Here is a 230,686-nt window from a genome sequence, read left to right as displayed (position 1 = left end):
CCGGGAAGACACTCCAACCCCCCCTACTCGAGAACACCATAAACTCAATCTTTTAGAACACGTCATCTCGACCTTTTAGAACACGTCATCTCGACCGAAGCATCGAACAGCTTCACCGTTCGTTGCGCAGTGGAGAGACCCCCGTATTCTCTCCATGCGCCATACACCTCGCGTTGATCTCATACTCAAGCGGCGAAACGCGTCTGTCCTGTCAAGCCCCCAAATCCTCAGACACGACACAAAGCCCGCTAACCACGCACCTTTTCGCGCATCGCCAACTTGGCGTATTACCCCTCCTCAAACGGGTATCATAGAGACAGGACTCAAACTCAACAGAACGTCCCATTAGGAACATTCCTTTTCGGGAGAGGAGCAGCCGAGGTCCAGACTTAACCTTCCTCAATGGAAGACTTTAGCACCAAATCAGTACCCCCCGGGTGGTAGTACGAAGACCGTACCGAACGAAGCCGAAGAGGAGTCAGTAAGACGTGACAGCACAAATCGCTCTACCCGCGACCTTCAACGACTTCCTCGGCAACAGCACCGCCATCGAACACCTCCGCACCGCCATCGCCGCCGGCCGTCTCCCCCACTCCCTCATCCTCGCCGGCCCCAGCGGAGCAGGAAAGTACACCCTCGCCCTCATGCTCGCCATGGCCGTCGAGTGCCAGCGCCAGCCCCGCGATCTCTGGTCCAACGGCCAGTCGCTCGCCAGCTTCTGCGGTGTCTGCCACAACTGCACCCGCATCGCCTCCGCCGCCAACCTCGAACACGAGGTCGACAAAGCCGTAGCTGCCCGTGAAGAGCTCCGCGAAGTCGACAAAAAAGACACCCGCGTCCTCATCCAGCCCCACCCCGACGTCCTCATCGTTCCACCCGACCCCCCGCAGCTCCTCATCAAACTCGGCCAGATCCGCACCGTCATCCAGCGCTCCCACTACCTCCCCAACGAGGCCCCGCGCAAGATCTTCATCCTCACCGCCGCAAACATGATGAAGGAGGCCGCCAACTCCCTGCTCAAAGTGCTCGAGGAGCCGCCCGACACCGTCCACATCATCATCCTCGCCGAGAATCCCGGCGAACTCCTCCCCACCATTCGCTCCCGCTGCGCCACCGTACGCCTCGGTGCTCTACCAGTCGAAGAGATCGAGATGCTCCTCACCGACCGCCGCCCCGACGTGCCGCCAAAGCAGCGCACCCTCATCGCGCGCCTCGCCCAGGGAGCCGCCGGCAAGGCCCTCGGATTCGACCTCGAGGCCTACACCGCCTCCCGCGCCGACGCACTCCTCTTCCTCCGCAACGCCGCCGCCTCCAGCAGTGGTTCCGCCGAACCCGACCACACCGCCCTCTTCAAGATGACCGAAACCTACCGCGCCGGAGCCGAAGGCCAGCAAAAAACCACAGCCCTCCTCCGCAGCCTCTCCCTCCTCCTCGAAGATCTCCTCCTCCTCGGCGCCGGCACACCAGAACTTCTCCGCAACACCGATCTGCGCCCCGAACTCGACCGCCTCAGCTCCACCCTCAACTTCGCCTGGATCGAATCCGCCTCCCGCGGCCTCGACCAGGTACAAAGCGGTATGCGCCGCAACCTCCTCCGCAGCCTTTCCCTCGACGCCTTCGCCGGACAACTCGCCGCAAGATGAACCAACCCGTCCCGACCCGAACAACCGAGCGCCTGACCTCGAGCCCACAGGACATCACCCGCGCAGCCGAGATCCTCCGCAACGGCGGCACCGTAGCCTTTCCCACTGAAACCGTATACGGTCTCGGAGCCAACGCACTAGACGCCGCAGCAGTCGAGCGCATCTTCCTCGCCAAAGACCGCCCCCACTGGGACCCCCTCATCGTCCACGTCAGCAACCGCACCATGCTCGACGAAGTAGCCACCGTATCGGCGCAGGCAGAGCTCCTCATCGAAGCCTTCTGGCCCGGCCCCCTCACCCTCCTCCTCCCGCGCACAGAAAAAATCCCCGACGCCGTCACCGCCAACCGCCCACTCGTAGGCGTTCGCATGCCCGCCCACCCGCTCGCCCATGCGCTCCTCGAAGCCACAGGTCTCCCCCTCGCAGCACCCAGCGCCAACCGCTTCGGCCGCATCAGCCCCACCACCGCAGCTCACGTCCTTCAGGATCTCGACCACCGCATCGACGCAGTGCTCGACGGTGGCGCAACCACGGTCGGCGTCGAATCCACCGTTCTCGATCCCAACCAATCCCCGATGATCCTCTACCGTCCCGGAGCCATCACCCCCGCAATGCTCGAACCCATCGCCGGCCCAGTCACCATCTATCAGCCGCCACACCAGACACCCTCCGAACCTCAAAGCCAACCCTCCCCCGGCGTCGGCATCCGCCACTACGCCCCCCGCGCCCGCCTCATCCTGGTCGACAGCGAAGCCGATCTAAAATCACAACTCGCAGCCACCCACGCAACAACCAAGGACCGCATCGGCGTGATGCTCCCTCAAGGGTGGACCATCACAACCACCTCGTTAGAAGTCTTCCCCTGGAACTCCATCGAAGACCCCACGGCCCTCGCTCAAACTCTCTTCGTCGGCCTGCGCGAACTGGACTCCCGCGGCGTAGCCATCATCCTCTGCCCCATGCCCAAACCCGAAGGCCTCGGCCTCGCCATCCGCGACCGCCTGAAAAAAGCCGCAAGAGCAAAGTAGAGTCCTCGTTTTGCACCGCGTCAGCCGTATACTTCATCCATGCAGAACTCTGAGATCGAACTAAAGTTTCCCGTCCCTGATCCAGAAGCTCTCCAGACCCGCCTCTCCCAACTTGGCTTTCATCTCGTCACCCCACGCACCTTCGAGCACAACACCCTCTACGACACTCCCAACCGCGACCTTCGCGCCCGCAAACAGATCCTCCGCCTCCGCAAGTACGGCACTCTCTGCACCGTCACTCACAAGCGTCTCCCCGACCAGCAGGACCCCGTCGACACCACCCGCTACAAGATTCGCGTCGAGACCGAAACCATCGTGGCCGAATGCGAGGCCATGGCCGAAATCTTCAAGCAGATGGGCTACCTTCCAGCCTTCATCTACGAAAAGTACCGCACCGAGTGGTCGCACTCCGCAGGCCTCGACCCCAACACTCTTGCCCATCTCGTCATCGACGAGACCCCCATCGGCACCTACGCCGAACTCGAGGGCCCCACCGCGTGGATCGACCAGACCCTCGCCGCACTCAACATAGACCCGGCCACCTGCCTCACCGACAGCTACGGCAAGCTCTTCCTCGACTGGAAACAGCGCACCGCCAGCCCCGCCGAACACCTCACCTTCGCCGAAATCACCTCTCCCGTACTCTCCCTCCGCTAAAGCCATTTCCATGTGGGTGTACAGGTGAGCCAATGCATTCATGGCCGTTTTCTATCAAGGAAAACGGCACTGCGGTAAATCCTCCGCCCCACAGCAACAGGGAAATTGCTAAAGCCTCTCCCGTCTCCGCCGATACAACCTCTGTACCCGGAGGTTTTCCTTGGCAATCCCACTTCGCTATTCGCGCCCCCTTCTTCTTGCCGGAAGCGTTGCCCTCTGCGTTGGCACTGCCTTCGCAGGCGATGTTCACCGCGCAATCGTCTCCCGCACATCCCCGGCCTACCCGGAACTGGCGCGCCGTATGCACGTCGGCGGCAAGGTCATCCTTCTCGTCTCCATCAAAGCTGACGGCACTGTTTCAGGCACCAAGGTAGAGTCAGGCCACGCTCTCCTCGCTCCCGCCGCACAAGACGCCGTAACGCACTGGCGCTTTGCTCCGAACCCGGAGGCCTCCGAATCGGAGATTGAAGTGAACTTCAACATCGACGGACAGTAGACCAAAAACTTCATCGCGACCGAAACCACCGTCGGGATTAATCCTGGCGGTGACACTTAACCCTGAAAATAATCCTCCCTTCAACTTTGCTCCGAGGTCCTCATGCAACTGCAGTCGAAGATGTTCCTGATGACTGGCGCTATCGTCGCCACGACCGTTCTCAGCGCATGTATCGCTCACCGTTACATCGACGAGGCCAACGCTCTCTCGAACATGGTCACGGAGAACCGCATCCCCGTCATCATGTCCAGTCGCGACATCCGCTCCCACTTCACAGACACCGTTCGTCTGCTTGAGTCCTACATGCTCTTCGGCATCGACGCGAACGCTTCGGCTACCTACCGCAACGCCCGGCGCAAAGAGTTCGAGCAGGCCGAGGCCTCGCTGGCCCAACTCCACCAGCAGACCTCGCACTTCGACCTGGGCTCCGATGCCCCGCGGCTCATAGCCCTCGACACCGACCTCGCAGCACTCAAGACCCTCGAAGAGAAGGTCGAAACCCTGAACGAATCGAAGACCCCACAGGGCTCGGCCGCAGCCTACGACACCCTGCAGAACCAGATTCTGCCACTCGAAAACACCCTCTTCTCCAACATCACCGAGATCGCCCAGTCGCAAACCCGCCTCGCCAACGAGGAGCAGGCGCACCTCCGCGAAGCCAATCACTTCACCCTCATCATCCTCTGGCTCGGCACCATCATCGCCTCTCTCATCGGCATCTCGGTATCTGTCTATCTGGCTCGCAAGATCACCTACGCCCTGAACATGGTCATGCACCGTGCCGATGCCATCGCCGCCGGCGACCTCAGCGGACAGCCTCTGGTCCTGGACACCACCGACCAGACCGGCGCCCTCGCCAACGCCGTCCAGAAGATGCAGTCCAATCTAGCCGGCATCATCGGCACCCTCGCTCAGACCGTCTCCACCATCACCGGCAGCGCCGCCACCATGGGCTCGGCCAGCGACCAGATCCATCGCCGCATGGACCAGCAGAGTCAGCAAACCCAGCAGGCCGCCACTGCGATGCAGGAGATGTCCGCCTCCATCGCCGAGGTCTCCCGCCACACGCAGTCCGCCGCCGAAACCGCCCGCAGCGCCGCCGAGACCGCCCGCGAAGGCGGCACCATCGTCAAGCAGGTCCTCGGCAGCATGCACTCCATCGCCACCGCCGTCAGCGACACCTCCGCAACCGTCGGCCTCCTCGGCGACGACTCGCGCCGCATCTCGCAGATCGTCACCGTCATCGATGAGATCGCCCGCAAGACCAACCTCCTCGCCCTCAACGCCGCCATCGAGGCCGCGCGTGCAGGCGACCAGGGCCGCGGCTTCGCTGTAGTCGCCGGAGAGGTCCGCCGTCTCGCCGAATCCACCGCGCAGGCCACCGGCGAGATCGCCAGCATGATTCAAGGCATTCAGGACCGCACCCTCACCGCCATCGCCAGCATGGAGAGCGGCACCGGCACGGTTCAGCAGGGTGTCATCACCACCAACCAGGCAGGCGAAGCCCTCGAGCGCATCATCGGCATGGCCGAGCGTGTCGATCGCATGATCGCCCAGATCGCAATAGCCGCCTCCCAGCAGACCGCCGCAGCGGACCAGTCCAGCGCCAGCCTGCACTCCATCCACTCCCTGAGCCACGAAAATCTCACCGAGATGGCCACCACCGCAGCCGGAATCGAATCACTCCGCACCACCGCCGTCACGCTCGAGCAGCAGGTCGAGCGCTTCAGCCTCAGCACAGCCCCCGACTCAAGGTTGGTTCGCGTCGGAAACTCCCCCGAGCGTCACGCCACCTTCCAACACGCATAACCAAACCATCACTCTCCAAACAAAGAGGCCCGCGAACAGCGGGCCTCTCCTTTTGAAAGAACCATCGTTAGAAGATCTGGAAATTAACCTCAACGTTCAGCTCAACCAGAACAGGCCTACCGTTCTCCATCGCCGGCTTGAACTTGTACTGTCTCACCGCTTCCATCGCCTTCTCATCCAGACCCATACCGACACCGCGAATCACGTGGACGTGGCTGGGATTTCCATTCGTATCGACCCACAGGTTGACCAGAACATTCCCGGCAACCTTAGCCTTCCGAGCCTCTTCAGAGAACTCCGGCTCAACCGAGAAGATCAGCACCGGAGCCGAAACACCGCCGCCAATCCGCCTCGGTCCACCACCGGTGTTGCCGCCTGACCCCGGCCCAATCCCCGAGCCATTGCCCGACCCGAGTCCCGTGCCACTCCCATTTCCCATCGACATCCCCACCAGCGGCGAGTTCGCCACACCGATCTGAGGAATGCTGGTCGCCATCTTGATGTCTTTCTGCATCTCCACCGTCGGGTCAATCTTGATCTTCGGCTCCACCAGCGGAGGCTTGCTCGGCGGCACAATCTGCGTATCCGCAGCCTTCGGCGGGGTTCCCTTCGTCACCGGGGTAGGCCCACGCTGTCCGCCGCCTCCACCCATCGCCTGAGCCCTGGGCGGAGCCTGCGGCGGAACCGAAAGCTCAGTCACCTGCAGCGTCCTCACAGGAGCGGCAAACTGAACCTTCTTCGCCAGCAGAAACGCGATCAGCAGAATGATCAGCCCGTAGATCACGACAGCAGACGTAATCGCAATAGGATTCTGCTTCGTCTTCATCCGATCGACAACAGCGATCGGCTTCGATTCCAGAACCAGCGGCGGAAGCTTTACCGGGAAAAACACATCCCGCACGCTGTTCCAGAGAGAGGCAAAGACGCCCTCTTCCTCGATAATCAGATCGTTCTCGGCCGGCCTCGAATCAAGGTGCAACGGCGTTTCGTCCGACCTGCTGAAAGCATCCCGCAGGTTCGCGAAAAACGAGGACCACATAGACCCGTCGGTCTCTTCGTTCAAATTCGGGGCATTTGCCGGACGCAGTGTCGGGCCTTTTTTTTCCGGATCTATCTGCGGTGGTGGTGTCAATAAACTATTCGCCATAAGCTGCTTCGCCTCGGTGCAGTAAGCCGCAGCCTCCGCACACCACTTCCAAAAATCTCGCCCGCCTCAACCTGCTTCTTTTCATACGTGCCAGATGCCAGGTCGGTTCTCTTCCCGGCTCTGGCTAATATCGCCTGGTCATTAAAACATTCTACAAACATTCACCAACCGGCGCTTATTCCCTTGGACGCACGTCACCATGCGAATGTCTCCTTGGCATCCTATGTACCACCCCTCCTCGCCGTCTACAATAGAGGTTTGCCACAAACCGCAACTTTGTTATCAGCAACCAAGAGGACCGAATGTCGGAAGCAACCCAGGCAAAACCCGAGCTCAAAGCGCTGAAGTCCACTTTGAACCAGCCCACTGGCGGGAGAGACAGCGCGTCAGATCCAGCATCCAAAGCGCTGAAGTCCACCTTAAATCTGCCCCAGACGACCTTCCCGATGAAGGCCAATCTGCCCCAGAACGAGCCCGCGCGCCTTCAGGCGTGGCAGCAAAGTGACTTATACGCGCAGATACGTGCCGCGCGCGCCGGCCAGCCCAAGTACATCCTCCACGACGGTCCTCCCTACGCCAACGGAGCCATTCACCTCGGTCACGCGCTCAACAAGTGCATCAAGGACTTCGTCGTCAAAACCAAGACCATGGCCGGCTTCGATGCCCCCTACGTCCCCGGCTGGGACTGCCACGGCCTCCCCATCGAAATCAAAGTCGACGAGCAGCTAGGCCGCAAAAAACTCGAGATGGATCCGATCGCCGTCCGCCGCGCCTGCCGCGAGTACGCACAAAAGTACGTAGACCTTCAGCGCAGTCAGTTCGAGCGCATCGGCGTCTTCGGCCGCTGGAACGATCCCTACCTCACCATGTCGTTCGGCTACGAAGCCAGCATCGTCGAAACCTTCTACGACTTCTTCGAGAAGAAATTCGTCTACAAAGGTCTCAAACCCGTCTACTGGTGCATCCACGACCGCACCGCGCTCGCAGAAGCCGAGGTCGAATACGACCAGCACACCTCGCCCAGCGTCTACGTCCGCTACGCCCTCACCAGCGACCCAGCTGTCATCGCCCCGTCGCTCGTTGGAATAAAAGATCTCTACACGATCATCTGGACCACCACACCCTGGACCCTTCCCGCTTCGCAAGCCGTAGCCTTCAACCCGCATCTCGAATACGTCGCTCTCGCATGCGATGGCGGCACGTACATCATCGCCCAGGCGCTCATGTCCTCGGTCATCACCCACTGCCGTCTGATGAGCGCGAAGAACCCCGCCGAGCCAGCGTCGCAGGCCGACATCGTCGCCGTCTTCACCGGCAACCATCTCGAGCACGCCACCTTCCAACACCCATTCCTCGATCGCAGCATCCTCGGCGTCACCGCCGACTACGTAACTGCCGAGCAAGGCACCGGAGCCGTTCACACCTCACCCTCCCACGGCGTAGACGACTTCTACACCGGCCAGCGCTACCACCTCCCCGAGATCCACTACGTCGACAACGCCGGAAGACAGCGTCACACCGGCACAAACGGCGGAGGCGAAGTTGCCCAACCCTACGAAGACCTCACCGTCTTCAAATCCAATCCCGTCATCATCGAACTCCTCAAAGAAAAAGGCGCCCTCCTTAGCGACACCAGCTTCGAGCACTCCTACCCGCACTGTTGGCGCTGCCACAACCCAGTCATCGTCCGAGCCACCGAGCAGTGGTTCATCGGCATGGAAACGCCAATGATCACCGACGAAGGCACCCTCACTACCTTCCGCCAGCGCGCCCTCGACGAGATCAAGCACGTCGTCTGGGATCCCGCCTGGGGCGAAGAGCGAATCTCCAACATGATCGCCACTCGACCCGACTGGTGCATCTCTCGCCAGCGCATCTGGGGCGTTCCCATCGCCGTCTTCCTGTGCGACAAGTGCGGCGAGCCGCTCAACGAACCCTCCGTCAACAAAAGCATCGTCGACCTCTTCAAAAAAGATGGTGCCGACGCCTGGTACGCTCACGAGGCCGCCAGCCTCCTCCCTGCCGGAACCGCCTGCGCAAGCTGCCACCACCAGGCGTTCCGCAAAGAGATGGATATCCTCGACGTCTGGTTTGAATCCGGCTCCAGCTGGCACGCCGTCCTCGACCTCGAACCCGAGCTCCACTCCCCCGCCGACCTCTACACCGAAGGCGGCGACCAGCACCGCGGCTGGTTCCACTCTTCCCTGCTCACCTCGGTCGCCGTCCGCAATCACGCCCCCTACAAGATGGTTGCAACCTCCGGCTGGACCCTCGACGAACAAGGCCGCGCCTTCTCCAAATCCCTCGGCAACGGCGTCGATCCCGTCGACATCGCCAAGCGTCTCGGCGCGGAAGTCATCCGCCTCTGGGTAGCCTCCGTCGACTTCCGCGAAGACGTAGCCGCCAGCGAAAACCTCATGCAGCGCGTCAGCGACAACTACCGCAAGCTGCGCAACACCCTGCGCTTCCTCCTCGGCAACATCCACGACTTCAACCCGGCGACCGACGCCATCGCCTTTGCCAACCTTCAACCGCTCGACCAATACATCCTCGCCCGCACCGCCGAGCTCGACGCCAAGATCCGCGCCGCCTACGACAGCTTCGAGTTCCATCGCGCTTATCACGCACTCAATGAGTACGTGAACACCGACCTCAGCGCGCTCTACCTCGACGTCCTCAAGGACCGCCTCTACACCTTCGCGCCCAACCACCCCGGACGCCGCAGCGCACAAACCGCTCTCTGGCGCATCGCCGAGACTCTCACCCGCCTCATCGCACCCATCCTCAGCTTCACCGCAGACGAGGTCTGGGCATTGTTGCCCAAAGTAGAAAACCGCGAGTCCAGTGTTCATCTCGCCCTCTTCCCCGCGATGTCTGAGATCATCCCTGGCAGCACCCGCAAACTAGAAGAAGACTTCGACCATCTCCTCACCCTCCGCGACGAAGTCCTCAAGGTCCTCGAAGAGGAACGCACCGCGAAGACCATCAGCAACAAACCCTCCGAGACCCAGATCGTCCTCGGCTGGCTCAACAGCGTCGCCGAGCGGCCCAACCCAGTCTTCGAGCAGTACAAATCCATCCTCCCCGAGCTCTTCGGCGTAGCGCAGGTCCAAATCTCGAACGCCATCGTCACCGAAGGCAACGTAGAAAAAGGAGCCTTCTACGTTCAGGCCAAACCAGCCGCAGGCTCGAAGTGCGAACGCTGCTGGCGCTTCACCGAAGATGTGGGCCATCAACCCAACTACCCGACCGTCTGCCTTCGCTGCGCCGAAGCCCTCGAAGCCATCCACTACCAGCCCTACGAAGCATCGCCAAGCAACGCCACGGAGCAGCAAGCCTGATGTCCTCAACGAACAAGACGACCTACGAAACAACAACCCCGGCCATCGAGACGAGCCGACGCGATCAGCGCGGCCTCACGCTCCTCATCGCCGCTGCGGTCGTCCTCCTCGACCGCATCACCAAGCGCATCGTCGTCCATCAACTCCCCGACGGTCAGGCCCACACCGTCATCCCGGGCATCTTCCGCATCACCGACGTCCACAATACGGGCGCGGCCTTCAGTATGTTTGCCGAATCCGCCTCCCCCTCCACCGTCCGCAACATCCTCATCGCATTCTCCGTCATCGCCGCCATCGTCCTCATCGGAATGCTCTGGCGAGCGGGACGCATCCTCACGCTCAGCTCCGTCGCCCTCGCACTCATCCTCGGCGGAGCTGTCGGCAACCTCTACGATCGCATCCGTTACAGCTACGTCGTCGACTTCCTCGAAGTCCACATCGGCAGTTATCACTGGCCCGACTTCAACGTAGCCGACAGCTGCATCGTCATCGGCGCATGTCTTCTCCTCATCGAAATCTTCCGCCCACAACCATCAGACAACTGAGACCTGCAAACTGAAAACCCTCTCCATGAATGACCAGATCACAATCCGCGGCGCACGAACCCACAACCTCAAGGGCATCGACGTCGACATTCCGCACAACGCCCTCACCGTCGTCAGCGGCGTCAGCGGCTCCGGCAAATCCTCCCTCGCCTTCGACACCGTCTACGCCGAAGGCCAGCGCCGCTACGTCGAATCGCTCTCTGCCTACGCTCGCCAGTTCCTCGAGCGGATCGAAAAACCCGACGTCGACCACATGGACGGCCTCGCCCCCGCCATCGCCATCAAGCAAAAAAACCAGACCCGCAACCCACGCTCCACCGTCGCCACCGCAACGGAAATCTACGACTACCTCCGACTCCTCTACGCCCGCTGCGGCACCGTCACCTGCCTCCACTGCGGCGGCATCGTCAAACACGACACCGTAGACGAAATCGTCACCACCCTCTTCGCTCTCCCCGAAGGCACCCGCACCTACGTCCTCTTCCCCATCGTCCGCGCCGAGGTCAAACTCGAGCCCATGCAGATTGCAACCCCGGAGCCAGAAGCCGAAGTCCCCAAATCAAAGAAGACCGCAACAAAAAAATCTTCAAAAAACACAAAATCCGCAGCACCCGAGACCCTCACTCTCACCGACAGCCTCAAAGAGCGCCTCACCGAACTCCGTCGCCGCGGCTACAACCGCCTCTACCAGTCCGGCAAAATAGTAGAGTTCTCCACCCCCGAATCCCTCCTCGAACTCGACTTCACCCAACCCATCTTCGCTCTCATCGATCGCCTCTCCATCAGCCCCGACAGTCGCGCCCGCATCGTAGACGCCATCGAGACCGGCTACCGCGAATCCGGCGAAGTCCAGTTCCACACCGTTCCTTCCCCTGAAGCCGTCATCTCGACCGAACCCCGAGCGGAGTCGAGGGGGAGTGGAGAGACCCCCGCATTTTCGCTGAGCACCTCACCCAACCTCCGTTTCTCCGCCGCGTTCGAATGCACCACCTGCCACCGCGCCTATCGCGAGCCCGAGCCGCGCCTCTTCTCCTTCAACAATCCCTACGGCGCCTGCCCCCGCTGCCAGGGCTTCGGCAACACCATCGACTTCGACCCCAACCTCATCATCCCCGACAAATCCAAGACCCTCGACGAAGGCGCCATCGCCCCCTGGACCACCACCAAATATCGCCCGCACCACGGCGAGATGAAGCGCGCTGCCAAAGCCGCCGGCATCCCCACCGACGTCCCCTGGTACGACCTCACTCCCGCACAGCAAGCCTTCATCGAAGACGGCAACAGCACCTTCCCCGGGATTCGCGGCTTCTTCGCCGCGCTCGAACGCAAAAAATACAAGCTCCACGTCCGCGTCTTCCTCTCCAAATATCGCGGCTACGCCCTCTGCCCCGACTGCCGCGGCCAACGCCTCCGCGCCGAAGCTCGCGCCGTCCTCATCGCGCCTCAAAATGGTCCAGCCCAGAACATCTGCGAGACCTCCGCCCTCACCATCACCGGCGCCCAGCAGTTCTTCGATAATTTGCAACTCACACCGGCACAATTAGAAGTTGCCGGCAAGATCCTCGAAGAGGTCCGGCAGCGCGTTCACTTCCTCCATCAGGTCGGCCTCGACTACCTCACCCTCGACCGCCTAAGCTCCACCCTCTCCGGCGGCGAAGCACAGCGCATTCAACTCGCAACCTCGCTAGGCTCCCGCCTAGTCGGAGCCCTCTACGTCCTCGACGAGCCCAGCATCGGCCTCCACACCCGAGACACTGCCAAGCTCATCAGCATCATGAAAGACCTTCGCGACCTCGGCAACACCATCCTCGTCGTCGAGCACGACCCCGACGTCATCCGTGCCGCCGATCACCTTCTCGACCTCGGCCCCGGCGCAGGCGAACTCGGCGGCCATCTCCTCGCCGCAGGCACCGTCGCCGAAGTCACCGCTGACCCGAACTCCATCACAGGAAAGTACCTCTCCGGCCGCCTCACCATCCCCATCCCGAAGCACCGCCGCGAACCCGGCCGCGAGCACCTCAAGCTCACCGGAGCCCGCATCCACAACCTCCGCGGCGTCGACATCGACATCCCCCTCGGCCTGCTCTGCTGCGTCACCGGCGTCAGCGGCTCCGGCAAATCCACCATCGTCCATCAAGTCCTGTACCGCGCCCTCATGCAGGCTCTCGGCCAAACCGAAGGCGCCGATCCCGCGCATCTCTACCGCGAACTCTCTGGCACCCAACACCTCAACGACGTCATCCTCGTCGACCAGTCCCCCATCGGTCGCACCCCGCGATCCAATCCGGTTACATATATCAAAGCCTTCGACGACATCCGCGGCCTCTTCAGTGCGCAGCCCGACGCCAAGCGCAAAGGTTTCGGCCCGGGCCACTTCTCCTTCAACGTCCCCGGCGGCCGCTGCGACGTCTGCGAAGGCGACGGCACCGTCACCGTCGAGATGCAGTTCCTTGCCGATATTGAACTCCCCTGCGAAGAATGCAACGGAACTCGTTACAAATCCAGCATCCTCGACATCCGCTACAAAGGCAAAAACATCCACGACGTTCTCAACATGACCGTCAAAGAAGCTCTTGTTTACTTTGCAGGCCATCCAAAGATCGTCGACAAGCTCTACGTCCTCGACGAAGTCGGTCTCGGGTACGTCCGTCTCGGCCAGTCCGCCACCACGCTCTCAGGCGGCGAAGCCCAGCGCGTCAAGCTAGCCTCGCACCTCGCCACCGCTCGCTCCATCACCAATCGCAGCGTCAACGACACCGCCGCCAAAGCACGCAGCCGCACCCTCTACATCCTCGACGAGCCAACCACCGGCCTCCACTTCGACGACGTAGCCAAACTCCTCGCCGCCTTCCGAAAACTCATCGAAGGCGGAGGCTCCCTCCTCGTCATCGAGCACAACCTCGACGTCATCAAATCCGCCGACTGGGTCATCGACATGGGCCCCGAGGGCGGCAGCGGAGGCGGCCAGATCGTCGCCGTAGGCACCCCCGAAGAGATCGCCGCCAACCCCGCCTCCCACACCGGCCACTGGCTCGCCCGCGTCCTCAACCTCGCCGCCCCGAAAGCCGAACCAGAACTCCAGACCACCGCGTAGCCCACAGCATCCCTCGCTTGCTCTTTCGCGTTCCATCGGTCTAGTATCAGATTCCTCTCCTCCCCAGGCTCCGGGCCACGCACCTCAGAAAACCCAGGGGGATATTATGGGTCCGTCCTGTCCGAACCGACGTCGTCATAGCCTTCGAGTAGTCACAGCAACCTTATTTGGCTTGTGCGTTCTATCTGTCGCCGTCGCTCAAACCAACGATCCACTCCTTCCCGGCGTCATCTACGTCTGCAGCGGCGAGCGCATGTTCATTGAAAACTGCAACATCCGCGACACCTCCGACAACGCAACCTGCATGGTCGGCCATCCCGATCACGTCCTCGCAAACGGCATCATGCAATACACCTACGTCACCAAGGGAGCGCTGAAGAAGCTCTTCCCCACCTGCACCCAGCCTTCCGCCAAACAGGTCGCCGCGGCCCAGGCCTTCCAGAAGCGCCAGCAGGACACCTACAACGCCAACGCCCAGAAGGCCAACGACCAGCTCAACGCCATCCAGCAACAACAAGCCCAGTCCGGCGGCGGCTACGGTCAACCCGCTCCCCCCAAAAACGCCGAAGAACGCGCCATGCGCCGCTGTGTATCCTCCGGCAGACTTCCCGCCACCTGCACCGGCAACTCACTCCTCGGAGCCTTCGGCCAGATGCTCTCCCAGGTCCTCCCCGGCGCCAACAAAGAGCCCACCCCCGGCCCCGACATGGCAGGAGTCTTCGAAGGCCCCGGCCACTGGCGTCTCGACTTCATCGACGGCGGCGTCCTCGTCAACTGTTCCTTCCTCTCACCCAATCAAGAGGCCTACTCCCTCGACTTCAAAGGCGGTCACGCTGTCCTCACCATCAACACCAGGCCCAGGCCCCTCGTCCTCACCCTCCACGGTACTGAAACCATCACCGGGCCGCCCGGCCCCGTCACCATCGACGGCGTAGTCGCCGGCGGCTACACCCCAGGTAGCTCCTCCCCCGGCCACACCGAAACCTCCCAGACCACCACCCACGAAATGGTCGATAAGAGCCAGACCGGCAACTACGGCCAATCCCAGCTCACCTACCAGGGCAACGGCCAATACGACGCCGCCACCACTCACACCAACAGCACCTACGTCGCAGGCGCATCCACCCCCGGCTACACCAACTTCGTCCCCAAGCGCGCCACCTGCCCCGCCATCAACCTCTCCTCCAGGGGCGCCGGCACAGGCATCCAGACCATGCAAACCGATCTCCTCAAGACCGCGTTCGGCGGCGAAAAAGGCCCACCCACCCCTCCCGGAATCCGCATGCACGGCATCTTCGCGGCCTCCACCGGCTTCAGTGTTCAGTTCTTCCCCGAGGCCGTCATCCTCGGCTGCGGTCCCGATGCCGCCCGCGCCTATCCCTACACCGTCGAGCCCGGCTCAACCGGCGTAGCCATCAAGATCGCCGCACCCGATCACCCCCTCGCCCTCATCATCAAGCCCGACGGCTCACTCGACCCCGGCGACTCCGGCCCCTACCAGGTCCACGGACGCATCGTCACCGGCCAGGACAACAACGACAACTTCACCTTCGCCCCGCTCGAACAGAGCTGCAACCTCGCCACCCTCACCCCCAGCAAGACCATCCCCTCCTCGGGCGGCGGCGCTTCAACCATGCTCGCATCGGCCGCAAGTCCGGCAGCATCCGCTGGAAATCCAGCAGCAACCCCAGCCAACGGCGGCGGCAACCTCTCCACCTCTGCCGCGCCCCTCGGCAACGCCACTCTGTCCATCGTCTCCGGGCTCCCCCCACAACCCGGCGCTCCCAACCCTCTCGCCGGACATCCCTACACCCTTCTGCGCAACAGCGTCGCCGACATACTCGCCAAGCAAGGCATCGCAGTTCCCCAGGGTTCGAACCCTTATAAAGTTCTCGGCATCGCCTGCGGAAATCACACCCCCGACTGCCAGAAGATTCTAGATGCGGTCAAGGCAAACGCCGCCTCCGCCATCCGCGCCGACGCCAACGGCAGCGGAACCTTCCCCGGCGTCTCTCCCGGAACCTACTATCTGATGATCTCAGCCCGCTACAACAACCAGGCCCTCGTCTGGGATCACCCGATACAACTAAAGCCCGGGCCAAACACACTCTCGCTGGATCAGCGCAACGCAACTCCGGTCAATTGAACAAACCAGACCTCCGCAGGATCATCCCTGCTCAGCAATCAGACAGCTGTTATCGTAGAGCCGATGAAAAAAAAGAGCGCAGCGACCGCCAACGCCATTCAGCAGGCCGAACTCATTCTGAAGCTCTATGAGCTCCGGCGGGAGACGGTCATGCGCGAAGCCCGCTCCTACGTCGGCGGCGATTTTCTACCCAGCGAATTGATCCAGATCGTCAGTGCAGGTAACAGGCAGAGCAGCTTCGTTCTTCAAGTCTACGGATACTGGGAGATGGTCGCCGCCTTTGTAACAAGCGGTGCCCTCGACGCCGAATTGCTCTACAACACCTGCCCCGAGATGTACTTCCAATACGCCAAAATTCAGCCCTATCTGGCGCAGTTTCGCGAAGCGATGAACCTGCCCGAGTTCCTGATAAACGTTGAACATCTCATAGAAGGATCGAGGCCAGGCCGCAAGCGTCTCGAAGCGATGCAGAAGAATCTTGCAGCCATCGCCGAGACACGAAGCCATCCTCCATCAAAGCAACGCGCAAAGAAATAGCTCCAACCCCAAAAAGCACTGTCCAACAACGAAGAACCCTTCCTGAGAACACCAGCAGCAACCTCTAGGCCGAGGCATTAGCAGTTATTGCAAGTAGCCTTTACTAGAGCGCCCCGGAGAAACTTCCGAGTTGCCCGTAATCCGCCCGGAACTTGGAGGATTGAACGGGCCTCGTAAGGCCTGGAGTGCTCGATGAGTGACTCGGCGATAATGCACTCATTGACACCCTGTGGAAGATCGAAGGATCGAACTTGAGCTTTACTTCTTGGGCCGCGACTCCGGCGGCACGAGCCCTGCGAGGCGGTAGTACACAACGAGCTGGCCGTAGTGTTCTCCGCTATGCTCGATGATGCCGTATGCAATGTCGATAACGCGCGCTTTCTGCTGAGGGTAATAAACAACCTCCGTCATCAGGCCTTTTTCGCCTTTCGACTGGATGGCGGTTGCGCCATCGGCGAAGGCTTTCTTGACGAACGCAACGATGTCGGCCTTGGATTTGTATTGGTCGCGCTTCGGATCTTCTGCCGCGGGAGGCTTCTGCCCCATCGCAGGATTCGTGAAGTAGTAGCATGAGCCCGCCGCGTGCAGCAACTGCTCGGCGAAACTCCGCTGCTCAGGTGTCGGCTTGAAGTCATATTTGTCCTCGGGAAAATCTTCAGCCATCGCCGTCAGCTTGCGGCCAATCTCATTCCAGGAATCGAGCACGACTTTCGATTCCGGATCGGCAGGTTTGACGGCTGCATCTTTCTTCATCGTGTCCTGGGCATGGGCGGCAAATGCGAATGCCAGCAGGACGATAGCGAGAAACGGTAGTCTTTTCATTTCTTCCTCCACGATTGAGTTTCGCGAATCAAACCTTCAGCTTCTTATTTCGCCTGCGTCAGCCCCGCAACAACTGCAGCAACTTTATCGAGTATCTCGTTCCAGCCCTCCAGTTGACCGCTATTTTTCGCGCTCTCCATGGGTTCATTTCCAATGTGGGTGAGTCTCGTCCTGCCGTTTCCGAGATCCTCAAAGAGGGTCACGTCGTACGCACCGTCTATGGCCTCATTTTCAAGTCCTAATTCCGCAGGGTCAATCTTGTTTCCCTTCGAGTCGGAAAAGTACATGAGGGAAACGATCTTCTCGTAGGGAACAATCTCGTGGTATTCAACCGCATTCCAGCCCTCCTGCCCATCCGGCGCTCTCATGCAGCAGAGAAGCTTTCCTCCAACGCGAAAATCCATCTTGCAAACAGGCGAAGTAAAACCCTTCGGTCCCCACCACTGCATGATGTACTTCGGGTCTGTCCACGCCTTCCAAACCAACTCGCGTGGGGCATCAAAAACTCTTGTGACAACCATCCGCTCAACTTCGTTAACCGTGTTTTTTGTCATCTCTGACCTCCTCTTTCTTCATCTGATTTACAACTGCTTCCAGCTTGTCGAAACTCTCTTCCCAGAACCGGCGATAGCTGATCGCCCAGTCGCTGACTGTTTTAATCGCCTCGGGCCTAAGCGTGCATACGCTCTCCCGTCCACGCTTGGTCTTGATCACAATCCGCGCCCGCACCAGGTACGCAATATGTTTTGAAATCATCTGCTGCGAGAGCGCAAACGGTTCCGTCAATCCATGCACTGAGGCAGGCCCACGCGAGAGCCGTTCAATCATCGCCCGCCGCGTCGGATCAGACAAAGCTGCAAATGTCGTACCTAACCTATCCACAACCATATGGTAGTGGATTTCCGTTGAATGTCAATTGGTATTGTCGCGAGTCGGATTTCCATTCCCTGGTCTCTGAACCCTTAGACCGACGCTTGATAGATCGCCCATTTACTCACTGAACAAGACGGCTAGCCGTAAGTCGGCCAGTGTCCGGCGACCTTTCCCAGGCGTGATCCTCGGTTGACGCCAACAGGGCGAGTCACTTATTGAAGTGCGATATCAAACATGTTTTCGACTTCCGCTTTGTCGGATTTTGGAGGGTATACCAGCCAGGAGATGAGATACGTCTACACGTAGAGTCGTAGCATTCTCGAGCCGCACCCTCTTGACTCGTCTGTTATTCTTGATTCAGAGAAAGCTGTTGAAGCCCGGCCATCCCAGGCCGGGCTTCCGCACTTAAGGAGTTATACAAAGTCCAGACCTAAACCATCAGGATCGAAGACTTTGCACACTTTTGGGGTGGGAGGGGGAGTACCGGCAATGCAAGACGCACGAAGCAACAAACCGACGCACCTGGCTTTGCTGTATGGCGGCCTCTCTCTCTTGCCGGCCTATATATTTTTGGCCCTCCTGCTCACCTCCCGGCCCATCGCCGCCCAGCTCCCGGCAGGGGCCATCGACACCACCGCCGCACCCAAGACAGCACCCCAAGACCCCCTCCGCACCCAGGCCAACGAAGCCCTCGACAAGCAGGACTACCCCACCGCCCTCAAACTCCTCACCACCCTCTCCGAAAAATCCCCCAACGACGCCCATCTCCTCTACGACCTCGCCTTCACCCAGGACGCCCTCAACCAGACAACCGCCGCCGAGTCCACCTACCGCCGCGCCATCACCGCCGATCCCACCTACTTCGACCCCCATCTCGCGCTCGGCCTCCTCCTGGCCCGAAGCGGCCGCCTCACCGATGCCCACAGCGAACTCCTCAAAGCCACCACCCTCACCACCGACAACCCCGCCCTCAAAGGCCGCGCCTTCCGCGCCCTCGCCCGCATCGACCAGACCGCAAACCCCGCCGCAGCCAGCGACGAACTCCTCTCCGCGATCAAAATCACCCCCGAGACCCCCGAGGACATCCTCCTCTCCGGCGAGCTCGCCGAGGCCTCCGGCGACACTACCTCCGCCGAACTCGCCTACCGCCGCCTCCTCGCCGTCGACCCTCAAAATCAAGACGCCACAGCCGCCCTCACCCATCTCCTCCTGCATCAGCAGCGCCCCGACCAGGCCGAATCCCTCCTCACCGCCGCCCTCGCCAAAGATCCCGAAAACCCGACCCTCAACGCCCAGCTCGCCAGCCTCTACGAGCAGCAGGGCAAGACCACCCAGGCCATCCCCCTCGCCGCCAAACTCCACGCCGCCCACCCCGAAGACGCCGCCATCACCCGCCTCCTGGCCCGGCTTTACAGCCGCAACCAGCAGTACGACCAGGCCGCCCCCCTCTACGCCGCTCTCCTGGTCAAATCCACGCAGGATCCCACCCTCCTCGACGACAGCGCCGATGTCCAGATCCACCTCAAAAACTTCGCCGACGCCGAAGCCCTCCTCAAACGCGCCATCGCCCAGCCTGACAACTTCCCCACCAAAGACGACCTCGCCCAGGCCGCCAGCCATCTGGCCTTCGCAGCGTCCGTAAACAATGACCCGACAACAACCTTGCAAGCATTATCGATTCGTGATAAAGTGCTGCCACAGTCGCCGTCATCCTTGTTCCTTGCGGCAACTGCGCACGACAAACTGCACCACACCAAACAGGCGACCGACCTGTACAAACAGTTCCTCTCCGTGGCAAACGGCCAGTTTCCGGACGAGGAGTGGGAGGCCCGCCACCGTCTCCTCACCCTCGATCACATGAAGTAGGCAAGCGCTCCCTTCGAGGTGCGTTATGAAATCGATCCTTCGTTTCGCTCTCCTTCTCTCTCTGCCGCTTCTATCGCTCCCAACAACCTCCCGAGCCGCCTCCGTCGACGACAATCTTCCCAATGCCCAGGCCCTCATGCAGCTCGAGCTGCGCGCCCAGCAGGCCAATCCCCGCGATCAATGCTTCCTCTACACCGAACTGGTCCACGTCATGACCGAGATCGCGGGCAAACAGATGCTCAACGGCGACGTCGATCAGGCGACCGCGACCCTCAAGAAGGTCAACGCCTACGCGATGCTCATCCACATGGACATGGCCAATAACTCCAAGCGCCTCAAGAACGCCGAAGAGTTGATGCATCACACCTCCTACCGTCTTGGGGAGTATCTCCATAAAGCCTCCAATGAAGATCGTGACACGCTGCAAGCCACCCTCAAGCAGCTCGACCAGGTCCACGACGAACTTCTCGCTCAGGTCTTCAAACACTAGGAACCAAACACCAGGAACCGATGCCCCGCAGACTCTCGTTCGTCCTCCTTCTGCTCTTCCTTGCTCCGCACCTTCGCGCTCAGCGCAACGAGACCGCACTCTCCGAGGGCGAAGTCGAACAGCTCCGAGAGGTCGCCTACTACCCCAGCGACCGCGTTCTCGTCTTCATCAAACTCCTCGACGCTCGTAACAAATCCATCCAGGATCTCTTCGCCCGCCCGCGCAAACCCGGCCGCGAACAAGACACTCACGATCTCCTCGAAGAGTTCACCGCCATCGCCGACGAGCTCAACGACAACCTCGACGACTACGGTCCTCGCCACCGCGACATCCGCAAAGCTCTTCCCAAGCTCGTCGACGCCACCGAGCGCTGGTCTTCTAATCTAAAGTCCCCACCCGATAACGAAACCTACAACGTCTCCCGCCGACTCGCCCTCGAAGCCGTCCGCGACCTCCACGACCAGGCCACTCAACTCATCGAAGAGCAAAAAGCCTGGTTCCTCGCGCATCCTCCGCCCAAAGAAAACAAGAACGCTCCCATCGACCTGCCCCGCTGACAACCAGTGTTGTTCGGCTTCCTCTCCGGTCGTCCGCACCACTTATCCCGCGGGAGCCTCCGCAACTGCACTCAAGCAAGAAATATCGTGTGTGTCGCGTGGTCTTTCTGGCATAATTCACTGACTTTCTTGTCCCCTGCGAGTGCCGAGTCATTCTGGAGTAGCGCTGTAGAAGAGACCGGGCCCATGCATCGAACGAAGACGCCCTCTGCATCGGAGCCCTATGAGCAACATCAACGGCAAAGTCTACGCAATGAACGTCGTCACTCCCATGAAGCCATGGAAGACGTGGATACTGCGCCTGCTCTTCTTCATTCTCTGGAATATCAAATCCCAGCAGAAGGACCTTATCAACCTCTCCTTCATTGAGTTCGCTCGTTGGGTCATCGTCCCGCGCCGTCGATTTCCATTCCTCGGAAACGGACAAGCACAGGAAGATCTTCAATACGACTACCTGCTCTTCTTCAGCAACTTCAACGGCACCTGGAACCAGTACATCGACGCTTTCTCCTCTGTGCTTAGTCGCGGACTAAATCTCATCTGGCGCTGGAGCGAGAAGTTTCCCGGCTCAGTCCCCGTCACACCCTTCAAGGAATACATAGCGCAAGTCCAGTTCGACACCGACTACTACTACACCGCCTATCCCTACGCCACCGCCAACGATCTCAAGGCCGCTCACATCGTCCAATCGTCTCTCGATCAACTAGCCGCCCAGGCACAAACTTCCACCCCACAACAGTTCGCCGACGCCTACCTCCGCTTCGTCCTTCAGGTACAGGCACATCTCGGAAATACGGGCGAAGCGCCGGTCGTCTCATAACAAAACAGCGAGAGCAAGCATCCATGCCCAACCAGAACGGCAAAGTCTACGGACTCACGATCCTTTCGCCCATCATTGACGACGAAAAGGCAACGCCCTCTCACGACCTGCAAATCCGAAACTACCTCGCCAAACTTCCCACCGACGAAAGAAGTCCCTTCGCACTCGCACCCGCAACTCACCTCGCCCGTCTCGTCGTCATGGACGATGTCATCTACGTCGGCATGCCCGCCTGCGAGGAGCACCTCAAGTCGAAGTACCTCATCTTCGAATCTAACTGCGACGGCAACCTCACCAGCTATCTCACCGGCCTCGCCACCAGCATCCCCCAGCACCTCGACGCCATCTGGAGTCACTGCGTCGGCTACCCCGGTGCAGCGAATCTACAAGCCTTCCTCGACTACATGAAGTCCTGCCAGATCGAAACAACTTTTTTCTTCGCCGCAGTCAACGACAAATCAGTTCCCGAAACCCTCCGGGCCTTGCAAACTCAACACGCCGTCGCAGACTTCATCGCGAACCATCAGGGCGCCGAGCCCGCACTCCTCCAATCAGACTTCAATCAACTCCTCGCCGACCTCAAAGCCATGCCCGTTCAAAAGCCAGGCGCAATGGCTCCCGACCGGGACATCAAGACCGGAGGCCGCAATGAGTAAACTCAACGAAACCGATATCCAGGGCTTCGTCCTCCGCGGCTACAACATGCCCTTCGCGCGATATCTCTTCCTGCACTTCGAAGACGCGGGCCGTGCTGCCACCTTCATTCACCGCCTCATGCGCGAAGTCACCACCGGCCAGCGCTGGGACGCCGGCAAACCTCCGAGCACAGTCAACGTCGCCTTCACCCACCGCGGCCTCTCCGCTCTCGAACTACCCGATGCCACCCTCCTCAGCTTTCCCGTCGAGTTCCAGCAAGGCATGAAGAAACGCGCTGCCATCCTCGGAGACACCGGGCGCAACTCTCCCGACTCCTGGGACGAACTCTGGCGCGACGATCGTGTCCACGCATGGCTCGGGGTCAACGCATCGTCCCCCGAAGCCCTCAACGCCCGCTGCGCCGACATGCTCAACGTGATGCGCGAGACCAACGGTGCCATCCTCCTCGACGCGCAGGACGCAGCCTCGCTGGTCGTCAACGGCGTCTCCACCACCAAAGAGCACTTCGGTTACACAGACGGATTCGGCAATCCCGACTATCTCGGCGTCGAGCGCAGCTCCCAGCCCGGCCAGGGCAAGCTGACACAAAATGGCGCATGGGCCCCTCTCGCTACAGGCGAGCTACTCCTTGGCTACGCCGACGAAGCGGGCGAACTCCCCGTAGCACCCGTCCCCCACATCCTCGCCAGCAACGGAACCTTCATGGTCTACCGCAAGCTCCATCAGAACCTCGCGACCTTCCGCGCCTACCTCGATGAGCACGCCGCTCTCTACGCCGGAGGCAAAGAAAAACTCGCAGCAAAATTCATCGGCCGCTGGCGAGACGGCACGCCCATCGAACTCTCTCCGGATACCCAGGACCAATCCATCACTCAGGACCCCGCCCGCAGCACGAACTTCACCTTCGCCGCAGACCCCGCAGGCACCCGCTGCCCAATGGGAGCGCATGTGCGACGTGTCAATCCGCGCGACGCCTTCGGCTTCGACGGCAAGCTCATCAATCGCCGCCGCATCACCCGTCGCGGCCTTCCCTACGGAACATGGACCCCCGAAGATCAGCCCGTCAACGACAACGAAGAACGCGGCGTAATCTTCATCGCCCTCAACGCGAACATCTCGCGACAGTTCGAGTTCGTCCAGCAGCAGTGGATCAACTACGGCAACGACGCCCGCCTCGGCAACGAGAAAGATATGCTCATGGGTAATCACACCGGCCACGGCAGATTTTTCGTGCAGGGAGATACCACCCCAACCAACCCTCCCTTCGTCTGCAGCGACCTACCCAACTTCGTAGAGCTACGCGGCGGCGACTACTTCTTTCTCCCCAGCATCACCGCGCTCGGAATGATCGGCATGGGCCTCGTCGATCCACGCTAGCCCGCACTCCACCGGTTGCGCCGTCATCCTGAGCGAAGTGGCTCACAGCACTGTGTGAGCCACGCAGTCGAAGGATCCCTGTATTTGGTCCGTGCTCTTGCCTTTGTTTGTTCATTAATCCCTCTCATCTGTGCAAATCCAAGTTGAGCGTTTCGTTCTTCGACTGGTGCTTATACAATCGTTCTGTATGGAGTTGCCTGCGCACTCTCTCCACACAAAGGACAAGCCCTGAACCCACCGAAGCATCCCGGCCCCTCACCCCTGCGACAGTTCCTGCAGATCTTCTCTTCGTCCGCAACTCCGTCACTCTTCCCCGCACACGAGATTCACCAATCCCTCGCGACGCCTCTCAAACCCCGCCTCCCCAGAAAACCCCGCACCGCAAAATCGAAGTCCACCGCCCCCACCTCGCTCGTTGCCGTCTTCGAAGAGCAGTACCGCGAACTCCGCCCCCGCGCTCCCATTCCCCCGCTCGATATCCGCTTCCGCCGCTTCACCTCCCTCAACACCACCATCCGTCTGCGCGAAGGCCGTCTCCACGTCCGCCTCTCCGACCTCCTCGAGTCTGCGCCCGACTCTATCCACCACGCCATCGCGCACATCCTCCTCGCCAAGCTCTACAAGAAGCCCATCGCCCCCACCCACGCCGACCGCTACCGTCGCCACGTCTCCTCCGAAGCCATCTCGCGCCAGGCCGAACACATCCGCCAGACTCGCGGCCGCAAGCGCCTCTCCACCCCCTCCGGCCATCACTACGACCTCAACGAGGTCTTCGAGTCCCTCAACACCCGCTTCTTCCACGGCCTTCTTGGCCGCCCAACCCTCACCTGGTCTGCTCACCACGCCCGCCGCATGCTGGGCCACTACGACGCCGCCCACAACACCATCGTCGTCAGTCGCGTCTTCGACCGCCCCGACACACCCCGCTGCGCCATCGAGTACCTCCTCTACCACGAGATGCTCCACCTCAAGCATCCCGTCCGCGTCAAAGCCGGCCGCCGCTGCGTCCACTCCCGCGAGTTCCAGGCCGAAGAGCGCCTCTTCCCCGAGCTCGAAGCCGCCAAAGCCTATCTCAAGCGCCTCTAAATCCTTCCACTGCAATCCCTCCAAGCTAAAATTTCACGCGCAGGGACAAAATCCCGTGCTACGATTCCGCTACGCAAAACACCAGCCTTCCCGCCATCGGAAGAGCATGAATCACCGAATCTTGTCGCACCGCCAGCTCCACCAGTCGCACGGGCCCATCATCCAATTATCTTTTCCGGTCAGCGAAAAATTCAGATCAAGAGAAAGAGCAGGTAACCCCTTATGGATCTCTCGAAACGCGCAGCAGCGGAGTTCTTCGGTACCTTCTGGCTTGTCTTCGGCGGCTGCGGCAGCGCCGTCCTCGCTGCAGCGTTCCCCAACCTGGGAATCGGCTTCGTCGGCGTAGCCCTGGCCTTCGGTCTCACCGTCCTCACCATGGCCTTCGCCATCGGCCACGTCTCCGGCTGCCACCTGAACCCCGCAGTTTCGATCGGCCTGGTCGTCGGCAAACGCTTCGCCCCCTCGGAGCTCCTGCCCTACATCATCGCGCAGGTCCTCGGAGCCATCGCCGGCTCCGGCGTCCTCTACCTCATCGCCAGCGGCAAGGCCGGCTTTTCCTTAGCAGCGGGCTTCGCCTCTAACGGCTACGCCGACCACTCCCCCGGCGGTTACTCCCTCCTAGCCTGCTTCGTAGCCGAGGTCGTCCTCACCGCCTTCTTCCTTCTCGTCATCCTCGGAGCCACCGACGAGCGCGCCCCCAAAGGCTTCGCCCCCATCGCCATCGGCCTCTGCCTCACGCTGATCCACCTTATCAGCATTCCCGTCACCAACACCTCGGTCAATCCCGCCCGCAGCACTGGCCCCGCCATCTTCGTCGGCGGCTGGGCGCTAGGCCAGCTCTGGCTCTTCTGGGTAGCGCCAATCCTGGGAGCGATCCTGGGCGGCCTCATCTCTACCGCCTTCTTCGCCGCCCCCCAACCACCCCTCCGCGAAGAGATGGCCCGCGACAAACCCTAAACACCCTAAGCTGGTCCTCCCGCTCACCCAATCAAAATTCCGACCACCGGGAGGACCAGGCGAAGCGGTATACAAGTCACGAAGTGACCGCCTCGCGCGCAGCGAGCCCGTCCGGCAGGACCCAATCCCCTACGAACTCACCGTCTCGCTCTCTCATCAGGTTCGAGGATCAGCAGCAAGCTCAGGAGCCCACTGCACTTTTTTTGCTTTCGCGACTCCGATGAGCACAAATCCCACCACGACCGATCCCAGCGCCGCCACCTGAGCATTGCTCATACCCCAATACAGTCGAGGGTTCACTCGCACAAACTCCACCAGAAACCGCCCGATTCCGCTGAACACGAGATATTCGCCCGTGATCGTACCCACCGACAGGTTCTTCGTGCCACGCCGCCACAACCACCACGCCAACACCAACGAGAAAATCAGTTCATACACAGGCGTAGGCTGCACCAGCGCATCAGGAGGAGTCGGCAGCACCAGCGCATTCTTCGCCATATGTACTCCCCACGGCAGAGTCGTATTGATTCCGTAGTCCCCATCGCCTGATAGCAGACAGCCGATCCGTCCCACGCCATACCCTATCGCAGCTGCCGGAGCCGCCAAATCGAGCATTCGCAGGGGTCCCACCACCGCGCCTTGAGTGCCTTCCAGAGCCCCCTTGAATCTCGCCATCCTGCCCTGCCACATCAGCATCGCAATCCCGGCTAGCATTCCGCCAAACCACGCAAACCCAGCCTGAAACCAGTGCAGAAAATCCATCGCCACGGCAAATGGCCGATGCCATCCCGGAGCGATAATCTGCCGGTACGCCGCATAAAGATCAGCCGGATTTTGCAGCTCATGCCACGCCTTCGCACCCAGCACTCCAGCGATCACCACCAACGCCACCACGTTCAGCGCATCGGCATCCACACCGTTCCGAACAAAGTTCTTGTGCAGCACCACCGTCGCCGCCACCGCCGCCAGCCACAACAACAACCCAAAGGTACCCAGATGAATCGGGCCAATATCGATATAGGGAAACATAATCCTCGCTCTATAAAGTATAGCGGCCTTTGCCTTAGCCCCCTACTCGGGTTAGCCTATCCTTTATGTCCACCAGCACGCCCGTCTTTCCCCCCGCCGCAGAGATGGAGATTCTCTTCACCAAACAACAGATCGCCGACCGCACCCGCGAAATTGGAGCCCAGATCTCAGCCGACTACAAAGGCCAATCCATCGTCCTCATCGGCGTACTCAAAGGCGCAGCCATCTTCCTCGCCGATCTCGCCCGCGCCATTCAGGTCGACAACACCTTCGACTTCGTCGCCGTCTCCAGCTACGGCCGCGCCCGCGTCTCCTCCGGCGCCGTCAAGCTCATCAAGGACATCGACAATCCCATCGAAGGCAAGCACGTCATTATCGTCGAAGACATCCTCGACACCGGCCTCACCCTCAGCTACCTCCGCGGCCTCATGCTGCAACACAAACCCGCATCCCTAAAAATTGCATCCTGCCTCGACAAACCCGAGCGCCGCCTCGTCCCCATCGAAGCCGACTACGTAGCCTTCAAGATCCCCAACAAATTCGTCATCGGCTACGGCATGGACTACGCCGAGCGCTACCGCGGAGTAGAAGACATCCGCATCTTCCCCGCCGACGTCGCCGGCCACTAGGCACAAATTCTCGAACGGCTGGCGATCCCAGCCCTCTGACCCTCCTCACGCCAATGGCAGCCGTACGTAACTCATCCACTCGCAGCAGAAGCTGCCCTTGCCCGGTCTACTCGAAGTTCAGCGTCCAGATAGTCAACGTCGCAGTATTGTCATCGACCGCCGCAAGGATTGCCTTGTCTTCGGTCGTGCGCACCGCTAAGCCGAACGATCCGCCCTGGGCCGGATCCACGGGGATCTGCTTCACAAACCTCCCGTCCTTCGTAAACTCCACGATCTCGCTCGGCTGATTGGGATCGGGATTGATGCCATCGTTGTTCGTCAACAGCAGGTGTCCATTCGGAGCCATAGCCAGCCCAAGCGCCCCATGCAGATGAACGTTGTCCTGGTAAACAATGGTTCCCAGTCCGCCATCCGTGTGACGATCCGCCGCATCTCGCACCGCGAAGACGGCGTTGTCTCCCGTCGAAGCAACGTACAGCACGTCGCGTCGGTCGTCATACACCAGACCCGTAGGCGACACAAACAGCGTCACCGGATCGCCGCGATGAACATACCCCGAAGCAATCGTCTTCGTACGCTGCAGCGTCAGACCGCTGGAGCTTACTTTGAAGTCCAACCGGACCACGGTCCCGGTCAGGTCATTCGAGACAAATGCAATTGCCGTGTCTCCACAATCCACCAGCGCCATGTCCCAGGGCCCCTGTATCTCCACACTCGTGAACGTCTGTATCAGCTTGCCCTGATTGTTGATCACCAGCAACGACCCCGGCCCTGCTGTCGCCGCGGTACCGTCCACCGTCGGCGCATTCCCGACAACCACGAACCCATACTGCAGCGTTCCCAGCGCCGTAGAAAGCCCCAGCGGTACCTTACCCTGGAAGAACACAGTCGGCGATCCACTCTTCGGAACCCTGACGATAGTCGTTCCCGTACCCTGCAGATTCATGCTGTTGTTGAAGTTCGAGACCAGAATGTCCCCATGCTTCAACGGTCCTGACCCAGTCTGAAAATTGTCTCCGACAAACGCAACTCCGTACGGATTCACATCCCCATTACCCGGTACCGTCGAGACACTTCTCACCGGGCTCGGCAAAAATGCATCGTCACTGTCATGGTGTTGCGCTAGTACCACTCCAGTCCCACAGGCCAGCAGCGTAACGGCTGTAAGAGTTTTGCTCCAACCAGACCTGCTTCCCTGGCGAAGCAGCGGCGCATCAGTTTCACGGTGCGAGAAAGATTCGTAGATTCGCATATCGTTTACCTCGAAGCGAGATAGTTCTGCCTCGAGTGAGACCAAAGCAGCACCCATCTCTCAGCAGCAAACGAACGATAGCCCACCCACATCAGCAATGTCTGTCGAGAGCATAACTAATGACAAACTCTTTACAACTCCGTGACACATGCAACCCTTTGCATCTGGGCAGACGGCTCCTCGGAAATTTACTCATGCAAACCGCGGTCACAGTTCTGCCGCTGACACTCGAGACGAGCGTCGATCATGAGGCTTGGACGCATCCTGGGCGCGGGACTTCAATTGGCAGAGTAAACAAACCTGACAACCCGGTTCTTACTCCAGCACTCATGGTCACGTTCGGCACAAGTTGGATACAACTGTCCCCATGGCACCGCCAGCGCAATCCGATTCTCCGCAATGCCCTTGCGTATCAGCGCTCGTCTCACCCAATCCGCCCGCTGTCTTGAGAGATTCAGATTGTAGCCCTCCTGGCCATCCGAGGAGGCGTACCCATCGATGTAAAAGCGAGCATTCGGATGATCCTTCAACCATTGAACATTCTCGTTCAGTGTGTTCGGGTCCAAAGGACGATCAAAAACATTCACGGGAAACATGATCTCGTGCACGTTCTGATTGAAGGCTTGCTCCTCGGGACCGTAGAGAGCCACTCTCGGCTTTCCCCAGTAGTCAACCCAAAAGGCAACATCAGCGGATGACCCCAGAGTGCCTCTCTGTGCAAACACCGCGATACTGGTCAAAAGGAGCATTGTGACGGAGACGAAAACAAGTCGGCATTTCATGGATAAAACCTCCATTCCGTTAGGATGCGCCTGTCGTTGTGCTACCTGCCAACCGAGGTCAGTGTGTACATCGACGCTCGTTATTGCGAAGCTAATCGATCCGAACGATCGCGTATATTAGCAAAAATAACAGCAGCCTTTCCGAGACAAAATGACAGCGCGGTTTCAGAGACAAGAAATTCTCGCCGACACGAAGTTCCGGCGGATACGCTGAGCACAACTGTTCAACCATCGACCGCCCGGCTCATTCATCCAGAAATCTCGCCCGATCTCGAGAGAGTGGGCTTGAGTGTTGTTTCAGGTTTTTGGGCGCAAAACTTCAGCGCTACTTGGCGCAATGCAGCGTTACTTGGCGCAATACCGAGTCAAGATATACCGAAGCCCTACCGAGATCGCTTATGTACCTTAACGCTGGACCGCTCAAGTACATCAAAGTCAACTTATAGGTGAAGCTTCTCTCAGCTCACGACCCTCAAGTGAGCTCAACCGATCCGCTCCCATCATCCCAAACTCTCCCGCCAACAACTCATAACTACGCAGCCGCTTCGCCTGATCCCAAACAATCGTATTCACAATCAGCTCCCCAATCCCCAACTCTGCAGCCATCGACTCCAGCTGTTCCCGCACCACCGCAGGAGTCCCTACAAAGTACCGCGGCCACTCGCCCTCCTCCTGTGGGATATCGCCTAACAGGTACAACTCCCGCGCCGCATCCTCGGGCGACGCCACTGGCCGCCGATCCCCCTGCCTGATCCGCCGCTGCAGCAGCCGCACACTCGAAAACAGAAACTCAGCCTCATCCTGCGTCTCCGCGCAGATCACACCAACCGCCACCGTAGCCTCCGCCTCCTTGCGATAGATGCTCCCGGTAAAGCTCCGTCGATAAGTCTCAATCGCCGCCCGCGTATTCACCGGGCTGAAGAAGTGCGCAAACGAATAAGGCAGTCCAAACTCCACCGCCGCGGCTGAGCTCCACATACTCGACCCCAGCATCCACACATCCGGAGTTCCCGGCATCTCCGGCGAAACCCGAATCCCCGCAAACGGATGTCCCTCCGGAAACCGACGCCCCAGAAACGCCAGCAGCTCGCTCACCTGGTCTGGAAAATCATCCAGCATCTTCGTCTTCCGATCACGCTTCAGCGCCAGCGCCTCGATTGGCCCGCCGCCAGGCGCACGCCCGATCCCCAAATCCACTCGCCCCGGATACAGCGCATGCAGCAAACGAAAACACTCCGCCACTTTCAGCGGCGTGTAGTGCGGCAGCATGATCCCACCCGACCCAATGCGAATCCGCTTCGTCTCCGCGCCGATCCGCGCCAGCATCACCTCCGGAGCCGTACACGCCAGCGTATCCATCGCATGGTGCTCCGACATCCAGAACCGGCCGTACCCCAACCCATCCACCAGCCGCGCCAGCTCGATCGAGTTTTGCAAAGCCTGTCCCGGCATACTTCCCGCCGGCACCGGAGACTGATCCAAAACCGAAAGTCGAAGCTTTTTTTCTACCTTATCTACGTTCACCTCTGTTGGATGTTGAACCGCTGAAATCGAATCAACTTCATAAACCAATATTCGTCTTTTCTTCGCTACAATAAAGCATCGAACTACCCCGTGACTCACATCTTCGCTCCTGCATGAACACCCAGCAAAAACTCGAGATCCTCGCCGACGCCGCAAAATACGACGCCTCCTGCGCCTCCTCCGGAGCCAGGCGCAGCGGCAACGGCAAGGGCGTGGGTCACTCCGATGGCATGGGAATCTGCCACTCCTACACCCCCGACGGCCGCTGCGTCTCCCTGCTCAAAATCCTCCTCACCAACTTCTGCACCTACGACTGTATCTTCTGCGTCAACCGCATCTCCTCCGACATCCAGCGCGCCCGCTTCACTCCCGAGGAGGTCGTCAAACTCACACTCGACTTCTACAAGCGCAACTACATCGAGGGCCTCTTTCTCTCCTCCGGCATCATCCAGTCCCCCGACTACACCATGGAGCAGCTCATCCACGTCGCCAAAGCCCTCCGCACCGAGCATCACTTTGGCGGCTACATCCACCTCAAAGCAATTCCCGGAGCGAGCGAACTCCTCATCGATCAGGCTGGCCTCTTCGCCGACCGTCTCAGCGCCAACATAGAGCTACCCACCCAGCAGGATCTCGTCCAACTGGCCCCCGAAAAGAAAACCACCGTCATCGAATCCACGATGAACAAGATCGCCCTGCGCAAAGACGAGGCCGACGAAGACCGCCGCAAGCTCCCTTCAGCTCCTAAGTTCGCCACCGCTGGCCAATCCACACAGATGGTCATCGGAGCCACCCCTGCAACCGACCGCGAGATCCTCACCACCGCCACCCACCTCTACGGCCAGTACAAACTCCGCCGCATCTACTACACCGGCTTTAGCCCATACCCCGCCGCCGACGCCCGTCTTCCACTAAAGCCCACACCCAGGATGCGCGAACACCGCCTCTATCAATCCGACTGGCTCATGCGCTTTTACGGCTTCAACGCAGCCGAACTCACCTCCGAAGAGAACCCCTCACTCTCCCTTACCGAAGACCCCAAAACAACCTGGGCCAAACTCCACCCAGAGTTCTTCCCCGTCGACGTCAACGCCGCCCCCCGCGAATCCCTCCTCCGTGTCCCCGGCATCGGCTACCGCAACGTCGAACGCATCCTCAGCATCCGCAAATATCATCTCTTTCTCCTCGACGACCTGAAGAAACTCCGCGTCCGCATCAAAAGCGCCCTACCCTATCTCATCACCATCGATCACGCGCCGCGCCAGCAACCCTCTACCCACGAATCGCAACTCACCACACAGCTTGACCTCTTCGCATCCGTCAGCGCACTCACTGGCTCCATCTAATGAAGCGAATCCCCCTCGAACCCGACTTCAACGCCTGGCGAGAAGCCGCACGCGAAGCCCTTCATCTCGGCTACCGCCCCGAAGAACTCGACCTTCAAGACTCCACCATTCCCTCTACGCTCGACCTCACCCTCGAATCCTCCGACACACCCACCGGCCTTCCAATTCCGACGCCCCACACCTCAAAAGTCTTCCTCGAAGCCGCTGAGTACGCCGCAGTCCATCGCGATCCCCAACGCTGGAATCTCCTCTACCGCATCCTCTATCGCCTCCAGACCAACCGCAACCTCCTCAAAATCTCCGTCGACCCCGACATCGCCGAACTCGAACGCCTCGAATCCCAGGTCCGCCGCGACCTCCACAAGATGCACGCCTTCGTTCGCTTCCGTATGGTCCTCGAACCCGGCGACCCCAGCGGCCGCCCAATCGTCGTAGACGAGTCCCTGCCTAACGAACCCGGCCCCCATCATCTCGTCCTCGCCACCCCCACGCCCTTCGGGCTCAACCACACCGCACTCCCACACTGCGACCCCGATCCTCACGTCACCCCAACCCCCTCCCAGCCCGACACCTGCGAGCACTTCATCGCCTGGTACCAACCCGACCACCGCATCCTCCCTCTCGCCGCGCCCTTCTTCGCCGAACGCTTCAGCGTCATGCGCTGGACCATTCTCACTCCCGACGCCTCCGTCTCCTGGGATCCCACCAGCAAGCAACTCACCTTCGCCCCCGGCCTGCCCCGCGAGTCCGCCCCCGCCGAAGACGAACTCGAAGATCTCTGGCGCTCTTACTACGCGAGCATCTACAACCCCGCGCGCCTCAACCCCGAGATGATGCGCAGCGAAATGCCCGTTCGCTATTGGAAGAACCTTCCCGAAATCTCGCTTCTGCCTGACCTCATCATCAAATCTCAAAGCCGAGTCTCCGACATGGTCACACGTCAGCAGCAACAGCCCTCCGCCCAACCCTTCGTACCGGAAAATCACTCGCTCCCCACTCTTCGCGCAGCGCTCCCAGCGTGTAAAGGCTGCGACCTTTACCAGCACGCCACGCAGGTCGTCCCCGGCGCAGGAGCAGCCCACGCCAAACTCATCCTCGTCGGCGAACAGCCCGGCGACCAGGAAGATCTCCAGGGCGAACCCTTCGTCGGCCCCGCCGGCAAAATCCTCGACCGCGTCATGGCCGAACTCAACATCGACCGCTCCAAAATCTACGTCACCAACGCCGTCAAGCACTTCAAATTCGTTCAGCGCGGCAAGCTCCGTCTCCACCAGAATCCCCGCATGTCCGAGATCAACGCGTGCCGCCCCTGGCTCCTCGCCGAAGTCGACTCCATCCACCCCCGCGTCATCCTCTGCCTCGGAGCCTCAGCGTCCAAGTCTTTGTTTGGAGGAACCTTCGCCCTCATGCGCGACCACGGAAAGATCCTCCAGACTCCCTACGCCAATCAGGTCATCGCCACCATTCACCCCAGCGCAGTCCTCAGAGCCCGCGACAAAGAATCCGGCGAACAACTCTACAACTTCCTCCGCGACGATATGGCCCTCGCCTGGCACACCGCACAGAAAGCCGTCTAATCCCACCCTTAAAAATCGCGCCGTCTCGACCGAAGGCGACGAACTTTGCCGCCGCCATGGAGAGATCCCTATATTTCGCCATAACAATCAGCGAAGCCCAGGCTGCCCCCCTTAAACCAGCCGCAACCCTCGTATGATAGAAAGTAACCCGGCGCGATCACCTCCCCCGCCGAAGGAGCACTTTTTTGAACACGCTGTCCATCACAGATCCCCTTCCCCACGGCCCTGAGCAATTCGATGCCGAAGCCTTCGCCGCCCACACCCTCTCCTCCCCTCACAACCTCGCCGCCGTCCTCGACCATACTCTCCTCAAGCCCGACGCCACCCGCACCCAGGTCCTCCAGCTCTGCAATGAGGCCGCCGAACACCGCTTTGCCTGCGCCATGATCAATCCCACCTGGGTCTCGCTCGCCGCCGCCGCCCTCCAGGGCACCGGCATCCCCGTCGGCGTAGTCATCGGCTTTCCCCTCGGCGCCACCCTCTCCGTCTCCAAGCGCGAAGAGACCGCCCACATGCTCAAACACGGTGCCCACGACATCGACATGGTCCTCAACGTGGGCCTCCTCAAGTCAGCTCAGACCGCAGACTACGAAGCCATCCGCCAGGACATCCACGGCGTCGTAGAGATCGCCCACGCCGCCGGAGCCATCGTCAAGGTCATCCTCGAAACCTGCCTCCTCACCTTTGAAGAAAAGCTCCGCGCCTCCGAGCTGGCCCTCTCCGCCGGTGCCGACTTCCTCAAAACCAGCACCGGCTTCTCCACCGGCGGCGCCACCGCCGACGACATCAGCCTCCTCCGCGGCGTAGCCGGCACCCGCGCAGGCGTCAAAGCCTCCGGCGGAATCCGCTCCCTCGCCGACGCCACCACCATGCTCCGCGCCGGTGCCTCGCGCATAGGAGCCAGCGCCAGCGTCAAGATCCTCAACGAACTCGCCGGACACGCGATCGACCCAGCCGCCGCAGTACCCAGCTACTAAGCCCACCCGCCTTGAGGCAACGAGGCCCTTAAAGACCCGGGCATCTAGCGAAGACGCATCTGCGAAGAGACATCCAGCGAAGAGGCATCTAGCGAAGAGACGACCAGCGAAGAGTGGTCCAGCGAAGAGGCATCTAGCGAAGAGACGACCAGAAAAGAGGCATCTAGCGAAGAGGCATCTAGCGAAGCGACGTCGGGCGAAGAACCGTCTAAGAGAAGCGTCATCTCGACCGGAGCAACGAACAGCCTCATCGTTCGTTGCGCAGTGGAGAGACCCCCGTATTTGCAGTGGCAGTTGCAGTTGCCTTTGCCCTTGCATTTGCCGTTGTCTGCTCTTCGCCGTCATCCTGAACGGAGTGAAGGATCCCGACACATTCCACCCCATGCATACCGTTCGAACCTTCCAGCCCAAACACTCCAACGTTGCCGCTCTCCCCTCAAAGATCCTCATCTCAACGCCTGTTCACCACCTCATCGTGAACAGCCCGCAAACCAACCATCAATTCGCTGTCAAGCCCCAAAACAATCCATCCCACTCAAAATCAATAACATAGCCGTGGCGTATCAGTTCCACACACTCCGCTATAATAACTACAGTGTTCGTTCTTACGACCCCGGCCATCGGGGTCGTCTCGTTTAAGCAAGCCGTCGAAGGAGAATTAGCCCTAACCCTTTTGGAATGAAGATTCTGCAGCTAAACCTTTTGCAATGAAGTTTTTGCGAGTAGCCCGTCTTTGCAAATCAAACAAAAATAAACTACTTCCGCGACAATAATATGGGGGGATATTCCATGACCGGCAGGAGCGAAGGAATAACCCAATACGGAGCCGCTAAAGTTAGCACCCGCACCCGGCAGAAGAACCCACACTCTTCAAGCCGGTCGTCCCCAACGACCCGCAATCCCAATCGCGCACTCCCCAAACCCAACCTCACCCGGTAATATCAACGCAAAGCAGAATGCCTTCCCCCATCAAACCGAACGCTCCGCCAGCCGCCCCCGAAGCGCCCGCACCCCAGCACCCATACGAAGGTGACTACCGCCCCCCGACACCGCAACTCTTCCACTCCCACGCCGCCGACCCCAAAATTCGCGTCGAGCCCCTTCAGGTCGAATTCCTCCACAACCTCGCCGACGCCCTCAACACCACCCTCGACCTCAACACCCTCATGCACCGCGTCGCCGACCTCGTCCGCGCCGTCATCGACTACAAAATATTCGCCATCCTCCTCATCAACGACCGCTCACAGGACCTTCGCATGCGCTTCCAGATCGGTCACTCCACCGAGGTTGAGCGCATGCGCATCAAGCTCGGCCGCGGCGTCTCCGGTCAAGCCGCACTCCACCGAAAATCCCTCCTCGTCGAAGACGTCACCACGCAGGAAAACTACATAGACGCAAACCCCGCCGTCCGCTCCGAGCTCGCAGTCCCACTCGTGGTCAAGAACAAGGTCATCGGCGTCCTCGATCTGCAATCCGAGACCATCGGCTACTTCACCATGGAGCACCAGCGCCTCCTCGAGCTCGTCGCCTCCCGCATGGCCATCGCCATCGAGAACGCCCGCCTCTACACCCGCGTCTCCCGCCAGGCCCAAACCCTCGCCGTGCTCAACGACATCTCCCGCGAGATCACCAGCATCCTCGATCCCGACGACCTCCTCGAGCGCATTGGCCAGCTCCTCAAGCGCGTCATCGACTTCCACATGTTCACCATCCTCCTGTGGAACGACCGCACCCAGCTCTTCGAGCACCGCTTCTCCTCCCGCTTCGGCGAACGCGTCACCCGCGCACGAACCATCGCCCTCGGAGAAGGCCTCATCGGCACCTCCGCCCAGCTACGCGAACCCATCCTCGCTCCTGACGTCCGCAAGGATCCACGCTACGTCGAAGCCAACCCCGAGGTCCGCTCCGAACTCGCCATCCCCCTCGTCTACAAGGGCGAGGTCATTGGCGTCCTCGACCTCGAACACACCCGAGTCAACTACTACAACGACGACCACCTCCGCACCCTCTCCACCCTCGCCTCGCAGGTCGCCATCAGCATCGCCAACGCCCGTCTCTACCAACGCATTCACGAGGAGGAGCAGCGCATGGAGCGCGACCTTGACATGGCCCGTCAGGTCCAGCTCCGCCTCATGCCCTCGCACCCGCCCAAGCTCGAGCGCGCCGAGATCGCCTCCCGCTTCGTCGCCGCCCGCTCCATCGGAGGCGATGTCTTCGACTATCTCGACTATGGCTCTGGCCGCATCGCCATCGCCGTAGGAGACGTAAGCGGCAAAGCAGCCCCCGCCGCCCTTTACGCCGCTCTGGTCAGCGGAATCCTGCGCTCCCTCGCACCACAACACCTCTCGCCCGCAGCGATGCTCGTCGCACTCAACGACCAGCTCCAGGAGCGCAAGCTCGACTCCCAGTACGTCACCATGCTCATGGCCGTCTGGGACGACAGCAACCAGACCCTCCAGATCGCCAACGCCGGCTCCGTCCAGCCTCTCTTCGTTGCTGCCAACTCAGACACCACCAAGCCACCCAGCGTCCGCACCATTCAGGCCGAAGGCTTCCCCCTCGGCCTCTTCCCCAACGCCGAGTACGAAGAGTTCACCCTCTCCACTCGCCCCGGCGACCTCATCGTCTTCTTCTCCGACGGCATCGTCGACGCCATCAACGCGACCGGCGACATGTTTGGTGACGAACGCCTCACTCAACTCCTCGAATCACAACACCATCCCACCGCGCAGTTCACGGTCGACACTGTCCTGCAGGCCGTCACCGACTTCCAGGCCGGCACCGCCCACTTCGACGACGAGACCATCGTTGTCCTCCGCGCCACCGAGCAAAGCACCTAAACCAGAAAAAGGTATACCCGTCACGAAGTGACCGCGCCGCGCGCAGCGGGCCCGTCCGGCAGGACAACAGTATCAACGAAAAAAAGAAAAGAGGCCTGCACCGAGCAGACCTCTTCTCCTCACTTCAATCGCGCTGCACTTTAGGCGAAACTACTGTCGTCTCCACCACCCGATCCATCATCGCCACCATCATCGAACGAAGCGTCATCACTAGAACTATCCGAATCAAAGCTGGCATCATCACCAGAGCCAGAGTCATCAGACCCAGACAGCGAATCCCGATCGTTTGAGGACGTATCCGAAGCACCACGCGATCCGAAGTCCCGATCTTCCTGCTGGCCCAACGATCTCTCATCCGCCGAGACATCGCGTCCGCCACGATCATCGCCGTAGTAGTTATTGACGATCTCCTCGGTCGGACGCTGCCCTCCATCGAAGCCGCCCAATCCCTGGCCGCCGCCATACCCCGCCTCATGCCCAAACCCATGCATCAGCGACTCCACCCCCTCAAACGCCAACGCTCCCGCTGCAACCCCGGCAGCCGTCTGCAGAGCACCCCGCATAAACCCACCTCCGCCCATTCCCTGCGGCGCGCCATACTGAGGCGGAGCCCCATATTGCACCGGAGCAGCGCCATACCCGCCCCCCACGGGAGCATACGGCGGATATACCGGCCCCGCCTGTTGCGGATAAGCCTGTTGTGGCGGAGGCGGTGGCGGGGGAGTAGGCTCATCGTGCCGTCCCAATAAGCTCCCTAAAAAACTCGTCGCATGCTTCGGCTCGGGATGCTGTTGCATCTGCTCGATCTGCGCCTTCGCCTGCGTCAGTTGTGCCTGCGCCTGCTCCAGCGCATACTTCTGCACCAACACAGTCTGCGCCAGAATGTATAGCGCATCTGGATTGCGTCCCAATCCCTGCTGCAGCATCTGCTCCGCGTCCGTATCTTTCTCTGCAAGCTGTGTCTTCTGAATGCGGTCGATCAGACCGCCGATCATGTCCTGTTCCTGAGGAGTCATCTCTCGTCCTTTTCCGTTATCCTACCCAAACTGCCTTCAGCGCTACGAAACCAGCCGCCGCTAACTCTATCGACTGATGGACGCACGAATAACACGAACGTCGCTGCCGCGCATCGCTTCACTCTCACATGGGATGCTCCGCAATCCTCTCAAGTTATCAATACGCAAAACAATTCACCTTGGTTCAACCGCAAGCCCATCGCACATCTCCCTCTCGCACCTCGTTATTGATCGCCTGTTCACTTCTTCCTCTCAGGGATCCCAAAAGCATTTAAGCTAAAGCAAATGTCTTCCTCCTCAACCACACAAACGATCCGCCCCGCCCGCACCCTTCAGGGTTCCCTCACCCTACCCGGCGACAAATCCATCTCGCACCGTTACGCCATGCTGGCCGGCTTTGCAGAAGGCACCACCCGCCTCTCCAACTTCTCCACCGGGGCCGATCCCCACTCCTCTCTCGCATGCATGGAAGCCCTCGGCGCAACCGTCGTTCACAAAGAAGACAAGACCATCGAGATCACCGGCACCGGCGGCCGCTTCCAGGAACCTGCAGCTTCGCTCGACTGCGGCAACTCCGGCTCCACCATGCGTATGCTCGCCGGCCTCATCGCTCCTCATCATCACACCTTCACTCTCATCGGAGACCACTCCCTCACCCTCCGCCCCATGGAACGCATACGCAAACCCCTCAGCCAGATGGGTGCGAAGATCGACCTCGTCGAAGGCCACGCCCCCGTCACCATCCACGGCGGCCCGCTCCGCGCCATCGACTTCGACACCCCCATCCCCAGCGCGCAGGTCAAAACCGCGGTTCTATTCGCCGGCCTCCAGGCCAACGGCACCACCAGCCTCACCGAATCCATCCGCACTCGTGATCACTCCGAACACGCCCTCCGAGCCTTCGGCGCTACCCTCAACCGCACCATCGCCGCGGCGGGAGATGCCGCAAAACTCAGCATCCCCGGCAATCAAACCCTGAAAGCGATCGACGCCACCATCCCCGGCGACATCTCCTCCGCGGCCTTCTTTCTCTGCGCCGCGCTTCTCTTTCCCGACTCCAACCTCATCCTCGATGGAGTCGGCATGAACCCCACTCGCGCTTCCCTGCTCGACGTCATCACCGCCCTCGGCGGCAAGATCAAGGTCCTCAACGTCGAAGAGCACCATGGCGAACTCGTCGGCACCGTTCAGGTCAACGTCTCGCCCAATGGCCTCCGCGGCATGCACATCGGCGGAGCCCTCGCCGCCCAGATCATCGACGAACTTCCGGTCCTCGCCGCCATCGCCCCTTACACCGGCGACGGCATCACCATCCGCGACGCCAAAGAGCTCCGCGTCAAAGAATCCGACCGAATCGCCCTGGTCGCAAAAAATCTCCGCGCCATGGGAGCCGAACTCACCGAGCACGAGGACGGCCTGGTCATCCCCGGCAACCAGCGTCTTCACGGAGCGCAGATCGACTCCGGTACCGATCACCGCATCGCCATGGCCTTCTCCATCGCAGCCCTTCGTGCCACCGGAGACACCGAAATCCACGGAGCCGAATCCGCCGCCATCAGCTTCCCAGAGTTCTTCACCCATCTCGATAATCTCTGCCAACGCTGAGCCGCCTTCGTGAACCTTGCAACTTTGCTAAGCTGACTTCAATCTCCCAACTGGGTCCATGCAAACACCTCCAAGCGGCTCCCGCCCCATCATCATCACCGAGATCGAGCAGTTCGGCGGCTCCGAACGCAGCGTCCTCGCGCTCTCCCGCTGGCTCTATCAACGCAACCTGCCCAATCACGTCGTCACCTATTTCGACCGCTGCAACCTCGCGCAATACGCCACCCACCCCCTGCAGGTCGTCGAGCTCAATCCCGCACCAGGAGCACGCAACAAGATCGCCTACCTACGCACTTACTTCAACCAGCAGTCCCCAAACTCACCCAAACCGCTTGCCTCCGGCTATCAACCTGCCCTTCACGCAACCCTCGCCGGACAGCGCGGATTCCATACCCTCATGCACGACACGCCCTCTCTCTTCGGAGATCAGGACACCCGCCGCCTGCCCACCAAACTGCGCATCGCCGTCTCAAATCGCATCATCGGCTACGGCCTGCGCTCCGGCGGCAACACCATCGTCACCAGCGAGTACCTCCGCAGCGAATGCCGCAAGGACTTCAACATCGACGCAAAGATCGCCCGCATGGGCGGTCTCGGCACCAGCCCCTCAACACCTCCCTCCCACCCGCTAAACGGCCAACTCCAGATGTTCTCCGTCTGCCGCATCGAGCCCAACAAGCGAATCGACTGGATTATCCGAGCCCTCGCAGAGCTGGAGCGCGCCGACAAACCACTCTCCACCATCATCGACTGGAGCCTCGACCTCGCCGGCAAGGGCTCTCTCATCCCCACTCTCCGCGACATGGCCCAAGCACTCGGCATCGGCGATCGCATTCACTTCCACGGCTTCGTTCTCGATGACGATCTCGAACGTCTGTTCTCTCAGACCCACTTGTTCCTCATGCCCGCCGTTCAAGGCTACGGAATCCCCGCCATCGAATCGCTACAGCGAGGCATCCCAGTCCTGCTGCACCGCGAATCAGGCGTCAGCGACATTCTGCTCGACACCCCCTGGGCAACCGTGTTCACCGGCGGCGAAGAGAACATGACCCCCGCCCTGCAATCAGCAATCGAAAGCATCCTCGAGGGCAAGCATCACGCGGTCGCGCAGCCCCACCTTCCCACGGAAGACGAGTGGGCCGAACGCGTCGCTACACTTTGCAATTGGCTGTAACCACCAGAGTTACATTTTGTAGCGGCCCATATCATCGTCATTCAGATTCTCGAGCCACCGCCGCATCTCCTCGGCATTCACATTCGGCGAGCCGCTCGCAGCCTGCTTCGAGTTCTCGAGTACCGAGCGATTGACATAGATCGGGCAATCCCACCGCAGCGCCAGCGCAATCGCGTCCGACGGCCTCGCATCCATCGCAACCGTCTCGCCCGCATGATCCATCCAGATGACCGCAAAAAAAGTATCGTCCCGAAGCTCCGAAACTACAACCTTACGCACTTCAGCATTCAGCCCACGAGCCATGTTCTGCAACAGATCGTGCGTCATCGGCCGGGGCGTCGCCGTCTTCTCCAACTCCAGCGCAATCGCATTGGCCTCGAAGATTCCCACCCAGATCGGCAACACCAGATCGCTCGCCACATCTTTCAGCACAATGATCGGCATATTCGTAATCGGGTCCATCATAAGCCCGCGAATCTGCATCTCCACTTCATCTGGAGCCTGTACGGCCGGTTGAACCGAAGAGGGATTCATCAGTTGAGCACCACAAAATCCGAAACCCGTTGTACAGAAACAAACGGCACAGCATCTACATCGGCAATCGCCTCACCCACCAGGCAATTCGGCAGCGTTTGCGTAATCCGAACAGGCAGATAACTCCCAATCGGAGGCTGAGCAATCCTGGAAACAGTAAAGTTCACCGTCTTGTTCTGCGAGCTGCGCCCAACAACTTGGTTGCGCGAAGGGTTATAGCTCTCCACCATCACCTCCTGCACCTCGCCCAGATGCCGTCCATAGTGCTCTCGCTGAATCTCCCGTTGCCGGTCCATCAAGATCCGCAGTCGCTCCGACTTCACCTCATCCGGGATACTATCCGCCATCGTCACCGCCGGAGTATTCGGCCTCGGCGAAAACTTGAACGCAAACACCGCGTCATACTTCACCTCGCCCACCAGTGTGATGGTCTCCTCAAAGTCCGCATCCGTCTCACCCGGGAAACCCACAATCATATCGCTCGTGATGCTGATGTCGCGCTTCGCCTCCTTGATCCAGCTCATACGCTCGAGATACCACTCCCGCGTATACTCCCGCGACATAGCCTTCAGCACCGCGGTCGACCCCGATTGCACCGGTAGATGAATATGATCACAGAGCGTCGGCGTATCGTCGATCGCCTGCACAATATCCCGCGCAAAGTCCCGCGGATGCGACGTCGTAAACCGCACCCTGCGAATTCCCGGTAACTCTCCGACGGCAACCAGCAGTTCCGCGAACGACATCCTCCCCGAAGGATCGCGATACGAGTTCACATTCTGCCCAAGAAACTGAATCTCCGTGAACCCAAGATCCACCATCTTCTTCGCCTCAACCAGCACCGAAGCCGCAGTCCGGCTGCGCTCCTTGCCACGCGTGTAAGGCACCACGCAGTAAGCGCAAAACTTGTCGCAGCCCTCGATGATCGTGATGTATCCACGATGCGGATTTGACCGCACCGTAAACTCCGTCTCAAACGTCAGATCAGTCTGCCGGTCATCGAGCCCCGTAATCCGCTCTTCCCCCGCCTCCAGCCGCCGCAGCATCTCCGGCAGATTCCTATAGGACGCCGACCCCGCCACCATCGACACATATGGAGCCTTCTCGAATATCTTCTCGCCCTCTTGCTGGGCGACGCAGCCCAGCACAGCGAACTTCTTACCTTCACCCTGCAGCTTCTTGTACTCATTCAGCCGGTGAAACACCTTCTGTTCTGCCTTATCGCGAATAGAGCAGGTGTTATACAGAATCAACCCAGCCGCATCCTCGTCCTGAACCCGGGCATACCCCTGCTGTTCCAGCGTCCCGATGACCTTCTCCGAGTCATGGGCATTCATCTGGCAGCCAAACGTCTCAATATAAAAAGTCTTACTCACCCCTACAGTATAGCCGTTCGCTAAGTCTCGACTGACAAGGGTTTGGTAGGGCGCCAGGTACACCCGAACCTTCAATACCGCTTGCCGCCATGAGATTTGAAGTTTTGTGAAACGGCTCGCCGCTTAAGCGTCAATGGGCACCTCGCCGTGTGCCCATCTCGCCTCTCAGGATCGAATCAATGGAATCAGCTCTCACTACACTTCTTACAACTGTCGCTATGCTGCACCATCGCGTTATAGGTCCACAAAAGGTCTGCACGGCTGCCGCTTGTCCTGCCCTTACCTAAGGTGATCACGCACTCACGGGCGGCCTTCAGAAAACTACCCGCAAGCTCCATGCCTTCATCGCACGCCGACCTCTTCTCAAGGTTTGGCCAGGAGGAGAGAAGTTGACTTTGGTTAAGTGACATCTGCTATAACCTACCCTTTCAATTTGCATTACCATTCTGCCGTTAGCGGAGCCACGACGGCCCTCTACCTATGGTGACTGCGGGTTCAAGAACGTTTCCCCTGTTCTCTTTTTAGACGCAGGCGCTCATCCAATTTCCTAATTTTCAGAGCCCACGATCCTGACTTTTCATGCTGGATTCATTCAACGACGAAGCGTACCTTCGGCTTTGCTCGACAAGCCTGCGCAACCCCAACAGGTGCCAACTACATGCGGAAGCTAGGTCCGCTTTCTACGTCTCAGTTGTTGAAAGTTTGGTAGCGCCAACGGGGATCGAACCCGTACTCTCAGCCTTGAAAGGGCCGCGTGTTAACCAGTTACACCATGGCGCCAAAACACGAAGTTGCAGAAGGAAAGGATTGGTAGCGTCAACGGGGATCGAACCCGTACTCTCCGCCTTGAGAGGGCGGCGTGTTAACCAGTTACACCATGACGCCAGAAACCAGACAGGAGAGGAACTTCTCCACTGCGATAAACAAATTATATCAGCTAACGGCGCTGCCGAGCGACCCGCGCCCCTCTGAAAAAGAAGCCCTTACAGCCCCAGTTTCTTCACCTCATCGTTGTAGTACTTGCGGTACAGAATGTCCCACTCCTGCGACCCTTCCACGATGATTTTTCGCTGTGAAGCGATCTTCTGCCGCGCCGCTGCGTCGATCTTCGTCTCTTCCATCAGCAGCTTCTCCAGAGCCTTCCGAGCCTCCTGCCGAATCGTATTTCGATCCTCCAGAAAGTCGACCTCCGGGATCTCCGCCAAGGTGTCGGCCACCGTATGAGCCAGCTTGTTGAGCTTGTCGCGAGAGATCCTCACAGCACCGCCTTGTACTTGCGGGCGAGCTCGTTCTTCACCTTTTTGAACATCTCGGGATAGCTCGCGCCGGTCTTGCGCATGTCATCCTGGAAGGCCTCAAGGATCACGCGAACCTCATCATTGATCCGATCTTCCAAAGCCAGCTCATCCACCATTCCCGCAGCAACGCGTTCGTTGACCAAAGCCGGTTTGTCGGTGTGAATCATCTTCTCGGCGACTAAATGCTTAATCGTCTGGCGCGCCAGGTATCCAACGTAATCTTTTGAAAAAATCATTTGACTTTCCTTCGAATATACCACGCGAAACGGCGCACTCGCCCTATATCCATCACTTGCGTTTCGATGCTGGCTTATGCGGGCAACTCTCTGTATTCAGACATGTATCCGCCAGCCGCAGCCGCTCCACCGGACGCCCATGCAACAGATGTTGGTTCACAATCTCCTCCACATCTTTCGCATGAACGGACCCATACCAGATCGCGTCCGGATATACCACAACGACCGGGCCGTGCTCGCACTGGTCAAGGCAACCAAGCTCGTTAGCCCGAACCTGCCCCTTCAACCCAGCATCCTTCACCGCTTCCTTGAAGGCCGACTTCAGCTTCCCGCCTCCTTCGTTGCTGCAACTGGGCCGCGAAGCGCTCTGGTCCCGCTCATTGGTACAGATAAAAACGTGGTGCTTGAACTTTGCCAATCCTGATTCCCTTCCAGAAGCCCTTTGCCGAGCGTGCCGCGGAGTCTTTCCCGTGCGATGCACCGGCGTTTCTGAGACAATAACTATCGAATGCAACCTGACAATCTTATCTCGCTCAAAGACGACATGGTGGCCTTCATCGCCGGCCACGGCATGCGTCGCCTCAATGCCTACGTTACAGAAGACGTCCCGACCGTCATCTTCGAAGAAGAAAACCCCGACGGATGGAAGGACTTCGTCGAGCACGCCAAAGCGGCCGGCTCCCCCTTCGTCACCATGAGCGAAGTCATCCTCGAAAAATCCGACGTTGCCATCCTGCTCGAGCAGCTTCGCGATCAAACCTTCCCCGACGACAACTCCGAAGAGCTCGACGACGCTGAGTATCTCGTCAACCACGTCGGCAAAGTCGGCTACCTCCAGCTCGGCTTCGCCCACCAGGGCGTCATGTTCATCTTCGAGGTCGCAACCGACTGGTACGACAGCTTCCAGAACCTCATGGAGACCGTAACCGACCTCGGCGGCATCGTAGTCGACGACAGCGACGAGTAAGCAAAACCAATGTCCACCGCCCACGTTGGGCTGCCAGCCTGGAGTACCCGCTCCGCAGACGAGACTGCCGTTCAGAATCTGGTCGACGCCCTCGGCTGCCCGCACGCAATCGCTCAAATACTCGTCTCGCGCGCCATCTCCGACGCCGCAGCTGCCCAAACTTTCTTCCACCCAACCCTCGACGATCTTCTCGATCCCATGCTCATGCTCGACATGGAGATCGCCGTCGCCCGCATCCAGCACGCCGTCCGCTCCAGCGAACCCATCCTCATCTACGGCGACTACGACGTCGACGGCACCACCGCCACCGTTCTCCTCAAGACCGCCATCGAGCGCATCGCCCCCAAAGAGACCCCCGCCACCGTCACCTATCACGTCCCTCACCGCATCCGCGAGGGCTACGGCATGCAGAACGGCGTTCTCGGCCAGGCCGCAGCCTCCGGCGTTCGCCTCGTCATCAGCGTCGACACCGGCATTCGCGCCTTCGCAGCAGCCGAGGAAGCAACAGCTCTCGGCATGGACCTCATCGTCACCGACCACCACCTCCCCGACGGAGCCATCGGCATCCCGGAAGCAGTTGCCGTCCTAAATCCCGCACAACAAAACTGCCCCTACCCGTTCAAACATCTCTGCGGCGCAGCAGTAGCCTTCAAACTCGCCCATGCTCTCCTGCTGGCCGCAACCGAGACCGAAGAGCAGCGCACAAAGCTGAAACACGGACTGATTCCCTCGTTCCTGAAGCTGGTCGCCATCGCCACCATCGCCGACTCGGTTCCCCTCGAAGGCGAAAACCGAGTCATCGCGACCCTGGGCCTGAGAGAACTTCGCAACCCCGTACAGCCAGGCCTGCGCGCACTCATGCAAGTGGCTCAAATCCCCATCAATCGGCCCCCCACCGCGACCGAAGTAGGTTTTCGACTCGCCCCACGCATCAACGCAGCCGGACGCATGGACATCGCCGGCGATGTCGTCGAGCTCTTCCTCACCAAAGACGCAGCCCGTGCCACCCACCTCGCAGAGAAGCTCAACCGCCTCAACGACGAGCGCCGCGCCACCGAAGCAAAGGCTCTCGAAGCCATCGAAATCCAACTCACCGCCCTGCGCGACACCCTCGGAGACTACCTCGCCGAGTGCATCATCCTCGACGACCCCGAGTGGCATCGCGGCGTCCTCGGCATCCTCGCCTCCCGCGTCGTCGACCGCACCGGCAGACCCGCCATCGTCATGACCCACGAAGACGGCCACTCCCACGGGTCCGGCCGCTCCATCGCCGGCTTTCATCTGCTAGATGCCCTCAGCGCGATTCACGAACCAGTGTCTGAATCAAACACCCCGCTCTTCACAAGATTTGGCGGACACGCCCACGCCGTCGGCTTCTCCATGCCCTCCGACCGCACCAACCTCCTCCGGGAGCGCATGCAGCGTTACGGCGCCCCCAGGCTCACCGCTGAGATCATGACGCCTCCGCTCGAATGCGACGCCGAACTCCTCCTCAGCGACCTCACGCAGAGCTTCTATGATTGGCTCACCCGCTGCGAACCCTTCGGCATCGGCAACCGCGAGCCCATCTTCCTCACCCGCGCACTCACCCTCTGTGCACCAGTGCGGTTCATCAAAGAAAGACACATCTGTCTTCAACTCCAGAGGTCTGGCCAAACCACGCATATCAGCGCCCTGGGCTGGAGCCGCACCACGGATTGGCCTGCCCGCTGCGTGGAAATGGCCCTCGACACAGGCTCTCTGGTAGACGTTGCCTACAGGCTGAAGGCCAAAACCAACCCCCAGTTCCCCGGCCTGGAATTGGAATTAGTCGATCTCAGACTCGCCTGATTCGCTCCATCGCGCCCGTTAACTACCTTATCCTCAAAAGTTTCTGGTCCGATCTGACCCTATGCGACGTCTTATATACTGAACCTTCGACTGATGCCTACTACCGAGACAAGACGCCTGAATCCTGTAATGCTGTGGGGCATCTTCCTCGCCATCATCGTTATCGGTTTCATCATCGTGCGCTCCTCCACCCGCGACTTGATTGGCGTTCGCGTAGCAGTCGTCGATCACCAGAACATCGTCAGCTCTGTATCGACCAACGGAAAAGTCGAGCCCATCGAAGAGTTTCCTGCCTCCGCGGCTGCTCCTGGCGTCGTCGCAAAGGTGTATGTCGACGTTGGGCAAAAAGTTAAAGCAGGCGACCTCCTGATCAAGATGGACGATGCCGATGCCCTGGCCAAAATAGCTACCGCAAACGCCGCCGTGCACTCTGCCGAGGCCACTCTTCACGACATCGGCCAGGGAGGATCTCAGGACGAGCGCATAGGATTCTCCGGCGATCTCAGCCGCGCACAGCAGCAACAACAACAGGCAACAAAAGATCTCGCAGCCCTTCAGGCCCTCCAGCAAAAGGGCGCAGCCTCCGCCAGCGAGGTAGCCTCTGCCGAACAGCGTCTACTCACCGCGGAAAGCTCCGTCAAAGGCCTTCAGGCGCGCACCACTCAACGCTATAGCAACACCGACCGTGCCCGCGCAGAAGCCCAGCTCGCCGATGCGCGCGCCGCTCTCGCCGCTGCAAAAGCCAGCTATGCCAACGACAACATCCGCGCCCCCTTCGCCGGAACTGTCTACTCCATCCCCGTCTCCAACTACGACTTCGTCCCCGCCGGCGAAAATCTCCTCGACGTAGCCGACCTCAACAGAATTCAGGTCCGCGCCTACTTCGACGAGCCTGAGATCGGCAAGCTTGCAGTAGGCCAGGCTGTAAAAATTGTCTGGGATGCAAAGCCCACTCAGACCTGGCACGGACACATCAGCCGCGCACCCTCCACCGTCATCACCTACGGCACACGCAACGTCGGGGAGTGCATCATCACCGTCGACGACGCGCGCGGCGACCTCCTGCCCAACACCAACGTCGTCGTCACCGTTACCACCTCGCAGCGCTTCAACGTCCTTAGCGTCCCCCGCGAGGCCCTCCACACAGAGGGCGGAGATTTTGTCTTTCGCGTAGTTAACAACAGGCTGGTTCGAACCCCCGTTCAGGTAGGAGCAGGAGTCAATCTCACTCGCCTCGAAATCGTCAGCGGCCTCACCGAAAAAGATACGGTTGCCCTCAGCGCTATCAACAACCGTGAACTTACCAATGGGCTTCCCGTCAAAATAGTCGAGTAGCCATGTCCCTTTCGATACACCCGTTTCGCCTTCACCACGCGTTTCTATTTGCTTTCCTATTCGCGACTCCGCTTCTCCTCGCCGACGACACTCAGGCAAACGCGCTCCTACAGCAGGGTCGCGTCGACGAAGCAGCCTCCATCCTCCAGGATCTTCTCGCCTCCCAACCCAACAACGCTCATGCCCACCAGCTCCTCTGTCGCGTCTACTACGCCCAGGACAAGGCCGACTCCGCCATCCATGAGTGCGAACTAGCCGTAGCTAACGCGACCGACAGTAGCGAAGACCACATGTGGCTCGCTCGCGCCTACGGATTCAAAGCCTCGCACGCCAGTCCCTTCTCGGCGCTAAGCCTCGCCATCAAAGTTCACAACGAGTTTGAGCGCGCCGTGCAGCTTGATCCCGAAAACTTTCAGGCCATGAGCGACCTTGGCGAATACTACGTCGCAGCCCCCTCCTTGATCGGTGGTGGCCTCGATAAAGCTCAGGCCCTCGCTGCCAGAATGCAACCCAACTTCCCTGCTCAGGCTCACCGTCTGCTGGCGCTCGTCGCCGAAAAGAAGAAGGACATCCCAGCCGCAGAGGCCGAATTTCAGGCTGCTGTTGCCGCAGGCAAAACAACCGAGGCCTACATCAACCTCGGCGACTTCTACAAACGTCAGAATCAGCCAGACAAGATGCTCCAGGCCATTCAATCGGCCCTGGCGGCTGACCATCGCAAGGGTCCTCCCCTGGTCGATGCCGCCAGCACACTCTCAGAAGCTCACAGCTCGCCCCAACTCGCCATCAGTCTCCTTCGCACCTATCTCGCCTCCTCCGGAAAGACCGATGGTGCCCCCGCATTCAAAGTTCACGTCCAACTAGGCGGCCTTCTTGCTCAAGGTGGAGACGTCGCGGGAGCGCATAACGAATACCTCGCAGCTCTATCCCTCGCATCGAACTATGTACCCGCCCGCAAAGCATTACAGGGATCGTAGAAAAAAGGCGATACCATGATCTCTAATCGGTCCTAAGGAATCTCTCAGCAAGTATGATCCGTCTTCTTCGCCTATTGATCGCGTGCTCTGCTCTGGCCTGTGCGGTGACACCTGCCATCGCGCAGATTTCGTTTACCAGCGCGATAGGTCTCGCATTGAAGAACAACCCAAAAGTCTTGACCGCCCAGGCGGACGTCGATAAAGCACGAGCCACCCTTGAAGAACTCAAAGACGCCTACATCCCGAATGTTGTCGGTGCATCTTCCATCGGTCCTCCCTCCTATGGATTCCCTCTCGGCCAACCGTCCATCTACAACCTCGCGACGCAGTCTCTCGTCTTCAGTTACTCACAACGCGACTACGTTCGCGGCGCCAAGGCCTCGCTCGATGCCGCCACCCTCTCCCTGAAGGACGTTCGCGAGGCTGTCGCCGAGGATGCAGCCGTCACTTACCTCGCACTCAATCGCGACCTTCAGCGGCAGACCGTCCTCCATGATCAACAAGGCTTCGCTGACCATCTCGTAGCCATCGTGCAGGACCGTCTCGCCGCCGGTCAGGACACCCCCATCGATCTCACCTCCGCCCGCCTCACCGCTGCACAGATTCATCTCGCCCGTCTTCGGATGGACGACGATGCCGCTGCAGATCAGGCTCACCTGGCGCGCCTTCTCGGTCTTCCCCCGCAAGGGATTGCCACATCCAGCAGCACCATCCCCGCCCTGGCCGAAGACAAGCCCGCCGACATCACTGCAACGCTGGTGGGAACCAGTCCCGCCGTCGAGTCTGCCTATGCGAATGCACGTGCGAAGCGCGAGATCGCATTCGGCGAAAACCGCTACCTCTGGCGACCGCAGATCGTTCTCGAGGGCCAGTACAGCCGCTACGCCAAGTTCAACAATCTGCAGGATTACTACTTCCGATTCCAGCAGAACAACGCCGCCATCGGCGTCCAGATCACTATTCCCTTCTTCGACGCCGCCCACAAGGCGAAAGCCCGCGAGGCGGACGCTGACGCAGCCCACGCCGAGCACGAAGCCGACTCAATCCGCGATCAATTCTTCGACTCCCGGATCAGAATCCAGCACGCCGTGGCAGAACTCGCCGTTCGTGCAGAGATCGCCACCCTCGATCAGCAGCTCGCCCAGCAGAATCTCGACGCCCTCACCGTTCAACTGAACACAGGCAATGGAAACATGGCTGGCACGCAGATGACCCCCAAAGACGAGCAGACCTCGCGCATCGCCGAACGGGAAAAATTCCTTGCGGTCCTGAACGCCAACTTCGAGCTGCAACAAGCTCAAATCAATCTCATGCGACAGAGCGGCGACCTGGAGAGCTGGATCTCCGCAGCGCTTCAGGCCCAACCCGCCACCCCCGCGAAGCCCTAAGCTAAATTCGCGAATATCTTTTTTGAAATGAATCGTCTGGCCGACCAAAGCATCGGCGTAGATACCTGCAGGAAACGTCAGAAAAGCCCCTCAAGCCCTTAACTGAATGGTAAAATCGAGATATCATTATGCCTCTTAAGACCCTGTTCCTGAACCCGCCCTCCTTCGAAAAGTTTGACGGTGGCGCCAGCTCCCGCTGGCCCGCAACCCGCGAGATCGAGTCCTACTGGTATCCGGTCTGGCTCACCTACCCGGCAGGCATGCTGGAAGGCTCCCGTCTCCTCGATGCTCCACCTCACCACATCAAGTGGCAGGAAGTCGTCGAGATCCTCAAGGACTATGAGTTCCTGGTTCTCTTCACCAGCACCATGGGATGGGACGGCGACCAGAAGATGGCCGAGGTCATCAAGCAGACCTACCCCAGCATCAAGATCTCCTTCGTTGGCCCCCCGGTGACCACCTCCCCCGACAAGGCCCTGAACGAGTGCCCAGCCATCGACTTCATCTGCCGCCGCGAGTTCGACTTCTCCGTCGTCGAGTACGCCAACGGCAAGCCGCTCAACGAGATCCTCGGCATCAGCTACAAGGACAAGGCCACCGGCAAGATCCTCCACAACCCAGACCGCCCTCAGGTCACTCCAGAGGAACTCGACGAGATGCCCTGGGCCACCGAGATCTACCACCGCGATCTCGACGTCACCAAGTACAACGTCCCCTTCCTCCTCCACCCTTACGTCGCGCTCTACTCCACCCGTGGCTGCCCCGCCCAGTGCACCTTCTGCCTCTGGCCCCAGACCCTCTCCGGCCACGCCTGGCGCAAGCGCTCCACCGACGACGTAGCGGCCGAGATGAAGCAGGCCAAAGAGCTCTTCCCCCACGTCAAAGAGTTCTTCTTCGACGACGACACCTTCAACATCCAGAAAGTCCGCACCATCGAGCTCTGCGAAAAGCTGAAGCCCCTCGGCCTCACCTGGTCCTGCACCTCGCGCGTCACCACCGACTACGACACCCTCAAAGCCATGAAGGAAGCAGGCTGCCGCCTCCTCATCGTCGGCTACGAGTCCGGTGACCCCCAGATCCTCAAGAACATCAAGAAGGGTGCCACCGTCCAGCGCGCGCTCGACTTCCAGCGCGACTGCCACAAGCTCGGCCTTGTCGTTCACGGCGACTTCATCCTCGGCCTTCCCGGCGAAACTCGCGAGTCGATCCGCAACACCATTGACTTCGCCAAGCAGCTCGACTGCGAGACCATCCAGGTCTCCATCGCGCACGCCTTCCCCGGCACCGAGTTCTTCGACTACGCCAAAGACAACGGCTTCATCACCAATGAGGCGATGAGCGACGACGGCGGCCACCAGATGGCCCACATCGAGTACCCCGGCCTGCCCGTCGAATACGTCATGGAGATGGTGCACAAGTTCTACGACGAGTACTACTTCCGCCCCAAGGCTGCCTTCCGCGTCGTCTGGCAGGCCATCGTCAACCGCGACGTGCCCCGTCTCTACACTGAAGCCAAGTCCTTTATGGAACTCCGTTCCAAGCGCAACAAAGCCGTCCGCGCCGTCAAGGAAGCCAACGCCGCCAAGGCCCAGGAATCTGTCAGCATGAACGCGTAACTATCCTGTCTTCGCAGCATCTAAAAAGGCGGTCAGCATACAAATGCTGGCCGCTTTCTCTTCGCTGTCACCACTCGAACGGATCGATCACGAAATGCAGCACACCCTCACCCCCCGCCGCTGGCTCGTTCTCATCGCGGTCATGCTGGGCGCCTCCATCGGCGACGCCCTCCTCGGCATCGGCATGAAGCAGCTCGGCCCAGTCTCCCTTCACCACCTTGGCGCGCTCTTCCTGGCCCTCAAAAGCCCCTGGATCATCTCCGGCATCCTCGTCCTGCTCGGCTTCATGGCCTGTTACATGACCGCCCTGAGCTGGGCCGACATCACCTTCGTCCTCCCCGCCACCGCCTTCGGCAACGTCATCGTCACCATCCTCTCCCGCTTCTGGCTTCACGAGCACGTCTCCCGCTCCCGTTGGCTCGGCGTAGCCCTCATCGTCATCGGCGTAGGCTTCGTCGCCAACGGCCCGTCCCGCACCGAATACGCCGCAATAGAAGTGGAGGCCCTACCATGAACCCCACCACCCTCCACACCTGGGCCACCATCGCCGCCGTCGTCTTCACCGCCACCGCGGGCGACATCCTCATCGCGGGCGGCATGCGAAAACTCGGCGACCTCGACGACATCCGAGCAAAGTCCGGCCTCCTTGGCGCTATCAAAGCCGTTCTCTCGAGCGGCATGTTCCTCATCGGCATCACCTGCATGGCGCTAAGCTTCTTCTCACTTCTCTTCGCGCTCTCGGGCGCAGACCTCAGCCTGATCGCTCCCGCAACGGCCTCTCTCACCTTCATCACCACGGCGGCGGCAGCAAAATTCTTCCTCAAAGAAAACGTAGACCGTCGCCGCTGGATCGCCGCACTCTTCGTCTGCGCCGGCGTAGCCTTACTAGCAAAATAGCTTTTGTAAAAGCGCAAAGCAGCATGCCCCTACCGACCAATGGGAGGCCCGCGCCGCTCACTCGCCAAGAAAAGGTATACAAGTCACGAAGTGACCGCGCCACGCGAAGTGGGCCCGTCCGGCAGGATACCTTCCTGAACTCAGTCCCGGCTAAGCCACCGCATCAGCCCACTAGCAGGCGTCTCCGCCGCCATGAATCGCTTCACATCTCCCACCACAGCCCCCGCCGCCAGCCTTCCACTCCGAACCCCACCCTCCATGGTCGAAGGCCACTCCGTCGCAGTCCAATCCCCAGCAAGAAAAAGGCCCGGCCACTCCGTCTCCTGCTTCGGACGAAACTGATCCAGCCCCGTCGTCACCGAAAACGTAGCGCGAGCCTCCTTCAACACCCCACTCTTCACCAGCTTCGCCTTCCGTACCTCAGGAAAAAACATCTCCAACTCCCGCAAAGCAGAAGAAAGAATCTCCTCCCGCGTCATATTCAGCTGCGCCTTCGACCCCGCAATCACCAACTCGACGTAGCTTCCCTTTTCCTTCGGATACCGCCTTATTCGCGACTTGTGAAAGAACCACTCAATCGTGGTATCCAGCAGCCAGGCATGGTCAAGGTCGGTAATCTCACGGTCATACCAAAGCAGAATCGACGTAAACGAAGAGTGCATCTGCCGAGCCATCTTCAGCTCAAGATCGTCCTTGGTCTGCTCAAACCGTCCCGCATACTCCTCGTTCACTCGAACCGCCGGCAGCAGCTTCTGCGTCTGCTCAAACGGAAGCGCCAGAATGACAGCGTCCGCTCTATACCCCGCATCCGCCGTGTAGACGCGCCAACTTCCATCCGGTTCCTGCACCAACCCTTCCACGCTCGCCCGAAGCCGCACCGTTCCCCCATGGGCCTCGATCATCCGTGCCTCAGCCGCATAAAACTCGCTCAGCGGAACCGTAGGTATCCCCAGCCGCCCACCCGTAGACGACTTCACAAACAGCTCATGAAACACCTTACCCGCATATCGCGTCGAGCAATGCGCCGGACGATCATTCAACGTCGCCATTACAATTGGGCGCCAAAAGTGCCGAATCGAAAGCTCTGTCTGCTTCGTTCGCTTCAGCCAATGCTCGACGCTCTCGCTATCGTCAGCCGGATATCCACGAAAGAACTCCATCAGACCACGCGCAATCCCAATCTTGTCCTTCCATCCCAGCATCGACATACTTGCAAAGCTGGGCGCGAAGTGAAACGGTGCTGGCAGATCGCTCGTCACAATCGTGCTTGCGTTCCCATTCGGCTCCAGAAAAGTCTGCTCGTCATACCAACGGATCTTTCCCGCAGTCCCTGCTTGCTCACAAAGCTCAATCAGGTTCGTACAACACCCCAGCAAGACATGCTGCGAGTCCACCACCTCCTCGAGCGCAGGATGTTCGTACGAATAAGCTCTTCCGCCCACGTAAGGCTTACGCTCCAGCACGGTTACAGACTTACCCGCCCGCGCCAGCGCACTCGCCGCCGCTAAGCCCGCCGCCCCGGCTCCAACGACAATCACATCGCTATGTTCCGCGTCCTTCACGAGACCATCCGGTTGCGCACAGCCATCCCCATCCCCTGCGCCAGAATCAGGAGCTTCTTGGAGGTCGGCACACTGACCCGTTCCGAAAACACATCGTAGTTCTTCGCCATAATCCGCTCAAGCAGTCCGCGATAGATCGTCACCAGAACCCAAAGCGCCGCGCGGCTATCCTTATCGATCAGTGGCAGCAACTCCTCCGCCGCCGCATAGTAAACCAGCGCCCGCGCAGCCTCCTGCGCCAGCAGGCTCCGCACCACCTTCGTCTCAGACTCGCGACGAACCACTTGAAGCAGCTGCTTCACCTCAACTCTGCCCGCAGTCAGGTCCTGTAGCGGAAGGTAGATCCGCCCACGCTCCGCATCCTCACTCACGTCCCGCAGGATGTTTGTCAGTTGAAATGCAACGCCGGTCTTCTCCGCCAGCCCTTCGGCTCGAGGATCGCTATATCCAAAGATCCGAATGCAAACCAGCCCCACCACAGAAGCAACGAGATAGCAGTAACGGTACAGTCCCTCGAAATCCTCATACACCTGCAGCGTCTGCGTTTTATCTGCAACCGTATCGGTTACAGTAACCACATCTGCCTGCGACTCCTCGAGGTCCATCGTAGTGCCCCGCACCAGATCCTCCAGCAACGCATCCGGAATCGCAAACCTCTTCTGCGTGTCGATCAACGCTAGAAAAACCGGATCATCGGACGACCCACTCCGCCTCGCCTCACGCCATGCTTCCAGCCACTGCGACATCACCACGCGCCGCTCAACCACCGGCATCGTCTCCTCATCGGAGATATCATCGGCCCTTCGCATGAACGCATAAACCGCGCACATCGCGTTCCTCTTATGCTCCGGCAGCACGCGAAACGAGTAATAAAAGTTCTTCGCTTCCCGTTGCGCGATTCCCGCGCACACGGCATAAGCCTCGACAATCGTCACGAGGCCATCCCCGAGCTCAGCTTGCCAACAAGCGCCTCGATCAGCAAACCCACCTTGCGTGTCTTCGAGACCACCGGCCTTCCCCGAAGGACATCAAAATCCTGCCTCGTGATGCCGTTTAGAATCGCCTCTCCACCCTTGCGAAACAGATCCAGCACCACCTTCAGCTCCTTATCCACATGCAGGCTGATCTCTCCGCCTTCGATCAGCATCGCCCGCGTCCGAACCACCAGGTCCTGCATCATCCCACGAAACTCCGGCGTAAAAACCCGCCCTTCAATCTGCCCCTCCTCCACCCCAAACCGCAGCATCGACTCCGCAGGAATGTACCGCCTCCCCCGCTCCTTATCCTCCACCACATCCTGCCAGAAGTTTGCCAGCTGCAGCGCCGTGCAAACTTTGTCCGACATCAAAGCCCGTGCCTCATCCGTATAGCCGCACACCCAAAGCACCAGCCTTCCCACCGGATTCGCCGAGTAGTGCGAGTACTCCAGCAGTTCCTCCCAGCTCTCATACTCCGTCTTGTTCTGATCCATTCGAAACGCATGCAGCAGATCCAGAAAGAGCTGCCGCGGCGGATCGCACTCGCGAATCGTCTCCCGCAGCGCCACAAAAACAGGATGCATCGACCGCTCCGGCGCGTCGTAACACTCCTCCAACATCGTCCCCCAGGTATTCAGCAGACGAGTCGCCACCTCGCGATCCTCCACCTCATCACCCAGATCATCCGCCACCCGGCAGTACGCGTAGATGCTCTCAAAGTGCGGCCTCACCTTGGCGGGAAGAAAAAATGTCGCCACATGAAAGTTCTCATAGTGCGACGTCGCCAGCTCTCTGCACCAGGCCCGCGCCTCCGCGAGCGTCGGCCTCTCCAGCGGCGTCAGGTACTCGGGTGGAGCCCCCAGCAGCGCGTGCTGTGTCGCAGTCATCTCGCTCACCGCGGCCCCCCTTCCGGAAACACCGCCGTCTTGATATCCCTTGCGCTCCCATTCCGGTGCATCATCCCCGCAAAGACCGCCGGCACCTCTTCCAGCCCCGCCCGCCCGGTAATGTACTCCGCGCACTTGAACCGCCCACTCGTCACCAACTCAAACGCCGTCCTGCAGGTCGCCGGCGTATGGTGAAAACTCGCCTTCAACGTAATGTCCCCGTAGTGCAGCCGATTCGTATCCAGCTTCACCTTGGTCCCGCTCGGCGGACCACCAAAAAAATTCACACCCCCGCCCTTCCTCACCATATCCACGGCCCACTCCCAGGTCGCCGGAACCGCTACCGCCTCGATCACAATATCCGCGCCTCTTCCCGCAGGGGTTAGGGCGCGCGTCGCCGCAACCACATCCTCTACAGCACCCACATGAACCACCTTGCGCGCGCCAAACAGCTTCGCCGCCCCTATCTGGTCCTCGCGCTTCACCACGGCAATCACCTCTAACCCCGCAATCTCTGCCGCGTGCATAAACATCAACCCAATCGGCCCCGCCCCGATCACCACCATCGTGTCCCCGGCCTTCGCGCCGCTCTCCTCCAGCCCGCGCACCACACAAGCCAGAGGCTCCGTCAGCGCCGCAAACTCCAACGGAACCCCCTCCGGCACAATTAGCGTATTCTTTTCGACGATCCGCGCCGGAATCCGCATAAACTCCGCGTAAGCCCCGTTATTGAACAAAAGGTCTTCACACAGATTCTGCTGCCCATGCGTGCAAAAAAAACAGACATCGCACGGAGCCGAGTTCAAAGCCACCACCCGGTCCCCAACCTTGAACGCCCTCACCCCCGCCCCAACCTGCTCCACCACACCCGCCATCTCGTGCCCGAACGGGATCGGCGGCTTCAGCATCTTGGCATGATAGCCTCGCCTGTAGACCTTCAAATCCGTCCCACAGGTCAGCGCCGCGCCCACCCGCACCACCAGTTCTCCCGCGCCGGCCTGCGGTATCGCTACGCGTTCCAGCCGCAGATCTTCCTTGCCGTACAACACCGCCGCCGTCATCTCAGCTTTCACTCTTCTATCTTCTCATTCCCGACCTGATTGGTGCACATTTCGCCATCCCTCAAATCCTTCAAGAACATGCAATCCTCCCCGTAACCTCAGCATCTGATAATCTGAGCCACATAAACATGCCCTTTGTCTCCCCAGAGATCTTCGCCAAGCAAAGACTTGCCTCGATCCAGGACTACTCCATCCTGTCCTGGCGCGCCGTCGTCAATCTCTTCACCCGCCCCCGCTATCTCGCCGACATCTACACCCAGATGGACTACATCGGCGTCGGCTCCATGCCCATCGTCGTTCTCACCGGCTTCTTCACTGGCTGCGTCCTCGCCCTCCAGTCCGCCACCTCGCTCGAGGCCTTCGGCTCCGTCAGCCTCACCGGCAACCTCGTCGCCCTCTCCATGGTCAAGGAGCTCGGCCCCGTCCTCACCGGCCTCATGGTCTCCGGCCGCAACGCCTCCGGTATGGCCTCCGAGATCGGCTCTATGAAGGTCACCGAGCAGATCGACGCCATGCGCGCCCTCGGCACCGACCCCGTCCGAAAACTCGTCACCCCGCGCCTCTACGCCACCATCTTCATGCTCTTCTTCCTCACCATCATGTCGGACGCATGCGGCATCGCCGGAGGCGCTCTCATCAGCATCGCCCTGCTCGGACTCAACGGCTCATCCTATTTTCACAACTCCTACCGTGCTCTCCAATACGGAGACGTCGTACAGGGTCTCGCGAAGCCTCTCTTTTCCGGCTTCATCATCGCAACCGTCGGCTGCTACTTCGGTATGAACACCAAGGGCGGCACCCAGGGCGTCGGCAAGGCCACCACCCAGGCCGTCGTCATCTCCTCGGTCTTCATCATCATCGTCGACCTCCTCGTCACGCGCGCCATGATCGGCGTCTTCGGCAGGTAAAGGCAGGAATCTCACATCATGACGGCAGACCTCGCCCAATCCGGCTCCGCAACCCTCCAGCAGCAGCCTGACTCGCAGGAGCCCATCGTAGTCGTCGACGACGTCTCCATCATCTTCGACGTAAAACCGGTCCTCCAAAACGTCTCCTTCACCGTCCAGCGCGGCGAAACCCGCATCATCCTGGGCCCTGCCGGCGGCGGCAAGTCCGTCCTCATGAAGCTCGTCAACGGCCTCCTCTGTCCCGACACCGGCTCCATCCATGTCTTCGGCGAACCAGTCTCCACCATGCCCGAGCCCGATCTCTTCAAGCTACGCGGCCGCATCGGCATGGTCTTCCAGGAATCAGCCCTCTTCGACTCGCTCTCTGTCGGGGACAACGTCTCCTACCGCCTCCATGAAGATCGCATCCCCGAAGAAGAAGCTCACACCCGCGTTCTCGAGGCCCTCCGCTTCGTAGAACTCGAGAACACCATCGAAAAGTTCCCCTCCGAGCTCTCCGGAGGAATGCGTCGCCGCGTCTCCATCGCCCGCGCCATCATCACCAACCCCGACCTCATCCTCTACGACTCCCCCACCGGCGGCCTCGACCCCATCACCTCCACCACCATCATCGACCTCGTCATCAAGCAGCGCGACGTCACCCAAACCACCTCCCTCGTCATCACCCACCGCATTCAGGACGCCTACCTCCTCGCCAGAAGCCGCTTCAACACCGAGACCGGCAAGGTCGAACAGATCCCCAACAACGGCATCGACGACAGCACAAAATTCCTCGTCCTCAACGAAGGCAAAGTCGTCTTCGACGGCACCACCGAAGAGCTCGTCCACTCCAACGATCCCTGGCTCAAGGAATACCTCTCCTGATCTGACCCTGATCGAGCGGAACCTAGAAGCGACTAACCCTTGTCATGGTGAGCCGCCGTCGGGATCAGCATCTTATTCTCCGTGAAGACCGCATCATGTGCGACCGAGCACGCAATCGCTGCCCGAAACCCACAGTGCACATCGGCAAAGATCGAATGCTCCCCACGCACTGCTTCAATGAATGAGCGAGCCGCCGCCAGCGTTGGATCCTCCGAACTGGCAACCACAACCTTCTCGCCCGGGCCACGATACGGCATCTCGCCCGCGGTGGAATACGACGCGCCGGTCACCACCCCGCGTTCGACCACTGTCTTGCCCTCTGCCTTGTCCGTAGTCGGTTTATTCGATCGATCCTTTTCGTAGTACATCGTGGCGTCTTCGATCGTGATCTGCACGCTTCCTGCCGTGCCATAGATCCAGAACTCACACCCAACCTTCGCATTATCGGTGATCGACGAGAACACCAGCCGCCGCCCTTGGGAGTAGTTGAAAACCGTCTGCACATTGTCGCCAACCGTACGTCCATCGTGGTACCGGCAGATGCTGTTAGTCCCAATCACACTCTCCGGCTGTTCGCCAAAGATCCAGTTCGCCATATCGATGTGATGCGAGCCGAGCTCCGTGCCCAGCCCTCCCGAGCTCTCTCGATACAGACGCCAGTTGATGAGGCGCTCCAGCTTCCCGTCGGGATCAGGCGAAGGAACGCTGCGCCTCCAATCACCGTTGCGATGCCAGTAGGCATATACGTGGGTCGGCGTTCCAATCTCGCCTGCATGAACACGGCGTATCGCCTCCCGCACCCATGATGCATAGCGATACTCGTGACCGATCTGGAAGAGGGTCTTGTTGCGGATCACCGCGTCGAGAATGTTCTGGTTGTCTTCCACCGTGAACCCCAGCGCCTTCTCTCCATAGATCGCCCGACCTGTCTTTGCCGTGGCAATCACATGTTCCGCGTGGCATGCCACCGGCGAGGCGATCATCACGGCGTCGATATCATTCCGCGCCAGTAACTCGTTGAAGTCGGCCGTATGCGACACATCTTTCCCAACCAGCCGATTCACCTGCTCGTAGCGTGGAGGGTAGATGTCGCAGATTGCCTCTACGGAGACTCCGGGCACACGCAGGAACTGGCGAAGATTCTCCTGTCCTCTGCTGCCCGCGCCGATTACGCCAAGTCGAATAGGTTTGACCGCCGGCACCGCGGCGCGGGCGATCGTGGTTGAGGCAAGTGCAACAACGGAGGCGGATTGCAGAAAATCACGACGGTTCATAGTTGGCCTTGGAGCTAGTTCCTTTTGAGCGAGTTCAATTCAGAGCACAATGAGTTCGGTCGACCGAGCTTGTCCATTGAAAGGCGGTGCAACGCGCGGCTTCCGCGCCGCCGGAGACGATCAGTGCGTGAGCATCGGGCGCAAAGGCCTTGAGCGTGGCAACACTCTGCTCCGGTGTTTCAACAAAAACTACGTTCGAGAGCGCGTCGCTCACAGTCGCCGAAGGAGCTACAACACTCACCTGTATCCTGCCCTCAACCGGACGCATCGTGCGCGGATTCATAATGTGGCAGTAACGATGACCAGCCACCGTGAAGTTCTTCTGACTGCAATCGGCACTCGAGAGAGAGGTGTCACGCAGCGTAATCACCGAGAGCGTCTTCTTCGAAGGCAACGGCCCCGGAACCACGACACGCCATCCGGTCTTGTGCGGCGGAGCACCCAACGCGTACACGGTGCTGCTGCCCGCCGAAAGCATCGCCGCCGTAATGTGATCGGCTCGCAGGATGCGAACCGCCGCATCCACAGCAAAACCCTTGCCGATGCCGCCCGGATCGAGCTCAATGCCCGGCGAGGTGAACTGCACCGTCCGGGCAGCCGGATCAAGCTTCACCTTCTCCCAACCCGTTACAGTACGAAGATCTTCAAGCTCTGCGTCCATCGGAATACGTCCATCGTAACGGAAAAACCCCCACGCCTTCATCAGGCGACCCACCGTGATATCGAAAGCCCCATTACTGGCTCGACTCCAGTGTTCGGACTGCTGCAAAAAATCCATCATCTCGGGATCAGTCGTTACCGCACCGGCACCTGCGTTCTGATTGATACGCGACAACTCGCTGGAGTCGCGATAGTTCGAAAGCAACTGCTCAATCCGGTCGATCTCCTCAAAGACCTCCTCGGACGCAGCAGCCGCAGCCGCAGGGTTCGTGCTGTAGAGGTACAACATGAACTCTGTGCCCATCGCGGGATGCGTCGTTGTAAACAACCTGAGCTGCAAGGGCGCAGCCGGAACCGCAAGTGGTGTCAAGCTCAGAGCGATCGCAAGCCAGCCAACTGCCAACCAGCGCCTCATCTCTTCCCTTTCTTCCACTCCTCATAAGGAATCCGCGGAATATTCAAAAACGAATCCCGCGTCTTCACATAAGCCCCCAGCCCATTCATCCGGCCAATCGCATGCAGCTCCTCCGACAGCACATACGGCCCCGCCGGATCGACAAACTTGTCCTCGATGTAAATCGAAACCACCCGCCCCAGCACGATCCGCGACCGCCCAATCTCCATCGTCGTAAACTCTTTGCACTCGAGCGCAGCATGCGCCTGCGCGATCCGCGGCACCTTCACCACCTGCGACGGCGCAGTCGTAAACCCGGCCATCTCCAACTCATCAAACTCCGCCGGAAAATCCGTAGCGCAGATGTTCATCTGCTGCGCGATATCCTCGGTCACTACGTTCACCACAAACTCCCCTGTCCGCCGGATATTCCGCGCCGTATCCTTCGGCACAAAATGCTCCGACGGACGATTCATCACGCCCATCCCGATGATCGGCGGATCGGTACAAAGGTAGTTGTACGAGCTGAAAGGCGCAGCATTCATCCTGCCCTCCTCATTCATGCTCGTAACCAGCGCAATCGGCCGAGGCGCAACCAAACCGATCAGCAGGTTATAGGTCTCACGCGCCTTTATCTTCTCAACATCAAAAATCATCTTTACTCCTAGTACCCTTCAGCAGCCTAGCACCGCCGCCCGTTGTACTCGCAATCCTCTTTGTCTTTGCTGTTGTCTTTGCAGTTGCAGTTGCGGTGTCCTTTGACTTTGTCGTTCTGGTTGTCATCCCCGAAGAGGATCTGCGTTGCCTTTGCTGTTGTTATTGTTGTTGTCGCTGTTGTTGCAGTTGCTCCTTTTTTGCCGCATACCCAAAATAGTCGTCATCCTGAGCGAAGTTGCTCACGGCACTTTGTGAGCAAACGCAGCCGAAGGATCCCCGTATTCGTTTTTGTTTTTGCAGTTGCAGTTGCAGTTGTAGTTGCAGTTGCGGTTGCAAAAAACTCGCTGCTCATCAAAGCCGCTAATCAAAGATAGTCGTCATCCTGAGCGAAGTTGCTCACGGCACCTCGTGAGCATGCAGTCGAAGGATCCCCGTATTCGTCTCTATACTTGCAGTTGTTCTTCCTCTATAAGCCCGTAGAAGACATTGGGCAGGCCTCGCCTCTGGTCGCCATCCACTCTCTAATTTCTCTAAACTGACGGAACCCAAACTGCGTCTTCCGCCGATCCTCAAAAAAACCTGTCAAGCCCCAAAACAACGAAAACCCGCGCCAGACAAGGATAATCGCGTGGCGTATGAGTTACCTCCAACCAGATAAACTAGAAGTAGCGAATAAAAAGATCACGAAGCTTACCCGAGCCGTCGGCTCACCCACAACTCGTTTAGAAACAATATTTTGCAAGTAAGTACTTTCGTTGTAATATTTTGCAGACAGCACCCCCGTCCAAACCATTCCCAACAATAGACTTACGCACAAGATACCTCAGGGGGTAGGGGGAGGGTCAGAGCCTCAGCCAAGGGGGACTTCAGCCCCTAGCCCGAGCCGCCCGAAGCCAGCAAAAGATAGCCACGAAAACACCACCCCGACCACGCTTCACACCACAAATTCACCACAAGCTGCGGTAGTGTCCGATCCATTCATCTCGAAAAAATGCCCGAAAACCAGCCAAGCTGATTCACGGGCGGATCAAAATCTGCGACGAAAAAGATGGAGAGAGCCAAAAGCCGACTCTCTCCCAACGACAACTTAGTAAGGCCGGTAATAACCAGGCCCGTAGTAGTAGCCAGGAGGCGGAGGAGGAGGAGGATACCGCCGACGAAACTGCGGATCTGCTCCCACCGGCACCCCAGCACCCAGCCGGTTCAACTCAGCCTGAGACACAGTCGTAATATCCGCCGGTTGCGTCAGATGGAAGACCAGGATCGCCTCAGGAGGCAAAGAAGCCTCGCCCCGACCCGAAGCTGCCGATACGCCAAGTCCAGCCACGCCGCCAACGCCTGCACCAACCGCAGCTCCCACACCGCCGCCTGCAACCGCACCGATCAGCGCGCCAACCGCGCCCAGCCCAACAGTGTTCCCTACCGTACTGCCGGTCTTATCCACCCCCTGGTGCCACCAGAAATCCGTAGAGATCGGGTACACCCTGCCGCCCAAGGAAACAGAATTGAGCTGCAACTTCAACTCGCCTTTACCCTTCAACTCACCCGCCGTATGCACGGCAACCACTGTTCCCTGAATAGAAGCCCCACGGGGAATCGCAATCGAATTACCAGCCACGACATCGTTCAGAACCACTCCATCAAACGTGGTCCCCACCGTGGTGCTCTTACTGTTCATCCCCTGGTTGATCCGAACCCGAAGGTTGGTTCCAATCGGCACCACCACAGCATCTCCACCCCGCTGCGCGACATACGGTCGGGGCGGAGGATACTGCGGAGGGTAAGGCTGACCATACCCCTGATACTGGCCGGGCTGCTGCCCCTGATAAGGCGGTGGATACTGGCCACCCTGCTGCGGCGAACCATAAGCAGGAGGATACTGACCACCCTGTCCTCCCTGATAAGGGGGAGGGTACTGACCGGCCTGCTGCGAACCCTGCGGCGCAGCAGGTGAATTTGGACTGTTCGGTGCGGGAGGACTCTGCGTCTGCGGAGGAGCAATCGAACCATCAGACTGGAGATTCGGATTCGTGCCTTGGGACGGGTCCTGCTGCTGCGAAGAATTGCTGTTTGCGACCGCCGGAACCGCACCGATGACCAACTGATCCACAACCTTTTGTACCCCGGCTGTGTTCGAAACCAAGTGGTCCGCCAGATCACGCAACGGCTCATCCCGGACAGTGCCACTCAGCGTCACTACACCGTAAACAGTGGTCGAGGTGATCGCCTGATCGGCCAACTCCGGCGCGCCAGCCAAAGCCTTCAAAACACTTGCTTCAATTTGGGCATCGGGCACGGTCGCTGGCTTGTTCTGCGCTGACCCTACACCGCTATACATCGCCAGACTCGCCGCCAGAAATGTAGTCATCGCGACCTTGGAAAAAAACTTGCGCTGAATCCACTGACACATACGCCCTCCGCTCCTCCGGCGCGACACTTATCGCCACGCGAACATCCTATTGATGCAGACTCGGTTTTCAGAAAAAAGTTACGCTGAATCCCCTCGGTGCAGATGTAAGAGGCGTTCGTAGCTTTCACTTCGAGCCTGTTTGACCTTGGCTAAAAGTAACGGTATATTCAAAGAGCGGGGTGGAGCAGCCCGGTAGCTCGTTGGGCTCATAACCCAAAGGTCGTAGGTTCAAATCCTACCCCCGCAACCAATCAAATCAACAATTTACAAAAGTCTGAAACTACCGGCAGACTCCCATAAACTCCCAATAACAAAAATCGGGGTTTAGGCGCTCGCTTTCATCGGCTTGAGCACCATCTCCACGACCTTCCCGTTCGCTTCCCGCTTCGATGACGACATTGCTTGCCCATAGACGTTCATCGTCGTCTGGATGGAAGCATGTCGCATCAGTTCCTGCTGCACCTTCATCGGAGCTCCGGTCTCGTCCAGCCACGAACGATACGTGTGGCGGAACGTGTGCCAGCCGATCGTCCCATACTTGCCGGAGTTTATTACGCGCGTCTCGTGCAAAAGCATTCGAACGCCGTTACCGGTTTTCTGATCCTGGTTACACCAAACACCAGGTGCTGCCCCGCACGTCGGAAATTCCACCACACAGCAACCCGAGGGGCGAAGATGCCGCTTCTGGATTTCGGTGGGATAGTAGGGCCGGTTCGTTCTCGGGTTGGCAAAGACCCAGCCTTCTTCGGTGGGCACAGCTTGCGTGCTCCACTTCAGAACGATCTCGGTCAAGGACGGATGCAGAGGGACGTAGTCCTGGGAGTATTCGGTCTTGACGTCATCCACCCTGCCGTTCACAAAGCTGCGCTGAACGAGAAGCTGGTTTTTGTCGAAATCGAAGTCGTCCCATTGAAGCGCCGCGATCTCGCTCACGCGAAGACCGAGGCATTGGGCTATCTGTACCATCGTGCGCCACGGTTCCTGCAGTGTCGCAACGATGAGTTCGAACTCCTCCACAGTGAGTGAAGTCGGGCGTTGCCGGCGCTTGCTGCCACCTTTCACGCGAACCAAAGCGATCGGATTTCTACGCTCGTTGAAGAGTTCCCACCGCGTAGCGCACTCGAACATCAGGTGCATCACGCTGCGAATGTGGGCCTTCGACTTCGGAGCCATAGAGAGGTTCTTCAACCAATCCTCGACTGCCATCGGCCTGACCTTTTCGAGCAGATAGTCGCCCCATCTAGGCTTGAGGTAGTTCTTGATATTCGAGCGGTAAGACTTCGCCGTCGAATAACGTTCTGGCAGTTCTTCCTCAAGGTAGCGGTCGCATATCGCGCCGAACGTCACCACGGCCATGGACTGCTGTGGAGTTTCAGAGTTGAGTTTAAGGAGAAGAGCTTCGACCGCCCTTTGTGCGAGAGCCTTGGTACCGTACTTCTCGACCGAACCCACGGTAGCAGTTCTCCGCTGCCGTGTGCCGTTCTCGGTCGATTCGTAGTACCGAAACTCCCAGGCGTCTGATCCCTTCGCCCGCTTCTTGCGTGTAAGACTTCCGAACTGGTAACGCGCTCGTGATATCAAGATTCCTCCTCGATTCACGGCACGAATGGCTAACCTAAGGGTAGCCGAGGACGTGCCGTTTTGCCATGCGGAAAACGGAGGTGGACTGTCCTAACCAACGAGCTGGCGCTCGATCCATTGGTCTATCGCCGAAGGCCTGAATCGCCAGAGCTTGCCGACATGCACCCCGGCGATCTCGCCCCTCAGAACCATCCGTTGCAGCGTTCGGGGATGAACGCCAAGCAAGGCAGCAGCGGCATGACTGTCGAGCAATGGCTCTATACCCGGCCTCCCCAGAATGGGGAGCAGGCGCTCTGAAGCCGGTGGCTTCTTCTGGTCCATCATCGGAACCTCCAAATACGTGCCTTGAAGGTGACGTTTTCTTGAAGCGAAGTCCAATGAGTTTCAGAGCGACGGTTATGCGCCAAACGCATAAGCGCCCGGGTTTGCACATATGAACTTCTCGGCAGTCGAGTTGGTTTGCTGGAAATTAGCGTGAGAATCAAGGTTGACACGCCCCGGCATGTCTGTGGATAATCTGATACCGGCGGTGGAGAAACACGCTCTTACCTGCCTGCTGGCGCAGCAATCCCTACTTGAGTAGAGATGAGGGACGGCCATGCAGAGCAAACTAAAGATGCGGCATTTCGAAGCCGTAATTGCCCTCGCAGAAGAGATGCATTACGGTCGGGCAGCCGAACGGGTTGGGCTGTCGCAATCCGGACTGAGCCGGTGCATTCAGAGCGCAGAGCGCGAAGCAAAAACCACGCTTTTCGACCGCGACCGAAACAAGATGGAATTGACGGACGCAGGGAGAACCTACGTCGAACATGCCCGAGTTGCGGTCGCTTATGGCGAACGAGCGATGAAGTCGGCGAAGGCCAGCCGCGTCGGGGCTGACAGCGTTCTGCAAGTCGGAAAAGCCCCTGACGTAGCCCCAATCCTGATCGAAATCCTCTACTCCATTCGCCTTCCTCTGTACCCGCATTTGGAAATTAGCGTCCACAGTGAACCGTCGTCAGATCTAGCTCACGATCTCCTTAGTGCGGATCTCGATCTGGCGATCATCAGCGATCCCGCCAAGAACCCGAAGTTGACCATGAACAAACTGATCGAAACGCCACTCCATATCGTCCTGCCACGCGAACATCCGCTCTCTTCCAAAGCATCGGTAAAACTCTCCGATCTCCGCAATGAGCGTTGGATCGTCTTCCAGAAACGACTGCACCCAATTCTTTACGACAGAATCATGAAGCGGGCTCACGACGCGGGATTTGAGCCGAGACGGCTGGATCATATCCTCTTTGCGGATGAGGCGGAAACTATGCTCACAGCGGCTCCTGGCGTTGCGTTCCTGACGATGGCAAACGCGATGAAACTCAACGGAGGTCGGTTGGTTGCGAGGCCACTAGACGAAGCAGCACTCTGTCTCGACGAATGGCTCGTGGCCCGTTCGGACGACAGCTCGAAGGTTGTGAGCGAGTTCGTCCGAGCGTTCGTCACAAAATCCAAGACTGTTCTGCAGCCGCTACAGATGACTCTTCCGATTGGAGCAAAGGGCTCGCTGACCCAATGCGTACCGAGCTAGCTGGACCAGCTAGGACTCGTCCGGAGCAAAGAAACTTATGGGCTTGCCGTAAAGCTTTCCAATAGCCCAAAGCTCGGCTACGTCGATAGCCCTTTCGCCTGATTCGCACTTATTCATGAAGGAGTGCGCCATCCCCAGCTGGATGGAAACCTCACGCTGGGTAAGACCGGCTTCCTGCCGCGCAGAAATTAGTTTGGACAAGACTCCGGCGTAGTAATCTCTCATCGCGGGACTGCGCCCCTTCCGAGATTTACGAGCCTCCGGTTTCGCTTTTCCTGCCACATTTGAAGTGTGGTGAACGGTTGACCGGATCCCCTAATAAGGGACATCATGGATCGATCGAAGCGAGGCGAGAGGGATGTCAGAATCGAAGCTGGAATTCCCGGAAGTCGTAGGAAAGTCGGTTGCCGAGGTGTCTGTTCTGGACGACCCTGAGGTCGGTAAAGAGGTCCTGGTGAGGTTTTCAGACGGGACGCAATTATCAATTGCAGTCAGCGTTCGTCAGACCGTTGACGCTCGCTACTGCCATGAAGCGACACCGGACATCCCAATTTCTCACAAGATAGCGGACTAACCAACGGGTCGCCTTCTGCGTGCCCGGTAGGACTGCTGTAGAGTGAGTTGTCTTCCTCGGCTGCCCCTTCATAAATCGGCACTATGCGCTGTGGGAACAGGCTTTCGTGTCTTCAGAGAATTCGTGCATCTCTTATCTTGACCGTGCCGCGAAACTGACTTCCTTACGTCCGCAACAACGGACCTGAATTGCTTCAACAGGCAGCAAATGCTTCCGTTGCCCTTGTAACGCGATCCACGACTAAATCGTGACTTGTGAGAGGAAGTTGCACCAAGTGTTGTGCTATAGACTGGGTGCACCTCAAATGATCGGTCCCGAGCACGTTCTATCAGAGAGAGATCCTGGCGACGATATGCAACGCAGATTGCGTTATCAGGCCGCCTACGGGGCACTGCTCTGTCTTGAATGCTTGGACAACGAGACATTCTCCGAAGTATTTTGCGAACATCACGAGGATTTCCTGGTCCGCAAGGCATCTGGAAGCTATGTGGGGGTTCAGGTAAAGACTCGTGCAACGCACCTAGGCGCTTTTCGATCAAACGACGGCCCCGTGACGACCGCGTTGACGCGTTTCGTTGAGCTTGATAAAGAATTTCCAGCGGCATTCGAGGGCTTTGTACTCGTAACAAATTGCGATTTCCTCGATACCGGAGAGCAGGAGACGAACCTTCCCCATGTTCTCAGGAGACTGCGGTCGAGACCTACGGCTCAATTCACTGGCACAATGGGCGGCGTCATAGACGGAATCAAGACGGCGACAGGATCTTCCAAGAAGCACATCCGTGAGGTTCTCGCCAAGGTGGAATTGGACGGAAGCCTTCCCAAATTTGAAGACATTACGATGAATGTCGCCACCAAGATAGCGGGTTTGGAGGCATACCGGTCGTTTTCGCTGGAAAAACTCAACAGTTGTGCCGTCTCTCTTATCAACCACGTACAAATTTCTTCGGGGCTTAGCTGCGATCAACCTCTGCGCCACCATTTTGTATTTAGTTCTTCGCCGGCCGAGGAAAAGTCCATAGCGATCATCGAAACCAAACGAATAGGTCGGAACCTTATCTTAACTTTGCTGGCATCACACTTGGCTGACTTGATCGCACTGCAAACAAGTCAGCCATTGAAGGCAATCGACCTGCCAGCGGGCCATCATGTACTAGAGAAGAAGATGGCGGTAGGTGGGATCTCATTCCCTAGCATTGCTATCGCTAAGGATCATCAGGTTTCGGCTGAATACCTTCTTCAGCGCTGGGTTCATAGTTTGGGCACGGTGACAGCAACTGAACGGTTTCAACACCTAGATGTTCTAGTACGAACTCGCTGCGCCGAAGCCTTCGACGAAGTGAGTGGTTCTGGTGCCCCATTCGGACAGGCAATGCTTAAGTCTGTTCGCGCCAAGCTTGAGGCCTTAGCCAAAGACAAAGACGCCACGTATGGCTTGAGTTATGAGCAGTTGCTCGGATTCGTAAGCGTGGCCACCCAGGAATGCCGCCAATGGTGGTCCGAACCCTTCGACCTGCGGGGAGGGACTGCATAAATGTCACTGTTTTCTGTGACCGCTTCTGTGGAAAATAATGATCTGTTTCACATGAGTAGGCTTCTGCTGTTGATTGACGTTTTCGCCACGCCATCAGGAGACGGCTCAATTGAAGGACTGACCAAGCTAGCGAAGTTGGACTTTCTGCTCCGATATCCCGCTAACCTTGAGCGAGCACTGTCCGCCCGTGGAGCAAAGGCTGAGGAAGCGCAAGTCCTCGATTTTGAAAGAACCAGTGTCGAAGCGAGCATGGTTCGTTTCAAATATGGTCCTTGGGACTTTCGCTATCGCCGATTCATCAATCTCTTGGTTGCCAAGGGCTTGGTTCACGTCTATTTGAGGGGACGAACCGTCCATCTAGGGATCACACCGGCAGGCCGGGAATCTGCCCGACTCCTTGCTGCTGACGAAATATTCACGACTCTCCGTGAGCGATCGACACTACTAAAACGCCACCTTGACCTCGGCGCGACGGCCCTCATGCAGTTTATCTACCGGACCTTCCCAGAACTCATCAATCTCGCTTACGGTGAAACGATCAATGAACTTTAGACTTCAGAAACTGGTTATTCAGTTTGGCAGGTCCCGCGAGGAGATTGGGCTAGATCATCACCTGACGATCTTTCATGGCAAGATTTCTTCTGGCAAAAGCACGATCGCGAAACTCATCGATGCGTGTCTGGGTGGCAGTCTTCCGCAGGTACCTGCAATCAAACAGGAATTTGTTTCGGCTGAATTATCCGCACGGATTGGACGATACGACGTTCTCTTTGAAAGAAATGCAGGCTCGCGGCAGGTGCAAGTTTCCTGGACGAGCGAAAGCGGCGACGGTGCGTCACTTATGGCACCAATTGAGAATGCCCCCTCTCCCATTTGGGGAGACAAGGTCTTTGGCCTGAGCGACCTTATCTTCGAATTGGCGGGTGTTGGTCCAATGCGTGTGCGGCGAAACAAGACTGACCCAGACGCCCCTCTCATTCCTCTCAGCTTTAGAGACGTAATGTGGTATTGCTATTTGGATCAAGACGAACTTGATTCAACGTTCTTCCATCTGGAAGCTGAAGATCCCCGTTCCCCAAAGAGTCGAGATGTAATGCGCTTTGTGCTCGGCTACTATACGGAACGATTGAATGAGCTTGAACAACAGCTTGCGAGGGAAGTCGAAGACAATCGCACTAAAACCGAATCGGCCAGGCGTATGAAGCTATTCCTAACTGAACTCGGGTACGGGAGCGAACTCGAAATGAATGTTCGCCTGTCCGAACTCGAACGATCTCAAGAAAGAAGAGACCGACAGCTTGCAGAGCTTCAAGAGAATCAAGAGGCGGATACTCATTTCTCGGACGATCTGCGTACGGAGTTGCGCGGTCTTGCCGTTCGCATCGAGGCAGAGACTGAAGCGATTGCAAATGGGGAGCGCATTCTTTCCGAAGAAACTGCGTTAAGGGGAGAACTGATCTCAGCCAAATTTAAGCTCCATCGAATGAGCAGTGCAACGGTGATTCTAGGAGCAGTCGAGTACACGGCGTGTCCGAGGTGTGGCACAGAATTAGCGGAATTCGCCAGACACCCCACTGACTGTCATTTATGCGGCGCGCCTGAGAAAGCGCAGAGCAACTATGAGCGGCGTCAAACAAACGTTGAGCAACCTGATCTGGACGCCCGCCTTGCCGATATTGAGCAGTCGATCTCCACACGAAAGAAATCCCTAATCAAACAGCAGCGTGAGCTAGATGTCCTAAAGGAGCAAAAGAGCTTTCGGGACTCTGAACTGACGCGACTCATGCGAAGTTACGATTCAGCGTTCTTGTCACAAGTGCGCAATTTGGAGCGAGAACTGGCGAGCGGTCGTCAAGAGATTATCGGCTTGCGGCGCGATGCGCGGTTACCTCAAGCCCTCTTAGAACTCGAATACGAAGCGGATCAACACCTCACTAACGCACAACGAATTCGCAGAGAACTGAAGTCCGAACGAGACCGAATCGCTGACAGAGACAATCTTGTCGGTCAACTAGAGAGTTACGTCTTCGATGCGCTGATGTCCTCTGGCTTCCCAGCGCTCAGTACCTCCGATAGTTTGTACATCAACAGAAAGAACTGGATGGCTTACATCTTCCCGCATGGTGATGAGAGCCTTTCGTACACCCTCAGTGGCGCGGGTTCGGGAGGCAAGAAGACTCTTTTCAACATCTGCTACGCAGTTGCATTGCACAGATTGGCGGAAGAACTAGATCTTCCTTTGCCGCTCTTCGTCATTATCGATTCCCCGATGAAGAACATTGGCACTGAGGTAAATAAGGACATCTTTATAGCTTTCTACAAACACCTCTATGGTCTCCTTTCTACGACGATGACAAAGACTCAGTTCATCATTATCGACACGGAACTCTCTACGCCGACAATTGACCTGGACTACACAGACCGCCTAATGATCGCTGGGGACGCTGAACATCCTCCGTTGATCCCTTATTACAGCGGACACTAGAACACAGCAAATTTGTCCCGATAGGTAAAACTGAATCATGAAGAATCCAAGGAAGGCTATGAGTCAAGAAGAACCACAGAGAGAAAAAGCCTTGATCGAACTTCCAGAAGTCCGCACCACTGATCCGAAGTGGCTGGAAAAGCTGGCGGAGTTCTACAAAGAACATCGAACGGTGCTTCTTAAGAATGATGCCGGTCTGCCTATCGACCCAACGAAGCAGACATTAGTACAAATGGGGCGCTCAGGAAAACTCAGCAAGACACAATGGCTAGGAGTGACCACATCGCTTGGAATCGGTATGTTCGGGGCTTACCTAATCGTTGCAGCCATCCTCGATCCGGAGCCAACAAGTAAGCTGGGGCTGCTGATTGCGTCAGGAGTAGTGCTCGTTATTGGAGGGGGTGGCACCTCTGTGTGGCTGTTGACAGGCGTGAAACCTCCTAACGTTCGGGTCTCGATCCAAGGATTTGAGATCCGCTGGCAAGATTGATGTCAGACGAGAACTCTCGATAAAGACGTTACTCGTCACAATCGCCGCGGGGATGGTAGGGGAAAGTGCAGAAGGGGGAACGTCTTCTGCCGCGCTGCCGGCGAGCGAGGGGCCGCTAGGAAAGCGGGATGAGAGTCCGGGAGAAGCCGAAAGGGTGTCTCCCGGCGCGATTAAAAAGACAAAGCGGCCCCGGACGAATCCGAGGCCGAAGCGGAAAACGTTCTAAGCAGCTTTCTTTCGCCTCGTCTCCTTCACTGTTGGCACCTTCGCGGCTGTTGGCTTCGGCTTGCTCGAACGGTCGGCGTTGTCTTTGACAGCCTTAGGTTTCTTCGGAGCGAACACTTGCTCGGCTTCAGTGAGCAAGTCCGGTTGGTTCTCGTGCGGGATGCCAATGTGATCTGAGAGGACGAGACGCAAGGCGAGGCTGGTTAGCTTCTCGTCTGCGGTGCCGTCCAACGCTGCCAGCACAATCTCCTCGTCCGACTGTTGCGAGTTCTCATCGTCGTTTGCGAAGTGAGTGACAACGTCTTCAAGAAAGCTATAGTCCAGATGGATGAGCAACCGAAGGAATACGCGCAACTGTGCGGGGTTGAAGGTTGTGGGAGCCTGTTCGATGATGCGCTCCAAGATGGCACCTCGTGCCTTGCGCTGCTTGTCGCGGCGGGCTTGCTCGGCCTCATACTCCTTTTGCTGACGATCGAACTCCGCCTTGCGCTCCTCCGCCTTGCGCTCCTGTTCGGCCCTGTACTCCGCCATCCTCTGTTCGTGCTCGGCTTGGCGTTGCGCTGCCTCCTCTTCTGTTTCGACTTCTGGTGTGGGTGCCATGATCGGGACAGGATGGGCGGCGGCTTCGGCTGCTGCCTGTGGGTCATGCACCGGGCAATGCTTGTCGGTGCAAACCGTAAGTTTTTGGCCCAGCTGTTTGCCATAGACGACGATGGCAGGCTTGGCAGCTTCGCAGGGCATCACCGGTTCGGCGTCCGGATTGTCGATCACGGCGTCAAGCTCCCGAACGTGACCGCGCTGCACCGCTCCGGGTCGTTGCTCCTTGGGATTTCGCCAACCGTTCTCGATCTGGACGAGGCCGGGATGCGCTGCAATCTCCCGGTCAAGGAATGCCTCAACCTTGCTGCGAAAGCAGATAGAGTCAAGGCATTGGTCGCCCTGAATGTCGCAGAAGAGTGACGTGTTGTACCCGCTGCGACGGGGGCAAGTGGTGCAAGCACCGGCAGTGGGGTTGAGGGTGGAGTCTTCGCGCTCGAATGGCGCATCCGCGAGGGACAGGTAAAGGTTCGTCTGTATCCACCCGGTAAGATGCTTGGCGGGTAGGAGGTGAGGTTCTTTGTCCTGCCAGTCCTTGCGCCAGCATTGCTCGAAGGCTTCGGCCTGACTCTCTTGCGGAAGACGGGCGATAAGGTTGGCATGGCTGGCGGTGATGCGTTCCTGGGTGAAGGCCTCAGCCACGGTGGGGATGAGTTGCAAGAGAGACAGACGAGCGTAGACATGGCTTGCGCTCTTGCCGGACTTCTCGACCAAGGCAGCTACGTCGTAGCCGGGGATGTCTAGCAAGCGTTGGAAACCCTGCGCCTCCTCGTATGGGTGAACGTCTACACGCTGGCTGTTCTCGACTAGCTGCCATTCAAGCGCCTTCGCATCGTCGACCTCGACGATACGGGCGGGAACGGAAAGCAGCTCGGTAAGCAGCGTGGCCCGGTAGCGTCTGGCCCCGGCAACGATTTCGAACCCTTTGTTGTTGGGTCGCACGGTGATCGGCTGAATCAGGCCGTTGTGCTTGATGGACTCTGCTAGTTCGTACAGCTTGGCCTCATCGAAGGTGCGGCGGGGGTTGGTGGTGGACTCGTGAATTTGGTCGATGGCGATGAACTGGAATGCGCTGCTATCCTGCATGGCTGCTCTCCTTGGCGGTTTGACTTGCGTTTGCGGTTGTGGAGCGGACTGGGAAGTAGCTCCGTCCCTAGGAAGTGGTGGTTAGCTTAGGTCGCTACTGCTCACGAAGGCATCAACTAGGTCTTGAGCCCTGAGCGCGTCATCCCATTCCTGAGCAAAGCGAGTGTGCCGTTGGTAGGTTTCTGTGTTGACGATGTAACGTCCATCAGCGATTAGACGCGAGTGCTGTTCGGTGCCAACGAAGTCATTACGCCAGTAGAAGGGATTGAGTAAGGACGAGCCGTCATCAGCTATTCCCAGCTCAAAAAGCATTTCTGGACGCCGCATCAGATCGCCGTTTTGTTCGCTGTAGTAGGCTTGCCAACTCGTCGATCACAAACCAGACCGGCTTCTGTCCCGGCTGAGGTGCAGTAAGCAGGCGCATGACGAGCAGATCAATCCACAGCGAGTGCAAGGGACGGAGCGTTTCCCGCTCTGCGGGGCGAGAGGTGATGAACACCCAACCTTTACGTTCTTTTGACCAAGTCCGGGCGTTCCAAGTGCCATTGGTTTGGGCTTTTTCAGGAAGAATGCGGAAGCATTTCGCAACCAAACCAAGCGACGCGAGGACGCCGGCTCGTTGCGGTCCTGCTTTGCGATCAATATAGAAGGACATCTCCGTACCCGCTACCAGAGTCTCCAACGTGTCGCTGTTCGCCATCCACTCGGCAAGCTGATGGGCAGTCGGTCCCTTCTTCAGAAGGTGAGCGAATATCTGGGCAGGCGTCTGGTGAAAGAACTCATCCTTCACATCCGTGGACGGCTGATAGAGCGAAGCCGCAATGGCGTCGGCCTCGGCATTCGAAGCCATCTCCTGCGCTGGTCCCCAATAGGGGCAACGCTCGTCGAGTGGGTTCAGAACGACATCTCCCCGCTTGCTATCGTAGAACCGCTGAAGATATTCGCAGGCGGGATCGTAGAGGATCGCGGAGTCTCCCCGCTCTCGAATCTGACGAAGGATTTGCATGATGAGCTGGGTCTTGCCGACGCCGGTATCACCCATGATCTGGAAGTGCTGTGCTTCTTTCCGCAGCGGAATCCGCATCATCTTTCCGAGTTCAGTCGTTTTCAAGCCGATGCCATCGCCCTTCTGCTGCCTATTGAATTCTTCCGGAGACAACATCTGAGGACCGCGCAAGATGCGCCCATACTTCATCTGTTTGAAGCGTCGTATGTCGCGCGGAATTGCGAACCAAAGCATCACAGCAAGGCAGGCTGTCCCTTCAATCAGGCTGACGGCGAAGAGCCTCAGCAAGCCTTCGTCTTCGTACACGGCGGTACGGAGCCAGCGGTGCATGGACACATCCGCTAGCTTCTCTGCTGGCCCTCGAAAGAACCAGCGATATCCCTGCAACTTGGCTACATCGGAAAGCTCAACCGGGAGTGTTTTCCCGTTAGGGAGAATGGTGGTGCCATCGGTAAAGTCCGCCGGAAGGGCGAGGCGTAGCTTGACCCTGCCATCTCCGAGATAGAGCAAACGATAGCTCTGGTGGGCCTTGAACGTACTCCCAACCTGCGAGCGAAGGTACTCGGTGATGTAGCTTTTCTGCAGAGGCGCGAGCGAGAAGTTGAGCCTTTGCCAGACGAAAAAGCAGGTGCATAGAAGTGCGGTAGCGAGAGCGGTATAGCTCAGAATTGGTACATGGGGAGGCCAGATAATGGTCTCCCTTCGTCCCCATTGGTTTGCCATGTCAAGACTCCTTCGGTGTTGCGGGTAGGTACTGTTGTTGGATCTCCTGAGCCACTTTCCTTTTGTCATTCCGGACAGTCGCGCTGATTCGTGCGAAGTCCTCGGGCGTAACCGGCTGGCCCATAGCCAGCGGCTTCAGCAGATTCAGGAGGATCATGCGCGTGGCAATGAGTTCCGTGAACAGCATGTCGTCCTGCGCGCGCTTGGCTTCGCGCAAGAGAACATCGCGCGACCAAGCCCGAACTGTCTTCCCTGCAGCAGCAGCGGCGTTGCCGAGCGCGGTCACTTCTGATTTGGTAAAACGGGTTGCCAAACTCTGACTTCTGGACTCAGGCCTTTGGTCTGATTGGGCATGACTTGAGATACCGACTGGTGTCTTCATCGCTGCTCCTTTCTGGCCGGTTCCAGTTGCAACCACCTTGGTTGCAACTGGAACCGCCGTGCCTCATAAGCTGTTCGGTTTCTGCATGCTTCCGTATGGAACCATTTCGCTGCTTTGCATGACCCTCCGAGGGATGGAGTGTCAACATTCTTCCGGTGCGCAGCACCGCAGTGGCTTTGCCCCGGAATGAAATGGAGGATCATGCGCTTTTCGCCTGCGATGATGGAGCGGCGACGGATGCTGGAACTGGCTTCTGAGACATAGGCTCAGGAGCCTCCGCAGCCGGGGCCTTGCGGATGCGCAGCGTGGAGACGACCTTCCGGGCTTCCGGAGTCTTCAGGAAGTCCTGGAAGTCACGGTCTTTGCTGAAGACATAGGCGAGGGCCTGTTCGACGACATCATCTGCGCAAGCGCGGATGAACGCGGCATACTGATCGACCTGCGTAGCGGTTGTGTCAGTGAGGCGAATGGATGCGCTGATCTGACGGGTTTGGACGACTTCAAGCAGTGGCATTGTGGTTCTCCTTGGGTTGGTGAATTGAGGCAAACTTGTGGCGGGCAATCATCCGCTGAGCCGTGGTCGCAATCTCACGTGCCCGCGACACGCAAATCAACTCAGGAATCTCATCGGAACGGCGGCGGACAAGCAGGGCGATCACGCTCTCGATAGCAGTTCCATCAAGGAGCGCGATTCGAGCAGATGCAAGGTCAACGGTGCGTTGCGCGTAGTAAAGAGGATTCGGCTTATCGGGACGCCGGTTCGCCAGTTCCAAGGTGAGCGCTATCGCATCATTGCCAAGCGTGAGTTGGCGAAGAGTCCATGCCCAATCCGCCTCGGAATCAGTGTGCTGTCCGCCCGAGGATTGAAGCGAGGTTTGACCGCCCAATGGAATTGCAATGCCTGCGAACTGACCAAGCCTGAAGTCACCCGGCTGCCAGACCGAATCATTGGGGTATTCAACGGTCACTGCATACGCGGGATCGTACTTGCGGTTTTCAAATCCTGGAATACGGAGAACTCTGTTGCGATCGGTGCAAGCGGGATCTCCACCGAAAGCCACTGCCAACAGCTTTAGCGTGGATTCCTGCTGGTCGAAGTCGTAGCCTTCGACGCGCCAAAAGACCTGGTATTTGTCACGCGATGTCGAGATGATGGTGCTCGGGGATGGAATCACTTCGGATGCGCGGAGCGCGGCCAGCCGGTTCTCACCATCCACGTCGATATCCAGATAGAGATGGCGGACTTCCGCGATGCTGTCTTTCGTCCGCTTGCGACTGCCGGGACGTAGCGGATTCACCGCAACGTAAACGTTGGCTCCGTTGACGTTCTCGTGCCGGAGCCAAGCAAGATGACGAGGCGCAAGCACCTGTTCCAGTCGAACAACGCGCTGGGTTGTCGCAAGCGGATTCTCACGTCTGAGTAACAGCGCAATCGTCTCGTCTGGCCGGAAGCATCGAGTTAGGAATTCCTCGGCAATCTTCGTGTTCATGGCGCGTCTCACAGGGCTGGAAGCCCGGCGTCAGCCGAGCTTCCGAGTTGACAGGAGGAAAGCGGCTTATGCGGCCGCTTCCAAAGAAAGCTGAGGTTCGTTCTCCTGCTCTTCCGCGGCAGCCTTCTCGGCCCGGTCCAGCTTGAGAATCGAGTTCACCCGGATCTCCCAGATGGTCTTCTTTTGGGCTGGCTTCTTGCCGACCTTCTTGGTCTCGTACTCCCGGCTGCGCAGTTCGCCTTCCACCTGCAAATGAGCACCCTTCTTCAGCGTGCCGGCGAACTCTGAGAGCTTGCCGAAGTTCACGCAACGGTGCCATTCGGTGTGCGAGATGTACTGACCATCCTTCTTGTAGGAACTGTTGGTTGCCAACGAGAGAGTGGTGAAGCTGCGGTTGTCATTGGTGCGAACTTCTGCGTCGTTGCCAAGGAAGCCGATGAGGGTGACTTTGTTTGAGTACATGGTGGTGGTCTCCGTTTTATTGAATTTCCCGTATCCTGCTCGGGTCACACCTGGCGAAGCCGAGCGAGAGGGCCCGGCTCCCAAGTGCCAAGCTCTGCATTTGCGGAGGGTCCGGCGAAGCTGGAAACCGTAACCCGAAGGGCGACGAAGTCGAAGCAGAAGAGCGCCGAGCCGCAGGGCGCCGGATAGCCCCGAAGCGTGACCCCGAGTAGAGGGCGGGATACGGAACGGCAGACTCCCTCTGTACCGAAGTCACTCTTTCGCTTCTCGGCGGCGAATGTTCGCCCAAACCGCTGCTCATCACTGCTGGCTAGAGTTCCTGGAAAGGACGGCCTTTCGCCACCGCCGTTGCGTTCTTCGCGGCTCTGGGACAGCACGCTGAAGGCATTTAGAGACAGGTGGGGCTGTGCAGCCGGATTGGGAGCATGAGGGTGCATCGGTAAGACCTCGATTCGGGTTTGGTTCTCTAGCTGGTCTAGGCGGCTGCCCGATAGACCTCTTCTGTCTGGAAGCTCTGGTCAGCGTGGCTGTAACCGCTCACGGTAATCAACTCGCGAACGCGACGCCGGCCTGTGTGGTCACGCTCGCAATAGAGCACGAAGTCGATGGCTTCTGCGGTCTCCGACCGCATGAAGGCATGGTTCAGATTTGGTCTGGCACTCAGCGCAAGATTGGATAGGCGATTCAGCGCGTCCCAAGCCGACTTGGCATGGATTGTGGAGAGTGTTCCGCCATGCCCCGTGTTCATCGCCTGCAGGAGGTCATAGCCGCATTCATTGCGGATTTCGCCAATGATGATTCGGTCGGGACGATGGCGTAGAGCAGCGGCCAAGAGTTCGCTTGGAGTGATGGCAACTTGCCCTGGAATCTCTTCTACTGCCTCCCAACGAACGGCGTTTGGATGAGCAACCTTCAGCTCCGCCGGTTGCTCGATGATAAGGAGCCGTTCGTTCTCTGGAATGTGGTCAAGGAACGCCTTCATCAGGGTCGTCTTGCCTGAGCCTGTTCCACCGCTGATGATGCCGTTCATCTTCTTGCCAATCAGCTCAACCACAGTGTCTCGCACATGCTTCGGCATACTGCCTGATCCAACTAGCTCATCGGTCGTATACCAGCGGTTGAATTTGCGGATGGTTAGGGTCGGGCCATTGATCGACGATGGCGCTCCAACGACGGCAACTCGGGAGCCGTCTGGCAGACGGGTATTGAGGATCGGATTCTGGGTCGTGAGGTCCTGGCCGAGGATGCGTGCGACGCGTTCAATCGCCGCTTGGAGTCGTTCGTTCGTATACGGGTTTGATAGAGGAATATGCTGCACGATGCCGCCCCGATCTGCATAAACACCAGTCGTCCCGTTGATCATGAGGTCTGAGATGGACGGGTCTAGCAGAAGCTCGCGAATTTCTTCGGGAAAGAACGGAAGAATCAGCTGGTAGCTCATCTCGGCTCTCCCGTCGCTGCCTGCGGCGCAAGGGGCGAAGCAGCAGCGTTAGCACCCGGCGCAATCGGATCAACGGACATCCGGTTCTCGTGGAACTCCGTGATGGTCAGACCGAGTGGATTGATCGTCTCGAATTGAGGAAAGATCCGGGCCTGATCGCTGACCTGCTTTGGGTTGAGGTAGTACGTCACGCTGAGAAGCCAATGCTCGGTCCTCGGCTCCCGTGAGTTCCGTGAGGCGTAGAGCTTGTCGATGGTCACGAGAGCCGTACCGCGAGCAATCGTTGCACCCTGAACCGTCTCCTCGGACATGGAGGTAATCGTTACGTTCTTGACCTCTACATCGCTCTGCTCAACCTGTCCCCCAATAACCTGCGAAACAAGGTGACTCTGGTTGTCCTGGCTCATCAGTTGCGAGGCGAGAGTCTGCGACAGGAAGTAGTAGTTCAGCGGATACTTCTTGGCAATCGTCTCGCGGGCGATGGTGTAGCGATAGTTCGCCCAATCGGTCAGGTAAGTACGGACCTCACCCTCACGGGGACTGTAGTTTAGGTCGGTGTATTGAATCGCCTGAGCGCGCCCCATCTCGTCAATTCGGATGTACCGAATCGCGATCGGCCGATGAGCCAAAGATAGGATTATGCCGAACGCTCCTAACAGTAGGATCGTCTCCGCTCCGATCACAAATCGGCTTAGCTTCCGCTCGGCATAGTGTGAAGAGTAGACCTCGTTGCCGATCTCGTCAGTCAAGATGGACTGCTGCGGAGTTAGCGGCATTTCAGCGTGTAGAGTGTGGCTGGACATGAGGGGCCCGATTCCTTTCATTGACTGCGTTGAGAACAACTCCGGCGTAGACGAACGCGGCGACTACCAAGCCGACCAAAAGAAGCCACAGGACCGGTCGCAAGATCCGTCCGATGCCTGTTGCCCGGCCAAAGAAATACCCAAACAGAAAATCCCACATAAGCTCACGCTCCTCCGGCCCTTATGGCCACTGTTGCCAGTCCCGCTCCTACGTCCGCCGCTCTTGAAGCCAGCCCAGCTGCTCCTCCAAAGATGGCCTGGGTCATGCTCGGAATGAAGAGCATGTTGATGATGAACGCGATGAATACCATCGTGCAGGGGATGAGGTTTGCAAGCCACATCTCCATCGAATAGTTGCCGTTGAAGGTCTGTTGAATAAAGGCATTCAAGAATCCCGCCCATACGAAGATGAAGGCCGCTGCGACTGCCCGGATCATGGCAAAGCTGATGAGCACATCCAGGAAACTGAAGAATTTAGCTCGGAAAGTTCTTGTCATCAGTAAGGGCACGAAAATCGGTCCGAACAGTGCCGTCACTCCATAAAGGATAAAGGCGCTGCAGTTGATGAGGAATAGGATCGCGGAAGCAAGACCCAGGAGGGCCTGCACAAAGAAATAGCAGAGGATTTGAACGGGTGCCGTAATACTCGGCATTGACGTGTTGTCGCCCGCAGTTTTGAGCAACTGGAGCAACGAATCGAGGGAGCTTTGATCGAACGCGACGACCATCGCCTGGGCGATATAGGAAAAGAAGTGGTTGATGCCAAAGCTCGCGCCGGGGAACGGGGCAACCCAGTAGTTTTCCAGCAGACAGCAGATGATGAGTTGGAGCAGGAACTTCGTTAGGTCGCCCGCACGAACCTGATGATTGTGAAGCCGAAACGTCATGCTGGACGTGTTCCAGTTCACGACCATATTGACGAGGGTGAAAAGCGCGATGCAGCTTAGCTCCGTCATGCCTAGCTGAGTGAGAGCTCCACCATTCTGCGTTGTGAGGTTGGTCAGGTTGTTGGTGAACACATACAGCCAGTCGACGCCAGAGCTTGCGCTGGGAAGGGCCTGTGCTAACAACACAATGGAAGCCATGACAATGTCGCTCTCAGGGGTTCTCGGTTATGGTTTATGGGATGTAGGTCTTCCAGGTCTTACCTTCCTGGGCTGCAGCGGTGTTGTGCCGTTTTTTGTCCGCCTCGACCTGCTGCCGAAATGCTTCGTCTCGTTTCTTTTGCTCCTGAGCGTGGTTGTGTTGTTGCTGAAGAATTGCGGCGGCTTTGGCGGCTGCTTTCTCCGATTGATTGCGGTGATAAAGGACGGCACCCCCAATGACGGTCAGTGCCGCAAGAATTGCAAGGAGAAGCTTCGTATTGATTGCGTTCAGCATTGGGTCTCCAAGTTAGGGCAGGTACGTCCGCCAGGTACTGCCTTCATTCGCCGCACTCGTGTCATTTGCGGCCCGTTCTGCCTGAACCGCCGCCGCCGTGTTCAAGTCCTGTGCGGTGGCATTCCGCTGTTGCATGTTCGCCACGGTCATCTGCGAGGCAAGGCAAACCTGCATGGCCGCCTGGGACTGCATCTCCGACAACTGTTGAGCCTGAGCCGCGTTCAAAAGGTTCAACTGCTGCACCTCACTGTTCGTCGCTGACGTGGCATCGAACTGCTGCTGCGAAAGCGCGCTGTTTGCGGTTGCGTTCTGGCCGCGCGTCGCCCGGTACTGTCCGACTGCCGTTAGGCAGTCCGGCGAGACCGAATCGGACATCTCGACCATGGCAAGCTGGGAAAGTTGTGCGCTGTTCCCGACAGCCTGACCTTGGAGGTAGGTGCTGGTGGTGCTGCTCACCGGGACACTGGCCGTCTTCCAAGCCATCGTCGAGGCACTCGGCTCGTTGGTATTGAGGGCGATGCTCATCCCATTCGTCTCCCCGAACATATTGGCGACGTTTGCGCTCTTGAGAGCATTGAGCGTCGTCTGCCACTGCTGCTTGAAGGAAAAGTGGGTGACGTTGTTCTCGATGGTCTTGAACTGGTTGAGGGCGGTCGTCGCTTGTGAGACGAGGCTGGCGTAGCTCGTCGGATCAAAGACGATATCGCCGATGCCGAAGAGCGCAAAACTCGGCGTAGCCGTCGCAAGCAATAGGCCGCCTGCTATCAGGTACTTCTTCCGATTTTTCAGATTGAACTTCATAACGGCTCCTGAAGGGTTAGGGTTGGTTGCACTCAGAGCAGGTGGGGTCCATCCGCTCCGAAAGCTTGTTGAAACTGGTCGCTACTCGATGCGGGAACCGCGTTACATCACCGACCAACTCAACGAAGCTCGGAACGTCTTTCAGAGTTTCCGAAACGGACGTATGAGCGAGGCCACAGGCGAGGGTGGTTGCAAGCACCGCGACGGCTGGGATGTGGCCCTTCAGGATGCCGCTCTTCATGGTGTTCTCCAGCGACGCCGTCACAGGGTCGGATCGACGCGATGTTCTGCGTAAGACGGGATGAGGATGTCCGTGCCGATGTACACGCGGGCACGGGAGCCTTCCTTGAGCGTGATGACCGGCAAGCGATTGAGGAAGTGATTAAGGATCTGTTCACCCTCGGTGGCGGATTGCGCCGAGATGCCATTCCGTATCTGGGTCGATGGGGATAGGACGCTTCCGTTGTTGCCGATTTGGGCAAGTCCGCCTAAGCCTGCCACCGCCGCCGCCGCCGCGAATGCCTGCAAGTAGCCGTGGTCCACTTTCGTCGCAAGGCCAGTGGTACCTACAGGATCGAGACCGACATACTTGTCTAACTGGATCGAGAACCCATCCGGGCACACGGCACGATGGAACGTGACGAACATCTTCCGCTGCTGGGCGTTGCCGACACTCTGGACTGTCCCAATCAAGCGAGTCCCTTGCGGCATGAGGAGTTGCTGATGGTCGTGGGAATAGTAGTCCGTGGTGAGCATGATGAGAATCGGCCCGGCCAATCCACCGTCAATGTGATTCGTGACGACGCCTTCAAAGACCGTTCCCTCGAAGACCCTGTACAGTCGGCCTTGATAGCCGTCGAAATCATAGGGAGCCATCGGGTCTGTCTTGGCCGCTGATTTGGGTTGCTGCTGTTCGGCAGGCTTCGGCACCTCGGGCGCGGTGGGGGCGATGGCCTCCCCTGACGCCTTAGAGGACGCCTCCTCTCGCTCTCCAAGCACAGCGATAGTCTGCGGCACAGCGGGAGCGGCGACACTGGGGTGACTAAAGTCAATGGCAACGGTATCGCTGTTTAAGGCGTCCTGATGCAGCTTCTCGCGCTCCAGAGTCTTCTGTTTCGCTTCTGCCTGAGCTTGGGAGACATTCGAGGTTTGCTTGGGAGCGTTCGGGCTGTCGCCGTAGATGGCCTCCCGCTGTGCGACGGTCATCCTGGGTGTCCCATCCGCTTCGGGACCGGGCACGGCCTGCTGTTGCTGAAGCTGCTGCATCTCGGCCGCAAGCTCCTGTTGACGCTGCCGGTCGTCGGCATCCTTGCGAGCCTGCATCTGCTGCTGGGTCTCGAAGCTCGTAACCTGCTGCGGGTTAGCGGTCGATGGCCTCATGGGCAACGCACTTTGCGGTGCGGATTTCTTCTTTCCGCTGACGAGGCTGGACACGTTTGCGATACCGATCAGCGCGACGATGGCAATCAGCGCGATGACGACAGGCGTGCTCTTCTTGAGCGGTCCAATAGCCTCACGCTGCACCGGGACGGTAGCGGGCGGATTTTCATTGATTTCGTGCATGGCTAGTTTTTCTCCTCGGTGCGGTGGAAGTCTACACGCTTCTTGCCAATCGTGAGATAGCCGTTGTCGAGCTGCTTGGGCACGGTATACAGGCCGGCGCTGTAGTCGAAGTTGATGAGCGAGCCTTTGCCGTCTTTCAGCTCATAGAGCGCAGGCGTCTCCTGGAACTGGCCTCGCAGATAGGTGAACTTGTCATCACGCCATATTTGCTGCAGGCCGAGTTCTTTGGCCTTCTTCGCGTCCCACGCGTAGTCAAAATGGAGGCTACCGGGATATTGGCTCCGGTACGTCTCGGCCTTAGTCGCTTCCGCCTTCACCTCACCGGTCTGCGCGGCCTTTGCTGCCGCTGCCTCCTGTTTGGCCTTCTCCAACTCGGCGGCAGGCACGAAGACAGGCATGTCCGTCAGTCTGTCCTTCGCAGCCTTGTCGCCGGGAACGATGAAGACCTTCGAATCGAAGTGGCCATCAGCTTCGCTTGAGATCTCTTGAAGCTGCAGGGTGTACTCGTTGCCATGGTCCGAAACAATGTGGATGTCGGTCGTCGCATTCGCGAGCTTCGGCTTGACGCTGATGAACCGACTGGCAACGTGCCCTGCATCGAATACCCAGTCCACGGTGTCACCACCGAACACGGTTGCGATCTTCTCCTCGGTCGGAAGCAGAATGAGGGTCGATTGTAGGAGACCGGCGCGGATCACGGGCGGCGTCTGCGCCTCGGAGACCGTGACCAAGCGCGGAGCGTTCGGCTGGAGGTGGTGTGGATCGGGAGGGGTGGAGGCCCGGACGAGCCCACAGGCCAGCGAGAGAAGAGATGTAACGGCGAGGATCATAGGCGGTTTCATAAGGTCCCTTTGGTCGTGTATTGGATTACTTACATAGCCTCGCCCTGGGCGAAGCGAGCGATGCCCTCAGAGAGTCCGTACTTCTCGATCAGCTTCGACCGGCGTACCCGGTCCTTCGGCTTGGTCGAAAACGTCGCGTAGCTGCGGCTGTCGAGGTTCAGGGTGACGACCTTCGTCAGCCCGTCACGCCGCATGTAGAGCCCTTCGCGGTCCTGCAGGCTCTCAAAAAGAGCGAGTTGCTGCTCATTCATCTTGAAGAGCTCGGCATACCGTTTCCGGTTGAACGTCGCGTCCTTGAGAAACAGAAAGGACGTGCAGGAGTTCACGATGCTATCGGCATTCGCTCCGAGGTCATCCGCTGACTGGCCGATCATCGTCACACCGCCAAGGTTCTTACGAACGGTCTTAATGGACGCGAGCGCGCCGTCGAGCAACTGCTTGTTCCTCATCGAAGAGAAGATCTCTTCGATCAGGATGTGTTTCGGAACTCCCAGATTGGCCGGGTTGTACAGCACGTCATTGATTCGCCGTAGCAACCAGACCATCAGGGGTTCGACCAGGTCGGCATATTGTTCGTTGTTCACACCTTGGAAGTCGAAGCACTGGAGGCGGGAGAGCGAAAGGCTGTCTTCCACATTGTCGAAGACGGCGTTGTAGATGCCCTTGCCAACCCACTTCGACAGGTAGCGGTCAAGCTTCTTGGGGAGAAAGAGATTCGAGAGCCGACGATTGGCTGTGTCGAGCAGGTACATATCCTGCACGGCCTTATGGATTACGTCGTCGTCTTCGGGATCCAGTTCAGCGCCCCCGTTTGTCAGCAGCAACTTGACGAAGGAGTACAGGAACTTGATGTTGGTCTCGGTCGGCTCCAGCGCGAACGGATTGACATGCGGACCGTCCTTCCCGACTCGATCGACCTTGCCGCCATAGAGCTCGACGACGCTCTCGTAGCTGCCGCCGATGTCGAAGATGAAGGTGAAGCCGCCGTACTTCTGTTCAAGAGAAATGATCTGGTTGCCGTGGACGGACTTGCCTGTGCCGGTCGGGCCGATGATGAGCATGACCCGAACGCCGTCCACATATACGTCCTGAAAGAACGGCGTCCGTGTGCGCGTCTCGAAGATGTTCAGGTATTCGCTGTCGAGGTCCTCGGAGTGCGGATGCCCGATGTGCGGCGCGAATACAGAGGAGAGACGCGCATGGTGATCCTCGGCCAGCCACATGGGGAAGACGTTGAACTTGTGATTGCCGGGGAACATCGCGTAGAACGCGGACAGGTTCCCAAGAGTCTCCTCCATGACCTGAGCGTGAGCATCGACGAAGACGCGATGCACAGCGGGAGCGATCCCGCGAAGCTGCTCGGGGCTACGAGCGGCGAGCAACAGCCGAAGTGAGAACTCGCCCTGCGCCTTCTTGTCGAGCGAACGGATGACATCGCTGAGATCGTCTACGTTGTTATTGGCGGCCTTGGCTCCGGCGCCCGTCTCCAGCGAGGCCGTGTCACGCCCACTCATTACGCGCGTTAGCACGCCGACTTTGAAAAACGAGATGAACTTCTCCTGCGCGTCGATCTCACTGCGAGCTGCGGAAGCGGACTTCACCCGCCATGTCGTACACAGAACACTGTCACAGTCGAGCGTGAGCAAATTGGAGAAGAGGTACGGGCGCGATGCCTCCGGCGTCGTCTTCAACGAAAACATCTGGACGTGCCGCCTGCCGATCTGTACGTGGTCGCTGTGCCACGCCACCGGGCTCTTCACGATCTGCCGATCTACGCCAGTATCGCTGCGGAGTCCGTCCTGGCCAGCCCACTCCTCCAGATTGAATAAGTAGCTAAAGAACTGGAAGGTTTCATTCTTCCTAAGCAGTCTCAATCCAAGCGAGTTGCCGAGATGCCCCTCCAGTAAGGTTGCTGCCTTCTCGAGATCTGAGAGCATCCGCGATGTCTCGACGGCATTCTCCTTCGGCTTCCGCTCGAAGGACTTGGCCTGCGCCGGTTCCAGCGTCAAACACCAGTGAAGGTCAATTCGGCGAAAGGCGGCGCTCTTGTTCAAGAACGCGAGACGGTCGCTCACGAAAGTCTCCGTCGCTTCGTTTGTGTACTGCTTCCGCCGAGGAAGATCGAACCCGGACATCACGCGCGTGTACTGATAGAGGCACGAACCTTCAGGAAGTCCGCGCAATGCTCCCTCGATGGAACGGACACGCGATTCCAGCTCCAGGTCAGTCAATCCCTCTTCATCCAAGCCGGTCAGGGAGAAGAGGTAGCCGTAGCCTCCGCCCTTGAGCGCAAAGATGTTCGGCCCAACGAAGCGTGAGATCGGAACGATGCTGGACGCAGCTCCAGCTTTCGCAAACCACGGAGTGTGTTTGAGCTGTTCAGTATTTGCGGGGGTCATAGTAGCTCTTCTGGCTGAGGCTAAGTCCCCAGAGTTGGAACATCTTCGGGTGATTGCGGACCATGAGCCATGCGCCGCCTGCGAGTGTTGGGAAGGCGAGGATCGCCAGCATCCGGAACCCAACGAGGAAAACCGTTACGCAGACGAACACAATCGCCATCCACGCTGAGAGATCGAGTCCGAGCTTGGCTCTCGGCCTGTTCAACGCTTGATTGATCGGTAGCGGTTCTCCCCGCCTGGTCGCATGCATGGCAACCCCTACATCGACTGCCCGGTGAGTGAACCAATCCAGCCCGCGCCCCAGCCGAGAACGCCAGCACCAAACAGCGCGCCGAAGAGACCGGGAATGGCATCCTGAAAGCGACCGCTCATCATCCGGATTCCGGCGAAGATAAGGCCGCCGAAACAGATAACCGCGCCCGCGTAGATCGCAAAGGTCTTGAAGGTGCCCATAAGGGTCTGGGCGCCAGAGAAGTCCATCGTTCCCTGTGCGTGAGCAACAGTCGCGAAGGTGAGAGCAAATAGGGTTGGAGCCAACACGCGAACCGCGTGGGCCAAAGATTGCTTTGAGAATTGTGTAGCCTTGCGGTTGGCGAGATAGTTTTGGCGGGGAACGGCGTGGCTTTCGTGATGCATGGTAACCTCCAGCAACGGTCTATTCAATTGCGATAGCGAGACCTTAGAGGCAGCCGAAGCCGCGCGTCCAATGACTTTCCCGGCTTTACTTATGCGGTTCGCGCATAAGAAGCATGAGGGCACATCTGGACTATGCAGTATTTTGGAGGCTCTTGCGCGCAGGGGAGGACTCTTGGAGTCCTAACTTCTCAAACCTTTCGACGGACGTGAATCAGCCCCGTCGGAATGAAAAGGTGGTTCGATCCATGGAGTGAACAGATACGAATGTTTTGGCTTTGGAGCGCGGACTTTGGAATCAGCCGATGCGGTTTTGCTGCTGGATGACGAGGCAGTGTGCCATCAAGTCTTCAAACGTCTCGGTATCGTCAAGCAGCAGTCCATCGGCAATCGTCCGTTGGTAGTCTTCGCTCATGGCATCGTAAGCTCTTCTTTCCGGAACCAATTTCAAACCCGTTCGGATTGCGTCAAGCTAGTCGATCCGCTGGCCTTCGGAGTCTTTTATCAACGAAGAATGCGTTCTTGTGAACGGCGGCCGCTTCCGCAACATCTGTCAGCCGGATCTTCTCGAAAAAGGGGACCGCAGCTCAGGTGTAGTGTCTGCAGGGTGGACAGGGGTTGAGTGAACGCTTTTCAAGACACTTCCATGACCCTCGCTCGACTGGAGGCTATCTAGCCTCTGCTATAGAAGCCAAAGATTCATGACTCGCGGAGTCGCGCTGGGAAACTCCAGTTCAGGAAGAGACTCTTCGAGGTCGCACCGGACGGGCGGGATGGTGCTTGGCTCGCCGGTGGATCGCGCTCCGAATTCGAGTTTGACTCTCGGCAGAGCATAGCGCGAAACTGCCGTCACAGGAGGGTAGTCGATGAAGATGCAATCTTCGGTGATGCCGCAGGTTCCAAGCCCGACCTTTTCAAGTCCTGCTTGAACGATCAGTTAAGCATGATCCTTGATCCACGTTGGTAGGAGCTCGTCGCATATTTGTGGCGGACGACCGGAAGCCGCCGCTCCGGCAGTCAGGGCGGAGATGTCCCAGATCACGCCGGGGCTTTCTTACCTCCGCGCCAGTATCGAAGACCAAGTCGGCTACGCCAGTGGCCGTGGAATCTTCCCTGTGCCGATTAGGGTTGACTGCAACTGATATCTGCTGTAAATATTCCCTGTTAGGTACAACTTGCAGTCACCTGAAGATTGGGTGGCCGGTCGGCCAGGGATCAGGAGCCATACATGCCCGGAATCAACGATCAGGGATATCTGCAGCGATTCAAATGGGACGTATTTCTGAGTCACGGCTGGGCAGGAAACGAGGATGTCTACGCCGGCGACCGGGCGTTTATGACAGCGTTACAGAAGGAACTCGAACTAATACTCCGAGAGCGCGTACATAAGTCGGTCCAAGTGTTCCTCGACAATCAGCTCCCGTACCATGATATCGCCGAGGATAAGCTCAGGGAAGAAGTCCGGCGGTCGGCAACCCTCGTTGCGATCACTTCTCCCGCATTCTGTTCCTCCGACAGCTATTGTCGGAAAGAGCTGAAGTGGTTCTGCGACGGGCCGCGCCCAATCTCCACAAGAGGTCCTAAGATAGCCCGGCGATTGTTTCGGGTGATCCGGCGACCCGTTCCCGGCGACCCCGTCAGGATCGTGGACCCCCGGAATCAGGATCCGGCCGACATGGTTCCGGACGTGATAGCTGGACATATTCCATATATTTTCTACAAGCCCGACCCGCAGAGTCCTGGGGACACGATTCCTTATAACGCAGGAGGCTTGGATCAAGAAGACGGATTCAGGAAGCTGGTGAGCGATCTGAGCTCTTTCCTTAAAGAGCAAAAGATTACTCAAGTAAATAATCCTGCCCGAACCGTCTTTCTGGCAGAGACGACTGCAGGAATCGCTGAAGGACGCGTGCGTGGGGAGCTTCTTAGGCATGAAATTGTCTCTCTGTTTCCGACGCCGGCTTTACCTGAAAGGGAATGGGTCCGTCAGGTCGAAGAACTGCTTGAGCAATGCGACTGTTCCATCCACCTTGTGGATCCGGACGCGGAGCATACTCCACCACTAGGTTGGACGCGTTCTGTGTTCGAACGACAACTCATCTCGGCAATGTCAATCAGAAGGAAGGGGTTTAGGGTGTTTCTGTGGTGTAGCCCTGCGAAAAAGGTAAGGCATCCCGCGCTGGCATCACTTCTGGAGCGCGCCCGCAAACCGTCCAACGGAGGACCGGTGCGCAACATCAAAACTAGCCTCGAAAAGTTCGCATACGACATCGAACCCCTAGTTTTGGAGGATCCGTCCTCCGAACAAAAACCGATCGCGAAAACTGGGGCAAAACTAGTATTTGTGCAATGTGCCGAGCGCGACGTCGACAAACTGATGCCGCAATTCCTCAGAATGATCGATTGGGGAATCGAAATTCGTACTCCTTGGTTCTTGGCTCCGGGCAACTCGGCTGACGAGAGGTCCCTTGCACAATCCGACAGTACCGTCATCTACTGGGGTAGCTTTGGAGAGCAACTGATTTATCAGTTGTGCGATAAGACCATCCAACAACTGGGGGACGCGTCGGCTACTAAGGGCCGTGTCCTCGGTGTCGATCCTCCCGACGAACCTATTCGCTTGACAAGGGGCCATCCGGACTTCACGAAAATCGCCTTCCCGGCTCCTCCCGGCAGTAAAGATGAGCAGAGGTTGAAAGCTATTCTCCTGCAATAACCGCTCCGAGGCATTTTCGTGAATCCTTATCCCGGACTGCGTTCCTTTGAGCGCGAAGAGAGCTCGATATTCTTTGGGCAGGATCGAACGAGAGACGCCCTCTTGAAGCGCCTTTTGGACGGGCGCTTCGTTGCCGTCCTAGGCGATTCCGGCTGTGGTAAATCATCGCTGGTGCGGGCGGGCCTGCTCCCGTTACTGCTGCCTTTTGAGGACGGCCCCCATGTATCGTGGAAGGCAATTGAACTCCGGCCGGAGCAGAGCCCAATTCGGAACCTGGCTTCGGCACTCGCCCGGTTATCCAACTTAGACCCAGGGCCCCTGCACGCTGATTATGAAGCGAGATTGCGATGCGGTCCAGAGGCTGTTGTCGAGATCATCGAGGATCTGAGAAAAACATCGACATTTCATCGCCCGAGTAAAGGCACAGAAGACACGTCCGTGTACCAGCAAAAATCCTTATTACTCTTTGTCGACCAGTTCGAAGAAATGTTTACTTTTGCGGGGAACCCGGCAGCGGGAAACGCAATTGACCCGTCGGATGAAGCGGCGCTTTTCGTGAAGCTTCTGATCAAAGCGGCTGACGATCCCGATTCGCTATGCTTCGTCCTTATAACTATGCGGTCTGAATATCTGGGTCAGGCGTCACAGTTTTCCGGCTTGGCTGAGAAGATCAGCGATGGATTGTTTCTGCTGCCGCGTATGGGGCGCGTGCAATGCGAGGAGGCCATCGTAAAGCCGGCGATGGCGCGCGGCATCCATTTCTCGCAATTCGTGGTCCAGCGCCTCCTAAACGAGACCGGTGATCGCGAAGATGGACTGCCACTCCTGCAGCATGCGCTGAGACGCATGTGGGACCAGGGTTACGGGCGTGAAGTGGAAACTGATCCGGAAAATGGCGAAGCCGCAGTGAATTCCTCACTCCATGGCGCACCCGAAGAACTACAAGGAGACTTTGTAGAGAGGAGTGCAAACGGAAATCCAGACTCCATCATTCGAAACCTCGACGACGATGAGCGGAACGGCGAGGATTACGGCGGTGAAGTAGAGCCAAATCAGCAGGATCAGGAAGACGAGGTAAATCTATTACCGGATGGCGCACCAGAAGAAGAAGCAGGAGACTTCGTCAAGTGGAGTCTGAACGAGAATCTAGACTCTATTCTTTTAAAGCTTAACGGCGATGAGCAAAGGCTCTCAGCCAAGGTATTCAAATTGCTTGGCGATCGCAACCTGAAAGGACTCCCCATCCGCACGCAAAGGAAGTGGAGCATCGTCTGCCAGGTTGAAGCCGATCGAAACAAGCTCCAACGAGTCGTGGACGCCTTCCGCGACAACGACTGTGGGCGAACGTTCCTCGTTCCCTCGATACAGAAAAAGAGGGTGCTCGATCCCGAGGACGCGCTCGACATCTCACACGAAGTCCTGTTGCGCCAGTGGAAACAGTATCGTGTATGGCTGGACGAGGAAGCCGAGGACGCACGTCAATATATTTGGCTGGCCGATGAGTGTGATGATTTCGCACAAGGGAGAGGTCAGCTGCTGGCCGGGCCAAAGCTGCACGCCCTGAAGGATTGGAAGTCGAAGTTCGGTCCGACTCGGGCGTGGGCTCAACGATACAAGGGGCCTCCAAATATTGTTCTTGAACGTGATCGGCGGGATTTCGCGGCGACGATGGAGTTTCTCCACAAGAGTGTGGTGAACGAGCGACTCCTCAAGATGCGAGACGCCAAGAAAGATCGGCTCGAGAAAGAGCGTATTGCCGAGGAGCAACGGCTAGAGCAGGAGCGCATCGCGACGGAAGAACAGCTAGAGCAGGAGCGCATTGATGAAGCGCGTTTGATAACCATTCGCAAGTGGCGCGCGATCGGGATCGGTGCGGCGGTCGTCCTGCTTGTGGTTGCTGGCTTTTCGTGGCACTCTGCCAAGATGTCACATGTCACCACGGAACTCGTAACTGATATCGAAGCGGCCAACAATCCCCATTCCCTAATTGACGAACGCGCAGACAGAGCGCGCCATGCGCATCTACTGGCGGAAGCGTTGCCCTGGGGCCGCGACTTGGAAGCCCGGATTCCGCTCGACGAGTGGGAACTCTTAAGCGTATCCTCCACGCTTTCCACTGAAACGCCAAGGGTTCCTTCCGAGAGAAAGAACGAGCCTGGAATGTCGCCTAGTGAACACACAAGGGCAAATTCGACGAATGTTGCGCAAAGTAAGGAAAGTGACAAGACCGCAATTGCGTATGACGGGCAGATTGAGATACTTACAGGCGTCGAAAAGAATACGATCATCCCTTTGCCAATGGTCGACCGTGTGCTCTTCGGTCCTCACGACAAATATCTGGTCGTTACTAAAAAGAATACGCAAGTTGACCCAACTCTTTCTCAACTCCTTTCCATCGCTTTGCCGAGCAAAGATATGCGCGGCGAACCTGTTCCGGTGCATCTTGCCGACTTGAAGGGTCCGGTGAAGGCGATGGCGTTCGTTGAGCCGTCGAACCGTTTGGCCGTCGTGACCTCGGAAGGTCTCGCTCTTTATGATGGATCGTCCGTGGATCAAACCCGACGGCTCGAATCCACCTATTGCTCCCTCCAGAAAGCGGAGGTCGACGTAGCTCAGTTCAGCGACAAGGGTGACGAGTTATTTCTTTCTTACCTTAACGGTTGTTTGGAGACTATCAAGCTGTCTCCCAATGGCGAGACCCAAGTGACAAGGAGAGCTAGACTGGTCGACCAGAACTTTCCGGACTATCCAGTTTCGGTGAAGGCCGCCGCGTTCATTTTCAATGAGATTTTGATTCTCGGCGATTCGCATGGTCGAATCCAGGCGGAATGCGTCAATGACGTGGATCCGACTACACCGACACGCACACCGATTGGAGACTCGAATCAACTCTCAACTGCGGTCGCTTCGTTGACCGTTGGAGGAAAAAACATCGCAGCCGGGAGTCGAACTGGGGATGGTTTCGTGTTCAAGGAGCGAAACGTACAAACGAATTTGCCGAAGCCACAAAAAGCGCAGAAACCACGACCCATGCCATGCCTAATACCTGACTACGACACGTATCCAATTCCTCACGACGCGCAGGTTTCGTGGCTGCGATTCTCGAACGAAAATGATTATCTTGTGACCCTTAGCACGGATCAGCATCTCAGGAGATTTAATATCGAAACAGGCCGGGAGGTATACCGCGGTCGATCGAAAGACGTCCCGCTCATCTATGCGGCTCAGTTGCGTCTGAGTGAGGCTCAACTGCCCCCTATCAAGGATCAATTCAAGGACCAATGGCTCTTGGTTAACGAAAAGGGCTCTGCCACGGCGGCTATTGTGGCACCCAGCAATGTGGTCACCCGCCAAGTGATAGGCAATTGCCCCAACAACCAAACCTTGTCACCTGTCGGCCCCTCACCCGTAGGCCCGGATGGCCGTCTCGCCTGGAGCTGCGCCGGAACGGTAAAAGTGAGCCCACCGCCAGATTGCCAGTCCGTCGCGACGAACCAAGGTACGCGACAGACGCCGGTGCCTTGTCCTGCAAAGGGAAACACCAATGAGCCGCTTAAGATCGGTCAAGGCGAGCAACATGACGCAGCACTTCGAGGGCAATCTCTAAACAACTCTACGAAGAAAATCGGCACGGCAAATACTGTTCTGCAATTGGCCGTGGGCAAGGATTCGCTTACCTGGGTTGAATTGATCGGCGCGCCCGGTTCCATCAACTCCATTCAGGTCCATCGTCGACAATTTCGCTCTGGTAAGGAAGATAAGCCCGCGCCATGGACCTTTCCTGAAGAGATCGCGCGGCCGGGTCGGCCGATCATCTCCATGAGCGAAGACGGAAGGTACCTTGCTGCGGCATGGGCCCAAAACAAACAACAATGGCAGATTTGGAGGTTTGATACGGGGACAGCTGGAGACGTGGCATTGGACCGCAAGAAACTTATCGGAAGTTGGGCAGCGACTGGATGTAATACCATTACGGCGCTGGCGGTTGCGCCGGACGGGAAAGTTGCGGCGGGGTCCTGCAAGGGCGAAATCATGGTGTGGGACCCAAAAACAGTCATCAATAAAATAGACGATTATCAAGATTCAACCTCGACCCCCAGTTGGGTCAACTCGTTGGCAGTCCCCGCAGGGAATGAAAATGATCTGACCGGCCGCGAGCAGATCGTCCTGCTGGCATTCACCCGGGCGTACGATTCCGAACACCTGATCACTGTCCAACTCGACGGCCACATCGCAAGGTTCGGGTCGCATGACCTAAAAAAAGGACTTCAGTTGGAGAATCGACAGCAAGTGCCTGCCAATCCGGAACGGATATTTTCAGGCTATCACCCCGAGCCAGCAGATTTAGGGAAGCCAGAGTCGTTTGCCGTTGCTTGGCAGAAACAAGCGATGTTTTTCGCGGAGCCGGAAGAAGCGGCCCTCGGTCCGGGCGTCCTCATGAACGCAGATGGACCCGTCTTCGGTGTGAAGTTCAACGTTGGCGAGAAGCAACTCGGCGGGTTTCCCATCCAGGTAATCACTACTGTCCTGGTACACGGCCGCCTGGAAGAGGCCACATGGAGCCTTATTCCAGATTTCTACGCTGGTAAAATCGAGGCTAGTAAGCAAGATCAAGGTTCAACTTCGCTTCGGCTCCTGCGAGCTTGGAGAACTCTGAATCTGCCTTGAAGCCGCAAGTGTCAGGTATTTTGGACTCCTAAACGTCTTGTGCAGTTCGATCACTTGGATTCAATGGGCTGCGGGATGGTGAAATGTCAGTTTGGCTGGAGGTCACTCAGACGGCTAGCATTCTTGCTGCCAGATCGACTCGTGTCTGCGGCGCGTACAGCGCAGGGATCACTAAGGATGCGCCGCTGAGATCTTCCGAGGTCGAGAGTATCAAATCCTGGATGCTAAACTCTCTCGTTCGCGCGGGCATGGATATGTCGCCCGTGGATCGCACCAAGGTCACTTTGTGCGAGGGCGGATAGAACATCGTCAAGTATGCCACCAGTTGCGCAAGCGAACTGCCGTCTCGCCGCTCACTGTAGTGCGTCCGGAACGAGCCGAACGTGCCCATTTGCAATAATAAGACGGCGGCGGTGAGAACTGGCCTTATTTCGCTAACGAGCATCCAAGAGGCCTCGTAGATTTGGAATGCGGGAGCCATGTCAACCCGCAGGTCGCACAGTATCGTGTCGAGGGACGATATCCCTGGGATGACCTCTAATTTGATTCCGAGACCGGGTGCGTGTTGCACCAACTCCTGCGACACGCTGTCATAACACATGGGATTTCCATAGGTAGCATAGCCGATGCTGGCACCGCTGGAACACGCTCTGAGGATCATTTGAGCTGCTGTTTCGTAATTGTCGCCCCGAGGAACATTTTCTTTGTACAGACGTAGCAGGTTGACGACGCTGATATTGGCATGAGCCGCTGCCGGCAACCAGAGCAACGTCGGTTCCTGCACGATCGAGAATATCTTAGTGCAGGCTGACAGAGCCCGCTGCGCTTGGAGCGTGACGTGATCCGGGACGATGACGCCTAGTCCGACAATGACGACTTTGCCACCTGGGCTGTTGCCACTCATGTGAGCCTCGCGACTGAATGTCTGCGCGAACGCCAGCAATGACTCAGCGCTCGCAATTTGTCAACTCAGTATAGCTATCTCATCCGGTCGATGACTCTGCTGAAAGTCTAATCGAATTTGCCAACAGGCAATTACCAAGGAACGTTTTTCGTACTAAATTCGCTTCTCGTTGACAGTTCCTCGTGCATGAGATAAAGTATTGATCGGACATGTGGCTGTGGCACGCTCAACAAGCTATGGCTGTTGATCGGGACGGGAGCAGCACACCAGATGGTCGAGAATCTCAAGTCGACTGGCAAGTCACCGAACTCGTTCATATCACGAATTAGGGCTGTCCTCGCACTGGCCTTCGGCCTTTTGTGGGGTGCTCCCGCCATGCCGTCGCCAATTGTCCCGGTTCCCCCTGCCACCCATATTCCAACTCTTCAAGAGCGGTTGATCGTCGTCCGCAAGCGAATATCCGAACTCGAACAGTCCACGCCAATCAAGAAGACACTCACAGATGACCTCCGATTTGTGGCGCTGCAGTGGGGGAACTTTAACAACTGGAACAATTGGGCGAATTTCCGTAACTTTAATAACTGGGGCAATTTCGGTAATTGGCGTAACTATTAGAGCGACGAAGTCGTGACGACTTAGAGCGACTGCCGTGGAGGCCAAATTGTATCTTGGGCGCGTGAGTAAGAGCATCAAATTGCTTATAGTGCAGCCCACTCCCTTCTGCAACATCAATTGCGACTATTGCTATCTTGCGGATCGCTCCAATCGATCGCGGATGTCCATCGCCGACGCCATTTCCTTGGTCCGGCATGTCGTCTCTTCGGGGTTGGTGGGCGATTCACTAAGCATCGTTTGGCATGCCGGTGAGCCCCTGACCTTACCCGCTTCATACTATTGGGACATATTTGCGGGCGTGGCTAATGCCCATCCGGAAATACACTTCAAGCATTCTTTTCAAACCAATGGGATGCTCATCAACGATGAGTGGTGCCGTCTGTTCAGACAATGGAATGTCAATGTTGGAGTCAGCATCGACGGACCGGCCTGGATTCATGATTCGCATAGAAAAGATCGCGCAGGACGAGGAACTCATGACCGAGTTATGGCGGGCGCTCGGGTGTTGCGTGCGAATGATATCCCGTTTCATGTCATCAGCGTCTTGAGCGCAAACTCCCTCGATCACGCCGATGAGATCTTCGCCTTCTTTATGGCGATGGATGTGGACCGCATCGGCTTCAACATCGAGGAACTCGAGTCCGCGCATACAGATTCAAGCATTTCTTCGAGACATTTGAGCCAAGTGCAGACATTCTTCGAAGTGCTTGCAAACTGCCGCCAAAAGGAAGGCAAACGGATTCATATTCGCGAATTCGATAATGCTCTGTCGGCGATCGCGGGTTGCGAGCTTAATCCGGAAAATAGTGGGGACTTGATGAACAATCAAACAGAACCACTAGCAATCCTAACGGTTGCGTGGGATGGCTCGTTCACCACGTTTTCCCCGGAACTTATTGATGCGAAGAGTCGCGACCATGCATCTTTTATTTTTGGGAACATCCTACAGGGCGATCTGGAAGACCTGATGGAGAATCCTAAATTTGTCGCGATCGCCGCCGAAGTTGAGGCGGGCCGAAAGCTCTGTTCGAACTCCTGCCAATATTTCCCATTGTGCGGAGGCGGTGCGCCGTCGAACAAATACTTCGAAAATGGACGATTCGATTCGACCGAGACGGTTTACTGCCAAAGTGTGATCCAGATACCGATCCGAGTTGTGCTGGGAGGACTAGAACGCGAACTTGGTATCGTTCATGGCTCTCCCGACCCGCTCTGTGCGGTCAACGGGAGCCTCTGATCTGACTCCCGTTCTGTGCTTCAGGCTGTACTGCCGTTCTCTTCTATGCTCTAGCCTTGGCCCGCTCTTCCTCCCCTCCAGTACGGCAGCAGTTGCCGCAACTTTCGCAACGGTAGCGAACGCCAAATTTTGATTCGGCCAGCTAGCAATCGGCTTGTCAGGTGACGGGCCCTGCAGGAAGTGAAACGAAGCCCCTTCGGCCCTGGAATGATTGAGGGGTACGGAATTACCTCGCTCTCATGGTCGCGATTACGGTCTACCGCTCGTTCCGCTTCCAGGTTGCAATAGTCCTTGGAGATAAAGTTGTCACTCAAAAGAAGGAGCACAGTTCCAGCCTTATCGAGATGATTGATATATTGGCGTTCCAGTCGCCCTTGTTCTGAGCATCGGTAGCAGTGCGCCAAAGATGGCGCTCGATTCGTTTGCGCCACTCGATGTTTTCACTTTGCATACGAGTAAAAACGTTAGTTATCGCTGTGTAGTTAAAGCGTTCCTGCTCGTTGCTCCCAAAATCTTCGCTCAAGAGTTCCGCCACGGCAGGGCGCGGACACCATTTAGAAACCGAGAACGCACAGGCTCAAAGGTGTCCTTGCCCACATCATCGCCTCGCCTCGCAAGCTCATCGATTGCCGCAAAGTTGTCGAGAGGAATTTCCGTTGGAGTCATCCGATTCACCCTAAGGTGACGGGCCCTCGTCAAGAGTCCATCGGCAAGCATTGCTGCGGCGTTCTCTTGTGCCGCAAAGAAAAGATCGGAGGTACTGGCTGCCCAACCAAGCTTGCCCTTTCCAAGTTCCGCCTCAAAGTTCTTCTCGCTGCTCAACGTGCCGACACTCAAGACGTCAATGCGATTCAGCGGAATTGAAAGATGATGGACGGCCTCATAAATTGCCGGAAGAACGGGGTTGTTCGCCCATAGCCCGCCATCGAGATAGCACTGGTCCGCAATCGTGTCGTTAATCCAGGCTTCGTCAAAATAACTGGGCGCTGCGGAAGAAGCTAGGGCAGCGTCCACTGCGGTGATTGTTCGGAAAGCCGTGCGATCGGGGCTGTGCCCCGTGACGATCAACTCTGACTCCCCATGCAAGGCTCGCACGGTTGGAATCACTAGCCGGCACGAAGCATCGCGCAAGAGCACGTTCTCGCCAAAAACTGTCGTAAGGGAGGATCGGAGGGTGCCCGATTGATGCTTAGACTTAATCCAGTGGCGCACGTCTCCGCCGGGAGGGAATATCCTCGTGCCTTCAGTTCGATAGAAGCTGAGAATCTCTTCCGGGGAATGCCGAAGCGAGAGGCCGATGGCCAGAATCGCTCCTGTAGAAGTACCGGCGACCAGGTCGAAATGGTCTACGAGTGCGACCCCACCATCCGGCCCGAGCATCTGATCCCATTTCGCCAAAACCGCCGCGGTAAAGGCGCCCCGAATGCCTCCACCATCCAACGCAAGAATGCGGAAAAGGCCGCCAGTGGCACGAATTTTCCGTGACAGAGGAAGGAGCTTGATTTGCGAAACGATCTTGCCGACCGTAGCATCTATAGCAACTTCTGATGCAAGGCGCCGGTTCTCATTCTCAGACAAGCCATTGTGTAACCGCGCGAAGATTGAAGGATTGTCGGCGAGGTATCCCTGAATAGCGCCCCCGAACGCTGCAACTGCAAAACCTGGAATCCCACGGTTCAAACCCTCGACAAGTTCTAGTGGCACGCCTGAACGCGCTGGATTGTCCTCATACCATTTGCCGCCGATCGCAACAACGACATCACACCGGTCTGATATCCACTCACGCATCGTGATCAGGCTTGCAGCACCATCTCCAACCGGTGCGGGGATCACCTCCACTGCCGCAAACTCGCGCTGGGTTTGCATGGATTTTAGGTTTAAGTCTGTCTTTGTGAACTGATCTGAGCGAACCAGTGTCAGAGCGCCCCGTGCACCGCCCACATCAATGAAACGGCGTGCGGCTCGTTCGAGCGGCTCCAGCAAAGTGGGGTGACTACCGTGAACTAGTGTCCCGCCTTCCCGAAACACTGCGCTCGCAAACCTTTCTACGAACTCAAGGATGCCACTTGAGTTGGCTTGTGACGCTGAGACCGGGATGGATCCAGCAAGTTGAATTCGAATTGATTCCAAGGGAAGCGGCATGGAATTACGGAAGTCTAGCAGACTATACCCTTGGGCTAACAGGAAGAATTTTAGATACAGCCGGTACGCACCCGCCAGTACCTTTGATCGTGCAGTGGCGACCCTAGTACGCAGCCGACCATTGCCGTAGAAAAATCGCAAAAATGCCGAGCCGGTTCGACTGCCAAGATGGGAACTGCCACGGTGCTCATGCGTCCACCTTGCCGCGCAGGTCGATAATCACACCCACCTCGCTTCCCAGACCTGAATGTCCTCTATATACAGAGGCAAGTTCCCTCCGGCGCAGGGCGCAGCCGACCGGGAGGGCCAGAATTACATAATCGCGCTTTCCCTTGGTTGTCGACCGATCAGATACCAGCAGGGGCTCTTTCGCCTGCTCACGGGTAAGCCAGTTGCCCAGTCGAGTTCCCCGCTGCTGGACATTGGAGACGTCGGTCAGGTTGCCGCTTCTTCCGTTCAGATCATGCCGTTGCAACGGGCTTCACCGACCAGCTTTCAAATGGACGACAGCCTGACATTGATGGTCGAGGGGGGCGTAGATGATCCATCGTCGTGCGGTAGTCCATCAACAGAGCATGCGAGAGCGCGCTGGACATCACAAAAGCGAACAGATCGTCGAGGGCGTTGGTGTGAATGCGCTTGGACTGGATGGATAGGACGGAGCCTAAAACCAGCTGACTGAGAATCGTTTGCGCCTCGGTGAGGGTGAGAGGCCGCTCTCCAGACGGCTGTTCGACCTGAGCCAGCGCGCTGGTCATGGGCTGCCCACCTCACCGTCCATCGTCAAAGCCGATTCTGCGGCAGGCCGCTGCATAATTGTCGCCACAGCGTAGCGACAATTCGCTCTCCGGCTAGTGGCGATCTAGTTTCTCATCGGGCTTCCATAGTGTGAAGCCTTCGGGGCACTCAACTCCACTATCGTGTCCAGGCCATCGGCCCGACCCAATACAGGTAGGGCCTCAAGGTTCTACTGCGTTGGGTGGAGAGCTACGAGTCCTACGCTTAAAGGGTGTCATTGGGAAACTGGCCCAACTCAATGTGCGCAATGCTCTGGTTCCGCAAAGAAAAACCGCCAACGCCGACCTGGATTGGCCGATGCCGTGGCCGATCCAATGGCATCCTTGCTCGCCCTTCCAACCTTGAATAGTGCGCAGCGCTATTCAAGGTTCACTCCTAAAGATACCCGCGGGAGCTCCCGGGGCGAATCGCGTCAAAGCCCAGCACTACAGTTGTGTGGCGGACCCAACGTTCGCAAGTAGCAAAGTGATCCCATCCCCAATGAAAATGTACTCTTTGCAGCTCTGGCTAGCGACCACAAACTCCCGATAGCGCTCAATTAAGAATTTGTACTTTTGCTCAAGGTCGCGCGTCACGCGGTTAGAATGCTGCATCCTTGGGAATTCCGCCCAAAGGTCGCCGGACCATTTACGCCTTTTCTTCTCCAAATACTGCACCAGCAAGGTGCAATCAATTACCCTTAACGGCAAAGAAAATACGAAGAGAAGAAACTCCCATCTGACTCCCGGTACCCTGTTTAGTGCGTCCTTTTCGATACTCTTGAGTCGCCATTCGTGCCGTAGAGTCAACAACATAGGTTAGGCGGGGGTCGCTCATAACCCAAAGGTCGTAGGTTCAAATCCTACCCCCGCAACCATTTAGGGGTTTAGGACCCCACAGAACCCCACTTTAGTGTGGGGTTCCCTGTTTAACCTGCTTCTTCGAGCCTTCCTTTCGAGGGCAAAACCATCTGAACAACCTTGGTATTGGCTGATCGTTTGGACAGCATCTGGGCATTTCCATACGTGTTCATGGTCGTGCTTACCTGAGCATGGCGCATCAGCTTTTGCTGCACCCCGACAGGCGCACCAGCGTCATCCAAAAACGATCTGTATGCGTGTCGGAAGGTATGCCAGCCAATGTCCTTCTCAAGCTTCGCCTTTCTGCCAGCAGCACGGATGTAGTCCCGGCCGATAGGTGAAGCATGGTACAGCTTGCCAGTGTTTGGGTTTGGGAAGACCCAGTTCCCTTCACTCTTTGGACAGCGTTGTTGCCAATCGAGCATGACTTCAGCGAAAGCGGAGTCCAACGGGAGTAGATCCTCGCTATATTCCGTCTTCACATCACTAATGCGACCATGAACCACGCCCCGAACAACTTCTAGAGTCAGGCTCCGAAAATCGAAGTCTGACCATTTAAGAGCCAGAACCTCGCTGACTCTCAACCCTAAGCACATGGCAACCCGCACCATCTGTTTATACGGTTCTTCTAGCTGTTCAACCACGGAATGGTATTGCTGCACTGTGAGGATAGGGGAGTTTTCCTGCGCTTGCTGACCCCTCTAATCACGACAAGGCCGATAGGGTTCCTGGCGAGGGGCACCAGTTCCCAGAACATCGCCCTTTCCATTAAGCGATACATCATCGACTTGATGTTTCCTTTGGTCTTAGGAGACAGTGAGACCAGCTGAGTCGTGCTGTTGTCATATGGCTTCGGAAGCTTGGTGAGCGACCTCAACCATTCATCTACAGCAGCGGGCTTGACCTCTGTTAGCAGCGTGTCACTCCATCTTGGACGGATGTACTGGTTGAGGCTCGTTAGGTACCCGACGCGAATGAGATTGAATCGAGCCACGACTCGACGGCTACGGTCAGGGGCGCGTCTATCTTTGGGCCAACTGGGGCAGCAGTCAGGTTGCTAACCGTGGAACGAACTGGGCGTTCTCGTACAGCAGTCCAAACGACGCCACATCGTGGAGTCCGCTCATGCCATTTCCCACACCGGAGATAAGTTTAACGGACCAGGATGGATTCCCTCACAACGTAATCAGCGCAGCGCAACTGCCAACGGGACTGTTGCAGGTGTTCTATCTGGGTGTTTCGGGAACCGTGCACACCTGCTGGCAGCAATCGAGCCAAAACCCCCAACTCGTGGACGTCCTGGCAAAACTTCTAATGTCAAATTTCCGAGCTAATGTAGCCTTCCCTGGTGACAGACAATCGCTCTCCGAACCAATTGGGTCATGATCCGCAGAAGCGGGTTTTGTTGCCAAACCGCCACGGCACTCATCGACGATCAGGCGCCTATGGAAGAGGATGAGGGCGTGGTCCCGGGATGGGTAGGCAAAGGACGGGTCTCAGTCGCTTGTGAGCCACAAGACTGAAGATATCCGTCATTGTTCTTACAGGGCAGGACAGGGTTTTCTCAGTTGCCGTTCTTTTGTACACCAGTCCGGGACATGGAAATGAGCCAGTCTGGACGGATATCCGCAAGCGCAAATCCATCAGCTCTACAGAGGTGTAGTGTCGCTATGCTCTCCACACTTCACTTGGGGCTCGAGCCGGGGCGGCTGCCGCCACCGCTTGAACCTCCAGATGCTGAAGCGGCTCCGCTGTGCGACAGCGGGGTTGTCTGCGACGAAGACCCTGTGTAAGGCCCCGGTCGCGACGCGGAAGGGAAAGACGAATTGTCGCTTGAGACAGGCGATCCGGCCTTCAGAATTACTGGCCCAACGTTCGCCCCATGGTCGGACCCGCCCGTCGATAGAGAAGGCGAAGAAGCATACACTGGCATGCTTGCGGATCCATGCTGCTCAACATGATTCGAAATCTTGCTCAGGTCCCCAAGCGATCCCCTCGGAACCCCCAACCCTGCTGAGTTCTTTTGAAACACAAAGTTTCCTGGCTTGTCTTCTTTGGAAAAAACTATCGGCTTGTCACCAGCGAGCACCAGCGAAGATGGAGATGCGCCGTCTCCAGGCTTTTGCGGAACAGCAGGCCGCAGCGGCGAGCGCACAGGATTTTGAGCGAGTGTACCAGCCGTCTGCCCACTAGTGACCACTATGTTGTTCAACCCGTTCCAAACGCCGCCCGGCTGCCAGCCCCAACCGTACCCCGGGTAGAAGGACCACGTGCCCGAATGATACGGCAGCCATCCCCATGGATAGGGCGAGACCCAGGAGTAGCCCGCCCCGGGATACAGAGCCCACACCCCGTTTTGATAGGGATTCCAGCCTGCGCTGACAAGATAAGGCTGCCAGAAACTACCATACCCCCCACCGTTGATAAAGCTCCCATAGTAGTTGAGGTCGCTTAGACCATACGAGGATCCTGAACCGGCGAATGTATTGGCTCGCGAATATCGTGCGTGGTAGTCGTTCGAATCCTTATCCCAAGCGTCATAGGGACCCTGATCAATCTTCTTGGCGACAGTCACCTGATCGGCGCCTAGCGTCAGCGATTGTTTCTTGTTGACCAGAGTTGTCTCCGAACCGCGCTCCACCGTGACGTTCCCGTTGAAGACTGACAGGACCGTCTTCTCCCCCTCGACTGTCACCCGCAGATGTGTTGCAGGCGCAACCGTCATTTTCCTGCCGCAAGCCCAGAGCAGAAACTCATTGCCCTTGGTGCTTTCGAGATTCACATAGACTGTCCCCCTTACCACGTTAACCGTTGAGGCTTTTGTCCCAGAACTGCGCAGCGCCAGCAGCGGGAACTCGACCAGCGAATTTGGGGCTAAATGCAAAGTGCTGTTGTCTTCGAACTCCACCTCCGCGTAACCCTCGGCCGTTCGGAGTTTCTCGCCTTCGACAATAGGCATATTTGGCATCGTCGCCTCAAAGCCATTGCCAGTCTTGCGATCCAGTTGCAGCGTGCCTTTCACATCGCTCAGTCGGACGATCCTCACATGCGAATCGCCTGGAAGCGCCCCGTTGCTGTCCCTCGCGACTTTCGCCTCCGGCACAGCACGTGAAATGGCAGTTTCACTAGCCTGTGTCCCAACCACTCCACTTTGCGCTCCTGCCGCAACGCAGACCACCATCGGAAACGCCATTGCGAGGAGTAACCGGCATCCGGATCGGATCTTCATAAACTGCCTCCAAACCCACACCATTTGCATCAACAGATGTCGGAAAGTATACGTCCGCACGGCCCGCAATAGCTTCATCATTCTTCAAAGGAAGCTGCACTTTTCAATGCGGGAGCACATGTCGAATTCCCGCATGAGCTAAGCACAGCAAAATCCAACAATGGAGCAAGGGAGGTAATCCCCAGAATGAGCGAAAGATCATGATTGGATTGCATCGATTTAGTGCAGCTTATGGGATCTCGATGATCGCTCGGAAGTTCTCCAATGAAATACGGACGGAGGATTCAGTCGAATAAGCAACTGGGATGGAACCGATCACCAAGAGGGTAGGATTGCTTAATGTCTTTGGAGAAACTCGTTCTATGTGGCTGCGCTTGGTCTCCGCTTTTTTTCTCGTGTTAAGTCTTATGCCTTTTGGCTCGTTCGCGCAATCGTCAAAGCAGCTTCCTTATCTGGATTCCTACCTTTCCAACGATGAGCGAGTCAACGACCTCGTGTCACGCATGACACTCGACGAGAAAGTCGCTCAACTCATCAACACTGCGCCAGCAATCCCACGTCTTAATCTTCCTGCCTATGACTATTGGAGTGAAGGTCTTCATGGCGTTGCCCGTTCCGGATACGCCACACTCTTTCCTCAGGCTATCGGTATGGCCGCCACGTGGGACGCTCCACTCATACACCAGATCTCAACAGCCATATCCATCGAAGCACGCGCTAAATACAACGAAGCCGTACGCCTTAACATTCATTCCATTTACTACGGTCTCACTATCTGGTCGCCGAATATCAATATCTTCCGCGATCCGAGGTGGGGCCGCGGCCAGGAAACTTACGGGGAAGATCCCTTCCTTACCGGGCGTCTGGGCGTAGCGTTCGTCGAAGGTCTACAGGGAGATAATCCAGATTATTTGAGGGCAATCGCTACTCCTAAGCACTACGCCGTACACAGCGGTCCAGAATCCACACGTCACAGCGCCAACGTTGATCCCTCACCTCACGATCTGTGGGATACCTATCTTCCCGCCTTCCGGGCCACCATTACCGAAGCCAAAGCCGCTTCGATCATGTGCGCCTATAACTCGATCAACGACTATCCTGCCTGCGCAAACAAGTACCTCCTCCAAAGCATTCTTCGCGACGACTGGTCCTTCAAAGGCTTCGTCACCTCTGATTGCGGGGCCATCGACGACTTCTATGAAATGACCGCACATCATACCTCGCCGAGCAAGGAGGCAGCAGCTGTCGCAGGCATTGAAGCCGGCACAGACACAAACTGCGGCGATACCTATCTCGCCCTCACCGAAGCTCTGAAAAAACATCTCATTAGCGAATTGCAAATCGATGTTTCCCTCAAGCGGCTGCTCCTTGCGCGCTACCGCCTCGGCCTTTTCGATGACGCTTTCAAGGTTCCTTATGCTGCAATTCCCTTCTCTGAAGTGAACTCCCCCTCCCACAAAGAAGTGGCTAAAACCGCGGCCAGGGAGTCAATGGTGCTACTAAAGAACGACTCTTCTTTTCTACCGCTCAACCTGAACACTCGCACAATTGCCGTTGTAGGACCTAATGCGGCTTCTTTGGCGGCCATAGAAGGCAACTACAACGCAATTGCCGAAGACGCGAAACTTCCGGTGGACGCCATCGCCGCTGAGTTTAGAAACTCAAGGATTCTCTACGCTCAGGGCTCGCCGTACGCAGACCAGGTGCCTCTGCCTATTCCTCGCACCGTCTTTCATCCCAGCAAATCAGCCACAGAAAACGGACTAAAGGGTGAGTACTTTTCCGGGGACATCTTTGAAGGTAACCCTGTAACGACCCGTATTGACAAAGCAATTGACTTCGATTGGAACTCCGCCTCACCGACGCCCGGTGTGCCCTCCAACAGCTTTGCCGTCCGCTGGAGCGGAACCATCACAGCCCCTCAAACGGGGGACCTTTCGCTCACTATGCACTTTGGTGACTGCTATCCCTGCACGGGACATGAGCAATTTAAGATCTTTGTCGATGGAAAACTCATTGCAGGTGACTCTCTGTCAGGGAGTAACTCGAATTCGGATTTGCACTTTCGGTTGAATTTCGTGGACACCGATCCACATGACTTTAAGGTCGAGTACATTCATCATGCTCCCCTCCGTGGCGCAGACCTCTCACTCGAGTGGACCCCACAGTCTTCCTATCTACGAAAAGAAGCCGTCGCTATCGCTCAGAAATCTGAAGTCATTGTTGCGTTTGTAGGTTTATCTCCCAATCTTGAGGGTGAAGAGATGCCTCTCCATGTCGAAGGTTTCTCGGGCGGAGACCGCACCGACATCAAGCTTCCCGCTGCGCAGCAAGAACTTCTGGAAGCCCTCACGGCAACCGGCAAGCCGCTGGTGGTCGTTCTCATGAACGGGTCTGCTCTCTCCGTAAATTGGGCTCATGAGCATGCCAAAGCCATCCTCGAAGCCTGGTACCCCGGTGAAGCCGGATCGGAAGCAATTGCTGAAACACTAAGCGGGCAGAACAACCCCGGTGGGCGTCTTCCCGTGACCTTCTACGCTGGGGTCGAACAACTGCCCGCCTTTGATGACTATTCCATGGCCAACCGAACTTATCGTTACTTCAAGGGCAAACCGCTTTATGGTTTCGGGTATGGCCTTAGCTACACCACTTTTTCTTATCAAAACCTCAGGCTCTCTAGTTCAAACCTCAAGGCCGGTGACTCCCTTACAGCTGAAGCCGATGTAAAGAACACAGGCATTCGAGAGGGGGACGAAGTTGCGGAACTCTATCTGATATCACCTCACTCCTCGGTGTCCCCCAACCTTGCCCTCGCCGGTTTCACGCGCCTACACCTAAAACCCGGCGAGACGATGCATGTCACTTTTACTCTTGATTGTCGCATCCTTTCCCAAGTAGACGATAAGGGCAATCGAGCTGTTGTTCCTGGTAGTTATGTTGTTGCGGTAGGCGGAGCTCAACCTGCTGACAGCCGTCTTGTAAAAACCGCAGCCTTCAGCGTGCAAGGTACGCTAACGCTTCCACGCTAAATATGGATTTAGTAAGAAACCTATTGAGCGATTTGAGGTTACCGCACCTTCGTTTCATCCAGATTCGGAATCATCATCTTAGCAAACCTTGCTCCGAGCCGAACGCTTGTGGAGTTCACCGCCCAACGTGATCCTAACGTTCGCGTGCCTTGAGAGTTCTTGAGCGTCTGATTCCCAAATGAGCTCGTCACATAGACCGAGTCGATGAACGTGACCTTCCGTTGTAGGGTCGGACGTACAGTTTGTTCTCGACGAAACCGACCAGATCCACGTCGGCGTTCCATACGTCACCCCATCCTCTCGAAAAGGCGAGATATGCAGATCGTCCGTGCTAGCGATCCTCTTCAGCTCCTCTTCAGTCTAGGTTCTCATGCTCCTCTCCCCTTGTCGCTCCCTCGCGGTGACTCTTCAGTGAGGATTGTTCGAATGGGCCGGAAAGCCTGACCATGAGTCAAGCCGGCGTCTTGGTCCTAACGCCCCTTAGTTGACCGGATGCAGGTTCGATCCCTGCCGCGTCCACCACTTTGTCTTCTCAAATATCAAGCGATCCAAAGAGACAATAAACCTGATCAGCTGTTTCTTGATAATCTAATCGAACGCTTAATGTTCGGTGTCTGTACTTGCCTCTGCGTGGCGAGGTGCGAAGGTGCTCCAGCGGTACGCCTCTTTTTCGTTAGCGTCCGGCTTCGCCGTCCATAGCGTGGCGCTAATTCCATTTAGGTCGTACACGATCTTTCCATCCTTGATGGTGAGCTCACAGACAAGCTTCTGGTTGCCATCGAGGCGCTTGTCCACCATGTCGGTGAATCCGAACTTTCCCTTTTCCAGACGAAGCACCGCGATGTCCGCAATCGAGCCTTCAGAGAGATTCCCGAGCTCTTCATGGCGAATCTCCCGGGCAGGATGAGAGGTCATTTCCGCAACGACCTCCTTGAGAGGCACGCCCACGGCCATGATCTTATCGGCAACGTTCAGCTCGTCTTTCATAGCCGCGTTCATACTGGTGATGTGTAAATCGGTCGAAATGGAATCGGGGATAAATCCATCCTTGATCATAGGAACTGCGAGCGACCACTTGAAGCTGCCACCTCCTTGGCCAACGTCGAAGTAGATACCACGCTTGCGACCCTCGATGAGAGCTTTGCTCGGACCCAGCGTGACGGGATCCTGCTCATGGCGAAGGCCAGAGTACATGTGGGTGTATATATCGCCAGGACGAAGCTTCTGGGTCATTAGATCGAGAATCGGACGACTTGGGCGATCGACACCGAAGTCAACCATAACGGGAATGTTTGCGCGGATCCCGGCGATAACAGCCTGCTCGACTGGCGTCCATTCTGGGCCTTCAAAGTGTGCGGTCTTGATTCCGACGATCGTGTCGGGATACTTGAGAGCCATCGCCGCGGTTGCCACTCCGTCCATGTCAGCGGTGTTCTGTTCGTACTTACCCCCGCGCATTCCTGAACCGACGATATTGAGCATCGCAAAGACTCTAGTCTTCGAACGATCGATGATGCGGTCCTTGAAGTCTTCGAAGTTACGCCAGCCAGAGCAACCCGCGTCGACCACGGTCGTTACGCCCACACGGAAGGTGAAGCCATCCGGCGGAACGCTGTTGTCGCCGGCATAGGAGTTACGCTCACCCGTGCCCGCGTAGACATGAACGTGAAGGTCAATGAGTCCGGGGGTGACATACAGTCCCTTAACGTCAATGGTCTTTAGCGCATCGGTTCCGGGAATGTGCGCGGCAACCTTTGCAACTCGACCGTCTTTGATTGCGACGTCCATAATGGCGTCGAGGTGGTTCTTGTCATCGAGGACATGACCGTTGCTCAGTAGCAGATCGTAGGCCGGCAAAGCCTTTTGAGCCGATAAGCTGTCGCTTGTCGTGAGGATTAATGCGAGACAGGAAAGCGCTAAAACTTGTTTCCAGAAATACAAATTCATGACTCCCCAATCTATGCGTTGACCACGCAGACAAAGTTGGATGCGTGATACTCATTTGGTTTCTATGCTGGAATATGAAAGCTTTTCATGCTCGACGAGACGAACGTCAGACCCGAGTAGCCTTCCAGCTTGCGTCTCCGTACTCTCCCATACTGACAGTTCCAGAGACTGTATTGCCCTCAACCATTCCACGAAATGCCCACGGAATTGTGTTTCCGCTAACAGTCATATTGCTGTGTAACTCAAGCTGGTTGGCATGAATAGTACCTTTCAGATCGGCTTTGTAGAGTTCACCCTGCTGTCTACCCGTAAGCGTCTCTCCGCTTTGTTCAAGAACGAAGTGTTGCTCCCCGACTCCACGCGAATATTGAATCGCAATGGCCCACTTCCCATTTACTTGTGCAGGGGCTCCAGTCGGAATCACGGGATCTTCATAGTGGCCAGGTTTGGTAAGGCCTTCGTAGATCGCATCCGCGATGATGTGGTCTTCTCCGGGATCCATCATGTACGGCATGATAGTGATCGAACTGGCCATGTGAGCAGGGCGAGTGCCGGTGCCGCCATCGACAAGAATTCTTGGTGTACCCGCATCAAGACGCGTAACAAGCTCAGTACCCGTAATCTTCAAAACGTTTGCGTCCCACTTTATTCGGAGACGCGGTGAGCGGTTAGAGAGATCTTCCGGCTGCAGGTACTCGGTCGTTACCGAAGGAAGCCTCTTCACTCGTCTCTCGATGTACTGAAGCCAGGAGAGCCACTCCTGTTGTTCTGCCGCATGGTCGCGTTTGTACCATTGGCGCACCGCAGCCAGGAGGCCCATCACTTCTTCCTTGCTGCACTTATACGCACGACCGTAATTATGATGTGGCGCTGCCTGAAAGTAAGCCGCCCGGCACAGATCTTTCTGTCCGATAAGCATTCCGGAAGATTGTGGTCCGCGCATACACTTGCCTCCCGAGTAGCCGACTAGCGAAGCACCATGCTGAATATGGATGTTAGGAACAAGCGGCTCCTCAGCGGCGGCATCCACGAAGACGGGAACGCCCTTTTCCATTGCCATTGTGCAGATATTGGGGATACTCAGCGGGCCCTGCTCTGCATCAGGTCCGGATAGGATATAGATCATCGCAGTTCGCTCTGAAAGCTTGCTGCGAAGCTGCTCTGCGGAATTCACTTCAACGATCTCTACTCCCGTCATGCGAACGCCGAAGTCGTAAGGATTTCGGGAATGTTTAGGAATGATGACCTGATCGCGCGCCTTGATGTAAGGAAGTGCCTGAGACTTCTCCGGATCGGTTCCAGCGATACATGCAATCGTAGCGAGTGCAATGGCCGCTTCACATCCTGTCGTAGCAATCCCCCACTCCGCTCCTGTCAGCTGCCCCAGCTCTTTGCCGACAGCATCCATAAGCTCGTCGAGATGAACGAAGTAAAACGATGCATCGTACATCGCCTGTTTCACCTCAGGCATAGATCGTGAGCCACTGATAATGGTGAACGTGCCACGGCCGTTCACGATAGGACGTACGCCGATGCGGGTAAAGAGATTGTCGGTCTCTGTGCCTTCATGCGTAATCGTCTGTTGAGCAGATGCCTTTTGCTGCGCCATTGCAGCCAGAGGTGATATTGAAGTCACAGCTCCAAAAGCAGAGAGCATGCCAGACTGCTTGAGGACTTCCCGCCGTGACCACCGTGTCGTGCGAAAGAGTGACATATGAACCCGTTCCCTTTTTCCTGAAGTAAGACGTGTTTGTGAACGTGCCCTGATGACCTAGATCAAAGTTCAGATGTAGGCAATGAGGTCGATTTCTACAAGCGAATTTCCCGGAATGCCGCCGGCGGGCGCAATCGTAGTACGTACCGGAGGAATCTTGCCCCAGCGGCCCCCATAAACGGTGTTCATCTTTGCCCAGTCGTTGATGTCGTTGAGATACACGTTGACTTTGAGGACCTTCTCCATCGAAGAACCCGCTGCAGTCAGATTCTTATCAAGTTCATCAAGGACATGTTTCGTGTGTTCTTCAATTGTTCCTTGAAAGTGCGCTCCGACTCCCGCAAGAAAGAGAAGGTTGCCGTACGAAACGGCGCTTGAGAACAGCTGAGCTGGTTCTGAAGCTGGTTTGGCTGGATAGGATTTCTTCTCGAGCTTGCCGGTCACCTGTGCCTTCGTCGTCCCCGCAAGAGCCGCGCCTCCTGTTGCAATGACGGCGGCTTTGGCAGCGTTTTTGAGAAGGCCTCTTCTGGACTGCTTTTCCATGGCTGACTCCTTTTCTGTTGTTGGGCTGATCGAATGTAGCGTGTTGTTCAGACGTTTGGGTGAGAGAGGACTACACGAAGCTGGCGGCCAACAATCTCGGCCTCACCAGGCTGCAGCATCCAGGTTCCGACGACGATAGTGTTTTCGTTGGAGTGAGAGCCAAAACGGCCAGATGAACCGGTCGCAGGATTGAGTTCAATCCGAGGACGCTGTGCGCGAAGCCGCTCCTGGACCTGCTTTGGCGTGATGCCAACAACCTGCGGATCGTACGCGAGCATCAGATGCGGCACATGGTTGGCGATTTCAGGCACGAAGACCTCCGTCTTCATTGTGGGAATGTCCTTCACCTCGCGAACGATCACATCGGCACGGCGCGCATACTCGGCCTGGTCCGTCTCGTCGTTCTGCTCAAGCAGCCAGTCCACCGCAGCGACCATGCCGACGATCTGCTCCTTGGCAACCTTCATGCCGCGGCCCACAGCGTCTGAGTTTGGGTTGTTGCTCTCCATTGCCAAATCGATAAGATGCTTTTTGCCGAGTAGCAGCCCAGCATTTTGTGGACCGCGTATTCCCTTCCCGCCGGAGAAACAGACAAGGTCATAGCCCATGCCCGTGTACTTCCACAGATTCTCAATCGGAGGCATATCTGCTGCAGCATCCATATGGCAAGGCACGTTATATTGATGCGCAACCTCAAGCCAGGTCCGGCGATCGATCTCACCCCCTTCGGCTGAATTGAAGAAGTTCGTCATGATCGTCTTTGGAGAGAATGCACGCCTGTACTCGTCCACCGTTGTAACCTCGACGATGCGCACTCCACAGAGCAGCATCGCGTGGTCGTACTCATAGCGATGCGCTTTCTGAACGATCACTTCATTCTTCATGCCGCCGACACTCTCCGGAATCAGGTTAGCTGCAACACCGTTCGCGTTGGCGATGCAGGCTGCAGTTGCAAGCGTGAGTGCCGCAGAAGCCCCGGAACTCACGAGAGCTGCTTCGCATCGAAGCCGCTTGGCAATATATTCTCCCGAGGCTTTTTGCAGATCTTTCAACACAACGGGATGCAGAGCCGCCTGCGCGACAGCGTGCTGCACCTGCGGAGGCATAACTGCAGCAGTGAGATAGGTGTAGGTTCCGGCGGCGTTGATGATCTTCTCGACGCCGAGCTTTGCGTAGTAGTCATCCGCAGATTGCGCCTCAGAAGTGGTTGAGAGAGCGTTGGATTTCGACGGCAGGATTGATGCCGCACCCAGAACTGCCAGTGCGGCCTGTGACCAGCCAAGAAATCGTCTTCGCGTAAAAAGGTGTGAATCCTGTGCAGAGAGCGTCAACAAAGCCTCCAGTAGCAACATCGTTCTGTGAAGGTCGCATTATTAGATTCTGCCAAATTGGCGGACAGCCTCCGTAATGGAGTGAAACTTTTCGATAAAGGGATACATGGAGTGTTCGCTGTTATCCAGCTTCTGTGCGAGAACAAGAATGTCAGCGGCATGCTCACGCGGCACCACCACGACGCCATCCTGATCAGCAACAACGATATCGTTGGCAGCAACCGCGACGCCATCGCAAAGGATGGGAACGTTCACTCCCCCGAAGCGATAATGACTCACCGAGGTGGAGGGCACCGGTCCCGTGGAATAGACTGGAAAGCCGATGCGCTTGAGCTGCGGCAGATCGCGCACCCCTCCATCGACGACCGCGCCGGCGAACCCCCTGGCAAACATAGCGGTACCCATAAGTCCACCCATGCCGGCGATATCTGCCCCGTCTTCTACCTGCATGACATACACGGATCCAGCGCTGCCGGAGTCGATCGCCTGAAGCATCCCGGTCAACGCTGCGGGGTCGTGGTTCTCCTGTTTAGTCAGCTTGACGGTAAGCGCCGCACCGGCAAACTTCGTGGGAAACACTGCCTGCATGCGATGCGACATATACCGCTTTTCATGCAGCAGCTGTTCGATCGCGTCGGAAACAGAAGCAGCTTCGACATGACGATACGCGTCGATCATAGCCGCCGGGTCTGCGGCATATTCTGCTGAGGTCTTCTGCGCGTCGGCGTTCACCTTCTGCATAAGGGTAAGCACCGTACAACAAAGAAAAACGGCCGCAACCGTACCGGTGATGGGACGAATCCAACTGGTCTTGTTCGAGGTCATGATAGAAAACTCTCCTCCTCAAAATAATAGGCTTCGTATCTCAACTGTGATCCGATCTTTCCAGGTTTCCGGCTCTTCCTTCGATGAACTTCGTGCAGCAGACGGCGGCACTACCGGCCGCCGCCCGAAGCGAACAGGCCGCTAAAAGATGAACTTACCTGCTAGTTGCAGCGAACGAGCTCCACTCAACTCACCGGGAAGTGTCTGGACCCCGATAACTTGACCGAATCCACTAGTACTCACGGCAGTACTCGATTGAGACGCAGCGTTGAGCGTCGGATTCCCGCTTCCGTTGGAAGAGTTCGGATTCGCCGCACTCGGGTGGTTGAACACGTTCAGAGCCTCTGCACGAAGCTGAATCTTCATCCGCTCACGCAGCCCGAAATCTTTGAAGAGCGACAGATTGTCATACGAGAAGCCAGGTCCATGAAGGGTATTTCTTGAGGTGTTTCCGAACGCGTAGTTGTAAGCAACGATGGCTCCGGAGGAATTCAGCGTTTGTGGAGCTACAGGAAGCGTGTAAGCTGTTGCATCGATGCACGACGTTTTGTTGCCCGTAATGTAATTGTGCAGACTGCAGTGAGCACTGGCCTGATGGACAAAACTCGGCCGCGTCGTACCTTGATCGAACCCCGCGCTGTTATAGCCCAGCACCACATTGAAGGGCATGCCCGTCTGCAGATTGACGATGTCATTGAGCTGCCAGCCGCCAAGCGTCTCCCGGACCCAGCGGTTTCTTCCTTTGAAGGACGGCAGATCGTAAGTCAATACGCCGACGAAGCGATGACGGATATCCCAGTTGGAGTTGCCATAGTCGGCTTTGATGTTGAATGGCTGCGACGCTGTTCCGCCACCGTTCGAGTCTGAGCCAATGTCCAGGTCGTGAGACCATGTATAGCTCGCCTGTCCCGATAGACCATACAAGAGCCGCTGACGGAAGATTGTGGTCAAACCGTTGTAGTGGGAGTAGGCGATGTTGTTAAGATCGCGTATCGAACCAAAGAGCGGGTTTGGCCGCAAAGAGTTGAGCGTGGGCTTAGTCGCATACGATGCAATCCCGTTTCCACTAGGATTCGTGGGCAGATTTCTGTAGTCGCTGATATCCAAATGCAGAGAGTGAGACCCCAGATACTGAAGCTCAAAAGCCGCCCCCCTCCATAACTCCTGCCCAACGCTGACGTTCCACTGATAACTGCGCTGCGTTTTGTTCTTCGGATCATACTGAACTGCGCTCTGAAAGGTGCCAGGAGTACCGGCAATTGGAGAAGCACTGCCCGCCCCAGGAGTTGGATTTGTGAAGGACAGAAGATTTGCTGCTGTCGTGCTGTATCCAATGAAGGCTCCCAGCGGGTAGTTGCTGCTGAGCAAGGTAAAGCTGTTGAGCTGGTTGGCGTTGTAGTAGAAACCCACTCCCCCTCTAATCACAGTCTTGTCGGTCGCGCGATATGCGATTCCCAGACGCGGTCCCCAGTTGTCGTGGGTTGCGCTTGCGAGTTTGAATCCCGGAGTAGGAGTGAAGGTATTCGGAGTCAGCGCACTCGTTGGCGGAATCAGCGCGGTCTCCGTTGGGTTCAGCAAACGTGCGTAGCCGTTCAGACTGTAAGGGACGGTCGGCAGATCGTAACGCAGGCCATAGTTTATGGTCAGCTTCGAGGTAGCCTGCCAGTTGTCCAGGACGAAAAATCCGTCGCGCCATTCGGCCACCGAACCCTTGATAGTACTTACAGGCGTCTGATCAGTCGCCGCCAGGCCCAGCGCAAAGTCGGCCCGGCTGTCACCCGTCAGTGTTCCATTGAAGGTAAATAAGCCGAGGGATTCGTTGGTTGCAGCGCGGCCTAAGGTCAGCTTCCGAAGTTCTATACCAGCCATAATGTTGTGCTTGCCGCGGGTGTAGCTGACTTGGTCATATCCGTCGAGCGTACGGTCATCCTGAAACCAGTTCGTTCCATTGTTTCCAATGTTCATACCGCTTGCGCTAGTCAGCTGAACATTGGGGATTCCAAGGTTTCCCGTTGTGGTGTCGTAGTTGAATCCGGGGATACCGAGAGAGGTGCCTGCTCCCTTAAGGTTGTTCACGTACCAGTAGTTCAGAGAGTCGGTCAGAAACTTGTTGATGCCGAAGTGAAAGTCGTTGACGAGTCGAGGTGTAATGACGTGGGAGTATCCGACAGCCAGATTTCGGCTATTGCCAGGCCCGTATCCGCCGGCTACTGGAACTTGATTTCCATTGGCATAGGTTAGGTTCTGCCAGTGGTAGCGCACGAAGATCCGCACCCGCTCTCCGATGTTCTCATCGACGCGCTCCAGCGTCTGCGCGATAAACAGGTTGTTCGGGAAGTAGACATTGTTGAGGTTGTTGTTTATCCCAGCGGCGTTCGGCAGCGGCACATAAGCCTCGTATTTTTTTGCGATCAACGCTGCAGGAGTCGACAGTTCGCTGACCGGAATCTGATTGTTCGGGTAGTAAGCATTATTGTTATAGGGGTCTTTAAGACAGATGCCCGTACAACTGCCGTTAGGATTCAGGGTGCCTAAAGCCGAGAAGTCCCCGCCTTCATGGGCTGCTGTCATAACAGTAGAAGTACCAGCGCTCTGTGCTTTTTGATTTAGCTTCTCGTAGGAACCAAAAAAGAAGGTCTTATTGCGGCCGTTGTAAAGCTTCGGAATCCAGACAGGCCCACCCAAGGTAAACCCATATTGGTTGTAGTTCAGAGGCGCCTTCTTCTGCGTAGGAGAATCAAGGAAATTGTGCGCGTTCAGAGCCGTATTTTTAACATAGTCGTAGACCACACCATGAAAGTCGTTAGTACCAACCTTGCTGACGAGATTGATGTGCACGCCGAGGTAGGCGCCATACTGTGCAGGATAGTTTCCGCTCTGCATCTGAACCTCGGAGATCATATCCGTGCCGGGCCGCGCGGGAGTGACGTTCCCCAAGTTGTTCATGATCGAGACGCCATCGAGAGTCAGATCGTTCTGCGTCTCACGTTGTCCCGCTCCAATAAAGTCGACGCCGGGAGGGTTTCCACTGTAGCTGGTCTTCGATCCAATCGTGACGTTCGAGGCGAGCGCAGCCACCTCGAGCGCATTGTGCCCCTGAACCGGAAGATCCTCAACCTGTTTGGTCGAAAACGTCTCTCCGAGGTTTGCGTCGTCGGTGGAGAGCGGAGCCGTACTGGCGGTGATGGTAACGGTCTCCGTTGTGGACCCGATCTTCAGATCAAAGTCCGTACGCACTGCGAGGTCGACCGATACGGGAACACCCACCGTCTGTTCCTTCTTGAATCCACCCTTTTCGACGGACAGATCATAGACGCCGCTCTTGATGAAGGTAATGGAGTAGTAGCCCTGTGAGTTGGTGGTCGCCGTGTACTTCAGCTGCGTGGCCTCTTCTGTGGCGGTAACCTGAGCACCCGCTACTGAGCTTCCGCTCGCATCAACGACCGTCCCCACCAGAGCTGTGTTGTTAGCGATCTGCGCGGATGCGCCCGAAGCACCAAGAAGACACATCAAACAAATTCGTAGAAGAACTTTGTTCACAGCATGACCTCCGAAAGACGTCCGTTGATTTATTCACAGTCCACTCGCCTGGCTTTCAGAGCGACGGCGGTAGCCTACCGTCGGCTGATTCGGCAGGTACAGCGATTCAGATCCCAGGCTGAGGATTAACAGGGATTTGATTACGGGGTCATCTGATTGTCATTAGGCTGTTGCCATGTCTTTAGCTAGGACAAATGTCCTAGGCTAGTCAGTTCAGGTGGACAAGTCCGCGCTGAAAGGCGTAAATCGTCGCCTGAGTCCGGTCGCGTGCACCCATCTTATCGAGCAGTGAGCTGACATGAATTCTCACCGTCTTCTCAGCGATATGAAGATCCTCCGCGATCTCCCGGTTACTAAGTCCTCGCGTAATTCCGGCGAGCACCTCGCTCTCGCGTGGCGTCAACTCCAGAACCGGCGTGCGCTCGGCCAGGCGGTCGAGCGCGAGATGAGGAAGATACCTTAATCCTCGATCCACATTCTGGATAGCGTTCAAAAGCTGCTCTCCACTCGCATCTTTATTCAGATATGCCATCGCGCCGCTTCGCACCGCACGATAGATATCCTCGCTACCCTGATAGTTGGAAAGCACAACAATGCGAGCGGAAGAATACTCTTTGCGAATTTGATCGATCACCTCGAAGCCGCTGAGCCGTGGCAAGCGTAGATCGAGCACCACCACATCCGGACGCAGACTTCGATACATCTCAACACCTGTCTCACCGTCGCTGGCTTCACCAATAATCTGAATCTGTGAATGACCCGAGAGCACCGAGTGCAGCGCCATGCGCGCAAGAAAGTGGTCTTCGATCAGCAACACACGAATCTGTTTCATATCCCTATCCAACGTATAACATGATGCTCCTGCCTTAGCGATTGCTGTGCTGCGTTGAAGGACACCTTCACCGTCACCTCAGTACCGGCCTCGGCTGAGGTCTGCAGCCGGAACGTGCCGCCGATCTTGCGCGCTCGCTCCTCCATCACGGGAATGCCGAAGTGGCCGCGGCGCGAGCTGTTCTCCTCCGAGCCTTGAAAACCGTGTCCGTCATCATAGATAGAGAGGCTTAGCGAATCTGCTTCATACCTCAGCAGAATGAGAATCCGTGAAGGGTTGGCGTGACGAATCGCATTCGAGACCGCCTCCTGACCAATACAAACCAGATGATGGACGCAGCCCGGAGCAAGCGGCTGCTCCTCACCTTCAATCTCAAAAGTCGTCTTGAAGTTCTCCTGTAAGGGATTAGCTTCAAGGACGCGACTGAGCGCTCGTGACAACAGATTGGTCATCTCGTCTGCATCCCGCAGATCCCAGATGATTCGCCGCGCCTCCGCCTGGCAGTGAGAGACCATGCTTCGAGCCAGTTCACACGACTGAGCGGCAGGAGTAGAACTCAAATCGCTGTCCCGAAATAACTTCGACGTGGCCTCCAGCTGCCATGAGATCGCGGCAAACCCAGCCATCAACGTGTCGTGGCACTCGCGGGAGATGCGATTCCGCTCTTCCAGTACGATACCGATCCGCCCTTTCATCAACTGGAGACGACGTCGAAACAATTGCGTCGCAAGAGCAAGAACGACAAGGCAAAGGCCAGCAGCGAAGTACCAGGTCTGGTAGAAATAAGGCCGCTGTTTCACCTCAACCGAGCTCACCCGAGAGGTCCAGTCTTCTCCGCCGGCCCGGGCCTGCACCTCAAACCTATAGGTCCCCGGCGGCAGGCGGCGGTAGCGGGCAGCATGAGCGCGAGTATTCGTCCACTCCGCGTCATACCCAGCGAGACGATAGCGATACTCCACATGCGCCGGATTGGAGAGCAGCTTCGCGTTGAAGAAGAACAGAATGTCGGGCTGCCCCGCTTCCAATTCGATCCGCGAATCGCCCGTCCTCGTATCGGTATCAGCGGCGTCGGGATCGCTCGACAGTGTCCAGCCCGTGATTGTCGCGGCCGGACTTATCGTGCCTAGCCTCTCCGCCACATCCGTTGTATGCACAAAGCTCTTGGTCGTCGCAAACCAGAGAGTACCATCAGGCTGAAGCGTAGAAGACGGCTTCGAAGGCCCACCACACTCTGAGGACCGCATCCCATCGGCCTTCCCCAGTATCACAACTGATAACGGATGCTGTCGTCCCTCGATCACAGCATGCAGCTCAGCTACGGTGAGGCGCACAATTCCTCGATAGGTACCAAGCCACAGGTGGCCGTCCTGATCCTCCGTCGCCGTGCTTACCGGTTGCGTGGGCGCGTTGACGTTGCCAGGCAGCGCAACCGCATGATCCTGTCTAATCGCAACGATTCCGCCCGCCTTGGTGCCCGCCCAGAGATACCCTCCGCTATCGAGCACGAGCGAGAGCACATACGGATGAGGAAGGCCGGAGACCGCCGATACCGTTCCGTCTCGAACACGGTAGAGGCCACTACTCGTCCCAACGAGAATGGAGCCGTCCCGATCCTCGATCAGGCATGTAATCAGCTTCGTCTCGACGAACTGCCTACGATTTTGTCGATCCGGCTGTCCCTGCGGAAAGTACAAAACCCCTGTGTAAGTCCCTACCCACAGCCCTCCGTGACTGTCCGCAAGAATAGAGCTGACAGCATTGCCTGGCGACTCGTTGCCAAGCAGATAGTGACGATACGAGTGGCCGTCGTAGCTGTAAATTCCGTTGAACCACGTTCCTATCCACATTCGCCCCTTCTGGTCTTCGGCAAGCGCTCGGATCGCCGTAGTGATCGGCATGCCTGGAGGAGTAGAAGGAATAAGCTGGCCGTTGTGCCGCCGAAATAAACCATTTCCCCATGTGCCAAACCATAAATCGCCGCGGCTGTCGGCAAACACGTTGGCGGCGTAGGAGGCGTGGAAACCCTCAGGCTCTCCAAACGGCGCGAGTGCTCCTTTGTGCCATCGGCTCAGGCCGCCGGTGAGCATCCCGACCCAAAGGTTCTGTTCGTCATCCATAAACAGAGTTCGGATGGCGTCATCGGATAGTCCATTGCGCGAGCCCCAATGCGAGAGGCCGTCTGCACCAAAACGCCACACACCATCGTGGCGGGTTCCCATCCAGAGATTCCCGGCGGTGGCGTCGCCGAGCAGGGTAGTGATCGGACTTGCGAGGGTTGCACGCACCACGGGATCAAATGCAGGCGCCTCGCCGCATAATGCGCACTTGCGTGGAACAAGTTGCATCAGGTGAGTCATCGTTCCCACCCAGATCCGCTGTGCCGCATCGCGATACACCGCGACCTCAGTATCAGACGCCGACGTTCCAACCCGATAGCGTTGGACCTTACCGCCTTGCCAGTGATAAAGCCCCGAAGACGTAATGAAGAACATCCCTCCATGGCCATCCTCGGCGAAGGGCGTCGTGATATCGCCGGAGATCATTCCGGCACCCGCAACCGCCTCGAGGTGATTGCTAACGAATCGCTCGATCCCGTTCTGAGTAGCGATCCATAGCACCCCTTGTGCATCCCGATAAAACGTTCGAATGCGTTCATTATGAAATCCGGCCTGTTCGCTGATCGCAACAGTTCCGGATGCTGTACGGTGCAGTATCCCGCTGCCGTCCGTTCCAATCCAGAGATCGTCGTTGCCCTCGGGAAGCACCGCATTGATAGCTTCATTGTCGGCGAGGCCACCGACCACGATGGGAAGACTGTGAAAGTGCTGTCCGTCGAAGGTGGCGAGCCCCGATCCGGTAGCAAGCAAGAGTAGTCCATCCGGCCGTTGAGCAATCATTCGGACATTATTGTCAGGTAGTCCATCCTCTATCTGCCAGTCCTGCTTCTGATACTCGGAAAGCCTGAGCGGAGAGGATGTCTGCGCCATTGCCCCGCAAGCAAACATCCCCGCAGCCACATAAAGAAGAACAGACAGAATCAGTCCGCTTCTACGACGAAACTGGCTCGCGACCGAAACCAGACCCACACCCCGCGGAAGACACACTGTCGGCGTGGCGTGAGGGTCACGCTCCACTCGAACGGGATGGAATCGCCTGATCAATATCTAGATAGATCTCAAGGCGAACACATATTTCTGTTCGTTGCAAGGGAATCCGCTCCGAACGGATCCGTCTAGGCGTCGAGCGGACGCTCTGGATGCACCGTCAACCAGCAAAGTGCCCCAATCACGGCCAAAATCGCAGCAAGTGCAAAAGAAGTCGTCCAGCCGAAGCGTTGAGCGATCCACGGAGTCAGTGACGCTGTCACCGCACCCCCGATCTGCCCCCCCATATTCACCATGCTCGAAAACACTCCGGAGCTGCGACCTGCAATATCAATGGAAACAGACCAGAACGAGCTCTGCGACAGATACAGTGCGCCGGCCCCACCCGCGAGGATGACTCCTGCAAGCTGCGGACTATGAACCATCGATCCGACCACCAAAAAACACGCCGTTGCAAGAAGCGCCATCGACGCCAGACCGGCGCGGCCGATACGCAGACCGTACAGGTCCGTGAGTTTGTCACTGATTGCACCCCCCGCGAGACAGCAGATCGTCATCGACAAGAATGGAAGCATGGCGTAGCGCGCACTCGATTTGAGATCGAAGCCTCGCACCTGTGCCATGTAAAGAAAGAACCAGCTAAAGAAGATCCACGCGACGTAGCCGAAGCTGAAGTAGCCGATCATCAGCGCTGGAAGATCACGGCGATGGAAGATCGCACGCCACGAAATCTCAACCGTTTCGGAGCTGAGTGCACGGTGCTCCTGAACGGTTCCGTTGATTCCGGCATGAATTTCGCTTAGCTCTAGCGGTCCAACTTCGGGGTGCTCCTCGGGGGTATCTCGTGAGTACTGCCACCAGATGCTTCCCGCAATCAGACCCACAATCGCACTGAACCAAAAGGCCGCCCGCCATCCGTGATGTGTGATCAACCACGTCAGCAGAGGTGGAGTTAGCCCGCTGCCGGCGCCGACTCCCGCAAAGATAAGCCCGTTGATGAAGCCGCGCTCACGAATCGGAACCCATCGAGCAACAAACTGATTCGCCGCGGGGTAAATTACAGCCTCGCCTGCGCCCAGAGCAAACCGGATCGCAATGAGCAACATCACCGCATGGGATATCCCTGAAGGCAGCATCGCCGTTAGCGCAGTTGCTATGCCCCACCACAAAACTCCAAGGGTAAGAACCCGGCGCGGGCCAAAGCGAGCCGCAAGCCATCCCGCCGGAAGCTGAAAACCCGCATACCCAATAAGAAATGCGCTGAAGATCCAGCCTAAACGCTGATTCCCCAGTCCATACTCTTTACTGATTTGTATCCCGGCGATCGAGATGTTGGTTCGATCGAGAAAGGCGACGCCACTCAGGACGAAGAGCCAGAAGGCAAGCAGAAACCTGACTCGGGTATGGCGTTCGAAATACACTGGTGCTCCTCCTACCGCGACACGTGCCCGGACAGATCTTGGCAATCGATTTCTGACAGAGCGCTTTGACCTTCTATTGAACAATGCCTTGAGCAATTCTCTTTAGGACTTATGACCTATATCACTCGCAGAGACTTCATCGGATAAAGCTCACGCTGCCTCTCTATAGTCAACAAAACTGGAATCTGACGGCTAGGTCATTTAGCCTATCTGGAAATCTGGCGCTCGTCCGATGACAATTTACAGGCATTGTTGTCGAATTCGCTCTAGTTACTAATACATACTCTTCTGCCCGTTGCCTCCTATATGCGGCTGAGACGGAATAAGCACGATGCCCATTATCATCACACGCGACGACCCGCGATATGCGAGCTTGCAAAAAGGCCATAACGCGCGATTCCCGGAGAAAGAGACCGACGCTGCAAAACGGATCTTCCTGTGTGAATCCTCTGCCGACGCTGCTGACGCGCTTCAGCAGATTGTGAGCGCTGGCCTGCGGCCAACCATACGCAGCGGAGGGCACTGCTATGAGGACTTCGTCGCAAATAATCCCAGCGGCGCCATTCTGGATCTGAGCCTTCTTTCCGGCGTCAACGACGGCAGAAGTGCCCCGCCCTATCGGATTGGTCCCGGAGTACAGCTCTGGAACGGGTACCTCGAGTTGTACAAGCGTTACGGTGTAACGCTTCCAGGAGGGACTTGTGGAACCGTCGCGGCAGGTGGCCACATCAGCGGCGGAGGATATGGCCTCTTGTCGCGGCTCCATGGTCTCTCCTCCGACTGGCTGACTGCCGTAGAGATCCTGACGGTCGATGGAAGTGGCAAGGTCATTCCTCGCCGAGTAAATGCGCACCACGACGCAGACCTCTTTCGCGCCTGCCGAGGTGCAGGAGGCGGTAGCCTGGGTGTCATCACCTCCTACGAATTCAACAAACTTCCGCACCCTCCAGCGGAGGTCATCGAGGCTTACATCTCCTTTCCGTGGGAGGGTATGACAGAAGAAAAGTTCGTATCACTCTTGAAGACATTCGGAGAGTACTGGGAGACTCGTGGCCAGGAACCAGACGCCTGGGGTATGTTCGCGGTCCTGGTGGTCTCGCATCAGTCGCGCGGCGGGCACATGGGAATGTCCGTGCAGTTCTGTAACCCCGACGGCACATGTCGCGATCTGGCTGCGCTCAACGATTATCTGGACTGCTTCCTTCAATGCGGTTCCCCAGCATCTCCGGCAGATGGCACTGGCCATGCAGGACTCTCAGCCAGAAAAGACGCAGGCGAATCTCTCTGCTCTGGAGTCCACACCGTCCGACGACGAAACTGGCTCGACGCAACAGGTGGCAACAACGGCTCCGGCAGCAGCGCCCGCGCCAAGTACAAATCTGCCTATATGAAACGCGGCTTCACTGAGGTTGAAGCTCGTTGCATCTACAAACACATGACCCGGACGATCCCGAACGTTGATCTTCGGGGCTCAGTGATCGAGATGGACTCCTACGGCGGAGCGATTAACCGCAAAGAACTCCTCGAAACGACCTCCGTCGCGCAACGGTCCTCGGTGCTCAAACTCCAATTCATGTCCTTCTGGGGAAATCCCGAAGACGACGCCGGAAGACTTCAGTGGATCCGTGACATTTACAAAGATCTCTACTCGGGCCCCGACTCCGACCCCGACCACAAAGAAACTCCCTGGTGGAGCCCCCGCTATGAGGGTTGCTACATCAACTACCCCGATCGGGATATGCTCTCCTACACTTACTGGCCTCAGCTCTACTATGGCCACGGAAAACTATACCCATTCCTCCAGACCGTAAAGCGCAAGTACGACCCCAACAACATCTTTCATCACGCCATGTCGATACGACCCTGAAGAGCCGAACCAACAAGGAACTCCGATGAAGCAACGCTCCTCCCTCAATCGCAGACACTTCCTTCGCATCGTGGGCACCGCCTCCCTTGCGCTGCGAACGAGCATGGCGCGTGGTCTTCCGTCGTCTCCTCATCTTGCATACGTCGGGAGCGGCCACGACGAGATCCACGTCTTCCAGGTTGATGGTCTCAACTGGGCCCTCAAGCAGATCGTAGCCTGCAAAGTTCCCGCCTCCCTCACAGTCCATCCGAATCGCCGTACTCTCTACGCCATCAACCAGGTCGCTGACCACCAACACCTGCCCACAGGCTCAGTCGAAACCTTCACCCTCGCACCCGATGGCACACTTACCGCATTCAGTAAAACTTCCCTCTCGCTCTCCGCTACCCTCCCCCGGCACCTCACTCTATCGCCCGATGGCAAAAGCGCTGTCGTAGCAATCCACGGGGGCGGAGCTTACAACCTCCTTTCCCTCCTCGAGGGCGGCCAGTGCCCACAGGTAGCTGGAATTCTCAAGGAAACTGGCTGCGGACCCGATGCACTACATCAGCTCTCCGCCCATCCCAGCATGGCTCTCTTTGACACGACACATGGCCGCGTCCTCACATCTGACACAGGCAGTGACCAAATCAGCGTCCTGGCAGTCAGCGAAACCAGCCTCACAGTGCACCAGAGATTCGCCACAGACGCAGGCAGCGGACCGGCCCATCTCGTACTGCATCCCAAAGGAGATATTCTCTTCGTTGCCAACCAGCTAAATCGCTCCCTATGCAGTTACAAATACGACCCTGAACATGGAAGAATTCTCCACTGCATCCAACGCATCGCCGAAGACACCGGCGGACCTTTGGCTCTCCATCCATCAGGCCGCGCCCTCTACACCATCGGCGGCAGGGAGGACGATGTCCTTCAGGTCTGGCACATCGATCGCCCCCCCGGCATACTAAATCGATTCCAGAGTTGGCACCTGCACTCCGGAAGATCCGTCGCCATGACAGCAGAGCGCGATACCCTCCATGTCGTAAGCGAGACCTTCGACGGCGTGCTGCGTTTTACAGCAGATCCCGCCGACGGACGTCTCAGTGGTCCCATACTGGCAGCAGAGGTCCCTGAGCCACTCAGCATCGCGACACTCTCCATGTAATTCACGGGTCCTCAGATTCGCGCCACTAAAGAGCAGGATGAGCTCGACGCTACTGCGCAATCTCATCTGGGCTCATCGAGAGCGGCAGCACCCTTCCCTGCTTGGCCGAGTGAAATGTTGTCTCCAGCACAGCCATCACCGCAACCGCATCGATCCCCGGAATCGAAGCCTCCCGCTGCCCTCCGAGAATCGCGTCCCTAATCTGCATGTAGTACATCTGCTGATTGCCTAACGGCGCCGGAATCTCTGTGCGCCTGCCAGTCTCGCCGTCATACAGAAGGCCGGGGTGAGGGTCGTAGCCGAAACCAGGACTGCCAGGTACCATGCCTTCTTTCAGCTGCGCCTCCTGCACATCCGCACCGTACTTCATCCAGCTCGCTCGTGTCCCATGCACGATTGTCCTTGGACCGCCTTTCGATACCAGCAACGACGCATGAAGAATAGTTCGCATGCGCTCATAGTTCAGCTGAACATGAGCCCAGTCGTCTGTCTTTCCGCCTTCGCGCAGAGTGGCAAAGCTTGCACTAATAGATTGTGGGAGGCCGAAGAGATACAGCGTCTGATCGATAAGATGTGGCCCCAGGTCAAACCACAATCCGGCACCTGGGCCCTCATCCTCGCGCCAGCGCTGACGAACGTGAGGCCGGTAGCGGTCCATGTGGCACTCATAATGTGAGACCACACCAAGCGCGCCCGACTGCAGCACCGCGCGTGTAGCCTGAATCTCGCTCTCCCATCGGCGATTGTGAAAGACCGAAATCATTCTTCCCTGCTCCTCCGCGATTTGCAGCAGAGAGCGCGCCTCGGCCAGCGTCACCGTGAACGGCTTGTCGACGACCACATCTTTCCCCGCTCGCAGCGCAGCCGAAGCAAGCGGATAGTGGCTGTCGTTAGGGCTCGCGATCACCACCAGATCGACATCGGGATGTATCGCCACCTCCGCAGGAGAACAAACCGCGATCTCACCCAGGTCCTTCCGCACAACCTCCGGCCTGCTTGAGCCCACCATCGTTAGCGCAAGCCCCGGAACCGCGCGGATAAGTGGCGCATGAAAGATCTTTCCTGCATACCCATAGCCGATTAGACCGACACGAATTCTTCTGGAATTTCCGCTCATCACACCTTCAGAGTTTCCAACGAAATATGAGCGTGGTAACGCCCTGTTCTAACTTGTTGTATAACACGTGCTTCTGGCACGTCAGTGATTTTCAGAAAGCCATTTACGGGCCAGTTCACAAGGAGGGGATTGTTGACGGTGGACTTGACGGTAACTTATTTACGTCTTGGTCCAGTTTGCATTCACCGTAAGCTATCGATCTACCATCTCCAATGTGAAAGCAGCAGCCTGGAAATCTCCACGGAGGTCAACATCAACGCCATGCTGCATCCAGAAAGCCCCGCTGGCAACTGCCGCCAAGCCTGCGGACAGCTTCCCGTCAAGTGCCGCGATCCGATACTTCGCGTCGGTGTTCAATCCGCGGAGATAAATTCTTGGAAAGGGATATAGCATCTGGCTGGAGTGCAGAAAGGCGAAAACGACGGCGTGTCGCTTATCTTCCGACACCGATTCAGTCACAGATTGCTCACTTCCATTCTGTGGTGAGATCAAGCGGTAGAGCGATCCCCGCTGCACGATCTCCCGAATCTGTTTGTACTGGGTCACCATCTTTTTCGCAGTTGCAAAATCCTCCGGCTTCCAATTGTTCAGGTTTGCACCGACGCCGAGTGATCCCTGCATGGAAGAGAGAAAACGGTATTCGAGCGACAGAGTTCGTTGATTGACCCAGGTCGGCAAGTCCGTGACCCACGCCATCATCACACCTGGAGCATACGCATAGGTGAAGCCGTCCTGTATCAATAGACGATCGAACGCATCGGTATTGTCGGACGGCCAAACCTCGTCGGTGTAATGCATGATGCCGAGATCCACCCGACTCCCACCTCCGGAGCAACTTTCAATCTCGACATGTGGATGTTTCGTGCGCAGTTCCTCGAGGATGGAGTAGAGGTTTTGGATATAGGCGATGTAAACCTTCTTCTCGTCCTCGGGCGCTATCGCGGGCCAGCCCGGTTCGGACCAGTTGCGGTTGTAATCCCACTTCAAAAATGCGATGTCGTTTTCCCTGAGCAGCTTATCGAGAAACTCGAAGACATATTCGCGTACATCCGGCCGAGCGAGATTGAGCATCAGCTGATTCCTGCCCTCGGTTCGTGGCCGACCGGTAAAGTTCAACACCCAGTCAGGATGTTTGCGATAGAGATCGCTGTCCGGATTGACCATTTCCGGTTCAACCCATAGTCCAAAATCCATGCCGAGAGAGTGAACCTTGTCGATCAGCGGCCTGAGGCCATGCGGAAACTTCTCCGGATTCACGTACCAGTCTCCGAGACCGGCTCGATCGGTAGAGCGTTGCCCAAACCAACCGTCATCTACGACGAAGCGCTCGACACTGATGCTTGCTGCCTTCTCCGCGAGGGCTTCCTGTCCAGCCTCATCCACCTTGAACTCTGTCGCCTCCCAGGAGTTGTACAGAACGGGACGAAGCTTCGGATTAGGTGCGTGCGGCAAGATGCTCGAGATCTCGAAGCGGTGTAGAAGTCTTGAAGCACCTCCGATGCCGTCATGCGAGTAGCCAGCATAAAAGTCGGGTGACTGCAGGTGCTCTCCTGGGGATAGACGATAGCCAAAATCAAATTGATTGGGGCCACCTGTTACACGAACCTGCTGTGCGGCATCCTGTTCAATGCTGATCTGCCAGGAGCCGCTCCACCCCAGGGCGCCAAACCAAACGTCGCCGTGGTCCTGGTCATTTGAGCCGTTTCGATCGATAGCAAACCACGGATTGTTCTGGGCGCCTGTCGATCCGCGACGGCTCTCGAGAATCGTTTTTCCAGGCTGAATGATTTGCTCGCGGAGGTTCCACTCACCTGCCCAACGACCGGTGAGGTAACGCAAGCGGTAATCAGTACCGCGCGGCAGGTTCCACGTGCCCGAAGCAATCTCCTCAACTGTGAGCGGGGCGGAGGTTCTGTTCTGTACTTGTGCCGATCGCTTCAGAATGCCCGTAGCTGCATCGACGTGATACTGCAATTCGACATAGACCTCTCGCGAGACGTCCTTCAGCAGAATAGTGAGCTGGTTCCCGTCTATGCGATGCGAAACATACTCCAGAACTAGATCCCTATTTCCATCTGGGAAAGTAACCTTCAGGTCAGGTTCAACGTAAAGTCCTCCGCCCCAGCCAACGAACTCTTGTTGCGTCGTGTTGATCGAAGACTCGAAGGAAGATAGGCCAGGATCGGAATGCGGTATCGCGAAGGCATCCGATGTATTCAGACGTTTTCCCCAATAAATTGCTTCTAGTTGTTTTTTTTCGTTAATTCCGAGCACATAGGACATGTCACCCGCGTCAATACGAAAGACTTGCGTCTGACCGTCAAAATGAATCGAAGCTGCGATCGATTGACCTCGCGCAAGCCGAGGACGGAGCAGGCTCATCGACGCAATGCAAAGCAAAAATATAAAGCGAAGCTTCAATTTGACCGTTGACTCCTCACAGAAAGGTCTCGTGTTCGTGCCTCGTTCAATCCTCACCGTTATCCCAGCATTCATTCGTCGCTCCATCCAATGGTTTGATCAGTTGTATTACAAAGACACAATCGGTTCGTGTGTTCCTACACTCTCTTTGCTTCGGAAGGACATCTCCGTCAAGCACACTTTACCGCCCCGCTCTACCCGAATCGATAGCACAGTACTTCTGTAACGAACGTTGCAAGTCCCACCGCGTTTGCTCGAAATCGTCGCAGAGATCAGTCGCTTTGAACGCCAGCGCATGTCGACCTGAAAGCCACCCCGAGCACAAAGTCCGCTTACCCGCCCGTCCGACCATGCTACCGGCAGGGCCGGTAAGAGGTGCAGGAAGTCACCCTGCGATTGCAGCAGCATCTCGGCAAGACCGGCAGCTCCAGCGGTATTGCCATCGACCGCGAAGATATTTTGCGTCGCGCCAGCAACGCCACCGCGTGAGTAAGTTAAGAGATTGTCTTCGGTCGCTTTGCCGATGAGGCCGACCAGGTGACGGTGTGCCGCCTCTCCATCCCAGAGTCTGGCGTAGTAATTCACGAGATTGGCGCGGCTCCACTCTGTATCTTCCCAATCCGGTTGATTGATACGCCGCTTTAGTGTGACGCGCGCAGCGTTGGCGAGCTCAGGAGTCTTTTCTGGGGAGATTTGATTCTCCGGATAGAGGGCGATTAGGTGTGAGGTGTGCCGATGATTCGGCTGAGCTTCTTCGAAGTCCTCCAACCATTCCTGCAACTGGCCGTGACGCCCAATCTGGAATGGGGGAAGCTTCTCTCGCGCCCGTCGAAGCTCGCTGCCGAAGCTAGAGTCGATTGCGAGCCTCCCCTGAATTTCCAGACAGATACTAAAGAGCGCATAAACGAGGACACGGTCACACGTAGGTCCCATCGATTCGCTGCATTCGGCACCAGAGGTAGTGCGAAACCAATTCTCCGGTGAGTCGGATGGCCCAGTGACCAGCCATCCATGTTTCGGATGCTCCACCATATATGCAATGAAGAACTCAGCAGCCTCTTTCAATACTGGATACACGCGTTCGCGAAGGAACTCTATATCCTGCGTAAAACGGAAGTGCTCCCACATCTGGAGCGATATCCAGATGCCAGAGGTGACGAAGATTCCCCATCCCAACCCCCAGCCAGGTGCCGTATAGACCCACGGATTTGTGACCACATGGCTGACCCACCCGCGCACACCGTAGAGACTCCGCGCAGTGCGCCTGCCTGAACCAATCATTTGCTCGATCAGAGTGAAGAGTGGAAGCTGTGAGTCCGTGAGGTTGCCAACCTCGGCTAGCCAATAATTTTGCTCGGTATTGATGTCCAAATGAAAGTCGTCGGTCCAACCCATACTCGAAGCAAGTCCATCGTTCCAGATTCCCTGCAATGCAAGTGGAAGAGGTGAATTCGCTCGCGAACCGGCGATTGTCAGGTAACGACCGTACTGAAAGAAAAGCGCACACAATCCAGGATCACTGACTCCTGCCTCCAACGACCGTCGCCTTTGGTCGGTTGGAATCCTTTTAGCTCCCGCTCGAGATCCGAGATCGATCTGAACACGACGGAACAGGGTTTGATGGTCCGCGATATGGTTTCGACGAAGCTCAGCGTAACTCTTTGAAGTCGTGCCTTGTAATGCCTTAGCGCAGTCCATCTCCGGAACGTGACCACCGTAGCTGGTGGCAATCGTGACAATTAACGTCACCGCATCTGCATTATTGATCTGCAGATGCTCTTCCCCGCTCGTAATCACTCCCCCCACGTGGAATAGACGGGCGCTGCACTCCACTTCAACGCCCTGCTTCCCATCACTGTGCATCGATTCGAATGCATGTCCTCGAAAAATAAGAGTGTCAGATCCGAACCGAACGATCTTTCCTGGTAATTTGATACTCTCGAAGATCATTTTGAGGCTGACATGCCCAGGGGTATCGCTTCGCAGGTTAACGACAAGTACACCATCTGGATTTGAAGAGAACACCTCTCGCGTAAAGCGATTCCCGTCGGCCCGATACTCTACACGAGCAACTCCCTCGTCCAGATCGAGGGTCCGCCGGTACTGGCTTGGGTCACCGCGATGAGTCAATTCTAAAACCAGATCGAGCAGCGGTAGGTTTGTGCCAAATGAAGTTGGGTGACTGAGAAGACATTCTTCACAGAGCTTTCGTGCCTGAACATAATCTCCTTGAAAGAGGAGGGAGCGCATCTTATCGAGATGCGACGCTCCTCCTGGATTGATATCGGATACGCCTGGCGCGCCGGACCAAACCGTTGACTCAGTCAAGGCGATCCGCTCCCTCGTGACGCCCCCGTAGACCATCCCGCCGATCCTTCCATTCCCTATAGGAAGGGCCTCGAGCCAACGCCTCGCTTCGCCGCGGTACCAAAGAACCTGGTCAGCCCCCGCCTCCTCTCCGAGTGCAAGGCGTGCGTTGACCGGAACGGCAGCGAGAGCCAGACCGGCCCGAACAAATTCCCGCCTAGTAGGAGACACAGACACCCTCTGCAGAGCCACTAAAGTCCCTGCCCGCTGGGAGAGGGCAATATCTACGGTCATCTGCTCGATCAAAACCGGCAGATTCGATGCCTCTCATCGTTTGTGGGATTGACTGACCACGTACGTCTCGGCAGCCTCGGCATAAAAGTAAAACAAAAGGCTTGTGCGGCGGATGCGAAACCACCGTAACATGAGTCTTGTGCTTTGTGGCACAACTTCTGACCCGATGAATAGCACACCCAGATCTGCCGGAATCAAAGACATAGCTCGAGCACTCGGGATCTCGATTGGCACGGTCGATCGAGTCCTGCATAACCGTACTGGCGTCAGTTTGAAGACCAAGGCCCGTGTGCTTGAGACGGCGGAGAAGTTGGGCTATAAACCCAATCTTGCCGCGCAGGCGCTGAAGCTCAACCGCACGATCGAAATTGCAGTCGTTCTTCCCAAGCAGATCTCCCATTTCTTCGATCCTTTGCGCGCGGGGATACGCTCCGCTGCAGAAGCCACCGTCGGAATGCGCGTCAAAGTCACCTTTCATGAGTATCCGCGTTTGGGACAGGGAGACGGCGAGTTGCTCGAGACCAAGCTGAAGGAGAAATGCGACGGCATCATCTTTACCCCTGGAAATCCGAGGAAACTTGATTCGATCATCAATCGCTTGACCGCGCATGGCACCGCGATGCTCTGTGTCGCCAGCGATGCACCCTCCAGCGAGCGGATCGGTCTCGTTTCTGCGCACGCCTATACCAGCGGTGCGTTGGCGGCGGAACTTCTGGCTCATAAGCTCGCGCGGAAAGCGCATGTGGCGACCATCACTGGCGAACTCACGACTCTCGATCACGCGGACAAACTTCGCGGCTTCGCGGCTACTCTTGCCATGCTTGCTCCTCATCTCAGCTTGCTTCCGGCGGTCGAGTCGCATGAACGTCCCAAGGAAGCGTATCGCCAAACAATCGCTCTGCTCCGCGGTGAAACGAAGCCGCAAGGCCTGTATATCAGCACAGCGAACAGCATTCCGGTTCTCCAGGCGCTTGAAGAGGAAGGCCTGCTTGGGAAGATTCAAGTCGTCACTACCGATCTGTTCCAAGAGTTGGTCCCTCTGATCGAGACGGGCAAAATTCTCGCAACGCTCTATCAACGTCCTTTCACTCAAGGAAAGGTTGCGTTTGAAAGCCTCGTCGCCTATCTTCTCGAAGAGAAGAAGGCCTCTCCTATGATCCGCCTCGCACCGCATATTATTTTTCGCAGCAACCTTCCTCTCTTCACTGACCGCTTGGACGACCTGACGGACACGTCGCAGTCTTAGGCCCGTGTAAGCCGCCGAATTTCCGCTGGACCAGCCCCTCTATTTCTTGCTCTTGGGAATGAACCGAATCGCGCATCCTCCTCCCGCGGCCAAGTGCAAGGTCAGCTGCTCCGTTCTGTCCACGATCTGTTTTTTGATCGTGACATGCTCGGGATGATCCCCTGCATCGGCCCCATCCTGATAGATCTCGGCGATGTATCGTCCGTTACCGAGAAAGTTTAGGGGCACATGAAGGTCGCGTGGAGTCCAGTTGGTAATGCTGCCGAGATACCATTCGTTCCCGTGATTCCGAGCGATTGTCACGAACTCTCCTGGTTCGCCATTGAGAACGTACATCGAGTCCCATTGCGTCGGAACATCGCGAATAAACTGAAAAGCAGGCTGATCAGCGTAAGCCTGAGGTCGGTCCGACACCATTTGAAATGGAGTCTGGAAGACGACATAAAGCGCAAGCTGCTGCGCTCGAGTGCCCATCACCATAGGGCTCTGATCGCGGGCAACAAAATCGTCTTCTGTGGCATTAGTGAACCCGCCAGGTGTGTAATCCAAGGGACCGGCAACCATGCGGGTAAATGGAAAGACGGTTCGATCTACGGGACTATCGCGTCTGCCGACTTTGTTGTTCTCCGCTCCCAAGACGGCTTCATAGCTAAGCACGTTCGGATAGGTTCTTTCGATGCCCCAGGGCTTGCTGGCTCCATGGAAGTCCACCATGAGGTGATGTTCCGCGGCTTCGCGAGCAACGTCATAGTAGAACTTTATTCCATCCTGATCGTCGCGATTAATGAAATCGATCTTGACGCCAGCGACCCCCCAGCTCTCAAAAAGCGGGAACGCTTCCTTCATTTGATCCATCACCGAGGTGGAGTAGAGCCAGATCCAAACCTTGACTTGCTTGGCCGCGGCGTAGCGCACCAATTCGGGTACATCGACGTTACCGCGCTGCTTGGTGATGTCGCGCCCATCGGCCCAACCTGCGTCGAGCAGCATGTAAGGAAAGCCCGACTGTGCAGCAAAATCTACGTAGTACTCCATGTTTTTCGTAGTATATGCCGACTTTCCATCCGGTCCGATGTCGCCCGCCCACCAATTCCAGGACGCTTTTCCAGGGTGAATCCAGCTCGTATCCTGCACTCGACTCGGTGGGTTCAAGTCCGAGATGACATTAGACTCCATGAGCTTGCCAGGCTTGTCCGCAACCAGCAGAACGCGCCACGCAGAGTGATGTGGCAAGGTCGTTGTGAGCGCTAAGCCTGGATCATCGAACCGCGGTGAGAGTTTTGAGACAAACCAATGGCCTGCCCAATTTCCGGAAGGATTCGTGACGTACATCCCGGGATTGCCTTCAAGATCTGCCTCAGTTAACGTTACCCAGGCCACACCAGGCAGATGCATAAGCAACGGCATGCCGATCAGAAAACTACTTGATACCCCTCCCTGATTACTAAAGGCTGTAGTGGGCAACTTCACGTATTCGCTCTCATAACTACTGCGATAGTTAGGGAGCGCAAGCGCCCAGGTCGTGGCATCGGTACTAACGCGAAACTCGGTGTCCTCCTGTTTCAGACGAAGGTCCTTCATCGCGTCTTGCTCAGGTAGGACATACCGAAAAGCAATTCCATCGTTATAGGCTCGCGCCTCAATCACGAGCGACCTCTTCGGTTCGCTCCTTTCGACGGCACGCAATTGCACACTGTTATATAGATCGTGAACGTTGCTGACCTTTCCTCCGATCAGGTTGTAGTCATCACTCCCCTTTGCGGGAGTGCTTTCGGAGATCTCCATGTTGCTTCCCAGAGTAGGCTGGCCTGACAGTTCCAGAGCAAGTGAGGATGCATCAATTACGTGTTTTCCGTGAAAGTCTACAGAGTAAACGAGCTTGCCACCTGATCCACTTGATTCGTTTTCGGCAACCGTCGCGAACCGAATGATGAGCTGTTGATCGGGAGAAGAAAGAATAACCGGGTCTGGGTCCGCAAATCCTTCAAGATTGCAAATCAACATTAGAGCTGACAAAACGAGAGGCCCGCTCAAGCACCGACGCATAGGGAATAGCCTTTCCAGAAAAGACGAGATCGCTTTAGGTATCGAGCTCAATCGCATTACAGTCGTTGAGGTGAATCAAGGTGAATGAAGCTACAAGTTGTAGCTTCATTCACCGTTTGGAAACTGGATTTACGAGCCACGCCGCAATGAGCCTAGAAGGCGTACTTCAATGACAGCTGGAAGAAGCGGGCGTCCGGTGTATTGTTTTGGAACGATTTTGGACCCGTTATATTGCCTCCATTGGAATTGATGTTGTAGGTAGATGGATTAGCCAACGTAGGGTGATTCAACACGTTGAAACCATCGGCACGGAACTGAAGGTACTGTTCACGCCACGTTGTAAAGTTTTTGAAGAGAGACATATTTACGCCATAGTATCCAGGCCCGTAGATCTGGTTGGACTTCCCCCCTAAATACTCGATCGCAGTCGCAGTATCGGTCACCGGTGTAGTGATCAAGTTACCGGGCAGGGGGTTGGCAAAGGCACATGGGTTGTACCAGTTCGTACGATTTCTCACCGACGTCGGGCAGTCAGCAGGTGTTAGCGAAGTATTCGATGGGTCGGGCGAACCTCCAGTGGAGAATGCATCGCGCACCACGTTCGCTCTCCTGTTGTCGGTCGCTCCAGCAGCTCCTGAGTTGTTCGCGTCAACCGTGAAAGGAGTCCCACTCTGAGACACCCACGTCAGACTCGAGGCCCATCCGCCCGCTATCAGGTCGACCCACTCAGAGTGGTTCAAATAGGTACGCCCTTTACCGAAAGGAAAGATATAGTTGCCGTTCAACGTGAAGCGATTGCGAATGTCGTAGACCGAGTTCGTCAATTCATCAATGAGCGGAATGAGAGCCCTTTGCCGATCGCCGATTCCGGTTGAGAGGCCACCAGCGGAGCCGGTGTCATCCATCGCATGAGCCCAAGTGTATGTGGCGAGAAAGCTCAGGCCATGTGACGTTCGTTTCTCAGCCTTAGCTTGTAGCGAGTTGTACGTACTTACACCACCGTAATGGATGGTGCCTATACCACCCAGATCCGGGAACGGCTGGAATTGCTGAGTGCTGGTCCCCGCAGGATAGAGAGCGCGAACTGCATTCGGGTCGGCGTACGTTCCCAGATGGCGTGAGGAATTGCCGACGTAACTGATCGTCGCCGCGAGATTGGGAGTCAGCTGACGTTGAAACGACAAGTTGTAATTCATCGTATAGGGCGTCTTGATCTGGCTGTCGACAGCGTGGAAACCAGGACTACTGACTGCATTCAAAATGCCATTGCCCAGGTAAGCCGACATTCCAGACTCCAAAGTGATCCCATTCGAGGGGCAATTCCCCAGAGAACAGGATTTTGGGTTGATGTTGATCTGGCCACGGAAGGGAAAGTTATCGCCGATATTTGTACCGCCGTTGCTCTCCAATCCTCCGTAGAAGATCCCGTAAGCGGCTCGAACTACCGTTTGAGGATCCAGTTGGTAAGCTACACCCACACGTGGCGCAAAGTTACTCAGCTGTGCACTTGTGAGGCGTTGGTTATCGACGTATTGGATCCCGATATGATCCTTGGCCAAAATCCCCGGAAAGACGCTACCGAGAGCGACCGTGTCCTGAATCTTCTTCGGGAAAATGACAGTGCCAGAGCCGGTTCCAATTCCGAGCGAGTTGACGTCGGGAATGAAATTTTCCTGACTTCCCGAATTCTCTTTGAATGGCTCGTAATAGTCGTAGCGTACGCCTAAATTAAGTGTAAGCCGCGGTGACACCTTCCAGTCGTCCTGAAAATACACTGAGTCGTACCATTGGGCGTCATTCACATTCGGTGCACTCGAGATCGCGCCGGTATTCATCTGATCCGCGAGAAAGTCTGCGACGCCGGAACCCGTCGTGGCACTCACTGTAGGGTCGCTCGTATATAGCCCCGTGAAGTAATAATTGCCGAGATTGGAAGGCGCATACCGATAGAAGAAGCGGATGGCCTGGAAAGAAACGCCGGCCTTCAATGAGTGATTTCCCAGCGTCTTCGATACGTTATCCAGTATCTGATAGACGTTCTGTGATTCATTTGATGTGCCCTGCGAGCCCCAGTTGGCAATGCCGTAGACTATCCCCAATGGAAGCCCACCTTCATTCGGCGTGAAGGGTATGCCCCCCAGGCCGAGAGTAGGCGACAGGTCGACATTCGCATTGGGCTGCAGGAAAGAGAATCTGCCTGCATTGAAACTGAATCGGAACTCGTTGGTGAGAGTCGAACTGAAGATATGAGTCTCGCTCCCTACAAAGTTCTGGGCTAGGTTAACGTCGTATTCACCGCCGTATCCGCTTCCGTCCAGTGGATCGCCAAGCGGAAGACCGTTCTGAGCGATCTGATGCACATAGCTGTATCGAACATAAGCCTGGTCTTTTGCGCTGATGTTCCAATCTAGCCGCTGGTCCCACTGAAACGTGTTGTTGTGGGTGGGCACATTGACAACGTAATTGTTGAATGTCTTCCCACCGTTAGCATTTGGCAATGGATAAAGCTTAAGAATATTTTGGGCAACCATGTTGATCTGGTTGGTACAAAAAACATTGTTCTCGCCGTTGCACGATAACTTGTTGGATGCGCCCCCGCCTGAATTCGGCTGATAGAGCTGAACACTCTGACCGTTAAGACCCGCGTTGAGCAGTTCAGAAAAATTCCCTTGCCTCATAAGCGCAGTAGGCACACTGTATGTGCCCGGATTGCTGTAGGCGATGCGATTAGCCTCGGTATCGCCGAAGTAGAAGAGTCGGTTTCTTATAATCGGAAAGCCTAGCGTAGCTCCAAATTGATTCTCATGGTACGGAGGGATGGTCAACGCATTCCAGTTCTTCGCATCCAAACTTGTGTTGCGAACGTACTCCCAGACGCTTCCATGAATCTGATTCGTGCCTGACTTAATACTCGCGCTCAGGACCGCGCCGGCCGAATGTCCAAACTCCGCGCTGAAATTACTCGTTTGAAGGCTGAATTCCGACAGAGCATCGGGTGGAGGTCGAATGATGTAGCTCGATCCGTTCAGAAAGTCGACAAGATTGGTGTTGTTATCGACTCCATCAAGGATGAAGTTATTCTGTTCCGCCCGCTGTCCGTTCGCCACGAAGTCACCCGTGCCCGAACCTCGGGTGTTCCCGAGTGGAGGGGCGACGCCAGCAGTCAATTGAGCGATATATACGAAGTTGCGGCCATTCAAAGGGGTATTGTTGATGGTCTCGCTGCTGATGACCTGAGCGACTCCGCTCGTCTGCGTCTCGAGTAGAGGCGGCGCCTCGGTTACCGTCACAACCTCGGAAACCGAGCCAAGCTTGAGGGATAGGACAATGTTCAACCGCTGCTGCGCATCAAGGTGAAGATTCTCCTGCTTAGTCGTCTGAAATCCCTTCGCCGTAGCACTCACAATGTAATTGCCAATCTTCAAGGGAGAGAAGACATAAACACCGCTGCTATTCGCTGACCCCTCCAGCACCAGTCCAGTGTCGACGTTCGTCACCGTGACCCGTGCGCCCGCAACGGCCGCTCCTGAACTATCTTGTACGACCCCCGTAATAGCTCCCTGATCCACCTGACCTATCGCGCTTCGTGCGCAGCAGCATACAAGCGCACAAAAGCTTAGGAGCAGAATCGAATAACGTGCACTCCGTTCAAAAATCCTATGCAGTTCGGTCTTCATATTAGTGTCCTTTCTAGCTATCAATCTCTGTGGTCCTACTTCCATTGGCCCCTCAAAAAGTGGAACGCGCCAGCAATAGATTTTCACCGGAAGGTTCAAATTGAAAATTTATTGTGTACGTTACCGGAAAACACAGTAATCCTCATTTCTAAAGACTGTCAAGAACTTTTTGGAATCTAGACTTTCACTAACGCCTTATCCGCTTAGCCGCGCACCAGATTCGCTTACCTCGATAACGTGTACGTTAGCCTAAATATAAGCACCACTCACCACTCACCAGTGCTCGCACGCGGCCAGGAGCCAGCACCAAATTGGCATCACAACGGTTTGACTCGGAATTCCATACGGAGTGCAGTCACGCAGGCGGGATCAGTTTAGGCCCGCTTCAATTAAGCAGCCGTCTTACTGCTTTGAAGACAGCACACTCGCCTCGATCTCTTCGAGTGTTCGCCCCTTCGTCTCGGGCACGAATGCCAAAACAAAGATCGCCCCCAGCATGCAGATTCCTCCATAGCCCAAGAAAGTGCCAGAGCTCCCGAGTTTTCGATTGATTAGAGGGAAGGTATAGGTTAGCGCAAACGACGCAATCCACAGTGCGCACACAGCGAATGACACTGCTTGTGAACGTATCCGGTTAGGAAAAATTTCGGAGATCAGAACCCAGGTGACGGGAGCCAATGTGAGGGCATAGCACGCGATCGCACTCAGCGTCAGGACAAGAATGGCGCCGCTGTGCCATCTTGCGTGATACGCCATTGCGGATAGCAAGTGTGACAGACCGATCCCGATACAACCGAATAACATCATAGGGCGACGCCCAACGCGATCGACAATCAACATTGCCAAAACCGTGAAGACTAGGTTTATGGCTCCTGTGATCACGATGTTCAGAAGGATGTCGTTGTCACCGTAACCCGCACTGCGATACACCTCGGCAGCGTAGTTGAAGAGGATGTTGATGCCCGTCCACTGCTGGAGTACGGCAAGAGCTGCACCGATGAAAACAACCCTCCGCATTCCAGCCACGCAGAGTTCTTTCCAGGAGGTTTGGATCCCTGTTTCCAACTGCAAGTTTTTCTTGATGGCAGGAAGTTCACTCAACGCATAGGGTAACCCCCCGACACGTTTCAAAACCTTATATGCTTCATCGTCGCGGCTCTTAGTCAGCAGCCAGCGAGGGCTCTCAGGAATAAATAGCGACATGACGGTAAACACAACTGCCGGCACTACAACGGCACAGAACATCCAACGCCAACCGTACTGCACATTCCAGGTCTGCAGAAAGTCGATGCGGGTTATATGCTCAGGAATCGGTCTCGCAATCTGCCAGTTCGCAATTTGCGCTAGCAAAATGCCCACAACGATCGCGAATTGGTTCAAACTGACGAGTCGGCCGCGTACGGACGCCGGACTGATCTCAGCAATATATAGAGGTGAAATATTGGAACTGAGCCCAATTGCAGTGCCGCCGACGATTCGCCAAAGGATAAACATCGAAAAAGAGGATGCCCAGCCAGTCAGCCCTGAAGAGATGGAAAACAGGATCCCAGAGACCAAAAGCAAACGCCTGCGGCCAAAGCGGTCTCCCAGATACCCGGCAGCCAATGATCCTAAAAAACAGCCGACAAGCGCACTGCTGTTAGCCCATCCAACAAGTTGCTCCGACGTAAGTTGAAAATACGCTTCGTAGAACTGACGCGCCCCGCCGATCACTACCCAGTCATATCCGAACAGCAACCCACCCATTGCGGCGACCAGTGTGATCGCCCACAGATATGAAGTTTGTTGCGCCTGCGATCCCGGAGCGGCCGCATCGAGAGGGACATGGGTGGTCTGCATGGCTTAGTTCACTGCCGTTTCGAGTGCTGCCAACAGATCTGCAGCCCCGGCGTGATTCTCGTCGAGTCGGCGCACTTCGTTCAACAAGATCAATCCCTGCTCTGTCTGTTCGAGCCCCAACAACGCCTGAGCACGCAGAAACTTCGCTGAAATTTCCTGCCGTCTGAGCAAGTCCTCTTCAAAAAGCAACATGGTAGGCAATGAGGTAGCGAAGTAGTCAATCTTAGGAACTTTATGTTCAAGGTCGACCGAGTAGTCGTAAATGCCCTTAAGTATCTTCCTCGCCTCTTCGTGTCGCCCGAGACTGACGAGAGCCTGCGCGCTCCAGTAGGTTGTATCCGAGATCGAGTGGACCTGCATCTGTTGAAAGTCCCCGCGGTGGCTCGCAGCGCGCTCCCAATGCAATTTCGCTGTCGTTTCGTCGAGATTTGCCGTATGCGCCACTCCGAGCCAGTAGTCAATCATGCTCAGATTCATCAACAAATGCTTGGCCTCACTGAGGCTAGGTGGAATGTCCCGCGCTGCCTCGAATCTCCGAATCGCAGTGGATGTCTCTCTCTCTGCCAAGGCCTTCTGGCCAAGCAGTAGATTGGCGCGCACATACTGCGTCAGCACTAATCCCTCGCCCCCCTCCCAAGGCTGAAATTTACGCGAGAGCAGAACTTTCAAGGCGTCCTCAGGCCGACCAACCTGGTTATAGAGTGAGGCTAGTTCGACGGACAGATCATCTCGCGATGCCACTAATTCCAGCACTGCTTCGAGAGCAGCGAGCCGATGTCCAGGACTCTCACCGGTTCGCTTCAGCAACTGATCTTGTTCATAGAGGATACGAGCGTCCGCGGGAGCAAATAGCCGTGCCTGAGCAAAGGCGGCACGCGCGTTCTTCTCATCTTTGCGAACGTTGTAATATGCGAACCCAAGATTGCGCCAGACCGTAGGGAAGGTAGGATCAAGTTCCGAGGCCCGCTCCCAATATCTTATGGCGTCTTCATGACGCTTCTTGTCGTAGAGCAAATTCCCTAGATAATATGGCGCTCGCGCGTCCTTCGAATTTCGTGTAACTGCGGCTTCAAGGAGCGCGATCTCCTCCAAACGACTAGGAAAGACATATGCGGCGTCCGCTGTGGCGGCTAACTGATATGTCACGGCGCTATCTTCGTTGAGGCCAAGCAGAGCAAAGGTGCGGGCGAGCGCATAAAGCAAGATAGCGGAGGATCCGTCCTTCGCTTTTGTAGAACCGACGGAAAAAACAGCTAACGCGTCCTCCAGCAAATTGCAGCGCAGCATGTCGAAACCCAGATCCAATTGTTGATGACCATCTAGTGGGACACTACCCGTTGCAAGATACCGGCTCCAGTTATCGAGAGGATCGAGCTCACAAGTCAGCTTGAGGAACGCTTCAGCTTCGGGCTGCCTGCCCAATCGACGTAGTACGACAACTTTCAGATTCCGCGCGTTCAGATTGTCGCCGTCGGCCAGGAGTGATCGCTCGATATGATCCAACGCCTGTGTCCACAGCCGGCGACTGCTGTCGATCTCAGCCAACCGGTGGTAGCCCGGCCCCCGCCAGGCGGCATTCCACGTGGACTTGTAGAAGGCCTCATATGCTTCAGAAATCCTTCCTTGATAGCTCAACGCCAGTCCAAAATTGTAGTGCGGCTCGCCATCATAGGGGTTTGGGTTGCGGGCAGTCAGACGGCTAATCGCAGTGCGGAAGTATTGCTCTGCCGTCGTAAACTCACCACGTCTTAGATGCCAACGCCCCAAAGCATGGTTTGACCGACTGTCTCCGGAGTCGCGCCGGATTGCCTCACGCCAATATCCCTCAGGGCTTCTTGTGGCGTGACGATATTGATCTAGATGCAGCCCCGTCAGGTAAAGTTCGTCGCTTGACTGAATCTCTTCTGGCAGTAGCGGTTCCTCGGCAACAGCGGGCGAAGGAGCCGCAACCATCTCTGAGGGGGCGTATCGCAAAACGACATTCTCGCCCGTTAGATCGTCGACGAGAAGCAAAAGCTCCAGGTCTTGTTGATCGTCCGCGACAGAGAATTCCGTATCCAGCCCAGATGCAGGGTTCAATGTGCCCCGCCAAGCTGAAATCTCCCGTCCATCATTTTTTAGAGAGACCTTAGCATTGGGCAACTCGCGAGTAACAAGAAGATGAATTATCACTCTGCCAGGTTTTCTCTCGAAGCGAACCGCTGCGTCAAGATTCACCAGATCAGGCACTCCAGTTTCACGGAGAGGATACCAATACTGACTGAAGACCTTCGTCTCCCCCGGAGCGAGGAAAGAGAAGTCAGGTTGATTATCGGTGTAGACGCCTGCCATCAACTCAATGTAAGGTCCATCGGAATCTGTAAGGCTGCGATCCCACGCGTAGCCAAACTCATGATTCCCCCAAGTCCACTGCTTCTTTCCGGGAGCGATGTGATGATTGGCCACATGGACCATGCCGGCTTCGGCAGCGTGGTCATATCCCCCTGCAAAATCCCCTTTCGAGTTTGCGACCATATAGCTCGTTGGAACAGGGATATTCGAATACCAACTCAGGTCGTTTGGCGGGTACGATCCATCTGGCACAAAATTCGCTGGCTTTTCGTCTTCCGGAACTCCCTTAACCGAACGCTGCTTATAGTCGATGCCGTAGTAACAACCCTCGCTGAGTGGAAACTCCGTAACTGCCCGCTTGGCATGGTCGGCTACAAATCGCACATCCTTTGGGAAAAAGGATTGATACTTCTCGTGCACTCGTGTGGCAACGTTTGCCCACCACAGGAAGGTCTGAGTATCTTGTGTGCGATTGTAGAGGCGGACGCGGAGTTCGAGGTAGGCTTTGCCTGGTCTCAGGCATACTCCGTGCATCCCTTTCATGCGCGCCATGGGATCATGATCGCTACACCAGATCGTCACAGCCCCATCCGGATCACGCTCAATCATCACTTCAACCGGCATGAACGTCGCGGGCCGATGGTGCTGCGGCCAGTTGAACTCCACCCCTCCCGAGATCCAGGGGCCTGCAAGACCAACCAAGGCTGGCTTAATCACATTCTGACGGTAGAAAAAATCGTAGCCATTCAGCTTGTCTAAACCGACATGAATGCGCCCGCCAATCTCGGGCATAACCATGAGCCGTATAAACTCATTCTCGATGTGAACTGCCTTCCACTCGCGAAGTTGCGGCTCTGTATCAACGCGATCAATGACAGGCAAAGGATATACACGCCCGCTGCTGCCCTGATACACACGCTTTTCGAGAAAGAGCGGATTGAGGTCTGGTGCGGCTGGCATGTAAGACCGAATCATCACCGGTTCTTCCCATGCCTTCACAGCATTTTTTTCAGTCAGCGGCGCGTCTGGTAACTGCAACCGCGCAGAACCTTGCCCTTCGCCAGTGATGTCCCCGTCCACATTACAAGCTTTCTGTTGTGCCATGTCCTATTCCCCGATAACGTGCCGGCTGCGCGACTGGAGTGCGGATTGAGAGCCGGCGAGCGCCTTATGAATCATGCGTTTACATTTACGTTTACGTTACCGCAAATCAAACTCTAGGCGGCTAGTTCAGCGTTGTCAAGAAAAGATGTCACCACTCATTTGTCTCGCCGATATTTCCATCGCTCCTCAGCGATATGAAATCTAGCGTATTCGGATTTTAGAATCAAAGTTCGTCCTTGGAATGCGCCACCAAACCCCGGTTGTCGTGCTCGTACACGCAGAATTAGCAACATCCGTCCCTCAGACGGTTGAGGATGCATTTCTGAATTCTTACCAGGGAGCCGCGCTCCGGCTTGCCGCAGAACCGCCGCGCCGGTTGCCATACTCCCCCGTCGTCACCGCATGTTTCACCATCGAGTTGCAAACCAACACCCTCACCTCCGCCGGCGACCTCAACAACTCAACTTCCAGCGACCGGCAATCCAGCAGTTTCCCACCGCCCAAAGCGCTGCAGATGATTCTGCAGCGCTCCCTTGGCATCTTGCGGCATGCAAACTCCACTTCGGTTGATTGACTTGAGAAACGAAACGCTCGCAGTCGCTATCGCGGCTCCGCAGTTCCCACTAAATCTCCGACATCAGCGCCATTGTCCGAGGAGAAGACAAGGTTCACGTTGAATGTTGCAGATTTGCCGCATTTGGAGAAATCAATCGGAACATCAACAACAGCGTGGCCACCGGGTGCGATTCCGTTCAGTTCAATAGGCAGCTGTTCAATTACCTTTGGATGACAAGCACCGTCGCCACCCGCTTGTGTCACCGAGAAGGTGTTGAGCTGGCTGCCTTGAGCACGGCCACTACCCGAATTGGTCAATGCAATCTTCCAGACGCGCAGATTCTCTCCACCTGTTTTGCTTGCAATCGCTCCCGTCAGCGTCGGCGACTCTACGGCTGGTGCAATAGCAATGCGGTCCAGAGCCGGCGCATAACCAGAATCGTTGCCGAACTGAATCGTATTGGATCCAGCCTGCAACTGGACAGGAATCACCGTGCTGGCTGGCAGATTCCAGCTGCTTCCATTCAAATCCAGCTCCGTGTTGGCACCACCGTTGACCGAGATGAAGAACGAGCGTGGCGCGGCTGTGAGATAGTCAACTTCCATCAGATAGGTCCCAGTCTTGGCGACATTGACTTGCGTGAAGGTCACTGTATTTCCGCTGCCACCGCCAATGTTTCCCGCCTCGTCCGCGCCGGAACAGTACTCGCAATAGGGCGGAGTTACGGTTCCTGCCAGCGTGGCGTTTTCCGCCTCAAAGGTCGTCGAGCTCGGAAGAGGAGGAGTTCCGGAACCATCTCCACTAACGACGATGCGGTCCATGTCCGGCGGATAGCTGGTCGGACTTCCGAATTTAATACTGTTGATACCTTTATTCAGAGCAACTGAGACTGTGGTGCTGGACGGGAGAAAGAAGCTGCCACCGCCTACATTAAGAGTCTGAAGTGGCCCTCCGTTCACTTGGTAGATCAGCGACCGTGGACCCTGGGTCAACGAGTCAATCTGCATCTGATAGACCCCTGTTCTGCTCGTGGCGACGTTGTTGAAAGTGACCGCATTGTTCCAACCCAGTGCAAGACCACCAACCTTTTCTCCGCCGGAGCAGGCTGAGCAAGCGGCAATAACGGCGGTGCCGCTCAATGTCGCCGCCTCGGCCTCATAGCTCTGCGATTCGGTTGGTCTGGGGCGTCCCTCACCTGTAACCTTCAGAAGTCGCACGCCGTGACCCAGGATCGTCGTATCGAATCCGTGGTCTAGGCTTCCCAGCTCAATGTGATTCCACAAGTCGCGAACTCGGCTCGCGTGAGCAAAGCCAAGACTGTTCCAGGGGACGACCACTCGGGATGGGAACGCGTTCAAGTTGAACAACGCCACGTAGTAATTCCCATCTTCCATGTCAGACACCCAGACTGGTGTATCACCACCCAAAGCCTGCTTCGCTGGATGCGCGGACTGATCGATAGCAATTACCTCATCATTTGTCAGAAGCTGTTTCCCAAAAGCATCCAGAGTCGTCAGGTCGCCACCCAGATACATTGGCGCATTGGCCATCGCCCACAGGGTAGCTATTGATCGCCGCTCCTCATAGCTCAAGCCTGAAGTGGTGTTGTTCATGACCTCCAGCGAATCAAGGTCGTTCCAGCCAACCAAAGGACCGGCAGCATTCTGCCAACCCACTAGATCGTAAAAACGCCAGGAGGCCATGGCCCAGTTCGTAATTGTGGAGCAGTTTCCTTCGCAGTCGATGTCGCCTTCAATTCTGCGTGCGTTCGCAAACTGTTGCCAGACACTCAGGTAGTCCTGGTCGAGTGCCCACGAAATAGTGAACCAGATTGGCCGACCGCTCTGTGCAATTGCCTCCGCCCACGCCGCCACATCCGCTCGGTTATCGATCGACAGGTCATCGCTATACGAGCCCGGCGTCACAGCATCGAGTTTGATCGCGTCGATACCCCACGAAGCGAAGAGATTTACAACAGAATTGATATATTCCTGCGCTCCCGGCTTCGTGAAGTCGATCTTGTAGTGATACGGCGAGGTTCCAGGCGCACCGAAGGCATTCCCAGCCGTATAAGGGACGGCCAGAATGTCCTGGATATGGTACGGCGTACCAAGGATTGTCGAGTTCGCAACCACAGCCGGATATTCCACGCCGGGAATCCAATAGATTCCGGCCTTTTGCCCGTTTGTATGGATGTGCGCGACGAGCGCAGTGATATCGGGGAAGATCGTGGAATTCGGAATCGGACGCCCATTAGCATCGAAGCTCCCCTGCCAGCCTGAATCCATGTTGATGTAGTTGAAGCCGTGGCCCTGCAGCCCAGAAGCGAACAATGCGTCCGATTGCGCAGTCATATTTGCCTGAGTCAGAAAGTTACTCGAGATCGTCTGCTGACTAAAGCTGCTCCAACCCTGATAAGGCTTTTCGGCGATTCCAGGCGTCTGTGCGCGTCCACCTAAAGCACATCCGAAGAAGACCGCAAAACAGATTGCGAAGACAACTCGCAAGTATCTACTTCCTGCCTCGCCGTGCTGATGCTTCAGGTTCGATATCTTTGATTCAATGGAGCTTGTCATCCTCGCCGTCATAACCCCTCTCCTTATTACTATTACTCGATTGAAGCGCGAAGCTTCATGAGTGTGATCGCATTTCAGATGCGTATCCTCTGCAAAAGCGGCAAAGCGCAATAAAATGTGTAGGTACACGATGCAACGTTAGCAATTCGGTATTTACATAATGGTGTAAATATCGTGAACGTTACCGCTACAGAAGGTGTCACAGTCAATTCCTGATTGTCAAGATGTTTTTGATACGGTCTACCATGAAGGCTGATTGACCTATGGAGAGGAACACGGAACAAACACTTTCGCTTCAAAACAACCTCCTGCAGGTTCGAATTCTTCCTGCTTTTGGCGGCAAGATCACGTCTCTGTGCAGCACGTTGACGGGAGAGGAGTTTTTATTGCCACCGTTGCAGAACTACCATCGAGTCTCGTCGACAGCAAACTTCGACGAGAGTGACGGCGGCGGTTTTGACGAGTGCCTTCCGAGTGTTGCGAGTTGCGAGAGTATTGCATGCGAAGCGCCAGTACCTGACCACGGCGACCTATGGCGGATCAACTGGAATGTCGACTCTCACGATGAGGGCATTGTCCTTCACGCCGATGCGACGTCGAGACCATTGAGCCTAACCCGACGCGCCACCTTGCAGGAGTCCTCCCTCGTTCTCGAGTACGACCTCTTCAATCCGTCTGACTCCCCTACAACCTGGCTCTGGTCCGCCCATCCGCTACTCCGAGTCGACGCGGGAGACCGTATCGTCCTACCGAGCGAGATCGAAGAAGTCACGGTTGAGTATTCAGCCGCCGATCTGGTCATGCGAAATAGTGCCGTCGCGTGGCCTCGAGCGCAGTCGTCCTCGGGAGCTGTAGTGGACCTCAGCAGAGTTGGAGCCAAGGATGGAAGAACGGCACACAAACTCTTTGCCCGCATGGGAAAGTCTGGCTGGGGTGCACTCTACCGGGAAAAAGTGGGCCAGGGGCTCGTCGTGCGGTTTGATCCAAACGCCCTTCCCTTCTTAGGCATGTGGATCTGTGCAGGAACGTGGCCTACAACCGGAGTCGAGAAGCAATACACCGTGGCGCTCGAACCCACTACTTCAAACGTCGACTCCCTCGCCTCTGCGGTACATAACGGCACCGCCCGAAGCCTTGGGGCGCGAGAGAGATGTCGATGGAAACTCGAGATTCAGCTTATTGGGGCTTCGTCGCGTCTCAGTTTCGATGACTTCTGTGCAACCGTAAGATCTATCTCATCCACTCCAGCACCTGCCGCAACTTAGCCGAGGCCGTCGAGGTCGCCCCTCCAGTAAGCGTCGGTGAAGTCGCACGCCTCTGACCGCAAAATGCCACCCCCGAAGGATCAAGCTGCTTGAACAAGGTTCCTAAAACATTGACCCGATTCTTCATGCCATGCTAGCGTCAAACATGGCGTTTTCTCTATTTCATTGTTGTTGCTGTGACCAGCCCTTCGTTGGGTGAGCGGCAACATCCCCAGATACACCTGAAGCGCCCTCCCCAAAGCTCATCCGAAAACCTCATCGTCCACCCATAGCATCCGTCGAGAAGCCGGCATCCGTGCATGGCTTGTTGGCGAAGATTTTGCTACAGGAGAAGTCTCATGCAACTTGCAACAGACAAACGACTTGCCCATGACGCTAGCAACACATTGATAGCAGCGAAAGGCCTTCCCGTCGTGGTTTCGAGAACGCCAGAGCAGCTAGAAAATATCGTCTCGCTGTTCGCGGCGTCTGATGAATGGCTGGATCGAGTGCGACTGCGCGCCGAACGGCGATGGTATGAGCGGCTCTATCACGATCAGGACTATGACATATGGGTGATCAGCTGGATGCCGGGACAATCCACTGGCTTCCACGATCACGGCGCGTCTTCAGGAGCCTTCGTAGTGGCGACTGGGATTCTTGAAGAGCATCGTGTTGGTGAGCGGAGCCATGTGATCTATCCGGGTAAGCCGCGTGCATTCGGTCCCGACTACGCGCATGACGTCCGAAATATCTCCCTTGCACCGGCCATCAGTATCCACGCCTATTCGCCTCCGCTCGACGAGATGAACGAGTACGAGCTGGATGGGAGTCGACTGGTTCCGCGTGAACGCGTTTCTGAGAATGCTGAGACGCTCGATCAGGAGTGGCCAGTGCAGAGGCGGAAACCAGTAGACCGGACCGGTGCCTCGAACATTGAGCAGGTGCTTTCAGCGGCACGGGCCCGATTGCAACGGCTATCTCCGGATGAGGCCTATGGGGCGATGATCAAACCAGAGGCGATACTCGTCGATATTCGCCCCGAAGGCCTGCGCGCGATCGAGGGCAGTATTGCGGGCGCATTGGTTGTCGAGCGTAACGTGCTCGAATGGAGGTTCGACCCAGCATCGAGCGCGCGGTTGCCGGTCGCGTCCAATCATGATCTCCAGATAATCGTGTTTTGTTCGGAAGGCTACACCTCAAGCCTCGCGGCCGCATCCCTGCAGGATCTCGGACTCTGGAGCGCGACGGACATAGTTGGTGGATTTCATGCGTGGCGCGCAGCGGGGCTGCCGACTGTGCCGCCAGCAGAGCCTTCTAAAATCCATCCCGCTCATGAACGGTAGCTTATCCCTGTGGAGTTAGAACGCGAGCCATGAGCCAAAGCTTCAAAGAGTTTGGGCGTTCCGGCGACTCTCGTCACTTAACCGCCTGTCGGTGGTTCCGGTCCATAGGCCCGCGGATAGGCCGTTAGACGAAACCACATCACAATCGAAGATTTTGAGTGATTCCACTGAGAAAAAGCTATACCCTGTACCTCTGAGATAGTGACAAACCGACGCAAGGTTGAGTTTCCAAAAATTACTTTAGTAAGTTACTAAAACTGTACTTACATTTTCATTGTGCGGACGCGAAGCTAGAGAATAGACTTTGCGTGAAATTTCTGGCCTAGGAGTACCTGCTAGTTATGTCAACTCAAACCATCTCAAACGACCTTCTTGAAGAGTGCTGGATTACGACCGATAGTGCTCGGCTGAGCCGTGGATTCGATCGCGAACACTTCGAGATCACTCATTCCCTAGCGGAACATCCGTTATTGCAGATTCCGGAACTTATGGAGCTAGCGGATCGTACGAAAAGGGACAGACCAGGAGGCATCTACTACGATGCGGGGAAGGATATCCGGGTCGACCAGCGTTGGGATCAGATGCCTGCAAAGCAGTTCTCGGTCGTCGAGACCATGGAACGTATCGAGACCTGTGGCGCGTGGCTACTATTCAAGGACGTTCAGAAGGACCCGAAATACAAGATATTTCTGGGCAGTGGATGGGAAAAGATCAAATCAAAGATTGATCAAGACCTGAAGTCTCGAATTCTCCGCGAAGACGCTCTCATCTTTGTCACTTCCCCGAAGCGCATCGCAACCTACCACATCGATCGAGAGTGCAGTTTCCTGCTCCAGATTAAGGGAACGAAGACGATTCATATCTTTGACCGTGCGGATCGAGAGGTTCTTCCTGAAGAGGAGATCGAACGTTTCTGGACAGTCGATAACAACGCGCCTGTCTACAAACCACAGTTTCAGGCCCGCGCTACTTCTTATAAACTAAGGCCCGGAAACGGTGTGCATATCCCCGTGAATTGTCCTCACTGGGTGGAAAACGACGACAACGTCTCTGTTTCGCTCAATGTTAACGTTCAGTTCAAAGACACTCTTCGCGCCAATACCTACCGGGCGAACCATGCTCTTCGAACACTTGGCCTGACTCCGCGTCCGCCAGGCCAATCTCTCACGGTGGATTACCTCAAATCTCACTCCATGGTTGCTGTAGTTGCTGCGAAGGCTGCTTTGCATAAGCTGTCTTCTTTGAGAAAGTCTTCGTAAGAGTGTCGAGCAACTTAGAGCAGGCGTGGATTCTCATGGCCTGAAGTACTTGGTTTTGCACTAAATGCATTCTCCATTTCAATAAAGATCGTTTCTGACCTTCGACCTGCCATGATCCTGGTTTGCTTCAACCGACTGGCAGCACTTGGGTTCGATTCGGAGTTATCCGAGCCGCTTCATCATGCCGCCGGATGAGCGCACTCGACAGGCTATGCGACTATTTGAAGTAATTTTGATTGCAACCCTGCTTGCTGCCGCCGTGGCGCAGTTGACGAAATCGGTCGCTCACTGGTCGAGGCCTCTTACAGTCTTTGGTGTGCTCGTCGCTACCTGGCACGTAATCCACGAGGGAACACACTGGCAGATGTTTCCTGTCCTTGCAGGACTCATGCTACTCGTGGTCTGGCAACTGATACCGGCATCTCGTCGAGTTTCACGCTATCCAGCGATGAGAAACCCCGTGGCCATCGCCGTCGCGCTGCTTTCAATCACGACGTTCGGACTGCTCCTGATCGTGCCCATGTTTACTCTTCCGAAACCAACGGGAACCTACCCGGTCGGAACACGCATCATTTATCTCAAGGATTCGAGTCGCATGGAAGACAGGGCGGAGAAGCCCGGAATGTCCAGAGAACTCGTGGTGCAACTATGGTACCCAGCCGATCCTTCGAACAATCATCTGGCTGCCTACGAGACCACGTCCGAGACGATTCTCATTACCTCTTACCGAAGCGTCCTCTGGACCAACTCCAGAGAAGATGCACCCGTGGCAAGCCAGGGTGGTCCGTTTCCCGTCCTGCTATTCAATCACGGCTGGGCGGGAAGACGTACGCAGGATACATTTCTTACAGAAGACCTTGCCAGCCATGGGTATGTAGTCGCCTCGATCGACCACACCTACAACTCCAGTCGGGTCGCGTTGCCTGGAGATCGCATCATCGAAGATATCAATGGCGGCGACGCTCTGGATACCAATCTGCATTCCGCCAGTGAAATTATTGACACCTGGAATAAAGAGCTCAATAAATGGGTGGCCGATGAGGTCTTTGTTCTCAACACGCTGCAGAACGACAATCTGGATCCAAAGAGCCCCTGGTATGGTCGACTCGATACTCAGCGAGCCGGCGCTTTGGGCCATTCCTTCGGTGGCGCAGCCGCAATACAGGTGTGCTCCGTGGATGCACGAATTCAATCCGCTATAAATATGGACGGCTGGACGTTCGGAGATCTCCGGCAGCGCGCGGCGAACCAGTCAACAATGTTTCTCTACGGAGTAGGAAACGGCGCTCCGCCCCCAGATCCGGCAACGCTGGGAACTGCCGCACGGGCCGAGGCTGAACTAGACGCAACCGACCACAAAGTAGTCGATACCAGTCTCCGGCAGTTTGGCGGGTATAAGGTATCCATCAGCAACACCTCACACATGGACTTTACAGACCATCCTCTCGTTAGTCCGTGGCGCAGATGGACACAACCCAGCCATATTTCACCGGGACGCATAGAAACTATCGTTCGCGCCTACGCGCTCGCCTTCTTCGATCAGACTATCCGAGAAAGAAAGCCGACTCTACTTGAATCAGGAACTTCTAGCCCGTTTCGCGAGGTCAAGATAGAGCACTGGAGTCCAGAATCCAAAGCAGCATCAGTCGAGACAGCTCTAAAGCCGACTCTGTTTCGATAGAGCATCTTTGCGGACCAGAACACCCTACCCCATGGGTTCATCAAATTGACTAAGGCACCCATGGATCGACCTCGCTAACACGTCGATTCCCGGCACAGACAAAACCTGCCAATGATCTCCGGGAATCTCATGAATTTCGACTCCACCTTTGAAGATTGGCGACCAACCGTTATCAGAAGGGATGCTGCTATCCGCCTGATTCGCAGCTCGAAATAGAGTCAACTTTTGTGAAACTGGTTTCACTTTGTAGTTTCGCGCAGCAACGGAGTTGATCTCGTGGGTATTCTTGAGGAAGGCTGGCAACGTAGAGAACATTCGCGCAGCGATCGTAATTGTGTAGCGAACTCTGCGCTCCCCAAGATCTTTTAGAAAAAAATCCCACCATCCTTTGGCGCTTCCATGACCGGCGTGGCTGCGAAAAAATCCCGCAAGACCGCCGCGTTGAGTCCGCCCATTGTTGGACGATAGTTCGGCCGGCCATCCTTCGATGTAATCTCTCGCTCTTGTGTCCAGCATCCCCAACAGGCCAATCGTTTCGCCCGCAGCAAGTAGTTGATGGGCCATCTCAAGGACCACAATTCCACCGAAGGAATAACCAAGCAGATGATAAGGTCCCTCTGGCTGAACTCGGCGAATCTCTTTCAGATAGTGAGCAGCCATATCCTCGATGCGAAGCAGCGCCGGCTGATCGAGCTCAAGCGCCTGTGCCTGCACCCCGTAAACTGGTTGATCCGCACCAATTCTTGTCGTAAGGCCATAGAAGTTGACTACGTTCCCTCCCGCACCATGGACGATGTAAAGAGGCCGTTTCGTGCCGACAGGTTGAATCGGCACCAACGAGGTCACCGTGTTAGGCGCGTAGCGTCTGCGGACCAGCTCTGCAACCATCTTGATCGTCGGAGCAGAGATCAAACTGGCCAGGCCAAAACCCATGGAATACAGGCTGTTCATTCGCGTGACAAGGCGAAGGATCGAAAGCGAACTTACTCCAAGAGAAAAGACGTTCGTATCAGCGGAGATCTCCTCAACACCCAGCATCGAGCGCCAAAGCTCAAGCAGTTGAATCTCGATCGGGTCACTAATAGTCGCGACCTGGTCGTCCAACTTCTCCATGATCGCAGCGCCACCATCAAATTGTTTTTCCTGGAGAGGCCGCGCGTTTCTGCGCGATACGATTCGGCTCTGGTTATCGGGCAGCTTGGCAGGAAGAAAATCGTCTGCCGGAGCCATCTTCTCCAGCTGGATTGAGGATTCCCGCACTGCAGACTCCAACAGTGCAATGAAACTCGTCAGATATCGTTGAATTGTTCCTGGACGAAAGTAGTTGGGATTGTATTCAAGCTGCAGCCGCGGTCCTTCTTCCGGCCGATCGACGATGGCGAACATCCACTCGAAGACGGCGCCCGGACTCATTGATCGCAGCGGCGTAATCTCAAGTCCGGCAACCCGCTGAATCACCATGAACGACTTCTGATACAGAAAGAAGATCGGAATCTCAAACGAAGTATTGTTGTGCGAGAAATGTGAGTCATAGATCAGCTCCTCAAACGGAAGCTCCTGATTTTCGTATGCGCCAAGCGTCCAGTCCTGCACCTTTGTAAGCAGAGATCGAAACGTCTCCTGCGGTTCGATCCCCACGCGAAGTACCTGAATATTCATGAAGAGCCCAATCAGCTCCTCCGTATCTTCGTTCCGGTTTGCGCACGGAGATCCAATGACAAGATCCCGCTGCCCGGTTACCCGGTGCAACAGAGCGCAGAAGATACTGAATAGCAGGATATTCAGCGTTACATTTTGATTCTTGCAAAACTCATGAGCTAACGCGGTAAGCTCCGGTGAAATGAGAAGCGTCTCGATGTCTCCTGACTCGGAGTCCGTACGAACATCTCGCCTGCCTTCGGGAGTCGCATCGTGTGGGAGTTCAAGTCGCCCAAAGTTTGTTCCGAGAGTCTTGCGCCAGAAATTCAGCGAAGTCTCGGCTGCTTCACTCTTTCGCCACTCCTCCTGCCAGACGGCAAAGTCTGCAAACTGAATCGGCAGCTCCGGCAGAACAGGCTTCTTCTCTTCCATCAGAGCTTCATAGAAGACCGCAATGTCGCGCAGAAGAATGCCAAGAGAGATGCCATCACAAATGATGTGGTGCATCGTGACGAGCAGCAGATGATGCTGCGGAGCAAACTTCAGCAGCTTGAGAGCGAGAAGCGGCCCGTTGAACAAGTCCATGCGGTAGGCCGCATGCTCACGGATCAGTCTGCCTGCCTCGGGTGAGTTTGCCGCATCAGGCACGTCCTGCAAGTCTTTGACCGGCAGCGCAACACTGTACGGTCCCCCGATGATCTGCGAAAGTCTTCCATCCACCATCGCAAAGGTCGTTCGCAACATCTCATGTCGTCGCACCGCTAGGGTAAAAGCCATGGCCAGCAAATCCACATTCAATTCGCCGCGGCATTGCCACATCAGCGGCATATTCAACGCAGGATTTCCAGGATGCATCTGATCCAGTGACCAAAAGCGAACCTGTCCCTGTGTGGCAGGCATGACGTACACTTCGTCCGCCGGCGGCGCCATCGAGCTTACGACAGGCGTTTCCTCAGGAGTATTCGTGGTAACCCCCGTCGCAGCCTGGGAATGTTGCTTCATCCGCGCGTCCCGCTTTCACCGCGATAGGCCTTTCGTGGAGCTACGGCAATTCGCGGTGCTACCTTGATCGTGTTGGATTTCGTCTCCGCTTGCCCCCCCAAACCATCGGATAAGGCCAGAATAGTCCGATGCTTGAATATCTGCGCTGCTGTGACGTTCAAACCTTCCTTCTGAGAGCGTGCGGCAATTCGGAAGATGAGCAAAGAGTCTGCTCCAAGTTCAAAGATACTATCTGTGATGCTAACGCGATCGAGCATGAGCACCTCAGACCAAATCTCCGCAAGCTTCTTTTGATCAGCCGTCTTAGGCGCAGTGAACGGCCGCTGTCCAGAATGAAAACCTCCTTTGAGAAACATCTCCGCATCCGGCAAACTCTTGCGGTCTATCTTTCCGTTCGGAGATCGCGGAAGCTGCGGCAACGGTAGGATCACCGCAGGAATCATGTATTCAGGCAGTGCACCGGTCAACATCGTAAGTAGATCTTCTGTGAGCGCGGTAGCGTGTTCCGCCGAATTGCCGGCATCGACATAAGCCACGAGTCGTGTGATCGCCGCTCCAGCGCTCTTGCTCGTGTGCGCAACCACCACAGCCTCGCGCACCGCGGGGTGTCTGTTCAGAGCGGTCTCAATCTCTCCCAACTCAATTCGATAGCCGCGAATCTTGACCTGGAAGTCGGTGCGACCGAGCAATTCAACTTGTCCTTGTCCCTCGGCATTGACATGCCAGCGACCCAGATCTCCAGTCTTGTAAATGCGCCCCTCAGCAAATGGGTTCGGCAGGAACCGTTCGGCAGTCAGGTCGGGACGCTTCCAATATCCACGTGCTAGTCCCGTGCCTCCAATATAGAGCTCTCCCACAACTCCAACAGGCACCGGATGCAGCCGATGATCGAGCACATAAAACTGGGTGTTCGCAATCGGAGGCCCGATCAGCAACGGTCCTGTCCCAGCGGTGACCCGCGTTGCGGACGACCATATCGTTGTTTCCGTTGGCCCGTAGACGTTCCAAACCTGCTCGCTTCTCTCCACCAGTTGATCTGCCAGGTCTCGCGGCAGCGCTTCACCACCGCACAGTACCTTCAGCGGCAACTCGCTGCTCCATCCCGCATCGATCAGCATTCTCCACGTTCCTGGAGTGGCCTGCAGCACGGTCGCTTTACTGCGCTGCAACAGTTGCAGCAACAAGTAGCCGTCCGCCACCTCCTCTTCGTTCGCGATCACCAGTCGCGCTCCCGTCAACAACGGCAACAACAGTTCCAGCCCTGCGATATCGAAGGCAAGCGTCGTCACAGCCACCAGCACATCCGCTCGATTCAGTCCAGGCTCACGCTCCATGGAGCGCAACAAGTTCATCAGCGCCCGATGTTCAATGGCTACGCCTTTCGGTCGGCCGGTTGTGCCGGAGGTATAGATGACATACGCCAACGAGTCCGCTGCGGCCGGCACTTCAAGAGGCGCATCGCTCTCCTCGGCTATCCGTGAATCCAACGTCACTACCTTCGCCGACGTTTTGAATCCAGGTTGTGCAGCGGCAAACGAACTCCCCACAACCAGAAGCCCCGCGCCTGCGTCTTCGAGCACCATCTCCAATCGTTCCTTTGGATGCCGTGGATCCAGCGGTACATAGGCACCCCCAGCCTTCAACACTCCGAGCAGCGCTCCCAGCATCTCGACTGACCGCGGAACGCAGAGTCCCACCAGATCGCCCGCCTTCAGCCCCTCCCGATGCAGTCTGTGGGCAACACGATTCGCATATTGATCCAGTTCCCTTCCCGTCCATCTCGTTGAGCCGCACTCTACGACGAACTCATCCGCCTTTTCCTTGGCTCGTGTCTCGGCCCACCGATGGATCGGAATAAACTCTCGGTCGAACGTTACCTCGGTCCGGTTCCAACCCTCTACTATCTCCAAACGGTCTTCCTGACCCAGCAGCTCCAGTTCATCCACCCGCACCGTCGCATCTCTTACTACACTGCTCAACAGGTTGGCATACTGGCGCATCCAGCGGCGAACCGTCTCTCCGTCAAAGAGGCCCGTATTGAAGTCACAATCGAATTTGAGATCATCTTCGGTTTCGATCACGTTCAGGAACATATCCGTATTTACGAATTGTTTCGGGTTCGCCTTGATCTCCGCCGACAGACCGTCGAAGCCGATGCGACTCCCGATCTTTTCGAGATTGAACTGCACCTCGATCAACGGCAGGCGCCCCGCATCTCTCGGAATCGAAAGCTTGTGGAGCAGACTGCCGTAGGTAAACTCCTGATGATCGAACGCATCGAAGAGCACATTGCGAGTTGCGGCGAGATGGCTCTTTACCGTCTCGGCCTCTGCTAACTGGCTCAACATCGGCAAGAAGTGAACGCAGTGTCCGACGAGACTCGCATTCTGAAACAGAGCCTGCCCTGCCGTAGAGATCCCAACTACTACCTCCGGTTGACGGGTCAGACGGTGCAGCAAAAGTTGAAAGCCCGAGAGCAGCGTGACATAGAGCGTGCAACCCAACCGCGCGCTTGCACCCTTCAGATCGGTATACAGTGAGGACCCGAGACTACCATTCAGAGTCGCACCGGAGTAAGTCTTATTCATCGGACGAGGTCTGTCGGTTGGCAGATCAAGCACCGGCGTCAGGCCGGAGAACTTATTAACCCAATAAGCTTCATTGTCCGCAAACTCACCCGACTTCTGACGGGTCTGCTCCAGAACGGCATAACTGCTGAACGGAAGCAGAGGAAGCAATTTTTCGCTTGCGCTCTCCTTTGCGCTATAGAACTTGCTGAGCTCTTCGAAGAGTTGATTCACGGACCATCCATCGAGAACAATATGATGTCCGGTAAAGAGCAGCACCGTCTCATCGACGGACATCCTGAAGATCGTTGCGCGTACAAGCGGCCCCTCTGTAAGCGAGAACGGCGTCTTCCCTTCCCTCTCAATCGCCTCGTGCAGCGTCTGCTCTCGATCCCCGGCTGCTATCGAAGAGAGGTCCGTCTGTTCAACAACTCCATGAAAGGTTGGAGCGATCAATATCGATTCGCCATCTTCACTGATGGTGCTGCGCAGGGCGTCGTGTCGAGCAAACACTGACTCGAGCGCCTGCTTCAGCGCGGCTTCGTCGACATGGCCGCGCAGTCGAAGCGTTACCGACTCATTGAAGGCACAGTTCATCTCATCGCCTAGCGCGGCCGCAAAGTAGATCTCACGCTGCGCCTCAGTGATTGGAACCTGCGCAGGAGTATCCTTCAGAGCCGCAGGATGCATCGCGGACACTGGCGCCGTAACCGCCTGACTGTGGTGCTCCCCATGGCTGGGAAGCGCGTTACTTGACTGCATCTCTTCGACCGTCTCCCGGAACACGGCCTCAACTCTTTGCAAATCTTCTTCCGAATGCGCTGTGGTAAGGAAGCAGGGGTACCCCTCCTGAATATGAACTCCCTTCTCCCGCATCGCATAGTACAGAAGACTGCCAAGTCGAGCGTCACCGTGGAAGGTGAAGTAAAACCAGGACGCGAAGTGATGGATCCGGCTCGGAACGCCGCGCTCCACAAAGAAATTATCGAGCCGCGTCGCTAGCTCAGCAGTCTTTCGATTCAGATCAAGCTGAAGTTGCGGCCCAGCGGCCTTCAAATGATTGAGCACCGCGCGAGCGGCTGCAAGAGCCTGTGGGTGTCGAACAAAGGTCCCCGCGAAGAAGGTTACGCCGACCTCAGGGATTGAAGCGTCGCCATACTGCCACGCTCCTCCGTCGAGCGCATCCATAAACTGCGCCTTGCCCGAGAGAACGCCGATCGGATATCCACCGCCAATCACCTTGCCGTAAGTTGCCAGATCCGCGCGAACTCCGAACGCCTCCTGCACACCACCCGGCGCAAGCCTGAAGCCGGTGACAACCTCGTCAATGATGAGAGCAATCTCGGCCTGCTCGGTAATCTGCCGTACTGTCTTGATGAAAGCAATGGGTTGCAGGCCCGGGTTGCGCGTCTGCACCGGTTCAATCAAAACTGCCGCGATCTCACTCGCATTTTTGCGAATGTAGTCGAGTGAGGCGTCCGCACCATACTCCAGCACAACCACATTTCCTGTATTCGCAAGTGGAATTCCTGGCGCCAGCGGCACCGTTCCCCGCGGCGTATTGCGAACGAGAACCTCGTCAAACGTTCCGTGATAATCGCCGGCAAAGTAAATGATGCGATCTCGTCCTGTAACCGTGCGAGCCACGCGTATAGCCGCCATTACCGCTTCGGACCCAGTGTTGCAGAAGGTCACACGATCGTTTCCCGTAAGTTCGCAGATCTGCGCCGCAACTTCCCCTGCCAGCGGAGACTGTGGTCCGATGGCAACTCCTTCTTCAATTTGTTTATGAACAGCGTCCAGCACAAACTGCGGAGAGTGCCCGAACATGATTGCGCCGTAACCATTCACGATGTCTATATATTCGTTACCATCGACGTCCCAGATCCTCGAACCCTTGGCGCGTTCGGTCACAAGCGGATACACCATCTCCTTCCACTGCGGACGGAAACCGGCGACCGCACGAGGATCTGCAAGATGAGGCCGCGCCTTATCGGTCAAACGCTTGGACCCTGGCGTCTTCTTCTCATACTTCGCGATCAGCGTGTCGAGGTATTGTTGCTGATCGCTATTAAGATCCTGTTGAACCCGCGGCTGCAATGGTCTGTAAGATCCGTGCTTAACCTCTGAGGTTTCGCCCGTCGGTAACGGTGCCGCTGATGGCGACGCAGGAGCGGACAAGGGTGTCGCCGCAGATATCGTCGCGGACGACGCCTGAGTAGCTGCCGCCGGCAATCCCGTTGTTGCGCGCAACGCTGCCATCTGCTGCTCAAACACCTTCGACATCATCGCCATCTGCTCACTAAACAGCCGCTCCGCTGCTGACCCCGCAGGCCCCGGCGAACCAGCACTCGTGAAACTCGCAGACGGAGCGGAGAAGTCCACCGGAGATACAGCCCCATTCACTGGAGCAGCTTGTACCTGCGCCGCTACTGGAAATGCATCAGGCGGAAGCACGCTGTCCAGATAGCCGGCAAGGCTCGCAATCGTGGAGTACTGCTCCATAATCTGGCGGAACGTCAGCTTCACTCCAAACTTCTTCTGAATTCCTTGAGTAGCCTGCGTGAGAAACAGTGAGTCGAGACCAAGCTCCAGAAACTGATGATCGACCTGATCCGGCGTGACTTCAATCCCGCTCAGCTGAGTAAAGACTTCTGCAACAATCGGCTGCAGACGCAGTTTGCGTTCTTGCATTGGTGCCTCTTTCAACGGTTCAATCACGGCGGGAACAACTTGGCCTCCGCGTGGTGTATCCAACATCTCTGCTCCAGGAACAGTTGGGCGTTCCTTGCTCTGCGAGCCAGCCGTAAACGGCGGGGGCTCAACCCAGTACAGCTTGCGTTCAAACGGATAGGTCGGCAGGGAGACTCGTCCCCGCTGCTCCTCGGCGTACACCTTTGTCCAGTCCGGCGTGACGCCCGCCATCCACAGCTGCCCAAGCGCCTCCTGGAGCGAACCCGCCTCGACCGGGGACTGTTCATCGCGCTGCGAAAGCGACGAGATAATAACGGCCACGCTACTATTCGGCTGTTGACGCGCGAGTGTAGCCAGCGTATTTCCTGGTCCAACCTCGAGCAATATCTGCGGAGTGGACATCAGAGTCTTGAGCGTATCGGCGAAGCGAACCGGGTTACGAACCTGATCGGCCCAGAAGCGCGGGCTCGTTGCCTGTTCTGGCTCAATCCACGTCCCCGTGAAACTCGAAACATACGGGCGAACGGGACGGTGCAGCGTAACCTTGGCAACCTCGGCCTCGAACCCAGCCAACATCGGATCCATCATCGACGAGTGAAACGCATGTGAGGTACGCAGCCTACGGAAGAGCGCTCCATCCGACGTCAGCTTCTTCTCCAGCTGCTCCACGGCCTCAAGCGGACCCGCCAGTACACTCAGCTTCGGAGCGTTCAACGCAGCGACCGAAATGTCGGCAGCAAGATACGGCTGAAGCTCCGACTCGCTAAGCCGCACGCCCACCATGGCTCCGCGTGGCATCTCCTGCATCATTCGGCCCCGAAGGCTCACCAGCCGAAGAGCATCTTCGCGGCTCATAACTCCTGCAAGAACAGCTGCCACATATTCCCCAATGCTGTGGCCTGCACAGGCACGCGGTTCAATCCCCCACGATTGCCAGAGCCTGGCCATCGCAAATTCCGTCACGAAGATTCCCGTCTGCGCGAACTGGGTCTGCTGAAGCCTCTCCGCAGCCTCCGGCGCAGCCACATCGACCGGAAAGAGAACGTCGCGGAGATCGAGGCCGAGCAAAGGCCGCAGAATCTCGGAGCACTCATCAACCTCGCGGCGGTACACCGGTTCGCTCTTGTATAACGAGCTACCCATACCCGCAAACTGCGACCCCTGCCCCGGAAACAGAAAGGCTACCTCCGGCCGTTTCGCAGGGATTACCCGCTGCGCCTGCGCCCCGGCAGACGAAAGTTTCGCGATCGCATCTTCCGATCCCGCACACACAAACGCAGCACGATGATCAAACGCCTTTCTTCCTACCGCCAGCGTGTAAGCCACATCTTCGAGAGGAACTTCAGGGTGCTCTCTGACATACCGAGCAAGATTGTCGATGGCAACCTGCAGCGCACTCTGCGATCTCGCCGAAACACAGAGCAACTGCGCCGAGCGCAAGGAAGGTTTCAACGACTGGAAGCCGGGCGCCTCTTCCAACACCACATGCGCATTCACACCGCCAACGCCAAAGGCGCTCACACCCGCTCGTCGCGGCCCATCGGATCGCCATGGGCTTAGCTCGCGATTGACGTAGAATGGCGAACCTTCAAAGGCTATGTTCGGATTAGGAGTCTCAAACTTCGCCAAGGGAGGCAGCGTCGCCTTGTGCAGAGAGAGCGCCGTCTTAATAACCCCTGCCACGCCCGCAGCCGCATCGAGATGCCCAACGTTTGCCTTCGCGGTGCCAATCGCGCAGAAGCTTGAAGCGTCGGTGTTCAAACGAAACGCCTTCGTCAGAGCCGCGACCTCAATCGGATCACCCAGCGGCGTCGCCGTTCCGTGTGCCTCAATATAAGTAATAGTGCGCGCATCGACCCCAGCCATAGCCTGCGCCGCAGCAATTACGCCCGACTGACCGTCCACCCCCGGAGCCATGTATCCAGCCTTCATGGACCCGTCGTTGTTCACTCCAAACCCGCGAATCACAGCGGTAATATGATCGCGGTCGGCAACGGCATCCTCTAACCGCTTCAGCAAAACCACGCCCGCGCCGTGACTGAACACCGTACCAGTGGCCGCAGCGTCGAAGGGTCTGCAAAAACCATCCTTCGATCCAATGCTTCCTTCGGAGTACATGTGCCCGCGCCTCTGCGGAAAAGTCACCGAAACACCGCCGGCCAACGCCATGTCGCACTGATAGTTCAACAGGCTCTGACTAGCCTGAGCAACCGCAACCAGAGAGGTCGCACACGCCGACGCCACGCTGATGCACGGCCCGCGCAAGTTCAGCTTGTAGGCAACGCGAGTCGTCAGAAAGTCCTTATCGTTCCCCATAAACGACCGGAACTCGCCAACCTGATAACTTCCCGTCACCTCATCGATAAACGCTCGATCACGGCACAAGTTCGCCAACAGGTACGTATTGAGGCTGCACCCGCCAAAGAGGCCAATCTGCCCCGCATAGGTCGACTGGTCATAGCCCGCATCTTCCAACGCATTCCAGCATGTCTCCAGAAAGATCCGATGTTGCGGATCCATGCTTTCAGCATCGCGAGGTGATATCCCGAAGAACTCAGCATCGAACATCCCGGGGTCATCGAGCACTCCGCGCGCGGCAACATAATCCGAGCCGTTCTCGAGTCCCGCACTGTTTCTCGCCTCCAGTTCGGACGGAGAGAAGTGAGAGATGGAGACCTTGCCGGCTGCAATGTTCTGCCAGAACGCCTCCACATCTGGCGCTCCCGGAAAACGTCCCGACATGCCAATGATGGCGACGCAGTCCAGCAGCTGATCGTCGCCTGCATTCTGGTCCACCATACGAGTTTCATGGTTCAGTCGCTCACTCATGACGTCACACCCTTCGTTGCCCTGGCTCGTGCGAACGCACCTCTCGCCCTCTGTGCCTGCTGCCGGATCGCATCTTTCTCCGATGTGGAGGATCCATTCGCCAAAAGCCGCTTCGCCAACGACCGTACGGTCGGACACTCGAACATCACCGTAACGGGAATCACCCGCTCAAAGTGAGCCTGCAACCGCAGGTGAGCACTAATCAGCAGCAGCGATGTACCTCCCGAATCGAAAAAGTTATCGTCCAACCCAATTCCCTTGAGATCGAGTACATCGGTAAACACCCGCGACACCTGCTCCTCTGTTTCAGAGAGCGACTGTGACGCCGAATCCGCCGTCGTCGCACCAGACCCAATCGAAGGAGCAGGCAAGGCGACAACATCCAACTTCCCGTTCACCGTCAATGGCAGTTCTTTCAAAGCGGTATAAGAAGATGGCCTCATGTGCGCAGGCATCTTGGCGACAAAAAACTCTCCGAGCGTCCGAGCAGTTAATTCAATGCCCGGAGTCGCAACAAAATAGGCTGCTAACCGCTGATTTCCTGTCTTATCCGTATGCGCCACCACGCACGACTGCTTCACCCCTGGAACCTGGGCCAGAGCCGCCTCAACCTCTCCTAGTTCGATCCGAAATCCGTTGATCTTTACCTGGCTATCGTTCCGGCCGAGATAGACAACCTCGCCATCAGGGCGAATCCGCGCAAGATCGCCAGTACGATACAGCCGAGCGCCAGCCGGCCCTTCAAAGGGATCAGCAATAAAACGTTCAGCGTTCAACTGCGGACGATTCAAATATCCGCGTGCAACCCCGCCGCCGCCTACATAAAGCTCACCCACCTCACCCGCTTGCACCGGCCTCTTCGCTTCATCGAGCAGATGAAGCTGCATATCGGGTATCGGCGTCCCGATCAGACTCTCTTGCACCGACTCCGCCTCTCCCGCAGTGATAGGGCGGTACGTCACGTGAACCGTCGTCTCCGTGATCCCGTACATGTTCACCAGCCGCGGGGCCGTATCTCCGTGTCGCTGGAACCACGGAGCCAGCTTGCGGTACTGCAAAGCCTCACCGCCGAAGATGACAACGCGCAGTGACAGCGGAAGAACAGCACTGTCTTGCTCCACCTGGATCAACATGAAGAATGCCGATGGGGTCTGATTGAGCACCGTCACCCGCTCCATCGAGAGAAGCTCGTAGAAATCCCTTGGCGAGCGGCTCACGGCGAACGGTACGATCACCAGTCTCCCACCCGTCAATAACGGTCCCCAAATCTCCCACACCGAAAAGTCGAACGCAATGGAGTGAAACATCGTCCACACATCGTTCGCTCCGAAGTGAAACCACGCATCGGTCTGCTCCAGAAGGCGCAGTACATTCCTGTGCGTCACCATCACGCCCTTCGGCTTCCCGGTCGAACCCGAGGTGTACATCAGATACGCTAAATCTTCCCCTGTCGATGCAGGTGGCGGATCGTCCGTTCTGGAAGAGTCCGCCGCGGCCCCATCCATCTCCACAACCGACACAGCTAAAGCAGTTAACTGCTCAGATACCCCCGAAGCAAGACCCGCAGTCGTCAGCATCGCAACCGGTCTCGCATCCTCCAGCATCTCTAGCACTCTGGCCTTCGGATACCCAAAGTCGATGGGAAGATAGGCACCCCCGGCCTTCAGGATGCCGAGTATCGCCACTACCATCTCAGGCGAACGGTCGAGATAGATCGCAACAAAGGAGTCGGTTCGAACCCCGAGCTCTCGTAACCTCCTCGCGAGATGGTTCGCCTTCGCGTTCAGCAGTCCGTAAGTCCAGCGAGTCTCTCCGCAGACGATCGCAATCGCGTCGGATTTTGCCGCAGCCACTCGCTCAAAGACACTCACGATCGTGTCGAGAGCCCTCCCGTCCAATCCGTTCAACTCCGGAGCTTCGGGAGTCTGGGAAAGACCCATCAGTCGCTCGCCCTCAGTGGCCGAATTCTTAACATGTCCATCGTTCTCCATCGAGCCCCACGCAGATCAGAAACGCAGCAGAAACGAAATTGACTCAGAGTGCCCTACCGGCATTGGCTAATCGATCGCTAATTCGCTGACATCGCTCAATACTTAAATAAAGGATGCAACTGGAGCGAAAGGTACTGCCAGAAGCTCTCGAAGTCAACCCGCTCATGTTGCCTAATTGTACGCATAATTCCAAAAACCGATTAAGACTATCGTGCTCGAAAATACCTGAAAGTTGTATGTTTCCCAGTATTTCACCGTCTTCCCGGGCGCACGAGAACTAAAGTACCCAACGGACTGGTTATGATGGCAACACGGTTGCATCGCGCCCCTTTTGTCTCTTATGTCGAGTGATTGGAAACAGGTCGATACCCTCCCGCCACTGGAGGCCGGCGAAGTGCAACTCTGGCGGATCGACCTGGCCGGTGCCACAGGACTGCACGACCGTTTCGCCCCGCTTCTCACTCACGCCGAACAGCTCCAAGCCAGCCGTCGCCGAACGGGACGGGTCCAGGAACATTTCTCCGTCGGACGGGCATGTCTGAGAATCCTTCTCGGGAACGCTTCGGGGCTTGATCCCCTCTCTCTATCGATCACAACCGGAGTTCACGGAAAACCTCAGCTCTCCCATCGCAACGGCCCCAGTATCGCCTTCAACGTAGCTCATTCCAAAGACACAATCCTCATCGCGCTAACCCGTAGCGGCTCCGTCGGAGTGGACGTGGAGTACTTCGACCGGTCGACCGACATCATGGAGGTCGCCCACCATAACTTCACGGAGAAAGAAAGCCGTTCCCTGGCTGCAATCTCCTACCCACAGGCTCGTATCAAGACCTTCTATCGCTACTGGACCCGCAAGGAAGCAGTTCTCAAAGCGGACGGCCGCGGCCTCATCGCCTCCCTGGCCTCCTTCGATATATCGTTCGAATCAGTAAGCCTGCACCCTGTTCGCATCAGCGAATCACCAGATGATCAAGGGAAGTTGTTCTTCGTCAGCGATTTATCCTTAGGGATCGAGGCCGCGGGAGCAATCGCACTCGAGTCGCCCGACTGTCCAGTCAGGCAGCTGATCTTCCCTCTAAGCCGTCCGTGGTGACCCCTGTCCCGACTCCAGGCACAAAAGATACCGACACTATATCTCCCGGTCCCTCGACAACCACGCTGATACGTCTATAACTTGAGGAACAGATGGCCCTTCAGACAACCTCCCGAACTGTCTCGCCCCAGCCACCGTCGGCCCTTCCCCCACCGGAGAGCAGAAAAACCTGGCTCGTCACCGCCACCAGCCTCGTCTTCATCGTTCTGCAGAGTGCCTGCACAGCCGTCATCGCCCTCAGCGGAGTTCGAGTCGCCATCGGCCTCAGCGCCCTCGCGTCGGCCACCTTTGGCATCCACCCACCCCCTACCGGCTTCCATCGCGACGCTATCCGAATCCCCATGATGATAGCCGCGACCCTTGGCTCCTTCGTTAATCTCTACGTCATCTGGCGCATTCGCTCCCTGCGCACCCGCCCTTCCTCGCAGTGGCGCACCCAGCCAGCTACTCCCAGCCAACGGCGCTCGGAACACCTCCAGATCGCGCTCGCCGTCATCACCCTCATCCTGGTGGCGGCCGAGTGGATCACTCACTCCATGATTCATCGCGGTTCCTAGGTATCGCCCTCGCCCGACCCGGAGGGCTTGTAAGTAAAACCCCGCATCTCTGCCTCCAACCTCGCATGAAGCCGTTCACTAAAACCCAGCGGCAGTTCAAAGACACGCTCATCTGCGGTCAAAATCAGAATATTGCGCGTCGAATCCAGAATCGCAGAACAAATCTCGCAGTGTTCAAGATGCTTCTGCACCTCTTCCAGCACCGCTGCATCCAGCGTCCCATCCAGATAGCCGGAGATATGCTCCCACACATGCTTGCACTCTAGAACCATGGGAACCACCTCCGCTTCGGCAGCACCTGTCTCAACTGCGGAGCCAGCCGCTTCTGCAACATCAGCCTCGCGCGATGCAACCGCACCTTTGCCGCTGCAACAGTAATACCAAGCGCCGCCGCCGACTGGTTGACGCTCAAATCCTCCATATCACGCAGCACAAAGACCTCCCGATAGATCAGCGGCAGATCGCCAATCGCATCCTGTAGCAACAGCCGCACCTCCTGCCGCTCCAGGGCCTCGGAGGGAATCTCCCGCCAGTCTCGCAGCAACGCCGGCGACACATGCCCGCCTTCCTGCAACTCATCCAGCGACTCCGTCTTCGCGGTCTTCTTCCGCCGCAGCCGGCTCCGAGCCTCGTTCAGCGTAATGCTGATCAGCCATGTGCTGAACTTTGCCTCGCCGCGGAACTTCTCAAGGTTGCGGAACGCCTTGAGGAACGACTCCTGCGCCGCATCCTCTGCATCCGCCTCGTTCTGCAACATCGACAGCGCCATGCTGTAGACGCTTCGCTCATACGGCTGGATCAGATCATGAAACTCGTGCGTATTGCCTGCGAGGATGGAGGCGATCATCTGAGCTTCATTCCTGTTCTCGGAGATTGCGGTCATTGCTTCTCGATCCATCCTCGATAACGCCTCTTCAACAACGCATCTAAGGAGAACAACCCAGCACCGAACACCAGAACCATCGCCGCCGCGAACAGGAACGTGTATGGATCAGCGTTATAGAACTTGCCCGGATCTGAGAAGACCGCAAAGAGCGCCTCTCGATCCGCAGTCCAGTATGCCACCAGCATATTCACCGTAAGCATCAATCCGATAAGCCGCGAGCCGAGCCCCACAATCAGCAGCAGTCCTCCAACGAACTCCAACCCCGACACGAAGTGAGCACTTATAGCAGGAAGCGGAATATTCAGGCTCGTGAAGTAGTCGGTGATCTTATCCAGATGATGCAGCTTCCCCCATCCGCTCTGGACAAGCTGCCATCCCCAGTAGAGACGCACCACCAAGAGAAATGGGGACTGGAGATAAGAAGCCAATGCTGCAAACCGTGCATACACCTCAAGCAGTTTTTTCATCACAACCTCTTCTCTCCACTCCAGCGAGCGTGAATAAATCTGAGCAATCTTGCGCAGGCCCCCAATAAATGCAGGCTCGGCCAGGAACCTGTTGGGACCTGCATGTACTTAGAACCACGACGATGGAATTGGTTACAGTCTCCACCGGAACTCGAAGAGAGATCGCTTCAAAACGACAATATATCTCCCCGGGCGTCTTGAATCAGCCGTCAATAAAGCATTAATGTGAGTGGGCAGACTTTTCGTGCTCGAGTTGAGCGAGCACATCCGCCGCGGTCGTTCGGTCACCATGCTCGTGACTCACCTTCTTGAAGAAAACCGCGCCCTGACGATCGATCAGAAAGGTTGAAGGATAAGCAGTCTCGTGCGGCGCGTCCCAGCGAAGTCCATACTGATTCGTGAAAGCATAGTCGGGATCGACGACCAGGTGCACATTAGCCGGTAGCGGATTTTCCTTCGCCAGGAACTCCTTGGCATGTTGATCGAGGGCGGCCGGAGGTCCGGGATAGACCAGCATCACCTCCGCGCCTGCCGTCACAAATTTCTCGCCGTTCGTCACAAAGTCATGCACCTGCTTCTGGCAATACGGGCACTGGTAACCGGGAAATCCCCGAAGCACAACCAGCACCACCGTCCCCTTCGAAGTAAACTCCGACAGGCTCAGAGGGTGTCCATCCGGAGTCGACAGGCTGAACTCCGGCGCCTTCTGTCCCACCTCCGGCGTCTCCGCAGTCGCCAGCGGTGCGATACCAATCATCAATACACCTAAAGCCAATACCAAGAAATTCCTGGCAATCATTCTTCAACTCCTACGACGCGCCACGCTCTGGCGTCGCCGTCCTTCAGATTTATCCAACGTGTCCCGGTTTGAGTACCCTCGCGCCAAAAGGTTACAGAGAGTGATAGGCTTCCGATGTTCCACTGTCGCTGTAACCTTTGTGCCTTGACGTAGTCGAATCAGCGGCAAGGAAAAAATCGGCGAACGATCTTTGCCGCGAATGCAATCCGAAGTAGGGAGTTTCGCCGTTAACTTCTTGCTACGATCAGCGTAGCCACCATCCACGTCCGGCGCGTTCTCGCGTGCGGCTCAACCAGGAAAGGCTCATCAATATGAAGAATTCAGCACAATCTCTCGCTTTGGCCGCCGCGTTCGCAGGTCTGCTGGGCGGCACCGCTGTCCGTATGAATGCCCAGACCGCGCAGCCAAACAACACCCCCACGACCACCGTTCACGCCGGCGTCCTCATCGCCCAGGACAAGCCCGATCTTCCGAAGCACTCCTGCAAGGGCAAGAACGACTGTAAGGGCCAGGGCGGCGGAAAGCACCCCGGCAAGAACGACTGCAAGGGCAAGGGCGGATGCGCCACCGACGGCTCCAAGCCTTCGCTCGCCTAAGCACCTCCCCTGTCTGGAGGCTTGGTTATCCCTTCAAGCCTCCAGTCATCTTCACTATCATTTAACAAAAGGGGAGACATGCCAGCCAATCGCTTCAACGGTTTCAGCGACTACGGCGTAGGGATCGGCCTTCGCGTCCCGCACTACGACCACATCTTCGCCGAAAAGCCCGTCGTCGACTGGTTCGAGATCATCTCCGAAAACTACATGGTCGACGGCGGTCGCGCGCTAAAGATCCTCGACCAGATCCTCGAACGCTATCGCGTGGTCCAGCACGGCGTCTCAATGTACTTCGGCTCCGCCCAGCCAGCCGACCGCGAGCACCTCAAGCGCCTCAAGACCCTCACCCGTCGCACCAAAACACCCTGGCTCTCCGATCACCTCTGCTGGGGTAGCGTAGACGGCCGATACACCCACGACCTCCTCCCCATGCCGTACACCTTCGAAGCGGTGAAGGCCACAGCCGCGCGCATCCGCGAGGTCCAGGACTTCCTCGAAATACCCATCGCCGTCGAAAACGTCAGCAGCTACGCCGAGTTTCATGAGTCCCAGATGACCGAGTGGGAGTTCCTCAATGAAGTCGTCGAAGCCGCCGACTGCGGCATCTTGCTCGACGTCAACAATATCTACGTCTCCTCTCAGAATCACGGCTTCAACCCCTTCGACTACGTCAACAGTGTTCCCGCCGAGCGTGTAGCGCAAATTCACATCGCCGGTCACTCGAAGTTCGAGAAATACATCCTCGACACCCACGATCATCCCGTACTCGATCCGGTATGGCATCTCTACGCCCGGGCCATTGAGCGTGTCGGCCCCACCGCAACTCTCCTCGAATGGGACGACAACATCCCGACCTTCGACGAGGTTCACTCCGAAGCCCTCAAGGCCACGCAATATCTCACACCAGCAGAATCTCTCATCCCCTCGGAGAGAGCAGCAGAAGCAGACGTCAGAGAGGTGGTTCACTCGTGAACCTTCTCGAACTGCAACGCCGCATGGCCGAAGACGTAACGCGTCCCCTCACGCCCGACTTTCAGATGCAGCCAGCAACCTCCGACGGCAAATCAACCGAAGACCTCGCCAGCACCTACATCAAACCCAACGACCGCCTCTCCTCCTTCGATCGCCTCGAAATCTACAACCGCCAATACTGGTTCCGCGTCATAGGAGCCGTCTCGGAGGACTTCCCCGCCATCGGCGCCATCCTCGGAGCCAAAAAGTTTGACACGATGATCCTCGCCTATCTCCGCGAGAATCCATCCACCTCCTTCACCCTTCGCAATCTCGGCTCCAAGCTGCCGAAGTGGCTCGAATCGCACCCCGAGTTCTCTCCCCGGCGTCACGATCTCCTCCTCGACATAGCCCGCCTGGAGTGGGCCTACGTAGAAGCCTTCGACGGAGCCGACCTCGCTCCCCTCACCGCTGCTGACTTCGGAGATCTCGGCGCTGCCTCCCCTCTCTTCCTTCAGCCCCATCTCCAACTGCTGGACCTCCGCTATCCCGTCGACGAGCTCGTCCTGGCCGTTCACCGCCAGACCGCACCCAGCGACATCATGAGCAACGCCGTCACGGAGCGCAAGCAAGCCAGGCGAACCCGTCTTCCCGCAATGCGCCGCTCTCAAATCCACCTTGCAGTCCATCGCTACGACAACTCCGTCTACTACCGGCGGATAGACCACGAGGCCTTCCGCCTTCTCTCCGCCCTTCAGAGCGGTACTCTGCTCGGCCACGCACTCGAAGCCGCCTTCCGCGGAAGCTCCCTCTCACCCGAAGATCAGGCGGCGAAAATTCAGGAGTACTTCGCCCACGCCTCGGAACTCGGCTGGTTCTGCAAACCACCCGCAAACAACCTATGAGTTCTTTGCAGACGAAGCCCCCTAACAGGCTGTTCGCCGGAGAAACCCAGTAGGAGGCCTTTGAGACGAACCCCCGTCATAGCCTTTGCCGTCATCCTGACCCTGAGCGAAGTCGAATGGGGAAGGACCCGACGAACTCCGTCCTGCCCAAACCGCTCATCCCTTTTCACCCACGCCTTTCAAGCCGTCGTCTGTTCTTAATCGGCCCTCGCAAGACGTTGCCGCACCCGAACTCATTTTGTGCGTTGTGAGCTCAGATTCAAACACTCAAGTAGGCTCGCAATCTAACCGCGAGAGACGTCTTCTCCGGCATCTAACAGCCGAAGACTGCGTGAAATACCCATCTCCATCATCCAGCGCGTATCATACGGACGCTGAATTCCGTGCCAATAACCTACGCTGGTTGCGACACGTAAGGAAGCCTGTCATCCTTATTCCAAACTGTTGACGAGGCATCCATTTCGTCGCAGCTGGCTTCCGACGATACAGGCCAATCTTTGTGGCCGTCGTTTTCTCTAAATAACAAAAAACCGGTCCGTTAGGATTGAAGCGCGACTAAGGCATCTGCACGAGGAACCCTGCATGGAATTTCACATCTCCCGCGCTCTCCGAGAAAAACTGGACATGGACGATCTGCTCTTCAACTTCACGGGCAACATCGTCTTCGGCAACGTCGCTGCAAGCAGAAAACTGGCAAAACAGCTCCAGGATCTGCGCACCCAACAGACTGATCCAACTCGAGTCGTAAACGCCGGCGCTCTCTTCGCGATGGGCCTGATCGACGAGCTCAACCACGCGATGATCGCCCGTTATCGCAAGGAGATCGATCCCGCAGTCTTCGCCGAGGCCGTACACTGGTTCACCGGTCACGCCACTCCCGCCGAGATCGAACGCCTCCTCCTCACCTTCACCAGCCAGTTTCCCAACGTGGCCGTCTATCGCGGCGAGCTCACCCCGGCCCAATGGCTCAACGGCACAACCGACGGCCTGCCCAATCGCGAAGCAGCCCTCGAAGAGCTCCTCCTCCTCTGGCTGGCGAACATCAACCCCGCATTCACTCCCTTCCGCGAACTCTTCGAAGACACTCCCCTCAAGCAGCAGACGATCTACCAAACCGTCACCGCCGCCTTCCCCAACTACTTCACCACCCGCCCACCCATCTCGCCCGAAGCCGGGAGCCTCCTCGACGCCCTCCGCGCTCCCTTGCTCGCCTCGCCCGACTCCCTCACCGGCCAACTCGACTACATCCGCGAGCACTGGCCAAAATACCTCGGCGAAGACCTCCGCCGCGTCCTCCTCGCCATCGACGTCCTTCGCGAAGAAGACCTCGCCATCTGGATGCGCTTCCACCCCCCCGGCCCCGACCAATACCGCCACGGAGCACCCGGCCGCGGCGGCGAAGGCTTCGTCGGCGACGAGTACATCGGCTTTGAAGACGAGTACATCACCGGCCCCGACGGCACCCGACAACGCCGTTACGGCCACGACTACCAGGCCCCCCTCAACGAGTACGAAGCCTTCAGCGCCGACCAGGCCTGGATGCCCACCGTCGTCCTCATGGCCAAGAGCACCTACGTCTGGCTCGAGCAGCTCTCAAAAAAATACCTCCGCCACATTCACCGCCTCGACCAGATCCCCGACGAAGAGCTGCGCCTACTCGCCGACCGCGGCATCACCGGCCTATGGCTCATCGGCCTGTGGGAGCGCAGCGTCGCCTCCCAAACCATCAAGCGCCTGCGCGGACACACCGACGCCGTCGCCTCCGCCTACTCCCTCAAGGAGTACCAGATCGCCGAAGACCTCGGCGGAAACTATGCCTACGAAAACCTCCGCGACCGTGCCGCCCGAACCGGCATCCGCCTCGCCAGCGACATGGTCCCCAACCACATGGGCATCGACTCCAACTGGGTCATCGAGAATCCCGACTGGTTCCTCTACCGCTGGGAGAGCCCCTTCCCCGTCTACCGCTTCGAAGGCCCCGACCTCTCAACCGACAGCCGCGTCGAAATCAAAATCGAAGACCACTACTACGACCAGTCCGACGCCGCTGTAGTCTTCCGCCTCCGCCATCATCGCGACGGAGCCACCCGCTACATGTATCACGGCAACGACGGCACCACCTTCGCCTGGAACGACACCGCGCAACTCGACTACTCCAAAGCCGCCGTTCGCGAGCACGTCATCCAGGTCATCCTTCACGTCGCTCGCCTCTTCCCCATCATCCGCTTCGACGCCGCCATGGTCCTCGCCAAACGCCACGTCCAGCGCCTCTGGTTCCCTCTTCCCGGCACCGGCGGCTCCATCCCCTCACGCGCCGAAAACGCGATGACCCAGGAACAGTTCGACTCCCTCATGCCTCACGAGTTCTGGCGCGAGGTCGTCGACCGAGTCGCCGTCGAGGTCCCCGGCACCCTCCTCCTCGCCGAAGCCTTCTGGCTCCTCGAAGGCTACTTCGTCCGCACCCTTGGCATGCATCGTGTCTACAACAGCGCCTTCATGAACATGCTCCGCGATGAAGAGAACGCAAAGTACCGCTCCTATTTAAAAAAGACAATCGAGTTCGACCCCGACATCCTCAAACGCTACGTCAGCTTCATGAGCAATCCTGACGAGCGCACCGCCATCGACCAGTTCGGCTCCGGCGACAAGTACTTCGGCGTCTGCACCCTCTTGGCCACGCTCCCCGGCCTGCCCATGTTCGGTCACGGCCAGATCGAAGGCTATACCGAGCGCTACGGCATGGAATTCAAACAAGCCAAGATGGAAGAGTGGCCCAACGACCACCTCGTAGCCCGCCACCAACATGAGATCGCACCTCTGCTAAAAAATCGGCGTCTCTTCGCCGAGAGCACCAACTTCGTCCTCTACGACTTCTGGACCGACCACGGCACCGTCGACGAAAACGTCTTCGCCTACTCCAACCGCTCCCACGGCCAGCGCGCCATCATCCTCTACAACAACAGCTACGGCAGCACTCGCGGCACCATCCACTTCTCCGCAGCCTCGGTCGACAAAGCCACCGGCCACCTTCGCCAGAGAAGTCTCTCCGAAGGACTCGACCTCCCCTACAACTACTTCACCTTCTTCGCCTACCGCGACACCGCCCACGGTCTCGAATATCTCCGCCGCAGCACCGATCTCCACCACACCGGCCTCACCGTCGATCTCCGCGGATATCAATATGCAGTCCTGCTCAACTGGCGCGAGCTTCACGCCACAGTCGATCAACCCTGGGATCAGCTCTACGACGCACTCAACGGCGCCGGCGTCTACAGCGTCGAAGAGGCGCTCTCCAAACTTCGCCTGCGCCCGTTGCACGAAGCCTTCCGCCAGGCTCTCAGCGAAAGCCACATTCGCGCATTCGCAACCGTTGCCTCGGAGCTTGCAGCTAACGAGACCGTATCGATCGCGACGAAGCCCGCTGCACCGAAAGCAGGCGAGAGATCATTCGCAAACCATAAGGAGAAAGCTCAACAGCAACTCCTTGACGCCAAATCACCCACAGAAAAAGTCAACAGTGCCTCTGCCACGCACCCCGAACAACTTGCCCTTGACCCCCGATTGCAGCCATTCGTGAAATGCAGTCAGCGCTTCTTTGAAAATGTGCTCCACACTCTACCCGTCGAAAACGCAGATCCCACCCCGCACGCCTCCGCAGCCGAGGCCGAGGCCGAGTCCTCCCTCACAACCGAACCCCCTCCGCCCCTGACCTATAAGGACATCTGCGAGAGCTTGACGAAAGCGGCCCTCCATCTCATCTCAATCGTCAAAGACTTCTCATCTACCCTGCCGCCTGCAGTGACCAGCTTTCTACCCGCTAGCAAAGCACCCAATCATACGGAACAAATCTGGGCTCCTATTCTGGCTTGGATCACTCTGAGTAGTCTTCCTCATAAAGATCAGGCGGATCTCTTCGACAAGCTCCAGCTGCGTTCTGCTTTATCAGAGACATTCAGCGCCATCGGGATGGAAGGAGAAAACACCTGGCGCGCTGCTGCTCGCGTAAGAATTCTGCTGTCTCAAACTGACATCTCTCCAGCCGCAGCCAAGACCGAAAAATTCTGGTCCGATCCAGACGTTCGATGGCTCACAGGCGTCAACGAGTCCTCTGGCGCTACTTACTTCAACAAGGAAGGATTTGAAGAACTACTCGGTTGGCTCCAACTTCCCGCGCTAATAAAAACTGCACAACAGACCCCTGTCTCTGTCGACTCGCTCGCGAAGCTGGAAGCCGCCGCTATAGACTCCTGCGTCTCCGCAAAGAAAGCTGGTTACAATCTGGACCGTTATCTCAGTCCTGAACCAATCGCAATGAGCGAAGAGATACAAGCCAGCTCCCCCGAGCTGACACCGGCCCCCGCTCCGAATGAGAAGTCAGCTCCCAAAACAAAATCATCCGCTAAAAAGAAAGCTGCCCCAAAGAGACGCCCCGAACCCACTACGCCCAAACCTTAGTTCGCTGAAATAGACCCATCGCTGAACAGCTTCAGTGCTCGACCTCCAACGATGATCTTTTCCTCAACCTCCATGCGGGCAAAAGGATTGTCGATATTCTCGGTATCGATCACCTGACACCACGGCTTCCCGGAAGGCGATGCGGGCAGCATATAGACGACGCCGCCCTCGGCCGCGTTCACAACCAGAAAAAAACTGTCGTCGATGACCGGGTTGCCGTCCTCATCGGTCACCTGCAGCGTCTGTCCGTTCAGCAGCACAGCCACTGAGCGGTTCCACTCAGTATTCCAAACCTCGTCGGAGACCTGGTTGCCGTCGGTATTAAACCATGCGACATCCTTGATAATCAGGTCCTCGCCCTTCCTGCGAATCTCACGGTCCTGGAAAAATTTCCGCCGGTGCAGATTCGGGTGCTTCAAACGGAAGTGGATCAGTTGACTCGTAAAGTCACGCACCCGCTTACGTGGTTCATCCAGATTCCAGTCGTGCCAGGTAAGCTCGTTGTCCTGGCAGTAGCAGTTGTTATTTCCCCTCTGCGACCGCGCAATCTCGTCGCCTCCGCTCAGCATCGGCACGCCCTGCGAGAGCATCAGCGTAGTCATAAAATTTCGCGTCTGCCTCTCTCGCAACAGGTTGATCCCTTCATCATCCGTTGGGCCTTCCACGCCCATGTTCCAGGAGTCGTTGCTGTCCGAGCCATCCTTGTTGCCTTCTCCATTGGCCTCATTGTGCTTCTGGTTGTAGCTCACCAGATCGCACAACGTAAATCCATCATGGGCCGTGACAAAGTTGATGCTCGCATATGGCTTCCGTCCGTCGTATTGATAAAGATCGCTTGATCCGGTAAGCCGGTTTCCAAGATCCGAGAGCTGGCCCCCGTCACCCTTCCAGAACCGGCGCACCGTATCGCGATACTTCCCATTCCACTCTGCCCAAAGAACAGGAAACTGCCCCACCTGATAACCCCCTTCGCCAACATCCCACGGCTCCGCGATTAGCTTCACATCAGCGAGCGTAGGGTCCTGGTGAATCGTGTCGAAAAAAGATGACAACCGGCTCACATCATGAAGCTCCCGCGCAAGGGTAGCCGCAAGATCAAAGCGAAAACCATCGACGTGCATCTCTGTAACCCAGTAGCGCAGCGAATCCATCAGCATCTTCAACACCTGCGGATTTCGCACGTTCAAGGTGTTACCCGTACCCGTGTAGTCCACGTAGTAACGAGGATTCTCCTCATTCACTCTGTAATAGGTCGTGTTACAAACTCCCTTCCAGCACAAAGTCGGACCAAGCTGATTGCCCTCGCAGGTGTGGTTGTAAACCACGTCAAGGATCACCTCGATGCCGGCGGCGTGCAGCGCCTTCACCATGTGTTTAAACTCGTTCACCTGACCACCGGTATCCCCGCACGAACTGTAGCGGGACATCGGAGCGAAGTACCCAAGCGTGTTGTATCCCCAGTAGTCCACCAGTCCCCTATCCACCAGGGGCCCCTCATCGATGAAATGATGAATCGGCAACAACTCCACCGCGGTCACGCCAAGCTTCTTCAAGTAGTCGATGCCTGGCTCGCACGCGAGCCCCGCGTAGGTCCCGCGAAGCTTCTCCGGAACCCTGGGATTTCGAATGCTGAAGCCCTTCACATGCATCTCGTAGATAACCGAGTCAGCAAGCGGAGTCTCAGGTGGGCGGTCATCCCCCCAGTCAAATTTGCTATCGACCACGACACACTTCGGAACACCGTCGGCGCTGTCCTGCGTGTCCATTTTCAGATCATCTCCAGAGGCAACGTCATGCGCGAAGATCGGCTTCTTCCAGTCAACCTGTCCCGAAAGCGCCTCGGCATAGGGATCGACCAGCAGCTTGTTTGGGTTGAACCGATGACCGCGTTCAGGCTCCCAAGGCCCGTCGATCCGGTACCCATAAAGCTGCCCGGCTTTGATGTCACGAACAAGTCCATGCCACACGAAAGCAGTTCGTTCACGCAGTGTCACACAATCAGTCTGCTTCCCCGAAGCATCGAAGAAGCAAAGATCAACCCGGGTCGCACCCTCTGAAAAAATAGCAAAATTTGTGCCTTTGCTCGATACAGTCGCACCAAGCGGATACGGTCGACCAGGAAGAAGTGTGCGTTTCATAACCCTTTCGATGCGGCCAACGATCCGTAGTTACGAGGAATACGTCAAAAATCAAATTCAATTTCATCTTGCTTCCAGATCTCCAAAGATTAGCCGCACCTTCGAAACGGCAGCAACTGTCGCAACAAAAGAACTCCCTTCTTCTCAGACCTAAAGCGGCTGGCCAGCCACTAGAAGCTGAAACCAACGCACTCCCAGTTCCTCCGAAATACCAGAGCAGTCCAACCTGCCCTACAATAAAGCTGATGGACCTTGCCGCCAAATCCGCGAAGCTCCACTCAACCCTGCAGCAACTAGGCAGCGTTCTGGTCGCCTACTCCGGCGGCACCGACTCCGCTTACCTCGCCTACGCCGCCCACCAGGCCCTCGGCGAAAACATGCAGGCCGTCATCGCCGACTCCGCCTCCCTCCCCCGCGCCGAACTCGCCGCCGCCCTCGCCTTCGCCGCCGATCACAACATCCCCATCCAGATCCTCCGCACCAACGAGCTCGATAACCCCGAATACCAGCGCAACGACGCCCACCGCTGCTTCCACTGCAAAGACGAGCTCTTCCAGCAAATGGAGCAAGCCCGCGCCACCCGCAACTTCGCCCACATCGCCTACGGCATGAACCTCGACGACCGCGCCGAGTTCCGCCCCGGCCAGCAAGCCGCCGCCCAGCACCACGCCGTCGCCCCCCTCGTCACCGCCAGCCTCACCAAGCAGGAGATCCGCACCCTCGCCCAGCAATCCGGCCTCAACCTCTGGGATAAACCCGCCAGCGCCTGCCTCTCCTCGCGCATCGAGTACGGCCGTCCCGTCACCCGTGAGAATCTCTCCCAGGTCGAGCAAGCCGAAGAAGCCCTCCACGCCCTCGGCTTCCCCCAGGTCCGCGTCCGCCACCACGGCGACCTCGCCCGCATCGAAATCGCCCGCGCAGATCTTCCCCGAGCCCTCTCCCTCCCCACGCTCGAAGCCATCACCGCCGCCATCAAGCCCCTCGGCTTCCTCTACGTCACCCTCGACACCGAAGGCTACCGCTCCGGCTCCATGAACGACACCCTCCTCGCCGCCTCCTCCATCCTTCCCGCCGCCCGATAAACGCCGCACCACGAACATGAAACAATAAACCCATGCGTATCGCTTACCTCGACTGCTTCGCCGGCATCAGTGGCGACATGTTCCTCGGAGCCCTCCTCGACGCCGGAGTCGACCCAAAGATCCTCCACAACGCCGTAGCCGCCCTGAACCTCAACGCAACCCTCCAAATCGAAAAAGTAGACCGCAGCGGAATCTCCTCCACCAAGGTCCACGTCTACGAAGGCGCAAACCTCGCCGAGAGCACTCAACTCCCCGAGCAAGCACATCGCCACGAAGACGAAGAAGCAGACCCCACCCACCAACACACACACACCCACCAGCACCATCCCAAAACCCAGCACCAGCACAAGACCGGCCATCCCCACACGCACGACCAAGAACACGCCCACAACCGCTCTCTCACCGTCATCCGCGACCTCATCACCGCCGCATCCCTCCCACCCGCCATCAAACAAACCGCCATCCAAACCTTCGAACTCCTCGGCGCCTCCGAAGCCAAAAGCCACAACGTCCGCGTAGAAAAAATTCACTTCCACGAAGTAGGAGCAGTCGACGCCATCGTCGATATCGTCGCCTCCTCCGCCGGCATCCACGCCCTCAACGCCTCGGCGCTCGCCGAAACCGGCCATCCCGTAAAGTGGTTCTCCTCCCCCATCAACGTCGGCGGCGGCATGGTTGACTGCGCCCACGGCCGCTTCCCCGTCCCCGCCCCCGCCACTGCCGACCTCCTCCGCGGCCTTCCCACCTACTCCGCGCACATCGAAAAAGAGCTCGTCACCCCCACCGGCGCAGCACTCATCCGAGCCCTCGCCCCAACCTTCGGGCCCCAACCAGGCATGCGAGTCGAGCACATCGGCTACGGCGCCGGCACCCGCAACCCGAAGAACTTCCCCAACGTCCTCCGCCTCAGCATCGGCGAAGCCGACAACTCCACACACTCCATCCCATCTCCAACTGAACTACCCCACACCCATCACGATCACGACTCACAGACCGTCACCGTCCTCGAAGCCGCCCTCGACGATCTCTCCCCCCAGATCCTCGCCTACGTCTCCGAGATCGCCTTGGCACAAGGCGCACTCGACGTCATGCTCACTCCCGTCATCATGAAAAAAGGCCGCCCCGGCACCCTCCTCACCATCCTCTGCAATCCATCCGACAGCCTCGCCCTCCAGCAACTCATCCTGCGCGAGACCAGCACCCTCGGCCTCCGCATCCGTCAGGACACCCGCGTCTGCGTCGACCGCCACCACACCACCGTCACCACCCCCTACGGCGACATCCGCGTAAAGATCGGCACCCTCAACGGTGAGCAGTGCAACATCGCCCCTGAGTTTGAAGACTGCCGCACCGCCGCCACAAAACACAACGTCCCCTTGAAGCTGGTTCAACAAACCGCCATCGCAGCCTACCTCAAATAATCCGCACCCCGCCCATAGCCCACAAACCTGCATCAAATCGACAAGTCAACTCTCTCACCCGAGGAGCACAGCATGGAGCGTAGAGACTTTCTAAAAACCGCAACCGTCGCCGGCGTGAGCGCAGCCATCCCGCTCAACGCGCAAACCCCTCCCACCGCCAGCCAGCCCATCAAACGCCCCGAATCCCCCGACATGATCTACCGCGAACTCGGCACTACCGGCGAGCGCGTCTCCGCCATCGGCATGGGCGGCTATCACCTCGGCAAACAGAAGGACCCCGCCGAGAGCATCCAGCTCCTCCACGCCGGCATCGACCGCGGCATCACCTTCATGGACAACTGCTGGGACTACAACGACGGCATCTCCGAAGTCCGCATGGGTCAGGCCCTGCGCAACGGCTACCGTCAAAAAGTCTTCCTCATGACAAAGATGGACGGCCGAACCGCCGACGAGTACAACAAGCAGCTCGAACAATCCCTCGGCCGCCTCCAGACCGACGTGATCGACCTCGTCCAGTTCCACGAGGTCATCCGCATGGAGGACCCCGACCGCATCTTCGCCCCCGGCGGAGCCATCGAAGCCGCCGTCGCCGCCCGCAGCGCAGGAAAGATCCGCTACATCGGCTTCACCGGACACAAAGATCCCGCCGTCCACCTCCGCATGCTTGAGGTCGCACAAAAACACAGCTTCCACTTCGACACCGTACAGATGCCCATCAACGTCATGGATGCACACTTCCGCTCCTTCGAAAAAGAGGTCATGCCCGTCGCGCTCAAACAAGGCATCGGCATCCTCGCCATGAAGACCTTCGGCGATCCCTTCATCCTGAAGAGCAACACGGTCCAGCCCATCGAAGCCCTCCACTACGGCCTCACCCAGCCGGTCTCGGTCGTCATCACCGGCATCGACAACACCCAGACTCTCGACCAGGCCTTCGAAGCCACACGCACCTTCAAACCCCTCGACCAGGCCCAGATCAGCTCCCTGCTGGCCCGCACCGCCACCGCCGCCAGCGAAGGTAAATTCGAACTCTTCAAAACCACCAACCACTACGACGGCACCGCACAAAACCCAAAGTGGCTAGGATAGGAAAAGCAGGGGGAGCGACGTTCGCGTTTGAACCACGCTGTTCCGAGTGACTGCGAAGAACCACGAGCAGTCCATCAAATGACCGCAAAATCACCACAAGCAACCACCAATCCACCACGAAAGAACCACTAATCATCATCAGTCCGACCACCAATATCGTCATCTCGACCGAAGCGGTTCACAGCCTCATCGTGAACCGCGTAGTGGAGAGACCCCCGTATTTTCTCTTGAGCTCCTCGACAAATACCGCAAACATGCAAATCTCGAAGCATGGGTTAGCCGATACACACGGCCCAATCAAGGAACGCCGAATAATTTCATGAACCCCACCAAGCTGCTCGAACTCCTCGCCGCCGTCCAGACCGGAGCCATCACCCCAGCCGCCGCCTCCCAGCGCCTCGCCGACATGCCCTACGAGGACATCGGCCACGCCCGCATCGACCACCACCGCACCCTCCGCACCGGCCTCCCTGAGGTCATCTACGCCCAGGGAAAATCCCCGCAACAAACCACCGAGATCTTCTCTCGCATGGCCGCCGCTGGCACCGACGTCCTGGCCACCCGCGCCGACGAAGCCACCGCCGCCCTGGTTCTGGCGGCCCACCCAAAAGCCACCCATCACCCCTCAGCTCGAGCCATCACCCTCAAACAATCACCACCCGCAGACCCCAAAGGCCACATCGCCATCCTCAGCGCCGGCACCAGCGACCAGCCCACCGCAGAAGAAGCCGCCGTTACCGCCGAACTCTTCAACGCAAAGGTCACCCGACTCTACGACGTAGGCGTAGCCGGACTCCACCGACTCCTCTCGGTCCGCGATCAACTCACCCGGGCAGACGTCGTCATCGTCTGCGCCGGAATGGAAGGCGCCCTCCCCTCTGTCGTCGGCGGCCTGGTCGGCGTCCCCGTCATCGCAGTCCCCACCTCGGTCGGCTACGGAGCCAGTTTTGACGGCGCCGCAGCCCTTTTGGGAATGCTCAACTCGTGTTCCCCCAACGTTACCGTAGTAAATATAGACAACGGCTTCGGCGCAGCCTACACTGCCGTATTAATCGCACGTGCCTCTGTCCCTCGTAGTTGAAGGAACGGAGCATTGCTAGCAAATTCGCTATCAAAGCGTGACGAAAGGCGGCCCCAAAATGCTCCCGCACGACGACAAACCCTGGGCAAAGACCCTTGCACGAACCGTCATCTGTCTGACAATTGTTGCCCTGGTCTGCCTGGCGCTGTTCCTCGACAGCCGCAACATGCTTCACATCCCAGAGATGGTCGGCATCTTCCTTCTTTTCCTGACCATCGTCCCACCCAACCTGGCCGTACTCTACCCCTGGATTCTCCCAACCCACCACGAATCCAACAGTAACCGCGCCACCAAATCCACCGTTCGATAGACCCCTCGCCTACCAGCACCTGAGAAGCGGCCTCTTCGGTTTGTTGTCACTGCCTCTTGTCCGTCATTGCCGTTGTTTGTTCTTTTGTTGTCATTCCGCACCCTGAGCGTAGTCGAAGGGGGAGGAATCTGTTGTTAGCCTCTCCACACACTCAAATCCGGTCACCCAAAAGCGACGCACTTCGCCATCCCACGTCAAAACCCCTCGAAGCCAGCTTCGCTTCCGCCCTCGAGCACGACCCCCCGCAAACCTGTCAAGCCCCCAAACCGGGTAAACCGCGCAGTGACAACAACATACCGTTGGCGTATTAGTTATGACGAAACCGATATAATGAGTACAAGCATAAAAAAACCCGGCCGAAACCGGGTTTTTGCATGCGAAATGACGCAAAAGCTGCTAAGTCGTTTGTTTAGACGTTTTTGCCCGTAACCGCTTTATTATGAAGATTTTGCGAGAGACCAATTTTAGCAAGTTAAAGCAAATAAATGACTTACACGAAGATACCCCCCGGGGGGTGGGGGAGGATGGAACAGCTATTGATTCACACCGCTAGCCAGGAATCCCCCGTCCACCACAAGAATCTCACCCGTCACGAAGGCTGAAGCATCACTCGCTAAGAAGATCGCCGCGCCAACCAGTTCCGCAGTCTTGCCGAAGCGCCCCATCGGGGTCCGCATCAACAACTCTTTGCCCCGATCACTCTCGTCCAGCAGCTTCTGGTTCAACGCCGTCCGAAAGACACCGGGAGCAATCGCATTCACGGTCACACCCTGCGCGCTCCACTCCACCGCCAGGGACTTGGTCAACGCTCCAACCGCCGCCTTGCTGGCCGCATAAGCCGTGACCTCCTTTAGGCTCACGAACGTATTCAGCGACGCGATGTTGAGGATGCGACCGTAACCGCGCTCCAGCATGTGCTTGCCGAAGATCTGGCAGGCCCGCAGCGTTCCGGTCACGTTCGTATCCATGATCCCGTCCCAGGTCTCCTCCGTGACGGTCAGCGTAGGCTCCCGCTTGATCTTCCCCGCGCAGTTGATCAGGATATCGACCTTACCGAACGCCTTCACCGTCCCATCCAGAAGCGCCTGCAGACTCGCCCGGTCCGCCACATCCGAAGTCAGACGCAGAGACCTCCGCCCCGTCGCCTCGATCGCCTTCGCCGCCTCATCCACCTGCTCCAGCCGCCGCGAACTCGCCACCACATCAGCACCCGCCTCCGCCAGCCCAACCGCCATGGCCAACCCGATACCCGAGGTACCCCCCACCACCACAGCCGACTTCCCACTCAAATCAAACAACGGATGCCCCATCAAACGTCCTCTTTCCCGCTTCAACATCTTCTCAAAAATTCAGTTCTTCCTTGACGAAATCTGAGCCAGAATCTGACTCACGATCTCTTCCGGCGCTCGATCGTTCACGATTCGGACAGCATCGCTCGGCATCTCGAGCGTAGCAAGCTGACTGTCCAAAAGCCCAGGATTCATAAACTCATGTTTTCGTTCCGCCAGACGAGCTGCAAGCATCTCCTTAGACGCCTCCAGCATAACGAAGCTCACCGCACCCTTCGGCATTCCCGCCTGCAACGTAGCCCGATAACGCGCCTTCAACGCAGAGCACGCCATCACACCGCTCTTCCCCTCTGCAAGCCAGTTCCGCAGCAGCCGATTCAGCGCCTCAAGCCACGGTTGACGATCTCGATCATCGAGGGGATGTCCAGCAGCCATCTTCTCCCTGTTCGCCAGCGGGTGATAGTTATCGCCATCGGCAAACACAGCGCCCAAGCGCTCAGCCAGCAACGTCCCGATCGTCGTCTTGCCCGATCCGCTCACTCCCATCAACACAACAACCATCCAGCAACATCCTCTCAACCGACCGACACAGACAGTATTCCTGTAACTAGCTCCCGAAGCGACCACGATAGGCCCAAAGCCCAAGACCAGGATTGGAGATGTAGAAGATCTCCTCACCATCCACTGTGTTCCAACCGTCTTCCAGCGTGGCAGGATTGTACTTCGAGGTCATCTCGGCGAGATCGCCATACTCAAAGTGAACGCCTTCGATCTCCTCGCGGGTCAAGTGGCCCGGGCAGTAACGGATAGTAAAGCGACCTTCGCTAGACCCATGGATGAGGTGGGCGGCAGCACTCAAATTTCCAGCAAGCTGTGCATCTTCCTTAGCAGCTTCAAGTGTTTTAGGAGTTCCGCAGTAGCCGTACTTGCGGATTAGAGCATCGATGGCAGCGTCTTCGCCAAATTCGTGGACGCCTGGAGCAAGGACGACAAGTTCAGCGTTATCCGCGAGAGCCATGCGTGTGCGATAGATGCTTTTGTTACCGAGCCACGTACTTTTGAACTCGTGGGGATCGAGGAAGACGACTGCCCTCTTGATTTCGCGATCCATCATCTTGAAATTGACCTTCAGGCTAAGAGCTGCGGCGAGTTTGAAGCACTCTGCGTCATCTCCAATGTAGAGGCCGCGAATGACTAGCTTTCCGTCGACGTTTTTCCCTACTACCGTCTGCACATAAACGATCGGCATCTGACTGGCGAAGTGCTCGCTCGCGTAGTTGAGTACGCGGCGAACAGGAGTATCGGCGCGTCCCATCATGCGCTCCATACCGTACACAGCGCCGAGAAAGTGGCTGCGGTGAATTCCTATGGAGCCACCAGTGCCTACGAAGATGTTTTTGTTGTAGTTCGCCATGCCGACAACCTCATGGGGAACGACCTGGCCGATCGAGAGGATGAGATCATGTCCCCCGTCGCGTAGCAGTTTGTTTACTTGTGCGGGCCATGTGTAGTCGAGCTTTCCTTCGCTTACTTCGTACATGAATTCTCTGGGAACTTCTCCTAGAGTGACGACGTCGTTGCGCCAATCGTGCACGCGAAAGAGAGTTCGCGGAGTAGCGCCGTACATTGTTGCAATCTCCTGATCGGACATCGGCTTATGAGTGCCGAGGGCGGGGAGGATGTCGGTGAGTTTATCTCCGTAGTACTGCCACGCAAGTTCAGTCAGGACGCCGCTTTGGGAGTGCATGCGCGTGAAATCTGGTGGGATTGCGAGGACTTTCCTGCGTGGGCCCAGCTTGTCCAGGGCCTGGAAGAGGTTTGTTTGCACTTCCTGGAGGGACATCTCCGTTGTCGCGCTGCCACCGGCGAAAAATAGGCTCATGGGCTTTGATCTTACTCCCGGTACTGGTGCGAATTCGTTGAGTCGATGGGATGCACGAAGTCGAAAATTTGCTGGTGTCGTGAAAAAAAATCTGGACGGTCTGCATGGGGTACTTTTTGTTGGTTTTGCTGCGTTTTTTTGTAGGGGTTGATGGAAAATGGGTGAGTTTGTAGTGGTGTTTTGCTGGTGAGAACGTGGTGAGATGTGTGGCTGATGTGGAGAAAAAACAGCGTTGATTTGGACCACAAAAAATACGCCAAGATTTTGAATTATTTTTTCATTGGTTGGCCAGGGCTATCCAGATTTTGCGGCTGCGTTATCCCTCCCTCTTGTTCCGGCGAATTTTTATAGTTTGTAGGCTTTTCTAACCAGGTTTACGGTGAGGTCTTTTATTACCTCGAAGGCTTCGTCTTCGTCGAGGCGGTGTTCGACTACGAGACGTCCAAGGAAGGCGCAGTCGATGCGACGGGCTACGTCGTGACGAGAGGGGATAGAGAGGAGGGCACGGGTGTCGTCGTTGAAGCCGACGGTGTTGTAGAAGCCGGCGGTTTCGGTGGCTTGCTCGCGGAAGCGCATCATGCCCTCGGCGGAGTCGTGGAACCACCAGGGAGGACCGAGCTTGAGCGCGGGGTAGTGTCCGGCCAGGGGAGCCAGTTCGCGGGAGAAGGTGGATTCGTCGAGGGTGAAGAGAATAAAGGTCAGCCGCTGGTCGTTTCCGTAGCGGTTCAGCAGGGGCTGAAGACCGCGGACGTACTCGGTCTGGGAGGGGATGTCGGCGCCTTTGTCGCGGCCGAATCTCTCGTAGAGCTGGCGGTTGTGGTTGCGGACCGAGCCGGGATGGAGTTGCATGGTGAGGCCATCTTCGACGCTCATGCCGGCCATCTCGGTGAGCATCTGGCCGCGGAAGTACTCCTGCTCCTGGGGTACGGAGCGGCCGGAGATGATGCGACCAAAGAGCGAGGCGGCGGTGTCAGGGTCCAGGTCTGCTGTGAAGGCTGTGGGGTGGCCGTGATCGGTTGCGGTGGCTCCCATGGACTTGAAGAAGGCGCGGCGGTTGCGGAGTGCGTTGAGATAGCCCTTCCATGTGGCGGTATCTTCTCCAGTGATCTCGCCGAGCTTCTGGATGTTGGCGAGGAAGCCGGTGTAGTCGGCGTCGATCACAGGATCCGGACGAAAGGTTGGCAGTATGCGGCCCTTCCAGCCAGACTCCTTTATGGCCTTGTGGTATTCGAGGGTGTCGAGGGGGGTGTCGGTGGTGGAGAGGACCTCGATATTGAACCGCTCGTAGAGTGCGCGCGGACGGAACTCAGGCGTCTGGAGTTTCCTGGCGATGATTTCGTAGTATTCATCCGCATTTTCCGGGCTAAGACGTTTGGTCAGGCCGAATTGATTTTCAAACGAGTAGTCGAGCCATAGACGAGTGGGAGTACCACGAAAGAAATAGTAGTTTCTGGCGAAGATACGCCAGACCTCTTTCGGATCGACCGGAGCGGCGGTGCCGTCGAGCGGAGGGATGCCTAGCGACTCCAGCGAGATTCCCTGCGAGTACAGCATGCGAAAGATGTAGTGGTCAGGCTGAATGAAGAGGGCCGTGGGATTGGCAAAGGGTTCGTTCTCGGCGAACCAGCGCGGGTCGGTGTGACCGTGCGGGGAGATGATTGGCAGGTCGCGAACTGTTTCATACAATCTTGCGGCGACTGACCGCGCCTCGCTGTCCGCAGGGAAAAGCCGGTTTGGATCGAGAATCATCCTTCATCACCTCTTCAGAAGCTCCAGGCATCCGAAGATACCGGCACATTGAAGCGTACCAAAGATTTAGCCGTAGCTCGAACAAAAGGTAGGAATCGGTCGCCTGTAACCTTTTTTGATTGCTCCCGTCGCATAGTAGAAGCCTGGGGTCTCCTTATGTTTGATTCGGATGTCAGCCGCGACGATGGTTCCAGGAAGATGACAAGACGAGTGTTTGTGGCCGGCGGCGCTGCGGTTGCGGCCTCTTATGCTGTGCTTGTGATGCGGAGGGCTCCCGGAGTCGAGGCGAGCGTGGCGGTGCATGGGACACCGGGTGAGGTCACGATCGTCAACTTTGGCAATGACGGGAAGAACCTTGGGAAGCAGACGGTTGCAAAGATTGTGAAGCCCGACGGAGAGTGGCTTCGACAGTTGGGCAAGAACTCATTTGAGATCGCGCGGGAGGCGGATACCGAGATGCCCTATTCGGGCGTCAGCCTGAACGAGCATGGAAAAGGTGTCTTTCGTTGCATCTGCTGTGACACCGCGTTGTTCGACTCGCAGACGAAGTTCGAATCCGGCACCGGCTGGCCGAGCTTCTGGGCGCCGATTGCGAAAGAGAATATCGCGGAGGTGGCGGATCGCTCGCTGGGCATAGATCGTACCGAGGTAAAGTGCATGCGTTGCGAGGGGCATTTAGGGCACGTCTTCGACGATGGCCCGGCACCGACGGGACTGCGGTATTGCATGAACTCGGCTTCGATGAAGTTTATGAAAGCTTGAATTGGCGGTCGATTGTCGCTACAGGTTGCGAACGAAAAAAAGGCACCCCGAGGGGTGCCTTTCTCGTGAATCGGCAGCCGTTACGGGATGTAGTAACGGAGGCCGGTGAAGACCATGTTGTTGTTGGCCTTGGGAGCGCCGTAGGTTGCGGTGGAAGAACCGAAGGTACCGCTGGTCAAACCGGCCCAGCCGACCCTTTGGAGGTAGCTGTACTGCACGGTGTACTGCAGACGGCCGTACTTGGGGCTGTTGTAGAAGCGGTAGACGAACTCTCCGGTAAGTTCGGAGACCTGACGGGTTGCGCCCAGGCAGCTTGCAGGCGTACCAGGGTTGTAGGGAGCGGCACCGGCGAGTCCATTGCCGGTAGAGGTAGGCAGTGTCTCGATGCCGCAACCTGCATTGGAGCTGCTGATGGGTGCGTAACCGACGAGCTTGCCGGCATCTGCACCCACGGTGCTGAGGTAGGTGGTGCGCTGCGCGTACTCAGTACCATAGTAGAGGTCGAGATCGAGCTTCTTCTGCGGGTGAAGCTCGAGCGATCCCAGGAACTGGTAGTTCTTGATGGGAGCCAGAGTTCCGTCGGGGTGCACGGTGACATCGGGCAAGGTAGAGGTACCGTAGCGGCCTACTCCGGTGCCGCCAAGGAAGTGAAGGCCGAAGTCCGCATAGTGAGTGATGGGCGTGCGGGCGTTGGCGAAGAAGCCGCCACCAACCTTGGTGTTGTTATTGCCACCTACAGCAGATGGGACGGTGAGGGTCTGGTTGGGGTAGTAGCGGTCGCGGAACCAGCGAGCCAAGCCACCGGCCTCAAAGTGACCGTACTTCGCGTCATAGGCAAACTTGACGATGACATCCGGTGCGACGTTGTTGGAGTAGTTGGCAGTGAGGTTGTAGAGACCGCCGCCTGCGCCTGCGTTGCCGATGAAGAAGTTCGCATTGGCGTTGGTTGCGGAGTAGATGATCTCAGCCTGTTCGACGGCGACTGCGGCGGTAAGTCCACCGATCTTCTGCTGGAACCTTACGCCGGGCTGACGCTCCCAGCTGAAGCCGACATGGTACTGAGAGTCGACGGTCGCGGGCAGAACCTCGGTGCGGTTATCCGTTCCTTTTTTGGTTTCGGTGACGAGCGACCACATCTGACCGCCGGTGAGGGTGAAGCCCTTGTTGGTGGCTACCTGGCCCCAGATCTGGCGCTGGCGCAGGGTGTAGCTGTTGCTCTGATTTTCGTTGCTGGTGGCGCCGGCCGAGAGGAAGTCAGCCTCTACGTAGCCTGACAGCTTGAAGGGGCCGGGGTTTCCGACGAAGAGTGCACCGACGCGGCTTTGACGACCAGAGAAGTTGAACTCACTGGTGTGGGCCTGGGCTGCGCCGGGGTACGGGGTGGCGTTGAAAGGGGTGTTGACGTCGGAGTTGAGTGAACGCTGACGGTAGACACTTTCAATCGCGAAGAAGGCAACCGGAGTGATTTCGACTCCCTTGTAGTGAATTGCCAGAGGCGACTCGATGGCGTCTGTCATCTGCTTCTTCGTGTCGCTAATGGTCTGAGCGAGGCCGACGTTGGTGGTCTTGAGGTCGGTCACGGTGCTGTTGAGGCTGGAGACGGCTTCGGTGTTGGTCGAGAGGCTGGAGCTGAGGCTGTCAGCCTTGGCTGAAGCGCTAGCGGCGGCTGTCTGGGCATCCTGAGCGGATTGCTGAGCGGCCGCAAGCTTCGCGTCCTTATCGGCATTCTGCTGTTTGAGAGCATCGATCTGGGCCTGCTGGCTCAGCATCTGCTCGCGCAGCTCGCGGATCTGGCGTGCCAGCGGGGTCTCGACGGGCGCCTTTTTGTGAACTGGCGTCTTGCTGGTCGTCTTTTTCGTTGCCGTGCTGGTTTGCGCCTGGAGAGATATTGAACTGATAACCAATATCGCCGCCATAGTCGCTCGTAGTTGCTTCGTCATGGAACCTCGCAAAAGTATGAAAAGGCGTAAGGACAACAAGAAAGGGTGCGGGGCGTTTCAGCCCACTCCACATTCTTCCTTTGCTCTTTGAGTAATGCTCACAAAGTCGTGTGAACAGAGGAATAATTTGTGCGGTATTCACGGAGAAAATACGTTTCTCTGTGGATATTTCATGAACTTTGGTGATTTTTTGTTTTTGGTTGAACTGGATAGGTAAACCACGGGGGTGGCAGAACTGATTTACCGTTATCTTCATGCACTTCTCCCGTCTTGGCGCTCTACTGGTGGGCTTTGGCCTTTTTGCTGCTGTCGCTTCGGCACAGTCTTCTATTAAGTTGATTCCGATGCCGCGCGAGATTCATGCGACGGGGGAGGAGGCGCTGACTCATGGCGTGGGCGTTTTTTGCACAGCTCCTTGTGCTGTGGAAGACCGTTTCGCAGCGGACGATCTAACGGCGTCGCTTTTGGCGCGGGGTATTGTGGGTTCGCCGGGCGCGGTTGTGATCGAGCTGGCGCGGGCGAGCGCTCACCCGGAGGTGAAGTTCACCGATGAGATGAGGGCCGAAGGGTATGTGATCACCAAGATCGGGAAGACGCTGACGGTGATTGGGGACTCGGCGGCGGGGGTGTTTTATGGGGCGCAGACGGTCAAGCAGCTGATCGAGGGGAATGGGGAGAGCGCGGTGCTGCATGGGGCCAACGTGAGGGATTGGCCGGCGATGAAGTATCGCGGGCTGGATGATGATTTGTCGCGAGGGCCGGTGACGACGCTGGAGTTTCAGAAGCATCTGATTCGGACGCTGGCGGCTTATAAGGTGAATTTGTACTCGCGTTACTTTGAACATACGCAGCAGTATGCTTCGAATCCGCTGATGGCCCCGCCGGGTGGGAGTGTTTCGGCGGCGGAGGCTCGAGAGCTGGTGGAGTATGCGCGACTTTACCACATCGACGTGGTGCCGGAGCAGGAGGCGTTCGGGCATCTGCACCATAATTTGACGTGGGAGCAGTATCAGCCGCTGGCGGAGACTCCCCATGGTGCAGTGTTGGCGCCGGGACAGCCGGGGTCGATTGAGCTGATCAAGCAGATGTTCACCGAGCTAGCGGCACTGTATCCGGGGCCGTTTTTGCATATCGGCGCGGATGAGACAGTTGATCTGGGACTGGGGCAGACTAAGGCGGACGTGGATTCTCGGGGGCTTGGAGCAGTTTATCTGGATTTTCTGCAGCGGATTGTGGCCGAGTTGAAACCGCTGAATCGCAGGTTCCTGTTCTGGGGGGATATCGCGCAGGATTCGCCCGATCTGCTGAAGGATCTGCCGCAGTCGTTCAAGGATTCCACGATTGCGGTTGCGTGGGTGTACAGCCCGGAGGCTCGTGGCTATGACCGGTTTTTGACTCCGTTTACGAATGCGGGGATGGAGACCTGGGTGGCTCCGAGTGTGAACAACTTTCGCAAGGTGTATCCGAACAACAACTATGCGCTGGCGAATATTCAGCGGTTTACGGCCGATGGGCAGCGGCTGGGGTCGACGGGACAGCTGAACACGATCTGGAATGATGACGGGGAGGGGCTCTTCAATCAGGATTGGTATGGGATTCTGTTCGGCGCGGCGGCGGCGTGGCAGAAGGGAGAGTCTTCCATCCCTGACTTTCAGAACGCTTACGCCCAGGTGTTTCATGGAGACGCGACGGGGGATCTGAATGAGGCGCAGAAGGAGATGATGCTGGCGCACTCTGTGTTGAAGGACCAGGCGAAGGAGGGGGATGGAACCAACAGCATCTTCTGGCTGGACCCGATGTCGAAGGATGGGTTGAGGATTGGGGCGCAGGTGCTTCCGTTTGCGCATGAGCTGCGGCTGCATGCGGAACGAGCGCTGACTCTGATTGCACAGGCGAGAGCAGCCGCGCCCGCGGCGCCAGGAGTTTCGACGGGGCCCAAGACTTATGATCCTGCGGACTCTTATCCCAGCGCGGCTACGACGCTCCGGGAGACTGCAGCGATCGACGCGCTTGAATTCGGCGCTCGGCGCATGGATCTGATCGGGTTGAAGTTTCAGCTGTCTGAGGAGATTGCGGAGGGTTATGAACGCGCTTATGCAATGCAGAACACGACGGACAAGAAGCAGCGCTTGAACGTAAGTCGTGAACTCTCGGATATCAACGGGGTGAATGGCCGGATTCAGGATTTCATTGACGCCTATTCCTTGCTGCGGGATTTGTACGAGCAGGCTTGGTATCGCTCAAATCGCGCGTATGCGTTGCGGCCCGTGCTGGAGCACTACGACTATACGGTTGGAATCTGGGAAGGCCGCAGTGACAGACTTCGGAGTGCGCAACGTCAGTGGTCGGACACTCACACGCTTCCGCCGGCCGCCGATCTGGGTATACCTCCACCAGCTCCTGCTGCAAAGTAAGTATCTGTGGAGGCGGTAGCGCTGAGGTCGGAATATCTGGCAATCTAGAAGATCATGCTTTCGACGGACTCCATCGGCCCCTCACTCGGTATTGATTTCGGCACTACGAACAGCTCCATTGCGTTTACTTGCGACAGTAGCGAGGTGGAGCTGGTCTCCTTCCCTTCGGGAGCCGCCACAACGGAGTCATTCCGCTCCGTACTGTATTTGGAGCAACAGAGACATGCGAGTCGCACGCAGATTAAAGGATTCACCGGGCCGCAGGCGATCGAGCACTATCTTCATGCCGAGCATAAGGGCCGGCTGATTCAATCTCTCAAGTCCTATCTCACCAGCCGAACGTTGACTGCGACTGAAGTTTTTGGACGGCGTTATACCATTGAAGACCTGATCGCTCGCATCCTCACCGATCTTAGATTGTCTGCCGAACGGCAGTTCGGGCGTCCTGTGCGCCAGGCCACCGTGGGTCGGCCGGTTCGGTTCGTCGGTGCGGAGAGTGTGGAAGATGACGATTTTGCCGTGCAGCGACTTAGAAAAGCGTTTGTTCATGCTGGTTTTGAGTCGGTCGAGTTCGAGATGGAGCCGATTGCGGCGGCTTACGCGTACGAGTCCACGCTAGATCACGATGAGCTGATTCTGATTGGAGACTTCGGCGGGGGTACGAGCGATTTCTCGTTGCTCCATGTTGGGCCAGGCGTTCGCGCGCGAGGTCGAACGGCGAAGGATCTTCTGGGTAACAGTGGATTGGGACTCGCGGGCGATAGCTTCGATGCACGAATTGTTCGCAAGCTAGTGTCTCCAGCGTTGGGATCAGACAGCTTTGAACGGTCCTACGCGCAGGCTCCGGACCGTCCGGCAAGCATCATTCCGGCGGCGCCGGCCTGGATCTACGCCAACCTCGAGCGGTGGCATTATCTTTCATTTCTGAAGACGCGAAACGTGGCGGAGATCCTAAAGAGTGCACGCGCCCGGGCGCAGGAGCCAAAGAAGATCGAAGCGCTCATCAATCTGATCGAAGAGGATCTTGGATACCAGCTTCATCAGGCTGTCCAACGTTTGAAGGTTGATCTGTCGCATCATGAATCTGCTGAGTTTCGTTTTCGCGATGGCAGCATGGATCTTGTTGCGACGGTAGAGCGCACGGAATTTGAAGGCTGGATTGCGGAAGACCTGCAGTCGATTGAGCGGTGCGTCGATACGCTCCTGGCGACCAGCAACATTGCTGCGCTCGAGGTAGACCGAGTATTCCTGACTGGAGGAACCAGCTTCGTGCCTGCGGTTCGTCGCATCTTCGAATCACGGTTTGGTGCATCGCGTGTGCGAAGTGGGAATGAGTTTACGTCAGTCGCGCGGGGGCTAGCGCTGCGAGCTGAGGAGGTTCGTCTAACGGCACTCTAATGCTGTTGCTGAGACGGGTCGCTACTTGGGAAAAGGCACTAGGAAACCAGCTTCCCTGCTTCCCTTGCCCGCCAGAGCGCGCCTTCCAGAGAATCGACAACGCCTTCCATGACTTTGACACTGGGCGAGGATGTTTTGAGGGCCGCTATCATCGCTGCGCGAACAAGTGCGATGTGCTCGAGGATGCTTCCGGTGTAGGCTGCTTCGATCTTGCGTCTGCCACCGGACTCCTTCATCTTCAAGGCGACAAGAGCTACCTGCTCCGCAAGCTCTACGCCTGCGCGCTCGAGGATGGCGATGGCGAGTTCATCCCCGGCCTCCGCACATCGTACGATGACCGGAACGAGCGCTGGAAGATCTGGACCGGGGCGGACATTGGCCATCTCTACTATTTCGCCGAGAGATTTGAGTCCCCAGAATTCACCGATGTCGGCGAGCAGGGTGGTCGCGATGCCGCGATCCTTGGCCCAAAATCCGGCGCGCAGAGCCTCCTGCCCGATCCAAAAACCGGAGCCTTCGTCGCCAAGGGCCGGTCCCCACCCGCCAGCCTGATAGATGGCTCCGTCCGCCGCGCGACCCATGATGTTGGAGCCTGTGCCGGCGATGATGAGAATGCCAGGACCGCCGCGAAAGGCGCCGTAGAGGGCGATTTCTTCATCCCCTACGAGATGCAGGTCGCCTCCGACGAGGGCTCCGATCTCACGTTCGGCCCACTCGCGAACGGCGTCGATGGATAGACCAGCGAGTCCGACACAGGTGTGCGAGACTTCGCCCAGGCTTAGGCTGGCTACCTGAGAGATCTCTGCCAGCATCGCTCGAAGTCGAGAAGAGGCTTCGGCTTCGCTGACGCGCATGAGCTTAACGCTTCCGGTGGCGGCGCGGCCCAGGATCTTCGTCTCATCTGCCAGGAGACATCGTGTCTTGGTACCGCCTGCATCGATCGCCAGAAACAGAGCCATAGCCTGAAATGATATGTCAGGTTCCGGGCCGCCGACGCCTCTCCGGGTGCAACCTTCGTTCGGAGCATCCGATGGAAGAGGCATGCTGCGTGCGGGCGCGCCGTCGCTATACACTTGCACGAATGCATGCTGCCGCACTTCCAACGCGCCTTCATCCCTTCGACCTCGGTCTGATTGTCGTCTACCTGATTGGTATCACGCTGTTTGGGCTTCGCTTTCGGAGTAGTAAAGATCCGAATGCGAGATCGCTGCGCAGTTATTTTCTGGCTGACCAGACGATTCCATGGTGGGCGATTGCGCTGTCGATCGTCTCTGCGGAGACGAGTACGCTGACGATCATCAGTATCCCGGGTGTGGCGTTTGCAGGGGACTTCGGATTTCTGCAGATTGTTATCGGTTATATGCTGGGCCGCGTGGTGGTGGCGTTGATCTTTCTGCCGAAGTATTTTGAAGGGCGAATGCTAACCGCATATCAGCTGATCGATCAACGCTTCGGGCATACGTTGCACAAGGTAACGGCAGGATTGTTTCTATTGACGCGAGCAGCGGCAGAGGGAGTGCGGGTGTTCGCGGTGAGCATCGTGGTGGGGATCGCGATTGGGACGCGGGATGTGCTGTCGATCGGGATTATCTCTGCGCTTACGCTGCTGTATACGTTCGAGGGCGGAATGGCGGCGGTGATCTGGACCGATGTGGTGCAGATGGCAATCTACATTGGGGGAACGATCGTTGCGATCTTTACGCTGGGGACGCATGTACCGGGGGGATGGTCGCAGATCCACGAAGTTGCAGCCGCGGCAGGCAAGTTTCGACTCTTTCACTTCGCGCTGAACCTGACGCAGAGCTATACCTTTTGGGCCGGTGTACTGGGGGGAACGTTTCTGACGATGGCGTCGCATGGCACCGATCAGTTGATGGTGCAGCGGATGTTGGCGGCGAGGAACCTGCGCGAGTCACGGCTGGCGCTACTTGCGAGCGGAGCTGTGATCTTTTTGCAGTTCACGCTTTTTCTGCTGATTGGCGTGGGGTTGTATGTCTTCTACGGGCTGCATCCGGCAGTGTTCGCTTCGGCAGATCGAATCTTCCCTACTTTCATCGTGCGGGAGATGCCGCTTGGGATTGCGGGGCTGCTGGTGGCGGCGATTCTTGCGGCTGCGATGTCGAACTTGAGCGCGGCGTTGAACTCACTCTCCTCGACGACGGTGGTGGATTTCTATATGCACTGGCGGCCGGCGGCGGATGACCGCGAACGGATGATGATCTCGCGCTCCAGCACTGTTGTATGGGCGTTGGTGCTGTTTGGAGTCGCGATGTATAGCGTGTTCGCTGGTGGGAAGGGCCACGTGGTGGAGGTGGGATTGTCGATTGCTTCTGTAGCCTATGGTGCTTTGCTCGGCGTGTTCTTGCTGGGTACATTGACTCGCTACGCTACGCAGACGGGAGCGATTCTAGGAATGATCTGCGGGTTCGCGCTGAATCTTTTGCTGTGGCTCTCTCCGGGCGTGATCAAGGTTGGACCGATCACGATTCCGCATATCGCGTTTACCTGGTATGTCCTGATCGGCTCGATCGTTACGTTCGTGGTTGGTTCGATTGGCAGCGTTTTGTTTAAGGGAGGCAGGACCGCAGAGGGGCGAAGAACGCGCATCGCGAAGGTTGCCGGCTTGGTGCTCGCGTGTTTCATTCCGTTTTTATTTTGTTCGCGCGCAGCCGCCGATGACGCTCAGGAGACTGCTGCGCACGAAACCTACGAGTTCAGCGCGGTTTCGACGCTTGTGAATGAGGCGATCACAGCGAAGAAGCTGCCGGGTGCAGTGGTGCTCGTCAATCACGATGGAAGAACTGTGTTCGAGAAGGCTTATGGGAATCGTGCGCTTGAACCTGCTGTGGAGCCGATGACGGAAGATACGGTCTTCGATATGGCTTCGCTGACGAAGTGTCTGGCTACGGCGACGGCGGTGATGCAGCTTTATGAGGCGCATAAGCTTCAGTTCGACGATCCGGTGGCGAAGTATCTACCGGAGTTCGCGGTTAATGGGAAGCAGGCGGTTACGATTCGGGAGTTGCTGACGCACTACTCGGGTTTGCCGGAGGATATCGAGCTGAAGGATGCGTGGGGGTTGGCTGCTCCGGATAAAGCGGAGGGGATTCGGCGGGCGATGAATGCCGCGCTGGAGACTGTGCCGGGAACGCACTTCAAGTATTCGGATATTAACTTCATTACTTTAGGGGCGCTGGTAGAGAGGATCAGTGGGCGACCGCTCGAAGAGTATGCGCAGGAGCATATCTTTTCTCCACTCGGGATGACTCATACCCGGTTTCATGCCTTCTCTGCGATGTGTGGTCATGGAGAAATACTTGGAGCTGCGGTGTTGATGCCGAAGGCTCAACCCGCCCTTCTAGACTGCTACAATCAATCTCCTGCGCCATGGATAGCTGGAGTGGAGATTCCAAGGACAGCACCTACGGCTTATGACGATCAGGGTACGGCGGCTACGAATCCTGACTTTGGCAGAATGTTGCGCGGGACTGTGCATGATCCGACGACTCGGCGGATGGGTGGAGTTGCGGGGCATGCGGGAGTTTTTTCTACGGCGGCGGATGTTTCGTTGTTTGCGCAGGCTCTGTTGGACCGGCTTGCGGGGAGGGCGAGCAACTTTCCCTTGAGTCAGGCGACACTCAAGCTGATGACGCAGCCGGAGCAGCCGTCTACCGCGGTGACTGGGGCAACGATCTTTACGCCAGATGGAAAGACTACAACCGGTGTAGCGGCGCGGGGATTTGGCTGGGACATCAACTCGGCGTTTTCGCGGCCGCGGGGCGAGGTGTTTCCGATTGGGAGCTTCGGGCATACGGGGTTTACGGGGACATCTCTTTGGATGGATCCGGAGAGCGACAGCTTCGTCGTCATTCTGTCGAATGCGATTCATCCGCGTGGGGAGCCGCCAATCTCGGTGCTGCGGGGACAAGTGGCTTCTGCTGCGGCTCGGGCGTTGCGAGTTGGCGTGGAAAGTCCGACCACGATTGCAAGCACCCAGACGCTGACCGGAGTTGATGTGCTTGAGGCCAGTCACTTCGAGGTTTTGGCACAGGCTGCGAAACGTCATGGCGATCACCTGAGGCTGGGGTTGCTGACGAACCAGACCGGACTCGACCGCGAAGGCAGACGGACAATCGACATCCTGCAGCACAGTCTGCCGGAGGTTGAGCTGAAGACGTTGTTCTCTCCTGAGCATGGCCTTCTGGGGACCAAGGATATTGTGAAGATCGCCAATGATGTGGACCCTGCAACCAGGCTTCCGATACTAAGTCTGTATGGCGCGAAGCCTGAACAACGCCGCCCGAGCCTCGAGTCCCTGAGAGATCTTGATGCTGTGGTGATTGATCTGCAGGACGTGGGAGTTCGGTTCTTTACCTATGAAACGTTGGTTGGATACTTTCTCGAGGCGGCGGCGCAGGCTCATATCGAGATTATTTTGCTCGATCGTCCGAATCCAAACGGCGGTATAGCGGTACAGGGACCGGTGTCTGATGCGGGGGCGGAGTCCTATAACAACTACATGCCGATGCCCGTTCGTAATGGCATGACTCTCGGGGAGCTTGCTCTCTACTTCAACAGCGAACGACGAATCCCGGGTCCAACTTCTCCAAACATTTTGCTCCCCATTCATGCGCAGCTCATCGTTGTGCCAATGCAGAACTGGTCTCGGGCACAGTACTTCGATGAGACCGGGCTGAAGTGGACAAATCCGAGCCCAAATCTACGCAGTCCGACGGCGGCTATACTGTATCCCGCCGTGGGTTTGGCTGAGATGACCAACATCTCTGTTGGTCGCGGAACGGACAAACCGTATGAGCATATTGGCGCACCGTACATCAATGCGCCAGAGTTGGCAGCTTACCTGACCGCGCGAAAGATTCCAGGTGTGAGTTTCACGCCGACTAACTTTGCGGTTGCGGAGGATTCCAACCACTATCCATCTCATGGGAAGACTATCTCTGGGATCGCATTTACCGTAACCGACCGAAGTGCGTTCAACTCGCCTGAGATGGGAATCGAACTGATCAGCGCGTTGCATCACCTCTATCCAGAGTTTCAGCTGGCAAAGGCTGCGTATCTGGTGACGAACGTGGATACGATGCAGGCGCTGACGAACATGGACGATCCAAGTAAGATCGCAGCTGGATGGGCGGCGGACCTGGCTACTTTTGAGCGCCATCGCCAAAGCTACTTGCTTTACAAGTAGTCCGCTCGTGACACGAATTGTGTACCACGCGCGCAACCGGAAGTCGCAATATTCATTGGTCTCTTCGCTTTATTTACGTCACAATAGTAGAACGGCCTTAGATCGAGGGACCCCGATGCCCCGCATAAATTTTCAACAGCAATTGGTAGCTCTCAAAGACAAGCTTCTCGCCATGGCGGCGCTCTCGCAGCAGGCTCTCTCCTTGTCGTTAGAGGCTTATCTGACCGGAGATCTGAGCCTTTGCGACCATGTGAAGGAGATCGAAGCGGCGATCAACGCGGCGGAACGTGACGTGGATGAGATGGCGTATGACCTGCTGGCTAAAGAGCAGCCTATGGCGATCGACCTTCGCTTCATTCTGTCAGTGATTAAGATCAACGGCGACCTGGAACGAATCGGGGACCAGGCGACCAACATTGCTTCTCGTACCCAGTACCTGCATGACTCGCCGAAGATCTCCCTGCCGATCGATATCCCCGATATGGGCGAGAAAGTTGGAGTTATGATCCGCCGGGCGATTCAATCGCTGCTGGAGGCGGACGCCAGGCTTGCGGAGTCTGTGCTGGCAATGGACGATGAGATCGACGATATGAACCGCGACGTTCAGAATGAGTTGATCGAGGTGATGCAACAGCATCCGGTGGTCAGTGGACAGGCTTTGAATGCGATCATCATCTCGCGTAACCTGGAGCGCGCAGCAGACCACGCCACCAACATCGCCGAGGATGTAATTTTCTGGATTCGTGGTTCGGATGTCCGGCACAAGCTTTCACTCGCGGAAGCAGACTAGGTTCTGAGCCCGGCTGAAATTTGCAGCAGGGGCGCTCCCAAGCGATCGCAGGCTGATATGTGGTCGCCTGCTTGACGTGTGGTTCTATGACAACTAACCTTAGAGTTATGGTGAGTTTGACTCCGCATGTATCAGTCGCTTGTCGGGCATGTTGTCGCGACCGCGTGCGTTGTTGTCTTTGCCTGAGCGGCGGACTTAGCTGATAAGTCCCCACTTTTCTTAGCAAAGCCACCAGCGCCCACTGACACAGTGGGCTTTCTTGTTTCTGCCCCCCAACAAAGGACATTCATCATGAGCACCGCCGGTATACCCGCCGCCAAAGAGACCAAAGCACAAAAGTCCGAACGTCTGAAGCTGGAGAAAAATCCGTGGGAGGCGTGGGAGGAGGTTCGCCGGTTTGCCAAAGAAGGCAGAGAATCGGTGCTTCCGGAGTGGGCGAACCTCTACTTCAAATGGTGGGGGATTTATACACAGGGTGATGGTGTGGGAGTTACTGGAGGTGTCGGCGGCGAGGGTAAGGCCACCGAGTACTTCATGATGCGCATCGGCCTGCCGAACGGCATTCTGACCAGTGCTCAGTTGCGTGTCATTGCAGACCTTACGAAGAAGTACGCACGAGATCTAGCGGATATTACGACGCGGCAAAATATACAACTGCACTGGCTGACCATTGAGGCATTACCTGAGGTGGTTGATGCGCTTACTGCAGTTGGGCTCAGCCCAAAGGGTGCGTGTGGTGATGTAGTTCGCAACGTGACCGGCTGCCCGCTCGCCGGAATCGATGGACACGAGCTTATCGACGCTTCACCGCTAGCTGTGGAGATTGCGCACAAGCTCACGGCGAATCCTGACTTCTACAACCTGCCACGCAAGTTCAAAATCTCTGTGACCGGCTGCCCACTGTGGTGCTCGTACCCGGAGATCAATGACGTTGCGCTGACCGCAATCAAGCGTACTGTCAATGGCAAGGAAGAGATTGGCTACACGTTGCGGGTGGGGGGAGGCCTGTCGACAGAGCCGCATCTTGCAGTACGTATTCCGGCGTTTATCCAGCAAGATCAGGCCTACGCGGCTGTGCATGCTACGGCTGAGATCTTCCGTGAGCAGCAGGAGCTTCGTGAAAACCGCACTCGAGCTCGCATCAAGTATCTTTTTATGTGGCATGGCTGGACTGCGGCGTCCTTCCTGGACGCATTAGAGGCCAAGCTGGGTTATAAATTGGATCCTAGTCCTGTCACTGAAGATGTGATCCCTGATGATGTCTATCGCGATCACATTGGCATCGCGCCACAGCGTCAGGCTGGTTTGTCGTCGGTGGGAGCCAGTGTATTGCGTGGTCGCATCTCGGGTGAGCAACTTCATCAACTGGCTGAGTTGGCCGATCAGTATGGCAGCGGAGAACTTCGCACGACGATCATGCAAAACATCCTCATCATCAATGTGCCGAACGAGAAAGCGGCGGCTCTGGTACTGGCATTGAATGGGATGGAACTACACGTGGATGTTTCAGCCTTTTGGCGGGGAGCGATAGCCTGCACCGGCACCGAATTTTGCAAGCTGGCGATTGCGGAGACGAAGGGCTTTTCGCAATGGCTGGTCAGTGAGATGGAAGAGCGACTTCCCGGCTTCGACCAACAGATCAAGCTCCACGTGACCGGTTGCACCAACAGCTGCGGACAGCACTGGATTGCTGATATTGGGCTTGAGGGCAAGAAGATCAAGAAAGACGGGAGATCGGTGGATGCCTTCTATTTCTGCGTCGGTGGAGCGGTCGGTAAGTTTGCCCGGACCGCTCGACCCTTAGGCTATCGCGCTGCCGCGGAAGATGTTCCGGACGCTATCGAGCGGTTGTTACGCGGATATCTTGAGGCTCGTCGGCCGGAAGAAGATCTGCGAGCTTACTTTGCCCGCACAGATGACGACAGCCTTCGCGCTCAACTTGCGGGTACGGTTGTCGATCCAGTGGAACGCGACGCTCCGCCGGTCGGTGCGGGCCGTCACGCGCCGGGGGAGTAGCCTAGTTCCATGGATCTTTTTCCTATCTTTCTGAAGATTGCTGCCCGGCCGTGCGTCGTGGTTGGGGCCGGAAATCTTGCTGAAGCCAAGATCGACTCACTGCTGGCAGCTCACGCCAAGGTGACGGTGATTGCGCCGGGAGCCCGTCCTCGCGTCGTTGAGATGGCGGCAGCAGGCGAGATCGAATGGCTGCGCCGAGATTACATTGCAGGCGACCTATCGGGGCAGTTCCTTGTGGTCGCCGCGACCGATAATCCTGCGGTAAACAGAGCTGTCTTTGAGGAGGCGATCGAGAACGACATCCTCTGCAACGCAGTGGACGATCCACCGTTCTGCGATTTTTATTTTCCTTCTGTGGTGCGGCGAGGCGATCTGCAAATCGCTATTTCGACCGCCGGGGCGAGTCCCGCGCTGGCCCAGAGGCTGCGCAAAGAGATCAATGCGCAACTACCGCTCGACGTTGGCGACTGGCTTACCGACCTCGGTAATCTGCGGCGCGAGGTGACACAGGTAGAGCCGCTAAATGAAGAACGGAAGTTGCTGCTTCACCAACTCGCGCAGCGTGAGGTATGCGGTTATGAGGCCTGCCCGTCTCGTTTGATTGCCCGCGAACATGCTTTGAAGAATCCATTACCTGAGAAGAAATCGTGAATGTTGCTGCCCAGCCTGGAACCGTCTACTTAGCAGGTGCAGGACCCGGTGATCCGAACCTGCTTACACTTCGGGTCCTTCGGCTGCTTGAAACCGCAGATCTGATACTGCCTGACGATCTAGTCTCTGCTGAGATCTTGTCCCTGGCTCATGCGCGGGCTGAGGTTATACCGGTCGGGAAGCGGTGCGGGCAGCCGCGTATTACGCAGGCTGAGATTCACGTTCTTATGCTGGAAGCGGCGCGGAGTGGCAGGTCCGTGCTGCGACTCAAGTCAGGGGATCCGCTGATCTTCGGGCGGGCGGGTGAGGAGATTGGTGCGCTGCGTGGGGCGAAGATTCCGTTCGAGATCGTCCCCGGCATTACGACTGCGTTTGCTGCTGCCGCAAGGCTAAAGACGCCGTTGACGGATCGTAGCGCAGCTTCAAAGTTGATTCTAGCTACGGCGCACCATGCAGCGGAGAAGTTGGAGTTGACGCCGAAGTGGGCGGGAGCTCTCCCTGAGGACGCTACTTTGGTGATCTATATGCCGGGCCGCAGATTTCGCGCGTTGGCTGAGGATCTTATCTCCTCCGGGATCGCTGGCGAGACACCGTGTGTTGCGATCAGCAAGGCGACCACTCTCGATGAGCATGTTTACAGTACGACCCTTGCCCGACTCGACGATGGGGCTGTTGGTCCAGCGCCGGTAATCCTGCTGATTGGCAATGCCATTCAGGTACCGTAGCAGGTCACAGGCAGTTGAGAGACAATCTTAGGCTTTGAATCTGCGGCGAATCGCACCGGCTGCGCCGACTACTCCGGTCAGCACGAGGACGTAGCTGGAAGGCTCTGGAACAACCGGAATCGTCGGAGGAGGCGCACTCGGGGTACCGGGAGTTCCAGGCAGCCCGGGTGTGCCTGGTGTTCCGGGGGTTCCGGGGGTTCCTGGTGTTCCGGGTGTACCGGGAGTTCCGGTGGTACCGGGAGGAACCGTCACCCCTTTTCCGGGAGTGCCGGGTCCGACTCCACCGCCGCCGAAGCCTGGGAAGTAGACGGGTGGGCCGCCTTGCGATGGAGTCTCCGGGGAGACACCTTCATAGGAAGGAGGAGGTGGAACGTCATTGGCGGCAACCATCTCGCCGAGACCGGATGGCAGCAGATCTATACCGTCGTTGGGACGGAGTTTGGAGTGGAAGGGAGCAGGTGTCTCCTCTGCCACGAGAGGCTCATCGCCGCCACCGTCGGGTAGAACGCCGCACGCCAGGTTGATGCGGTGGAGCGTCTGCGGGCGGGTCATGCGGGGACCACTTGCGACGGCAGGAACAAGCTTCGGCTTCGGCTGAACCTGGATCTTGCCCTGGGCGTACAGCTTGGCGCGACGCTTTGCAGCAGCGATGCGCTGGAGCTGACGGGAGTGCGCCAGTTCGTGGCGATAAGCGACAAACCACCGCTCGCAGTCGGTCGATGCGCTTACGCATGATGCAGATACACTGACAAAGATCACCAGAAGCAGAAGATAGGCAAAGCGACGCATAGTTCACCCTAGGGAAGTTCTCGTCCTTGTAATAAGGCTTGGACGAACGTTGATGCTAGTGCAATCAGTGGGCCAAAGCAGATGGATTCGTTCAACCTGCTAGATATTGCAGTATTCCAGTAAAACCTTTGCACAGTTGGGAATATATTACCCTGTACTAGGGAATTGTTTTCTCTTTTTCTCTCTTTTTATTTATCAAATGGGAGAATTCCATCAAGACCGATCCTCATTCTTCATAGATCGGGTCACGGCGTAGTTGTGTTGGACCACCAGTTGACCTCGGCCGATTTGAAAAAGAACGGTGCGTGGTGGTTCCGCAACTGTTTGCACCCCTGATTGCACGCCGGCCACCAAATTGCGCTTGAACACAACATTTTCTCCAGTTTTGCGTTCTTATAGATCAGGATGCCGGGCCGTCTTCAAAGTACCGGATCCCGCAAGGCCACTGACGCCTGACGGCGTACTGGGCTTCGCTCAGGAGATTGAAATGCGCTTTCTACGCTACCTCGCTTTGCTCGCTATTCTGATCGTTCCGGCAGCGGCTTACTCCCACGCCCAAGTCTCAGTTGGTGTCGGCATCGGTGGCCCCGTATATGGAGGCTACGGCTATGCCGCGCCGGTATGCTCGTACGGATACTACGGCTACTACCCCTATGCCTGCGCTCCTTACGGCTACTATGGCCCCTCGTGGTTTAGCGGCGGATTCTTCATCGGTGCCGGTCCGTGGTATCGGGGTGGCTACTACGGATATCGTGGCGGCTATGGATACGGATATCGCGGCGGTTACGGTTACGGTTATCGTGGCGGTGTTGGATACCGCGGAGGCTACGGATACCGTGGCGGCTACGGCGGTGGATACCACGGTGGCGGCTATGGCGGCGGATATCGTGGCGCCTCCGTTGGCGGATACCACGGTGGTGGAGGCGGAGGAGGCTTCCATGGCGGTGGTGGTGGTGGCGGATTCCACGGTGGCGGAGGCGGTCACGGTGGTGGTGGACACCGGTAACGGTTGGTACGTTGATACATAAAAAGCGGCTTGGGCTATATGCCCCAGCCGCTTCTCTTTGTTTGAATGATGAAGGACCGCATGTCTTCCGGACGCTCCCCGTCAATTACACCAATATGATCTCAATGGTCTCAGGCCAGCCTGCTTTCGGCCTGCTTGGTTGCCTCGTAGATCTGATCGAAGGACTCGACGGCGTAGAGGACGGGCTGCATCTCGCTGGTCTGGAACTCCTGGTTGAGTACGGCGTCGAGGTTGAAGTCCTTGACCTCGCATCCTCCGGCGAGCACACGGGAGCACTCGCCGTGGGAGGAGATGAGGCCGCTGCCGTAGACCTTGATCTCGCCGTTCTGGCGGATGAGGCCGAACTCGACGGTGAACCAGAAGAGGCGGCCCATGCGCTCAAGCGCTTGCGGGTCGGTGAGGCGGGCGCAGACCTTGCCGTAGTGTTCGAGGAAGTCGGCGAAGACGGGGTGGGCGTGCATGGGGACGTGGCCGAAGACGTCGTGAAAGATGTCCGGCTCTGGGGTGTACTCCATGGAGTCGCGCGAGCGGAGCCAGGTGGTGGTGGGGAACATACGGGCGGCCAGCATCTCGAAGAAGGCGGCGGCGGGGAGGAAGCCGCTGACCGGGGTGGACTGCCAGCCGGTGCGAGGCTGGAGGAGCGCGCTAACCTCGGAGAGGTTGGGCAGCTGGTCTTCGCGGAGTCCAATCTGCTGGAAGCCGTCGAGATACTCCTGGCAGGCGTGCTCGCGAAGCTGGGGCATGCGGCGCGTTACGAGTTCGCTCCAGACGGCGTGCTGCTCCGGGGTATAGCCCGCCCAGGTTTGTTCGATGAGGTAGGGTGCGGCGACGTTCAGCTTGCCTTGTGCCAGATTCAGCGTTGAGGTTGCGATTCCCATGGGTTGTGTTATCGACTCCTTCTGCCAGCAGAAGAATACATCTTTATGACGATGATTGTGTCAGCTTGGGTACCCGAGTACCCCCTGGGGGGGTGGGGTATTTTGCAATGATTATATGCTTGACGTAGGTTGAGTCAGAGCACATAATTGTTTTGTCTTTTAGAGACGACCGAATGAAGGCACCGAAACTTGCAACCGTTCAAGATACCGATGCACTCGCCCAGTTGATCCGTATCAGTACGAATCTAATCCTTGCCAACATAATTCAGGGTCAGAAGCCATCCCAGACTTTCTTGCAATGTCGCGTGGAAGCGAACAAGCAATTTGCTGCCGCTCTAAAAGAAGACTGGCAATAATCGTCTCTTTCCAATCAATTTCTCCGTTGCTGTCACTGATGAGGCGCATCATGAATCTCTACTCCCTTGCTAAGACTTTTCCTAATGAAGAGATGGCCCTTGCGTTCTGGATCAAGACAAGATGGCCGAATGGGGTGCGGTGTTTAGCTTGCGATCATGACAAGTGCTATTTGATTGAAACCAAAGGCACAACACGCAAGGTATACCGAAAGTTTGAATGCGCTGATTGTGGCCTTCACTTTAGCCCGACAGCCAATACGATCTTTCATGACTCACATCTTCCGCTTACTAAATGGTTCATGGCGATCACCCTAATGACTGAGGCTAAGAAAGGTATCTCTGCTAGTCAGGTGGCACGGCATCTCGGGATTACCTACAAGACAGCGTGGCATCTTTGCCACCGAATCCGAGAAGCCATGCAAGAGCCTAAATCAATGAAACTTGGTGGTGAGTCGGTCACAGTAGAGATTGACGAGACTTATGTGGGTGGCCGTAGACGTGGTCAAGGCGTAAAGGGTGGCAAGAAAGCTAAAACCGTTGTTGTGGGTATCGCGGAACGTGACGGGAGCATTCATCTACAGCGTGTGAAGTCTTCCAAAGACTGGCATGTACGACATGTTCTCAGGGACAAACTAGACAAGAAAACTGAGAAGGTTGTGACCGACGGGGATAGCAAGTACAAGTCGATGTTTCCTAAAGATCGGCATGTGGTCGGCATCCACAAGCACGAACTCTACAAGAAGAACTGGACTTCAACACAAACGGTAGAGAATGCGTTTTCGTTGTTCAAACGGGGTTTGGTCGGCAACTATCACCAGCTATCAGCCGATCACCTTGATAGATACCTTGGTGAGTTCTGCTGGCGTTATAACCGTCGCGGCCTACAACCTTGGTTGTTCAACATGACGCTTGAGAACATGGCAACTAGAAAGCCATTGCCATACAAAGACCTGATCTTCTAAACGGATTGCGCCTTAGAGTGCAGTGAGACAAACTGGCAGGAATGTACTCGTCTGCTTGTTTGGTCCATCTAGCCATTCAACCTTCGTTCGTTCGCCTGTTTCAATCACAGTGAGATCTGGACTGCCGCTGTTGAGCCTTACTTTTTGCCCTATGCTGAACTCGTTTGGCGTGTTTATCATGTGTTGTTCCCTAATCCTTCTAATTGCGGAGAAATCTAAATGAGTGAAGAATTTCAACCTGGAGACGTGGTTGTTTTGAAATCTGGTGGGCCAAAAATGACTGTTGACCAAATCGGAGACGATCAGTTCCAGCGTCGTATGGTGTGGTGTGACTGGATTGAGGCCAATAAAAAATTTAGCGACACATTCCCGCCTACTTCCCTGAAGCTTTCAACCTAAAGACTCATCCTCCTCTAAACCTTGTCTGCATCTCTAGGGAGGGGTTTGTCCATTTTCTGGACAAATCTCTTCTTGCGCGGCGATCCATCTTTGTTCAATTTAGGCTTTGCAACTGCCTCTTTGAACGTGGTCGGCTTCGCGTCAATCATCCGTTTGAGAACGGCTTCAAACTTGTCTTTGTCGAACATAATGTCTTCAGACATTGGGCAATTCCTCAAGTTCAAATACCCGTGACTGAGGGTCGGATGTCAGTCTGAAACGATCCAGAAACCCCACGTGGCCCAACATTCCTAGACCTTGTCCGTTCAAATTATCGGAAAAACCTGCGTACACGCGGAGAAGTCCTAATTGGTCAATCTCAAGCGTGATAGTCGCGAATCTTATAGTACGGTCGGTAGCAACTCCCGATGCGGTGCCTGATGGCAACTTATCTTTATTAAGCCCCAGCGACTCTAAGAACTCCGAAGGAAACATGCAATAATCCGCACCTGTGTCCACCAAACCAAAGAACGCATCTGTTTCTTTGGACTCGTTCCTCAGCTTCGCTCCGACGATTGGTCTGAAAACGGTTTGTCCTTCTGGAAAGGCTGGAGTGATATCGAGGGACCATTCAGAATAAGGGAACTTGAAAGAAGGCATCCTCCCACCAGTATGTGGCCAAAAAACCTGCTGGATGGGGGCAAAGTAATATTTTCGAGTTTCAGGAAATCGTTTTTGGACACAGGAAACCCTTTCAGATAAGTGGTTTAAGCAGGGTCAAAAACTATTCGTAGTATTTATCTGATTTAGTTTCAATGTCCTACGTGAAACATATAATCATTTATTTTGCGCGTAAAATACTTCTTTTCAGCAGCTTACGAGGGGTGCATCCGTGCAAAATATTCATTATAAAGAGGTTGCGGCTAAAATACTTTGTTTGAGCTACTTAGCGATGCCCATCATTGGCACAAATCAAAATCCCAAATTTCGCTCGCATTCTTCTTCTGTTTTTAAGTATAGCTGGCGGAGAGAAACTCATGCGCCACGTGGATATCCTTTAGTGTCAACGAGTTAGGATGTTTTGAGACTTGACAGACGGGATCACCCTCGTGCGAAGAGATCACGCTAATGCAACGCATTGTTGTCTCGTGTGAAAGAGACCAGGGCACTAGAAACTGATCTTCAAAATCTGGCCGTTGTTACCGACGAACCATCCGGATTCGGGATTCGCAAAAGCGACTGCCCAATATCCGCTCACGGTCGGCAGTGCGATCCAGGTTTGTCCTTCATCCGGACTCCAGGCGGCTGCGCCGGAGGAGAAGTTCGGCTGAGTCTCAGTTGTGATCACCACACTGCGGTCGTGTTCATGGTCGAAGTCGTCGCGATGACGCCAATCGTCGTTGTGTTCAACGCCGCGCACATAGGCGAGACAGAAGATCGCTCCCGAAATGGGCGGTTTGGTGGTGAGGGTCCATTTTTGGCCGCCATTATCCGAGGTGGCCGCCTGCGTGGCGCTGTCGTTGGTCAAGTCGCCGCCACCTACAATGCCGCGCCATGGATCGCGGAAAGCTACCGAGAAGGCGCCAGCATTGGCGTTGCTCACGAACGGAGTGTCATACGCATTCCAGGTGTAGCCGCCATCCCGAGTCGCCAGGATTCTAGCGATGGTTGAGCCGCCGGTGGCGATCCAGGCGTTTTGCCATCCTTCCGTAGTGATGCAGGTTCCGCTGGAGGAGAACGAAGCTTCGCCTGGCAAGGCAAGTGGCATAGCGCGGGCGATGGAGAGCCAGGTCGTGCCATCGTTGGTGCGAATGTCGGGAAATACTCCGTTGACTGAGTCGCTGTGCGCGACGCCGCGATCAGGCCCCCAGAAGGCGAAGCAGTCATAGAAGGCGTTCGCCGTCTTATTCGTAAACTGAATGGTCCAGTTCGCGCCGGCGTCTTCCGTCTTGTAGATGCGAAAATCTCCGGTGTTGTTCCCGATCGACATGAGATAAGCGACGCGATCGCTTACGCCCTGCACATCGCGAAATTGCAGACTTTCGGCTCCCGGCACTACGCCGGATCTCCAGGTCGAACCGCCGTCGGTCGTTACCACGTACGTACCGCCGGTCCCGGCTGCCCAGACGACGCGGGAGTTCACCGGACTGACGGCAATCAGCAGCTGCGTCGTGCCGCTCTGTTGCGGAACGAGAGTGGGTTGATGACCTTTCTTCCATGCGTCTTGTGCATACCCGCCAGTAGCGGCGGCAATCAAGAGAATGACCAACAGCAAACGCTTTGACATAGACTTCCTCCTTGAACCGCCGTTTCGAGCGTGATGAAGTATAGGAACGCTGCAGAAGCCGCGTCAAATTAGGACGCCTGACTACTGCGGGTGGGCGGACGGCGGTGAAGATCATCGAGTGTTGAAGCGAGAGTTATGGGTCGCGGTATTCGCGGCGCTTGAGTTCGCGCAGAGCCTGTTCGTGGCCTTGAAGCGCGGCCTGACGAATCCAATGGCGGGACTGAGTGTAGTCGTGCTCAACGCCCTGGCCGATGGCGTAGAGGTGGCCAAGCTGAAACTGGGCTTCAGCGTTTCCGTGATCGGCGGCCTTGCGATACCACGCGGCGGCCTGCGTGTGGCTGAGTGGGAGTCCCTGGCCGGTGTAGTAGAGGTCGGCCAGCTTCTGCTGGGCTTCGGGAAAGTTCTGGGTGGCTGCCAGGCGATACCAGTGGGCGGCTTCACGATCGCTTTGCTGGACCCCTTCACCCTTGCGATACATGAGGCCGAGGTTGTATTGGGCCCAGGCGAGGTTGCTGTGGGCGGCGCGCTCGCACCATGCGAAAGCTTCCGGGAAGTTGGCGGCGGCGTAGAAACGGAAGCTGAGGTTGGCCTGCGCGTAGGCATGTCCCTGCTCGGCGGCTTTGCGCTCCCAGTAGGCGGCCTGGGTGTTGTCTTGCGGGAGGCCCTGACCCGCGTCGTACATGGTGCTGAGGAGGTACTGCGACTCGGCGTGGCTCTGCTCCGCAGCGAGTTGGAAGCCGGCTGCGGCTGCGGTGAAGTTGCCGGCGTTGAAGTCGGTGACGGCCTGCCGATAGTGCGGGTTGGAGGCCGCGTTGGCAGCGTCGCGGCGGCCGCGCGCGATGATGCTGGAACGCGTGGAATGGAGCGACAACGCGGCTCCGGTAGGGATGTGCTGCAGGCCGGCCTTGGGTCTATCGTCCATGGCCGCTATCTTCCATGAGCGCTGATCTGGCGGTCGATAAGCTCGAAGCGGCGCTGGGCATCGGCGATCTGTTCACGAAGGCTGGTGGCTAGCTCAGTGAGGAAGTCGCGGTGCTCGCGGGCGGCGGCTTCGGCGTCGAGGTGAAGTTGAGCGATTTCGCTGGCGAGCAGCGTCCGCCTCTCGGCGTCCAAGGTGGCGATGTCGCGCTCGGCGTGCTGGAGCTGGCGCGTGATGCGGAGAAGCTCTGCGGCGGCGCCTTCGCCGGCGATGGAGGCGTTGATTTCGCGGTGATCGTCGAGCAGACGCTGCAGGGTTTCGGTGTCGCCACGGCTGTACGCCTGATTGGCGCGAGCCATCAGCAGGGTGAAGTGGTTCTGCTCGGCGTCGTCGCGCGCGAAGTCGGGGTGGATGCGTTTAGCGACATCGCGGAAGAGGGTCTTGAGGCTGGGCGGTGGGTCGAACTCTTCGGCTTCGCGGGCATCGCCAAATGCGGCATCGTGGGTTTCCTGCGCGCGCTGGCGGGTTTCTTCGGCGTGGCGGCGGGCGGAGTCGGAGTCGTAGAGGTCGACTTCGCGCTCGGCGATGCGCGCTTCCAGGTCGTCGAGTTCGGCGTAGAGGATGCCGACCTGGCGGAGGTATCGACCTTCGAAGGTCTTGAGCTGGGCTCGGATTTGGGCAAGCTCGGATTCGCGCTCGGCGAGCGTGGTGCGAACGATGGCAAGTTGCTCTCGTTTGTCGAGGAGGGCGGCGTCTTCCGGGGTTTGCTGGAGAATGATTTCGGCTGGCATGCGGCTTCCCGTGAGGGGAAGTTCTAGTTTAGCTGACCCGAGTTCTGCTTTTTCGTAGAGGAGTGTCTCGAGAAGCCGGGCAAGGTGGCGAAGATTTTCAGGGATTTCCCCCTAACCTGAACAGCGTTGCCGCAGATGATGGTTGGTGCCGAGAAACGCGCGCGGACAATTTCTTCCGCGAACCGACCTTAGGAGTGCCCGGTCCGAACAGGGCCGGTGATTGGTTTACATCTTGGCGCGGAGGGGTTGCGAGGGCTCCGTGTGGGGCGCCATCTGCCCTTCGGCATCGCCCAGATACTTCTTGAGCAGCTCGTGGTGCAGGCAGTAGAGGGCCAACTCGAGTCTGTCGGAGACGCCGAGCTTGTCGTAGACCTTGCGCAGATAGTTCTTGATGACCTGCTCGGTGGTGCCGATCTGGTAGGCGATCTCTTTGTTACGCATGCCGCGGGTGATGCAGCTGATGATGGCCAGCTCTTTTTTGGAGAGCTTGGGCTGGACCTTGGGGTCGGTGAGGCTGGTGGCCTGGGAGCGGTAGGCCTCGATGACCCAGCTGATGGACTGGTTGTCGATCCAGGTCTCGCCCTCGGCGATCTTGCGGACGCATTTGACGAGGAGATCGGGGGAGATGGAGCGGGGCACGACTCCGCGAACGCCGCGGCGGTAGAGCTCGACGGTGTTGGACTCGTCGGACTCGGTGACCTGAACGATGAGCTTGGCTTCGGGGGCCTGACGGACGAGCTCGGGGATGGCGTCGATGGTGCCGGAGATGAGCTGGCCCTCGAGGAGAACGACGTCGGTGGGGTAGCGCTGGAGAGCGGCGTAGAGGTTCTGGAGCGTTTCCACCTGGGCGACGACGCGGATGTCGTCTTCGAGCGCAAAGACCTTCTTCATTCCCACGCGATAGATCGCCTGCGAGTCTGCGAGGATGACACGAATTCCCGCGGTAGGAGTGGACTCCTCTTCTGGAAGGTCATCGTTGCTTCGGATTGGGTCAAAATTAACTACGGTCATAGATCAAGCCTTTAAAGAATATTCGTCGATCACAGCGGCGGCTTTTTTCGTTCCATTCTGCAAATAGTGGCGTACGACGCGGCCAATGCAATGAATGGTGACATCGTTTGCGGCGCCCATGACTGCAGCGGGCATTGCTATCGTGAACTCAATTCTGCTATCCACCCGCGGCAACTGATCACTTACAAAAAGCAGCCCATTGGCCGAGATGTTCTCGGTCATCGCGTCCAGTTCGCCGTTCTCCGTCTGTACCCTAATCGGGAGTCTCATAGGGAAACGTACTGCGGTACGAACTGGATTTTCCCCATTTGGCATCTGCCACTGAGCCACTCGACCTCCTCCGGACCTGAATTGCAGATAGGACATAAACGCGCAAACCCGCCAATGACTGACACTGTGGAGTTTACCCCAGCTTTTCCCAAGCGGCAGCATTTTTATGAATGGAAGGTTACCCCAATGGGCACAGCGCGGCAGAGCCTCCTACCCAAAGCCGGTCGCGGTTGTGGTCTACGCCCATCATCAGACCGCGTCCGAGGCGGACGAGGGCGATGGCCGGCTGGAGGGCTCCGCCGTCGGGCCAGAGGTACATGATGCGGATCTCGGCCTGGGTGGGGCCGTGGGGAGTGTCGATGACGGGTTCGAAGGAGACGCGTTGCTGTAAGAGGTAGAGGTGACGCTGGTCGGGTGGAATGGCGTTGAGGTCGTCGTCGGTTGGAGCGAACTGAATTCCCTTCCCTGCGAAGGAGTAAAGAGGTTTGAGGAGGAGCTGATCGCGGTCTTTGGGGAGGCCTGAGAGAGATGGGCGGGCGTACCAGTCGTCGAGGAATACGGCTTTGGGGACGGAGGGGTGGTCGAGGTACGGGAGCGAGAACTTGCTGATGCGGAAGTACCAGTTGGGATGGCCGGCCCACTCGACGTCGAGCTCGTCGCGGTAGTCGAAGGGGAGCTTGATGTTGTTGCGCTCGAGCTCGTCGACGATGGCGCGGTTGTAGATACGATGAATGGGGATCTCGCGGCCGTCGCGATGGTAGAAGAGACGATTGCCGCGTTTGATGAGGGTGGTGATGTCGACGGTGGCGATTCCGAGTTTGTCCTCGTAGATGTGGAAGTCAGGGAGAGTCTTCTGGTGGTCGGGGTCGATCTCGAGGAGGATTACGTTTTCGGGGGCGTGGTTGTTGAGGATTACTTTGCTGAGAAGCTGCCAGTAGGTCTGCTCGTTGAGGCCGCCGAGGTGCCAGCTGAAGGTGGGGTCGAGGTTGTAGGTTTCGATGTACTGGCGGCAGAGGATGTCCTGATAGCCGAAGATGGACGGGAAGGCCTGGAGTTCGACGAGCTTCGGGCTTAAAGTGCCGTCGGAGTTGCGGACGAGGCCGAAGTCTACGGTCATGAAGTTGGGCTGCGGGTTCTCGTTGGGCATGCGGTATCGCGCGGGGACGCACTGCTCGGAGGCCTGCAGGTAGGCGGGGTTGTCGAGAAGCTGATGGGTGAGCTGGGCTCCGGTTTGCGAGAACTCTTCCATGAGGGAGTTTGGTAAGAAGCAGGGCGTTTCGGCCACGCGGAAGTCTACGCTGGTTCGGGTGCGGCGGTTGAGGTGGGCGAGGAGTTCTTCGTATTTGGACGACGTGAACTGCGCGTTGAAGCGGTCGCGATAGGGCTGAAGCATGGGAGCTAGTGTAGCCGCTGTTCGGATTGTAAGGTGCAGGGATTGAGGGTTTGGCTGAGTCGGGCTGCGATTTCAGCTGGGCGTTGCCGGCTGCCTGGAGTCGGCCTCGCGGAAGATGCAGCTTGCCCAGACGATTAGCAGGGGGAAGAACTCCAGGGTATAGCGGGGTTCGGAGTTGTCGAGGGTGAGGAGCAAGGCGCAGCGCAGAACGAAGAAGGCTGTCATCGCACAGGCGAGTGCGTGGTAGGTCCCTGGGTTCTTTCGCCAGAGCCAGAGTCCGATGCCGCCCAGAAGAAAGTAGGCGAGGTTTAGCACTGCGGAGGCGTAGGCTAGGAGGGTTTTGCCGCGGTATTCATGCCAGTTCCACCAGTCGAGGCCAATCTGCATCATCTCGGGGCGCGGACGGAAGAGCATGTTCGTAAGACGAGCGACGGGAAGGGCGATGTAGTAACGGAGGGGGTGGGTGTGAGTGCGCTGTTCGGCGAGGGCCTCGAAGCGCTGATCGAAGGCGGGGGTGGCGTTGTTTTTCTGGTTGTAGTCGGATAAGAGAGCGGCGGTTCGTTCGTATTGGTCTTCGGAGTCGAAGGCCCTCGTGGGGAGGTCGTCGATGCGGAGGTCCGTGCTGTCGTAGTTCCAGTAGAACTGCTCGGTGGAGGCGAAGTCGATGGCCCAGGTGCGATACCAGTGCTGAAAGCCGGTTGGGACGCTTTCGCCGGGATCGGTCGCGTTGCGTGGGGCCAGCGGTTGGACGACGTGGAAGGTGCGCCAGTTTCGGATGGCCCAGGGCGCTAACGGGAGCACTACGCAGATGGCTGAGATTGCGATGGGGCGCAGGCTTCGGAGGGAGAGACGGCGTGCGGACTTTTGCCAGACGATCCAGATCATCGCCGGGACGACTGTGGCGGGAAGGAGGCCCTGCTCGGGACGGAGTAGAACGGAGTAGGCCATGGCGACGGTAATCGCGAGGAGCCACCGGTTGAACGCTGCGCCAGTGCTTTGCCAGCGCTCGAGGCTGTACCAGGTGAGGGCGATGGTGAAGAGGGTGAGGGTTTCAGTGAGAGGGGCTGCTGCGTAGATCGCGGTGAAGGGACATAAGACGGCGAGCCACAGTGCGGCTTTGGCGGAGCGATGTCCGAAGAGTCTGCCTGAGAGCGCGGAGATCAAGAGGCAGGTGCAGAGATCGATCGCGCATTGAAGGTACATGATGGCGACGTAGCGGTCGAAGCCGAAGAGACGAAAGCAGACGGCGAGAAAGAGTGGGTAGCCTGGGAGGCGGATCAGCGTCGGCTTGGGGATGTCCTGCCCAAGGGTGAATCCATAGATGCCGTATTGGAGCCAGTTTTTGGCGATGCTTCCGTAGATGAGTGTGTCGCCTTCGACGCGGCCTGCATGCAGCACATACCAAAGGCGCAGGGTGAGCCCTGCTGCGAGCGGGAGCGCAGCCCAGAGAACTGTCCTCAGCTTTCCTTTGATCATGTCTTTTGCATCATACTGCTGCGGGAGGAGGTTCTCGCTGGATGCGTTGACTCGGGGGTTTGACCTGCATACGATGGGACACAGCCGCATGCGCAGAGTCGCCAGTACTACTCAATGAATAGACAAGTCTTCTACGATCCACAACGCAAGCGCTGGAAGCGGCTGCGCCGAATTTTTGACGTACTTGCCCTGTTGGGACTGGTGCTGGGGACTGTCTTTGTCATCGGCCTACTGAGGATGAAGCCTCTGCCGGAGCTGTTTCTGCAGGCGCAGAAGCGAAACTACCGGGCGCTGGCGAACCAGACGACTCCACTGTTGAAGCCGGGGCAGAAGCTGCACCGATCCGCCCATCGGAAGACCGATTTGAAGCCGGGCGACGTTCCGTTGAACTCGGGCGAAGGTCTGCGCGCGGCCTACTACGTGGAGGATGATCCGGCGAGCTACTCCTCATTAAAGCAGCACATTGCCCAGGTGGACCTGCTGTTTCCTGAGTGGCTGCATGTGGTTACGACGAGCGGCGAGGTGGTCTCTTATACCCAGGACAATCGTGCGTACGATGTGGTGGATAAGACTGGAGTGCATCAAGTCGATCGCGAGGGCAAGGTTGCGCGAACGGTAGCGGCCAACCATGTAAACCTTGATATCTTTCCGCTGGTGAATAACTACGACCCGAGACGAGGACTGTGGGTGCCGGAGGTCGGAGGATTTCTTTCAAGCGACACGGCTCGAGCATCCTTCGTTCAACAGATTCATAATTTTCTGGCGGGAAACCCCAGCTATCGCGGGCTGTCGCTTGACTTCGAAGAGATTCCTACGAACGCGCAGCCCGGCTTCAGAGCTTTGATCGCGGCGTTGTACGAGGACTTTCATCCGCGTAATCTGCGGCTCTACGTGAACACACCTGTAGGCGATGATGATTGGGATTTGAAGTTCATGGCGGACCACTCCGATGGTTTGCTGCTGATGAACTATGACGAGCACCAGACCGACAGCGGGCCAGGGCCGATCGCTTCGCAGGACTGGTTCATCGACAACCTGAAGAACGTGCTCAAGACGGTTCCTAAGGAGAAGATCATCTGCGCGCTGGGTAGCTACGGCTATGACTGGACGACAGCGCTGCCTCCGCCGGAGCCTGTAGGCAAGCCGGGAGCGAAGAAGGTAGCGCCGAAGAAGAAGGCGGCTCCTGAAAAGATTTTGTCTGCGCACGACCTTTCGACGCAGGATGCGTGGCAAGCGGCATCGGACTCCGACTCGCAGATTGACCTCGACGACGACTCGATGAACGTGCACTTTGCGTACGACGACGAGGATGCCCAGGTTCGTCATCAGGTGTGGTTTCTCGACTCTGTCACGATGTTGAACCAGATGAGGGCGGCGCGCGAGTTGGGCATCCAGACGTATGCGCTGTGGCGCCTGGGCTCGGAAGACAACTCCATGTGGAAGATCTGGGATCATCCGCAGCATTCGGATCCGGTGAAGGATCTGGCGCAGGTTGAGCCTGGGTACGACGTCGATACGGAGGGTCAGGGCGACATTCTTCGCGTGACGCGTAAGCCGCAGGTTGGGGATCGCGTGGTGACGCTGGATGATGATGACTCCGTGCCACTGGAGTACCGGATGGTCACGCAGGAGTCGATGCAGTCGTACCCGCTCTCGTACACGGTCGAGCAGTATGGCTATAACGACAAGAAGGTTGCGCTTAGCTTCGACGACGGGCCTGATCCGGAGTGGACGCCGAAGATTCTGGACATCCTGAAGAAGTACAACGTGAAGGGTACGTTCTTCATGATTGGCGAGGTGGCCGAAGACTATGTAGGTGTGATGCAGCGTGTCTTTCGCGAGGGCCATGAGATCGGCAATCACACATGGTCGCATCCGGACATCAGCGAGATTTCGAACCGGCAGGTGGATCTGGAGTTGAACCTGACGGAGCGGTTATTTGCGTCGAAGCTTGGGGTGCAGCCGCTTTACTTCCGTCCTCCTTATTCAATCGACCAGGAACCGGATACCAATGATCAGGCTGCGCCGGTGGAGAAGATTCAGGGCCTGGGCTATGTGATCGTCGGCAACAAGATCGACACGAATGATTGGGATGAACATCCGCGGAAGTCTCCGCAGGAGATTACCGATAGCGTCTTTCAACAGATCGAGGACATGAAGACGAAGCCGTGGAATCGGGGCTCGGTGATTCTGTTGCATGATGGCGGAGGGGACCGTTCGGCAACGATTGCAGCATTGCCTGTGCTGATCGAAGCCCTGAAGGCTAAGGGATACCAGATCGTTCCGGTGTCGGAACTGGTGGGTAAGACGCGTGCTGAGGTAATGCCGGAGTTGACGCCGCATCAGCGCTGGCAGGCTCGCGCCGATTCGCTCACATTCTTTTTTTATAGTTTCTTCCACTATTTTGTGGTGGGTGTGTTCTTCGTCGGCGACATTCTGATGAGTGCGCGGTTGATCATCATCGGCGTATTCGCGATCATCGACCGTTTTCGGAAGAGAAAGAACTTTGCGACGCCGGAGTATCAGCCGAGGGTTGCGGTGCTGATTCCTGCGTACAACGAAGAGAAGGTGATCGTTCGGACGATTCGCTCGGTGATGATGTCGACCTACAAGAACATTCGCATTATCGTGATTGACGATGGTTCTAAGGACAATACGTTTGATGTGGCGCGCGAAGCTTATCCGGCAGATATCGCCTCGGGTCGGCTGACGGTGATGAGCAAACCGAACGGGGGTAAGGCGGATGCGCTGAACTATGCGCTGGAGCGGCTCGACGAGGAGATTTACGTCGGGATCGATGCGGATGGAGTGATTGCGCATGATGCGATTGCGAGGCTGGTGCCGCACTTTGCGAATCCGAAGATCGGGGCGGTGGCGGGCAATGCGAAGGTCGGCAATCGGGTGAATCTGTGGACCCGGTGGCAGGCGCTTGAGTACATCACGAGCCAGAACTTCGAGCGGCGCGCGCTGGATTTGTTTGATGTCGTTATGGTGGTTCCGGGTGCGATTGGAGCGTGGCGGACTGCGCCGGTGAGGGCTGGCGGAGGGTACCACTCAAACACTGTGGCAGAGGACGCCGACCTTACGATGAACCTGCTCGAGCAGGGGTACTGCGTGATCTACGAGGATCAGGCACTGGCGTTTACTGAGGCTCCCGTGAATGCAGATGGACTGATTCGGCAGCGATTCCGGTGGTCGTTCGGGATCTTGCAGGCAATCTATAAACACAAGGGCGCTATCAGCAAACACAGGGCGATGGGACTGTTTGCGTTGCCGAATATTCTGATCTTCCAGATTGTTCTGCCGCTGGTGTCGCCGCTGATTGATTTGATGTTTGTGGTTGGCGTCTTTCACTACATCATCGATAAACACTTTCATCCGGAGACGGCCTCGACGGATAGCTTTTACAAACTTCTGGCCTTCTTTGCTGCGTTTCTGGTGATCGATTTTGCGGCTTCGGCGCTGGCGTTTGCGCTGGAGCGGAAGCATCCGGCGAGCAAGGGCGATGGGTGGCTGCTGTTCCATATCTGGATTCAGCGGTTTACCTATCGGCAGCTGTTTTCAGTGGTGTTGTTCAAGACGGTGAAGCGCGCGATCGACGGAAAGCCGTTTAATTGGGACAAACTGGAACGGACGGCGCAGATGTCGAAGGCAACGGAGAAGCTTACGGAAGGCGCTTAGCTGATTTTGAGCGGTTCCATCGAAGTCTTTGTGCAGTGCATCCAATAGGAGACGCACTGTGATTATCCCTATCTCACGAGCGACGAGGGAGTAAGACTCGCGCTAGAATCGACGCGTTATGGCTACTATGAATCTCACGCACTCCGCCCCGGCGACCTCGCCGAAGACACCATTTTCCAACGAGCCGTTTGTCGACTTTTCGACGGCAGAAAACAAGCGCAGGATGCAGGAGGCGCTGACACAGGTCGAGAGCGAGCTTGGCCGCGAGTATGACATTGTCATCGGCGGAAAGCGCTTGAAGACTGCGGGCAAGATCGTCTCGAAGAATCCGGCGCGGCCGGCTGAGGTGATTGGGATTCATCAACGCGCCGCTGCCGAGCATGTGGAAGGTGCGATGAAGGCTGCGCAGACGGCATTCCTGAGCTGGAGCAAGGTGCCTCTGGCTGAGCGGGCTGCGCTGCTGTTTCGGGCGGCGGAGCTGATTCGCGAGCGGAGCTTTGAGTTTTGCGCCTGGCTGACGTTCGAGGTGGGTAAGAACTGGGGCGAGGCAGACGCCGATGTGGGCGAGACGATCGACTTTCTGGAGTTCTATGGACGCGAGGCCCTGCGGCTGAGTGAGGCGAAGACGCCGATCCAGTTTCCGGGTGAGCGCAACCAGTTGCGGTACATTCCGCTGGGCGTGGGTGCGGTGATTCCGCCGTGGAACTTCCCTTTTGCGATCATGGCTGGGATGACGGCGGCTTCGATTGTGACTGGGAACACGGTGATCTTGAAGCCCTCGGTGGATGCTCCGACGATTGCTGCGAAGTTTTTTGAACTACTGGAAGAGGCGGGGCTACCGGATGGCGTTGTGAATCTTTGCCCGGGCGAAGGGCCGGAGTTTGGCAGTGAGGTGGTGGCGCATCCGCAGACGCGGTTTATTGCGTTTACGGGATCGAAGGCCGTGGGGCTGGAGATTCATGAGCGGGCGGCGAAGACACAGCCAGGACAGGTGTTCATCAAGCGAACGATTCTGGAGATGGGCGGGAAGGACTCGATTATCGTTGAGGCGGACTGCGATCTGGACGCCGCGGTGGATGGTGTGGTGGCCAGCGCGTTTGGGTTCAATGGGCAGAAGTGCTCGGCGTGCTCGCGGGCGATCGTTGCGGCGGATATCTATGACGTGTTCTGCGATCGGCTGCAGGAGCGGGTGGCGAAGATCAAGACGGGCGATCCCGCGGAGAACGTTTATACCGGGCCGGTGATCAGTGAGAAGGCGTACCGCAAGACGCTGGATTACATCGAGATCGGCAAGAAAGAAGGCACTGTACTGAACGGTGGTCACGCGATCGAAACGCCGGAGGGCGGGTATTACATCGCTCCAACGGTGATTGCGGATGTGGCTCCGACGGCGCGGATTGCGCTTGAAGAGATCTTTGGGCCGGTGCTGGCGGTGATCAAGTCGAAGAGCTTCGACGATGCGCTGGGGATTGCGAACAACACGGAGTATGGGCTTACGGGGGCTATCTACACGGGTTCGCGGGAGAAGCTGGATCGGGCGCGCGAGGAGTTCCACGTTGGCAATTTGTACTTCAACCGGAAGTGCACCGGTGCCATGGTTGGTGCTCACCCGTTCGGTGGGTTCAATATGAGCGGGACTGATTCGAAGGCAGGTGGTCCCGATTATCTGCTGCTGTTTACGCAGGCCAAGAGTATTGCGGAGAAGATTGGGCATGCGAGTGCGGCGGATGAGAAACAGAGCGAGCAGATGGGGATGTAAAGACGGGGGCCTCGGACCTGTGAGAAGGAAATCCACCCGCGAGAACACGTCCGGTTAGACCGCGACTACTCCCGCTGTCCGCATTGTTCCCGCTGTCCGCACTGTGGCGCGGTGTACGGAATCGAGTCTGGTATCTGTGCCTTGGTCATGGCGGGCCCCAATGATATCGCCTGCTATGTGGTTGCAGTGAGTGTGCTGCACAAATCTGTGGATTATAGTTCTCTAAGGAGAGATCGCATGAAAGCAGCAAGCAAAGTAGCACTTGCCCTCGTTCTCATCGTGTCCCCGATTCATGCGAAGGACAAACGTCCTCCGCTCCCGGCCAGCGTGATAGCTGCAAAAACCGTGTACATTGACAATCAAACGGGCCACTCAGAGATTACAGACCGTGCCTACGATGCATTAAGTAAGTGGGGGCGATTCAAAATCTTGAAGGACGCAAAGGACGCCGATTTGGTCCTTCGGTTCACAGCAAACACCAATGGCAGACCCACCCCACCAGGCAATGATATAGACGTATCGCCTACCCCCGTAGTTTTCTCTGTACGCGACCAAGCTAATAATGAACTCTGGTCTGTATCTAAGGACAAGCCGTTTCATAGTCAAACGCGCCTAGATATTGATGAGTTCAAAAAACGAATTGAAGAACAAGAAAAAGGCAATTAGGCTTTGCAAAGCCTACTGCTACAACTTGACGCTGTTCTGCTGATTATCCTGCGGCTGTCAGGCAGACTTCATCTGGATGAGATGGCCGGCCTTGGCCGCAGCTTCGGCGAGGACGCGGTGGTGGATGGTGAAGAGGGCCAGTTCGAGCCGGTCGGAGACGCCTGACTTGTCGTAGATGCTGCGGAGATAGTTCTTGATGACCTGCTCTTTGGTGCCGAGCTGTTGGGCGATGTCTTTATTCTTGCAGCCCTGAACGATCAGCGCGACGATCTGCATCTCTTTCGGAGTCAGCCGGTCGCGGACGCGCGTACCGACGCTGTCGGAGCTTTGCATGGTGGTGACGTTGGCGCGCTGCACAAAGCGCTGGCCGCGAGCGACGCGGCGGATACAGTCGACCAACACGCTGCCGGCGACGTTGCGGTGGAGAATCCCGTCGAAGAGCACAGCGATCTCTTCGGGCACGAGTTCGGCGTTCTCGGCGATCAGAACGGTCCGGCTGCCTGCCGCCTGGGTGCGGGCGAGAAGATCCTTCAGTTCCAGACGCAGGCTGGAGGAGAGGAGCACGACCGAGCCGCGCAGCCCGTCGACGGCGGCGAAGAGCTTGGGCGCGTCCTCGCACTGGGCGACGATCCGCATGTCTTCCTCGAGCGACAGCATTCTGGCTGCGCCTGCGCGGAAGATTGCCTGGTTATCAGCGAGAATAATTCGGTTCATAAGTGTCGTAATCTCCTGCCGGGCGCAAACGACCCGCAATCCCTCTGGCTATTCCCTTATCGGTGGATTGCAGCGGAGAAGAGGCAATGTCTTCAATTCGGACAACTTGGGCCGTCGATGCCACTTTGGAGGGAGAAACTCTGCCATCCGGGCAAGTAACTTTCTGAACCTTGCGGGCATTAACCACAATCGAATCATACGTGGAGTGTCTCAAAGCTCGTCAACGAAGTATAAAGGGATATGCCTAAGCCTATTTTGCTAGCTATCGATGACGACACCAGCGTGCTGGAAGCGGTGGTCCAGGACCTGCGCCGTCACTACGGTCAGGACTATCGCATCGTCCGTGCTGCCTCCGGCGCTGCTGCCCTGGATATCTGCCACCAGCTAAAGGAAAGAAAAGACACGGTCGCGCTGTTTCTCTCCGACCAGCGTATGCCGGGAATGACCGGGGTTGACTTTCTCCAGCAGGCGCTGTGCATCTATCCCAACGCAAAACGCGTTCTGCTGACGGCCTATGCCGACACGGAAGCGGCAATTCGAGCCATTAATTCGGCCAAGATTCATTACTACCTGAACAAGCCCTGGGATCCGCCGGAGGAGAAGCTCTATCCGGTGCTCGACGATCTGCTGGGAAGCTGGAAGGAAGGCTACAGGCCGCCGTTTGAGGGGATTCGAGTCGTAGGGGTGCGTTGGTCGGCGATGGACCATGCGGTCCGTGACTTCCTTTCGCGCAACCGTATTCCCTACCAGTGGTTGAACCCGGAGACGAATCCGGACGCGCTTGCGCTGCTGAAGGAAAAGGGCATCGACGATACCAAACTGCCGGTCATCTTGTTTGGAGATGGCACGGCGCTGGTGCAGCCGACTTCGACGGAGATGGCCAATAAGGTCGGGCTTCGCACCCAGGCTCAGCAGGAGTTCTACGATGTGGTCGTGGTAGGCGCGGGTCCTGCGGGGCTTGCGGCGGGCGTGTATGGGGCCTCTGAGGGGCTGCGGACGCTGGTGATCGAGGCAGCGGCGCCTGGCGGACAGGCCGGCTCCAGCTCGAAGATCGAGAACTACCTGGGCTTTCCGGAGGGACTCAGCGGCGAGGAGTTGGCCAAGCGAGCCTTTCTGCAGGCGAATCGGCTCGGAGCCGAGTTCCTTACGCAGAAGGTCTCCTGCATCCGCGCCGAGAATCAGTACCGCATTCTTACGATGGCGGATGGGCAGGAGGTGACCTGCCATGTGTGCCTGCTGGCTACAGGTGTCGACTACTGCAAGCTGGATGTGCCGGGAGCAGACAAGTTGAGCGGAGCGGGGGTCTATTACGGCGCGGCGCTGACTGAGGCGATGTCGTGCAAGGAAGAGGCAGTCTACATTGTTGGTGGGGCAAACTCGGCCGGGCAGGCTGCTATGCATTTCTCCCGTTATGCCGATCATGTTCACATGCTGGTCCGCGGGAAGTCGCTCGAAAGCAGCATGTCGAAGTACCTGATCGACCAGATCGAGGCGACCCCGAATATCACGGTCGAGACCGGTACAGAGGTCGTTGCGATGGGGGGAGAGACTCACCTGGAGTGCCTGACTCTCAAGACACCTCGCGGAGAAGAGGCTCGACAGGCCAGCTCCCTGTTTATCTTTATCGGGGCGGCGCCGAAGACGGACTGGATGCCAGCGGAGCTGTGCCGCGACAGCAAGGGATTCATTCTTGCCGGTCCTGATTTGAAGGCGCAGTCGCCCAAGTCGTGGAAGTTGGAGCGCGACCCTTATTTGCTGGAGACGAGCGTTCCCGGCATCTTTGTCGCGGGCGATGTACGATTCAACTCGGTCAAACGATGCGCATCCGCCGTAGGCGAAGGTTCGATCGCAATCCAGTTTGTGCATCAGTATTTAGCTACGCTTTGAAAGGCAACCAACCAATAACCCGATGAGCGAACAAACCCAAATCGTCCAAAGTCACGTCATGGAAAAAGTCAGTGAGGATCTAGTCGCGCTTCTGCGCAAGGTTCCCATTCTGTCCTCGTTGCGAGATGACGAGCTGCATTGTCTTGACGGCGTGCGGGACTTCCACATCGGTAAGGGCGAAGTCGTCACACGGCAGGGTGAGCTGGCGCACTCCTTCTGGATACTGCTTGACGGCGAGCTTCGAGTGAGTCAGAAGACAGCCGAACAAAATGAATTCACTGTGGCCAAGATCGAAGCCGGCAGCGCCTTTGGAGAGATGGCACTGTTGACCAACGTTCCGAACCTCGGGAGCGTCGAGGCGACGACGCCAAGTCACCTGCTGGAGCTCGACGAAGAGCAGTTCTGGGGTTTGATGACCAGTTGCCCGCAGGTTCGGAAGGCAATTCTGGGCAACATGGCATATCGCTTTCAAAAGCTTCAGAGTACGACGGTACAGCAGGAGAAGATGGCGTCGCTGGGGACGCTCGCTGCGGGTTTGATGCATGAGTTGAATAATCCCGGCTCTGCCGCGCGCCGTGCCGCGTCTCAGCTGCGCGACAATCTAATGCGAATGCATGAGCTGTCTCTCAAGTTCAAAGAGCGCGATCTCTCGAAAGAGCAGAAGCACTGCATGTTCGATATGCAGAAGCAGGCGCTTGCCATGAAGCAACCGTTGATGATGAACTCGCTGGACCAGAGCGATGCCGAAGAGGCGTTGGCGGAGTGGATGGAGTCAGCCAACATCGAAAACGCGTGGAAGATGGCTCCTACGCTGGTCTCGATCGGCATGAACGCGGCTGAGTTGGAGCGCGTGAAGAACGACTTTGACGGACCGTTGCTGGGAGAGGCACTGGGCTGGCTGGAGGCGATGGCCTCAAGCATGCAGTTGGTAGGCACCATCGAGGAGAGTATCGGGCGAGTTACGGACCTGGTGCACGCCGTCAAGTCGTACGCCTATGAAGGCAAGGGCCAGAAGCAGACGATCGACATCAACAACAGCATTCACGCGACGCTAATCATTCTCGGACATAAGCTGCGCGAAAAGGAGATTGTGCTCGAGAAGAACTTCGCCACGGATCTTCCTCCGCTGCATAGCGAGTGCACGGGACTGAACCAGATCTGGACGAATCTACTGGACAATGCGATCGACGCGGTGCCGCAGCACGGACGGATCAGCGTGCATACCTGGGCGGAGAATTCGAAGACGGACGCGAAGAATCCACACATGGATCTCTGCATTAGCGTGAGCGACAACGGCTCGGGCATTCCGCTGGAGAGCCAGGAACACATCTTCGATCCCTTCTACACAACCAAGCCGGTGGGCGTGGGAACAGGGATCGGTCTGGGCATCGTACAGCGCATCGTCGACCAGTACCATGGGGTCATCCGCTTCAGCTCCGAACCCGGCAATACAGAGTTTGTTGTGCGACTTCCGAGCGATAACGAATAGAAATCGCTGCTGGTTAAGATCCGTCGACGACGACAACATTTTTCATTGAGTAGCGTTTACTCCTTCGAACGTGCGCCCACCGATGGTTGCGCGCGAACAGAATTGTGAGGACGCTATGAAGCTCTCTTATTTTGCTCTACCTGTTGTCACCGCCGCCTGTCTGCTGACGGCTGGCTGCGCGTCACACACCGCCTACTACGCCCCGCCACCACCTCCGCCGCCAGCCGGCTACACCAGCGTTCCTCCGCTGATCGCAAGGGCAGATCAGGTGGGGTTTCGCTCGGGCAACGAGGACGGAGCGCGCGACTCTTACAACGGCTTCGGCTACCATCCGCAGCATGATCGGAAGTTTCACACCACTCCTGGTTACGACTCCGCGCTCGGACCCTTTGAGCCTTATTCGCGATGCGTTCCAGAGAGCCTACCTGCGCGGCTACGACCAGGGATTCCATCGCGGGTAGCCGCGTGCGACGGGTGATCTGCTCGAGTCGTATGATCGATGCAGGAGACCACCTTGACGCTGACACCTTTTCACATTGCCTTTCCAGTCGACGACCTGGACGCTGCCCGTAGTTTTTATGGAATCACCCTTGGCTGTGCGGAGGGCCGCAGTTCGGCGCAGTGGATCGACTTCGATCTCTTCGGCCACCAGATCGTCGCGCATCTGAAGCCCGGCTCCTCGAACGGCAAGGCTCACCACAATCCCGTCGACGGACACGACGTTCCAGTTCCTCACTTCGGTGTGGTGCTTCCGATGGAGACGTGGGAGACCCTTGCTGAGCGGCTTCGGCGTGCGGGGGTCACGTTTGTGATTGAACCGTACATACGCTTTAAAGGGGAAGTGGGAGAGCAGGCTACGATGTTCTTTCTAGACCCTGCAGGCAATGCGCTTGAGTTCAAGGCATTCGCGGACATTGGACAACTCTTTGCGAAGTGATCAATCGGACAGCTTCGCGCGAAACACTGAGAAGTTCCTGTTTGCCTGGCAGTTGGGTGGCGTTGGCCCCAAAAAGCGCGAAAGCCCTTACCTATAACGTTTTAGTTCATATAGACTCTCTAACGGTCAGTAAACAAGCGACGGTCTGTTATTGGGAGACCGTCGCCACTCAGCTTGAAGGAGCATGGATGTTATCTTTTCAACGGTTCAGCGTTTTGTCGATCTTTGCTTTGGTTACAGTGGTTTCGTTTAGCTCTCCGGCAGCACAGGCCCAGACCACACC

General features: G+C 57.1%; 180 protein-coding genes, 3 tRNA genes and 1 pseudogene (1 of these 184 running past the window's edge). 85 read left to right on the top strand and 99 right to left on the bottom strand.

Annotation, left to right across the window (positions count from 1 at the left end; translation table 11 throughout):
* Nucleotides 1-488: 488 nt before the first annotated feature.
* From RBB81_RS15470 to RBB81_RS15450, 5 genes are all read left to right on the top strand, one after another.
* Entirely contained in the window at nt 489-1,643 is a 1,155-nt protein-coding gene (locus RBB81_RS15470; protein WP_353071272.1) for an ATP-binding protein, read from the top strand.
* Nucleotides 1,640-2,671, top strand: a complete 1,032-nt coding sequence (locus RBB81_RS15465; protein WP_353071271.1) for an L-threonylcarbamoyladenylate synthase — start codon at nt 1,640-1,642, stop codon at nt 2,669-2,671. Before RBB81_RS15470 ends, RBB81_RS15465 begins: the two co-directional genes overlap by 4 nt.
* A 39-nt stretch (nt 2,672-2,710) precedes the next feature.
* Nucleotides 2,711-3,328, top strand: a complete 618-nt coding sequence (locus RBB81_RS15460) for a class IV adenylate cyclase (protein ID WP_183788339.1) — start codon at nt 2,711-2,713, stop codon at nt 3,326-3,328.
* A gap of 160 nt (nt 3,329-3,488) precedes the next feature.
* Nucleotides 3,489-3,824, top strand: a complete 336-nt coding sequence (locus tag RBB81_RS15455; RefSeq protein WP_179582982.1) for an energy transducer TonB — start codon at nt 3,489-3,491, stop codon at nt 3,822-3,824.
* 102 nt (nt 3,825-3,926) lie between these two features.
* A complete protein-coding gene (locus RBB81_RS15450; RefSeq protein ID WP_179582981.1) occupies nt 3,927-5,633 on the top strand; it encodes a methyl-accepting chemotaxis protein in 1,707 nt (568 codons plus the stop codon).
* Between the two features lie 67 nt (nt 5,634-5,700).
* On the opposite strand, the gene RBB81_RS15445 is transcribed toward RBB81_RS15450, so the two are convergent.
* Entirely contained in the window at nt 5,701-6,672 is a 972-nt protein-coding gene (locus RBB81_RS15445) for an energy transducer TonB (protein WP_246373450.1), read from the bottom strand.
* Between the two features lie 554 nt (nt 6,673-7,226).
* Between RBB81_RS15445 and ileS the strand changes: the two genes are divergently transcribed.
* The 5 genes from ileS to RBB81_RS15420 all read left to right on the top strand — a co-directional run bounded on the left by ileS (nt 7,227) and on the right by RBB81_RS15420 (nt 16,443).
* Nucleotides 7,227-10,121 carry an isoleucine--tRNA ligase gene (gene ileS, locus RBB81_RS15440; RefSeq protein WP_353073943.1) on the top strand — a complete coding sequence of 965 codons (2,895 nt, stop codon included), beginning with the start codon at nt 7,227-7,229 and terminating at the stop codon, nt 10,119-10,121.
* Nucleotides 10,121-10,666, top strand: a complete 546-nt coding sequence (lspA, locus tag RBB81_RS15435; RefSeq protein ID WP_353071270.1) for a signal peptidase II — start codon at nt 10,121-10,123, stop codon at nt 10,664-10,666. Before ileS ends, lspA begins: the two co-directional genes overlap by 1 nt.
* A gap of 25 nt (nt 10,667-10,691) precedes the next feature.
* Nucleotides 10,692-13,760 (top strand): excinuclease ABC subunit UvrA, encoded by a 3,069-nt coding sequence (uvrA, locus tag RBB81_RS15430; protein WP_353071269.1) that lies wholly within the window; start codon nt 10,692-10,694, stop codon nt 13,758-13,760.
* Nucleotides 13,761-13,932: 172 nt separating this feature from the next.
* Nucleotides 13,933-15,906 (top strand): hypothetical protein, encoded by a 1,974-nt coding sequence (locus RBB81_RS15425; protein WP_353071268.1) that lies wholly within the window; start codon nt 13,933-13,935, stop codon nt 15,904-15,906.
* A 63-nt stretch (nt 15,907-15,969) separates the two neighbouring features.
* Entirely contained in the window at nt 15,970-16,443 is a 474-nt protein-coding gene (locus RBB81_RS15420; RefSeq protein WP_353071267.1) for a DUF4760 domain-containing protein, read from the top strand.
* Between the two features lie 258 nt (nt 16,444-16,701).
* Here the strand turns inward: RBB81_RS15420 and RBB81_RS15415 are convergent, their stop codons facing one another.
* The 3 genes from RBB81_RS15415 to RBB81_RS15405 are packed head-to-tail and all read right to left on the bottom strand — an operon-like array spanning nt 16,702 to nt 18,093.
* Entirely contained in the window at nt 16,702-17,277 is a 576-nt protein-coding gene (locus RBB81_RS15415; RefSeq protein WP_353071266.1) for a DinB family protein, read from the bottom strand.
* Between the two features lie 32 nt (nt 17,278-17,309).
* Nucleotides 17,310-17,819 carry an SRPBCC family protein gene (locus tag RBB81_RS15410; protein WP_183788348.1) on the bottom strand — a complete coding sequence of 170 codons (510 nt, stop codon included), beginning with the start codon at nt 17,817-17,819 and terminating at the stop codon, nt 17,310-17,312.
* Nucleotides 17,800-18,093, bottom strand: coding sequence for an ArsR/SmtB family transcription factor (locus RBB81_RS15405; protein WP_257025515.1), 294 nt, complete (start codon nt 18,091-18,093; stop codon nt 17,800-17,802). Before RBB81_RS15405 ends, RBB81_RS15410 begins: the two co-directional genes overlap by 20 nt.
* Before the next feature lie 534 nt (nt 18,094-18,627).
* On the opposite strand from RBB81_RS15405, the gene RBB81_RS15400 reads away from it, so the two are divergent.
* From RBB81_RS15400 to RBB81_RS15375, 6 genes are all read left to right on the top strand, one after another.
* Complete coding sequence (locus tag RBB81_RS15400; protein ID WP_353071265.1) at nt 18,628-20,004, top strand: tetratricopeptide repeat protein; 1,377 nt, start codon at nt 18,628-18,630, stop codon at nt 20,002-20,004.
* A 25-nt stretch (nt 20,005-20,029) separates the two neighbouring features.
* Nucleotides 20,030-20,494 carry a hypothetical protein gene (locus RBB81_RS15395; RefSeq protein ID WP_179582967.1) on the top strand — a complete coding sequence of 155 codons (465 nt, stop codon included), beginning with the start codon at nt 20,030-20,032 and terminating at the stop codon, nt 20,492-20,494.
* Between the two features lie 20 nt (nt 20,495-20,514).
* Nucleotides 20,515-21,051, top strand: coding sequence for a hypothetical protein (locus RBB81_RS15390; RefSeq protein WP_179582965.1), 537 nt, complete (start codon nt 20,515-20,517; stop codon nt 21,049-21,051).
* Nucleotides 21,052-21,274: 223 nt separating this feature from the next.
* Nucleotides 21,275-21,871 (top strand): hypothetical protein, encoded by a 597-nt coding sequence (locus RBB81_RS15385; RefSeq protein ID WP_353071264.1) that lies wholly within the window; start codon nt 21,275-21,277, stop codon nt 21,869-21,871.
* Nucleotides 21,872-21,894: 23 nt separating this feature from the next.
* Nucleotides 21,895-22,527: a hypothetical protein gene (locus RBB81_RS15380; protein WP_353071263.1), complete on the top strand. Its 633-nt coding sequence runs from the start codon at nt 21,895-21,897 to the stop codon at nt 22,525-22,527.
* Nucleotides 22,520-23,905, top strand: a complete 1,386-nt coding sequence (locus RBB81_RS15375; protein ID WP_353071262.1) for a Dyp-type peroxidase — start codon at nt 22,520-22,522, stop codon at nt 23,903-23,905. Before RBB81_RS15380 ends, RBB81_RS15375 begins: the two co-directional genes overlap by 8 nt.
* A 303-nt stretch (nt 23,906-24,208) precedes the next feature.
* Here the strand turns inward: RBB81_RS15375 and RBB81_RS15370 are convergent, their stop codons facing one another.
* Nucleotides 24,209-24,745, bottom strand: coding sequence for a hypothetical protein (locus RBB81_RS15370; RefSeq protein WP_353071261.1), 537 nt, complete (start codon nt 24,743-24,745; stop codon nt 24,209-24,211).
* Nucleotides 24,746-24,757: 12 nt separating this feature from the next.
* Between RBB81_RS15370 and RBB81_RS15365 the strand changes: the two genes are divergently transcribed.
* Together RBB81_RS15365 and aqpZ are read left to right on the top strand one after the other, a co-directional pair.
* On the top strand, nt 24,758-24,991 hold the full coding sequence (locus RBB81_RS15365) for a hypothetical protein (protein WP_306458008.1): 234 nt from the start codon (nt 24,758-24,760) through the stop codon (nt 24,989-24,991).
* Nucleotides 24,992-25,213: 222 nt separating this feature from the next.
* Nucleotides 25,214-25,948, top strand: a complete 735-nt coding sequence (gene aqpZ / locus RBB81_RS15360; protein ID WP_353071260.1) for an aquaporin Z — start codon at nt 25,214-25,216, stop codon at nt 25,946-25,948.
* A gap of 156 nt (nt 25,949-26,104) precedes the next feature.
* Here aqpZ and RBB81_RS15355 read toward each other — a convergent pair whose 3' ends face one another.
* The gene (locus tag RBB81_RS15355) at nt 26,105-26,977 is read right to left on the bottom strand and encodes a prolipoprotein diacylglyceryl transferase (RefSeq protein ID WP_179582955.1); all 873 of its coding nucleotides are present in this window, start codon (nt 26,975-26,977) and stop codon (nt 26,105-26,107) included.
* 65 nt (nt 26,978-27,042) lie between these two features.
* Between RBB81_RS15355 and hpt the strand changes: the two genes are divergently transcribed.
* Nucleotides 27,043-27,606 (top strand): hypoxanthine phosphoribosyltransferase, encoded by a 564-nt coding sequence (gene hpt, locus RBB81_RS15350; protein WP_179582953.1) that lies wholly within the window; start codon nt 27,043-27,045, stop codon nt 27,604-27,606.
* A gap of 106 nt (nt 27,607-27,712) precedes the next feature.
* Here hpt and RBB81_RS15345 read toward each other — a convergent pair whose 3' ends face one another.
* The 3 genes from RBB81_RS15345 to RBB81_RS15335 form a co-directional block, all read right to left on the bottom strand.
* Entirely contained in the window at nt 27,713-28,858 is a 1,146-nt protein-coding gene (locus tag RBB81_RS15345) for a YncE family protein (protein ID WP_353071259.1), read from the bottom strand.
* Nucleotides 28,859-29,136: 278 nt separating this feature from the next.
* Nucleotides 29,137-29,640 carry an OmpA family protein gene (locus tag RBB81_RS15340; protein ID WP_183788358.1) on the bottom strand — a complete coding sequence of 168 codons (504 nt, stop codon included), beginning with the start codon at nt 29,638-29,640 and terminating at the stop codon, nt 29,137-29,139.
* Between the two features lie 435 nt (nt 29,641-30,075).
* The gene (locus RBB81_RS15335) at nt 30,076-31,212 is read right to left on the bottom strand and encodes an LLM class flavin-dependent oxidoreductase (protein WP_221272786.1); all 1,137 of its coding nucleotides are present in this window, start codon (nt 31,210-31,212) and stop codon (nt 30,076-30,078) included.
* 65 nt (nt 31,213-31,277) lie between these two features.
* Here RBB81_RS15335 and RBB81_RS15330 point away from each other — a divergent pair, with 65 nt between their 5' ends.
* The 4 genes from RBB81_RS15330 (at nt 31,278) to RBB81_RS15315 (ending at nt 37,904) form a co-directional block, all read left to right on the top strand.
* A complete protein-coding gene (locus RBB81_RS15330) occupies nt 31,278-32,510 on the top strand; it encodes a putative DNA modification/repair radical SAM protein (protein ID WP_183788360.1) in 1,233 nt (410 codons plus the stop codon).
* Nucleotides 32,510-34,087, top strand: coding sequence for a UdgX family uracil-DNA binding protein (locus tag RBB81_RS15325; RefSeq protein ID WP_353071258.1), 1,578 nt, complete (start codon nt 32,510-32,512; stop codon nt 34,085-34,087). Before RBB81_RS15330 ends, RBB81_RS15325 begins: the two co-directional genes overlap by 1 nt.
* 185 nt (nt 34,088-34,272) lie before the next feature.
* Nucleotides 34,273-35,064, top strand: coding sequence for a deoxyribose-phosphate aldolase (gene deoC, locus RBB81_RS15320; protein WP_183788364.1), 792 nt, complete (start codon nt 34,273-34,275; stop codon nt 35,062-35,064).
* A 956-nt stretch (nt 35,065-36,020) separates the two neighbouring features.
* Nucleotides 36,021-37,904, top strand: a complete 1,884-nt coding sequence (locus RBB81_RS15315; protein WP_179582941.1) for a SpoIIE family protein phosphatase — start codon at nt 36,021-36,023, stop codon at nt 37,902-37,904.
* A gap of 140 nt (nt 37,905-38,044) precedes the next feature.
* Here RBB81_RS15315 and RBB81_RS15310 read toward each other — a convergent pair whose 3' ends face one another.
* Nucleotides 38,045-38,920, bottom strand: a complete 876-nt coding sequence (locus tag RBB81_RS15310) for a DUF2076 domain-containing protein (protein ID WP_353071257.1) — start codon at nt 38,918-38,920, stop codon at nt 38,045-38,047.
* Between the two features lie 285 nt (nt 38,921-39,205).
* On the opposite strand from RBB81_RS15310, the gene aroA reads away from it, so the two are divergent.
* Complete coding sequence (gene aroA, locus RBB81_RS15305; RefSeq protein ID WP_353071256.1) at nt 39,206-40,525, top strand: 3-phosphoshikimate 1-carboxyvinyltransferase; 1,320 nt, start codon at nt 39,206-39,208, stop codon at nt 40,523-40,525.
* 58 nt (nt 40,526-40,583) lie between these two features.
* The gene (locus tag RBB81_RS15300; protein WP_353071255.1) at nt 40,584-41,699 is read left to right on the top strand and encodes a glycosyltransferase; all 1,116 of its coding nucleotides are present in this window, start codon (nt 40,584-40,586) and stop codon (nt 41,697-41,699) included.
* Between the two features lie 9 nt (nt 41,700-41,708).
* Here the strand turns inward: RBB81_RS15300 and RBB81_RS15295 are convergent, their stop codons facing one another.
* The 7 genes from RBB81_RS15295 to RBB81_RS15265 all read right to left on the bottom strand — a co-directional run bounded on the left by RBB81_RS15295 (nt 41,709) and on the right by RBB81_RS15265 (nt 45,561).
* The gene (locus tag RBB81_RS15295; protein ID WP_353071254.1) at nt 41,709-42,233 is read right to left on the bottom strand and encodes a bifunctional nuclease family protein; all 525 of its coding nucleotides are present in this window, start codon (nt 42,231-42,233) and stop codon (nt 41,709-41,711) included.
* On the bottom strand, nt 42,233-43,609 hold the full coding sequence (gene miaB / locus RBB81_RS15290; RefSeq protein WP_353071253.1) for a tRNA (N6-isopentenyl adenosine(37)-C2)-methylthiotransferase MiaB: 1,377 nt from the start codon (nt 43,607-43,609) through the stop codon (nt 42,233-42,235). The genes RBB81_RS15295 and miaB overlap by 1 nt, the downstream gene beginning before the upstream one ends.
* Nucleotides 43,610-44,312: 703 nt before the next feature.
* Nucleotides 44,313-44,389 (bottom strand) — tRNA-Glu (locus RBB81_RS15285).
* A gap of 28 nt (nt 44,390-44,417) precedes the next feature.
* A tRNA-Glu gene (locus RBB81_RS15280) sits at nt 44,418-44,494 on the bottom strand.
* Between the two features lie 98 nt (nt 44,495-44,592).
* Entirely contained in the window at nt 44,593-44,868 is a 276-nt protein-coding gene (locus RBB81_RS15275) for a DUF507 family protein (RefSeq protein WP_179582933.1), read from the bottom strand.
* A complete protein-coding gene (locus RBB81_RS15270; protein ID WP_179582932.1) occupies nt 44,865-45,143 on the bottom strand; it encodes a DUF507 family protein in 279 nt (92 codons plus the stop codon). Before RBB81_RS15270 ends, RBB81_RS15275 begins: the two co-directional genes overlap by 4 nt.
* Nucleotides 45,144-45,195: 52 nt before the next feature.
* A complete protein-coding gene (locus RBB81_RS15265; RefSeq protein ID WP_353071252.1) occupies nt 45,196-45,561 on the bottom strand; it encodes a (2Fe-2S) ferredoxin domain-containing protein in 366 nt (121 codons plus the stop codon).
* A gap of 90 nt (nt 45,562-45,651) precedes the next feature.
* Between RBB81_RS15265 and RBB81_RS15260 the strand changes: the two genes are divergently transcribed.
* The 8 genes from RBB81_RS15260 to RBB81_RS15225 all read left to right on the top strand — a co-directional run bounded on the left by RBB81_RS15260 (nt 45,652) and on the right by RBB81_RS15225 (nt 54,153).
* Nucleotides 45,652-46,110 carry a hypothetical protein gene (locus tag RBB81_RS15260; protein WP_179582930.1) on the top strand — a complete coding sequence of 153 codons (459 nt, stop codon included), beginning with the start codon at nt 45,652-45,654 and terminating at the stop codon, nt 46,108-46,110.
* Between the two features lie 9 nt (nt 46,111-46,119).
* Nucleotides 46,120-47,940: a single-stranded-DNA-specific exonuclease RecJ gene (gene recJ / locus RBB81_RS15255; RefSeq protein WP_353071251.1), complete on the top strand. Its 1,821-nt coding sequence runs from the start codon at nt 46,120-46,122 to the stop codon at nt 47,938-47,940.
* A gap of 93 nt (nt 47,941-48,033) precedes the next feature.
* Nucleotides 48,034-49,275, top strand: coding sequence for an efflux RND transporter periplasmic adaptor subunit (locus tag RBB81_RS15250; RefSeq protein ID WP_246373453.1), 1,242 nt, complete (start codon nt 48,034-48,036; stop codon nt 49,273-49,275).
* Between the two features lie 2 nt (nt 49,276-49,277).
* Nucleotides 49,278-50,252, top strand: a complete 975-nt coding sequence (locus RBB81_RS15245; protein WP_353071250.1) for a tetratricopeptide repeat protein — start codon at nt 49,278-49,280, stop codon at nt 50,250-50,252.
* 53 nt (nt 50,253-50,305) lie between these two features.
* Nucleotides 50,306-51,640, top strand: coding sequence for a TolC family protein (locus RBB81_RS15240; RefSeq protein WP_353071249.1), 1,335 nt, complete (start codon nt 50,306-50,308; stop codon nt 51,638-51,640).
* A 128-nt stretch (nt 51,641-51,768) separates the two neighbouring features.
* Nucleotides 51,769-53,256 (top strand): hopanoid biosynthesis associated radical SAM protein HpnJ, encoded by a 1,488-nt coding sequence (hpnJ, locus tag RBB81_RS15235; RefSeq protein ID WP_179582925.1) that lies wholly within the window; start codon nt 51,769-51,771, stop codon nt 53,254-53,256.
* A 43-nt stretch (nt 53,257-53,299) separates the two neighbouring features.
* Nucleotides 53,300-53,770, top strand: coding sequence for an EamA family transporter (locus tag RBB81_RS15230; RefSeq protein WP_353071248.1), 471 nt, complete (start codon nt 53,300-53,302; stop codon nt 53,768-53,770).
* Nucleotides 53,767-54,153 (top strand): hypothetical protein, encoded by a 387-nt coding sequence (locus RBB81_RS15225; RefSeq protein WP_353071247.1) that lies wholly within the window; start codon nt 53,767-53,769, stop codon nt 54,151-54,153. The genes RBB81_RS15230 and RBB81_RS15225 overlap by 4 nt, the downstream gene beginning before the upstream one ends.
* A gap of 140 nt (nt 54,154-54,293) precedes the next feature.
* On the opposite strand, the pseudogene hpnE reads toward RBB81_RS15225, so the two are convergent.
* The 4 genes and pseudogenes from hpnE to RBB81_RS15205 all read right to left on the bottom strand — a co-directional run.
* Nucleotides 54,294-55,739: pseudogene (gene hpnE, locus RBB81_RS15220) on the bottom strand (hydroxysqualene dehydroxylase HpnE); the annotation flags it as partial.
* Nucleotides 55,712-56,650: a phytoene/squalene synthase family protein gene (locus tag RBB81_RS15215; RefSeq protein WP_353071246.1), complete on the bottom strand. Its 939-nt coding sequence runs from the start codon at nt 56,648-56,650 to the stop codon at nt 55,712-55,714. The pseudogene hpnE and the gene RBB81_RS15215, both read right to left, overlap by 28 nt.
* Entirely contained in the window at nt 56,647-57,579 is a 933-nt protein-coding gene (gene hpnC, locus RBB81_RS15210; RefSeq protein WP_183792105.1) for a squalene synthase HpnC, read from the bottom strand. The genes RBB81_RS15215 and hpnC overlap by 4 nt, the downstream gene beginning before the upstream one ends.
* 5 nt (nt 57,580-57,584) lie before the next feature.
* Nucleotides 57,585-58,640 (bottom strand): alcohol dehydrogenase catalytic domain-containing protein, encoded by a 1,056-nt coding sequence (locus RBB81_RS15205; RefSeq protein ID WP_353073942.1) that lies wholly within the window; start codon nt 58,638-58,640, stop codon nt 57,585-57,587.
* A gap of 128 nt (nt 58,641-58,768) precedes the next feature.
* Here RBB81_RS15205 and RBB81_RS15200 point away from each other — a divergent pair, with 128 nt between their 5' ends.
* Nucleotides 58,769-59,548 carry an MlaE family ABC transporter permease gene (locus RBB81_RS15200; RefSeq protein WP_179582919.1) on the top strand — a complete coding sequence of 260 codons (780 nt, stop codon included), beginning with the start codon at nt 58,769-58,771 and terminating at the stop codon, nt 59,546-59,548.
* 18 nt (nt 59,549-59,566) lie between these two features.
* On the top strand, nt 59,567-60,412 hold the full coding sequence (locus RBB81_RS15195; RefSeq protein ID WP_353071245.1) for an ABC transporter ATP-binding protein: 846 nt from the start codon (nt 59,567-59,569) through the stop codon (nt 60,410-60,412).
* A 32-nt stretch (nt 60,413-60,444) separates the two neighbouring features.
* Here the strand turns inward: RBB81_RS15195 and RBB81_RS15190 are convergent, their stop codons facing one another.
* From RBB81_RS15190 to RBB81_RS15175, 4 genes are all read right to left on the bottom strand, one after another.
* Complete coding sequence (locus RBB81_RS15190) at nt 60,445-61,686, bottom strand: Gfo/Idh/MocA family protein (RefSeq protein WP_353071244.1); 1,242 nt, start codon at nt 61,684-61,686, stop codon at nt 60,445-60,447.
* A gap of 34 nt (nt 61,687-61,720) precedes the next feature.
* Nucleotides 61,721-62,761: an FAD:protein FMN transferase gene (locus RBB81_RS15185; protein WP_353071243.1), complete on the bottom strand. Its 1,041-nt coding sequence runs from the start codon at nt 62,759-62,761 to the stop codon at nt 61,721-61,723.
* Complete coding sequence (locus tag RBB81_RS15180) at nt 62,758-63,396, bottom strand: flavin reductase family protein (RefSeq protein ID WP_179582915.1); 639 nt, start codon at nt 63,394-63,396, stop codon at nt 62,758-62,760. The genes RBB81_RS15185 and RBB81_RS15180 overlap by 4 nt, the downstream gene beginning before the upstream one ends.
* Nucleotides 63,397-64,484: 1,088 nt before the next feature.
* On the bottom strand, nt 64,485-65,807 hold the full coding sequence (locus RBB81_RS15175; RefSeq protein WP_353071242.1) for a BON domain-containing protein: 1,323 nt from the start codon (nt 65,805-65,807) through the stop codon (nt 64,485-64,487).
* A 173-nt stretch (nt 65,808-65,980) separates the two neighbouring features.
* Here RBB81_RS15175 and RBB81_RS15170 point away from each other — a divergent pair.
* A tRNA-Met gene (locus RBB81_RS15170) sits at nt 65,981-66,057 on the top strand.
* A 74-nt stretch (nt 66,058-66,131) separates the two neighbouring features.
* On the opposite strand, the gene RBB81_RS15165 is transcribed toward RBB81_RS15170, so the two are convergent.
* Together RBB81_RS15165 and RBB81_RS15160 are read right to left on the bottom strand one after the other, a co-directional pair.
* Entirely contained in the window at nt 66,132-67,388 is a 1,257-nt protein-coding gene (locus RBB81_RS15165) for a tyrosine-type recombinase/integrase (protein ID WP_353071241.1), read from the bottom strand.
* 90 nt (nt 67,389-67,478) lie between these two features.
* Nucleotides 67,479-67,712, bottom strand: coding sequence for a helix-turn-helix domain-containing protein (locus RBB81_RS15160; protein ID WP_353071240.1), 234 nt, complete (start codon nt 67,710-67,712; stop codon nt 67,479-67,481).
* Between the two features lie 274 nt (nt 67,713-67,986).
* On the opposite strand from RBB81_RS15160, the gene RBB81_RS15155 reads away from it, so the two are divergent.
* Entirely contained in the window at nt 67,987-68,955 is a 969-nt protein-coding gene (locus tag RBB81_RS15155) for a LysR family transcriptional regulator (RefSeq protein WP_353071239.1), read from the top strand.
* Between the two features lie 9 nt (nt 68,956-68,964).
* Here RBB81_RS15155 and RBB81_RS15150 read toward each other — a convergent pair whose 3' ends face one another.
* Complete coding sequence (locus RBB81_RS15150; protein ID WP_353071238.1) at nt 68,965-69,180, bottom strand: helix-turn-helix domain-containing protein; 216 nt, start codon at nt 69,178-69,180, stop codon at nt 68,965-68,967.
* Nucleotides 69,181-69,313: 133 nt separating this feature from the next.
* Here RBB81_RS15150 and RBB81_RS15145 point away from each other — a divergent pair, with 133 nt between their 5' ends.
* The 5 genes from RBB81_RS15145 (at nt 69,314) to RBB81_RS15125 (ending at nt 74,038) form a co-directional block, all read left to right on the top strand.
* Nucleotides 69,314-69,529 (top strand): hypothetical protein, encoded by a 216-nt coding sequence (locus RBB81_RS15145; RefSeq protein ID WP_353071237.1) that lies wholly within the window; start codon nt 69,314-69,316, stop codon nt 69,527-69,529.
* Between the two features lie 304 nt (nt 69,530-69,833).
* The gene (locus tag RBB81_RS15140) at nt 69,834-71,063 is read left to right on the top strand and encodes a dsDNA nuclease domain-containing protein (RefSeq protein ID WP_353071236.1); all 1,230 of its coding nucleotides are present in this window, start codon (nt 69,834-69,836) and stop codon (nt 71,061-71,063) included.
* Nucleotides 71,064-71,615, top strand: coding sequence for a hypothetical protein (locus RBB81_RS15135; protein WP_353071235.1), 552 nt, complete (start codon nt 71,064-71,066; stop codon nt 71,613-71,615).
* On the top strand, nt 71,605-73,548 hold the full coding sequence (locus tag RBB81_RS15130) for an AAA family ATPase (protein ID WP_353071234.1): 1,944 nt from the start codon (nt 71,605-71,607) through the stop codon (nt 73,546-73,548). Before RBB81_RS15135 ends, RBB81_RS15130 begins: the two co-directional genes overlap by 11 nt.
* A 58-nt stretch (nt 73,549-73,606) precedes the next feature.
* Nucleotides 73,607-74,038: a hypothetical protein gene (locus RBB81_RS15125; protein ID WP_353071233.1), complete on the top strand. Its 432-nt coding sequence runs from the start codon at nt 73,607-73,609 to the stop codon at nt 74,036-74,038.
* 222 nt (nt 74,039-74,260) lie between these two features.
* On the opposite strand, the gene RBB81_RS15120 is transcribed toward RBB81_RS15125, so the two are convergent.
* The 19 genes from RBB81_RS15120 to RBB81_RS15035 all read right to left on the bottom strand — a co-directional run bounded on the left by RBB81_RS15120 (nt 74,261) and on the right by RBB81_RS15035 (nt 89,874).
* Nucleotides 74,261-75,946, bottom strand: a complete 1,686-nt coding sequence (locus tag RBB81_RS15120) for a ParB/RepB/Spo0J family partition protein (protein ID WP_353071232.1) — start codon at nt 75,944-75,946, stop codon at nt 74,261-74,263.
* An 81-nt stretch (nt 75,947-76,027) separates the two neighbouring features.
* On the bottom strand, nt 76,028-76,258 hold the full coding sequence (locus RBB81_RS23500; RefSeq protein WP_423248024.1) for a DUF6908 domain-containing protein: 231 nt from the start codon (nt 76,256-76,258) through the stop codon (nt 76,028-76,030).
* Nucleotides 76,248-77,675, bottom strand: a complete 1,428-nt coding sequence (locus tag RBB81_RS15115; RefSeq protein WP_353071231.1) for a type IV secretion system DNA-binding domain-containing protein — start codon at nt 77,673-77,675, stop codon at nt 76,248-76,250. Before RBB81_RS15115 ends, RBB81_RS23500 begins: the two co-directional genes overlap by 11 nt.
* A gap of 1 nt (nt 77,676) precedes the next feature.
* Nucleotides 77,677-78,057: a hypothetical protein gene (locus tag RBB81_RS15110; RefSeq protein ID WP_353071230.1), complete on the bottom strand. Its 381-nt coding sequence runs from the start codon at nt 78,055-78,057 to the stop codon at nt 77,677-77,679.
* A gap of 199 nt (nt 78,058-78,256) precedes the next feature.
* The gene (locus tag RBB81_RS15105) at nt 78,257-78,571 is read right to left on the bottom strand and encodes a hypothetical protein (RefSeq protein WP_353071229.1); all 315 of its coding nucleotides are present in this window, start codon (nt 78,569-78,571) and stop codon (nt 78,257-78,259) included.
* On the bottom strand, nt 78,558-79,547 hold the full coding sequence (locus RBB81_RS15100; protein ID WP_353071228.1) for a RepB family DNA primase: 990 nt from the start codon (nt 79,545-79,547) through the stop codon (nt 78,558-78,560). Before RBB81_RS15100 ends, RBB81_RS15105 begins: the two co-directional genes overlap by 14 nt.
* Before the next feature lie 66 nt (nt 79,548-79,613).
* Nucleotides 79,614-80,009, bottom strand: coding sequence for a single-stranded DNA-binding protein (locus RBB81_RS15095; RefSeq protein WP_353071227.1), 396 nt, complete (start codon nt 80,007-80,009; stop codon nt 79,614-79,616).
* Nucleotides 80,010-80,053: 44 nt separating this feature from the next.
* Nucleotides 80,054-80,446, bottom strand: a complete 393-nt coding sequence (locus tag RBB81_RS15090) for a hypothetical protein (protein WP_353071226.1) — start codon at nt 80,444-80,446, stop codon at nt 80,054-80,056.
* Nucleotides 80,447-80,484: 38 nt separating this feature from the next.
* Entirely contained in the window at nt 80,485-81,450 is a 966-nt protein-coding gene (locus RBB81_RS15085; protein WP_353071225.1) for a CpaF family protein, read from the bottom strand.
* On the bottom strand, nt 81,447-82,253 hold the full coding sequence (locus tag RBB81_RS15080; protein WP_353071224.1) for a VirB8/TrbF family protein: 807 nt from the start codon (nt 82,251-82,253) through the stop codon (nt 81,447-81,449). The genes RBB81_RS15085 and RBB81_RS15080 overlap by 4 nt, the downstream gene beginning before the upstream one ends.
* A gap of 164 nt (nt 82,254-82,417) precedes the next feature.
* Nucleotides 82,418-83,338 (bottom strand): type IV secretion system protein, encoded by a 921-nt coding sequence (locus RBB81_RS15075; protein WP_353071223.1) that lies wholly within the window; start codon nt 83,336-83,338, stop codon nt 82,418-82,420.
* Between the two features lie 34 nt (nt 83,339-83,372).
* Nucleotides 83,373-83,633, bottom strand: a complete 261-nt coding sequence (locus RBB81_RS15070) for a hypothetical protein (protein WP_353071222.1) — start codon at nt 83,631-83,633, stop codon at nt 83,373-83,375.
* A 12-nt stretch (nt 83,634-83,645) separates the two neighbouring features.
* A complete protein-coding gene (locus RBB81_RS15065) occupies nt 83,646-84,434 on the bottom strand; it encodes a hypothetical protein (RefSeq protein WP_353071221.1) in 789 nt (262 codons plus the stop codon).
* 16 nt (nt 84,435-84,450) lie between these two features.
* Entirely contained in the window at nt 84,451-84,675 is a 225-nt protein-coding gene (locus tag RBB81_RS15060; RefSeq protein WP_353071220.1) for a hypothetical protein, read from the bottom strand.
* A gap of 20 nt (nt 84,676-84,695) precedes the next feature.
* Nucleotides 84,696-85,997 (bottom strand): TrbI/VirB10 family protein, encoded by a 1,302-nt coding sequence (locus RBB81_RS15055; protein ID WP_353071219.1) that lies wholly within the window; start codon nt 85,995-85,997, stop codon nt 84,696-84,698.
* Between the two features lie 2 nt (nt 85,998-85,999).
* Entirely contained in the window at nt 86,000-86,839 is an 840-nt protein-coding gene (locus tag RBB81_RS15050; RefSeq protein WP_353071218.1) for a TrbG/VirB9 family P-type conjugative transfer protein, read from the bottom strand.
* Between the two features lie 29 nt (nt 86,840-86,868).
* Nucleotides 86,869-89,238, bottom strand: a complete 2,370-nt coding sequence (locus RBB81_RS15045; RefSeq protein WP_353071217.1) for a VirB4 family type IV secretion system protein — start codon at nt 89,236-89,238, stop codon at nt 86,869-86,871.
* A complete protein-coding gene (locus tag RBB81_RS15040) occupies nt 89,219-89,488 on the bottom strand; it encodes a VirB3 family type IV secretion system protein (RefSeq protein WP_353071216.1) in 270 nt (89 codons plus the stop codon). The genes RBB81_RS15045 and RBB81_RS15040 overlap by 20 nt, the downstream gene beginning before the upstream one ends.
* A gap of 8 nt (nt 89,489-89,496) precedes the next feature.
* Nucleotides 89,497-89,874 (bottom strand): hypothetical protein, encoded by a 378-nt coding sequence (locus tag RBB81_RS15035; protein ID WP_353071215.1) that lies wholly within the window; start codon nt 89,872-89,874, stop codon nt 89,497-89,499.
* A gap of 1,225 nt (nt 89,875-91,099) precedes the next feature.
* On the opposite strand from RBB81_RS15035, the gene RBB81_RS15030 reads away from it, so the two are divergent.
* Nucleotides 91,100-92,587: a hypothetical protein gene (locus tag RBB81_RS15030; RefSeq protein ID WP_353071214.1), complete on the top strand. Its 1,488-nt coding sequence runs from the start codon at nt 91,100-91,102 to the stop codon at nt 92,585-92,587.
* A gap of 18 nt (nt 92,588-92,605) precedes the next feature.
* Nucleotides 92,606-97,255, top strand: coding sequence for a hypothetical protein (locus RBB81_RS15025; RefSeq protein ID WP_353071213.1), 4,650 nt, complete (start codon nt 92,606-92,608; stop codon nt 97,253-97,255).
* 106 nt (nt 97,256-97,361) lie between these two features.
* Here RBB81_RS15025 and RBB81_RS15020 read toward each other — a convergent pair whose 3' ends face one another.
* The gene (locus RBB81_RS15020) at nt 97,362-98,159 is read right to left on the bottom strand and encodes an SAM-dependent methyltransferase (protein WP_353071212.1); all 798 of its coding nucleotides are present in this window, start codon (nt 98,157-98,159) and stop codon (nt 97,362-97,364) included.
* Nucleotides 98,160-98,429: 270 nt separating this feature from the next.
* Here RBB81_RS15020 and RBB81_RS15015 point away from each other — a divergent pair, with 270 nt between their 5' ends.
* Complete coding sequence (locus RBB81_RS15015; protein WP_353071211.1) at nt 98,430-98,774, top strand: hypothetical protein; 345 nt, start codon at nt 98,430-98,432, stop codon at nt 98,772-98,774.
* 34 nt (nt 98,775-98,808) lie between these two features.
* Nucleotides 98,809-100,011, top strand: coding sequence for a cyclophane-forming radical SAM/SPASM peptide maturase GrrM/OscB (grrM, locus tag RBB81_RS15010; protein WP_353071210.1), 1,203 nt, complete (start codon nt 98,809-98,811; stop codon nt 100,009-100,011).
* A 310-nt stretch (nt 100,012-100,321) separates the two neighbouring features.
* Here the strand turns inward: grrM and RBB81_RS15005 are convergent, their stop codons facing one another.
* The 5 genes from RBB81_RS15005 to RBB81_RS14985 all read right to left on the bottom strand — a co-directional run bounded on the left by RBB81_RS15005 (nt 100,322) and on the right by RBB81_RS14985 (nt 107,019).
* The gene (locus tag RBB81_RS15005) at nt 100,322-100,534 is read right to left on the bottom strand and encodes a hypothetical protein (RefSeq protein ID WP_353071209.1); all 213 of its coding nucleotides are present in this window, start codon (nt 100,532-100,534) and stop codon (nt 100,322-100,324) included.
* Nucleotides 100,531-102,294 (bottom strand): CBASS cGAMP-activated phospholipase, encoded by a 1,764-nt coding sequence (locus RBB81_RS15000; RefSeq protein ID WP_353071208.1) that lies wholly within the window; start codon nt 102,292-102,294, stop codon nt 100,531-100,533. Before RBB81_RS15000 ends, RBB81_RS15005 begins: the two co-directional genes overlap by 4 nt.
* 320 nt (nt 102,295-102,614) lie before the next feature.
* Nucleotides 102,615-102,911 (bottom strand): hypothetical protein, encoded by a 297-nt coding sequence (locus RBB81_RS14995; RefSeq protein ID WP_353071207.1) that lies wholly within the window; start codon nt 102,909-102,911, stop codon nt 102,615-102,617.
* Between the two features lie 947 nt (nt 102,912-103,858).
* Nucleotides 103,859-104,401 (bottom strand): tyrosine-type recombinase/integrase, encoded by a 543-nt coding sequence (locus RBB81_RS14990; RefSeq protein ID WP_423248023.1) that lies wholly within the window; start codon nt 104,399-104,401, stop codon nt 103,859-103,861.
* Between the two features lie 1,073 nt (nt 104,402-105,474).
* Nucleotides 105,475-107,019, bottom strand: a complete 1,545-nt coding sequence (locus RBB81_RS14985; RefSeq protein ID WP_353071205.1) for a DUF6600 domain-containing protein — start codon at nt 107,017-107,019, stop codon at nt 105,475-105,477.
* 305 nt (nt 107,020-107,324) lie between these two features.
* Between RBB81_RS14985 and RBB81_RS14980 the strand changes: the two genes are divergently transcribed.
* A complete protein-coding gene (locus RBB81_RS14980) occupies nt 107,325-110,048 on the top strand; it encodes a glycoside hydrolase family 3 C-terminal domain-containing protein (RefSeq protein WP_353071204.1) in 2,724 nt (907 codons plus the stop codon).
* A 78-nt stretch (nt 110,049-110,126) separates the two neighbouring features.
* On the opposite strand, the gene RBB81_RS14975 is transcribed toward RBB81_RS14980, so the two are convergent.
* The 10 genes from RBB81_RS14975 to RBB81_RS14930 form a co-directional block, all read right to left on the bottom strand.
* On the bottom strand, nt 110,127-110,363 hold the full coding sequence (locus tag RBB81_RS14975; protein WP_423248087.1) for a hypothetical protein: 237 nt from the start codon (nt 110,361-110,363) through the stop codon (nt 110,127-110,129).
* A 285-nt stretch (nt 110,364-110,648) separates the two neighbouring features.
* A complete protein-coding gene (locus RBB81_RS14970; RefSeq protein ID WP_353071202.1) occupies nt 110,649-111,905 on the bottom strand; it encodes an amidohydrolase/deacetylase family metallohydrolase in 1,257 nt (418 codons plus the stop codon).
* A gap of 196 nt (nt 111,906-112,101) precedes the next feature.
* Nucleotides 112,102-113,631 carry a Cys/Met metabolism pyridoxal-phosphate-dependent protein gene (locus RBB81_RS14965; RefSeq protein WP_353071201.1) on the bottom strand — a complete coding sequence of 510 codons (1,530 nt, stop codon included), beginning with the start codon at nt 113,629-113,631 and terminating at the stop codon, nt 112,102-112,104.
* Nucleotides 113,632-113,778: 147 nt separating this feature from the next.
* A complete protein-coding gene (locus tag RBB81_RS14960) occupies nt 113,779-114,252 on the bottom strand; it encodes a RidA family protein (RefSeq protein WP_353071200.1) in 474 nt (157 codons plus the stop codon).
* 47 nt (nt 114,253-114,299) lie between these two features.
* Nucleotides 114,300-115,604, bottom strand: coding sequence for a selenocysteine synthase (locus RBB81_RS14955; protein WP_423248022.1), 1,305 nt, complete (start codon nt 115,602-115,604; stop codon nt 114,300-114,302).
* A gap of 21 nt (nt 115,605-115,625) precedes the next feature.
* Nucleotides 115,626-116,408 (bottom strand): RraA family protein, encoded by a 783-nt coding sequence (locus tag RBB81_RS14950; RefSeq protein WP_257025505.1) that lies wholly within the window; start codon nt 116,406-116,408, stop codon nt 115,626-115,628.
* A 141-nt stretch (nt 116,409-116,549) separates the two neighbouring features.
* Complete coding sequence (locus RBB81_RS14945) at nt 116,550-119,948, bottom strand: TonB-dependent receptor (protein WP_353071198.1); 3,399 nt, start codon at nt 119,946-119,948, stop codon at nt 116,550-116,552.
* Nucleotides 119,949-120,156: 208 nt separating this feature from the next.
* Entirely contained in the window at nt 120,157-120,780 is a 624-nt protein-coding gene (locus RBB81_RS14940; protein ID WP_183788419.1) for a response regulator, read from the bottom strand.
* Nucleotides 120,777-123,767, bottom strand: coding sequence for a sensor histidine kinase (locus tag RBB81_RS14935; protein ID WP_353071197.1), 2,991 nt, complete (start codon nt 123,765-123,767; stop codon nt 120,777-120,779). The genes RBB81_RS14940 and RBB81_RS14935 overlap by 4 nt, the downstream gene beginning before the upstream one ends.
* A gap of 245 nt (nt 123,768-124,012) precedes the next feature.
* On the bottom strand, nt 124,013-125,305 hold the full coding sequence (locus RBB81_RS14930; protein WP_179582902.1) for an MFS transporter: 1,293 nt from the start codon (nt 125,303-125,305) through the stop codon (nt 124,013-124,015).
* Between the two features lie 331 nt (nt 125,306-125,636).
* On the opposite strand from RBB81_RS14930, the gene RBB81_RS14925 reads away from it, so the two are divergent.
* A complete protein-coding gene (locus RBB81_RS14925) occupies nt 125,637-127,172 on the top strand; it encodes an FAD-dependent oxidoreductase (protein ID WP_353071196.1) in 1,536 nt (511 codons plus the stop codon).
* A 25-nt stretch (nt 127,173-127,197) separates the two neighbouring features.
* Nucleotides 127,198-128,316, top strand: a complete 1,119-nt coding sequence (locus RBB81_RS14920; protein ID WP_353071195.1) for a lactonase family protein — start codon at nt 127,198-127,200, stop codon at nt 128,314-128,316.
* 49 nt (nt 128,317-128,365) lie between these two features.
* On the opposite strand, the gene RBB81_RS14915 is transcribed toward RBB81_RS14920, so the two are convergent.
* The 3 genes from RBB81_RS14915 to RBB81_RS14905 all read right to left on the bottom strand — a co-directional run bounded on the left by RBB81_RS14915 (nt 128,366) and on the right by RBB81_RS14905 (nt 134,455).
* A complete protein-coding gene (locus RBB81_RS14915; RefSeq protein ID WP_353071194.1) occupies nt 128,366-129,433 on the bottom strand; it encodes an oxidoreductase in 1,068 nt (355 codons plus the stop codon).
* Nucleotides 129,434-129,625: 192 nt separating this feature from the next.
* Complete coding sequence (locus RBB81_RS14910; protein WP_353071193.1) at nt 129,626-131,716, bottom strand: alpha-galactosidase; 2,091 nt, start codon at nt 131,714-131,716, stop codon at nt 129,626-129,628.
* 246 nt (nt 131,717-131,962) lie between these two features.
* Nucleotides 131,963-134,455 carry a glycoside hydrolase family 95 protein gene (locus RBB81_RS14905; RefSeq protein WP_353071192.1) on the bottom strand — a complete coding sequence of 831 codons (2,493 nt, stop codon included), beginning with the start codon at nt 134,453-134,455 and terminating at the stop codon, nt 131,963-131,965.
* Nucleotides 134,456-134,567: 112 nt separating this feature from the next.
* Between RBB81_RS14905 and RBB81_RS14900 the strand changes: the two genes are divergently transcribed.
* The gene (locus RBB81_RS14900) at nt 134,568-135,701 is read left to right on the top strand and encodes a LacI family DNA-binding transcriptional regulator (RefSeq protein ID WP_353071191.1); all 1,134 of its coding nucleotides are present in this window, start codon (nt 134,568-134,570) and stop codon (nt 135,699-135,701) included.
* A gap of 39 nt (nt 135,702-135,740) precedes the next feature.
* On the opposite strand, the gene RBB81_RS14895 is transcribed toward RBB81_RS14900, so the two are convergent.
* The 4 genes from RBB81_RS14895 to RBB81_RS14880 form a co-directional block, all read right to left on the bottom strand.
* Complete coding sequence (locus RBB81_RS14895) at nt 135,741-137,798, bottom strand: glycoside hydrolase family 97 protein (RefSeq protein WP_353071190.1); 2,058 nt, start codon at nt 137,796-137,798, stop codon at nt 135,741-135,743.
* 101 nt (nt 137,799-137,899) lie between these two features.
* The gene (locus tag RBB81_RS14890) at nt 137,900-141,316 is read right to left on the bottom strand and encodes a TonB-dependent receptor (protein WP_353071189.1); all 3,417 of its coding nucleotides are present in this window, start codon (nt 141,314-141,316) and stop codon (nt 137,900-137,902) included.
* 510 nt (nt 141,317-141,826) lie between these two features.
* On the bottom strand, nt 141,827-143,263 hold the full coding sequence (locus RBB81_RS14885) for a sugar porter family MFS transporter (RefSeq protein WP_353071188.1): 1,437 nt from the start codon (nt 143,261-143,263) through the stop codon (nt 141,827-141,829).
* 3 nt (nt 143,264-143,266) lie between these two features.
* A complete protein-coding gene (locus RBB81_RS14880) occupies nt 143,267-146,698 on the bottom strand; it encodes a DUF5107 domain-containing protein (protein ID WP_353071187.1) in 3,432 nt (1,143 codons plus the stop codon).
* A gap of 241 nt (nt 146,699-146,939) precedes the next feature.
* Between RBB81_RS14880 and RBB81_RS14875 the strand changes: the two genes are divergently transcribed.
* Nucleotides 146,940-147,272 carry a hypothetical protein gene (locus tag RBB81_RS14875; protein ID WP_353071186.1) on the top strand — a complete coding sequence of 111 codons (333 nt, stop codon included), beginning with the start codon at nt 146,940-146,942 and terminating at the stop codon, nt 147,270-147,272.
* Nucleotides 147,273-147,298: 26 nt separating this feature from the next.
* Here the strand turns inward: RBB81_RS14875 and RBB81_RS14870 are convergent, their stop codons facing one another.
* Nucleotides 147,299-149,842 carry an alpha-galactosidase D gene (locus tag RBB81_RS14870; protein ID WP_353071185.1) on the bottom strand — a complete coding sequence of 848 codons (2,544 nt, stop codon included), beginning with the start codon at nt 149,840-149,842 and terminating at the stop codon, nt 147,299-147,301.
* A gap of 251 nt (nt 149,843-150,093) precedes the next feature.
* On the opposite strand from RBB81_RS14870, the gene RBB81_RS14865 reads away from it, so the two are divergent.
* The 4 genes from RBB81_RS14865 to RBB81_RS14850 all read left to right on the top strand — a co-directional run bounded on the left by RBB81_RS14865 (nt 150,094) and on the right by RBB81_RS14850 (nt 155,360).
* Nucleotides 150,094-151,095, top strand: a complete 1,002-nt coding sequence (locus tag RBB81_RS14865) for a hypothetical protein (RefSeq protein WP_353071184.1) — start codon at nt 150,094-150,096, stop codon at nt 151,093-151,095.
* Nucleotides 151,096-151,433: 338 nt separating this feature from the next.
* Nucleotides 151,434-152,420: a rhodanese-like domain-containing protein gene (locus tag RBB81_RS14860; protein ID WP_353071183.1), complete on the top strand. Its 987-nt coding sequence runs from the start codon at nt 151,434-151,436 to the stop codon at nt 152,418-152,420.
* A 341-nt stretch (nt 152,421-152,761) separates the two neighbouring features.
* Nucleotides 152,762-153,679: a hypothetical protein gene (locus tag RBB81_RS14855; protein ID WP_353071182.1), complete on the top strand. Its 918-nt coding sequence runs from the start codon at nt 152,762-152,764 to the stop codon at nt 153,677-153,679.
* Between the two features lie 211 nt (nt 153,680-153,890).
* Nucleotides 153,891-155,360, top strand: coding sequence for an alpha/beta hydrolase family protein (locus RBB81_RS14850; protein WP_353071181.1), 1,470 nt, complete (start codon nt 153,891-153,893; stop codon nt 155,358-155,360).
* A gap of 24 nt (nt 155,361-155,384) precedes the next feature.
* Here RBB81_RS14850 and RBB81_RS14845 read toward each other — a convergent pair whose 3' ends face one another.
* The 3 genes from RBB81_RS14845 to RBB81_RS14835 are packed head-to-tail and all read right to left on the bottom strand — an operon-like array spanning nt 155,385 to nt 168,030.
* A complete protein-coding gene (locus RBB81_RS14845; protein ID WP_353071180.1) occupies nt 155,385-158,000 on the bottom strand; it encodes a condensation domain-containing protein in 2,616 nt (871 codons plus the stop codon).
* Entirely contained in the window at nt 157,997-166,090 is an 8,094-nt protein-coding gene (locus RBB81_RS14840; RefSeq protein ID WP_353071179.1) for a non-ribosomal peptide synthetase/type I polyketide synthase, read from the bottom strand. The genes RBB81_RS14845 and RBB81_RS14840 overlap by 4 nt, the downstream gene beginning before the upstream one ends.
* Nucleotides 166,087-168,030: an amino acid adenylation domain-containing protein gene (locus RBB81_RS14835; protein WP_353071178.1), complete on the bottom strand. Its 1,944-nt coding sequence runs from the start codon at nt 168,028-168,030 to the stop codon at nt 166,087-166,089. Before RBB81_RS14835 ends, RBB81_RS14840 begins: the two co-directional genes overlap by 4 nt.
* Nucleotides 168,031-168,475: 445 nt before the next feature.
* On the opposite strand from RBB81_RS14835, the gene RBB81_RS14830 reads away from it, so the two are divergent.
* Together RBB81_RS14830 and RBB81_RS14825 are read left to right on the top strand one after the other, a co-directional pair.
* Nucleotides 168,476-169,174 (top strand): 4'-phosphopantetheinyl transferase family protein, encoded by a 699-nt coding sequence (locus tag RBB81_RS14830; protein ID WP_353071177.1) that lies wholly within the window; start codon nt 168,476-168,478, stop codon nt 169,172-169,174.
* A gap of 92 nt (nt 169,175-169,266) precedes the next feature.
* Nucleotides 169,267-169,731, top strand: coding sequence for a hypothetical protein (locus tag RBB81_RS14825; protein WP_353071176.1), 465 nt, complete (start codon nt 169,267-169,269; stop codon nt 169,729-169,731).
* Here the strand turns inward: RBB81_RS14825 and RBB81_RS14820 are convergent.
* The 4 genes from RBB81_RS14820 to RBB81_RS14805 all read right to left on the bottom strand — a co-directional run bounded on the left by RBB81_RS14820 (nt 169,728) and on the right by RBB81_RS14805 (nt 171,883).
* Nucleotides 169,728-170,003: an anti-sigma factor family protein gene (locus RBB81_RS14820; protein WP_183788448.1), complete on the bottom strand. Its 276-nt coding sequence runs from the start codon at nt 170,001-170,003 to the stop codon at nt 169,728-169,730. The two genes, RBB81_RS14825 and RBB81_RS14820, sit on opposite strands and share 4 nt — an antisense overlap.
* Complete coding sequence (locus RBB81_RS14815) at nt 169,994-170,614, bottom strand: sigma-70 family RNA polymerase sigma factor (protein WP_179582868.1); 621 nt, start codon at nt 170,612-170,614, stop codon at nt 169,994-169,996. Before RBB81_RS14815 ends, RBB81_RS14820 begins: the two co-directional genes overlap by 10 nt.
* Nucleotides 170,611-171,084 (bottom strand): DoxX family protein, encoded by a 474-nt coding sequence (locus RBB81_RS14810; protein WP_179582866.1) that lies wholly within the window; start codon nt 171,082-171,084, stop codon nt 170,611-170,613. The genes RBB81_RS14815 and RBB81_RS14810 overlap by 4 nt, the downstream gene beginning before the upstream one ends.
* 220 nt (nt 171,085-171,304) lie before the next feature.
* Entirely contained in the window at nt 171,305-171,883 is a 579-nt protein-coding gene (locus RBB81_RS14805) for a peroxiredoxin family protein (RefSeq protein ID WP_179582864.1), read from the bottom strand.
* A gap of 311 nt (nt 171,884-172,194) precedes the next feature.
* Between RBB81_RS14805 and RBB81_RS14800 the strand changes: the two genes are divergently transcribed.
* From RBB81_RS14800 to RBB81_RS14785, 4 genes are all read left to right on the top strand, one after another.
* A complete protein-coding gene (locus RBB81_RS14800; protein WP_179582862.1) occupies nt 172,195-172,479 on the top strand; it encodes a hypothetical protein in 285 nt (94 codons plus the stop codon).
* Between the two features lie 78 nt (nt 172,480-172,557).
* Complete coding sequence (locus tag RBB81_RS14795) at nt 172,558-173,451, top strand: DUF692 domain-containing protein (RefSeq protein WP_353071175.1); 894 nt, start codon at nt 172,558-172,560, stop codon at nt 173,449-173,451.
* Nucleotides 173,448-174,335 (top strand): DNA-binding domain-containing protein, encoded by an 888-nt coding sequence (locus RBB81_RS14790; RefSeq protein WP_353071174.1) that lies wholly within the window; start codon nt 173,448-173,450, stop codon nt 174,333-174,335. The genes RBB81_RS14795 and RBB81_RS14790 overlap by 4 nt, the downstream gene beginning before the upstream one ends.
* A 582-nt stretch (nt 174,336-174,917) precedes the next feature.
* Nucleotides 174,918-178,790: an alpha-amylase family glycosyl hydrolase gene (locus RBB81_RS14785; protein ID WP_353071173.1), complete on the top strand. Its 3,873-nt coding sequence runs from the start codon at nt 174,918-174,920 to the stop codon at nt 178,788-178,790.
* Here the strand turns inward: RBB81_RS14785 and glgX are convergent.
* On the bottom strand, nt 178,787-180,928 hold the full coding sequence (glgX, locus tag RBB81_RS14780) for a glycogen debranching protein GlgX (RefSeq protein ID WP_183788462.1): 2,142 nt from the start codon (nt 180,926-180,928) through the stop codon (nt 178,787-178,789). The two genes, RBB81_RS14785 and glgX, sit on opposite strands and share 4 nt — an antisense overlap.
* A gap of 245 nt (nt 180,929-181,173) precedes the next feature.
* Here glgX and larE point away from each other — a divergent pair, with 245 nt between their 5' ends.
* The 5 genes from larE (at nt 181,174) to RBB81_RS14755 (ending at nt 185,911) form a co-directional block, all read left to right on the top strand.
* Nucleotides 181,174-182,010 carry an ATP-dependent sacrificial sulfur transferase LarE gene (gene larE, locus RBB81_RS14775; protein WP_353071172.1) on the top strand — a complete coding sequence of 279 codons (837 nt, stop codon included), beginning with the start codon at nt 181,174-181,176 and terminating at the stop codon, nt 182,008-182,010.
* A gap of 32 nt (nt 182,011-182,042) precedes the next feature.
* On the top strand, nt 182,043-183,431 hold the full coding sequence (gene larC / locus RBB81_RS14770; protein ID WP_353071171.1) for a nickel pincer cofactor biosynthesis protein LarC: 1,389 nt from the start codon (nt 182,043-182,045) through the stop codon (nt 183,429-183,431).
* A gap of 72 nt (nt 183,432-183,503) precedes the next feature.
* Nucleotides 183,504-184,520, top strand: a complete 1,017-nt coding sequence (locus RBB81_RS14765; RefSeq protein WP_353071170.1) for an aldo/keto reductase — start codon at nt 183,504-183,506, stop codon at nt 184,518-184,520.
* 319 nt (nt 184,521-184,839) lie between these two features.
* Nucleotides 184,840-185,601, top strand: a complete 762-nt coding sequence (larB, locus tag RBB81_RS14760) for a nickel pincer cofactor biosynthesis protein LarB (RefSeq protein WP_179582852.1) — start codon at nt 184,840-184,842, stop codon at nt 185,599-185,601.
* 58 nt (nt 185,602-185,659) lie between these two features.
* Nucleotides 185,660-185,911, top strand: coding sequence for a hypothetical protein (locus RBB81_RS14755; RefSeq protein ID WP_179582850.1), 252 nt, complete (start codon nt 185,660-185,662; stop codon nt 185,909-185,911).
* A 533-nt stretch (nt 185,912-186,444) separates the two neighbouring features.
* Here the strand turns inward: RBB81_RS14755 and RBB81_RS14750 are convergent.
* The 4 genes from RBB81_RS14750 to uxaC form a co-directional block, all read right to left on the bottom strand.
* Complete coding sequence (locus RBB81_RS14750) at nt 186,445-187,221, bottom strand: SDR family NAD(P)-dependent oxidoreductase (RefSeq protein WP_179582848.1); 777 nt, start codon at nt 187,219-187,221, stop codon at nt 186,445-186,447.
* Nucleotides 187,222-187,260: 39 nt separating this feature from the next.
* Entirely contained in the window at nt 187,261-187,761 is a 501-nt protein-coding gene (locus RBB81_RS14745) for a gluconokinase (RefSeq protein ID WP_353071169.1), read from the bottom strand.
* 46 nt (nt 187,762-187,807) lie between these two features.
* Nucleotides 187,808-189,082, bottom strand: a complete 1,275-nt coding sequence (locus tag RBB81_RS14740; RefSeq protein ID WP_353071168.1) for a lactate racemase domain-containing protein — start codon at nt 189,080-189,082, stop codon at nt 187,808-187,810.
* 345 nt (nt 189,083-189,427) lie between these two features.
* Nucleotides 189,428-190,831, bottom strand: coding sequence for a glucuronate isomerase (uxaC, locus tag RBB81_RS14735; protein ID WP_353071167.1), 1,404 nt, complete (start codon nt 190,829-190,831; stop codon nt 189,428-189,430).
* A 156-nt stretch (nt 190,832-190,987) separates the two neighbouring features.
* On the opposite strand from uxaC, the gene msrB reads away from it, so the two are divergent.
* The gene (msrB, locus tag RBB81_RS14730) at nt 190,988-191,593 is read left to right on the top strand and encodes a peptide-methionine (R)-S-oxide reductase MsrB (RefSeq protein WP_179582840.1); all 606 of its coding nucleotides are present in this window, start codon (nt 190,988-190,990) and stop codon (nt 191,591-191,593) included.
* A gap of 80 nt (nt 191,594-191,673) precedes the next feature.
* On the opposite strand, the gene RBB81_RS14725 is transcribed toward msrB, so the two are convergent.
* Both RBB81_RS14725 and RBB81_RS14720 read right to left on the bottom strand, forming a co-directional pair.
* Nucleotides 191,674-193,362, bottom strand: coding sequence for a hypothetical protein (locus RBB81_RS14725; RefSeq protein ID WP_246373460.1), 1,689 nt, complete (start codon nt 193,360-193,362; stop codon nt 191,674-191,676).
* Nucleotides 193,310-193,789, bottom strand: coding sequence for a hypothetical protein (locus RBB81_RS14720; RefSeq protein WP_246373461.1), 480 nt, complete (start codon nt 193,787-193,789; stop codon nt 193,310-193,312). The genes RBB81_RS14725 and RBB81_RS14720 overlap by 53 nt, the downstream gene beginning before the upstream one ends.
* Here RBB81_RS14720 and RBB81_RS14715 point away from each other — a divergent pair.
* The gene (locus RBB81_RS14715) at nt 193,788-195,947 is read left to right on the top strand and encodes a glycoside hydrolase family 20 zincin-like fold domain-containing protein (protein ID WP_353071166.1); all 2,160 of its coding nucleotides are present in this window, start codon (nt 193,788-193,790) and stop codon (nt 195,945-195,947) included. The two genes, RBB81_RS14720 and RBB81_RS14715, sit on opposite strands and share 2 nt — an antisense overlap.
* 54 nt (nt 195,948-196,001) lie before the next feature.
* Nucleotides 196,002-197,345, top strand: coding sequence for an Hsp70 family protein (locus tag RBB81_RS14710; protein ID WP_353071165.1), 1,344 nt, complete (start codon nt 196,002-196,004; stop codon nt 197,343-197,345).
* Nucleotides 197,346-197,383: 38 nt separating this feature from the next.
* On the opposite strand, the gene RBB81_RS14705 is transcribed toward RBB81_RS14710, so the two are convergent.
* Nucleotides 197,384-198,304 carry a BadF/BadG/BcrA/BcrD ATPase family protein gene (locus tag RBB81_RS14705; protein WP_353071164.1) on the bottom strand — a complete coding sequence of 307 codons (921 nt, stop codon included), beginning with the start codon at nt 198,302-198,304 and terminating at the stop codon, nt 197,384-197,386.
* Nucleotides 198,305-198,426: 122 nt separating this feature from the next.
* On the opposite strand from RBB81_RS14705, the gene RBB81_RS14700 reads away from it, so the two are divergent.
* The 5 genes from RBB81_RS14700 (at nt 198,427) to cobA (ending at nt 206,733) form a co-directional block, all read left to right on the top strand.
* Entirely contained in the window at nt 198,427-202,551 is a 4,125-nt protein-coding gene (locus RBB81_RS14700; protein WP_423248086.1) for a sodium:solute symporter family transporter, read from the top strand.
* 115 nt (nt 202,552-202,666) lie between these two features.
* Nucleotides 202,667-203,341, top strand: coding sequence for a phosphate signaling complex protein PhoU (gene phoU / locus RBB81_RS14695; protein WP_179582832.1), 675 nt, complete (start codon nt 202,667-202,669; stop codon nt 203,339-203,341).
* Nucleotides 203,342-203,632: 291 nt separating this feature from the next.
* The gene (locus RBB81_RS14690; RefSeq protein ID WP_353071162.1) at nt 203,633-205,357 is read left to right on the top strand and encodes a nitrite/sulfite reductase; all 1,725 of its coding nucleotides are present in this window, start codon (nt 203,633-203,635) and stop codon (nt 205,355-205,357) included.
* A gap of 9 nt (nt 205,358-205,366) precedes the next feature.
* On the top strand, nt 205,367-206,008 hold the full coding sequence (locus RBB81_RS14685) for a precorrin-2 dehydrogenase/sirohydrochlorin ferrochelatase family protein (RefSeq protein ID WP_353071161.1): 642 nt from the start codon (nt 205,367-205,369) through the stop codon (nt 206,006-206,008).
* Nucleotides 206,005-206,733: a uroporphyrinogen-III C-methyltransferase gene (gene cobA, locus RBB81_RS14680; RefSeq protein WP_353071160.1), complete on the top strand. Its 729-nt coding sequence runs from the start codon at nt 206,005-206,007 to the stop codon at nt 206,731-206,733. Before RBB81_RS14685 ends, cobA begins: the two co-directional genes overlap by 4 nt.
* Before the next feature lie 27 nt (nt 206,734-206,760).
* Here the strand turns inward: cobA and RBB81_RS14675 are convergent, their stop codons facing one another.
* On the bottom strand, nt 206,761-207,522 hold the full coding sequence (locus RBB81_RS14675; RefSeq protein ID WP_353071159.1) for a PEP-CTERM sorting domain-containing protein: 762 nt from the start codon (nt 207,520-207,522) through the stop codon (nt 206,761-206,763).
* Nucleotides 207,523-208,009: 487 nt separating this feature from the next.
* Here RBB81_RS14675 and RBB81_RS14670 point away from each other — a divergent pair, with 487 nt between their 5' ends.
* On the top strand, nt 208,010-208,528 hold the full coding sequence (locus tag RBB81_RS14670) for a hypothetical protein (protein WP_353071158.1): 519 nt from the start codon (nt 208,010-208,012) through the stop codon (nt 208,526-208,528).
* Nucleotides 208,529-208,659: 131 nt separating this feature from the next.
* On the opposite strand, the gene RBB81_RS14665 is transcribed toward RBB81_RS14670, so the two are convergent.
* Both RBB81_RS14665 and RBB81_RS14660 read right to left on the bottom strand, forming a co-directional pair.
* Complete coding sequence (locus RBB81_RS14665; protein ID WP_353071157.1) at nt 208,660-209,427, bottom strand: phenylalanine 4-monooxygenase; 768 nt, start codon at nt 209,425-209,427, stop codon at nt 208,660-208,662.
* Nucleotides 209,428-209,661: 234 nt separating this feature from the next.
* Nucleotides 209,662-209,835, bottom strand: coding sequence for a hypothetical protein (locus tag RBB81_RS14660; protein ID WP_353071156.1), 174 nt, complete (start codon nt 209,833-209,835; stop codon nt 209,662-209,664).
* On the opposite strand from RBB81_RS14660, the gene RBB81_RS14655 reads away from it, so the two are divergent.
* Together RBB81_RS14655 and RBB81_RS14650 are read left to right on the top strand one after the other, a co-directional pair.
* Nucleotides 209,834-210,745 carry an IS1595 family transposase gene (locus tag RBB81_RS14655; protein WP_353071155.1) on the top strand — a complete coding sequence of 304 codons (912 nt, stop codon included), beginning with the start codon at nt 209,834-209,836 and terminating at the stop codon, nt 210,743-210,745. The genes RBB81_RS14660 and RBB81_RS14655 overlap by 2 nt on opposite strands.
* Nucleotides 210,746-210,964: 219 nt before the next feature.
* The gene (locus RBB81_RS14650) at nt 210,965-211,144 is read left to right on the top strand and encodes a YodC family protein (RefSeq protein ID WP_353071154.1); all 180 of its coding nucleotides are present in this window, start codon (nt 210,965-210,967) and stop codon (nt 211,142-211,144) included.
* Between the two features lie 14 nt (nt 211,145-211,158).
* On the opposite strand, the gene RBB81_RS14645 is transcribed toward RBB81_RS14650, so the two are convergent.
* The 9 genes from RBB81_RS14645 to RBB81_RS14605 form a co-directional block, all read right to left on the bottom strand.
* Nucleotides 211,159-211,347, bottom strand: coding sequence for a hypothetical protein (locus RBB81_RS14645; RefSeq protein WP_353071153.1), 189 nt, complete (start codon nt 211,345-211,347; stop codon nt 211,159-211,161).
* The gene (locus tag RBB81_RS14640) at nt 211,340-211,783 is read right to left on the bottom strand and encodes an aspartyl protease family protein (protein WP_353071152.1); all 444 of its coding nucleotides are present in this window, start codon (nt 211,781-211,783) and stop codon (nt 211,340-211,342) included. The genes RBB81_RS14645 and RBB81_RS14640 overlap by 8 nt, the downstream gene beginning before the upstream one ends.
* A gap of 508 nt (nt 211,784-212,291) precedes the next feature.
* Nucleotides 212,292-213,410, bottom strand: coding sequence for a hypothetical protein (locus RBB81_RS14635; RefSeq protein ID WP_353071151.1), 1,119 nt, complete (start codon nt 213,408-213,410; stop codon nt 212,292-212,294).
* Nucleotides 213,411-213,543: 133 nt separating this feature from the next.
* On the bottom strand, nt 213,544-214,332 hold the full coding sequence (locus RBB81_RS14630) for a tetratricopeptide repeat protein (protein ID WP_353071150.1): 789 nt from the start codon (nt 214,330-214,332) through the stop codon (nt 213,544-213,546).
* 5 nt (nt 214,333-214,337) lie between these two features.
* A complete protein-coding gene (locus RBB81_RS14625; protein WP_353071149.1) occupies nt 214,338-215,120 on the bottom strand; it encodes a hypothetical protein in 783 nt (260 codons plus the stop codon).
* Between the two features lie 225 nt (nt 215,121-215,345).
* On the bottom strand, nt 215,346-216,131 hold the full coding sequence (locus RBB81_RS14620) for a response regulator transcription factor (protein ID WP_179582812.1): 786 nt from the start codon (nt 216,129-216,131) through the stop codon (nt 215,346-215,348).
* A gap of 3 nt (nt 216,132-216,134) precedes the next feature.
* Nucleotides 216,135-216,461: a PilZ domain-containing protein gene (locus RBB81_RS14615; RefSeq protein ID WP_353071148.1), complete on the bottom strand. Its 327-nt coding sequence runs from the start codon at nt 216,459-216,461 to the stop codon at nt 216,135-216,137.
* 118 nt (nt 216,462-216,579) lie between these two features.
* Entirely contained in the window at nt 216,580-217,794 is a 1,215-nt protein-coding gene (locus RBB81_RS14610) for a hypothetical protein (RefSeq protein ID WP_353071147.1), read from the bottom strand.
* A 72-nt stretch (nt 217,795-217,866) separates the two neighbouring features.
* Entirely contained in the window at nt 217,867-219,270 is a 1,404-nt protein-coding gene (locus tag RBB81_RS14605; protein WP_353071146.1) for an ArnT family glycosyltransferase, read from the bottom strand.
* A gap of 114 nt (nt 219,271-219,384) precedes the next feature.
* Between RBB81_RS14605 and RBB81_RS14600 the strand changes: the two genes are divergently transcribed.
* The 3 genes from RBB81_RS14600 (at nt 219,385) to RBB81_RS14590 (ending at nt 225,376) form a co-directional block, all read left to right on the top strand.
* Nucleotides 219,385-222,951, top strand: coding sequence for a polysaccharide deacetylase family protein (locus RBB81_RS14600; RefSeq protein WP_353071145.1), 3,567 nt, complete (start codon nt 219,385-219,387; stop codon nt 222,949-222,951).
* A 118-nt stretch (nt 222,952-223,069) separates the two neighbouring features.
* Nucleotides 223,070-224,710 carry an L-glutamate gamma-semialdehyde dehydrogenase gene (gene pruA / locus RBB81_RS14595; protein WP_353071144.1) on the top strand — a complete coding sequence of 547 codons (1,641 nt, stop codon included), beginning with the start codon at nt 223,070-223,072 and terminating at the stop codon, nt 224,708-224,710.
* A gap of 237 nt (nt 224,711-224,947) precedes the next feature.
* Nucleotides 224,948-225,376 (top strand): hypothetical protein, encoded by a 429-nt coding sequence (locus RBB81_RS14590; protein ID WP_179582804.1) that lies wholly within the window; start codon nt 224,948-224,950, stop codon nt 225,374-225,376.
* Nucleotides 225,377-225,433: 57 nt separating this feature from the next.
* On the opposite strand, the gene RBB81_RS14585 is transcribed toward RBB81_RS14590, so the two are convergent.
* Nucleotides 225,434-226,090: a response regulator transcription factor gene (locus tag RBB81_RS14585; RefSeq protein WP_179582802.1), complete on the bottom strand. Its 657-nt coding sequence runs from the start codon at nt 226,088-226,090 to the stop codon at nt 225,434-225,436.
* A gap of 240 nt (nt 226,091-226,330) precedes the next feature.
* On the opposite strand from RBB81_RS14585, the gene RBB81_RS14580 reads away from it, so the two are divergent.
* The 5 genes from RBB81_RS14580 to RBB81_RS14560 all read left to right on the top strand — a co-directional run.
* Nucleotides 226,331-227,977, top strand: a complete 1,647-nt coding sequence (locus tag RBB81_RS14580; protein ID WP_179582800.1) for an FAD-dependent oxidoreductase — start codon at nt 226,331-226,333, stop codon at nt 227,975-227,977.
* 22 nt (nt 227,978-227,999) lie between these two features.
* Nucleotides 228,000-229,466, top strand: a complete 1,467-nt coding sequence (locus RBB81_RS14575; RefSeq protein WP_179582798.1) for an ATP-binding protein — start codon at nt 228,000-228,002, stop codon at nt 229,464-229,466.
* Nucleotides 229,467-229,581: 115 nt separating this feature from the next.
* Entirely contained in the window at nt 229,582-229,944 is a 363-nt protein-coding gene (locus RBB81_RS14570; protein WP_353071143.1) for a hypothetical protein, read from the top strand.
* A 36-nt stretch (nt 229,945-229,980) separates the two neighbouring features.
* Nucleotides 229,981-230,403 (top strand): VOC family protein, encoded by a 423-nt coding sequence (locus RBB81_RS14565; RefSeq protein WP_353071142.1) that lies wholly within the window; start codon nt 229,981-229,983, stop codon nt 230,401-230,403.
* 188 nt (nt 230,404-230,591) lie between these two features.
* Nucleotides 230,592-230,686, top strand: partial view of a beta-glucosidase family protein gene (locus RBB81_RS14560; protein WP_353071141.1) — the beginning only. The gene runs 2,125 nt beyond the window's last position; 95 of the gene's 2,220 nt are visible here — the first part of the coding sequence; the start codon lies at nt 230,592-230,594; the stop codon falls past the right edge of the window.

The organism is Tunturibacter gelidoferens (assembly GCF_040358255.1).
Taxonomy (GTDB): domain Bacteria; phylum Acidobacteriota; class Terriglobia; order Terriglobales; family Acidobacteriaceae; genus Edaphobacter; species Edaphobacter gelidiferens.
Note: the sequence above shows the minus strand (reverse complement) of the source record. Positions and strands in the feature narration are given on the sequence as shown.

What these genes read in the sequence shown, in the direction of transcription:
- RBB81_RS15050 (WP_353071218.1), bottom strand. Translation starts at nt 86,839, where the DNA reads ATGAAACCGCCTATGATCCTCGCCGTTACATCTCTTCTCTCGCTGGCC.
- RBB81_RS14660 (WP_353071156.1), bottom strand. Translation starts at nt 209,835, where the DNA reads ATGATGCGCCTCATCAGTGACAGCAACGGAGAAATTGATTGGAAAGAG.
- RBB81_RS15095 (WP_353071227.1), bottom strand. Translation starts at nt 80,009, where the DNA reads ATGTACTCAAACAAAGTCACCCTCATCGGCTTCCTTGGCAACGACGCA.
- RBB81_RS15185 (WP_353071243.1), bottom strand. Translation starts at nt 62,761, where the DNA reads ATGAGGCGCTGGTTGGCAGTTGGCTGGCTTGCGATCGCTCTGAGCTTG.
- larE (WP_353071172.1), top strand. Translation starts at nt 181,174, where the DNA reads ATGGACCTTGCCGCCAAATCCGCGAAGCTCCACTCAACCCTGCAGCAA.
- RBB81_RS14625 (WP_353071149.1), bottom strand. Translation starts at nt 215,120, where the DNA reads ATGCCAGCCGAAATCATTCTCCAGCAAACCCCGGAAGACGCCGCCCTC.
- RBB81_RS14785 (WP_353071173.1), top strand. Translation starts at nt 174,918, where the DNA reads ATGGAATTTCACATCTCCCGCGCTCTCCGAGAAAAACTGGACATGGAC.
- RBB81_RS15420 (WP_353071267.1), top strand. Translation starts at nt 15,970, where the DNA reads ATGAAAAAAAAGAGCGCAGCGACCGCCAACGCCATTCAGCAGGCCGAA.
- RBB81_RS15310 (WP_353071257.1), bottom strand. Translation starts at nt 38,920, where the DNA reads ATGACTCCTCAGGAACAGGACATGATCGGCGGTCTGATCGACCGCATT.
- RBB81_RS15345 (WP_353071259.1), bottom strand. Translation starts at nt 28,858, where the DNA reads ATGCGAATCTACGAATCTTTCTCGCACCGTGAAACTGATGCGCCGCTG.
- pruA (WP_353071144.1), top strand. Translation starts at nt 223,070, where the DNA reads ATGGCTACTATGAATCTCACGCACTCCGCCCCGGCGACCTCGCCGAAG.
- RBB81_RS14875 (WP_353071186.1), top strand. Translation starts at nt 146,940, where the DNA reads ATGCGCCACCAAACCCCGGTTGTCGTGCTCGTACACGCAGAATTAGCA.
- RBB81_RS14675 (WP_353071159.1), bottom strand. Translation starts at nt 207,522, where the DNA reads ATGCGTCGCTTTGCCTATCTTCTGCTTCTGGTGATCTTTGTCAGTGTA.
- RBB81_RS15230 (WP_353071248.1), top strand. Translation starts at nt 53,300, where the DNA reads ATGCTGGCCGCTTTCTCTTCGCTGTCACCACTCGAACGGATCGATCAC.
- RBB81_RS15105 (WP_353071229.1), bottom strand. Translation starts at nt 78,571, where the DNA reads ATGCCACTGCTTGAAGTCGTCCAAACCCGTCAGATCAGCGCATCCATT.
- RBB81_RS15135 (WP_353071235.1), top strand. Translation starts at nt 71,064, where the DNA reads ATGTCACTGTTTTCTGTGACCGCTTCTGTGGAAAATAATGATCTGTTT.
- hpnJ (WP_179582925.1), top strand. Translation starts at nt 51,769, where the DNA reads ATGCCTCTTAAGACCCTGTTCCTGAACCCGCCCTCCTTCGAAAAGTTT.
- RBB81_RS15035 (WP_353071215.1), bottom strand. Translation starts at nt 89,874, where the DNA reads ATGCATCACGAAAGCCACGCCGTTCCCCGCCAAAACTATCTCGCCAAC.
- RBB81_RS14755 (WP_179582850.1), top strand. Translation starts at nt 185,660, where the DNA reads ATGCTCCCGCACGACGACAAACCCTGGGCAAAGACCCTTGCACGAACC.
- RBB81_RS14720 (WP_246373461.1), bottom strand. Translation starts at nt 193,789, where the DNA reads ATGAAGATAACGGTAAATCAGTTCTGCCACCCCCGTGGTTTACCTATC.
- RBB81_RS23500 (WP_423248024.1), bottom strand. Translation starts at nt 76,258, where the DNA reads ATGCTTTTTGAGCTGGGAATAGCTGATGACGGCTCGTCCTTACTCAAT.
- RBB81_RS14880 (WP_353071187.1), bottom strand. Translation starts at nt 146,698, where the DNA reads ATGGCACAACAGAAAGCTTGTAATGTGGACGGGGACATCACTGGCGAA.
- lspA (WP_353071270.1), top strand. Translation starts at nt 10,121, where the DNA reads ATGTCCTCAACGAACAAGACGACCTACGAAACAACAACCCCGGCCATC.
- RBB81_RS15355 (WP_179582955.1), bottom strand. Translation starts at nt 26,977, where the DNA reads ATGTTTCCCTATATCGATATTGGCCCGATTCATCTGGGTACCTTTGGG.
- RBB81_RS15140 (WP_353071236.1), top strand. Translation starts at nt 69,834, where the DNA reads ATGATCGGTCCCGAGCACGTTCTATCAGAGAGAGATCCTGGCGACGAT.
- RBB81_RS14670 (WP_353071158.1), top strand. Translation starts at nt 208,010, where the DNA reads ATGCGCTTTCTACGCTACCTCGCTTTGCTCGCTATTCTGATCGTTCCG.
- RBB81_RS14740 (WP_353071168.1), bottom strand. Translation starts at nt 189,082, where the DNA reads ATGAGCCTATTTTTCGCCGGTGGCAGCGCGACAACGGAGATGTCCCTC.
- RBB81_RS15315 (WP_179582941.1), top strand. Translation starts at nt 36,021, where the DNA reads ATGCCTTCCCCCATCAAACCGAACGCTCCGCCAGCCGCCCCCGAAGCG.
- uvrA (WP_353071269.1), top strand. Translation starts at nt 10,692, where the DNA reads ATGAATGACCAGATCACAATCCGCGGCGCACGAACCCACAACCTCAAG.
- RBB81_RS15260 (WP_179582930.1), top strand. Translation starts at nt 45,652, where the DNA reads ATGCAACCTGACAATCTTATCTCGCTCAAAGACGACATGGTGGCCTTC.
- RBB81_RS14985 (WP_353071205.1), bottom strand. Translation starts at nt 107,019, where the DNA reads ATGAAGATCCGATCCGGATGCCGGTTACTCCTCGCAATGGCGTTTCCG.
- RBB81_RS14605 (WP_353071146.1), bottom strand. Translation starts at nt 219,270, where the DNA reads ATGATCAAAGGAAAGCTGAGGACAGTTCTCTGGGCTGCGCTCCCGCTC.
- RBB81_RS15040 (WP_353071216.1), bottom strand. Translation starts at nt 89,488, where the DNA reads ATGCATGCGACCAGGCGGGGAGAACCGCTACCGATCAATCAAGCGTTG.
- RBB81_RS14710 (WP_353071165.1), top strand. Translation starts at nt 196,002, where the DNA reads ATGCTTTCGACGGACTCCATCGGCCCCTCACTCGGTATTGATTTCGGC.
- RBB81_RS15110 (WP_353071230.1), bottom strand. Translation starts at nt 78,057, where the DNA reads ATGAAGACACCAGTCGGTATCTCAAGTCATGCCCAATCAGACCAAAGG.
- RBB81_RS14635 (WP_353071151.1), bottom strand. Translation starts at nt 213,410, where the DNA reads ATGTCAAAGCGTTTGCTGTTGGTCATTCTCTTGATTGCCGCCGCTACT.
- RBB81_RS14795 (WP_353071175.1), top strand. Translation starts at nt 172,558, where the DNA reads ATGCCAGCCAATCGCTTCAACGGTTTCAGCGACTACGGCGTAGGGATC.
- RBB81_RS15250 (WP_246373453.1), top strand. Translation starts at nt 48,034, where the DNA reads ATGCCTACTACCGAGACAAGACGCCTGAATCCTGTAATGCTGTGGGGC.
- RBB81_RS14585 (WP_179582802.1), bottom strand. Translation starts at nt 226,090, where the DNA reads ATGAACCGAATTATTCTCGCTGATAACCAGGCAATCTTCCGCGCAGGC.
- aqpZ (WP_353071260.1), top strand. Translation starts at nt 25,214, where the DNA reads ATGGATCTCTCGAAACGCGCAGCAGCGGAGTTCTTCGGTACCTTCTGG.
- hpt (WP_179582953.1), top strand. Translation starts at nt 27,043, where the DNA reads ATGTCCACCAGCACGCCCGTCTTTCCCCCCGCCGCAGAGATGGAGATT.
- RBB81_RS14835 (WP_353071178.1), bottom strand. Translation starts at nt 168,030, where the DNA reads ATGGGTCTTTCCCAGACTCCCGAAGCTCCGGAGTTGAACGGATTGGAC.
- RBB81_RS14865 (WP_353071184.1), top strand. Translation starts at nt 150,094, where the DNA reads ATGGAGAGGAACACGGAACAAACACTTTCGCTTCAAAACAACCTCCTG.
- RBB81_RS14915 (WP_353071194.1), bottom strand. Translation starts at nt 129,433, where the DNA reads ATGAGCGGAAATTCCAGAAGAATTCGTGTCGGTCTAATCGGCTATGGG.
- RBB81_RS14860 (WP_353071183.1), top strand. Translation starts at nt 151,434, where the DNA reads ATGCAACTTGCAACAGACAAACGACTTGCCCATGACGCTAGCAACACA.
- RBB81_RS15030 (WP_353071214.1), top strand. Translation starts at nt 91,100, where the DNA reads ATGCCCGGAATCAACGATCAGGGATATCTGCAGCGATTCAAATGGGAC.
- RBB81_RS14820 (WP_183788448.1), bottom strand. Translation starts at nt 170,003, where the DNA reads ATGGTTCTAGAGTGCAAGCATGTGTGGGAGCATATCTCCGGCTATCTG.
- RBB81_RS15145 (WP_353071237.1), top strand. Translation starts at nt 69,314, where the DNA reads ATGTCAGAATCGAAGCTGGAATTCCCGGAAGTCGTAGGAAAGTCGGTT.
- RBB81_RS15300 (WP_353071255.1), top strand. Translation starts at nt 40,584, where the DNA reads ATGCAAACACCTCCAAGCGGCTCCCGCCCCATCATCATCACCGAGATC.
- RBB81_RS15405 (WP_257025515.1), bottom strand. Translation starts at nt 18,093, where the DNA reads ATGATTGAACGGCTCTCGCGTGGGCCTGCCTCAGTGCATGGATTGACG.
- RBB81_RS15270 (WP_179582932.1), bottom strand. Translation starts at nt 45,143, where the DNA reads ATGATTTTTTCAAAAGATTACGTTGGATACCTGGCGCGCCAGACGATT.
- glgX (WP_183788462.1), bottom strand. Translation starts at nt 180,928, where the DNA reads ATGAAACGCACACTTCTTCCTGGTCGACCGTATCCGCTTGGTGCGACT.
- RBB81_RS15195 (WP_353071245.1), top strand. Translation starts at nt 59,567, where the DNA reads ATGACGGCAGACCTCGCCCAATCCGGCTCCGCAACCCTCCAGCAGCAG.
- RBB81_RS14955 (WP_423248022.1), bottom strand. Translation starts at nt 115,604, where the DNA reads ATGTTGCTACTGGAGGCTTTGTTGACGCTCTCTGCACAGGATTCACAC.
- larC (WP_353071171.1), top strand. Translation starts at nt 182,043, where the DNA reads ATGCGTATCGCTTACCTCGACTGCTTCGCCGGCATCAGTGGCGACATG.
- RBB81_RS15365 (WP_306458008.1), top strand. Translation starts at nt 24,758, where the DNA reads ATGCTGGGCCACTACGACGCCGCCCACAACACCATCGTCGTCAGTCGC.
- RBB81_RS14700 (WP_423248086.1), top strand. Translation starts at nt 198,427, where the DNA reads ATGCATGCTGCCGCACTTCCAACGCGCCTTCATCCCTTCGACCTCGGT.
- RBB81_RS15115 (WP_353071231.1), bottom strand. Translation starts at nt 77,675, where the DNA reads ATGGCAAACCAATGGGGACGAAGGGAGACCATTATCTGGCCTCCCCAT.
- RBB81_RS15150 (WP_353071238.1), bottom strand. Translation starts at nt 69,180, where the DNA reads ATGAGAGATTACTACGCCGGAGTCTTGTCCAAACTAATTTCTGCGCGG.
- RBB81_RS15155 (WP_353071239.1), top strand. Translation starts at nt 67,987, where the DNA reads ATGCAGAGCAAACTAAAGATGCGGCATTTCGAAGCCGTAATTGCCCTC.
- RBB81_RS15120 (WP_353071232.1), bottom strand. Translation starts at nt 75,946, where the DNA reads ATGCAGGATAGCAGCGCATTCCAGTTCATCGCCATCGACCAAATTCAC.
- RBB81_RS14910 (WP_353071193.1), bottom strand. Translation starts at nt 131,716, where the DNA reads ATGTCCTATGTGCTCGGAATTAACGAAAAAAAACAACTAGAAGCAATT.
- RBB81_RS15070 (WP_353071222.1), bottom strand. Translation starts at nt 83,633, where the DNA reads ATGCTGAACGCAATCAATACGAAGCTTCTCCTTGCAATTCTTGCGGCA.
- larB (WP_179582852.1), top strand. Translation starts at nt 184,840, where the DNA reads ATGAACCCCACCAAGCTGCTCGAACTCCTCGCCGCCGTCCAGACCGGA.
- phoU (WP_179582832.1), top strand. Translation starts at nt 202,667, where the DNA reads ATGCCCCGCATAAATTTTCAACAGCAATTGGTAGCTCTCAAAGACAAG.
- RBB81_RS15160 (WP_353071240.1), bottom strand. Translation starts at nt 67,712, where the DNA reads ATGATGGACCAGAAGAAGCCACCGGCTTCAGAGCGCCTGCTCCCCATT.
- RBB81_RS14650 (WP_353071154.1), top strand. Translation starts at nt 210,965, where the DNA reads ATGAGTGAAGAATTTCAACCTGGAGACGTGGTTGTTTTGAAATCTGGT.
- RBB81_RS15245 (WP_353071250.1), top strand. Translation starts at nt 49,278, where the DNA reads ATGTCCCTTTCGATACACCCGTTTCGCCTTCACCACGCGTTTCTATTT.
- RBB81_RS15340 (WP_183788358.1), bottom strand. Translation starts at nt 29,640, where the DNA reads ATGAAATGCCGACTTGTTTTCGTCTCCGTCACAATGCTCCTTTTGACC.
- RBB81_RS14925 (WP_353071196.1), top strand. Translation starts at nt 125,637, where the DNA reads ATGCCCATTATCATCACACGCGACGACCCGCGATATGCGAGCTTGCAA.
- RBB81_RS15045 (WP_353071217.1), bottom strand. Translation starts at nt 89,238, where the DNA reads ATGACCCCCGCAAATACTGAACAGCTCAAACACACTCCGTGGTTTGCG.
- RBB81_RS14665 (WP_353071157.1), bottom strand. Translation starts at nt 209,427, where the DNA reads ATGGGAATCGCAACCTCAACGCTGAATCTGGCACAAGGCAAGCTGAAC.
- RBB81_RS15330 (WP_183788360.1), top strand. Translation starts at nt 31,278, where the DNA reads ATGAACACCCAGCAAAAACTCGAGATCCTCGCCGACGCCGCAAAATAC.
- RBB81_RS14940 (WP_183788419.1), bottom strand. Translation starts at nt 120,780, where the DNA reads ATGAAACAGATTCGTGTGTTGCTGATCGAAGACCACTTTCTTGCGCGC.
- RBB81_RS14900 (WP_353071191.1), top strand. Translation starts at nt 134,568, where the DNA reads ATGCGAAACCACCGTAACATGAGTCTTGTGCTTTGTGGCACAACTTCT.
- RBB81_RS14815 (WP_179582868.1), bottom strand. Translation starts at nt 170,614, where the DNA reads ATGACCGCAATCTCCGAGAACAGGAATGAAGCTCAGATGATCGCCTCC.
- RBB81_RS14655 (WP_353071155.1), top strand. Translation starts at nt 209,834, where the DNA reads ATGAATCTCTACTCCCTTGCTAAGACTTTTCCTAATGAAGAGATGGCC.
- RBB81_RS14705 (WP_353071164.1), bottom strand. Translation starts at nt 198,304, where the DNA reads ATGGCTCTGTTTCTGGCGATCGATGCAGGCGGTACCAAGACACGATGT.
- RBB81_RS15460 (WP_183788339.1), top strand. Translation starts at nt 2,711, where the DNA reads ATGCAGAACTCTGAGATCGAACTAAAGTTTCCCGTCCCTGATCCAGAA.
- RBB81_RS14840 (WP_353071179.1), bottom strand. Translation starts at nt 166,090, where the DNA reads ATGAGTGAGCGACTGAACCATGAAACTCGTATGGTGGACCAGAATGCA.
- RBB81_RS14950 (WP_257025505.1), bottom strand. Translation starts at nt 116,408, where the DNA reads ATGACCTCGAACAAGACCAGTTGGATTCGTCCCATCACCGGTACGGTT.
- RBB81_RS14845 (WP_353071180.1), bottom strand. Translation starts at nt 158,000, where the DNA reads ATGAAGCAACATTCCCAGGCTGCGACGGGGGTTACCACGAATACTCCT.
- RBB81_RS15225 (WP_353071247.1), top strand. Translation starts at nt 53,767, where the DNA reads ATGAACCCCACCACCCTCCACACCTGGGCCACCATCGCCGCCGTCGTC.
- aroA (WP_353071256.1), top strand. Translation starts at nt 39,206, where the DNA reads ATGTCTTCCTCCTCAACCACACAAACGATCCGCCCCGCCCGCACCCTT.
- RBB81_RS15325 (WP_353071258.1), top strand. Translation starts at nt 32,510, where the DNA reads ATGAAGCGAATCCCCCTCGAACCCGACTTCAACGCCTGGCGAGAAGCC.
- RBB81_RS14800 (WP_179582862.1), top strand. Translation starts at nt 172,195, where the DNA reads ATGAAGAATTCAGCACAATCTCTCGCTTTGGCCGCCGCGTTCGCAGGT.
- msrB (WP_179582840.1), top strand. Translation starts at nt 190,988, where the DNA reads ATGTTTGATTCGGATGTCAGCCGCGACGATGGTTCCAGGAAGATGACA.
- RBB81_RS14575 (WP_179582798.1), top strand. Translation starts at nt 228,000, where the DNA reads ATGAGCGAACAAACCCAAATCGTCCAAAGTCACGTCATGGAAAAAGTC.
- RBB81_RS14725 (WP_246373460.1), bottom strand. Translation starts at nt 193,362, where the DNA reads ATGCTGAGCCAGCAGGCCCAGATCGATGCTCTCAAACAGCAGAATGCC.
- RBB81_RS15080 (WP_353071224.1), bottom strand. Translation starts at nt 82,253, where the DNA reads ATGTCCAGCCACACTCTACACGCTGAAATGCCGCTAACTCCGCAGCAG.
- RBB81_RS15380 (WP_353071263.1), top strand. Translation starts at nt 21,895, where the DNA reads ATGCCCAACCAGAACGGCAAAGTCTACGGACTCACGATCCTTTCGCCC.
- RBB81_RS15450 (WP_179582981.1), top strand. Translation starts at nt 3,927, where the DNA reads ATGCAACTGCAGTCGAAGATGTTCCTGATGACTGGCGCTATCGTCGCC.
- RBB81_RS14630 (WP_353071150.1), bottom strand. Translation starts at nt 214,332, where the DNA reads ATGGACGATAGACCCAAGGCCGGCCTGCAGCACATCCCTACCGGAGCC.
- RBB81_RS15205 (WP_353073942.1), bottom strand. Translation starts at nt 58,640, where the DNA reads ATGACGGCGGCGGTGTTGTACGGCAAGGAAGATCTGCGGCTGGAACGC.
- RBB81_RS15015 (WP_353071211.1), top strand. Translation starts at nt 98,430, where the DNA reads ATGGTCGAGAATCTCAAGTCGACTGGCAAGTCACCGAACTCGTTCATA.
- RBB81_RS14620 (WP_179582812.1), bottom strand. Translation starts at nt 216,131, where the DNA reads ATGACCGTAGTTAATTTTGACCCAATCCGAAGCAACGATGACCTTCCA.
- RBB81_RS15175 (WP_353071242.1), bottom strand. Translation starts at nt 65,807, where the DNA reads ATGTGTCAGTGGATTCAGCGCAAGTTTTTTTCCAAGGTCGCGATGACT.
- RBB81_RS15445 (WP_246373450.1), bottom strand. Translation starts at nt 6,672, where the DNA reads ATGTGGTCCTCGTTTTTCGCGAACCTGCGGGATGCTTTCAGCAGGTCG.
- RBB81_RS14905 (WP_353071192.1), bottom strand. Translation starts at nt 134,455, where the DNA reads ATGACCGTAGATATTGCCCTCTCCCAGCGGGCAGGGACTTTAGTGGCT.
- RBB81_RS15090 (WP_353071226.1), bottom strand. Translation starts at nt 80,446, where the DNA reads ATGCACCCTCATGCTCCCAATCCGGCTGCACAGCCCCACCTGTCTCTA.
- RBB81_RS14570 (WP_353071143.1), top strand. Translation starts at nt 229,582, where the DNA reads ATGAAGCTCTCTTATTTTGCTCTACCTGTTGTCACCGCCGCCTGTCTG.
- RBB81_RS14995 (WP_353071207.1), bottom strand. Translation starts at nt 102,911, where the DNA reads ATGACCAGCGCGCTGGCTCAGGTCGAACAGCCGTCTGGAGAGCGGCCT.
- RBB81_RS15465 (WP_353071271.1), top strand. Translation starts at nt 1,640, where the DNA reads ATGAACCAACCCGTCCCGACCCGAACAACCGAGCGCCTGACCTCGAGC.
- RBB81_RS14765 (WP_353071170.1), top strand. Translation starts at nt 183,504, where the DNA reads ATGGAGCGTAGAGACTTTCTAAAAACCGCAACCGTCGCCGGCGTGAGC.
- RBB81_RS14590 (WP_179582804.1), top strand. Translation starts at nt 224,948, where the DNA reads ATGAAAGCAGCAAGCAAAGTAGCACTTGCCCTCGTTCTCATCGTGTCC.
- RBB81_RS14640 (WP_353071152.1), bottom strand. Translation starts at nt 211,783, where the DNA reads ATGCCTTCTTTCAAGTTCCCTTATTCTGAATGGTCCCTCGATATCACT.
- RBB81_RS14610 (WP_353071147.1), bottom strand. Translation starts at nt 217,794, where the DNA reads ATGCTTCAGCCCTATCGCGACCGCTTCAACGCGCAGTTCACGTCGTCC.
- RBB81_RS15390 (WP_179582965.1), top strand. Translation starts at nt 20,515, where the DNA reads ATGCCCCGCAGACTCTCGTTCGTCCTCCTTCTGCTCTTCCTTGCTCCG.
- RBB81_RS15375 (WP_353071262.1), top strand. Translation starts at nt 22,520, where the DNA reads ATGAGTAAACTCAACGAAACCGATATCCAGGGCTTCGTCCTCCGCGGC.
- RBB81_RS15385 (WP_353071264.1), top strand. Translation starts at nt 21,275, where the DNA reads ATGAGCAACATCAACGGCAAAGTCTACGCAATGAACGTCGTCACTCCC.
- RBB81_RS14690 (WP_353071162.1), top strand. Translation starts at nt 203,633, where the DNA reads ATGAGCACCGCCGGTATACCCGCCGCCAAAGAGACCAAAGCACAAAAG.
- RBB81_RS14805 (WP_179582864.1), bottom strand. Translation starts at nt 171,883, where the DNA reads ATGATTGCCAGGAATTTCTTGGTATTGGCTTTAGGTGTATTGATGATT.
- RBB81_RS14825 (WP_353071176.1), top strand. Translation starts at nt 169,267, where the DNA reads ATGGCCCTTCAGACAACCTCCCGAACTGTCTCGCCCCAGCCACCGTCG.
- RBB81_RS15100 (WP_353071228.1), bottom strand. Translation starts at nt 79,547, where the DNA reads ATGAACACGAAGATTGCCGAGGAATTCCTAACTCGATGCTTCCGGCCA.
- RBB81_RS15295 (WP_353071254.1), bottom strand. Translation starts at nt 42,233, where the DNA reads ATGAATCCCTCTTCGGTTCAACCGGCCGTACAGGCTCCAGATGAAGTG.
- RBB81_RS14580 (WP_179582800.1), top strand. Translation starts at nt 226,331, where the DNA reads ATGCCTAAGCCTATTTTGCTAGCTATCGATGACGACACCAGCGTGCTG.
- hpnC (WP_183792105.1), bottom strand. Translation starts at nt 57,579, where the DNA reads ATGACTGCGACACAGCACGCGCTGCTGGGGGCTCCACCCGAGTACCTG.
- RBB81_RS15180 (WP_179582915.1), bottom strand. Translation starts at nt 63,396, where the DNA reads ATGATTTTTGATGTTGAGAAGATAAAGGCGCGTGAGACCTATAACCTG.
- RBB81_RS14645 (WP_353071153.1), bottom strand. Translation starts at nt 211,347, where the DNA reads ATGTCTGAAGACATTATGTTCGACAAAGACAAGTTTGAAGCCGTTCTC.
- RBB81_RS15410 (WP_183788348.1), bottom strand. Translation starts at nt 17,819, where the DNA reads ATGACAAAAAACACGGTTAACGAAGTTGAGCGGATGGTTGTCACAAGA.
- RBB81_RS15020 (WP_353071212.1), bottom strand. Translation starts at nt 98,159, where the DNA reads ATGAGTGGCAACAGCCCAGGTGGCAAAGTCGTCATTGTCGGACTAGGC.
- RBB81_RS15395 (WP_179582967.1), top strand. Translation starts at nt 20,030, where the DNA reads ATGAAATCGATCCTTCGTTTCGCTCTCCTTCTCTCTCTGCCGCTTCTA.
- RBB81_RS14990 (WP_423248023.1), bottom strand. Translation starts at nt 104,401, where the DNA reads ATGGTGCGGGTTGCCATGTGCTTAGGGTTGAGAGTCAGCGAGGTTCTG.
- RBB81_RS15240 (WP_353071249.1), top strand. Translation starts at nt 50,306, where the DNA reads ATGATCCGTCTTCTTCGCCTATTGATCGCGTGCTCTGCTCTGGCCTGT.
- RBB81_RS14855 (WP_353071182.1), top strand. Translation starts at nt 152,762, where the DNA reads ATGTCAACTCAAACCATCTCAAACGACCTTCTTGAAGAGTGCTGGATT.
- RBB81_RS14745 (WP_353071169.1), bottom strand. Translation starts at nt 187,761, where the DNA reads ATGGTTGTTGTGTTGATGGGAGTGAGCGGATCGGGCAAGACGACGATC.
- recJ (WP_353071251.1), top strand. Translation starts at nt 46,120, where the DNA reads ATGTCCACCGCCCACGTTGGGCTGCCAGCCTGGAGTACCCGCTCCGCA.
- RBB81_RS14980 (WP_353071204.1), top strand. Translation starts at nt 107,325, where the DNA reads ATGGAACCGATCACCAAGAGGGTAGGATTGCTTAATGTCTTTGGAGAA.
- RBB81_RS15065 (WP_353071221.1), bottom strand. Translation starts at nt 84,434, where the DNA reads ATGAAGTTCAATCTGAAAAATCGGAAGAAGTACCTGATAGCAGGCGGC.
- RBB81_RS14715 (WP_353071166.1), top strand. Translation starts at nt 193,788, where the DNA reads ATGCACTTCTCCCGTCTTGGCGCTCTACTGGTGGGCTTTGGCCTTTTT.
- RBB81_RS14935 (WP_353071197.1), bottom strand. Translation starts at nt 123,767, where the DNA reads ATGGCGCAGACATCCTCTCCGCTCAGGCTTTCCGAGTATCAGAAGCAG.
- RBB81_RS14600 (WP_353071145.1), top strand. Translation starts at nt 219,385, where the DNA reads ATGAATAGACAAGTCTTCTACGATCCACAACGCAAGCGCTGGAAGCGG.
- RBB81_RS15075 (WP_353071223.1), bottom strand. Translation starts at nt 83,338, where the DNA reads ATGGCTTCCATTGTGTTGTTAGCACAGGCCCTTCCCAGCGCAAGCTCT.
- RBB81_RS15085 (WP_353071225.1), bottom strand. Translation starts at nt 81,450, where the DNA reads ATGAGCTACCAGCTGATTCTTCCGTTCTTTCCCGAAGAAATTCGCGAG.
- RBB81_RS14685 (WP_353071161.1), top strand. Translation starts at nt 205,367, where the DNA reads ATGGATCTTTTTCCTATCTTTCTGAAGATTGCTGCCCGGCCGTGCGTC.
- RBB81_RS14850 (WP_353071181.1), top strand. Translation starts at nt 153,891, where the DNA reads ATGCGACTATTTGAAGTAATTTTGATTGCAACCCTGCTTGCTGCCGCC.
- RBB81_RS15060 (WP_353071220.1), bottom strand. Translation starts at nt 84,675, where the DNA reads ATGAAGAGCGGCATCCTGAAGGGCCACATCCCAGCCGTCGCGGTGCTT.
- RBB81_RS15400 (WP_353071265.1), top strand. Translation starts at nt 18,628, where the DNA reads ATGCAAGACGCACGAAGCAACAAACCGACGCACCTGGCTTTGCTGTAT.
- RBB81_RS14750 (WP_179582848.1), bottom strand. Translation starts at nt 187,221, where the DNA reads ATGGGGCATCCGTTGTTTGATTTGAGTGGGAAGTCGGCTGTGGTGGTG.
- ileS (WP_353073943.1), top strand. Translation starts at nt 7,227, where the DNA reads ATGAAGGCCAATCTGCCCCAGAACGAGCCCGCGCGCCTTCAGGCGTGG.
- RBB81_RS14810 (WP_179582866.1), bottom strand. Translation starts at nt 171,084, where the DNA reads ATGAAAAAACTGCTTGAGGTGTATGCACGGTTTGCAGCATTGGCTTCT.
- uxaC (WP_353071167.1), bottom strand. Translation starts at nt 190,831, where the DNA reads ATGATTCTCGATCCAAACCGGCTTTTCCCTGCGGACAGCGAGGCGCGG.
- RBB81_RS15125 (WP_353071233.1), top strand. Translation starts at nt 73,607, where the DNA reads ATGAGTCAAGAAGAACCACAGAGAGAAAAAGCCTTGATCGAACTTCCA.
- RBB81_RS15190 (WP_353071244.1), bottom strand. Translation starts at nt 61,686, where the DNA reads ATGAACCGTCGTGATTTTCTGCAATCCGCCTCCGTTGTTGCACTTGCC.
- RBB81_RS14870 (WP_353071185.1), bottom strand. Translation starts at nt 149,842, where the DNA reads ATGACGGCGAGGATGACAAGCTCCATTGAATCAAAGATATCGAACCTG.
- RBB81_RS15130 (WP_353071234.1), top strand. Translation starts at nt 71,605, where the DNA reads ATGAACTTTAGACTTCAGAAACTGGTTATTCAGTTTGGCAGGTCCCGC.
- RBB81_RS14920 (WP_353071195.1), top strand. Translation starts at nt 127,198, where the DNA reads ATGAAGCAACGCTCCTCCCTCAATCGCAGACACTTCCTTCGCATCGTG.
- RBB81_RS15055 (WP_353071219.1), bottom strand. Translation starts at nt 85,997, where the DNA reads ATGCACGAAATCAATGAAAATCCGCCCGCTACCGTCCCGGTGCAGCGT.
- RBB81_RS14885 (WP_353071188.1), bottom strand. Translation starts at nt 143,263, where the DNA reads ATGCAGACCACCCATGTCCCTCTCGATGCGGCCGCTCCGGGATCGCAG.
- RBB81_RS15200 (WP_179582919.1), top strand. Translation starts at nt 58,769, where the DNA reads ATGCCCTTTGTCTCCCCAGAGATCTTCGCCAAGCAAAGACTTGCCTCG.
- RBB81_RS14960 (WP_353071200.1), bottom strand. Translation starts at nt 114,252, where the DNA reads ATGGAAAAGCAGTCCAGAAGAGGCCTTCTCAAAAACGCTGCCAAAGCC.